At 54.2% G+C, this 230,686-nt stretch carries 180 protein-coding genes and 3 riboswitches (2 of these 183 cut by a window edge); of the genes, 126 read left to right on the top strand and 54 right to left on the bottom strand.

Translation table 11 applies throughout. From position 1 onward, the window contains the following. From NSU18_RS15080 to NSU18_RS15070, 3 genes are all read left to right on the top strand, one after another. Nucleotides 1-1,117, top strand: partial view of a sensor histidine kinase gene (locus NSU18_RS15080; RefSeq protein ID WP_341149408.1) — the 3' portion only. Its footprint begins 251 nt before the window's first position; the window shows 1,117 of its 1,368 coding nt (coding positions 252-1,368); its start codon lies beyond the left edge, outside the window; it ends in the stop codon at nt 1,115-1,117. Next, nucleotides 1,114-1,716, top strand: coding sequence for a PepSY domain-containing protein (locus NSU18_RS15075; protein ID WP_341149407.1), 603 nt, complete (start codon nt 1,114-1,116; stop codon nt 1,714-1,716). Before NSU18_RS15080 ends, NSU18_RS15075 begins: the two co-directional genes overlap by 4 nt. Before the next feature lie 111 nt (nt 1,717-1,827). After that, nucleotides 1,828-2,388, top strand: a complete 561-nt coding sequence (locus tag NSU18_RS15070) for a PepSY domain-containing protein (protein ID WP_341018744.1) — start codon at nt 1,828-1,830, stop codon at nt 2,386-2,388. A 74-nt stretch (nt 2,389-2,462) separates the two neighbouring features. Here NSU18_RS15070 and NSU18_RS15065 read toward each other — a convergent pair whose 3' ends face one another. Further along, complete coding sequence (locus NSU18_RS15065; protein WP_341018745.1) at nt 2,463-3,233, bottom strand: MerR family transcriptional regulator; 771 nt, start codon at nt 3,231-3,233, stop codon at nt 2,463-2,465. A gap of 243 nt (nt 3,234-3,476) precedes the next feature. Beyond that, a complete protein-coding gene (locus tag NSU18_RS15060) occupies nt 3,477-4,229 on the bottom strand; it encodes a 3'-5' exonuclease (protein WP_341149406.1) in 753 nt (250 codons plus the stop codon). A 232-nt stretch (nt 4,230-4,461) separates the two neighbouring features. Here NSU18_RS15060 and NSU18_RS15055 point away from each other — a divergent pair, with 232 nt between their 5' ends. The 6 genes from NSU18_RS15055 to NSU18_RS15030 all read left to right on the top strand — a co-directional run bounded on the left by NSU18_RS15055 (nt 4,462) and on the right by NSU18_RS15030 (nt 17,173). Continuing rightward, nucleotides 4,462-4,881 carry a hypothetical protein gene (locus NSU18_RS15055; protein WP_341018747.1) on the top strand — a complete coding sequence of 140 codons (420 nt, stop codon included), beginning with the start codon at nt 4,462-4,464 and terminating at the stop codon, nt 4,879-4,881. Between the two features lie 13 nt (nt 4,882-4,894). Next, nucleotides 4,895-9,880: a DUF4132 domain-containing protein gene (locus NSU18_RS15050; RefSeq protein WP_341149405.1), complete on the top strand. Its 4,986-nt coding sequence runs from the start codon at nt 4,895-4,897 to the stop codon at nt 9,878-9,880. 403 nt (nt 9,881-10,283) lie between these two features. Beyond that, nucleotides 10,284-12,395, top strand: coding sequence for a LuxR C-terminal-related transcriptional regulator (locus NSU18_RS15045; protein WP_341018751.1), 2,112 nt, complete (start codon nt 10,284-10,286; stop codon nt 12,393-12,395). Between the two features lie 188 nt (nt 12,396-12,583). Then, nucleotides 12,584-14,155 (top strand): methyl-accepting chemotaxis protein, encoded by a 1,572-nt coding sequence (locus NSU18_RS15040; RefSeq protein WP_341018752.1) that lies wholly within the window; start codon nt 12,584-12,586, stop codon nt 14,153-14,155. Between the two features lie 15 nt (nt 14,156-14,170). Next, the gene (locus NSU18_RS15035) at nt 14,171-14,599 is read left to right on the top strand and encodes a chemotaxis protein CheW (RefSeq protein ID WP_341018754.1); all 429 of its coding nucleotides are present in this window, start codon (nt 14,171-14,173) and stop codon (nt 14,597-14,599) included. Nucleotides 14,600-14,647: 48 nt separating this feature from the next. Further along, entirely contained in the window at nt 14,648-17,173 is a 2,526-nt protein-coding gene (locus NSU18_RS15030) for a chemotaxis protein CheW (RefSeq protein ID WP_341149404.1), read from the top strand. Here NSU18_RS15030 and NSU18_RS15025 read toward each other — a convergent pair. Both NSU18_RS15025 and NSU18_RS15020 read right to left on the bottom strand, forming a co-directional pair. Next, nucleotides 17,136-17,921 carry a spermidine synthase gene (locus NSU18_RS15025; RefSeq protein WP_341018758.1) on the bottom strand — a complete coding sequence of 262 codons (786 nt, stop codon included), beginning with the start codon at nt 17,919-17,921 and terminating at the stop codon, nt 17,136-17,138. The two genes, NSU18_RS15030 and NSU18_RS15025, sit on opposite strands and share 38 nt — an antisense overlap. Before the next feature lie 142 nt (nt 17,922-18,063). Beyond that, entirely contained in the window at nt 18,064-19,416 is a 1,353-nt protein-coding gene (locus NSU18_RS15020) for an MATE family efflux transporter (RefSeq protein ID WP_341018760.1), read from the bottom strand. A gap of 133 nt (nt 19,417-19,549) precedes the next feature. On the opposite strand from NSU18_RS15020, the gene NSU18_RS15015 reads away from it, so the two are divergent. Both NSU18_RS15015 and NSU18_RS15010 read left to right on the top strand, forming a co-directional pair. Continuing rightward, complete coding sequence (locus NSU18_RS15015) at nt 19,550-20,245, top strand: TetR/AcrR family transcriptional regulator (RefSeq protein ID WP_341149403.1); 696 nt, start codon at nt 19,550-19,552, stop codon at nt 20,243-20,245. Between the two features lie 207 nt (nt 20,246-20,452). Then, a complete protein-coding gene (locus NSU18_RS15010; RefSeq protein WP_341149402.1) occupies nt 20,453-23,077 on the top strand; it encodes a beta-mannosidase in 2,625 nt (874 codons plus the stop codon). Between the two features lie 422 nt (nt 23,078-23,499). Here the strand turns inward: NSU18_RS15010 and NSU18_RS15005 are convergent, their stop codons facing one another. Then, a complete protein-coding gene (locus tag NSU18_RS15005; RefSeq protein ID WP_341149401.1) occupies nt 23,500-24,420 on the bottom strand; it encodes a DsbA family protein in 921 nt (306 codons plus the stop codon). Nucleotides 24,421-24,532: 112 nt separating this feature from the next. Here NSU18_RS15005 and NSU18_RS15000 point away from each other — a divergent pair, with 112 nt between their 5' ends. The 13 genes from NSU18_RS15000 (at nt 24,533) to NSU18_RS14940 (ending at nt 38,730) form a co-directional block, all read left to right on the top strand. Next, nucleotides 24,533-24,877, top strand: a complete 345-nt coding sequence (locus NSU18_RS15000; protein WP_341018766.1) for a winged helix-turn-helix transcriptional regulator — start codon at nt 24,533-24,535, stop codon at nt 24,875-24,877. Nucleotides 24,878-24,998: 121 nt separating this feature from the next. Further along, complete coding sequence (locus tag NSU18_RS14995; protein WP_341018767.1) at nt 24,999-25,493, top strand: CYTH domain-containing protein; 495 nt, start codon at nt 24,999-25,001, stop codon at nt 25,491-25,493. A gap of 99 nt (nt 25,494-25,592) precedes the next feature. Further along, nucleotides 25,593-26,981 carry a threonine synthase gene (gene thrC, locus NSU18_RS14990; protein ID WP_341149400.1) on the top strand — a complete coding sequence of 463 codons (1,389 nt, stop codon included), beginning with the start codon at nt 25,593-25,595 and terminating at the stop codon, nt 26,979-26,981. Nucleotides 26,982-27,923: 942 nt separating this feature from the next. Continuing rightward, nucleotides 27,924-28,910, top strand: coding sequence for a Gfo/Idh/MocA family protein (locus NSU18_RS14985; protein ID WP_341018769.1), 987 nt, complete (start codon nt 27,924-27,926; stop codon nt 28,908-28,910). Nucleotides 28,911-28,959: 49 nt separating this feature from the next. Continuing rightward, nucleotides 28,960-29,835 (top strand): radical SAM/SPASM domain-containing protein, encoded by an 876-nt coding sequence (locus NSU18_RS14980; RefSeq protein ID WP_341018770.1) that lies wholly within the window; start codon nt 28,960-28,962, stop codon nt 29,833-29,835. Nucleotides 29,836-29,953: 118 nt separating this feature from the next. Continuing rightward, nucleotides 29,954-30,628, top strand: a complete 675-nt coding sequence (locus tag NSU18_RS14975) for a response regulator transcription factor (RefSeq protein WP_341018771.1) — start codon at nt 29,954-29,956, stop codon at nt 30,626-30,628. Then, on the top strand, nt 30,625-31,992 hold the full coding sequence (locus tag NSU18_RS14970) for a sensor histidine kinase (protein WP_341018772.1): 1,368 nt from the start codon (nt 30,625-30,627) through the stop codon (nt 31,990-31,992). Before NSU18_RS14975 ends, NSU18_RS14970 begins: the two co-directional genes overlap by 4 nt. Nucleotides 31,993-32,116: 124 nt before the next feature. Beyond that, nucleotides 32,117-33,055 (top strand): alpha/beta fold hydrolase, encoded by a 939-nt coding sequence (locus NSU18_RS14965; protein ID WP_341149399.1) that lies wholly within the window; start codon nt 32,117-32,119, stop codon nt 33,053-33,055. Nucleotides 33,056-33,225: 170 nt separating this feature from the next. Further along, nucleotides 33,226-35,328, top strand: a complete 2,103-nt coding sequence (locus tag NSU18_RS14960) for a class I SAM-dependent methyltransferase (RefSeq protein ID WP_341149398.1) — start codon at nt 33,226-33,228, stop codon at nt 35,326-35,328. Nucleotide 35,329: 1 nt separating this feature from the next. After that, entirely contained in the window at nt 35,330-36,022 is a 693-nt protein-coding gene (locus NSU18_RS14955) for a response regulator transcription factor (protein ID WP_341018778.1), read from the top strand. A 95-nt stretch (nt 36,023-36,117) separates the two neighbouring features. Further along, a complete protein-coding gene (locus NSU18_RS14950) occupies nt 36,118-37,041 on the top strand; it encodes an ABC transporter ATP-binding protein (RefSeq protein WP_341149397.1) in 924 nt (307 codons plus the stop codon). Continuing rightward, nucleotides 37,034-37,771 carry an ABC transporter permease gene (locus NSU18_RS14945; RefSeq protein ID WP_341018783.1) on the top strand — a complete coding sequence of 246 codons (738 nt, stop codon included), beginning with the start codon at nt 37,034-37,036 and terminating at the stop codon, nt 37,769-37,771. Before NSU18_RS14950 ends, NSU18_RS14945 begins: the two co-directional genes overlap by 8 nt. A 26-nt stretch (nt 37,772-37,797) precedes the next feature. Continuing rightward, complete coding sequence (locus NSU18_RS14940; RefSeq protein ID WP_341018784.1) at nt 37,798-38,730, top strand: sensor histidine kinase; 933 nt, start codon at nt 37,798-37,800, stop codon at nt 38,728-38,730. A 62-nt stretch (nt 38,731-38,792) separates the two neighbouring features. Here NSU18_RS14940 and NSU18_RS14935 read toward each other — a convergent pair whose 3' ends face one another. Both NSU18_RS14935 and NSU18_RS14930 read right to left on the bottom strand, forming a co-directional pair. Next, entirely contained in the window at nt 38,793-39,143 is a 351-nt protein-coding gene (locus NSU18_RS14935) for a nuclear transport factor 2 family protein (RefSeq protein WP_341018786.1), read from the bottom strand. 160 nt (nt 39,144-39,303) lie between these two features. Further along, entirely contained in the window at nt 39,304-40,221 is a 918-nt protein-coding gene (locus NSU18_RS14930) for a helix-turn-helix transcriptional regulator (protein WP_341149396.1), read from the bottom strand. Between the two features lie 126 nt (nt 40,222-40,347). Between NSU18_RS14930 and yicI the strand changes: the two genes are divergently transcribed. Together yicI and NSU18_RS14920 are read left to right on the top strand one after the other, a co-directional pair. After that, nucleotides 40,348-42,681 (top strand): alpha-xylosidase, encoded by a 2,334-nt coding sequence (gene yicI, locus NSU18_RS14925; protein WP_341018790.1) that lies wholly within the window; start codon nt 40,348-40,350, stop codon nt 42,679-42,681. 553 nt (nt 42,682-43,234) lie between these two features. Beyond that, nucleotides 43,235-44,425, top strand: a complete 1,191-nt coding sequence (locus NSU18_RS14920; protein ID WP_341149395.1) for an SGNH/GDSL hydrolase family protein — start codon at nt 43,235-43,237, stop codon at nt 44,423-44,425. Nucleotides 44,426-44,810: 385 nt separating this feature from the next. Here NSU18_RS14920 and NSU18_RS14915 read toward each other — a convergent pair whose 3' ends face one another. Together NSU18_RS14915 and NSU18_RS14910 are read right to left on the bottom strand one after the other, a co-directional pair. Beyond that, on the bottom strand, nt 44,811-46,724 hold the full coding sequence (locus NSU18_RS14915) for a response regulator transcription factor (protein ID WP_341149394.1): 1,914 nt from the start codon (nt 46,722-46,724) through the stop codon (nt 44,811-44,813). Further along, nucleotides 46,721-48,559 carry a cache domain-containing sensor histidine kinase gene (locus tag NSU18_RS14910; protein WP_341149393.1) on the bottom strand — a complete coding sequence of 613 codons (1,839 nt, stop codon included), beginning with the start codon at nt 48,557-48,559 and terminating at the stop codon, nt 46,721-46,723. Before NSU18_RS14910 ends, NSU18_RS14915 begins: the two co-directional genes overlap by 4 nt. Nucleotides 48,560-48,692: 133 nt before the next feature. On the opposite strand from NSU18_RS14910, the gene NSU18_RS14905 reads away from it, so the two are divergent. From NSU18_RS14905 to NSU18_RS14890, 4 genes are all read left to right on the top strand, one after another. Beyond that, entirely contained in the window at nt 48,693-49,574 is an 882-nt protein-coding gene (locus NSU18_RS14905; protein WP_341018798.1) for a carbohydrate ABC transporter permease, read from the top strand. Then, on the top strand, nt 49,574-50,407 hold the full coding sequence (locus NSU18_RS14900; RefSeq protein ID WP_341018802.1) for a carbohydrate ABC transporter permease: 834 nt from the start codon (nt 49,574-49,576) through the stop codon (nt 50,405-50,407). Before NSU18_RS14905 ends, NSU18_RS14900 begins: the two co-directional genes overlap by 1 nt. 59 nt (nt 50,408-50,466) lie before the next feature. Continuing rightward, nucleotides 50,467-51,771 carry an ABC transporter substrate-binding protein gene (locus NSU18_RS14895; protein ID WP_341018804.1) on the top strand — a complete coding sequence of 435 codons (1,305 nt, stop codon included), beginning with the start codon at nt 50,467-50,469 and terminating at the stop codon, nt 51,769-51,771. 238 nt (nt 51,772-52,009) lie between these two features. After that, complete coding sequence (locus NSU18_RS14890; RefSeq protein ID WP_341149392.1) at nt 52,010-54,001, top strand: beta-galactosidase; 1,992 nt, start codon at nt 52,010-52,012, stop codon at nt 53,999-54,001. Nucleotides 54,002-54,008: 7 nt separating this feature from the next. On the opposite strand, the gene NSU18_RS14885 is transcribed toward NSU18_RS14890, so the two are convergent. Beyond that, nucleotides 54,009-54,239, bottom strand: a complete 231-nt coding sequence (locus NSU18_RS14885) for a hypothetical protein (RefSeq protein WP_341018811.1) — start codon at nt 54,237-54,239, stop codon at nt 54,009-54,011. A gap of 147 nt (nt 54,240-54,386) precedes the next feature. On the opposite strand from NSU18_RS14885, the gene NSU18_RS14880 reads away from it, so the two are divergent. Next, nucleotides 54,387-55,313 (top strand): LysR family transcriptional regulator, encoded by a 927-nt coding sequence (locus NSU18_RS14880; RefSeq protein WP_341149391.1) that lies wholly within the window; start codon nt 54,387-54,389, stop codon nt 55,311-55,313. Nucleotides 55,314-55,642: 329 nt separating this feature from the next. Here the strand turns inward: NSU18_RS14880 and NSU18_RS14875 are convergent, their stop codons facing one another. Beyond that, entirely contained in the window at nt 55,643-56,479 is an 837-nt protein-coding gene (locus NSU18_RS14875) for an AraC family transcriptional regulator (protein WP_341018815.1), read from the bottom strand. Nucleotides 56,480-56,598: 119 nt separating this feature from the next. Here NSU18_RS14875 and NSU18_RS14870 point away from each other — a divergent pair, with 119 nt between their 5' ends. Beyond that, nucleotides 56,599-58,629, top strand: coding sequence for a beta-galactosidase (locus NSU18_RS14870; protein WP_341149390.1), 2,031 nt, complete (start codon nt 56,599-56,601; stop codon nt 58,627-58,629). A gap of 76 nt (nt 58,630-58,705) precedes the next feature. Here the strand turns inward: NSU18_RS14870 and NSU18_RS14865 are convergent, their stop codons facing one another. The 3 genes from NSU18_RS14865 to NSU18_RS14855 are packed head-to-tail and all read right to left on the bottom strand — an operon-like array spanning nt 58,706 to nt 62,667. Then, entirely contained in the window at nt 58,706-59,896 is a 1,191-nt protein-coding gene (locus NSU18_RS14865) for a Ger(x)C family spore germination protein (protein WP_341149389.1), read from the bottom strand. After that, the gene (locus NSU18_RS14860) at nt 59,889-60,992 is read right to left on the bottom strand and encodes a GerAB/ArcD/ProY family transporter (RefSeq protein ID WP_341149388.1); all 1,104 of its coding nucleotides are present in this window, start codon (nt 60,990-60,992) and stop codon (nt 59,889-59,891) included. The genes NSU18_RS14865 and NSU18_RS14860 overlap by 8 nt, the downstream gene beginning before the upstream one ends. Nucleotides 60,993-61,020: 28 nt before the next feature. Further along, complete coding sequence (locus NSU18_RS14855; protein WP_341151048.1) at nt 61,021-62,667, bottom strand: spore germination protein; 1,647 nt, start codon at nt 62,665-62,667, stop codon at nt 61,021-61,023. A 238-nt stretch (nt 62,668-62,905) separates the two neighbouring features. Between NSU18_RS14855 and NSU18_RS14850 the strand changes: the two genes are divergently transcribed. Together NSU18_RS14850 and NSU18_RS14845 are read left to right on the top strand one after the other, a co-directional pair. Then, nucleotides 62,906-63,463 (top strand): DUF1273 domain-containing protein, encoded by a 558-nt coding sequence (locus NSU18_RS14850; RefSeq protein WP_036731292.1) that lies wholly within the window; start codon nt 62,906-62,908, stop codon nt 63,461-63,463. Next, entirely contained in the window at nt 63,450-63,800 is a 351-nt protein-coding gene (locus NSU18_RS14845) for a YciI family protein (RefSeq protein ID WP_341018822.1), read from the top strand. The genes NSU18_RS14850 and NSU18_RS14845 overlap by 14 nt, the downstream gene beginning before the upstream one ends. Nucleotides 63,801-63,840: 40 nt before the next feature. Here NSU18_RS14845 and NSU18_RS14840 read toward each other — a convergent pair whose 3' ends face one another. Further along, nucleotides 63,841-65,298 carry an amidase family protein gene (locus NSU18_RS14840; RefSeq protein WP_341018824.1) on the bottom strand — a complete coding sequence of 486 codons (1,458 nt, stop codon included), beginning with the start codon at nt 65,296-65,298 and terminating at the stop codon, nt 63,841-63,843. A gap of 213 nt (nt 65,299-65,511) precedes the next feature. On the opposite strand from NSU18_RS14840, the gene NSU18_RS14835 reads away from it, so the two are divergent. Continuing rightward, the gene (locus NSU18_RS14835) at nt 65,512-66,438 is read left to right on the top strand and encodes a DUF6612 family protein (RefSeq protein ID WP_341018826.1); all 927 of its coding nucleotides are present in this window, start codon (nt 65,512-65,514) and stop codon (nt 66,436-66,438) included. A 96-nt stretch (nt 66,439-66,534) separates the two neighbouring features. On the opposite strand, the gene NSU18_RS14830 is transcribed toward NSU18_RS14835, so the two are convergent. The 4 genes from NSU18_RS14830 to NSU18_RS14815 all read right to left on the bottom strand — a co-directional run bounded on the left by NSU18_RS14830 (nt 66,535) and on the right by NSU18_RS14815 (nt 70,121). Then, nucleotides 66,535-67,272, bottom strand: coding sequence for a hypothetical protein (locus tag NSU18_RS14830; protein WP_341018828.1), 738 nt, complete (start codon nt 67,270-67,272; stop codon nt 66,535-66,537). Between the two features lie 155 nt (nt 67,273-67,427). Next, complete coding sequence (locus tag NSU18_RS14825; protein ID WP_341018830.1) at nt 67,428-67,943, bottom strand: hypothetical protein; 516 nt, start codon at nt 67,941-67,943, stop codon at nt 67,428-67,430. A gap of 79 nt (nt 67,944-68,022) precedes the next feature. Beyond that, the gene (locus tag NSU18_RS14820) at nt 68,023-69,453 is read right to left on the bottom strand and encodes a HAMP domain-containing sensor histidine kinase (RefSeq protein WP_341149387.1); all 1,431 of its coding nucleotides are present in this window, start codon (nt 69,451-69,453) and stop codon (nt 68,023-68,025) included. Next, nucleotides 69,441-70,121: a response regulator transcription factor gene (locus NSU18_RS14815; protein ID WP_341149386.1), complete on the bottom strand. Its 681-nt coding sequence runs from the start codon at nt 70,119-70,121 to the stop codon at nt 69,441-69,443. The genes NSU18_RS14820 and NSU18_RS14815 overlap by 13 nt, the downstream gene beginning before the upstream one ends. Before the next feature lie 144 nt (nt 70,122-70,265). Here NSU18_RS14815 and NSU18_RS14810 point away from each other — a divergent pair, with 144 nt between their 5' ends. The 4 genes from NSU18_RS14810 to NSU18_RS14795 all read left to right on the top strand — a co-directional run bounded on the left by NSU18_RS14810 (nt 70,266) and on the right by NSU18_RS14795 (nt 73,443). Beyond that, entirely contained in the window at nt 70,266-70,979 is a 714-nt protein-coding gene (locus NSU18_RS14810; protein ID WP_341149385.1) for a YceI family protein, read from the top strand. Nucleotides 70,980-71,012: 33 nt separating this feature from the next. Beyond that, nucleotides 71,013-71,372, top strand: a complete 360-nt coding sequence (locus NSU18_RS14805; RefSeq protein ID WP_341149384.1) for a hypothetical protein — start codon at nt 71,013-71,015, stop codon at nt 71,370-71,372. A gap of 112 nt (nt 71,373-71,484) precedes the next feature. Beyond that, nucleotides 71,485-72,483, top strand: a complete 999-nt coding sequence (locus NSU18_RS14800; RefSeq protein ID WP_341149383.1) for a Gfo/Idh/MocA family protein — start codon at nt 71,485-71,487, stop codon at nt 72,481-72,483. Between the two features lie 36 nt (nt 72,484-72,519). Then, nucleotides 72,520-73,443 (top strand): ADP-ribosylglycohydrolase family protein, encoded by a 924-nt coding sequence (locus NSU18_RS14795; RefSeq protein ID WP_341149382.1) that lies wholly within the window; start codon nt 72,520-72,522, stop codon nt 73,441-73,443. 303 nt (nt 73,444-73,746) lie between these two features. Here the strand turns inward: NSU18_RS14795 and NSU18_RS14790 are convergent, their stop codons facing one another. Together NSU18_RS14790 and NSU18_RS14785 are read right to left on the bottom strand one after the other, a co-directional pair. Beyond that, the gene (locus tag NSU18_RS14790) at nt 73,747-75,153 is read right to left on the bottom strand and encodes a transposase (protein ID WP_341014692.1); all 1,407 of its coding nucleotides are present in this window, start codon (nt 75,151-75,153) and stop codon (nt 73,747-73,749) included. A gap of 299 nt (nt 75,154-75,452) precedes the next feature. Further along, nucleotides 75,453-76,154 carry a class I SAM-dependent methyltransferase gene (locus tag NSU18_RS14785; protein ID WP_341018843.1) on the bottom strand — a complete coding sequence of 234 codons (702 nt, stop codon included), beginning with the start codon at nt 76,152-76,154 and terminating at the stop codon, nt 75,453-75,455. Nucleotides 76,155-76,307: 153 nt separating this feature from the next. On the opposite strand from NSU18_RS14785, the gene aroB reads away from it, so the two are divergent. Continuing rightward, on the top strand, nt 76,308-77,453 hold the full coding sequence (aroB, locus tag NSU18_RS14780) for a 3-dehydroquinate synthase (RefSeq protein ID WP_341149381.1): 1,146 nt from the start codon (nt 76,308-76,310) through the stop codon (nt 77,451-77,453). Nucleotides 77,454-77,554: 101 nt separating this feature from the next. Here the strand turns inward: aroB and NSU18_RS14775 are convergent, their stop codons facing one another. Next, the gene (locus tag NSU18_RS14775) at nt 77,555-78,358 is read right to left on the bottom strand and encodes a hypothetical protein (RefSeq protein WP_341149380.1); all 804 of its coding nucleotides are present in this window, start codon (nt 78,356-78,358) and stop codon (nt 77,555-77,557) included. 181 nt (nt 78,359-78,539) lie between these two features. Between NSU18_RS14775 and NSU18_RS14770 the strand changes: the two genes are divergently transcribed. Beyond that, nucleotides 78,540-78,872 (top strand): hypothetical protein, encoded by a 333-nt coding sequence (locus NSU18_RS14770; RefSeq protein ID WP_341149379.1) that lies wholly within the window; start codon nt 78,540-78,542, stop codon nt 78,870-78,872. A 507-nt stretch (nt 78,873-79,379) separates the two neighbouring features. On the opposite strand, the gene NSU18_RS14765 is transcribed toward NSU18_RS14770, so the two are convergent. From NSU18_RS14765 to NSU18_RS14755, 3 genes are read right to left on the bottom strand one after another with little or no spacing between them, the layout of a single operon-like run. Next, nucleotides 79,380-81,182: a hypothetical protein gene (locus tag NSU18_RS14765; protein ID WP_341149378.1), complete on the bottom strand. Its 1,803-nt coding sequence runs from the start codon at nt 81,180-81,182 to the stop codon at nt 79,380-79,382. 56 nt (nt 81,183-81,238) lie between these two features. After that, a complete protein-coding gene (locus tag NSU18_RS14760) occupies nt 81,239-82,162 on the bottom strand; it encodes a hypothetical protein (RefSeq protein WP_341149377.1) in 924 nt (307 codons plus the stop codon). After that, entirely contained in the window at nt 82,155-82,307 is a 153-nt protein-coding gene (locus NSU18_RS14755) for a hypothetical protein (RefSeq protein ID WP_341149376.1), read from the bottom strand. The genes NSU18_RS14760 and NSU18_RS14755 overlap by 8 nt, the downstream gene beginning before the upstream one ends. Before the next feature lie 244 nt (nt 82,308-82,551). On the opposite strand from NSU18_RS14755, the gene NSU18_RS14750 reads away from it, so the two are divergent. The 15 genes from NSU18_RS14750 (at nt 82,552) to NSU18_RS14680 (ending at nt 108,836) form a co-directional block, all read left to right on the top strand. Next, complete coding sequence (locus NSU18_RS14750) at nt 82,552-84,372, top strand: vWA domain-containing protein (RefSeq protein ID WP_341149375.1); 1,821 nt, start codon at nt 82,552-82,554, stop codon at nt 84,370-84,372. 85 nt (nt 84,373-84,457) lie between these two features. Further along, the gene (locus tag NSU18_RS14745) at nt 84,458-87,847 is read left to right on the top strand and encodes a tubulin-like doman-containing protein (RefSeq protein WP_341149374.1); all 3,390 of its coding nucleotides are present in this window, start codon (nt 84,458-84,460) and stop codon (nt 87,845-87,847) included. Between the two features lie 4 nt (nt 87,848-87,851). Beyond that, the gene (locus NSU18_RS14740; RefSeq protein WP_341149373.1) at nt 87,852-90,278 is read left to right on the top strand and encodes a transcription initiation factor TFIID; all 2,427 of its coding nucleotides are present in this window, start codon (nt 87,852-87,854) and stop codon (nt 90,276-90,278) included. A 240-nt stretch (nt 90,279-90,518) separates the two neighbouring features. Continuing rightward, nucleotides 90,519-90,725, top strand: a complete 207-nt coding sequence (locus NSU18_RS14735; RefSeq protein ID WP_341149372.1) for a hypothetical protein — start codon at nt 90,519-90,521, stop codon at nt 90,723-90,725. Between the two features lie 476 nt (nt 90,726-91,201). Next, the gene (locus tag NSU18_RS14730) at nt 91,202-92,473 is read left to right on the top strand and encodes a vWA domain-containing protein (protein ID WP_341149371.1); all 1,272 of its coding nucleotides are present in this window, start codon (nt 91,202-91,204) and stop codon (nt 92,471-92,473) included. 30 nt (nt 92,474-92,503) lie between these two features. After that, the gene (locus tag NSU18_RS14725) at nt 92,504-93,139 is read left to right on the top strand and encodes a beta-mannanase (RefSeq protein ID WP_341149370.1); all 636 of its coding nucleotides are present in this window, start codon (nt 92,504-92,506) and stop codon (nt 93,137-93,139) included. A 48-nt stretch (nt 93,140-93,187) separates the two neighbouring features. Then, nucleotides 93,188-94,450: a hypothetical protein gene (locus NSU18_RS14720; protein WP_341018856.1), complete on the top strand. Its 1,263-nt coding sequence runs from the start codon at nt 93,188-93,190 to the stop codon at nt 94,448-94,450. Beyond that, nucleotides 94,447-97,638: a GAP1-N2 domain-containing protein gene (locus NSU18_RS14715; RefSeq protein WP_341149369.1), complete on the top strand. Its 3,192-nt coding sequence runs from the start codon at nt 94,447-94,449 to the stop codon at nt 97,636-97,638. The genes NSU18_RS14720 and NSU18_RS14715 overlap by 4 nt, the downstream gene beginning before the upstream one ends. Nucleotides 97,639-98,637: 999 nt before the next feature. Beyond that, nucleotides 98,638-98,830: riboswitch (cobalamin riboswitch) on the top strand. Between the two features lie 222 nt (nt 98,831-99,052). After that, nucleotides 99,053-101,224 (top strand): S-layer homology domain-containing protein, encoded by a 2,172-nt coding sequence (locus NSU18_RS14710; protein WP_341149368.1) that lies wholly within the window; start codon nt 99,053-99,055, stop codon nt 101,222-101,224. 431 nt (nt 101,225-101,655) lie between these two features. Further along, on the top strand, nt 101,656-102,477 hold the full coding sequence (locus NSU18_RS14705) for a DUF4430 domain-containing protein (RefSeq protein ID WP_341149367.1): 822 nt from the start codon (nt 101,656-101,658) through the stop codon (nt 102,475-102,477). Then, complete coding sequence (locus NSU18_RS14700; protein ID WP_341149366.1) at nt 102,474-103,418, top strand: energy-coupling factor transporter transmembrane component T; 945 nt, start codon at nt 102,474-102,476, stop codon at nt 103,416-103,418. Before NSU18_RS14705 ends, NSU18_RS14700 begins: the two co-directional genes overlap by 4 nt. Beyond that, on the top strand, nt 103,334-105,067 hold the full coding sequence (locus NSU18_RS14695) for an ABC transporter ATP-binding protein (protein WP_341149365.1): 1,734 nt from the start codon (nt 103,334-103,336) through the stop codon (nt 105,065-105,067). The genes NSU18_RS14700 and NSU18_RS14695 overlap by 85 nt, the downstream gene beginning before the upstream one ends. After that, nucleotides 105,040-105,726 (top strand): ECF transporter S component, encoded by a 687-nt coding sequence (locus NSU18_RS14690; protein WP_341149364.1) that lies wholly within the window; start codon nt 105,040-105,042, stop codon nt 105,724-105,726. The genes NSU18_RS14695 and NSU18_RS14690 overlap by 28 nt, the downstream gene beginning before the upstream one ends. A 148-nt stretch (nt 105,727-105,874) precedes the next feature. Next, nucleotides 105,875-107,584, top strand: a complete 1,710-nt coding sequence (locus NSU18_RS14685) for a methyl-accepting chemotaxis protein (protein WP_341018864.1) — start codon at nt 105,875-105,877, stop codon at nt 107,582-107,584. 121 nt (nt 107,585-107,705) lie between these two features. Next, nucleotides 107,706-108,836, top strand: a complete 1,131-nt coding sequence (locus NSU18_RS14680) for a hypothetical protein (protein ID WP_341149363.1) — start codon at nt 107,706-107,708, stop codon at nt 108,834-108,836. 192 nt (nt 108,837-109,028) lie between these two features. Here the strand turns inward: NSU18_RS14680 and qoxD are convergent, their stop codons facing one another. The 4 genes from qoxD to qoxA are packed head-to-tail and all read right to left on the bottom strand — an operon-like array spanning nt 109,029 to nt 112,927. Next, complete coding sequence (gene qoxD, locus NSU18_RS14675; RefSeq protein ID WP_340756670.1) at nt 109,029-109,322, bottom strand: cytochrome aa3 quinol oxidase subunit IV; 294 nt, start codon at nt 109,320-109,322, stop codon at nt 109,029-109,031. 1 nt (nt 109,323) lies between these two features. After that, nucleotides 109,324-109,920, bottom strand: a complete 597-nt coding sequence (gene qoxC / locus NSU18_RS14670) for a cytochrome aa3 quinol oxidase subunit III (RefSeq protein WP_036693560.1) — start codon at nt 109,918-109,920, stop codon at nt 109,324-109,326. Beyond that, the gene (gene qoxB, locus NSU18_RS14665) at nt 109,917-111,866 is read right to left on the bottom strand and encodes a cytochrome aa3 quinol oxidase subunit I (RefSeq protein ID WP_076157033.1); all 1,950 of its coding nucleotides are present in this window, start codon (nt 111,864-111,866) and stop codon (nt 109,917-109,919) included. Before qoxB ends, qoxC begins: the two co-directional genes overlap by 4 nt. 44 nt (nt 111,867-111,910) lie before the next feature. Next, entirely contained in the window at nt 111,911-112,927 is a 1,017-nt protein-coding gene (gene qoxA / locus NSU18_RS14660; protein ID WP_341018866.1) for a cytochrome aa3 quinol oxidase subunit II, read from the bottom strand. A 529-nt stretch (nt 112,928-113,456) separates the two neighbouring features. Between qoxA and NSU18_RS14655 the strand changes: the two genes are divergently transcribed. After that, nucleotides 113,457-114,581 carry a polysaccharide deacetylase family protein gene (locus NSU18_RS14655; protein WP_341149362.1) on the top strand — a complete coding sequence of 375 codons (1,125 nt, stop codon included), beginning with the start codon at nt 113,457-113,459 and terminating at the stop codon, nt 114,579-114,581. An 89-nt stretch (nt 114,582-114,670) separates the two neighbouring features. On the opposite strand, the gene NSU18_RS14650 is transcribed toward NSU18_RS14655, so the two are convergent. Beyond that, nucleotides 114,671-115,288 (bottom strand): TetR/AcrR family transcriptional regulator, encoded by a 618-nt coding sequence (locus tag NSU18_RS14650; RefSeq protein WP_341018870.1) that lies wholly within the window; start codon nt 115,286-115,288, stop codon nt 114,671-114,673. A gap of 167 nt (nt 115,289-115,455) precedes the next feature. On the opposite strand from NSU18_RS14650, the gene NSU18_RS14645 reads away from it, so the two are divergent. From NSU18_RS14645 to NSU18_RS14625, 5 genes are all read left to right on the top strand, one after another. Further along, nucleotides 115,456-116,892, top strand: a complete 1,437-nt coding sequence (locus NSU18_RS14645) for an MFS transporter (protein WP_341149361.1) — start codon at nt 115,456-115,458, stop codon at nt 116,890-116,892. Nucleotides 116,893-117,081: 189 nt separating this feature from the next. Beyond that, nucleotides 117,082-117,471 carry a GntR family transcriptional regulator gene (locus NSU18_RS14640; RefSeq protein ID WP_341018873.1) on the top strand — a complete coding sequence of 130 codons (390 nt, stop codon included), beginning with the start codon at nt 117,082-117,084 and terminating at the stop codon, nt 117,469-117,471. Continuing rightward, on the top strand, nt 117,464-118,366 hold the full coding sequence (locus NSU18_RS14635; protein ID WP_341149360.1) for an ABC transporter ATP-binding protein: 903 nt from the start codon (nt 117,464-117,466) through the stop codon (nt 118,364-118,366). The genes NSU18_RS14640 and NSU18_RS14635 overlap by 8 nt, the downstream gene beginning before the upstream one ends. After that, entirely contained in the window at nt 118,341-120,350 is a 2,010-nt protein-coding gene (locus tag NSU18_RS14630) for a hypothetical protein (protein ID WP_341149359.1), read from the top strand. Before NSU18_RS14635 ends, NSU18_RS14630 begins: the two co-directional genes overlap by 26 nt. 329 nt (nt 120,351-120,679) lie before the next feature. Then, on the top strand, nt 120,680-121,201 hold the full coding sequence (locus tag NSU18_RS14625; protein WP_341149358.1) for a mismatch-specific DNA-glycosylase: 522 nt from the start codon (nt 120,680-120,682) through the stop codon (nt 121,199-121,201). A gap of 557 nt (nt 121,202-121,758) precedes the next feature. Here the strand turns inward: NSU18_RS14625 and NSU18_RS14620 are convergent. Continuing rightward, entirely contained in the window at nt 121,759-122,718 is a 960-nt protein-coding gene (locus NSU18_RS14620; RefSeq protein WP_445321860.1) for an MraY family glycosyltransferase, read from the bottom strand. A gap of 94 nt (nt 122,719-122,812) precedes the next feature. Between NSU18_RS14620 and NSU18_RS14615 the strand changes: the two genes are divergently transcribed. Continuing rightward, on the top strand, nt 122,813-123,502 hold the full coding sequence (locus NSU18_RS14615; protein WP_341151047.1) for a YjjG family noncanonical pyrimidine nucleotidase: 690 nt from the start codon (nt 122,813-122,815) through the stop codon (nt 123,500-123,502). 105 nt (nt 123,503-123,607) lie between these two features. Continuing rightward, entirely contained in the window at nt 123,608-124,300 is a 693-nt protein-coding gene (locus NSU18_RS14610) for a hypothetical protein (protein WP_341149357.1), read from the top strand. A gap of 139 nt (nt 124,301-124,439) precedes the next feature. On the opposite strand, the gene NSU18_RS14605 is transcribed toward NSU18_RS14610, so the two are convergent. Next, a complete protein-coding gene (locus NSU18_RS14605) occupies nt 124,440-125,423 on the bottom strand; it encodes a ring-cleaving dioxygenase (protein WP_341018880.1) in 984 nt (327 codons plus the stop codon). Nucleotides 125,424-125,834: 411 nt separating this feature from the next. On the opposite strand from NSU18_RS14605, the gene NSU18_RS14600 reads away from it, so the two are divergent. The 7 genes from NSU18_RS14600 to NSU18_RS14570 all read left to right on the top strand — a co-directional run bounded on the left by NSU18_RS14600 (nt 125,835) and on the right by NSU18_RS14570 (nt 131,285). Continuing rightward, nucleotides 125,835-126,671 carry an AAC(3) family N-acetyltransferase gene (locus NSU18_RS14600; protein WP_341149356.1) on the top strand — a complete coding sequence of 279 codons (837 nt, stop codon included), beginning with the start codon at nt 125,835-125,837 and terminating at the stop codon, nt 126,669-126,671. 87 nt (nt 126,672-126,758) lie between these two features. Next, nucleotides 126,759-127,691, top strand: a complete 933-nt coding sequence (locus NSU18_RS14595; RefSeq protein ID WP_036723453.1) for a manganese-dependent inorganic pyrophosphatase — start codon at nt 126,759-126,761, stop codon at nt 127,689-127,691. A 163-nt stretch (nt 127,692-127,854) separates the two neighbouring features. Then, a complete protein-coding gene (locus NSU18_RS14590; protein WP_341018883.1) occupies nt 127,855-128,430 on the top strand; it encodes a hypothetical protein in 576 nt (191 codons plus the stop codon). A gap of 21 nt (nt 128,431-128,451) precedes the next feature. Further along, nucleotides 128,452-129,153, top strand: a complete 702-nt coding sequence (locus NSU18_RS14585) for a pirin family protein (protein WP_341149355.1) — start codon at nt 128,452-128,454, stop codon at nt 129,151-129,153. 36 nt (nt 129,154-129,189) lie between these two features. After that, complete coding sequence (locus NSU18_RS14580) at nt 129,190-129,519, top strand: hypothetical protein (protein WP_339222501.1); 330 nt, start codon at nt 129,190-129,192, stop codon at nt 129,517-129,519. A 183-nt stretch (nt 129,520-129,702) separates the two neighbouring features. Next, nucleotides 129,703-130,797, top strand: coding sequence for a Glu/Leu/Phe/Val family dehydrogenase (locus NSU18_RS14575; protein WP_341149354.1), 1,095 nt, complete (start codon nt 129,703-129,705; stop codon nt 130,795-130,797). A gap of 146 nt (nt 130,798-130,943) precedes the next feature. Then, nucleotides 130,944-131,285, top strand: a complete 342-nt coding sequence (locus tag NSU18_RS14570; RefSeq protein ID WP_341018886.1) for a DUF6693 family protein — start codon at nt 130,944-130,946, stop codon at nt 131,283-131,285. Between the two features lie 121 nt (nt 131,286-131,406). Here NSU18_RS14570 and NSU18_RS14565 read toward each other — a convergent pair whose 3' ends face one another. The 3 genes from NSU18_RS14565 to NSU18_RS14555 form a co-directional block, all read right to left on the bottom strand. Beyond that, nucleotides 131,407-132,078, bottom strand: coding sequence for a peptidylprolyl isomerase (locus NSU18_RS14565; protein ID WP_341023077.1), 672 nt, complete (start codon nt 132,076-132,078; stop codon nt 131,407-131,409). Between the two features lie 146 nt (nt 132,079-132,224). Next, entirely contained in the window at nt 132,225-133,538 is a 1,314-nt protein-coding gene (locus NSU18_RS14560) for a voltage-gated chloride channel family protein (RefSeq protein ID WP_341018887.1), read from the bottom strand. Nucleotides 133,539-133,610: 72 nt separating this feature from the next. Further along, a riboswitch (Fluoride riboswitch) is annotated at nt 133,611-133,672 on the bottom strand. Between the two features lie 86 nt (nt 133,673-133,758). Further along, nucleotides 133,759-134,367 carry a hypothetical protein gene (locus NSU18_RS14555; protein WP_341018888.1) on the bottom strand — a complete coding sequence of 203 codons (609 nt, stop codon included), beginning with the start codon at nt 134,365-134,367 and terminating at the stop codon, nt 133,759-133,761. Nucleotides 134,368-134,637: 270 nt separating this feature from the next. Here NSU18_RS14555 and NSU18_RS14550 point away from each other — a divergent pair, with 270 nt between their 5' ends. Then, nucleotides 134,638-136,533, top strand: a complete 1,896-nt coding sequence (locus tag NSU18_RS14550; protein ID WP_341149353.1) for an ATP-binding protein — start codon at nt 134,638-134,640, stop codon at nt 136,531-136,533. Between the two features lie 145 nt (nt 136,534-136,678). Next, nucleotides 136,679-138,562 carry an ATP-binding protein gene (locus NSU18_RS14545; RefSeq protein ID WP_341149352.1) on the top strand — a complete coding sequence of 628 codons (1,884 nt, stop codon included), beginning with the start codon at nt 136,679-136,681 and terminating at the stop codon, nt 138,560-138,562. A 15-nt stretch (nt 138,563-138,577) separates the two neighbouring features. On the opposite strand, the gene NSU18_RS14540 is transcribed toward NSU18_RS14545, so the two are convergent. The 3 genes from NSU18_RS14540 to NSU18_RS14530 form a co-directional block, all read right to left on the bottom strand. Further along, entirely contained in the window at nt 138,578-138,826 is a 249-nt protein-coding gene (locus tag NSU18_RS14540; protein WP_445321806.1) for an NHLP leader peptide family RiPP precursor, read from the bottom strand. 74 nt (nt 138,827-138,900) lie between these two features. Then, nucleotides 138,901-139,842: a hypothetical protein gene (locus tag NSU18_RS14535; protein ID WP_341018890.1), complete on the bottom strand. Its 942-nt coding sequence runs from the start codon at nt 139,840-139,842 to the stop codon at nt 138,901-138,903. Between the two features lie 363 nt (nt 139,843-140,205). Next, the gene (locus NSU18_RS14530) at nt 140,206-142,137 is read right to left on the bottom strand and encodes a beta-N-acetylhexosaminidase (protein ID WP_341149351.1); all 1,932 of its coding nucleotides are present in this window, start codon (nt 142,135-142,137) and stop codon (nt 140,206-140,208) included. Between the two features lie 84 nt (nt 142,138-142,221). On the opposite strand from NSU18_RS14530, the gene NSU18_RS14525 reads away from it, so the two are divergent. The 24 genes from NSU18_RS14525 (at nt 142,222) to NSU18_RS14410 (ending at nt 173,398) form a co-directional block, all read left to right on the top strand. Beyond that, the gene (locus tag NSU18_RS14525) at nt 142,222-143,076 is read left to right on the top strand and encodes a helix-turn-helix transcriptional regulator (RefSeq protein WP_341018894.1); all 855 of its coding nucleotides are present in this window, start codon (nt 142,222-142,224) and stop codon (nt 143,074-143,076) included. A 151-nt stretch (nt 143,077-143,227) separates the two neighbouring features. Beyond that, nucleotides 143,228-143,407: a hypothetical protein gene (locus tag NSU18_RS14520; protein WP_341149350.1), complete on the top strand. Its 180-nt coding sequence runs from the start codon at nt 143,228-143,230 to the stop codon at nt 143,405-143,407. Nucleotides 143,408-143,849: 442 nt separating this feature from the next. Beyond that, nucleotides 143,850-145,364 (top strand): sensor histidine kinase, encoded by a 1,515-nt coding sequence (locus tag NSU18_RS14515; protein ID WP_341149349.1) that lies wholly within the window; start codon nt 143,850-143,852, stop codon nt 145,362-145,364. 23 nt (nt 145,365-145,387) lie between these two features. Next, nucleotides 145,388-146,023: a response regulator gene (locus NSU18_RS14510; RefSeq protein WP_036693598.1), complete on the top strand. Its 636-nt coding sequence runs from the start codon at nt 145,388-145,390 to the stop codon at nt 146,021-146,023. A 517-nt stretch (nt 146,024-146,540) separates the two neighbouring features. Further along, the gene (locus NSU18_RS14505; RefSeq protein ID WP_341149348.1) at nt 146,541-147,323 is read left to right on the top strand and encodes a YveK family protein; all 783 of its coding nucleotides are present in this window, start codon (nt 146,541-146,543) and stop codon (nt 147,321-147,323) included. Further along, nucleotides 147,307-147,948: a CpsD/CapB family tyrosine-protein kinase gene (locus NSU18_RS14500; RefSeq protein ID WP_341018899.1), complete on the top strand. Its 642-nt coding sequence runs from the start codon at nt 147,307-147,309 to the stop codon at nt 147,946-147,948. Before NSU18_RS14505 ends, NSU18_RS14500 begins: the two co-directional genes overlap by 17 nt. 46 nt (nt 147,949-147,994) lie before the next feature. Beyond that, complete coding sequence (gene galU / locus NSU18_RS14495; protein WP_341018900.1) at nt 147,995-148,885, top strand: UTP--glucose-1-phosphate uridylyltransferase GalU; 891 nt, start codon at nt 147,995-147,997, stop codon at nt 148,883-148,885. A gap of 80 nt (nt 148,886-148,965) precedes the next feature. Beyond that, nucleotides 148,966-149,658, top strand: coding sequence for a sugar transferase (locus NSU18_RS14490; RefSeq protein ID WP_341149347.1), 693 nt, complete (start codon nt 148,966-148,968; stop codon nt 149,656-149,658). Between the two features lie 18 nt (nt 149,659-149,676). Then, on the top strand, nt 149,677-150,618 hold the full coding sequence (locus NSU18_RS14485; protein WP_341149346.1) for a glycosyltransferase: 942 nt from the start codon (nt 149,677-149,679) through the stop codon (nt 150,616-150,618). 14 nt (nt 150,619-150,632) lie between these two features. Next, nucleotides 150,633-151,979 (top strand): O-antigen ligase family protein, encoded by a 1,347-nt coding sequence (locus NSU18_RS14480; protein ID WP_341149345.1) that lies wholly within the window; start codon nt 150,633-150,635, stop codon nt 151,977-151,979. Continuing rightward, complete coding sequence (locus NSU18_RS14475) at nt 151,976-152,749, top strand: WecB/TagA/CpsF family glycosyltransferase (RefSeq protein ID WP_341018906.1); 774 nt, start codon at nt 151,976-151,978, stop codon at nt 152,747-152,749. Before NSU18_RS14480 ends, NSU18_RS14475 begins: the two co-directional genes overlap by 4 nt. Before the next feature lie 101 nt (nt 152,750-152,850). Further along, entirely contained in the window at nt 152,851-154,278 is a 1,428-nt protein-coding gene (locus NSU18_RS14470; RefSeq protein WP_341151046.1) for an O-antigen ligase family protein, read from the top strand. Beyond that, nucleotides 154,244-155,623, top strand: a complete 1,380-nt coding sequence (locus NSU18_RS14465; RefSeq protein ID WP_341149344.1) for an oligosaccharide flippase family protein — start codon at nt 154,244-154,246, stop codon at nt 155,621-155,623. The genes NSU18_RS14470 and NSU18_RS14465 overlap by 35 nt, the downstream gene beginning before the upstream one ends. 330 nt (nt 155,624-155,953) lie before the next feature. Then, nucleotides 155,954-156,808 carry a glycosyltransferase family 2 protein gene (locus NSU18_RS14460; protein ID WP_341018907.1) on the top strand — a complete coding sequence of 285 codons (855 nt, stop codon included), beginning with the start codon at nt 155,954-155,956 and terminating at the stop codon, nt 156,806-156,808. After that, on the top strand, nt 156,795-157,985 hold the full coding sequence (locus NSU18_RS14455) for a glycosyltransferase family 4 protein (protein ID WP_341018908.1): 1,191 nt from the start codon (nt 156,795-156,797) through the stop codon (nt 157,983-157,985). Before NSU18_RS14460 ends, NSU18_RS14455 begins: the two co-directional genes overlap by 14 nt. Next, nucleotides 157,982-159,121, top strand: a complete 1,140-nt coding sequence (locus NSU18_RS14450; RefSeq protein WP_341018910.1) for a glycosyltransferase family 4 protein — start codon at nt 157,982-157,984, stop codon at nt 159,119-159,121. The genes NSU18_RS14455 and NSU18_RS14450 overlap by 4 nt, the downstream gene beginning before the upstream one ends. Nucleotides 159,122-159,222: 101 nt before the next feature. After that, entirely contained in the window at nt 159,223-160,323 is a 1,101-nt protein-coding gene (locus NSU18_RS14445; protein WP_036693619.1) for a glycosyltransferase, read from the top strand. Between the two features lie 4 nt (nt 160,324-160,327). After that, complete coding sequence (locus tag NSU18_RS14440) at nt 160,328-161,668, top strand: UDP-glucose dehydrogenase family protein (RefSeq protein WP_341018912.1); 1,341 nt, start codon at nt 160,328-160,330, stop codon at nt 161,666-161,668. A 928-nt stretch (nt 161,669-162,596) separates the two neighbouring features. Then, complete coding sequence (locus NSU18_RS14435) at nt 162,597-163,970, top strand: sugar phosphate nucleotidyltransferase (RefSeq protein ID WP_341018915.1); 1,374 nt, start codon at nt 162,597-162,599, stop codon at nt 163,968-163,970. 138 nt (nt 163,971-164,108) lie between these two features. Continuing rightward, nucleotides 164,109-164,189: riboswitch (cyclic di-GMP riboswitch) on the top strand. 14 nt (nt 164,190-164,203) lie between these two features. Next, nucleotides 164,204-166,606 carry a PA14 domain-containing protein gene (locus NSU18_RS14430; RefSeq protein WP_341149343.1) on the top strand — a complete coding sequence of 801 codons (2,403 nt, stop codon included), beginning with the start codon at nt 164,204-164,206 and terminating at the stop codon, nt 166,604-166,606. Between the two features lie 194 nt (nt 166,607-166,800). Further along, nucleotides 166,801-168,321 carry a glycosyl hydrolase gene (locus NSU18_RS14425; RefSeq protein WP_341018917.1) on the top strand — a complete coding sequence of 507 codons (1,521 nt, stop codon included), beginning with the start codon at nt 166,801-166,803 and terminating at the stop codon, nt 168,319-168,321. 76 nt (nt 168,322-168,397) lie between these two features. Next, nucleotides 168,398-171,082, top strand: a complete 2,685-nt coding sequence (locus tag NSU18_RS14420) for a discoidin domain-containing protein (RefSeq protein WP_445321805.1) — start codon at nt 168,398-168,400, stop codon at nt 171,080-171,082. 130 nt (nt 171,083-171,212) lie between these two features. Continuing rightward, entirely contained in the window at nt 171,213-172,691 is a 1,479-nt protein-coding gene (locus tag NSU18_RS14415) for a potassium/proton antiporter (RefSeq protein ID WP_341149342.1), read from the top strand. A 248-nt stretch (nt 172,692-172,939) separates the two neighbouring features. Then, complete coding sequence (locus NSU18_RS14410) at nt 172,940-173,398, top strand: Dps family protein (RefSeq protein WP_341018919.1); 459 nt, start codon at nt 172,940-172,942, stop codon at nt 173,396-173,398. A gap of 63 nt (nt 173,399-173,461) precedes the next feature. On the opposite strand, the gene NSU18_RS14405 is transcribed toward NSU18_RS14410, so the two are convergent. Together NSU18_RS14405 and NSU18_RS14400 are read right to left on the bottom strand one after the other, a co-directional pair. Further along, the gene (locus NSU18_RS14405) at nt 173,462-174,166 is read right to left on the bottom strand and encodes an AIM24 family protein (protein WP_341018920.1); all 705 of its coding nucleotides are present in this window, start codon (nt 174,164-174,166) and stop codon (nt 173,462-173,464) included. Between the two features lie 16 nt (nt 174,167-174,182). Then, entirely contained in the window at nt 174,183-174,695 is a 513-nt protein-coding gene (locus NSU18_RS14400; protein ID WP_341018922.1) for a hypothetical protein, read from the bottom strand. Between the two features lie 221 nt (nt 174,696-174,916). Here NSU18_RS14400 and NSU18_RS14395 point away from each other — a divergent pair, with 221 nt between their 5' ends. The 11 genes from NSU18_RS14395 (at nt 174,917) to modB (ending at nt 186,261) form a co-directional block, all read left to right on the top strand. Beyond that, the gene (locus NSU18_RS14395) at nt 174,917-175,603 is read left to right on the top strand and encodes a M50 family metallopeptidase (RefSeq protein WP_341018924.1); all 687 of its coding nucleotides are present in this window, start codon (nt 174,917-174,919) and stop codon (nt 175,601-175,603) included. A 187-nt stretch (nt 175,604-175,790) separates the two neighbouring features. Continuing rightward, entirely contained in the window at nt 175,791-176,474 is a 684-nt protein-coding gene (locus tag NSU18_RS14390; protein ID WP_341018926.1) for a hypothetical protein, read from the top strand. Between the two features lie 233 nt (nt 176,475-176,707). Then, nucleotides 176,708-177,673, top strand: coding sequence for a helix-turn-helix transcriptional regulator (locus NSU18_RS14385; RefSeq protein WP_341018928.1), 966 nt, complete (start codon nt 176,708-176,710; stop codon nt 177,671-177,673). Between the two features lie 279 nt (nt 177,674-177,952). Next, on the top strand, nt 177,953-178,942 hold the full coding sequence (locus NSU18_RS14380) for an ABC transporter ATP-binding protein (RefSeq protein WP_341018930.1): 990 nt from the start codon (nt 177,953-177,955) through the stop codon (nt 178,940-178,942). Then, nucleotides 178,939-179,931 (top strand): ABC transporter ATP-binding protein, encoded by a 993-nt coding sequence (locus tag NSU18_RS14375; protein ID WP_341018932.1) that lies wholly within the window; start codon nt 178,939-178,941, stop codon nt 179,929-179,931. The genes NSU18_RS14380 and NSU18_RS14375 overlap by 4 nt, the downstream gene beginning before the upstream one ends. Nucleotides 179,932-180,044: 113 nt before the next feature. Beyond that, nucleotides 180,045-181,721 carry an ABC transporter substrate-binding protein gene (locus NSU18_RS14370; RefSeq protein WP_341018935.1) on the top strand — a complete coding sequence of 559 codons (1,677 nt, stop codon included), beginning with the start codon at nt 180,045-180,047 and terminating at the stop codon, nt 181,719-181,721. A gap of 25 nt (nt 181,722-181,746) precedes the next feature. Next, entirely contained in the window at nt 181,747-182,751 is a 1,005-nt protein-coding gene (locus NSU18_RS14365; RefSeq protein ID WP_341018937.1) for an ABC transporter permease, read from the top strand. A 12-nt stretch (nt 182,752-182,763) separates the two neighbouring features. Then, the gene (gene nikC, locus NSU18_RS14360) at nt 182,764-183,657 is read left to right on the top strand and encodes a nickel transporter permease (protein WP_341018939.1); all 894 of its coding nucleotides are present in this window, start codon (nt 182,764-182,766) and stop codon (nt 183,655-183,657) included. Between the two features lie 546 nt (nt 183,658-184,203). Further along, nucleotides 184,204-184,569 (top strand): RNA polymerase sigma factor, encoded by a 366-nt coding sequence (locus NSU18_RS14355; protein WP_341018940.1) that lies wholly within the window; start codon nt 184,204-184,206, stop codon nt 184,567-184,569. Between the two features lie 255 nt (nt 184,570-184,824). Next, nucleotides 184,825-185,568: a molybdate ABC transporter substrate-binding protein gene (gene modA, locus NSU18_RS14350; RefSeq protein WP_341023085.1), complete on the top strand. Its 744-nt coding sequence runs from the start codon at nt 184,825-184,827 to the stop codon at nt 185,566-185,568. A gap of 30 nt (nt 185,569-185,598) precedes the next feature. Further along, nucleotides 185,599-186,261 carry a molybdate ABC transporter permease subunit gene (modB, locus tag NSU18_RS14345; protein WP_341018942.1) on the top strand — a complete coding sequence of 221 codons (663 nt, stop codon included), beginning with the start codon at nt 185,599-185,601 and terminating at the stop codon, nt 186,259-186,261. Nucleotides 186,262-186,596: 335 nt separating this feature from the next. Here the strand turns inward: modB and NSU18_RS14340 are convergent, their stop codons facing one another. Both NSU18_RS14340 and NSU18_RS14335 read right to left on the bottom strand, forming a co-directional pair. After that, complete coding sequence (locus tag NSU18_RS14340) at nt 186,597-188,213, bottom strand: helix-turn-helix domain-containing protein (RefSeq protein ID WP_341018944.1); 1,617 nt, start codon at nt 188,211-188,213, stop codon at nt 186,597-186,599. After that, nucleotides 188,200-190,005, bottom strand: coding sequence for a sensor histidine kinase (locus tag NSU18_RS14335; protein ID WP_341018945.1), 1,806 nt, complete (start codon nt 190,003-190,005; stop codon nt 188,200-188,202). Before NSU18_RS14335 ends, NSU18_RS14340 begins: the two co-directional genes overlap by 14 nt. Before the next feature lie 222 nt (nt 190,006-190,227). On the opposite strand from NSU18_RS14335, the gene NSU18_RS14330 reads away from it, so the two are divergent. From NSU18_RS14330 to NSU18_RS14315, 4 genes are all read left to right on the top strand, one after another. Next, on the top strand, nt 190,228-191,799 hold the full coding sequence (locus tag NSU18_RS14330; RefSeq protein WP_341018947.1) for an extracellular solute-binding protein: 1,572 nt from the start codon (nt 190,228-190,230) through the stop codon (nt 191,797-191,799). A gap of 78 nt (nt 191,800-191,877) precedes the next feature. Further along, nucleotides 191,878-192,786, top strand: a complete 909-nt coding sequence (locus NSU18_RS14325) for an ABC transporter permease (protein ID WP_076157105.1) — start codon at nt 191,878-191,880, stop codon at nt 192,784-192,786. A gap of 24 nt (nt 192,787-192,810) precedes the next feature. After that, nucleotides 192,811-193,680 (top strand): carbohydrate ABC transporter permease, encoded by an 870-nt coding sequence (locus tag NSU18_RS14320; protein ID WP_341018948.1) that lies wholly within the window; start codon nt 192,811-192,813, stop codon nt 193,678-193,680. A 33-nt stretch (nt 193,681-193,713) separates the two neighbouring features. Continuing rightward, nucleotides 193,714-195,933 (top strand): alginate lyase family protein, encoded by a 2,220-nt coding sequence (locus tag NSU18_RS14315; RefSeq protein ID WP_341018950.1) that lies wholly within the window; start codon nt 193,714-193,716, stop codon nt 195,931-195,933. A 48-nt stretch (nt 195,934-195,981) separates the two neighbouring features. Here NSU18_RS14315 and NSU18_RS14310 read toward each other — a convergent pair whose 3' ends face one another. The 5 genes from NSU18_RS14310 to NSU18_RS14290 all read right to left on the bottom strand — a co-directional run bounded on the left by NSU18_RS14310 (nt 195,982) and on the right by NSU18_RS14290 (nt 201,452). Next, nucleotides 195,982-196,728: a hypothetical protein gene (locus NSU18_RS14310; protein WP_341149341.1), complete on the bottom strand. Its 747-nt coding sequence runs from the start codon at nt 196,726-196,728 to the stop codon at nt 195,982-195,984. A gap of 41 nt (nt 196,729-196,769) precedes the next feature. Next, nucleotides 196,770-197,777, bottom strand: a complete 1,008-nt coding sequence (locus tag NSU18_RS14305) for an iron-siderophore ABC transporter substrate-binding protein (RefSeq protein WP_341018952.1) — start codon at nt 197,775-197,777, stop codon at nt 196,770-196,772. Between the two features lie 81 nt (nt 197,778-197,858). Further along, nucleotides 197,859-199,496 carry an AraC family transcriptional regulator gene (locus NSU18_RS14300; protein ID WP_341149340.1) on the bottom strand — a complete coding sequence of 546 codons (1,638 nt, stop codon included), beginning with the start codon at nt 199,494-199,496 and terminating at the stop codon, nt 197,859-197,861. Between the two features lie 39 nt (nt 199,497-199,535). Next, nucleotides 199,536-200,561 (bottom strand): helix-turn-helix transcriptional regulator, encoded by a 1,026-nt coding sequence (locus NSU18_RS14295; protein ID WP_341018955.1) that lies wholly within the window; start codon nt 200,559-200,561, stop codon nt 199,536-199,538. Nucleotides 200,562-200,675: 114 nt separating this feature from the next. Then, nucleotides 200,676-201,452 carry a polysaccharide deacetylase family protein gene (locus tag NSU18_RS14290; RefSeq protein ID WP_341149339.1) on the bottom strand — a complete coding sequence of 259 codons (777 nt, stop codon included), beginning with the start codon at nt 201,450-201,452 and terminating at the stop codon, nt 200,676-200,678. A 192-nt stretch (nt 201,453-201,644) separates the two neighbouring features. On the opposite strand from NSU18_RS14290, the gene NSU18_RS14285 reads away from it, so the two are divergent. Both NSU18_RS14285 and NSU18_RS14280 read left to right on the top strand, forming a co-directional pair. Then, on the top strand, nt 201,645-203,054 hold the full coding sequence (locus NSU18_RS14285) for a deoxyguanosinetriphosphate triphosphohydrolase family protein (RefSeq protein WP_341018959.1): 1,410 nt from the start codon (nt 201,645-201,647) through the stop codon (nt 203,052-203,054). 201 nt (nt 203,055-203,255) lie between these two features. Next, the gene (locus NSU18_RS14280; RefSeq protein WP_341018961.1) at nt 203,256-205,040 is read left to right on the top strand and encodes a methyl-accepting chemotaxis protein; all 1,785 of its coding nucleotides are present in this window, start codon (nt 203,256-203,258) and stop codon (nt 205,038-205,040) included. A gap of 707 nt (nt 205,041-205,747) precedes the next feature. On the opposite strand, the gene NSU18_RS14275 is transcribed toward NSU18_RS14280, so the two are convergent. Continuing rightward, entirely contained in the window at nt 205,748-206,704 is a 957-nt protein-coding gene (locus tag NSU18_RS14275; RefSeq protein WP_341149338.1) for a D-2-hydroxyacid dehydrogenase, read from the bottom strand. A 90-nt stretch (nt 206,705-206,794) separates the two neighbouring features. On the opposite strand from NSU18_RS14275, the gene thpR reads away from it, so the two are divergent. Continuing rightward, on the top strand, nt 206,795-207,400 hold the full coding sequence (gene thpR, locus NSU18_RS14270) for an RNA 2',3'-cyclic phosphodiesterase (protein WP_341149337.1): 606 nt from the start codon (nt 206,795-206,797) through the stop codon (nt 207,398-207,400). An 83-nt stretch (nt 207,401-207,483) separates the two neighbouring features. Next, entirely contained in the window at nt 207,484-208,386 is a 903-nt protein-coding gene (locus tag NSU18_RS14265) for a cell wall hydrolase (RefSeq protein WP_341149336.1), read from the top strand. Nucleotides 208,387-208,571: 185 nt separating this feature from the next. On the opposite strand, the gene NSU18_RS14260 is transcribed toward NSU18_RS14265, so the two are convergent. Then, entirely contained in the window at nt 208,572-209,768 is a 1,197-nt protein-coding gene (locus tag NSU18_RS14260) for an MGDG synthase family glycosyltransferase (RefSeq protein ID WP_341018971.1), read from the bottom strand. Nucleotides 209,769-210,066: 298 nt separating this feature from the next. Here NSU18_RS14260 and NSU18_RS14255 point away from each other — a divergent pair, with 298 nt between their 5' ends. The 5 genes from NSU18_RS14255 to NSU18_RS14235 all read left to right on the top strand — a co-directional run bounded on the left by NSU18_RS14255 (nt 210,067) and on the right by NSU18_RS14235 (nt 220,481). Next, entirely contained in the window at nt 210,067-210,642 is a 576-nt protein-coding gene (locus NSU18_RS14255) for a TetR/AcrR family transcriptional regulator (RefSeq protein ID WP_341018973.1), read from the top strand. 234 nt (nt 210,643-210,876) lie between these two features. Further along, nucleotides 210,877-213,231, top strand: coding sequence for a YhgE/Pip domain-containing protein (locus tag NSU18_RS14250; RefSeq protein WP_341149335.1), 2,355 nt, complete (start codon nt 210,877-210,879; stop codon nt 213,229-213,231). 375 nt (nt 213,232-213,606) lie between these two features. After that, nucleotides 213,607-218,202, top strand: coding sequence for a glutamate synthase large subunit (gene gltB / locus NSU18_RS14245; RefSeq protein WP_341149334.1), 4,596 nt, complete (start codon nt 213,607-213,609; stop codon nt 218,200-218,202). Nucleotides 218,203-218,773: 571 nt separating this feature from the next. Continuing rightward, nucleotides 218,774-219,700: an ABC transporter ATP-binding protein gene (locus NSU18_RS14240; protein WP_341018979.1), complete on the top strand. Its 927-nt coding sequence runs from the start codon at nt 218,774-218,776 to the stop codon at nt 219,698-219,700. Then, nucleotides 219,693-220,481, top strand: coding sequence for an ABC transporter permease (locus NSU18_RS14235; protein ID WP_341018980.1), 789 nt, complete (start codon nt 219,693-219,695; stop codon nt 220,479-220,481). Before NSU18_RS14240 ends, NSU18_RS14235 begins: the two co-directional genes overlap by 8 nt. A gap of 271 nt (nt 220,482-220,752) precedes the next feature. On the opposite strand, the gene NSU18_RS14230 is transcribed toward NSU18_RS14235, so the two are convergent. The 3 genes from NSU18_RS14230 to NSU18_RS14220 all read right to left on the bottom strand — a co-directional run bounded on the left by NSU18_RS14230 (nt 220,753) and on the right by NSU18_RS14220 (nt 223,943). Continuing rightward, the gene (locus tag NSU18_RS14230) at nt 220,753-222,204 is read right to left on the bottom strand and encodes an IS1182 family transposase (RefSeq protein ID WP_341148496.1); all 1,452 of its coding nucleotides are present in this window, start codon (nt 222,202-222,204) and stop codon (nt 220,753-220,755) included. A gap of 100 nt (nt 222,205-222,304) precedes the next feature. Next, on the bottom strand, nt 222,305-222,682 hold the full coding sequence (locus NSU18_RS14225; protein WP_341149333.1) for a bactofilin family protein: 378 nt from the start codon (nt 222,680-222,682) through the stop codon (nt 222,305-222,307). A gap of 28 nt (nt 222,683-222,710) precedes the next feature. Next, entirely contained in the window at nt 222,711-223,943 is a 1,233-nt protein-coding gene (locus NSU18_RS14220; protein WP_341149332.1) for a M23 family metallopeptidase, read from the bottom strand. A 277-nt stretch (nt 223,944-224,220) separates the two neighbouring features. Between NSU18_RS14220 and cls the strand changes: the two genes are divergently transcribed. Together cls and NSU18_RS14210 are read left to right on the top strand one after the other, a co-directional pair. Beyond that, nucleotides 224,221-225,651 carry a cardiolipin synthase gene (gene cls / locus NSU18_RS14215; protein ID WP_341149331.1) on the top strand — a complete coding sequence of 477 codons (1,431 nt, stop codon included), beginning with the start codon at nt 224,221-224,223 and terminating at the stop codon, nt 225,649-225,651. Between the two features lie 167 nt (nt 225,652-225,818). Beyond that, nucleotides 225,819-226,727 (top strand): YitT family protein, encoded by a 909-nt coding sequence (locus NSU18_RS14210; protein WP_341018986.1) that lies wholly within the window; start codon nt 225,819-225,821, stop codon nt 226,725-226,727. Nucleotides 226,728-226,901: 174 nt separating this feature from the next. Here the strand turns inward: NSU18_RS14210 and ligD are convergent, their stop codons facing one another. Beyond that, the gene (gene ligD, locus NSU18_RS14205; RefSeq protein WP_341149330.1) at nt 226,902-227,798 is read right to left on the bottom strand and encodes a non-homologous end-joining DNA ligase; all 897 of its coding nucleotides are present in this window, start codon (nt 227,796-227,798) and stop codon (nt 226,902-226,904) included. A 205-nt stretch (nt 227,799-228,003) separates the two neighbouring features. Here ligD and NSU18_RS14200 point away from each other — a divergent pair, with 205 nt between their 5' ends. From NSU18_RS14200 to NSU18_RS14190, 3 genes are read left to right on the top strand one after another with little or no spacing between them, the layout of a single operon-like run. Next, nucleotides 228,004-228,579: an RNA polymerase sigma factor gene (locus tag NSU18_RS14200; RefSeq protein ID WP_341151045.1), complete on the top strand. Its 576-nt coding sequence runs from the start codon at nt 228,004-228,006 to the stop codon at nt 228,577-228,579. Then, nucleotides 228,543-229,736, top strand: a complete 1,194-nt coding sequence (locus NSU18_RS14195; protein ID WP_341149329.1) for a hypothetical protein — start codon at nt 228,543-228,545, stop codon at nt 229,734-229,736. The genes NSU18_RS14200 and NSU18_RS14195 overlap by 37 nt, the downstream gene beginning before the upstream one ends. Before the next feature lie 37 nt (nt 229,737-229,773). Then, nucleotides 229,774-230,592 carry a hypothetical protein gene (locus tag NSU18_RS14190; RefSeq protein WP_341018990.1) on the top strand — a complete coding sequence of 273 codons (819 nt, stop codon included), beginning with the start codon at nt 229,774-229,776 and terminating at the stop codon, nt 230,590-230,592. A 4-nt stretch (nt 230,593-230,596) separates the two neighbouring features. On the opposite strand, the gene NSU18_RS14185 is transcribed toward NSU18_RS14190, so the two are convergent. Beyond that, nucleotides 230,597-230,686: the final stretch of an ATP-dependent DNA ligase gene (locus NSU18_RS14185; RefSeq protein WP_341149328.1), read on the bottom strand. Its footprint extends 909 nt past the window's final position; 90 of the gene's 999 nt are visible here — the last part of the coding sequence; the start codon falls outside the window, past its right edge; the stop codon is at nt 230,597-230,599.

The raw sequence follows: 230,686 nt of genomic DNA, 5'->3' as shown, positions 1-230,686 counted from the left end.
CGGACCGGCACCGGTTACCTCAGCCTCCGGGCAGGAGATCAGCCGGATGAAGCCGGTCTACTATTCCGTGAAGCAGGCCGAGCGGGTCCGGGTGGATGGACGCTTGTATGCGTTCGTGAGCGTTCCGGTCATCTGGACAGACGGGAACGTCCTAAATCTCCAGATGACCAAAAGTCTGGAGGGCACGATGGATACGCTATGGGTGCTGCGGATGGTCCTGGCCGGGGCTACGCTTGCGGCACTGCTTCCGCTGCTGCTCTCCAGCCGCCTGTTGTCGGGCCTGATCATGCGGCCTATCGTCCAAATGACGGCGACTATGCGGGAGATTCAGCGCAGCGGTAAATTCCGCAGGCTTCCGCTGGAGGCACACTCGAAGGATGAGCTGGTGGAGATGGGGCATACCTTCAACGAAATGATCGGCCTCCTGGAGAGTAATTATGTGAAGCAGGAGAAATTCGTATCAGATGCCTCCCATGAGCTGCGTACACCGCTGACGGTTATTGAGAGCTATGCCAGCCTGCTGAAGCGCAGAGGACGGGATCACCCGGAGCTGTTCGATGAATCGGTTGAGGCCATCCATTCCGAAGCTGTGCGGATGAAGGAAATGACGGAGCAGCTTCTGCTGCTGGCGAAGCACCCGGAGCAGTGGGAGCTGGAGCTGAAGGTGATCGGTCTGGAGGAGCTGGTGCGTTCTTCGGCGAAGGCTTTTCGTAATGCGTACGGGAGAGAGGTCATAGTTCAGGTCGAAGGGCCGGCTGAGGGCTACAGCGATGAAGCGAAGCTCCGGCAGCTGCTGTTCATCTTCTTGGACAATGCCCGCAAATACAGCGATGAGCAGATAACCGTGCGTATTGAGGCTTCCGGGCAGGAACGGATGATAGTGATTACCGACCGCGGCATTGGAATTCCGCCGGAGGAGCTGCCGAAAATCTTCGACCGTTTCTATAGAGTGGATGAGGCGAGAACCCGTGAGAACGGAGGAGCAGGCCTGGGGCTGTCACTTGCCGCAGAGATCGCGGGAGCGATTGGAGCGGAGTTGTCCATGGATAGTACGGTAGGCCTGGGAACCTCGGTGACGATCCGTATGGCTGCGGACCGCAGGGGAGGTGGACAATGAAGCAGAATCCAAGGAACAAGAGCAAAATATACAAGACAGTCATAGGTATGGTTGTCTTCCTGCTGCTGTCTGTGGTTGCCTTCCGGATATTCGGGAAGGATTCCGAGCCGCTGTTATCCAGAGATCAGGCTACGCTGGCTGTGCTGAGCGAATATCCCGGTAAGGTAGACAGTCTGAAGCTGCAAGCTGGAGCTTATGTAGCAGAGCTTCAGACGGAGCAGGGACGGTATGAGCTGAAGCTGGACGGAGTTACCGGCGAGATTCTCTCCATCGTGCTGCTGAAGCGCACGGACGAATCGGCGGTGCAGCCTACGCCTGCCGCTACTCCAGCTCCATCTGGCGGAGCTGCTGTTACTCCGTCACCTGCACCTACCCCAGGGGGGCAGAGCGTAGTCTCCGAAGCGGAGGCTGTCAGGCTGGCTCTGCTTGAGGTACCGGGGAAGCTGGACGATGTGGATACGGAAATCGATGCGGCGGGCGCTTATTATCTGGTGGAGATCCATACTTCAGACGGACGGGAGGCCGTAGTCCAGGTCAACGCAATCTCGGGCCATATTATGTCTGTGACCTGGGAAGAGCCGGATGGGGACGATTCCTAGGGCAGATTCTTTTTCTCAGCGAATTCTAATGTTGCTCCCGCTGTTCTCTCAGATTGTAGCGTTATAGTTACTACAAGAAGCAGCGAAGAATGAACTTAGGAGGCGTTAACATTGAAGACAAAGATATGGAGCAGTATTACGGCGGCAGCACTTATTCTCGGGGGCGCTTATGGTATAGGCGAGCTGAAGGGCAATACGGCAGATGCAGCTGCATCAGTGAAGAGTCAGAGCCAAACGTTGATCAGTGTAAGCCGAGCTGAGCAGATTGCCTTGAAGGCAGCTCCGGGACTGGTGGAGAGCATCGATCTGGAGAAGAAGGCCAGCGGCACGTATTATGAGATCGAAATTCAGCAGACCAAGCAGGAGATCGATGTCCGGGTAGATGCGTATTCGGGAAAAGTGGTCAGCGTGCGCAAGGATGCAGACAAGGATGACTCTCATAAGGCAGCTCCGGCCTCAGGCGGGAAGCTGATTACCGCAGGCAAGGCGGCTGAGGTAGCCCAAGCTGCTGTGAAGGGGACGGTCACCGAGATTGATCTGGACCGGGATCACGGGGGCGCTGTCTATGAGATTGAAATCAGGAACGGACAGATCAAGACAGAAGTAGGTGTCGATGCGTATACTGCCAAGGTTGTGTATACCGATGTTGATTCTGACGACGATGACGATTGAGCCGGAATAACGTTTCAGCACGATAAAAGAGAGGCAGCCGGATTGAACGGCTGCCTCTTTGCTATGCCAAACTATTACGTCTGCTGCTTCGCTCCAGTATACACATGCACCGCATCCCGCAGGAACGCTGCCATGCCCGGGCGGCGCTGGTCGTAATAAGCGGTGAAGCGCTCATCATCGACATACATCTGGGCAACACCGGCATGGGCTTCCTTGGTATACGTATCCCAGTAGAAGCTTAGCCACTGACGGTGCAGGTCAGCGGCCTTCTGCGCCAGCTCGCTGGCCGAATCGCCTTCCTCCATCGCCTGCTCCAGGGACGCGAACATGTCAGCCTCAAGCTGTTGAAGGGCAGCGTACTGCTCCTCTGTCATATGGCTCAGCTTGCGGTTCGACTGCTCCACGGCTTCTTCTCCGTATTTCTCCCGGATCTCCTGCCCGTATTTCTGCTCGTTATCGTCAATCAGCTTCTGCTTGAAGCCTGCGAATTTCTCCTGATCGCTCATTATACTTCTCCCTTCTGTGTGTGCAATGGTCTGCTCAACGTTAGCGATGAGCCGGTCCAGCTGCTGTCTTCGCTGAAGCAGCTGGTCATGATGCTCGCGCAGGGCGCGGGCCCCGTCGAAGGAGGGCGAATGGACAATGTCCCTGATCGCCTCCAGGCTTAAGCCCAGCTCCCGGTAGAACAGAATCTGCTGCAGCAGGTCCACCTCGGCCTGGCCGTAGATCCGGTATCCCGAGGAATTGATTCTGGCCGGCTTCAGAATGCCGAATTCATCATAATACCGCAGGGTCCGTGCACTGATCCCCGCAAGTGTCCCCAGCTTCTGCACCGTATATTCCATGGTCCTGTCTGCCTCCAATCTGTCTTAGCGTGTACAGCAGAGAACGGGTTCAAGGCGTTCCCGCCGGGTAAGCGGCCGCTTACAAATCTAACTGTACACTTTGACGTAACGGCAAGGTCAACTCTTAATTTGTAGAATAACCAGACAACAGGGCCGGTAACCGGGGGGGAGTGGAAAAGCAAACAGCGGCAACCGTCCTGGTCTATGCCTGGGACGGTTGCCGCTGCTGTGCTCGCGTATGGGTTATTTCTTGCCGAGCTGGGCGGCGAAATACGCCTTAAGCTCTGCCAGCTTCCGGGGGTCCGCCAGGGCATCCTCCGCAGGGAAGTAATGCTCGGCAACCAGCTCCCAGGTGGGGACGATTTTCTGGGCGGTCATCGCTTTGATAGCGATCTTAACCGTCTTGCGCTCCCGCGCATTCGAGAAGGTATCGACATAATGCTGGGACCGTCCGAAGTCCAGCTCGCTGAAGACTGCGCGGAAGATCTCAGCCGTCATCTTGGCATCATCCAGCGCGCGGTGCGCGGAGCCGGAAGGCTCAAGGCCAAAGAGGGCCATCGCCCCCTCGACGCTGATGTCGTTACTGAGGCCGCGGGCACGCAGTACGCCCTTGAGCAGGTCGAAGTAGGTCGCTTCCATCCAGTAGGCATCATCCATCTTGTGCATCCGCACATCCTGGATGATCCGCTTCATATCCTCGCCGCCCCAGGTTAAGAGCAGCACGCCGTCAGCGCTCTGGTCAAGCCACGCTCTGAAGGCGGTAACGACCTTCGGGAACCGGCTGGCGACGTCGATATCCTCCTGGGGGATGCCGGTTTTTTTCTTAATAAATGAATTCAGGGTGGAGAAGTATATGGGTTTGATTAAGGCTGAGAATTCATCCTTAACCTGCAATGAAGCGTCTAACCGGACCGCTCCGATCTCAATGACCTCCATGGGATGCTCGCTGGCAAATTTGCGGCCGTTGAATTCGATGTCCAGAATAATATAATCCACAGGTAATGCCTCCGTTTCAGTGACTGGCGCCAAGATTGCACGGAAATGCGCCGACCCTTCTATTTTAGCAAAAAAAGAGGCTGCATGGGAAATAAGGAAGGAGAAATGGCATAAATCGGAAGCAAAATATTATCAAGCTTAATCGCTGGCTCAGGTGTGACATTTCTCTCTAAATCGGGTAATGAACTAGATAGTCTGTCAATCAGGGCTGTTCTTGAAGGGAGGGAAGGCTATGAAACTGTATGTAACCGTCAAAAGCCTGGGCAAACGCAAGTCGGTGCTTGAGCGCAAGGAGCTGCTGCTTGCATCCCGTCCGCAGACGCTTCGCGCGCTGATCTCGGAGTTGGTGGCCGGGCAGGTGCAGGCGATGCTGGAGCGCCAGGAGCAGGGGGAGCTGATCTCCTACCTGACTGCAACTGAAATTGCGGAGCAGGGCGGGAATGGCAAAGTCGGTTTCGGAGCGGTCTATGGCGAAGCGAAGCCGGAGGTGGAGCAGGCTACGGCCGCGGCGCTGCTTGCTTACGAAGACGGGCTGTACAAGGTGTTCGTGCAGGAACAGGAATGCTCCGCGCTCGATGAACCGCTTGTGATTGAAGAGGGCAATGAGCTGACGCTGATCCGGTTCACGATGCTGGCCGGAAGATTATGGTGAGGGAGATGACAGGATGAAGTTCGGAAATGAACAATGGGAGACCGAGTGGTACGAAGAGATCGAGAGTAAAGCAAAGGGTCTCAAAGGCGAAGGTGCAGAGCTGGCAGTTCTGCTGGCCGGGTTCAGCAAGACCCGCTACCTCCATGAAGGAGAAGACTCGCTAGACCGCTTTATTGCTATATTGGAAGCGCGTGCAGACGCTGCCCGGAGTGATTTTGCCGGTTACTGGGAGCCGTTGTTCCAAGTCATGCAGCAGCTCTACAGTGCTCATACCGTTGAGCTGGCCCGTTACATAGTTAACCATGCCGTGGAATATCCCTATTCGATAGGGTATATGCGCCGGCCGTTCCGTACCCGGGAGGTTCAGCCGCACCGGCTGCAGATCCTCCGCAAAATCAATGCTCTCATCTATATGGAGATGGTCGAATTCTCGCTGCCGGATTATTTGAAGGGTGGTCTGGATAAGGATTACAGTACCTCCTACCGTGTGGATGTGGCCGTCCCGGATGTTGTCGCCTATGAGCTGGACCGTGGCGGCAGCGGGATGGAGGATCTGCTCAAGGAAGCCGTCTATGGAGATAATCAGGGGGCGCAGCTCAGTCACAGTATGCTGAAGGGTGTTTTCCTTAGCCACAATGAGGCGGCTGTCCAGATGGTGGGCGAGCTGCTGGTTGCTGCACGTCTGCAGGAGGGGCTGCGGCAGTCGATTGTGGAGCGGATGGATGAGGGGACGATAGCGAATAACCTCTATATGCTGAAGGTGATTCTCGACAATGATCTCGTGCGCTACAGCTCGGTGGTACGTGCTCTGGGCGTATGGACAGGCATGGGTCTGGAAGCGCAGAACCAGCGGGTGGCGAAGCAACTGGTGGAGGGAGCCTATCAGGTGCTGACGGATGAAGTACTGCGCGAGGAATGGCTGAGCAGTGAGAATGCCAACCATGTCTACCTGGGCTTGTGGGCTACGGCCGTGTATGAAGAGAACGATCTGATCGGCAAGGTTGACGTTCTCATGGAGCAGGGACAGCGGTACCAGAAGATTGTCGCCCAGTACGTGCTCTCGAACAGCCAGAACCAGGAGGTCCGCCTGCGCAGCGCCCGGCAGCATCTGAGCGAGCAGGAGCCAGAGCTGCTGTACTGGATTCTGATGAACTACAACTACGATTATGACCGGATGTGGAGAGGGCCGAAGGATAACGGTCCAAGGATCGAGGTCAGAACCACCCCCCAGCTTGCGGATAAAAGCGAGCGTCGGCGCGACTTCAGCCTCCTGATGGACATCTTCCTGAATCCGGCAAGCCGGGAGCAGACCGGCCCGTCCAAGGTGCTGGATTTCGTGCAGGTTAACTATACCCGTGATCTGCCGGTACAGAAGATGCTCTATCTGATCTCCTATGACATGGACCCGGCCTGGGTGAACGAGCTGCTTGCCCATAAGGACAAGCTGAGCCCGGATATGCGCGGGGAGCTGCTGAACTACTTCGTGCAGGATGCAGAGGATGCTGTGCAGCGGGAATTCATTTTCGCCAGCCTCTCGGACAAAAGCATGAAGAACCGCGAGCTGGCGCTGAAGCTGGCGCAGGAGCTGACGCTGGCAGAGGAGGAGCTGCTGATGGCCGAAGGGCTGCTGAAGCTCAAGACCGGCACGCTGCGCCAGAGCGTCACCCTGATGCTGCTTAATCAGCCGGAGGAAACGCTGAAGGCCTCCATCCGCAGGCTGGTGCAAGGCAAGAATGCCCTGCAGCGGCAGGCGGGACTTGAGATAATGACCGTGCTGTTCGAGGATGAAGAGCGGCAGGGGCTGTTCGAAGCGGTGCGGCCGCTGGCGGAGGAGCTGGTGAAGCCTTCAGACCAGGAGCGGGAGCTGATCGCCAGGCTGAGCCGGAAGAACGAGTATACCAAGGCGAACGGCTTCGGTTTGTTCGATCCGAAGCAGACGGAGGAGTGGCTGGCTCAGCCGCCGGCAACGGATGGATTCACGTGGGATCAGGTGTTCAAGCTGTCGCTGGAGCAGATCAAGAAGTTTCTTAAGGATCTGGACAACACTGTTCACAAGCACCGCGATGTGGAGTATGAGGTCGAATACTACAGCGGATACAAGGATACGCTGCTGATCGGGACCACGCTTAGACCGTTACAGGGGTATTTTGTGAACGATGAGGAAGGCAGCCGTTCTGTTCTGGAGCAGTACCCGTTGCCACAGGTGTGGGCAGAGTTCTGGGACAAAAGCGGCTGGAGCGCCCGGGACCTGATGGAGCTGAACTTCTATATGAGCCTGGAAGAGCTTGATGAGACCCTGGATAACTATGACGGCTACGATACGATGGGCATTGATGACGATGAACTCAGCAAGCAGAAGCTGCTGTCAGGCTGGCGGAAGGAATTCGCGGCCAAGGTCTACCCGCTGGAGCAGCTTGAGGCTGTGATGAAGCTGGTGGACAAGCTGAAGTACAGATGGCAGGTCGAGTCGCTGCTGGATGCGTTCCGCGCCGACCATAAGAGCCCGGAGAGCTTCCGGCTGGTAAATGGTGCAGTGAACACCCTGGTGGCTGCCTTCCCGGAGGAGAAGCTGGAGGCGGACTGGCCTTTCCTCTCGGTTCTGGCTGATCCGTGGATCGACATGGTCCAGAAGCTGTGGAAGGGACCGGAGGAATTCAAGGAGATGTTCCATACCTGCTACCGGTTCGAGGAGATCAGCGGCGGCGAAGAGCGGGACAGCATCATCGGGCTGAAGCACTATGTCGAGGCCTTCACCGGTGGGATCATCCGTGAAGAGACGCTGCTTAAGGAGCTGCTGCTGAGCAGTGATGCGCGCAACCATATGCGGTGGATCAGCTCACGCATGTATGATTGGATTGAAGGCAGTCCGCAGATGGTTGAGCTTCGCACCCGGATCATCGACCGTCTGCTGGCGGTTGAGCTGGGGCGCGGCGACCTGCCGACCGAGGTGACGGGCATGACGATGGGGCTGCAGCGGATCGAGGGGCTGGAGTACTGTATCCGCATCCTGTCCGGGCTGAACAAGGACACCTTCGTGCGCGGGTATGTGTATGGCTATGGCGACAATATTACGAAGAAGGAATCCTTCAGCCATCTGCTTAAGGTATGTTATCCGCGCGAGGGCGACAATGCGGAGCGTCTGAAGACCTTGCTGCAGGAGTACAAGCTGTCCGATCAAAAGCTGCTGGAAGCCGCCATGTACGCCCCGCAGTGGATCGAGATCATTGCCGAATACCTGGGCTGGGAAGGGCTGCGGAGCGGGGCCTGGTACTTCCATGCCCACATCAACGAGAGCTTCTCGGCCGAGAAGGAGACGGTGGTGGCGCATTACTCGCCGATCACCCCGCAGGAGTTCAACGACGGCGCCTTCGATGTGAACTGGTTCCAGTCGGCGTATGAGGCGCTTGGCGAGGAACGGTTCGAGCTGCTCTATGATTGTGCCAAGTATATCTCCGCCGGTGCGAATCACCGCCGCTCCCAGCTGTTCGCTGATGCTACGCTCGGCAAGCTGAGCCTGGAGGAGATGAAGGAGTCTGTTGAGCAAAAGCGCAATAAAGAGCATCTGCTCAGCTATAGCCTGATTCCGCTGAAGGCAGACCGCGAGAAGGATATCCGTGAGCGGTATGAATTCATCCAGCGCTTCCTGGCGGAGAGCAAGCAGTTCGGCGCACAGCGCCGCGCCAGCGAAAGCGCGGTGGCGCAGATTGCGCTCGGCAACCTGGCGCGCAATGCCGGCTATGCCGATGTGACCCGCCTGATCTGGGATATGGAGGCGCGTAAGCTGGACGAATATGCCGCGTACTTCGAGCCTTTTGCGCTGGACGACGAGACTTATGTCTCGCTCAGCATCGACGAAGAGGGGCAAAGCGATTATGTGGTCACGAGCAAGGGGAAGGCGCTGAAGTCGGTACCGGCGCGCTTCAAGAAGCATGAGCGGATCGAAGCGCTGAAGGAGGCCAAGAGCGATTTGACCGGCCAGTTCCGCCGCGCCCGCGCTGAGCTGGAGCGGTCGATGGCGTCCGGCGGGACCTTCACGCCGGGTGAGATTGCCGGGCTGAGCCGGAATCCGGTGCTGGCTCCGCTGATCAGCAAGCTGGTGCTGAGGAGCGGCGATGCGCTGGGATATTACGATGGAGACCAGGCAGCGCTGGTAAGCCCGTCGGGTGAACGGCACGCTGTAGACGAAGAGGCGGTGCTGCAGATTGCCCATCCGCTGGACTTCTACCGCAGCGGACAATGGAGCCTGTACCAGAAGGATCTGTTCGACCGTCAGCTCCGACAGCCGTTCAAGCAGGTCTTCCGCGAGCTGTATCTGCCGAATGAGGATGAGCTGGCCCATGGCGTGCTGTCCCGCCGTTATGCGGGCCATCAGGTACAGCCGAGTAAGACGGTCGCCCTTCTCAAGGGGCGGCAATGGACAGTCAGCTATGAGGAAGGATTGCAGAAGGTGTTCTATGCCGAGAACCTGATTGTCCGGCTCTATGCTATGGCGGACTGGTTCTCGCCGGCGGATACCGAAGCGCCGACACTGGAGACGGTGCAGTTCTTCGACCGGAAGACCTACAAGGGCGTGCCGCTGGATCAGGTGCCGCCCGTGCTGTTCTCGGAGGTTATGCGGGATGTGGATCTGGTGGTCAGCGTGGCCCATGTGGGAGGCGTCGATCCGGAAGCCAGCCTGACGACTGTAGAGATGCGCCGGGTGATCGTCAGCGAGTCGCTGCGGCTGCTGAAGATTGAGAACGTCCGGCTGGACGGCAATTATGCACGGATTGACGGTACTCTGGGCGAGTACGCTGTGCATCTGGGCAGCAGCCAGGCATACAAGCAGGCTGCGGGCGCCCTGTCCATTATTCCGGTGCATTCGCAGCACCGGGGCCGGCTGTTCCTGCCGTTCCTGGACGAGGACCCGCGCACAGCGGAGGTTCTCTCCAAGGTCGTGCTGCTGGCCGATGATACGAAGATCAAAGACCCGCAGATTCTGGCACAGCTGAGCAGATGAGCTGCTGTTCAGTAAGGGGTAAGGGCTAAGCGTCTGCTTAGCCAGGGATATATGGCACCGGTGCTGGATTTCAGCGCCGGTGTTTTTTGTCGCGCGGGAGGACGGGTGCCCCTTATGGCTGGGAGGGGGCGTGTGCGGAATGTAATCGAAAAACCGATCACATTTTGCTGGCGGGGAGGGCGTGTGCGGAATGTAATCGAAAAACCGATCACATTCTGCTGGCGAGGGGGGGCGTGGGCCAAATGACACTGTCAATCGGCTGGACGATTTTTTTTCGCACATGCGCATTTTTTCACTAAGATCCCTGGACTATTGTGCTGTGTTTGTAGAATAAAAGGGAGAAAAAGCAGGGGATCTGTGAGACTATGGCGAATTTGTGAGAGGAGAAAGCGAGGAATAAGGAATGAAGAACAGGCTCCGCCAAAATCTGCAGTCGTTGCAAGACGCTTACGCCTCCTTATGCGGATTGACAATTATTATTACCGATCAAGCGGATCAACGGATAACAGAGCCTTCCGGCTTGACCGAGATGGCATCCCTGTTGTTCGGTTCTCCTTGTGCAACCGCTGAACATGCAATTGTGAACCTGCTGGAGAAGTTCAGGAATGCATCGAAAACTATTGTCTATGAAACCCGCTCGGGGCTAAAAATGCTGGTTACCTCCATAACGCTCAGCCAGCAAAGGCCCTATTATATTCTGACAGGCGTCTGGGTGGATGGTTGTACGAAGGAGCTGATTACCGCCAGGATTCATGAGACTGTTCTCCCGGAGAAATGGGCGGATTGGATTCAGGCGCTGGATAAGGTACCGGTATTGGATCAGGAGGGCGTCGCCAGGATCATTACGCAATTGGATATGCTGGCTGATACGGTGCTGGCGCTGCTTGAACGGGAGCAGGGGGGAGAATATTCTGCGTATGATCTGCAGCTTTTGAACCTGATCTATCTGCTGGACCCGGCAAGTCCCGAGTGGCTGCAAGGAATACTGGGCATTGTGGTACGCATTCTTGGAGTAGAATTTGCGGGCTATGCCATGAATGCTACAGACGGGGACCAATTCACGGTGGTGGAGACAACCGGGATGCCTAAGGATAACTCCCTGCAGGGGTCTTCTTTTTTTTATGGAGAAGGATTTCTGGGGCAGGTGGGGCTCTCCAAGCAAATGGGGTATTGGAGGAATGCTGACCGGGATATCCGGATTTCTTTTTTTGCTGCGCATGGGTTAAGGCCTAAGGTGTTAATCTGCTATCCTATCAAATACAAGGACAAGCTGTATGGATTATTGTATGCCGGAGATCCGGCCCGCCCGGAGCTGACGGAGGAGCAGGCGGATATGGGCATGCTGGTGGCCAATCAGCTCGCTGCTTCCATGTATCATATGGAGAGTGAAGCGCTCTATGAACGTCAAAGGAAGAGGCATGATACCTATAAAGAAATTGTCCAAGGGATTCTGGTTACTCAGGATAAGGAGAATTACCTGCAGCTGTTCATTGAGTTTTTCCAGCAGCAGCTCGGCAGTCCGTTCATGTGCTTGTTATTACATACGCCTGACGAAGCCGGACTGAGGAGCTATTCTTCCTCTTCCGCCCCGAATGAGCTGTATACCCTCTACGCTGAAGATGCTGAACAGATCTATTTCGCTGACGGGATACCGGGGTTCAATCTGCTGAGCAAGCCTATTCGCCGGGAATGGAAGAGCTGGCAGCTGGTAGAGCATCCAATGGTGTTTGAACAAAGGCTGCTGGGGCTATTTACGGTCCAATTCAGTGATGAGAGGCAGCGGCGGGAATATGAAACGATTCTTCATATGACCAATGTGCTGCTAGTGACCAAGCTGCTTGCCCAGCAGCCTCAGAACATGCCCTCCGGCACTGACTTCATGCGGCTGCTCCAGGATAATCTGCTGATGCAGCAGCCGGTAGTACATAACAGAGCTGCAGATATCCGAAGGCTTGCACAGGACTTGCTGGAGCCGCTAAATCACTCTGCGGAAGAGATAGAATGGATTGGCCAGGCTGCGCTCCTCGCTCCATATCCTATAGGGCTATTGATCAAATACCTGGGTGACATTCCTGCTGTATGTGTTCTGCGCCATATGCATTATTACCAGTCGGATTACAATGGGCATGAGGATATAGGAGAAAGTTCCCACCTGTATTTGGCGAAGGTCTTACTTTTGCTTACGAAGTACACGGAGCAGGGCGGCAGGCAATGGAAGGAAACACTTCCTATACCTGTACCCGAGCCGCTTATGCGTTCTTTTGAGCAACTGATAGCTCCTCCGGCGGTTGCAGCGCAGCAAGAGGGAAGCGCAGGTTTTACTGCCCGCGAAAGGGATATCCTCGATGGTCTGCTGACGGGCCTCAATAACAAGCAAATTGCGGAGAGGCTGTTTATCAGTACGCATACTGTCAAGAATCACATCACCAAGATCTACGAGAAGCTTGGTGTGCATAGCAGATCACAGGCCATCTCGCTAATGTATCAAGCTACGGGCAAAAAAGATTCTCTATAAAAGCAATGATTACGCAGCATGTAAGCGTACATTGCTTTTTTTGTGCGTAAAGGAAAGAAGGCCTGTAGAAAACAGGAAGATTATGTCGAAACATAGGAACCAGTGGCGATAGGCGCAGAGGCAATACGCTATACATAATAAGGGAAGCTTTGTAGACTCGACAAAATACATATTGAGGAGTGCTTCATTTGAAACTAAACATCCGCACCAAATTATTGGGAGGCTTTCTGGTTATTGTAGCGTTGCTTATATCTATCAGCGGGCTGTCGATTATGAAAATGGCGGGCATGAACAGTAACTCTCTACAGATGCAGAGCTACAACTTCCCCGCGCTCGTCAATGTTGCCGAGATTCGGACGGAACTGTACAAGCTGCGCGGTGACTTGTTCAAGCTTGTCCTCGAAACTGATGATGCGGTGAAGGAGGAGATTCAGGCAGTTATTAAAGCAGATCAGGACAAGATTGCTGACCGCATGAAGGTCTATGGAGAACTCGCGCTGAATGCGGATCAACGGGCTGCGTTAGAGAGCATTAAGCAGAGCGTGGATAACTACAACCAATTCGTACCCAAAGTCCATGAACTGCTGGATAAAGATCAGAATACGCAGGCTTACGGCGTCTTGAATGACGCACTGCCTGATCTGCAGAAGGCTCAGGATACCGCTGATCTGGCCGTCAGTAATGTCATCCAAGGCGCAGATGACCGGATTGATTCCACGGTTGCCAGCTTTAACTCCGGAAGATTGATGGTCCTGGTCATCTCCAGCATTGCCGCAATTGCAGCTGTTGTGCTCGGTGTCGTGATCTCGCAGGGCATCGTCGGTCCGGTATCCAAGCTGCTTGCTGCGATGGTCCGCATGGCAGGCGGTGACCTCAGAGAAGAGGTTGCGATCAAGAACCGGGATGAGTTCGGCCGGCTGGCCGCAGCAGCCAATGAGATGATTGCCAGCCTGCGTAAGCTGATTGGCGGGACTGTTGAAGCGGCGCAGAGTGTCGCGGCCTCCTCGGAGGAAATATCGGCAACGACCGAAGAAATTGCCAGCGGCAGCCAATCCCAGGCCCAGGCAGCGCAAAATATCAATCAGCTGGTTCAGGATCTGACCCGGGGCATCGATGAGGTGGCGAAGAATGCTGAGCATGCATCGGAGCTGTCCCTGCTGACGCGTCAGGGCGCTGAGGAGGGAAGCACTGCGGTAAGAGAATCCGGCCTCGGCATGAGCAATCTGTCGGAGAAGATGGAGCTGCTTGAGCAGGATTCCCAGAAGATCGGCGAGATTATCGAGGTCATTGATGAGATTGCCGAGCAGACCAATCTGCTGGCGCTCAATGCAGCGATTGAGGCAGCGCGTGCCGGTGAGCAGGGACGGGGCTTCGCCGTTGTCGCCGATGAGGTCCGTAAGCTGGCTGAACGGAGCAGTGAAGCGACTAAGCAGATTGCTCTGATCATCCGGGTGATGCAGAATAATACGGTTCTGAGTGTACAGGCAGTTAGTGAGGTATCGGCCCTGTCCGAGCGCACAGAGCGGCTGATCGACGGTATCGTTACCCGCGTCAATGAAACTACCCAGCAGATTACAGGCATTGCTGCGGCTTGTGAGGAACAGGCGGCGCAGACGAACGAGGTACTGCTGTCGATAGAATCCATTGCGGCCGGAAGCCAGGAATCCGCAGCAGCGGCTGAGGAGACTGCCTCCTCCTCGCAAATGCTCGCCTCCTTGGCCGATGAACTGAATAGCTCTGTCTCGGTGTTCAGATTGTAGAGGGGGGAGTAAGCTATGCTGGCTGCGCGAACGGAGCAGTACATCATATTCCGGCTGGTACAGGAGAAGCTGGCCATAGATATCCGGGAGATAAACGAGATTATCAAGATGGAGCCTATCACAGCCGTGCCTAACAGCAAGTCTTTTATTAAGGGCGTGATTAATTTACGCGGTAAAATTATACCGGTGGTCAGTCTGTGCAGGCGGTTTGGCCTGGCAGAATCTCCACCGGATACCCGGTCAAGGATCGTAGTGGTGCATTACCGGCAGGAGGCCATAGGGATTATGGTGGATTCCGTAGAGAAGGTGGCTTCCTTCCAGCAGGTGGAGCCTCCTCCGGAAGCTCATGAAGTGCAGGGCGTGCAGTACATGGACGGGATCGGTATGTGTGCTGAGGAGCTGATCAGCATTCTGAACATCGGGCGTCTGTTAAGTCACGGGTGAAGGCTAATACATGAAGGCTAACGCATGAAGGCGGGGAGGAGAACAGAGATGAGTGAGTTTCATAATATGATGTATTTGGGCGTTTTTCTGGATGAAATGGACGAGCAGCTGCGGTATTTGGATGAGGCCCTGCTCATGCTGGAGAGCAAAGGGTATCAGAATGACATTATTCAGAGGCTCTTCCGGGTCGCGCATACGCTTAAGGGCTCATCCGCGGTCATGGGGTTCAAGCAGCTTAACCGGCTGACGCATCAGATGGAGAGTGTGCTGGAGCTGCTCAGAGGCAGAAGGCTTGCCATAACCTCCGAATTATTGAACATTCTCTTTGCTTGCGTAGATTTCATTAAGGAGCTTCGTCAATCCATTCTAAGCGGTGCGCTGGAGGAAGGGGATACGACAGAGCTGCTGCACCGGTTAAAAGAGTTGCGGAAGACAGCAGCCGAGTCGCCCGCTCCTGCTGCAGAGGGGCTTCCGCATGGAGAAGCGGGAGCTGCGCCGGATATTATCTTCGATGATATCCGCAAAGAGCAGATTCAGGCGGCCATAGATCAAGGCTCTACGGCTATAGCGGTTCATATTCAGCTGGCTGCTGAGGAGCCGATGAAATATGTCCGTGCGAAGCTAGTAGAAGCCAAGCTGCGGGAAACGGGCGAGCTTGTTGCTACCTACCCCGAACTGGAAGCCATCGAGCGGGACGCACAGTTCTCCGGTACTGTAGCGTATATTCTGCTTACGCAGCAATCCCGGCAGGATGTGATGGCCTGTCTGCAGGAGATTTCACAGATTGAACTTATACATACAGAGCTTATTACTAATACGAATCAGGGCAGCTTCAACGAAGGAAAAGAGGCGCAAAAAAACAGCGGCTATGCTGCCCAGACGGTTCGTGTGGATGTAGAACGGCTTGAGGGGCTGCTGAATCTGGTAGGAGAGCTGATCATAGATAATACCCGCTTGCACAGTGTCCGTTCCCGATTAAGCGAGCAGTTCAAGAGCAACAGTGATGTTCATCTGCTTAACGATATCGCAGGGCATTTGAATATGGTTATCAGCGATCTTCAGGAGGGGATGATGAAGACCCGGATGCTGCCGATGGAGCATCTGTTCGGCCGTTTCCCCCGGATGATCCGGGATTTGGCGCAGAAGTCGGGCAAGGAGATCGAATTCATCATTGAGGGCAGTGAGACCGAGCTGGACCGCAGCCTCATTGAGGAGATTAGCGATCCTCTGATTCATATTCTGCGCAACGCGGTGGACCATGGGCTGGAGCCGCCGGAAGAACGTGCAGCTTCGGGCAAGCCGCGGAAAGGGACCATTACTCTGCGTGCAAGCCATCAGGGGAATATGATTGTAATTACGATATCCGATGACGGCAGGGGCATTGATACCGGCAAGGTCAAAGAAGCTGCTGTGCGCAGAGGCTACGTCACTGCCGAAGAAGCGAAGTTGATGACGGAAAAAGAGCTGGTGATGCTGATTTTCCGTTCAGGCATTTCAACAGCCCGTACGGTCACGGATTTATCCGGCCGCGGAGTGGGCATGGATATTGTCAAAGCACATATAGAGAAACTAAATGGCATCATAGATATTGAGACGGCTCTTCATCAGGGGAGTGTCTTCACGATCAAGGTCCCGTTGACCCTTGCCATCATTCGTTCCCTGCTGGTTAAGCTGGGAAGCAGTACCTTTGCCATTCCGCTGATTAATGTCATTGAAATCTTCAGAATGACGGCGGAGGATATTGTTACCGTTCAGGGACAGGAGGTCTGCCGGTTCCGCGATCAGGTGCTTCCGCTTGTCCGTCTGCACCGTATGCTGCAAGCGGAGGAAGAGGAGCCAGCGGTGAAAAGCCGGCTGTTCGTAGTCATCGTCGGCTTCGCGGATAAGCGGGTCTGTCTGGTGGTAGATGAGACGATCGGCAATCAAGAGATTGTCATCAAGTCACTAGGCAGTTACATAGGCAGCGTTCCTTACATCGCAGGCTCAACCATACTTGGCGACGGCCGTGTGGCCCATATCCTGGATATAGGTTCGATTGCAAGGGAAACAGGCTCAGCCTGCGATACACTTCTCCAAGAGAACATAGTTACAGCTGGGAATCAGGATAGTCAGAGCGAGAAATACATTACCTTCAAGCTGGAGAAGCTGGATTTCGGGATTCCGATCCGTCAAATGAAGGAGATTGTACCTGTTCCCGAGATTCATCCGCTGGTGTCCGCCCCGGCTCATGTCCTGGGGATGATCAATCTGCGCGGGCTGCTGTTCCCGGTCTATGATATACGGCCTAAGCTCGAAATGGACAGCGGCGAACGGACAGCCGGCTCCCGGATTCTGATCTGCGAGGTGTCGGGACAGGAGGTAGGGGTGTGGGTGGATCAGGTGTCGGCGGTGCAGCTCCTGCCAAGAGAGCATATGGATGAGGCGCCGGATCACATTCTCCAGAACCCGGAGGCACTGGATGCCGTCTATAAAGATAACCACCAGTTTATTCACTTGCTGAATCTGGAGAACCTGCTGGACTTGGAAGCTTGCGCCATCACCGGTCCCGGATTACATGACCCGGCACTGGTGTAATCTCGCTGAAGCCGGCCATGTGGCGGGACTGGCAGGGGATCGGCCGAGCGCTGGCGGTCATGAGGATATTACATAGATCAGTCTTGCCCTCTCCCGGAAGGACGAAGGTTCTGGTATATGGATACACTTCACAGAGTGTCGTATGGATGGCACTGATGAAGCGGTCATTGCCGCTGCGGCCCATCAGATTCATGATGATCTGGCCGTGTCCGTTCAGCTTGGCACGGGTAAGGCGGAAGAATTCCAGCGTGGTGAAGTGGGGCGGCGTCCCGGCAGCGGTGAAGGCATCGAGCAGGATGTAGTCATGGCCCTGGTCCGGCGCGGCTTCCAGCAGGCTGCGGCCGTCACCGATCAGGACGTTATCCTGCGTGTAGCCAAAGCGGGTTCTGCTGTATTCCACCACCTTCGCGTTCACCTCAGCCACGGTAAACTTCTTCTCGGCGAAGTAACCGGCAATCGTCCCAATCCCGTGTCCGATCAGGAAGACATGCTCGAAGTAAGGATTACCTGCCTCCATCAGATGGATCATCGCCCGGGGATACTCGAAGATCACCCGCCGCGGATGGTCCAGATCCAGTGCGCCCTGAACAGCTTCCCCTGAGAATTGCAGCACCCGGAACCGTCCGGTCTCGCCATATAGCTCGGTTGTATCGTAGACCTCGATGTTCTGAGAGTCGTGGTAAGTATGGGACGGTGCGTGCAAGCGGATCAGACTCCTTCTGCAGATGGGATTCGTTACAACCTTCATAGTAACATAAAAACATTAAGCAGCCGCAGGAAGGCCTTCCTGCGGCTGCTTGTAATTCTCAAAAGGTAAGAATGTATATGATATGCTTCACGCTTTAAAAGAACGGCATTGCCTTTTCCGCTTGGAGGCGGCTTAAGCTCACTTAATGCACCAGACTCTCAAGTTCCGGCTGCAGCTTATGCCGCAGGGCGTACAGCATGGCGGCACCGACCAGGAAGGCAGCGGCATCGGCAATGACCAGCGACCACACCACGCCATGGAAGCCGTTCATCCGGTTGGCGAAGAAGAGCACAGGAATCAGTGTGACCCCTTGAATAATCGACATTACGAACGCGGCTGTTCCCTGCGCGGTAGCCTGGAAGATCCCCATGAACAAGGTGGTCAGCCCTGAAATGAATAAGGACAAGAAGGTGACATGCAGAATGTAGCTGCCCATTTCAATCATTTGCGGGTCCCGGGTGAACAGACCAATCAGATGGTCGGAGATCAGATAGACTAGAATGCCGAATACGGCAGCCATGGCGGCCATCGCTTTCACCGTGAATCCGATGGTATGCTTCATGCGCAGCTTATCCGCTGTGAATGAGAAGGCAATGAGCGGCACGACTCCCTCACACAACCCCATCAGAATAAACTCAGGGAACTGCAGCAATCTTGAGGATATCCCGTAAGCGGCTACAGCCGAATCCCCATATTCGATCAGGAACAGGTTGAAGATCAGCGACATGGCTCCGAGAAAGACACTCATGATAAAGACCGGAACGCCGATTTTGAACACATTGCTGAGAATATCCTTGGTGGCCTTGAACCATTTGAAGGAGACGGTGAGGAATTGGCTTTTGTAGCCCATATGGAAGGCATAGTAGGCACTCGCAACCATGTTGGCAACAACTGTTGCCGATGCTACGCCAATTACACCCCAGTGGAGCACGAAGATGACAAAAGCATCGAGCAGGATATTAACCACCACGCTGAGCATCATACCGATCATAGACACGATGGCTGCACCCTCGGAGCGGACCATATTCTCCAGCGTAAAGAACAACACGACAAACGGCGCGCCAATCAGCATGACTGTGACATAATCCTTCGTGAATCCATAAGAATCCGGCGTTGCCCCCAGACTGTGAAGGATGGGGCCGATCAACGGCAGGCCCACGGCCATCACGAGGAGGCCAAGCAAGAGACTGCTGTAAAAGGCGAAGGAAGACACTTGCTTCACTTCGTCATATTTGTGCTCACCCAGCAGCCGCGAGATGTAGGTGCCGCTGCCGATGCCCACCAGATTGCCCAGCGCCATAATAATGGCGAACAGCGGCAAGGTCAGGGCGAGTGCGGTCAGCATGGCCGTATTGTGTAGAGTGCCCAGGAAATAGGCATTCAGAATCGAATAGATGACGTTCATAGAGGTGCCTAACATCATGGGCACGGCGAAATGGGCGACGGCTTTGGTGATAGGTGCTTTTTCAAAATAATAAAGGTTTTCGGTATCCATTAGGGATCACTTCTTTCACTGATTTTTGTTAATCTAACGGTGTTAGATTGAACCTTACAGTGTTAGATGATATCATGAACCTAAGAGACTGTAAAGCATAAACTTACACTGTTAGATAAAAGGGCGGATAGCGATGAAAAAAGCACAACCTCAAATCTCGGAGGACCGGATTCTGGAAGCTTCATGGGAGCTTCTTAGTGAAGGGGGAATCGAGAAATTCAGTATGCGGCGTCTGGCGGACCGGCTGGGCATTCAGGCTCCCTCGCTGTATTGGTATTTCAAGAGCAAGCAGAACCTCTACCAGCGGCTGGCCAACCACATCTCCAGAGTCATCCTGGAGGAGCACCACCCGGAGGGCGACTGGAAGGAGCAGCTGACAGAATTCGCGGTAACGGTACGGAGTGTGCTCAGCCGTTATTCCTGCTCCACACAGCTTATGATGATGACCCTGCCCCACGAGCCGGACATTATCCGGTTCAACAACCGGATGCTGCAATGCGTGGAATCCACGCCGCTTGAGGAAGCGCAGAAGGTGCAGGTGGTCACAACACTGGTGAATTTCGTGTTCTTCTTCGTGTTGGATGATTATGAGCATGAGCGCAATGTCGCTATGATGGCTAAGGAACAACAGGAGCCTCCGGGTGAGGAACTGCTTCGCCTGATGGAATCGATGAATGATAAGGAGGTCGGGTTGTTCCGCAGGATGTTCAAGAACGGACTGTTCGAGCTGCTGGGGACTGACGGGGCCTTTGAATTCGGACTGAGGCTGATTCTGCTCGGGACGGAGCAGGTGATTAAGGAGCATGAGGAGCAGCAGAAGCACAAATAAGTGCAGGGGAAGATAACAAAAATAACAAAGGGTACATTGGTGAGTGGGGCTTAATATTTAGGTAACATGTGGTAGAGAGGTTCAATGAAATATTTGTTTTGTTTGTATTGTAGCTGCTTTAAATATTGTTATTGCTAACGTTATTATAACAAAATATAATGAGGTTAGCTAAGCGCCGAAATGCGCAAAAACAGTATAGGAGGAACTATGAAACAACTACAAATCAACCTGTCGAACTGGGAATTCAGAGCCTGCGGAGATGAAGAATGGCTTACGGCTGTGGTACCGGGAACAGTGCATACGGATCTGCTGCGCAATGGCGTTATCGATCAGCCCTTCTATGGAACGAATGAACATGAGCTGCAATGGATTGATAAAAAGGACTGGGAATACAGAACCGGATTTGTACTAGAAGAGGCATGGCAGACCCTGGCGGTAACTGAGCTGGTGTTCTCGGGGCTGGATACGTATGCCGATGTGTATGTGAACGGGGTGCACACCTTGTCCGCAGACAATATGTTCCTGTCCTGGACTGTGAATGTGAAGGGGCTGCTGCGGGCAGGTGAGAATGAGCTCCGCATCGTCTTCCGCTCGGTGGTGACGGAGGATCTGCCGAAGCTGGCGGCGCTGGGCTACGCTCTGCCTGCACCGAATGACCAGTCTGAGTTAGGGGGGCTTCAGGAGCAGCGGATCAGTGTATTTGCCCGCAAAGCGCCGTATCATTACGGCTGGGACTGGGGCCCGCGGTTCCTGACCAGCGGGATCTGGCGGGAAGCTGTGCTGACGGGCCGTAACGTTGCGGCGATAGAGGATCTGTACATACGCCAGCAGGTGGTGAATGAGCAGGAGGCCCGGCTGACGGCCGTGATTGAAGCGGATGCCCCGGAAACTTGGAGCGGGATGCTGCGGGTAAGTGCCGAGGGGCAGGAATGGATGAAGGCGGTTACGCTCGCTGCGGGCAAGCAGACGATAGAGCTTGAGCTGGTGATTGACCGCCCACGCCTGTGGTGGTGCAACGGCCTGGGCACGCCGGAGCTGTATCATTTCCGTGCAGAGCTGCTGCAAGGGGCGGAGACTGTAGCGGTATCGGAGGTAACTACGGGACTTCGGGAAATTAAGCTGGTGCGTAAGCCGGATGCGCAGGGGGCGTCGTTTCATTTTGAGCTGAACGGGGTGCCGGTCTTCGCCAAGGGTGCCAATCATATCCCGAACGACAGCTTCATTACAGAGGTTACGGAAGAACGTTACCGCCATGAGATTGCCACAGCCGTGGCATCCAATATGAATATGCTGCGGGTGTGGGGCGGCGGATTCTATGAAGAAGAGGTGTTCTACCGGCTGTGTGATGAATACGGACTGCTGGTCTGGCAGGACTTCATGTTCGCCTGCAGCATGTACCCGGGGGATGAGGCATTCCTGAATAATGTCCGCGCAGAAGCGGTATATAATATCCGCAGGTTGCGTAACCACCCGTCTATCGCGCTCTGGTGCGGGAACAATGAGATTGACTCAGCCTGGTCGCAGTATGAGGAGTACATGGGCTGGGGCTGGAAGGAGAAGCTGAATGCTGAGATCCGGGAGACTCTCTGGCGGGCTTACGAAGAGATTTTCCACCGGATTCTGCCGGAAGCCGTTGCTGCGAACCATCCGGGTATGGACTACTGGCCGTCCTCACCGCTGCGCGAGCTTACCGGCGGTCAGGATCAGCATGCCACGCGGATTAAGGGGGACGGGGATGTTCACTATTGGGGCGTCTGGCACGCCAAGGAGCCGTTCGAGAACTATAATCTCAAGGTAGGCCGCTTCATGAGCGAATACGGCTTCCAGTCCTTCCCGGAGCTGAAGTCGGTGCTGAGCTATGCAGAGGAAGAGGAGCTGGCGCTGGAATCGAAGGTCATGCTGGCTCATCAGAAGAACGGATCGGGCAATCAGCTGATTAAGGAGTATATGGATATGTATCTGCCGCAGCCGAAGGATTTCCGGGGCTTCCTGTACATGAGCCAGATGCTTCAGGCCGAGGCGATCCGCATGGCTATGGAGAGTCACCGCCGCAACAAGCCTTATTGCATGGGCACGCTGTATTGGCAGATGAATGACTGCTGGCCGGTAGCCTCCTGGGCGGGCATGGATTATTACGGGCGCTGGAAGGCGCTGCAATATACGGTGCGCCGCAGCTTCCAGGAGGTGCTGCTGTCTGTAGACAGCGCGGACGGGGAGAACGTCAAGGTCTATGGGGTGTCTGACCGGCGGGAAGCCTTGGACGGCGAACTGGTGCTGCGGCTGCATGACATCAGCGGCGTGCTGCTGCGTGAGTGGTCGCAGCCAGTAACCCTTGCTGCTGATTCGTCGGCTGTGGTCTTTACGCTGCCGCTGGCCGATGTGTTGGAGGGCCGCGAACTGGCCAGTGTGGTGCTGGTGGCTTCGCTGCTGGAGAGCGGGCAGGCGGTGGAGCAAGGGGCTGAGGCACGACAGGTGCTGGAGCCGGAGACACGGCAGGTATTGGAGCCGGAGACAAGGCAAGTGCTGGTGCGCAAGGAGCATTACTTCGCGGCGGCCAAGGATATTCCGCTGAGCAAGCCGGTCATTACGGTGACCGAGGTGCCGGGCAGCGGTGGCACCAGCTTCACGCTGAGCAGCGACGTGCTGGCACGGGGCGTGCATCTCACTGTAGAAGAAGAGGGCATTTTCTCTGATAATTACTTCGATCTGCTGCCGGGCGAACCGAAGATGGTGGAGTTCTCGCTTCGGGGTGGAGGCAGCGGCGGAGGGGCAGAATTCATCCCCGCAGCTCCGACCGGACTCGTAGTCCGCTCGATGGCGGATTATATCTAATCACGAACTCTCACGCAGATGCAGACACCTCCGCAACGGTGGACTCGTCCGCAATGGTGATTCCGCCGCAGCGGAGATTCACCCCTGGAGCCGTGGCTTCCCTCACCCGCAGCCGGCCTTGCGGACTGACATGACCTTATTTGCTCATTAACTAACCTGATTTCTGTTCTTGCGGACTCAGAAGACCTTGTTGTCTTCAGGGTTGGCCGTTTCAAGTCGAAATCGTACGAATAAGGACCTCTGAGTCCGAATGATGGGCAAAAGTGGCTATTTAAGCCGAATAGCGGATTCTCAGTCCGCCATGGGCTGGGCATCATGCTTCGGTATTATGGGCATTATGATTCAGTAACATCAACCAAACAGCGGTCCTCCGATGACGGGGGACCGCTGTTTGGTGATTGTACAAGAAAGGATGGCCGTCTTCAGGCCGGTTCGATGAACATCTCACCCAGGATCTGGCGTGTGCGGTAAGATTGCCCGGGAAGCGCAGCAGCGGTGAAGGCCTCCACCTCATCCTGCCCGATATCGTACATGGCCTCGATCTCTCTGGAGAAGAGAAGATGTCCTTCAGCAAGCAACTCCGGCATAGCCGGCAGAGCAGCAGGAGTAAGAGGCTCAGGGATAAGCTGCTGCAAGGCGTCCACGTAGTTTTGCAGGGTACGGGACCCGACGAGCTTGATGCCTTGGTTCTCTTCATTGATCATGACAAGGGTCGGGAAGCCGCGTACGCCGAGCTGGGCCACCTTCTGAAAATCCTCTTCCAGCAGCTCCTGTGCCGCTTCCAGTCCTGCTGCTTGAATGATCTCATCGCCGGGTAACCCCAGACTATCCACAATATCCGTGAGCACCTCGTCTTCCCCGATATTCCTGTTGAAGACGAAGACGGCTTCTCTGGCGCTCCGCAAGTAGGCCAACTCCTTCCCCGGATGTCTCTGCTGGATAACCTTGAATACTCTGGAGGGCGGATAAGAGGACATGACCGGATTGTTCAGCCACAGGCTACCGTCAATGGGCATGCGGTAATGCGCTCCGACTTCCTTCCAGTGCCCCGCTACATCGGCTGGCTGCTGTATTCCATTCGCCTTGTCAGCGAAGCCATTCCACCCGGCTAATAATCCGCCCATCAGAGGCTGCAGATGAAAGTACTTGCCATATTGCTGAATAAACCGGTTCAGGGTAGGCTCAATCGCCCAGCAATGTGAACAGATCGGATCAGTCGCATAATAGAGAGTAACTTTGGGCTGCGGCTGCGGATTGAAATCTATAATTTGGGTATGTTCATCCTCCTCGCCGACACCACATACACCAGTCTTCAGATCACAGATCATAGGATTTGTATTCATAGCTGTTTACCTCACTTTCTTTTGTAGTATGATTATAATATCTGGAAGCAGACTAACAAGTACTATTGTTTTTAATACCTGGTATATAAAATATACTAATGGAGGAATCCTCATGCAATATGAAGTGGATTTAACGCAGATGTGCCCCGCTACCTTTGCCTTTCATGTTATCAGCGGGAAGTGGAATCTGCCTATTCTGGCTTTGCTGAGCGAAGGCGGGCCGATCCGGTATAACGAACTAAAAAGAAGGCTCAACGGCATCACAGGAACAACGTTAACGAACTGTCTCAAGGATCTCATCGACCACGGGATCATCCACCGGGAGCAATATCATGAGGTGCCTCCGCGCGTCGAGTATTCCCTGACCCCCTCCGGGCAGGAATTGGTTCCGTTAATTGAAGAGATCGTGGCTTGGGGAGCCAAAAACATCCATGTGCCGGGCGCAGGGAAGGGATAGGAATATTTTCCCCGTGAATCTGTTCCCTCCGGTTGACTTGCGTATGACCCGCCCCTATGATGATAAATAATATGTAACATTAACGCTCGCACAAAGCTCGCACACAGAGGAGAGAAACAGCATGGCTATGGAGATTGAACGCAAATTCCTGCTGCCGGAATACCCGGAGCGGCTGATTGAAGAGGGACAGCTGAAGGTGCTGACCCGTCACAGTATTGACCAGACCTATCTTGCGATTGAAGACGGGCAGGAGCTGCGGGTGCGGAAGATCACGGATCTGGACACGGGTGAGGTAACTTACACGCATACGTTCAAGGATGGCAAGGGCATCAGCCGCCAGGAGATTGAATATTTCATTTCCGCAGGCTTGTATAACCAGATGATTGAGGCTGTGAAGGCGATCCCGCTGGTCAAAACCCGCATTACAGGCGTATGGAACGGTACAACGGTGGAGATTGATCTCTACACCCAGCTGGAGCTTACGGTGCTTGAGGTTGAGTTCGATTCTTTGGAGGAGGCTGAAGGCTTCGCTGCCCCGGAATGGTTCGGCCTGGATGTGAGCACAGAGAAGAAGTACAGCAACAAAACCGTCTGGAAAGAGCTTCAGGGCAAATAGCCCCAGTGAGCCTTAATCTTATAGAATCAGCGGACTTTAACGCGTAAACGTGGTACTATGTACAGTAAATAAAGAGGGGTTCAGGAGGATGAGACGGGTATGGAGTATATAAGCACAAGAGGCAAGGTAGCGGCCAGAGGCTTTATTGATACAGTTCTGATGGGGCTGGCGGATGACGGCGGACTCATGGTGCCGGCTGAGATTCCGGTGATTTCCCCGGAGAAGCTGGAGGAATGGAGAAGCCTGAGCTTTCAGGAGCTGTTCCTTGAGATTTTCTCCTACTATACCAATGACGAAATTCCTTATGACGATCTGCGCTCAATGGTCTACACCAGCTATGGCAGCTTCCGGGCTCCGGAAGTCACGCCGCTGCACAAGGTGAACGATTCTCTATATGTGCTGGAGCTGTTCCATGGGCCGACGTTTGCCTTCAAGGATGTGGCGCTGCAGTTCATGGGCGAGCTGTATTCTTATATTGCCAAGGTGCGCGGAGAGATCATCCATATTCTGGGGGCTACCTCCGGCGATACCGGAGCGGCTGCGATTCAAGGAGTGCGCGGCAAGGAAGGCATCAAGATCTGCATCCTTCATCCCCATGGCAAGGTCAGCAAGGTGCAGGAGCTGCAAATGACCACCGTAGATGACAGCAACGTGCTGAACCTGTCTGTAGAGGGCAATTTCGACGACTGCCAGAAGATTATCAAGGAGCTGTTCGCCGACCTCGACTTCAAGGGACGGTATCACCTGCGGGCGATTAATTCCATCAACTTCGTGCGCATTCTGGCGCAGACGGTCTATTATTTCCATGCTTATCTGCAGCTTCCGGGAAGCGATCAGCAGAAGGTCAATATCAGCGTGCCTTCGGGTAACTTCGGCAATATTTTCTCAGGCTTCCTGGCGCAGCGGATGGGTCTGCCGATCCACAAGCTGATCATTGCCACCAACGAGAACAACATTCTTGAACGGTTCGTGGTTACCGGTGAATACAAGCCGGGCAGCTTCACAGGCACCTACAGCCCGTCGATGGATATCCAGGTGGCGAGCAACTTCGAACGCTATCTGTATTATCTGCTGGATGAGGATGCAGAGAAGCTGTCCGGGTACATGGCAGCCCTGCAGAGCGAGGGCGTAATTAAGGTGGATGGCGAGCTGCTGGCCCGGGTGCAGGCGGACTTCTCGGCGCTGGGCGTGAAGAACGCGCAGTGTCTGGAGATTATCAGCAAGTATCAGCAGGAATCCGGCTATCTGCTCGACCCGCATACGGCTTGTGGCGTAGCCGCGTACGAGAAGTTCAGTGCCCCGGATGAGGTAAGCATTGCTTACGCTACAGCGCATCCGGCCAAGTTCGATGAGGCGATTGCCTTGACCGGCATCAAGCAGGAGTTCCCGGCTCAGATCGCAGCGCTGTTCGAGCAGCCGCAGCATCAGGTCGTGGTCGATCATGATAAGGCGGAGATTGTGCGCCAGCTTGTGGCTTTTTACGGTTAAAATAGTGCGCGTGTCCAGTGGGCCACGCGCAGGTTGAAGACAGCCCCCGCCGGGATGGTGGGGGCTGTTTGGTGTGGCTGGTATTGTGGGACACTGGATAGTGTGGGAGTGTTGTTCGCTAGTAGCTCGTATTGTAGGGACACTGGTTAGTGCGCGCATTGTTCGCTAGTAGCGGATCAGAGGTGGATTTGTGAGAAGGGCGTTAACTAATTGCTTACCAGTGTGCTAATTGCCTAATTGCCTAACTGCCTGGTGCGCGAACCTGCTTCCACCAGTCGGTGATTGCATTATGTGCAATAGAAAGTCCCCGAAACACCTCTAAAAAAGATTCTATTGTATTTGATACAGCAGATTTATGGGGGAAGGCCTGTTACAGGCTCAAATTACAAATTCTGTTGTACGAAATACAGCAGAATAGAAAAATGGGAGCTTTACACCGGATTCTATTGTACGAAGTACAATTGCTGGCTAATTTGTGGGAAATATAAGGCTAGGTTGGAGTAGAATGGCTCAGTGGGAGTTAATGCAAGGCTAGGTTGGAGTAGAATGGCTCAATGGGAGTTAATGCAAGGCTAGATTTGAGTTGAACGGCTCCACTGCGGGGTATGATTCTGCCTGGGGTTAATGCATAGCCCATAGAAGGCAATGGCTGAATGAATGGCCTCATGCTCCGAGAGGCGTTGGACAAATGAAGGGAATTCTGTGCGGATGCTCAGGTGCTTTTTTTCACAAGCGAAATCTAGCGGAATTTGTCGGAAATTACGGTATATAAGTGGACATACCTATCATGGAATGAGAAAATAGCAGTTATAGCTGACATTTCAAGTGGAAAAAGCTTTGCTATCCTTTTAAAGGATGGTACCGTTTCGGCGGGAAATAGAAGGATAATGTATAACGTGATGCATATAAATTTTTATATTTTAAAAAAGGACGGGATCATTCATGACTATTCGTTTCGGGGTTGTAGGGACTAACTGGATTACAGACCGCTTTGTGCAGGCGGGACTTGAGAATGAGGAGTTTCTGCTTACGGCCGTGTATTCCCGCACAGAGGAGAAGGGACAGGCTTTTGCCGCCAAGTATGCCGGGGCTTCGATCTATACGGATCTGGAGGCGATGGTATCAAGTGCAGAGGTGGACGCGGTCTATATCGCCAGCCCCAACTCGATGCATGCGGAGCATTCATTGATCTGTCTGAATCACGGCAAGCATGTCCTCTGTGAGAAGCCGGCGGCCTCCAACAGCCGTGAGCTGAAGACGATGATCGAAGCGGCGCGCCGCAATGATGTGCTGTTCATGGAAGCCATGAAATCCACGTTCATGCCGAATTTTGGCGTGATCCGGGATAATTTATATAAGCTGGGTCAAGTCCGGCGCTACTTCGCAGGTTATTGTCAATACTCATCGAGGTATGATGCTTACCGCCAGGGGACGGTGCTGAACGCATTCAATCCTCGATATTCCAACGGCTCTCTGATGGATCTGGGCATCTACTGCCTGTATCCGATGGTGGTCTTGTTCGGCAAGCCGGATACAGTGAAGGCGGCAGGCCTGATGCTCGCTTCGGGTGTGGACGGCGAAGGCAGCATGGTGATGCGCTACCCCGACATGGGGGCGGTCATTATGCATTCCAAGATTGCGGACTCCTACCTGCCTGCCGAGATTCAGGGAGAGAACGCAACAATGGTTATCGACAAGATTAACCAGCCCTATCAGGTCAAAATCCACTACCGCGACGGAACCGTCGAGGAGCTTACGCTCCCGCAGGTGTATGAGGCAATGTACTATGAGGTTGAGGAGTTCATTCATCTGCTGAAGAGCGGGCAGCGGGAGAGCGCGACCAACAGCCATGCCAATTCCCTCGCGGTAGCAGAGCTGATGGAAGAGGCGAGAGCCCAGATCGGCCTTCGTTACACTTCGGATCTCTAGCATAACGGGCAGTCTGGCCTGCAATATATATTGAAATGGGGAGCGGAACTTGAAGACGTTCAAAAAGGTATACATCGAGATCACAAGCGTCTGCAACCTGGCCTGCAGCTTCTGTCCGCCCACGGAGCGGCAGAAGAATTTCATGAAGCTGGAGACGTTTGTTACCATTCTTGATGAGATCAAACCGTACAGCAATCATATCTATCTGCATGTCAAAGGCGAACCGCTGCTGCATCCGAAGCTGGGCGAGCTGCTGGATGCCGCGCATGCCAAGGGCTTCAAGGTCAATATTACGACCAACGGTACTTTGATCCGTAAGGCAGGGCCGAAGCTGCTTGGCAAGCCGGCGCTGCGGCAGATGAACTTCTCGCTGCACAGCTTCGACGGCCATGCAGGCTCGGAGAACCGCGAAGGTTATCTCACAGAGATCATCCAGTTCGTCCGGGAGATCTCAGCTCAGGGCGTTATTGTCTCGTTCCGGCTCTGGAATCTGACGGAGGACAACCGGACGAATCTGGAGAAGGAACGCAACCGGGAGACGCTGGCCCTGCTGGAGGAGGCTTTTGGCCTCGACTATAGGATTGAGGAGAAAGTGGTTCCCGGAAGCGGCGTGAAGATTGCCCCGCGCGTGTACCTGAACCAGGACCACGAGTTCAGATGGCCGGCGCTGCATGAGCCGGAGGATGACGGAAAGGGCTTCTGCCATGCGCTGCGCAGCCAGGCTGCGGTCCTGGTAGACGGCACTGTTGTGCCGTGCTGTCTGGATGGCGAAGGGGTGATCAACCTTGGCAATATTCATGAGCAGCCGTTCTCCGAGATTGTCGAGGGGGAACGGGCGAATAATCTGTTCTACGGCTTCTCGCGGCGGGAAGCTGTTGAGGAGTTGTGCCGCAAATGCGGCTACCGGCAGCGCTTCGGGACCTAGCCGGAGCGCCAGGCCGGAGTGGATGCTGGTAATGGTGCATACCGGCTAAGCAGCAGGGTGATGCTAGAGGAAAGATAGAAATATTTATAAGGCCGGATCATACGAAAAGAGGGAATAGATGCCTACTATACTTGTTGCAGACGACGATGCGAATATCCGCGAGCTTGTCTGCCTATTTCTGCGCAATGACGGATTCGATACCGCTGAAGCGGCAGACGGCCAAGAGGCGCTCTCGGTCTATGCCAGAACGCATGTGGATCTGGTCATCCTGGATATTATGATGCCGGTGATGGACGGCTGGGCGCTATGCAAGGAGCTCCGCAGAGCGGACCCGGAGCTGCCGCTGTTAATGCTGACGGCAAAGGGGGAGACCTGGGAGAAGGTGAAGGGCTTCGAGCTGGGAACCGATGATTATCTGACCAAGCCCTTCGATCCGCTGGAGCTGACAGTCCGCGTCAGAGCCTTGCTGAAACGCTCGGGAATCGGCAAGTCGCATACGATCCGTATCGGAGAGGTAACGCTGGACCGGCAGACCTACAAGGTAATGAACGGTACAGAAGCGCTGTCCCTGCCGCTGAAGGAGTTCGAGCTGCTGTACAAGCTGGCCGGAACACCGGGACAGGTCTATACCCGCGAGCAGCTGATCGACCAGATCTGGGGGATCGATTACGCCGGGGATGACCGGACGATAGATGTACATATCAAGCGTCTGCGTGAACGGTTTGCGGCTTCGCCGGATTTTCGGATCGAGACTGTCCGCGGTCTGGGCTACCGGCTTGAGGTTACTGAATGATCAAATCTCTCTATACCCGGGTGGTCCTGATCTTCCTGGTCTCCGTGATCGGGGGGACAGTGATCTCCTTCAATCTGGCGATTTGGATATATAAAGACGAATTGAATGAGAATCTGCAGGTTCAATTGCAGCGCTTCGCACAAGATGTCGTACAGATCTATGACACCTTCCCGCTGACGGAAGCCGACAAGTTCGTAAGCAGCATGAAGCAGCTTGAGACCTACCATGTGCGGATTTATGATGCGAACGGCGGGGTTCAGTCTTACGGCGGGCCAGAAGGACTGAAGCTGGAGACTGTGACTGAAGCGCAGGTGCAGCAGGTGCTGGCAGGCGGGATCGTGCAGGTCAATCCGACAGGCATCTCCGTCAGCCTGCTGGGAGTGCAATTAACTACGGATACGGGAAAAAAAGCATTGTTCGTAGAGCCTGTCGGTCCCCCGTCTGCCGACTTTGTGCTGAAATGGCTGGTGAATTTCGTGGTGTATTCGCTGGTCTCCGGGAGTCTAATAATCCTGGTAGCGGCCATGTTCCTGGTCCGGCCGATCAAGAAGCTGACCAACGCGACACGCAAGATCGCAGCCGGGGACTTCAACGTGAAGCTGAATATCAAGCAGAAGGGAGAGCTGGGTGCCCTCGCGCGCAGCTTCGAGGAGATGACACATGATCTGCAGCAGCTGGAGCAGATGCGCCGTGACTTCGTGTCGAATGTATCCCATGAGGTGCAGTCGCCGCTGACCTCCATCTCCGGCTATGCCCTGGCGCTGAAGCAGATGAACATCCCTGAGAGCGAGCGTAACCGCTATCTCGATATCATCATCGGGGAGGCCGAGCGGATGTCCAAGATGAGCGATAGCCTGCTCAAGCTGAGTCTGCTTGAATCGCAGTCCCAGCAGCTCCGGTTCACCACCTTCAGCCTGGATGAACAGCTCCGGCGCGTAATTGTTGCCCTTCAGCCGCAATGGTCCGCCCGCCGCATCAACTTCGATCTGGAGCTGACGGCTGCCACGCTGACGGCGGATTACGATCTGTTGAACCAGGTATGGACGAACCTGCTGGGCAACAGCATCAAGTTCTCCGGGGATGGGGGAGTAATAACTGTCCATACGAAGCAAGATAATAAAAGTGTGACCGTTCGTGTATCCGATACCGGCATCGGGATCGCCCCCGAGGACCAGAAGCGGATCTTCGAACGCTTCTTCAAGGCGGACCGCTCCCACAGCAACAAGTATAACGGCAGCGGGATGGGACTGGCGATCGTGAAGCAGATCGTGCTGCTTCACCAAGGAGATATCCGGGTTGAGAGTGAGCTTGGCGCAGGCACAAGCTTCATCGTGACCCTGCCGCTGAATACACCGGCAGAATAGATTATTGAACCAATTCATCCTCCGTTCATATTACCGTCACGAGGAGTACATTTTCATTATATATACTATCCTTAGCTCTTCAACAAGGCAGCACATTCCATTTATAAGGACAGGTGATTGTATAATGAAAAAAGGACTCAGAATCCTGCTTAAGTCTATTGCGGCATTGCTGATTGTGATTGTATTGTTTTTTGCCGTAGTATTTGTGGTCAATATCATCAGCAGCAAATCGGAGCTGAAGAAGATCGATCAGTATGGACAGCTTGTGCCAGTCGATGGCAAGAAGATGAATGTACTCATCCAGGGATCGGGTGAGGAGACCGTGGTGCTGCTGACGGGGTATGGTACTGGGGCACCGGCACTTGATTTCAAACCACTGGTAGACGAGCTGTCCCCTAACTACAAAGTAGTCGTGGTGGAGCCGTTCGGCTATGGCTTAAGTGACCGGACAGATAAGGAACGGACCTCGGACAATATCGTCAGTGAGATTCATGAAGCGCTGCAGCAGCTTGGAATCAAGCGATACACGCTCATGGGGCATTCCATCGCCGGAATCTACGGGCTGGACTATGTGAACAAGTATAAGGATGAAGTGCAGGCTTTTGTAGGAATCGACACCAGTGTGCCCAATCAAGGGGGCTTGGACGATGAAATGCCGATCGGTACGCTTAAGTTCCTCGAGAAATCCGGTATCGTAAGATTGTTCCAAAAGATAGGCGGAGACCCTTATGCCGGGCTTTCGTTCGACGAACACACCAAGCAGCAGATGATTATGATCGCCAGAAAGAACTCAAACAATGACACTGTCGTGAATGAGAGCAAGCATTTCAAGGAGAATTTCATAGCAGCCCAGGCACTGACCTTCCCCAAAGAGCTTCCGCTGCTGCTCTTCGTACAGTCGAATAATACCGATGTTGAGGGCTGGATGCAGCTGCATGAAGAACAGGTGAAGGATTCCGTGTACGGTAAGCTGGTGCCGCTCGAAGGCGGTCATTATCTGCACCATACGCTGTCCAAAGAGATTGCCAAGGATTACAGAGAATTCATGGCAGGCGTGAAATGAGGGGGATCTGATTCCCGGCCAACTATCTGATACAATTGAATAAGAGCTTACGCCGCCGCAGGCTTCTACCCAGAAGCTTGCGGTTTGTTCGATTCGGCAGAGCTTCTGATTCAAACCTGAAGCACATGGGCTATTGTATATAGATTGCTATTACATAGGGAGGCATGCAAATGCTGAAATCATTACGGGCTATAGAGGCATATCGTGAAGGAAGGTGGCCTGCCGGAGAAGGCCATATATGGCTGGAGTATATCGTGCAGGCAGAGCAAACAATTGTGAATCTGGAGCGGGTGGAGTCGCTGCAATCGCTTGCGCAGCAGAATCCGGTACTGGATTATGTCGAGCGGAGTCTGCGGGTGCTGGACAGCCTGCCGCTGTCTTATTGGATCAAGGAGCTGGCCGAGGAGACGCTGATCTGGTCCGAGACGGCCAAGGGCGGGACTCTCCGTCAGCGGCGGAGCTGGCAGGAAGAGGGCATAAATATCTTCGTTCATAACATCGGCTCCGCGGAGTTGTACCGCCGGTATGCGGAAGGGTTGAAGCAGAACGAGGCAGGCTCTGCGGAGAAGAGACGGGTGATACATACGCTGATTGAGACTCATGGGCTGATTGGGCAGCAAATCCGCGGCGAGGTTCCGCCTTCCGTCAATCTTCCATTATCCGCGCTGGTGGAGCATGGACTGTTGACCGCAGAGGAGCTGGAGCGGCTGCTATTCGCGCTGAATCACTGCATCATTGCTGCCGTGTCCCCGGAGCTGTGGCAGGAGGTCCGCCTGCAGGTCATGGAGCTGATTGCTGTAATTGCTTCAGGGAATCTGCAGCCTGAGGTCCCGATGAAGGAGCGTCTGCGGAGAATGCGCGCCGGGTCCATTGCCCAAGGCGAGGATTATGAGTCAGAGTGGGACGGGCTGGTGCAGAAGGGCTTCCTCCCTGCTAAGCTGGAGCCGCTGCAGCCTGCCACCTTCTGGTATGTGGAATCGGCACTCCAGACCTTCTCGCTGGAGCAGTTCCTGAAGGTCATGAGTCTGGTAGCCCGCAGCGGCCCGCTGCAGCTAAGCCATCTGAGCCATCTGAGCTTCGAGGCGGTCATGAACAGTATTCATTATGACTATAAGGGCAGCAAGAAGATCAATGTCTATAAGAAACGGATTATCGAGAAGTATCTCTCGGAGCTGGGCTGGGAGGAGATCTACAGCGGCGTGAAGCCTCCCGGCAGCAACCCGCATCTAACGCATCGGCTGCGGGGCAAGGAGCATCTGCCGGATACGCTATTCTTCCAGTTCGAGTTCTCGGCGGCGGCGGAGAAGCTGATTGAGTTCTGTATGGAGGCCGAGAAGTCGGCGCTGTATGAGCGGGCGGTCCTGCTGCTGTTCGACCTGTTCGATCTGCGGCGGGACGCCTTCGACCGCTTCCACAACGAGGACACGTATTTAAGCCAGATGAATGATACGGCTGATTATAAGGCAGTGATTCTGGACTACGTTACCGGACGGAAGGTGCTGGACATCGGCCCCGGCGGCGGGGTGCTGCTTGATCTGATTGAGGAGCGGATGCCGGAGGCCGTGCCTGTGGGGATTGATATCTCAAGCAATGTGATTGAAGCGCTGCGGCAGCGCAAGCAGCGGGAGGACCGCCGCTGGGAGGTGCTCCAGGGCGATGCCCTGAACCTGAAGGATTACGTGGAACCGGGCACGGTGGACACGGTGATTTTCTCATCGATTCTGCATGAGCTGTATTCTTATGTGCCGCTGGACGGCCGGAAGTTCAATCACGGCACGGTGGCGGCAGCGCTGACCAGTGCCTTCGATGTACTGGCAGATGGCGGGACGATTATTATCCGCGACGGTATTATGAGCGAGCCGGAAGAGCAGCAGCGCCGGGTACGGTTTCTGGAGGCGGACGGCATGGCGTGGCTGGAGCGGTACGCGAAGGATTTTGCCGGACGGACAATCCGTTATGAACAGCTTGGCGAACAGGAGGTTCTGATGCCGGTGAATGATGCGATGGAATTCCTCTATACTTACACCTGGGGCGAGGAAGCCTACATCCATGAGGTGCAGGAGCAGTTCGGCTACTTCACCCCGTCGCAGTACAGAGCGTTCATTGAGCAGACGCTGGGGGACCGGGCCAAGATAGAGGTCTTCCGCCATTACTTGCAGGAGGGGTACACGGAGGCGCTGGAGAGCAGAGTTGAGATCATGGATGAGAGCGGAGCGCAGGTAGGCTTGCCGGAAAGCACCTGCTTCATCGTGATCCGTAAGGAGGCAGGCTGAAGTGAACAATGCGAAGCTCAGCGTGCTTGTAGTAGAAGACGATGCTGATATTAACCGCCTGCTATGCCGTATGCTGACGGGGGAAGGCCTGACGGCTGTGCCTGCCTTCTCAGGGAGCGAAGCCTCCCTTAGAATGTCGCTGGAAGACTACCAATTGATCCTGATGGATCTGATGCTGCCGGGAATGACAGGCGAATCGCTGATTGCACAGATCCGTGAGCAGTCTACAGTACCCATTATTGTGATCTCCGCCAAAAGCACGCTTGAGGACAAGGTGAGTCTGCTGCGTCTGGGAGCGGACGACTACATCACCAAGCCCTTTGACCAGGAAGAGGTGATGGCCAGAGTGTACGCGCAGCTCCGCCGGCTGCAATATGCACCTGCCGCAGGTCCTGAAGGCGAGATATTCAAGGTGCGCGGGCTGGTCATGGACAAGCAGCGGCGGGAGGTTACGCTGGATGGCCAGGTGCTGACTCTAACCAAATACGAATTTGAGCTGCTGGCGGTGCTTCTGTCGAGGCCTGAGCACATTTTCTCCAAAAGCGAGCTGTACCGCCAAATCTGGCAGGGAACTTACCTTGGGGACGATAATACCATTAACGTACATATCAGCAATCTGCGGGCCAAATTTGCCGCCATCACCGAAGAGGAGTATATCCGCACGATTTGGGGCATCGGGTTCAAGCTGGTGTAAGAGGAGGTCTTTATACTTTCTTAAGACTTTGCTTAAAGCTTATTAAGAGTGTTCTTTATACAATGAAATTATCAAACGGCAAGGGAGTCTTAACGATGATGCATTGTATATTGGAGATTAAGGCGCTTAATAAAACCTATCAGGAAGCTTACGCGCTCCGGGATATTAACCTGCAGATTGAGTCGGGGGATATCGTTGCACTGATCGGTAAAAATGGCGCAGGCAAAACCACGCTGTTCAAATGTATCACAGAGCAGGTGTTTCCGTCGGCTGGCACGATTGCACTCTACGGACACCAGGATGACGCCGGTCTGCGGAAGGGGCGCCGGAGAATTGGTGCGATGATTGAAGAGCCGGCTTTTTTCCCGGATTTCACTGCCAGGCAGAACCTGGAATATTTCCGCCAGCAGAGGGGGCTGGCCGGTAAGGAGTGCATTGAGCAGGCGCTCAAGGATGTCAATCTGCTTCATGCCGCGAACAAGAAATTCAAAGCCTTCTCCCTTGGCATGAAGCAGCGGCTGGGACTCGCGCTTGCGCTGATAACCCGCCCCGAGCTGCTGATTCTGGATGAACCAACCAATGGCCTTGATCCGGAGGGGAAGGCGGAGATCCGCCAGCTCCTGCAGACCCTGAATGACGAGAAGAAGGTCACAATTCTCATCTCCAGCCACGTATTGTCTGAGTTGCAGAGTGTGGCTACCCGTTATATTTTCATGGACCAGGGGCGGATTGTGGAGCAGTTGACGGCAGAAGAGCTGCTGCACAAAACCCGGAAAGGTGTCGAGATCGTGGTGGATGACAGCGGCAAGGCCTCTACGGCCCTGGAAAAGCATTTCCCGGGCATCCCGTACCGGATTCTGCCGGGACACCGGATTCTGCTCTCCGGCGGTATGGATAAGACCGATCAGCTCAACCGGGTGCTTCATGCCCAGGGCGTCAGCGTGTTCTCCATTGCAGCCACTGGCGGGGATCTGGAAGAATATTACCTGGGTCTGCTGGGAGGTGAGCGCCATGCTTAATCTGATGAAAAGTGAGCAGTACCGCTGGGTCCGCACCAAGAACTATTATTATTACGGGCTGCTCTGTGCGGTGTTAATGGCCGGTGCCGCGGTGACGCTCGCTGTCTTCCATCATTCTGATCCGGGTTTCCCCTATGGAAATGAGCGCTTCTTCTACCGTAATGTGCTGGCAATGATGCCGGTGGTATTCGCCTTGCTGACTATTTTCACCGGAATCCTGATGGGCGATCACAAGCATGTACTCAAGAATACCGTTGCCTACGGCTTCAGCAGACGCTCAATCTACACCGCCAAGCTGCTGGTTACGCTGGCCGGCTTCCTGCTGTTCGCGCTTGTTCTGGTCGGGATCTCGGTCCTGCTTGGTACGAACCTGCTTTTCCGCAGCTATGAATATGCGCTTACTGAATACTGTCAGATGCTGCTAGGTATGCTGCCTGTGATGATTGCCGGCGTAACCACCTACTTCTGTCTCACCGCTGTGTTGAATAAGAATGCCCAGGTAACTACCGTGTTTCTGCTGATTTATTTTCTGCCCTACATGATTCTGGGGGCTTTCAAAGGCAAGTATGTCTGGGCGGCCTGGCTCCACAGCCATAGTCCGGCTTATTATCTGTTCAATGCCTACGATGTAGGAACCTATACGGTCTGGGAGCCGTGGATTACAGGAATGGTGTTTACGGTGTTCTTTTATGTATTGGGATTGTATCTGTTCAGGAAAGAAGAGTTCTGACAGGTGCAGATAAGGAGGGAAGACATATGTATCTTGCTATAGCCATCATTGCCGCTCTGTCTGCTGTATGTATACTCCTTGTGTATCTGCTGCAACGGCAGAGCATTATCCAAGTGCGGCGGCAACTGGCGGATGCGGAGTCGTCCTCCCAGCAGCATCTTCACGTCAAGCTGCCCCTGCCGGGCAAGGAAATCGAGCAGTTGGTAGTGGGCATTAACCGGCTGCTGGACCAGCGCCAGAAGGAGCGGGTGATCCACCGGTCGAGAGAGCACGCCGTGAAGGAAGAGATCACCAATCTGTCCCATGATCTCCGGACTCCGCTTACGTCTATGCAGGGATATGCCTCTCTGCTGAAAGATCCCCTTGTCCCCGAGGCCGAGCGGCAGCAATATATGGAGATTATCATGCATAAGATGTCAGTCATGAATAATATTGTAGAAGCGTTCTATGAATTATCCAGTATGGATTCGGGGGACTCTCCTTTGGACAGTCAGCCGATCTATCTCTACAGTCTGCTGAGCGAAGTGATCCTGGCGTTTCATCCCGACTTTGAGCAGAAGGGCATCGAGGTGCAGCTTCATCTGGATGAGAACGTCAAGGCAATTCCCCTGGATGAAAAAGCCATGATCCGCATCTTCTCCAATGTGCTGCAGAATGTGCTGCGTTACGGCAAGAATGGCTTGACCATTTCGCTGTATACGGAAGAGCACCGGGTTAGGATTGTGTTCGCCAATGAAACGGAGTACATCCGCAGGGCAGATCTGCCCAGGCTGTTCGAACGGACCTACACCAGTGACCCTTCGCGGTCAAGCGGCCAGCTCGGCCTGGGCCTCGCCATTGTGAAGCAGCTGGTAGAGAGGCAGGGAGGCAGCCTTGAGGCTGCGCTGGACGGCGGACAATTCCGGCTGTCCTTTGCCTTCCCGGAGGATTGTCCCATACCAAAGAAATCGCTCCTTTGAAAGGGCTGGGCGGCAGCCCAATCTTCCGAAGGAACGATTTCTTTTTTTGCTTCATTCAAAGCTTATTTTAGCGTGATGATCAGCTCGCTGATTTTGCCGCCGTGTACCTTGAATTCATGGGTGAACTGCTGCGGGGCGGGAACGCGGTTCTTGTTGAACTCCCCCTCCATTTCGGCTGTCACTGCAATGCGGCCCTGAACTTCTTCAATTTCCATAATAGTAAAGCGGACCTTGGCAGAGAATAGTTCGGATTCTCCCCAAGCTGCAATGGCTTCTGTGCCTTCGGCCGACTTCCCGTTATCCTTCACGGTAGCGCCGGGAGCGAACAATTCGATCAGAGCGTCGGGCTGGTATTGGTTCACTGCATTGTAGAAGTCCTGTACCTCAATTGGCAAGGTAACATGTTGATTCATGAATATCTGCCTCCTGTAAGTAGATTAGTGGGGAACGGCATGTCCACCCGAATGGGCCACTAAGCCACCGCTGAAGCGGCAGTGCCGTGGTCATCCATACCCTAACTTAAACGTATCCGGGCAACCGTAAGCAGGAAAAAGAAAGGTAGCGGGGTTCAGCCTACGGATAAAGCTGATTCTGCCCGGCGAAGGGACTGGCGTCCTTGCGGAATTCTGAGGGCGAGCAGTTCATGACTTTGCGGAACACTTTGATGAAGTAGCTGACGTTGTCGAAGCCGACATCCATGGCAATATCTGAGATTTTGCGGTCCCCCTGCTTCAGCAGGGCTGCGGCCTGGCGGACCCGGTAGGAGTTGATGTAATCGACGGGCGTCTTGCGGGTCATGCTTTTGAAAAACCGGCAGAATTGCCCCTCGCTCATCGGAATCAGCCCCGACAGGTCCCGGGTGCGGATCGGCTCCTGGTAGTTGTCCTGGATATAGACAATGATCTTCTTCAGCCGGTCTGCCTTCGTGTTATCCGCTCCCTCCGAGGGGCTGTGGTTCACCGAACGTCCCGGCGGCGCAATCTGTGAGAGCATAATTAGCAGGGTTCCCTTCATAAAAGCTTCGAATCCGGGCATTTGTTGAGCATACGCGTTCATCATGCGGTTCAGATGCAGCAGCAGCTCCGCCTGCCAGGGAACAGAAGGGGTGAGGTGACGCGGAAAGCTCTGGCGTTTCTCCTGAAGCGGCAGAATGACGCTCTGCTGGATGGTATCATATTGCGCGCTGGCCAGCAGGTCGGGGTGGAAGACAAGGGCGCAGAAGCGGCAGGGGGTCTCCGTAAGCGCGTGAGCGGCGTGGATATCGCCGGATTCAATGAACACAGCCTCACCGGGACGAAGCGTGAAATAGTCGCTGTCCACCTGAAACAGAATCTCGCCTTCCAGCAGCAGGAAGAACTCGGCTTCCTCATGCCAGTGGGTGTCCAGGACATGCGCTCCGGCGGGAAGGTCGATCCAGTAGGCAGCCAGGGGGAACATGACATCCCCGTGTTCGCGGTCTTCTTTGAGCAAGCGCTGCGAGGTGCGGTCCATTAGGGGCCTCCTTGTAAGATGACGTCAGAATAGTGTTATAAATAAGCTATATATTATTAGTTTTGAGATTTTATTATCGGTATAATGCAACTATATACACCAAATCGAAGGGTGGCAAGTGCACATATGAAATTTACAGACGGCTTATGGCTGGTTCGTGACGGCATTACAATCAATGGTGCAGTGCAGAACTATGTAGTAGAGAAAACGGAGGAAGGCCTAACCGCCATCACGCAGACGACCCCCATCACGGGACGTTCGGCGACACTCAACTCGACGCTGCTGACGGTGAAATTCCATTCCCCGCTTCCGGGTGTGGTAGGCGTCAAAATTATTCATAACGACGGCGTGATTCCGCGCGGACCTTCGTTCGAGCTGACGGAGGGAACGGGCGATCATGTTCAGGTGGAAGAGAGTGAAGAGCAGACGGTGCTGATCAGCGGCGGACTCCGCGTGGTCATCAACAAGGGGACTCACTGGTCTGTGGACTTCTACCGCGGCGACGAGCGCATTACCGGCAGCGGTTACAAATCGATGGCCTATATCACGGATCAGGACGGCAACACCTTCATGCGTGAGGAGCTGGACTTAGGCGTCGGTGAATTCGTGTATGGTCTGGGCGAGCGCTTTACGGCTTTTGTCAAAAACGGCCAGGTGGTCGATCTGTGGAACAAAGACGGCGGTACAAGCTCCGAGCAGGCGTACAAGAACGTTCCGTTCTATGTGACGAGCAAGGGCTACGGCGTCTTCGTGAACCAGCCGGAGCTGGTGTCGTATGAGATTGCGTCTGAGAAGGTGAAGAAGGCCCAGTTCAGCGTAGCGGGCGAGAGCCTGGAATACTTCGTGATTGAAGGGCCGACGATTAAAGAGGTCATTACTAAATACACCTCCCTGACCGGCAAGCCTGCGCTGCCACCAGCCTGGACCTTCGGCCTGTGGCTGACGACTTCGTTCACTACAGATTACGATGAAGCTACGGTGAACTCCTTCGTGGAAGGGATGGCAGAGCGCGATCTGCCGCTGCATGTGTTCCACTTCGACTGCTTCTGGATGCGCGAGTATCAATGGACGGATTTCCAGTGGGATTCCCGTGTGTTTCCGGACCCGGTGGGGATGCTGAAGCGCCTGCACGACAAGGGACTGAAGATTTGCGTCTGGATCAACTCTTATATCGGACAGCGCTCCCCGCTGTTTGAAGAAGGCCGCAAGAACGGTTACCTGCTCAAAAAAGCCAACGGCGACGTCTACCAGACCGACCTCTGGCAAGCGGGCATGGGCCTGGTCGACTTCACGAACCCTGCGGCTTGTGAATGGTATGCCGGTTACCTGCGTGACCTGGTGGACATGGGCGTAGACAGCTTCAAGACGGACTTCGGCGAACGGATTCCGACCGATGTAGTATACTTTGACGGCTCCGACCCTTACAAGATGCATAACTATTACACCCAGTTATATAACAAGGTAGTGTTCGAGGTATTGGAAGAGAAGCTCGGCAAAAATGAAGCTGCCGTCTTCGCACGCTCCGCCACCGCCGGCGGGCAGCAGTTCCCGGTTCACTGGGGCGGCGATTGCTACGCTGACTATGAATCGATGGCAGAGAGCCTGCGTGGCGGCCTGTCGCTCGGATTGTCCGGCTTCGGCTTCTGGAGCCATGACATCGGCGGATTCGAGAACACCGCTCCGGCGCATGTGTTCAAGCGCTGGCTGGCCTTCGGCCTGCTCTCCAGCCACAGCCGCCTGCACGGCAGCACCTCGTACCGTGTGCCTTGGGCGTACGACGACGAAGCTGTTGACGTTACCCGCTTCTTCACCAAGCTCAAGTGCAGCCTGATGCCGTACCTGTATGATGTCGCCGGACAGGCGCATGAGCAGGGCTGGGCTTCAATGCGTGCGATGGTGATGGAGTTCCCGGAAGATCCGACCTGTGAGGTGCTGGACCGCCAGTACATGCTGGGCGATTCCCTGCTGGTCGCTCCGATCTTCCAGGAGAACGGCGAAGTGAAGTACTACCTGCCGGCCGGACGCTGGACACATCTGTTGAACGGTGAGACCGTCCAGGGCGGAGCATGGCGCAAGGAGAAGCATGACTTCTTCAGCCTGCCGCTGTTCGTGCGGCCGAACACTCTGCTGGCTGTGGGCAGTGAGGACAGCCGTCCGGATTATGATTTTGCCGATGGCGTGAAGTTCGGCTTGTACTCCCTGGAGGACGGCAAGTCTGCGGCGGCGACTGTGCGCGATATCCACGGCGCTCCTGAGCTGAAGGTTGAAGCTGTACGCAGCGGCAGCACTGTAAAAGTAACTGCTGAAGGCAGCGGCAAAGCCTTCACCTTCGCGGTGAAGGACCTCGGCGCTATCGCCTCCGTGGAAGGTGCGGAGCAGGTGGATGAGACAACAGTGAGCGTGGGCGCGGGCGCGGGCGCGGGCGAGAAGTCCGTAACGTTCACGATTAAGCTGAAGTAGGACATCCGCAAGACTGAATGAACACACTCTAACACTGGCTTAGCCTTTGGCTGTGCCTTTAAGTAACCAGGCTCTCTGATGACAGGGGACATTCGTCTCCTGGGTCGGGGAGCTTTTTGGGGATTGGCGGCGTTGGGGGGATTGTTGGTCGCTATGGCGTACAATGGGCTAAATGCTGCAAGAAGTGCAACATTCCCCTCAGTAGGAGCAGGGCTATAGCGAATTGTTGTCAAAAATGCAGCATTTCAGCTTCTCAGAGCGAACAAGTGGCGAAATTGCTGCATTTTGTGCAACATTGTACTAAAATAGTGGGTTTCACAGGCATCAGTGTTGCAGATAATGCAACATAAGTCGGGCAGGAGCCGGGGCAAAGCTTGGTCAAAGGCGAGCTACAGCCGGGAGGAAGCCAGACAGAAGTTGGGCCAGTCGGGTCGAAGTCGTGTCAAAGTTGGGTCAAGTTAGTGTCGAGTTAAGTTTCTGTACAGCACCAGCCGCCCTACCCCCACCCATCAGCCAGAGAAGCAACATCAGAATAAAGAAGGAGTCGATGACTATGAACAATAGTGAGAACAATTCAAGCGGAGTGCTGAGCCAGCCGGAGTTCACCTCGGCCACCGCGTTGTCTACAGCCGCCAACTACATTATGAACGCGCCGGAGGCGTTCATCCATACGTACCGCACCTATATCCGGCTGCGGGAGAATGGCAGGCTGACTCTGAAGTTCTGGTACAGCAACGCGGTGGATTCGACCTGGGATCTGGGCGCGGATGCCGTAGCCAGTGAACCGGGGGGCGAGTGGAGCGTCGAAGCGGCATATGTCGCCGATGGCGGCGCCGCACCGGATGGCAGCATTGTGCCGGGCTCACAGGTGCCGGTTACCTTCAGCGGCGAACGGTCGCGGTGTGTGGAGCCGGGCGAGCAGTTCTGGAGCGACGAGGCGCTTCTGGAGCTGCCGGAGGGCCATATGCTGGCCTTCACCTGGACCTTGAAGACGGCTGACGCAGGCAAGTCCTTCCCCTACAATGTAGAGGGAATGCTGGTCTCCGGCTATGATGCACCGGGCCATCTGGCTGCTCAAGAGTCGGCGGCCGGATTCAGCGTATCGGATAAGCTCCAGGTGCTTCCAAGCTTCCTGGGCTACAAGAAGGACGTAACGAGGAAGCTGGTATTCCTGGGTGATTCCATCACGCAGGGCGTACGGACGGCCAAGAATCAATACACATACTGGGCGGCAAGAATTGCAGAGGGGCTGGGCACACAGTTCGGACTGTGGAACATCGGCTCCGGCTGGGGCCGGGCTTACGATGTCGCCACAGACGGTCCCTGGCTGCATAAGGCGCAGCAGGGGGATGAAGTGCTGATCGTGCTGGGCGTGAATGATCTGGATATCGGCCAGCGCTCGGCAGATGAACTGCTGGGGGACCTCGCACACATTATCTCCAGCATCAAGGAAGCACAGCCGGAGGCAGCGATAATTCTCAGTACGGTGCCACCTTTCAATTTCGAGGGGGAGCGGGAAGCCCATTGGCGCAAAGTCAATGATTGCATTCGTACGAGCCCTCCGGCCGGAGTGGACCGTGTATTCGACATGGCCACCGTGCTCTCTGTTGCGGCTCCCGCTGACCATAGAATTAAGCCGGAATACATGAGCGACGAGTTCGACCCGCATCCGAACGGTGCGGCGGGCGAGGCAGTGGCGGAGGCTTTTCTGGCGTGGTACGGTGGACGGCCATCGGTATCCTGACCGATCTGTCTTTTTCGCTATTGCGTGGGGTTAAATGTTTGTTTGTGAAGTGAGAGAGTAGTTGGATTTTGTCCACTTGCTGATGCGTGATTGCAACCTTTCGGGACAGCAATTGGAAAACCAGCACTTAAATTTGCCTGATTCCACCTTGGGCGGCGTATCTGGCGGTATTAGATGCTGTTAATCCAATTGCTTCAGTCTATTCGGCGGGAATTGAGGAAATAAGCTGCATTTATCCAATTGTTGGCCGAGGTTCAGGCGGTGAACGTTCAAGAGTTAGTTGGCCGTTGGGCGGGATTAGCGGGTAGGGGAATTGTTCATCCATGCCCGTACGATAGCGACCGTAGCACCAGGGCACCAATGTACCCAACCACCCAGGCGGAGCTCAATGCTCTGCCTGTTCCCGGTAGTCCTTCGGCGAATGGCCGGTGTGCTTTTTGAAGACCTTGCTGAAGTATTTGACGTCGTGGAAGCCGACCATTTCTGAGATCTGGGCCAGCTTAAGGCCCGGATTCTGCATCAGCAGCTTGGCCTTCTCAATGCGGACGCTGACGATGTAGTCGGAGAAGTTGATGCCGTATTCCTGCTTGAACCGGCGGGAGACATACTCGCGGCTGACCTGGAATTTGCCCGCCATCTCCTGAAGGGAGAGGTCTGACGGGTAATTCTGCTCGATGTATTTTACGATCTCCGTCATCGGGTTCCGCTCTTTCTGCTGTCTGTCCGCGAGCGCCCGGGATACCTGCTGCATGAATGCCAGGGACCAGTCGCGCCAGGCGAACAGGGAAAAGGAATAACCGCTTGGCTGCGGAGAGGGATTCTGCTGGTCTCCTTGCTCAAGCTCAGTCAGCACGTCAGCGGCCTGGCTGCCAAGCGCTTCCCGGACCAGGCGGGAACGCAGCAGCAGCGCATCGGCCTTCCAGTCGTTCAGCATTTGCGGGGTAACCACTCCCCGGCGGCTCAGCTCCTGGGTCCAGTGCTGCGCCGCTGCGGTCAGAGCTTCAGGCGTCCCGCTGATGACTGCCATCCGCCAGTCCTCCTGGACATCGGCGAAGCTCAGCGGGACTGCGGTCTCCCGCGTATCGCGCTGCCTCCCGCCGGGCATCGTGCCCGGCTCCTTGCCCGTCACTGCACCTGCGCGATTGCCCGTTACCCAACCTGCATCTATTCCCGTGCCAGACAATCCGCCTGCCGCCGAGCGCGGCCCCATGGTTGATTTCCCGCCTGCTGCTGTCCACGCATCCATACCAGATTCCACACCTGCCACCGAGCCCGGACCGATGCTTGGCTTCCCGCCGGTCCCCGCACCCATAGCAGTCTCCCCGCCTGCCGCCGAACCTGCTCCCATGCCTGTCAACCCGCCTGTCACCGTATCCGCCCCCGCAAAGTGGCAGTAATCCTCATGCCGCAATAGATTCCGCCGCAGCAGGGCTTCGGCGGCTTCGGCGCGTCCTGCCGGCAGATGTGCAGGGAAGGCGCCCGGCGTGCTGATTCCGAAATGCATGCGGAATTGCAGCGTCAGGAAGATGCCCTGATTCATCCGGCTGATCAGCGAAGTGACGGATTCATGCGGCTCCCAGAGCAGGATGGCAATCTCCTGCGGCCCTCCCCAATAGCGGAACGCGATGCCCGTGCCCTGCTGCTGCAGAAATTCGTTGCAGATGTTCACGATGGCATAGTAGAGCAGCTCGCTGTCGCCGCCGAAGCGCCGCAGCAGCGGATTATTGCCGCTGTCCGTCTGCACAAGGAGCAGACGCGAAATCTTAATGTCCGGCGGAAGGATGCCGTCATGGATCAGGCGGCGCAGCGAGGCCTCGGCATTCACTCTGTCGTCAATCAATGCGGACAGCAGCTTCTCCCCGAAGATCGGCTTGATCTCGTTCAGCCGGAGGCTCTGGTGCTGGCGGTGGCTGCGTTCCGCCTCCTCGGCCCGCCAGGCGGTTACCGCCCTCGACACCGCGCTGTTAATCATATCCGGCTCAATCGGCTTCAGGATATAATCGATGCCCCCATGGCGGACGGTCTGGCGGACGAAGTCGAAGTCATTATGCCCGCTGACCACAATGAACTTGGTGCTGCCTGCGAATTCATCCACCCAGGTCATCAGCTCCAGGCCGCTCCCGGACTCCATCATCATATCCATAATGACCAGCGCCGGCTTCTCCTGGCGGATTAGACCGATGGCCTCATTGCCGTTACCGGCCTCCAGAATTTCCTCAATCTGATGGGCCTCCCAGTCCACCAGCAGCCGGACAGCCTTCCGGACTCTTGCTTCATCATCTACAATCAGTGCCTTCATATCCGCTCACTCTCCACTATGATATCGATTTCCAGGCGGATGATTACCCCGCCTGCCTTCAGATTATCCACGGTCAGCAGGGCATTCTCCCCGCAGACCAGCCTTAGCCTGGCCAGCACATTCCCGAGGCCGATACCCGTGCCCGGAGCATCGCGTCTGCTAGGACTGTCCTGTCCGGCGTTCTGCAGCAGCTCCCGTTCTTCAGCGGTGCTGGACTGCTCCAGCTCCTTGCGCAGCGCCTCCAGCCGGCCTGCCGGAATGGGGAGGCCATTGTTGGAGATGCTGATCTCCATCCGCTCCGGAGTTACCCCGGCCACGTTAATCTCCATGTATCCGTCCTGCCGGTCAAGCTGGAAGCCGTGCTTGAAGTAATTCTCCACAATCGGCTGAAGAATCATTTTGGGCATCAGCGCCTGAAGCAGCGGCTCCTCCACCTCACAGCGGAAGCTGAACTTGTTCTCGAAACGCTCCTTCTGCAGCTGGATGTACGCCTTGACATGGTCCAGCTCATTCTGGACCGTCACCACCTTCTCATCATTGTACATGCTGTAGCGCATCATTTTGGCCAGAGCCGAGAGCAGGCCGTAGATCTGCGGCACCTTCAGCTCCAGAGCCAGCGTACCGATAATCTGGAGAGTGTTGTTCAGAAAATGCGGATTGATCTGGGACTGGAGCGCCCTTAGCTCATTGGTCCGGCTCGCCAGCTCCAGCCTGTACTCCCGCAGGATCAGGTTGTTGATCGTGTCCATCATACTGCGGAAATGCTCGGTGACCACGCCGATCTCATCGTTGCCCGCCGGGCGGATCTCAATATTGAGATTCCCGGTCTGGACCTGATTCATATACCGGGTCAGCTGCTTGATCGGCGCGGTAATGCGGAAGGAGACGAGGATCGTCAGAACAATGATCGTCACCAGCAGCAGCGCCAGCAGCAGCAGGTTGATCGCGGCGGCCTCCTTGGCTTCGCGGAACAGGTAGGAGACGGGAATCTGCTTGACGAGCGTCCAGCCGAGGCCGATGCTGTCGATTTTTTGATAGATGAATACAGAGCTGTCCTGTTCAAAATAACCCTGCAGCTGCGTGCTGTCTGCAATCTGGCTGTTATACCAGGCAGCATTCAGCGGTTTGCCGAGCTGCCCGGTAGTCTGGCTGTACACCAGCCTGCCGCTGCTGTCCACCAGATAAAGCTTCTCCTGATCCTGTTCGTACAGCTGGTCTACAATCTCACTGAGGGCAGCCAGCTTCACATCAATTGACAGATAGCCTAGCGCCTGCGAGGTAGGGATCCGCTCAATTCTGCGGTGCAGCGTAAAGACCGGCTCCGGCACGAACTGTGTTAACGGCAGCCTTAGCCCGTAAGCGTTGCTCAGATGCGTACTCTGCACGCTTACCGGAGAGGTTCCGCTAAGACTGGACTGGTGGTAGGGCGCAGCAGCCAGCCAGCGCTTGGGTGTTGTATTGTCGGTAATCAGCGTAGCCTTCGTGTCTTTCACACTGTATAAGTACACCTGTGAGAGGTTTGGCAGCGAGGTGGAGATATAGCTGAGCGAGTTATAGATGGCAATATCGGAGGACAGATCATCGTACCCTGCTTCTAGCAGCCGGTAGAAATCGCCGTCAGAATACACGTTCAGCGACAGACGGTTGATCTCCTGCAGCAGACTGTCAATGTTCTTGTAGCCCTGATAGAGCAGGTTCTTGTTCTCATCAACCGCCCGGTCCCGCAGCGACTTGGTGGTGTGGGAATAGCTGACATACATCGTAGCCATAATGCAGATTAAGGTGGGCACAAGCAGGAAGACGATCAGCTTCGTGCGGATACTGGTCCATTTCATGGGGCGGGTCACATCCAGGTCAATATTTTACACCCTAAAGATCACTTGCGTAGGTGTAAGAGGCTCTGCAAAAAACAGATAATATCTTTAGATCATAAACAAGTGAGTGAGTAAAAGAAAGGGGGGCCATAACATGCGCGGCAATAAATTGTCCCAATTCGGTCAGCAGGTATTTTTCGTTGGCCCGGCATTATTGTTTTTTACCTTGATCATGATTATTCCGTTTCTGATGGGGATGTACTACTCCTTCACGGACTGGAACGGCGTATCCGGTAATGTAAGCTGGGTCGGCTTTGAGAATTTTAAAAGTATTTTTACGAATGATCACGACTTCTGGTCATCCTTCTGGTTTACCGTGAGATTCACCGTGCTGGGTGTGATCTTGACTAACATAGTAGGCTTCTTCCTGGCCTATCTGTTGACCAAACCTTTGAAGACACGCAATATGCTCCGGACCATTTTTTTCATGCCGAATGTGATCGGGGGTCTGCTGCTCGGGTTCATCTGGCAGTTCATCTTCATCAAAGGCTTCTCCACGATGGGCGATCTTACGGGTCTCTCCTTCTTCAACCTTCCCTGGCTCGGGGATGCGACCACCGGCTTCTGGGCGATTGTCATGGTCTTCATCTGGCAGTCCTCCGGCTATCTGATGGTCATCTACATCGCTTCGCTCAGCAACGTCTCCAAAGAGGTGCTCGAAGCGGCCGAGATTGACGGCGCCTCCCGGATGCAGGTGCTGCGCAACATCATCTTGCCGCTGATTATGCCTGCGGTTACGATCGGACTGTTCCTGGCGATCTCCTGGTCCTTCAAGATGTTCGACCTGAACCTCTCGCTGACCAAAGGCGGACCGTTCAAATCGACGGAATCTGTAGCGATGAACATCTATAACGAAGCCTTCCTGAACAACCGTTATGGTCTGGGTACGGCTAAGGCGCTGTTATTCTTCCTCATTGTAGCGCTGATCACTGTCATTCAGGTTCGTATAACGAAGAGTAAGGAGGTAGAAGCTTAATGAATGCGAAGACCAAAAGCAGATGGAATATCGGCATTGAAGTGATGATGATCCTTCTGGCGCTTCTGTTCCTCTCACCGTTCTACTTCCTGCTGGCGAACTCGGTGAAATCCTTCGGTGAGATTCTGAGCGACGCGGCCAGCTGGCCGCAGACCTTCATGTGGTCGAACTATACGAATGCCTGGAAGCTGGCCCGGTTCTCCGAGGCCTTCCGCAACTCGCTGATCATTACGATTATCAGTGTAGCGCTGATCTCGCTGTTCAGTGCGATGGCGGCGTACCGTATGGTGCGTGCCAATAACCGGTTCAACCAGATTCTGTTGCTGCTGATGGTAGCGGCGATGGTGGTGCCGTTCCAGACGATCATGATTCCGATCCTGAAGGTCGTGAATGTCCTGGGCATTAACAACTCCTTCACAGGTCTCATTATCTCCCATCTGGGCCTCAGCATTCCGATGGCGATCTTCCTGTTCCACGGCTTCATTAAGTCCGTGCCGCTGGAGATTGAAGAGGCGGCCACGGTAGATGGCTGTAACCCGATCTCGGCGTTCTTCCGGATTGTATTGCCGCTGCTCAAGCCGATGCTGATGACCATTATCGTACTGAATGCGCTGGGGATCTGGAATGACTATTTGCTGCCGTCCCTGATTCTTCAGGCACCCGGACTGCGGACGATTCCACTGGCGACCTTCTCCTTCTTCGGCCAGTATACGAAGCAGTGGGATATGGCGCTTCCGGCACTGACCATCGGGATTGCCCCGATCGTCATCTTCTATCTGTTCATGCAGCGTTACATTGTTGAGGGAATAGCGGCTGGCTCGGTGAAGGGTTAATTCACCGGGCTCCCGTTCCACATAAGAAGCAGTTAAATTATTCAAGGGGGAAATATCCAATGAAGAAGAAACATTCTGCACTGATGATGTCATCCGTAATGCTAATGTCAGTAGTGCTCGCGGCTTGTGGCGGCAATGCCGATAAGTCTGCCTCAAATAATGCTTCGAATGGAAGCGCTGGCAACAGCGGCGCTGTGAAGACGGTTAAGATTTTCCAGTTCAAGACCGAGATCGTGGAAGGCCTGAATGAGCTGAAGGTGGAGTTCGAGAAAGAGCATCCTAACATCAAGCTGGATATCCAGACGGTTGGCGGCGGCGCAGACTATGGCGCAGCGCTGAAGACCAAGTTCGCGTCCGGCGATGCTCCTGATATTTTTTCCAATGGCGGGTATGCGGAAATGGCACTGTGGCAGGACAAACTGGAAGACCTGTCCGACCAGCCTTGGGTGAAGGATCTGATTCCGCTGGCAGCAGAGCCTATGACCAAGGACGGCAAAACCTACGGGATGCCAATGAACCTTGAAGGAATCGGTTATGTCTATAACAAGGACCTGTTCGCCAAGGCCGGGATTACAGAGACGCCAAAAACCATTTCACAGCTTGAAGAAGCAGCTAAAAAGCTGCAGGCGATCGGCGTAACTCCGTTCGGCAACGCTTATCAGGAGTGGTGGCTGCTGGGGATTCAGGGGATTAGCGTAGCTTTTGCCCAGCAGGATAATGTGGATGAATTCATCAAGGGCCTGAACGACGGAACTGCATCCATTGTAGGGAATGAGAAATTCAAGGATTGGAGCAACCTGCTGAACCTGACGGTAAAATACGGCCAGAAGAATCCGCTGACCACCGATGCCAACACTCACCTGGCACTGTTCGCCAAGGGCGAAACGGCTATGATGCAGGAAGGCAACTGGGCACAGACGCTGGTGGATAACATTACGCCGGACATGAACATCGGGATGTTCCCGATGCCGATCAACGACGATGCAGCAATGAACGATAAGCTGTCGGTGGGCGTTCCGGCGAACCTGGTAGTGAACAAGGAATCCGGCTCCAAGGAAGAAGCGAAGACGTTCCTGAACTGGCTGGTGACTTCGGATATGGGGAAAGAGTATATCGTGAAGAAATGGAAGTTCATTCCTGCATTGTCCACCATTCCGGCAACCCCTGAGGATATCGGTCTGCTGGGTGCGGATGTCTGGAATTATGTAAAAGAAGGCAAGGTCTACGGGCTGCAGGCCTCCAAATTCCCTGATGGCGTTACACAAGAATTCGCCAGCTCCATTCAGGAATTGATTGCCGGTAAAGTAGATGAAGCCGGCTGGGAGAAGAGCATGCAGGCTGCCTGGGATAAGCTGAAGAAATAAGCAGGCTTCCCTGGACTAGCGGAGTAACTGCAAGCGTACAAATAAAGTTCCCGAAGGGAATAGCTTGGATAAAGTGGAATGCCCGGGACGCTCATGCCCATCTCAGTGAATGAGGTGAGGCGGGGCGTCCTTTCGGGTTTCGGGTTAACAGGTGCTTGAGGTATACTCGAAACAGAGTCTTGTACATTACGATAAGAGGGAGCTGGGCACAATTCGGGAGCGGAATCATTACAGCAACGTGCAAATCGGTGTCGACTATTATCCTGAGCATTGGGACGAGTCTATGTGGGAGAAGGATATCAAATTAATGAAGGAAACCGGGGTCAAGGTTGTCCGGGTTGCGGAATTTGCCTGGAGCCGGCTGGAACCGGCGGAGGGGATCTTTGATTTCGCCTGGTTGGACCGTGCGCTGGAGCTGTTCCATACTTACGGTATCCGGATTGTGATCGGGACGCCGACAGCGACAGTGCCGCGCTGGCTGACGGGTGCTTACCCCGATGTGCTGCCTGTATTCGGTGATGGAAGCGTATTCTACCCCGGTGTGCGCGGTCACCGCTGCTACAACAGCAATTCGCTACGAAAATATGGCCGCCGGATTATTGAGGCGCTTGCCCGCCGTTACAGCAGCCACCCTGCGGTTATCGGCTGGCAGACGGATAATGAATTCAGTATGCTGGATTGTCATTGCGAAAGCTGCAACCTGGCGTTCCGGGACTGGGTTCAGCAGAAGTACGGGACGCTGGAGCGGCTTAATTCGGAGTTGGGAACCGTGGTCTGGAGCGGAAGCTACAGCAGCTGGAGTGAACTGACGGTTCCTTATGGCGCTTCACCTTTTCAGAACCCTTCGCTGCTGCTGGACTTCCAACGGTTCCAATGGGATTCAGTGATTGCCTTTCAGAAGTCGCAGATTGATGTGCTACGGGCGATCTGCCCACATCACTTCATCACCCATAACTTCCACAGTTATCCGCAGCGGCTGGACATGCACGGGCTGGCTGAGGAGCTGGATGTGGCGGCCTTCGATTATTATCCGAATCCTTCGCCTAAGAAACAGGCCACTGCACCTTACAGCGGTGCCTTATCCCTGGATCTGACCCGCGGTATTAAACGCAGGGGCTTCTGGATCATGGAGCAGCTTAGCGGCCCTCCGGGCTGCTGGTTCCCGATGTGGCGCACTCCGTATCCCGGACTGATCCGTGCATATGCCTGGCAGGCGATTGCCAGAGGTGCGGATACCGTAGTGCATTTCCGCTGGAGAAGTGCAGCCGCCGGAGCAGAGCAGTTCTGGCATGGCCTTATCGATCACAGTAATGTGCCCGGGCGGAGATTTGCCGAATTCGCGGAGCTGTGCGGTGAGGTGAATGCTCTGGCTCCGCTGCTGGAAGGGACCGGGGTTATGAGCCAGACAGCTATCCTGTATTCGCACGAGCAGCTGGCTGCGCTGCGGATTCAGCCGCAGGCGGAGGGGCTGGACTATTATGATAACATCAAGCAATATCACCGGGCGTTAACCAAGCGTGGCATCAGTTGTGATGTGGTGGACTGGCGTCAGCCGCTGGAGGGCTACAAGCTGGTTATAGTCCCGAGCCTGTACCTGCACGACGAAGAGGCGGCCCAGGCGCTGGAAGCCTTTGCGGAAGGCGGCGGCACGGTCATTCTGATGAGCCGAAGCGGTGTGAAGAACATGAATAATGTCTGTGTAATGCAGCCTCTCCCCGGGCTGTTCGCGCGTGCGGCCGGCATAACGGTGGAGGAATATGATCCGGTTGGAGTTGAGGTTCATACGCTCCGTGATGCTGAGGGGAATCTGTATGCATGCAGCCAATGGTGCGACATTCTTCGTCTGGAGAGTGCGCAGCCGATAGCCTGGTATGAAGATGATTACTATGCCGGAGTTCCTGCGGCTACAGTGAACCGCTTCGGGGCGGGCAAGGTATATTATATCGGAACCTACCCCGGTGAGAATTATTGGCTGAAGCTTCTGGGGGATATCGCGCTGGACGCAGGGCTTGAGCAGTTCGAGGAATTACCGGAGGGCGTTCAGGTCTTCAAGCGCACAGGAGAGAACCGGGAGCTGCTGTTCCTGCTGAACCTCAGCCGGACGGCTCAGAGCATCCGGCTGGACAAGAACTACCGCAGCGCGCTAACCGGCACTCTGGAGACTGGAACCGTCATGCTTCCGCCGTTTGCTGTTCAGATCCTCCAAGCTGTAAGCGGTGGCCGGCAGTAAGCCTGAATCAGGCAGTAGGGTGACGTCTATTCTCCGGCAGACGGGAGGCCAGGGAGATCACAGGAGCTTTGGGCTGTGGCTTCCGCCTTTCGGTCTGATGCTTCTGAGCCGCCATAAGCTCCTCTTGGCGGAACCGGGTTAGGAGGTCATGAACAGTTCTGATTTCACTCGTACCGGTCGCTATTTCTATGCCATCCGGGTTACCGGGCAGCCGGAACTTCCACTGTTTGTTATCCATTGTGCTCACTCCTAGAAATTTGTCAGTTGGGGTCTCGCGTCCCTGTTATATTTCCATCATAATCCGTGGAGCGGATCATGTATAATGAAGGGAAATGATGGAGGCCATCACTGCGGCTGATGGATGATCCGGGGGGAGCGATGCGGCGTGGATACGGGTCTTCTGAAAGTATTTCTAGCGGTTGCCGAAGAAGGAAGTATCTCCAAGGCGGCCCAAAGCCTGAATTATGTACAGTCCAATGTAACCGCAAGAATTCAGCAGCTGGAGCAGGAGCTGAAGACTCCGCTGTTCTATCGGCATAGCCGGGGGATTACCTTGACCTCGGCCGGACGGACGTTCAAGGAGTATACGGTCAAGATTCTTAATCTGCTGGATGAGGCGAAGCTGGCGGTGTTGGATTCGCCGGTGCCTACAGGCTTGATTAACATAGGATCGGATACGACGGCGGCAGTGCGGCTGCCTGCTATCCTGTCCACTTACCGGGGATGCTACCCGGAGGTGGAGGTGCATCTGCAGGTCGGACGGGCGGGGGAGCTGATCGAGTCGGTTCTGCAGCATCAAGTGCAGGGGGCCTTAATGGACGGGCCGGTGGAGCACCCGGAGATTGTCCAGGAGCTGCTCATTCATGAGCGGATTGGGCTGGTGATTCCCGATAGTATGGATTATGAGGGTATCCTCTCTGTTCATGACAAGACCCTGCTGATGCTGAATTCAGAATGCCTGTACCGGAACAAGCTGGAGAACTGGCTGGCGGAAGAGGGCGGACGGCTGGGTAAGGTGATGGAATTCGGGACGATGGAGGGATTACTCGGCTGTGTCAGGGCGGGGATAGGCTACGCAGTGCTGCCGTTATCCTATTTCACACGGATGAATGTCACGGAGGGCATCCGGATCTATCCTTTCCCCGAGCAGTATGCAGAGGTGCCGACGGTATTCATCCGGCGGCGCGACCTCTATATGACGAGCGCGTTCCGGGAGTTCATAGAAGAGCTGAAGGCAGGTCTGCCGGAAGCGGAGACTTATACAGACACACTGCAGGGCAGCGGAGATGCTGTGGAGGAACAGGCGCAGTGAAGTCATAAGCGCAGGATAATAATAAGATGCGAAGCACGCGGTGTAGCTGGCTCTCGCAGAAATGGATACCGTCCATTTATAAGGAAGGTATCTGTTTTTGTGTTGTATACAATGGGCGGCAGCTAAGGGGATAGGCCGAATGTATGCGAAAAACCGATCACATTCAGGTGCCCCGGCGGCGTAAGGCCGAATGTATGCGAAAAACCGATCACATTCGGGTGCCCCGGCGGCGTAAGGCCAAATGTAATCGAAAAACCGATCACATTCGGGTGCCCCGGCGGCGTAAGGCCAAATGTAATCGAAAAACCGAATACAATCTTACTTGCTACTCAGTGCAGCTTCCTGAACTGCTCCGGCGTAACCGCCGATTGCTTGCGGAAGGTGGCTACGAAATGGCTGACATCGCGGAAGCCGACCAGCTGCGAGATGGCCTTGACGGTAAGCTCGGGCTTCGCAACCAGCAGCTCCTTGCTCTTGCGGATGCGCAGCCGGACGAAATAAGCATAGGGTGATAGCCCGAAGGTCTGCAGGAACAGGCTGTTCAGATATCTGCCGGATACCTCAAGGCGGGAGGCGAGATCACTGAGGCCTATCTCTGGATCGCCATAATGGCTGTCCATCCATTTCAGCAGCGGCTGAAGCTTGTCTACATTGCGGGAGATTGCCGTGTTGTTATGCAGCTGCCCGTATTTGTTCAGGGTCAGCAGGAAGCGGTAGGCATCGCTGGACTCTCCCAGACTGAACATGTCATTCGAAGCATCGTGGCGGTCCAGCATCTCCCTTAGCATCCAGCATAGCGGTGCCCCGTTCTCCCAGCGGTAGAACAGGCTGGTGTTCATCCCGAGCGAATCCAGAATATGCCGGGCTGAGGTCCCGCCGAAGGTGAGATAATAGGTGCGCCAAGTCTCTGAGGAGAGCGCTTCATAGCGGTGCGGAGTACCGGGCATCAGCAGAATGCCGTTGCCCTCGGTGAGGGTGAGCTTCTTGTTGTCGAAGTGGATCATTCCGCTGCCATGTGCCGTCTGCAGCCAGTGATAGGTGTGATAGCCTTGCGGCCGGGAGACCTGCTCCTGATCAGGGTTATAACCCATACTGTCGAGGGTGATGGGGAGCAGCTGGCCGCTCTCCTGGGCGAATACGATTCTGCGGACGGCATCCAGTGACATTCGGGTTCATCTCCTGTTGTTCCATATTATTATATTAAGATTCATTAATATTATATTTATAGCGATAGAAGTAACGATTAGAATAAGAATATACTTATACTATAAAGGATGTGCGTAGCGTGATCAACGAGAAGTTACCTAAGATCTGGTACGGTGGAGATTATAACCCGGAGCAATGGGAGGCCCCGGTCTGGGCAGAGGACGAGCGGATGTTCAAGCTCGCTGGCATCGACGTGGCAACCATCAATGTGTTCTCCTGGGCGCTGATTCAGCCGTCTGAGGATACGTACGATTTCACGGGTCTGGATGAGCTAATCGACCGCTTATATAAGAACGGCACCTATGTATGTCTGGCTACGGGTACAGGGGCGCATCCGGCCTGGATGGCTCACCGCTATCCTGAAGTGACACGGGTGGATGTCCAGGGCCGCAAGCGCAAATTCGGCGGGCGTCACAACTCCAATCCGAACAGCGCAGTGTACCGTAAATATGCGGCGCTGCTGGCCGGCAAGCTGGCTGAGCGCTATAAGGATCATCCGGGCCTGGTGGCCTGGCATATCTCTAATGAATACGGCGGCTATGATTACTCCGAGCAGTCCGAGGCTGCTTTTCGCGTCTGGTTGAAGGAGCGTTACGGAACACTGGATACGCTCAACAGAGCCTGGAATACCCGGTTCTGGGGCCATACCTTCTATGACTGGGAGGAAATCGTTGTTCCGAATGAGCTCAGTGAAGAGTGGGGCGGCAACCGGACCAACTTCCAGGGGATTTCTCTGGACTACCGCAGGTTCATGTCGGATAGTCTGCTGGAATGCTACATCCTCGAATATGAGGCCATCAAGGCGCACAGCAAGGATATTCCGGTTACGACCAATCTGATGGGCTTCTACCCGGAGCTGGATTATTTCAAGTGGGCAAAATATATGGATGTAATCTCTTGGGATAACTATCCGTCATTGGACACCCCGGTCAGCTATACGGCGATGACGCATGATCTGATGCGCGGCCTGAAGAACGGCCAGCCGTTCATGCTGATGGAGCAGACGCCAAGCCAGCAGAACTGGCAGCCGTACAATTCCCTGAAGCGCCCCGGCGTCATGCGCCTCTGGAGCTATCAGGCGGTAGCGCGGGGTGCCGACACCGTGCTGTTCTTCCAGCTGCGCCGGTCCATCGGCGCATGCGAGAAGTATCACGGAGCGGTCATTGAGCATGTTGGGCATGAGCATACCCGCGTATTCCGCGAATGCGCCGAGCTGGGCCGGGAGCTGGAGAGCCTGGGCGGTGAGCTGCTGGATGCACGAAGTGCGGCGCAGATCGGGATTATCTACGACTGGGAGAACCGCTGGGCGCTTGATCTCTCCAGCGGCCCGTCCGTTGCACTGAAATATGTGGACGAGGTCCATAAGTACTATGACGCGCTCTATCAGCAGAACATCGAAGCGGATATGATCGGGGTAGAAGAAGATCTGTCGCGATACAAGATTATCATTGCACCGGTGCTGTATATGGTGAAGCCGGGCTTCGCCGAGAAGGTAGAAGCCTTCGTCCGGGCAGGCGGAACCTTCATTACAACGTATTTCAGCGGGATCGTGAATGAGAATGATCTGGTTACGGTTGGCGGGTATCCGGGAGAGCTGCGCAAGGTGCTGGGAATCTGGTCCGAGGAGATCGACGCCCTGCTGCCGGGCATGAGCAATGAAATCGTAATGAATAAGGACTGGGGAGCCCTGAACCGTTCTTATGCCTGCGGCCTGCTCTGCGACCTGATTCATCCCGAAGGCGCAGAGGTGCTTGCTCAGTATGGCACGGATTTCTATAAAGGCATGCCTGCCCTAACGGTGAACAGCTTCGGCGCTGGTAAGGCTTATTATGTGGCCACAAGTCCCGATGCGGCTTTCCTTAGCGGCTTGCTCGCTAACCTGTGCGCGGATAACGGTATTGTGCCGCTGGTCAGCGCACCGGAGGGTATCGAGTCGGTGCAGCGTGTGAAGGACGGCGTATCCTATCTGTTCCTGCTGAACCATTCAGCAGAGGAGCTTCGGGCGGATATCGGCACCGGCGAGCGGACCGATCTGCTTACCGGGAAGAGGTTCAGCGGCTCGACTCCGGTTCCCGGCCGCGGTGTGCTGATTCTCTCAGACAAACAGTAAGGCACGACAAAGCAGTCCCGAAGGCCGTTCATTAAACACGGCTGGCCGGGACAGCTTTTTTATTACAGATTCAGTTCTATTGAGTGAAGGAGCCGAAATCCGTAATCTTCAAATCAACGGTGACATGAATAGGGGTCCGGCTGAACTCCTCATCCCAGTGATCCTCCAGCTTCCGCCATAACGCGGGCTCCTGAATACTGAGCCTGGTGGAGAATCCGGCCGCATCTGCTTTGTAATTGGACTGGAGCTTGTGAAGCAGGTTCTGCATCATCTGCTCCAGCCGCTTCTTGAACAGCTTCTCTGCTTTTTGGGGAAGATGGGTGGCAGCAGGGTATTCCTCTGCGTTCCAGGTTTCAATCAGCCTTCCTTCCGTTTTAATGTTGACGTCGAAGGACAGATGGTCGCCGTCTACTTTGGACGTAATTTTACTTTTCATGGACTTGAGTTCGTAGGTAATGGGCTCATTGCTCCAGTCGTAGGTCTTAATGACCCCGCTTTGCCCCCCGTTGCTCAGCCAGGTCAGACATTCGGTATCCTCCTGATTCAGCGCGCCCACCCAGTGCCCGGTATCTCCCTTGATGACTCCGGCTCCCGAGAATTCTACCTCACCATTCGCCGTTACCAGGTTCTGCAGCGCAAAACTTCGTTTGGAGGCCATCAGGGCATCCATTTTGGATAAAATAACGGGGTCCAGCACCTTACTGGTTCTCTTCTGGTTGCGCAGCATATCTCTGATGTGAAAGGAAGGGATTTCATTTTTTTGCTTCGAGACCATGGTGTCTGCTGCCCGGTCTTGGCTTAGGAACACCATCGTACTAGGGCGGATGTCATTATCCCGAAGGACGAAATCCAATAACTGGTTGATCTTCTGCTGCTTGAGCAGCTCACTGGAGATCACTATAACCTTGAGGTGGTGGCCGATGATCGGCCGTTCACGCAGGATCGAATACTGACGGAAGATCTCCAGCACAGAATCTCCGGTTCCGGTTACATTCATATAGGGTGCACTACTACTGCTGCTGCCTTGTTTATCTGCCCCTCCCACAGAGTTAGCCGGAACCATCTGCACAGTGGCGGTAATCTTATTCTTTTTATAATAAGTAGCGCCCTTATCCTCCAATTCCTGTTCTGTAGGTGTGAACTCTCCGATATCCAGAGCCAGGCCAGCGTATAGGGCCAGATCCTCAATCTCTTTACTGCTCCAGCAGGAGGTCAGTGTGGCAAGAATCAGCAGACTGCACAGTACCACCAGGATACGTCTATACATGCTGCTTCAACCCCTTCACCCGGATGAGCCAGACGACAGAGAGCAGGACAGGCACCAGCCAAAACAGCCCCACTCCCATCTTACCTATGGTATCCCCGAGTGCGAACAGATCGCTTAAGGACTTGGGCAGCATCGCCGAAATGAACAGCAGCGGAACCAGCGCATAAATAACCGGCTGGACCTTAAGCTTGAAGATCTGTGAGAGACCCAGCGAGGACTGAAAAAAGAAGCTGCTGAAGTTGCAGAACATCTGCATCAGCCAGATGACCATGAACGGGAATTCCAGACGCTCGAAGAAAAATCCCGGCACCTCAAAGCTGCGCAATAGATCGATAGTGGGCCAGGTGCTGGTGATGGCGGAATCAATAGAGATGCCTCCGATTACTATAATAATAGTCAGGAAATAGATGGACAGCAGGATGGTCAGGCCTCCAAGCATGGCTTTGACAGCCTTTTTGGGGTCCTCCATGAACGCAACAATCGTCATGGCTACTTCACAGCCGGTGAATACAAGCACAGTGGATTTGAGCCCTGCAAATACGGGGGACCATCCGTTACCGAGTACAGGACGCAGATGATCGATATCGAACATCCGCAGGCTGAGCACGAAGGAGATGAGCAGAATCATAATGCTGATCGGAAAAACAATGGTGAAGACACGGGCTATAGAATTGATGCCTCCGTACACGAGATAGGTGCTCAGCCAGAGAAAAGGAAGAATCACTGCCCAGATCGGAGTCCCCTCCAGCAGAAAAAACAAGGTAACCTCTGCCAGTGTACGGATCTCAAAACCGGCGATCGTGATGAAATACAGGATTAACAGCATGGACAGAAGGCCGCCGATGAACCGGCCGGTCAGCAGCCTTGAGTACTGAAAGACGGTTTTTCCCGGAAATTGCTGGCTGATCTTCACCATAAGGAGCACAGCCAGCATCACAATGGCCCCGCCGAGCAGGGTGGAGATCCAGCCATCCGGAGTTCCGACACTCTTGCTTACACTGCGCGGCAGTGTGAGCACACCCGCGCCCAGCAAGGTATTGTTCAGGAATATAGCCGTTTGTGTAGCGGTAATTTTATCATCGGTACGTATGAACATACTGCATTCCTCCTTATACCAGGTGCGGTTATGATCTTCGTTTACTCTGTTTGGTCTTCATCATTTTCGGTCTGCGCTTCATCAGTGCCATCGGAGCGCGCAGGAACAGATCCTTCCAGTCACTGAGCCGGAACGGAGAGAGTGGTGTGAGATAAGGCACTCCGAAGCTCTTGAGCTTAGTCAGATGGCAGCAGATCAGCAGGAAGAACAGAATGGTCCCGTACATTCCCAGCACCGAGGCGAACAGCATGCCTGCGAAGCGCAGCATCCGCAGGGTGATTCCGGCACTGTACATAGGAATGGAGAAGGAGGAGATGGCGGTTACGGCGACCGTAATGACCAGGAACGGACTGACGATCCCGGCCTGGACCGCTGCATCCCCGATGATCAGACCGCCGACGATGCCCATCGCCGGACCGATCGGCTTCGGTAGCCGGATGCCCGCTTCCCTAAGGATCTCGATGGCGACCTCCAGAATCAGCACCTCTATCAGAGAAGGGAAGGGCACACCCTGCCGGGTCTTAATAATCGTGATCGCCAGCTCTGTAGGAATCAGCCCCGGATGGAAGGAGATGAATGAGATGTACATCGCCGGAGCCATCAGTGCAAGGAAGGAGGCGAGAAATCTCAGCAGCCGCAGCAGAGTGCCTGGCAGCCAGCGCTCATAGTAGTCTTCCGGCGACTGCAGCAGCATGCTGAAGGTCACCGGTGCGATTAGCACAAAGGGTGTGCCATCCAGCATAATGGCTACCCGTCCTTCCAGCAGGGCACTGATGACCCTGTCCGGCCGTTCGGTGTTCTGCAGCTGCTGGAACGGACTGAGATAATTATCCTCAATGAGCTGCTCAATATAACCGGATTCGGCCAGGAAATCCATATCGAGCTTGCCGATCCGGTTCTTGATCTCGTCCAGCAGGTCAGCGTTCACGATATCCTTCATGTAGGCCACAACGATCTCCCTTTCAATAGCGGTCCCTGCCCGGAAGGATACCATCTCAAGCTGATCGCTGAGGCCCTGGCGGCGCAAAATAGAGGTATTCTCGCTAAGCACTTCCGTGAAGCCCAGTCTCGGGCCGCGGAGCAGCGCTTCGGAGACCGGCTCGTCCGCCTGGCGGCTGGGAGCACCGGGCATCTCGATCAGGAGCCCGCAGGGCAGCCCTTCGATCAGTAGGGCCGCATGGCCGAAGAGGACAGACTTATTGAAGTCCCTGACATGCTCTTCTTCCCGAAGCTCGCTGAAGGGGAGGCGAAGCCCGGCCAGTTCAAGTGAAGACTGTGGACCGGCAGGCATCTCATACATCAGGTAATGCATGACTTCCATACTGAGCAGCCGGTCGCTCTGCATCCCGTCGACATGGATGACGACTCCTTGTGCACCAGTGTTCGCATTTGTGAATGCTCTGAAATGGACATCGCTGTTGTTGCCGATGCCGGATTTAACCGCCTGCAGGTCAGCCTTAAGATCACCGGTAAACCGGGCGGAGGATTCCTCCGGAGCCAGCGGTGGCTGCTGCGGAAGGGTTCTTGCGCCGTGCCCGATCTGGCCGCGTCCGCTGCCTACCAGCTTGTAGAGCGATTTATAGAGATAGGCCAGGAGCAGCGGAACAAGCATAGCCACACCCGCCTGGGCGAAGATTGCCCAGCCGGGTATATAGGATAGAATCATACCGAACAGTGTAATCAACCCCAGCTCTCGAATTTGGGTATAACGGAGTATGAGCTTTCATCTTCATGCAGTTTTCCAAACTTTATCTAAATTTACTCGTAATTACCGAAAAAAAATTTGGCACAGCGGGTCCGGCTTATAGGCTCCCCGGGTCCGGCAGCCCTGCCGTGCGAAATAAGATATAATGCATAGAGTACAGGTTGTTCCATACATTTCGGAATGAAGCAGTCAGGAGAGAGGCGTGCACATGAAGACTTTACTGGTCACAGGCTACCGGGCCCATGAGCTCGGCATTTATGACAGCAAGCATCAGGGCATTCCTTATATCAAAAAAGCACTCGCGAACCGGATCATTCCGCTGGTGGAGGAGGGACTCGAATGGGTCATCACTCCCGGGCAATATGGCGTCGATCTGTGGGCTTGCGAGGTGGTGCTGGAGCTGAAGCAGCAATACCCCGGGCTGAAGCTGGGCATTATTACAGCCCATGCCTCACCGGAGGAGAAGTGGAAGGAAGAGAAGCAGAATGAATACCGCCGCATTGTGGCCGGAGCCGATTACTACGGAGCCGTTAGCAATGCCCCCTATGACGGGAGCTGGCAGTTCAAGGCCAGAGATGATCTGCTGCTGCGCAAAAGCGACGGGATTCTGTTGTTCTACGACGAGGATGCAGCGGAGAGCAGTGCGAAGTTCACGAAAGAGCGGGTCGTGAAGCTGCATGCCGAGGGCGATTATGAGCTGCATCTGATGCATGCCGAGGAGATTCAGAGCATTGCCGATGAAGAGAACCGGCATGACTATGATTGAAGGAGAGATGTTCATGAATGAGAAGACGGCTTATCCCGAGGATATCTGTTACGTCATTCTGCTGAGTCCCACGGAGCAGGACCGCAGGGATATGGAGATCATCCGGGCGCATGTCAAGCATCTGCAGGAGCTGGAGAGAAGCGGACAGCTGGTGCTGTGCGGACCGTTCAGTGACAGCCCCGGCGGGATGGTGATTATCCGCGCAGCTTCCCGTGAGGCAGCGGCTGCTATTGCAGAGCGGGACCCTTATGTCACCTCAGGAATCCGCAGCTACGAGCTGCGCACCTGGGGCCTGTCCCATGAAGGCAACAGGCATATGGGCATAGCCGCAGATTAGGCATTGTATCAAGAATTATAGAGCATAGAGTGAAGTTGAATCAGATGAAGCTGCGGAGTGAAGGCGGCTTGCGTACCTTATAGTTCTGCTCATAAGCATAGGCCAGTCTGACAAGCACCGGTTCTTCATAGGCTCGGGCGGAGAAGGTTACGCCGAAGGGGACTCCGGCTGAGGTATAGCCTGACGGCACAACGATGGACGGATATCCCGCTCTTGAGGTAATCCGTGCGCCGAAGTCAGCGGGGAACAGCAGAGCGTCAAGCTGATGCTCGCGCATGGTAGCATCGATTCCCAGCTCCTTGCAGAGCCTGAGATCTGTCATACGGTCACGCAGATATTGCGGCTCAGTGAAGGTGCCGGAGGTCGTATGCTCAGCATCTAGCAGGGTCGCTTGCCCGAACTTCAGCGTCTGGACCGGATGGGCATGATTGAAATCAATAATATCCCTTAGGGTGCGCACCGGTGCACCCGGACCCAGGCGGGCCAGGTAGGCGTTCAGCGAGGTTTTGAATTCATTCAGCACTACGGATGAATAGCTGATCTCCCGTGCTGTTGTAATCTCGGCCGGATCAATGATGGTCGCTCCAAGCTCCCGCATTCTCTCTACAGAGGCATTGAATAGCGCAAGCTGCTCCTCCGTCAGCTCCTCGAAGTAATAATCGCGCGGAATTCCGATTCTTGCTCCCCGCAGACCGTCTGCATCCAGGAAAACCGTATAATCCTCATGAACCTTACCTCTGTTCGTACCCATGGCCGCATCGCCGGCATCCTGGCCGAGCAGGGCATTCAGCAGAAGGACGGCATCCCGGACCGTTCGTGCCATAGGCCCGGCAGTATCCTGCGTGCTGGAGAGCGGCAGAATACCCGAGCGGCTGATTAGCCCCACCGTGGGCTTAATACCGATAATAGATCCGAGATTGCCGGGATTGAGGATGGAACCCGAGGTTTCCGTTCCAACGGAGACAGTGCAGAAGTTACAGGCCACCGCTACCGCAGATCCGGCGCTGGAGCCGCCTGTCGGTGTGGAGATGTTGTAGGGATTCAGCACCTGCCCGCCCCGGGAGCTGTAACCGGAGGGCATGCCATTCGTCATGAAGTTAGCGAATTCTGTCATATTGGCCTTGCCCATAATGATAGCTCCCGCTTCGCGCAGCCTGCTGACGATGAAGGCATCCTCTCCTGCAAAAGAGTCCGCCAACGCGAGTGAGCCTGCGCTGGTATGCATGTTATCCCCGGTATTAATGTTATCCTTCAATAGCACGGGGATGCCGTGCAGCGGTCCGCGCGGCCCCTGCTCCAGACGCTCAGCATCCAGGGATTCAGCGATGAACAGCGCATCCGGATTAATTTCCAGCACGGAATTGACGGTCAGGCCGCTTTTGTCATGATCGGCAATGCGCTCCAGATACATCAGGACTAATTGTCTGGAAGTGGTCTCTCCGGAATCCAGAGCAGCCCCAATCTCCGCTATGGTAGCCTCTACAATTTCAAAACTCATGCGGGTCCACGCTTCTTTCCCTTTTGGATTTTAGTAGTATTCTCCATCATATAAGCATAGTTTTGGCTGTCTTCATAGTGTTGTTTTACGGGCGGGACGACCATGACTTTGGATGTAACTTTTAAACGGCTGATTAAAAGGGGGGCTCCTGTGGTTAAATACATCACAAGATTTAACAATACTACTTGCTGAAATCATTAGGAGGAATTGAACTTGAAGAAATGGACTACGATTTTTATGGGTGTTATGCTGACTGTTGCCTTGGCCGGCTGCGGCAATAATGAGGAACTCAAGCCCTCGGAGGGGGCTGCAACGGCTGCGCCTGCAGGAAACGCGGCTCCGGAGGCTTCCGCTTCAGCAGCGCCTGCTGAACAGACATCAAAAGGTGTTCCAACGGTTGATGAATTGGTTCAGAAATCGGTTGCTGCATCTGGTGATCTGAAGAGCTATGCAGTTGACATGCAGGTGAAGCAGAAGATTAATGTAAAGACGGCACAAGGGGACAATGCGCAAGATACTGATATGACCACGAAATCTACGTTCATTAAGGAGCCGCTGATGATGCATCAGGAGGTGCAGATGAAAACGGCTCAGGGTGACCAGAAGATTGAGCAATATGTGACTAAGGACGGCTTCTATTCCCAGATGAACGGGCAATGGATGAAGCTGCCTGCTACGATGGGTGAACAAGTCCTTACTGCTATGCAGCAGTCCGCTAACCCTGAAAAGCAATTGGCACAATTCAAGGCACTCACCGATAAGACCAAAATTACCGAGGAAGGCGATAGTTATCTGCTCTCTGCTGAGGTATCCGGGGATGACGTCAAGGAACTGGCGAAGACCTATATGAACCAGACTGGAAGCTCTGACCAGCAGATGGCTGCCATGATGGAGCAGATGAATATCAAGAGCATGAATATCGCCTATGCGGTGGATAAGAAGACCTACTTCCCAACCCGTACAGATGTAACCATGGTCATGGATATGACCAGCAATGACCAGACGATATCGATTGATATGGATATGAAGGGAACCATCAGCGATCACAACAAGGTTGATGAGATCAAGGTTCCGCAGGAAGCGCTGGATGCGAAGGAAGTTGAAATGCCAGCGGCTCCGGCAGCTCCTACAACTCCGTAACAAGCGTACCGGGCTGAATAGAAGTGCAACATATGGAAACGGCGCTGCTGTCCTGATTAGGACGGCAGCGCCGTTTTTGACGTTTGAGGGGTAATTTTAGAATTTGAACGAGTTACTGAGCATTCCTAAGGCTGCACCGGCAATGACGGAGGTGATCAGCTTGTAGAAAATATATCCGGTCACAATGTTGGCGATGGCAATCGGGTATAGGGTGTCAATGCCCCGGCTGCCGCCGCTGTTCAGCGGATGTTGGAACAAAGCCGTATTCATGCTGATGAAGACGAACAGGAAGGACAATGCCACCAGTGTGGTTGAGAAGGAGTACAGGCTGACAAATAGTGTGAGAATCGCCAGCACCAGCAGCGCCACGGCCGGAACAAGCAGCGTCCCCATCCGGGTAATCAGCAATTTAAAATCGAAGCTGACCTTCTCCAGCCGGAGAACGGCATAAGTGGCTCCGCAAGCAATGGCAAGACCTGCCGCCGTCATTAGCAGCGGCTTCAGGAAGCCGGGGCCGAAGATGGCCGAGACATCCCATTTGATGAACAGGGTGAGGAAATATAAGGCCGTCAGCAAGGCCATAAGCCCCATAGTGATCAGGCTGTTCATGAAGTGAGCTACAGGAATTTCCCTCATTGTACTGTAAGGGCGGGTAAGGGCCCTCAGGTAAAAGCTCCAATACTGCTTGCCTACCGCCTGTGCCTGCTGTACACGTTCATCCTTGAGCAGGTTGTTGAACTGCTCAGTTACCTTGCGCTGGGGCTGCGGTTGCCCAGGTTGGTTGTTTGGCCCCTCAGGATTCGTGAAGGGTGTTCCGCCTTCCGGATTGTTCATGGTGATTCCTCCTTGTGAAATTTATGGAAAATGCCAATGGCTATAGTATAAGGGGCCTCAGCGGGAAATTCTACAAATTTGCCGGAATATGCAGCAATTCATGCAAAAAAGCCCGTAAATCGTCGATATACGTCGATTTACGGGCCGGGGCCATTCTATTCCAGTGGTTCGTCCGCCACCCGGACAAAGCCCTCTTCTGCGAGATATTCCTCCGCTTCACCCGTCGTCTCGAAGGCCATCTCAAGCTGGAGACCGGCGTAGAGATACCACAGATCCTCTTCGAATCTCAGGTTCAGCGTATGGCCATCCTCATTCTTCCACAGCGACTGCGCTTCTGCTCCGCCTGTCTGCGCTTTTTTCTTTCTTTTGGAAGGGGCCGGAGCCTCGGGAATGTACATCAAGAGAGAGGTGATGGACGCATCCAGCAGCTCGCGCAGCGCAGCCTCCGAATAATCGCGGATGTTGACCAGTCCCTTATCATCCGTCTCATAGCCCCGCAGCAGCCCGGCATAGACGAAGCCGTTCCCGTTCGGGTGAATATGCGAAGCCACAGTCTTCTTGTCATGGCGGCTCTGCTCCAGGTGGTAATTCACCCGTCCCAGCGAGACCTTCCGCGCCTCCAGCTGGGGATAGGAATCAAGAATAGCTATTTTCTGTTCAAAAGTAAGCATATACGCCTCCGGTTTCCACTTGTAGTCAGTTGATTATAACACGCAGTGTGGCGCGGGACTACAGGCGTGCTTCCCGGGCTCATGACTCTGCCAGCGGGAGCCGCAGCACGAAGGTACAGCCCTGCGGCGGGTGGCTGCCCAGCTCCAGGCTGCCGCCCATGGCCTCGGCCAGCAGTCTGCTGAAGGTCAGGCCCAGCCCGAGTCCGCGGAGCAGGCTCTGCTTGCCGGAGCTGCGGTAGAAGGCTTCGAAGATCCGTTCCCGGCTGTCCGGATGGATGCCCGGCCCGTTATCCGTAACGGTGATTTCGGCCTGCCCCTGCGGCGTAGACGTAAGTTCAAGCTTCAATTGAAGCTTGCGGTCCGTCGTCTTCGCCTGCAGGCTGTTGCCCAGCAGATTCACAATAATCTGCTGGATGCGAAGCGGGTCTCCCCGCAGCACAAGCGGGGTCTCCGGCAGCAGCAGGATGGGCTTATTGACCTCCTCGCTCTGGGTCAGCATCCATTGATAGAGGATTTCCTCCAGCAGCGGAGCCGCTTCAAGGTTATCATGACGGACGGCAACCATGCCTGCGGTCAGCGCATTATAGTCCAGCAGATCAGCGACCATATGCTGCAGCCGTTCGGTCTCAAGCAGAGCGATATCGAGGAATTCATTGGCCTCCTCGCCTTCGACAACGCCCTCGCGTACTGCATGAAGCAGTCCTTTGATTGAGGTGACCGGGGTCTTCAGCTCATGGGACACGCCGGCCAGCATGATGGCCCGTGACTGCTCGAACTGCTGCAGCTTACCCGCCATCTCCTGGAAGGAGACGAGGAGCTCGTGAATCTCTCGCTCTCTGGCCCCGGTCTCAAGCACGATATTATACTGGCCGCTGCTGATCTGCGCAGCGGCGGCAGCCACCCGCTGAACCGGTTTGGCCAGCTTGATTGATAACAGATAGATCGTCAGCCAGCTTAAGATAATCAGGAAGACGATAATGACCGAGAAGAAGGTGATCTCCTCCGTCGGAATGTGACGCAGGGAGCGCTTGGACTGCATAACCAGCACTTGCCCCAGCGTGCCCTCGTCCCCCTTGATCTGTGCGGCAGCCGCCTTGTATTCAGGCGTCCGCGAATCGGTCAGGCTATCATTGAGCTTGTACCGCATCTCCTCGTCCGTCATCGGAGGCTGGGAGTATAACAATTCGCCTTCAGGTCCGGTGATGATTACGCACATCTCCTCAGTTACCTTGAAGAAGCGTTTGCGGTCCTCTACCAGCCTATTCAGATTCGGAGTAATTGCTAATTGACCGTCTGTATCCACGCTCCGGTCAGCGATCTCCTGCGCCAGCAGGCCGGTCGTCTGCATCCGGTTGCTCATCGCCTCCTGCTGCATCCACCATAAGGTGAACAGCGCTGTCAGCAGCAGCCCGATGCTGATGATCAGCAGATACCTCAGAGTCCAGTAAGTGAGAATGGAGGTGGTCTTCTTCTTGTTGCGTTTCTTCTTACTCTTATTTATGTTGTCCATAATTGATATCCTGTTCCTCTCAGTGTACGGATCTCGCCCTCATGTTCCGGCCAGTGCGAGAGTGCCTGACGGAGCCGCTTGATGGAGAGATCCACGGCCCGGTCGCTTCCCTCGTAATCCATCTCCCATACATGCTCCAGGAGTTGGTCACGGGTGCAGATCTGATTCGGACGCTCGGCCAGGAACAGCAGCACAGACATGTCGCGCGGGCTGAGGCTGACCTCTGCCCCGTTCAGGAAGATGCTGCGGGCCGAGAAGTCGATGAACAGACTGCCGAAATGGCGCTTGCGGCTGCCGTCCGACCACTGCGAGGGACGGCGCAGCACCGCCTTGACCCGTGCGACTACTTCTTCGGGAATGAAGGGCTTGGACATATAGTCATCGGCTCCGCCGTCCAGTCCCGCGAGCCTGTCATTGATGCCGTCGCGGGCGGTGAGCATGATGACCGGACAGCTGCTCCGCTCACGGATGAGCTGCAGCAGCTCGAAGCCGTCCATCTCCGGCAGCATGATATCGAGCAGGACCAGTGAGGGCGGTGTTTCCTCGAAGGTGTCCAGGGCACTCCGGCCGTCTGCTGCCCGGGTGACGTGGAAGCCTGCTTTTCGCAGATAGGCACTAAGCACCCGCGCGATGGCTTCTTCATCCTCAACGATCAGAATAGATTGCATAAGCTTCAGTCCCTTAATTAAAATTACGACAATTCTATCATATTCCCGGCTTGCCCGCTTTGACTTATTCCCGACATATTGCTCTGGTAGAATGAGATTCAGCTGGAACAAGCGAGAGACAGAAAATGGAATGGAGGAGATCGTATGAAGAAGAGAGCAGTCGCTATAACCGCAGCCATCGTAATTATTGCAGGAGCCATCACCGCTTTCATCTTAGTGAACAACAGCCTTGGCAATAAGGTGGAGATTGAATCGGTGATACCTGAGCAGGCCCAGGACAGCGGAGCCCAGAAGGAAGGAACAGCCAACGCGGCTGCGGCCGCTGCTGCGGTAACGCCGGAGCAGTTGAACGGAACCTGGAACATTACAGAGCCGTCCAAGGTCTACTGGTCTGTGACCACATCCAAAGAAACCGTGAACTTCGTAGACCCCTCCGTTAAGGGAACCTGGAAGGTGAATCTGGAGGATGCCTCCGCGATGACCGGCGAAGGGTCGGTAGACATGAACGCGCTTGATTCGGGAACCGCCCAGCGGGACGAGCATGTTAAGGGATCGGACTTCTTGTCCGTGGCAGAATTCCCGGAAGCCACCTTCACGGTGAAGTCCTTCTCGGAGCTGCCGAAGGAATGGACAGAGGGTACAGCGGTGCCGGTACAACTTAAGGGGATGCTGACCGTGAAGGGCATTGAGAAGGAAGTCACGTTCGACTCACAGGCCGCATACAGCGGCGGAGAGCTTAAGCTGTCGGGTACGACTACCGTAACCTTCGAGGATTTCGGCCTCAGCAATCCGCACTCCATCGTGCTCAGCACCGAGAACAACCTTGAGGTGCGCCTGGAGCTTGTGCTTAAGAAATAATATAGGGTTTGGAGATTCCCCTTCCCGTTTGCCGTGGATTCGCGGCTGGCGGGGAGGGTTTTTGAGGTAGGTTGGGCTGTTGCGGCGGCGGGGGCTGTGGAGGATGTATGTGGAAAAGCGAACACATTAGGCCGGTGCGGGGCGTATGGCCAAAATGTAATCGAAAAACCGATTAGATTAGGCCGGTGCGGGGCGTATGGCCAAAATGTAATCGAAAAACCGATTAGATTAGGCTGGCGCGGGGTATATAGCCAAAATGTAATCGAAAAACCGATTAGATTAGGCCGGTGCGGGGTGTATGGCCGAAATGTAATCGAAAAACCGATTACATCGAGCTGGCGCGGGGAGGATGGCTATTCGGAGGAGCGTCTGCGTTATTGGTTCGGGCTGTAATTACCGGCCTGTATGAAGCTTGAGGGTCCCGGCGGGAGGCCAACATGTACACAACAGGGAGATTTTGATAGAATCAGAGGGACCTGAGCTTCATTAAGAGGAGGATTTGACTATGGCAGAAGATAACGCTTACAAGGTAAAATGGGGCATTCTCAGCACTGGCTGGATCGCCCATCAGTTCGCTACGGATCTGGCCCATGCCGGCAACGGTGTAGCTTATGCGGTCGGCTCGCGCTCGCAGGAGAGCGCGGATAAATTCGCAGCCGATCACGGCATTCCTGTGGCATACGCCACCTACGAAGAGCTTGTGAACGATCCTGATGTGGACGCCATTTATATCGGCACACCGCATCCGTTCCACCGGGAGAACGCGCTACTGGCCCTGCGTGCAGGTAAAGCCGTGCTGTGCGAGAAGCCTTTTACCGTGAACAGTGGTGAGCTGGAGGAAGTAGTCGCCTATGCCCGCGAGCATAAGCTGTTCCTGATGGAAGCGATGTGGAGTCGTTATATCCCGGCGCAGGTGAAGGTGCGGGAGTGGCTCGCAGCCGGAAGAATTGGTGAAGTGCGGCTGGTGAAGGCGGACCTGGGCTTCCGCGCCGACTGGAACCCGGAAGGACGTCTGCTGAATCCGGCCCTTGGCGGCGGAGCGCTGCTGGATGTCGGCATCTATCCGGTGTCCTTCACCTCGATGGTCCTCGGCCCCCATCCTGAGAAGGTCAGCAGTACTGTCCATATTGGAGAGACTGGCGTGGACGAGCATTTCTCGCTGCTGCTGTCCTACGGGGATGGCGTGTCTGCTTCACTCAACGCCGGCATCCGCCTGAATCTGGATGATGAAGCTTATATCTATGGAACGGAAGGCCGTATCGTGGTCAATGGCACCCTGGTTAATCCAAAATCAGCCGAGCTCTACGTAAACGGCGAATTGGTGGAGAAGTTTGAAGATGAACGCACCTCGGTCGGATACTGCTTCGAGGCGGAAGAGGTAGGCCGTTGTCTTCAGGCCGGACTGACCGAGAGCCCGGTGATGCCGCTGGATGAATCCATAGCCCTGATGAAGCTGCTGGATGAAGTCCGGGCGCAGTGGGAACTGAAGTACCCCGGCGAATAAAGGCAAGCGGGAAGCTGCCGGGAAGGGAGAGAGCAAATGACATTAACGATGGACCGTTATCAGGGCTGCCTGCAAGGGCTGGCCGCCGGGGATGCGCTGGGCACAACTGTAGAGTTCCAGGCACCCGGAACCTTCAAGCCAATGACGGATATGGTCGGCGGCGGGGTATTTGGTCTGCAGCCTGGACAGTGGACAGACGATACCTCGATGGCGCTCTGTCTGGCGGAGAGCCTGCTGATGGTGCAGACCTTCGATCCGGCGGACCAGATGCAGCGTTATGTGAAGTGGTACCGCGAGGGAGCGCTGAGCAGTACAGGCCGGTGCTTCGACATCGGCAACGCGACGCGTGAGGCGCTGCACCGGTATGAAGCGAGCGGGGAGGCTTACAGCGGATCAGCGGACCCGTTCTCTGCCGGCAACGGGTCGATTATGCGGCTGGCTCCGGTGGTGATGTACTACGCAGAGCAGCCTACCGAGGCAATCCACTATGCAGCAATGAGTTCAAGAACCACACACGGGGCCGCCGAGTGTCTTGCTGCCTGCCGCCTGCTTGCGGCATATATTCTCGCCGGGCTGCACGGCTGGAGCAAGCAGGAGATGCTGGTTTCGGAGGCCTTCCGCGAATGGCTGGATGAAGATACGCTGACGCCGCATATGCTGAACATCAGGCAAGGCTTCTACAAGCTGAAGGAGCCGCCGCAGATTCAAGGCTCGGGCTATGTCGTGGAGTCGCTGGAAGCGGCGTTATGGGCATTTCATAAGTCGGACAGCTTCGCAGAGGGCGCCCTGCTCGCCGTCAATCTCGGCAATGACGCCGACACCACCGGTGCCATCTACGGCCAGATCGCCGGAGCGTACTATGGCCTCAGCGGCATTCCGGCCGAATGGAGCCGTAAGCTGGCAATGCGTGAGCTGATCAGCGGCTATGCGGGGCGGCTGTTTACGGAGCGGATGCAGTAGCAGTAAGCGGGATTGATAAGGTGCATGTAGGAGGCGGGATGCATTTCGGTGCGCCCCGCCTTTTTGTGATGCGCAAATATGAGGTTAAGTTCGAAGCAAGTCGCTGATTGTATTTCCTGCAATAGAAAACTCATATTTGACTGTAAAATGAGGTTCTAATGTATTTCGTACAGTGGAATGTGGCATTTTGGGCGAAAAGAGGCCTATATTCTAAATTCAATTGTACCGAAGAGACAATTTCATAATTCAGTTTACTGAAAAGCAAGATTGGTCCAAAATCTAAGGTCATATTTTTTAAAAAAATCAGGCCACTTGCTGGGAGTCTCTCAACTGCTGATTCAATTTGTCTAATGCAAACTTACTCAAATTGTACGCGAGCGTACTGAGCTGGAAATCGACACTTGCCCGGACACCCCGGTGACGTGTGCGTTTCATCCCGAAATACTCTTTGAGATAGGCAAACACACGCTCCACGGCCGTCCGCTTGTTGTACAGGGTGGTAAAACTTTCGCTACCTCTGGCGGGATAAGTGTGCAACCGCAAATCCGTTTGCATGCGAATTTTAAACACTTTTTGGCAATCGGAACCGGAAAGCTCACAGCCTTTGCATTCGCTAGGCCGGGTGTACTTCAGGGTCTCATACTTGGCATCAAAACTGTCGTAACGGTACGTATGTCCTTGAGCGCACACCGGCGTGTAATCCAGATTCATTCCTGCAGGCGGGTCTTTATGGTGAATCAGGGAAATCGCAGGATAGGCGCCGAGCGTATGAATCAACTGGTAGATTGCCGCGCAGTCGTAGCCTTTGTCGCCCAAGATATGCTTGACCTTTAGCATCGGAAACTTTAGGAGCAGGCCTTTGAGAAGGACGACCGCCATACGCTGGTCATTCGGATTGGCCGAACTAAAGAGCCCACTGAGGATATACTGGCTGTCCGTGTCGACCAGCAGATTCGCCTTGAACCCGTAATAGCTGGTCATTCGGCCCTTCGTATTTTTCTTGTCACAACGCGCAGCATGCCGGGGCAACTCGGTCAGCAGTTCATCGTACGTGTACGGCAACATCGCTTCAATGGTTTTCTGGAACGGTCCGAGACTTTGTTCATAGGCTTCCATTTCCTCGCGCCGACGTTCCTTTTCGGCCTGGGATGGACGACCTGGCTTGCTGTACCTGGGTTTCTTCAGCGGCGCGTTCACCGCCTTCGGCTCAGGCTCTTGATGTTCGAGCTGAAGTTGTTCGGCCCCCGGAGCTTCGCCTTTCTTTTGCTCCCGGCGAGCCGCACGACGCTTGGAGGCTGATTCGCTAAATTGGCAATCCCATGCCTCAACCATCGAGGAATCCACAGCCAGATGGGTGCCGCTCACAAAACCTTCTTCTAGGGCAGAGGTGACTAGGCGATCCTGAAGTTGTTCCAGCATTCCCGTTTGCGCTAGGGCATGAATCAAACGAGAATAGGAGGCCTGACTGGGAATATTGTCCGAGCCCGTAAACCGGCACTGGACTCGAAATTCGTGGCTATGATTCAATCGCCGGACCAAGGCAGAGACAAACTCGATGTTCTCCATTTTGGCAATCAGCAGCGAGTAGATCATGGCAGGTACGTTTAGTTTTTCAGGCCGTCCACGGTGGCTCTTTTTCCGCAGTGCGAACAGAACTGGAGCTAAATGTAAGTGTTCAAAGATTTGGCTATATTTATCTTCCGGAGCCATCTGGAGCAATTCCTCAAAGGAAAACAGTTCTTCTTGTCGAATAGAATAGATAGGGATTACCTCTTTTCTTCTCGGGTGTTGGTTTCGTCACCTATAACTTCGAGAATTTGGGGAGGTACTCCTTTTTCTATGCTCAAAAAAACCAGGTATAGCAAGGGTTTTGAATTATGAAATTGTCTCCCGAATACAATAGATTCTATTTCGAAGACCCTTTTACAGCATTCTAATGTACAAAATACAGTTGCTTCCATTCAAGCGTCTACATCATACGTATGATTGCTGCGGGAGTAAGGAGCTAGTTATCTTTTGCGGAACAAGGCTGTCCACAGAAAAGCTTCACCGAACAGGTTCTCACTCTGCTCCGTCTGGCGCATCCTCCGGAACCGGATATTCTCGTAACGGCCGAAGAATGTCTGGAGCTGTTCCTCCGTGAACCCCAATCCTCCTCTCATCCGCCGCTGACGGTACACCTCCCAATCGGTAATCTCTGCACCCATGGAGCCTGCTGCGAAGCAGGTTAAGCCGAAATGACCGCCGGGCATAAGCGCCCTGTCCAGCAGTTCCAGATAGGTGGCTCTGCGGTGGGGATAGATGTGATGGAAGCATCCGCTGTCATAGATGAGGTCATAGCTCCCGGGCGCCAGTTCCAGGTCAAAGATATTCCCGCAAGTGAAATTCACCTCTACCTGGTGTGCCCCCGCACGCTCCATTCCCCAATCGACCGCTGCCTGTGAAATATCCACAGCGTCCACCTTACAGCCCTGACGGGCCATGTACACTGCATTTCTGCCGCCTCCGCAGCCTAGCTCAAGCACCCGGGCCGAGGTGAGCACTCCGCTGCTGAAGGATTCCACCAGATTCTCATCGGGACAATCCCGGAAAAAAGGAATGTCCTTCTCCTTGTCCGCATAGAACCCATCCCACCATTCCCCCTCCTCCCGGAAAAAAGAGTCCAGCATCCTCAGTGTGTCCTCATGGCTATAAATCGTTTCGTTCGACATGCTCTCACAGTCTCCCTTCCTATCATTATGCGGTACACCCGATGTAACCCTGAGACAATCCAGACAGTAACCCTCCTAAATTATGTTATAATATTCCGGAAATATGTTCTGTGCGGTTGGTTGCAGAGTTAATAGAAGAAAGGGGCTGAGCCCATGTCTAAGAGCTTTGAAGTAACACTCCAAAAAGTAGTCGATCACTCTTACTCTATTGAAATCGGTGAGCATCTGTTTAGTTCCCTAATCAGCGATTTGCATCAGGGTCTTGTAAGTGGAGCCAGTAAATATGCTATCATTACAGACTCCACGGTGGAGCCGTTATATGGCCGTCCTTTACTGGAGCTGCTGCGGCGTGAGGGATTTCAGGCGGACTTATTCTCTTTTCCGGCAGGGGAGAGCTCGAAGACCCGGGAGACGAAGGCGCTGCTGGAGGACCAATTGCTAAGCCATGCTTATGGAAGGGATTGCTGCATCATTGCGGTAGGCGGCGGGGCGGTGACGGATCTGGCGGGCTTTGTGGCAGGGACTTTCGGCCGGGGCGTGCCCAGTCTGAATTATGCTACCACCCTGCTGGCAGCAGCGGATGCTTCCGTTGGCGGCAAAACAGGCGTAAATACTCCTGTTGCCACCAATCTGATCGGTGTATTCCACCAGCCCCGTAAAGTATACATAGATTTGGCAGCTTGGCGCACACTACCTGCCCGTGAATTCAGAAGCGGTCTGGCCGAGACCATCAAGCACGCCTGTATGAGCGATGAGCAGTTCTTCAGCTATCTCGAAGCGAATATGGACAGAATCATTACGGAAGAAGGGGAGCTAATTCTGGATGCCGGAGTGTGTGAGCATATCGCGCTGACGAATTGCCGGATCAAATATGAAGTGGTGGAGCAGGATGAGCACGAACGTAATCTGCGGCAGATTCTGAATCTGGGGCATACCGCAGGACGGGCGCTTGAGGCGCTAAGCGGTTATCGATTGCTTCACGGCGAAGCCATTGCTGTGGGGCTTGTCATCCAGGCGAGACTGGGGGCGAAGTACGGATATATGACGGAGGAAGAGGCTGATCGTATAGCGGCTCTGCTGAAGAAGGCAGGTCTGCCAACAGAGATTCCTGAGGGCATTACCAACCGGGCGCTTCTGGATAAGATGTACACGGACAAAAAAGTGCGCAGCGGCCGCATCCGCTTTGTCTTCCAGGACGGCATCGGGGCGATGAAGCGTTTTGAGGACGGTTCGTTTTCCGTTCCGGTAGAGGAGTCAGAGGTGATGGAACTGCTGGAAGAGTTACGCGCAATCCATTAATCACTCTTGATTTTGTTCACACATAGAATCGTCCACAATGAACACGGGCCGACCCGATTTTCACTCTGCGAAAGTTGAGTTGGCCCATTCCATTCTCGTTGCTATAAATAAGCTCCAAAATAATACTCTACCTTCTCTTTCGCATAACGGTCTATGCCAAGCCATGAATCTACGGATACGAAGTCCGTTCCTCTGCCGCGTTCAGGTCCAAGCCGTTCTTCAGAAGCTAATATACCTGCAAAACCCCATATCTCCATCATAACATCCCGTTCATACTGGTTGGAGGATAATACATCCTTCCAGCGCTTCTCTAATTTACGTGCGGAATCCGTCTCAGCGCAGGCATCCACCTCTGCCAGTAAATTTTTGAGGATCTGAACATCCTCAGAGGTCACCTCTACCGGTTCCTCCTTCGCTAGCAGTTCGAGATCCATCCAGCAATAGAGGAGCCAATTTAAGCGGACACCCCCCCATTTTACCCGTTCAAAATTCAAAATATTAATATCCTCATTATTCCATTCCTCATAAGTCATTAATTTATGCTCGTTACAATAGAAGCAATGGCTGTAGCTGGCACGCTCCAGAAGCTTGTCACTATATTGATGCCGGGGAAGATGGCTGGTTAATGCATAGCTGGATAACCCGCTTCTCAGATGTACTTCTCTTGTGGATAGGCTATGCAAAAAGGCAGCAGCTACCTTGTCCTTCGTAACCTCATGCTCCAGCAAATAACGGATTCTCGACACACACTCATCATGTGTCATCGTTACAGGATCGAACATGACCCCTTTGCTTTTAGCATATTCAGACTCTTCTCCGGCAAAAGGCAGTCTTGTCCCGGCAGGCTTCCAGCCCTGCGCAGACCAAAACGTTTTGTTTAATATTTTTTTCGCTTTAGCGTCCATGATTTCCCTCCCATTCATCTAATTATGTTATATAGTATCATCGTGACCATTAATCTTTCAATATTTGGAACATGCTTCCTTTGGCTGCCCCTCTTAACAATGTAGAGTTTCAGGTGAACTGAATCCCGCCTTCTCCATTCTGGGTAATATAGAGAATGAGAGCTTAGGAGGAGGGACGATCATGGGGAACCCGCTGAAGGAATTCAAGAACAGCATCGATGGCCTGAAGCAGTCACTGGATGGAGTGAAGCAGTCGGTGGACGGGCTGAAGGCCCCGGTCGAGGAGTTCAAAGCGAATATGCAGGAGACGCTGGATGAAGCGAAGCAGAGATCGGACGGGGTAAAGTCAGAGCTTGGGCGGATGAAGCAGTCGGTCAAGGAGACCCAGACGGTACTCGGCGAGGTGAAGGAGACGCTGAGCGCATCGGCGGAGGTGCTGTACAAGAGGAAGCGATATCTAAGACTGTTCAGCCGCAAAAGAAAGCCGCAAACCGCCAAGGCCCGCCGTTTATAATCTATCCCTCACTTGTACGGGGACATATTCCACGCGCCAAAAGAAAACGCAAGAGTCAGGGCGGTATCCGTACCGTGTGACTCTTGCGTTTTTGGTTTTCCATTTTGATGTGCCGTTTTGATGTACAGGTCCATGCGGACTGGAGGGCCTTTATTTGGGCTATTTGCTCTATTCCGGCTACCTACCCGGACTCAGAGGCCCTTAACTAACGTGTATCGCCTCATTTTCAGCATCATTGCGCCCTTTAACGGCCTCACAGTCCGCAGCGGGCAGAAAAGTTGCCTTTTTGACCAAATAGCGTCCCCATCGTCCGCGGAGCATCCAGCCGGGCCGCCAACATACTACAATCACACTACCGCACCGCAACATCATTCCACATATCGCACATCGCACATCATCCCACACCGCTCTCCCACACCAATCCTGATGCCACTCAGGAACGGTGCAGCACCCGGCGATGACAACGCGGCCGTTCCTCAGCAACCTGTAATCTCCGTATTCCGCATATCAAGGCGGCGTCAGGCTTAAGCTCCCCATCGAATCGACCACAAACACAGGCACAGACTCCTCGCCAAGCTCCGTCTCCACCGTGCCGTATCCATTCTCGAACTGGCCGCTCACTGCGGTGAGTCCGGTAAGTTGGCTTACCTCGCCCTGAAGCAGCAGATAGCGGCCGTTCGAACGGGCGACTGCTCTTCCGGCAGAGTCGATAGAGATATCGCAGGACAGCATCACTTTCTCATAAGGGAACAGCTCAAGCTGTGTAGCATCAATAGGGGTGTAAGTGAACTCCTGATAGAGTTCCGAGAATTCATATACCCCGTTTACCTGCCGGAAAATAGCGGTCCTATCGGCGACACCATCAGCCAGATTCGTGTTCATTACGCGGATGGAGCCATCCTCCGCTATTAGCTCATAGCTGCTGCCTGTGAAGCTGAACAGCAGGGAGATTCCTTCCGGCCGGATGGCATAGCCTGTGAAGGTGCTGCGTCCGTCAGTCTCACCGCTGTTAGCTACAACTACGGGAGCTTCGGAGTAAGCGGATAATGCTTCGTCAAAAGAAAGAGCGCTCAGCAGCCCCGAACCCGGGATCACCTCCCCGGTCCGGGTGGAGACCGTGCCGTCCCCGCTCATCTCGGCGTAGACCAGCCTGCCGCCGGCGTCTACTCCGGCTACGGCCACCTTGGTCCCATAGCGCCCGGTGACAGAGGCCGTCAGCGTGTAGCTGCCCTGTACTTCGCCGCCCGGCAGCAGCCTTACCGGCTCGGCCAGGTTCCAGGCTAGCGTTGCGGCAGCGGTCTCCTTGGAGGTATCCTGTACCGGGGCCAGCTCCGCATAGAGCCTGATGGCATCGGCATACCGGCCGCCGCGCACATGGCGCGTGCCCTCGCGGAGCAGCCGGGCGATGCTGCTGTCGATCAGCTTCAGCACCTTGGAGCTGGTGATGCCGGCAGATGCTGCATAGCTGCGGTAGCGGGCGGCATGTCCGGCGAACGCCGCGGTGTGGTCACCATCCAGATCCTTATTCAGGATGAGCGAAGCGCTCTCCTGAACCTGCTTGTTAAGCCAGGGCGCAGTATAACTATGATTCATATAAGCTTCTTCCATAGAGAGGGCGCTCTCCAGCATAGGTCCGAAGCTTCCGGCTGCGGCCAGAGCCTTGAGCCTCGCGGTATCATGGGCCTTAAAGCTCGCCGCGAGCAGCTTATCCTTGGCGGCGGCTCCCCCGTAATAGTCTGCCGGAATTTGCAGCAGGCTCCATTTAAGATTGTCCGTACTGTTGCTATCCGTCCCCGAATCTGACCCCTTAGACGAACCAGCGGCGAGTCCGGCCAGATACTCATCCTTGAACTGCCGGAACCCGGCGGTCATCTTGTCTGAGACGCCTGAATCCGCCGAGAGCTGGCGATAATAGGCTTCATAGGGACCGCCCGGCGTCATATACTTGCTCTTCAGGCTGAGCAGGGAGGCATAGCTCTCCATCATCCCTGCGAAATCCTTCACCGTCAGCTGGTCCGCAAGCGTTAAGGATAGTCTGCTTAGACTGCTGCGGATGCCCGTGATGGGAGCCAGCTCTGCAAGTCTTGCCGTAATTTCTTCTTCTTTATATAGGATCGCATGGTTGGCCGCTGCTTGGCGGTACCGGCTCTCGGCAGCGATCAGCTTCCCGGCAGCGTACAGTTCTCCGGCTTCCTTTACATCCTGAAGCTTATGCTTAATCCCCAGCGCCTTCTGCCCCAGAGGGAGCAGCATCAAAATACACAGAATAATCATAATATTCCGCAGGGTTATAGCCCGTATAATCGTCATATAATATAGCCCCTTTATTGATAGATAAGGTTTAGAGCGGCAGTCAGCTTCTAACCTTACACTTCAGGGTCCCAGCGGTACTTAAGCTCACGGATCTCCTCCACCTTGGCATCCAGGCCGTTCCACGGCTCATAAGGGTTCGCGGCAATCAGTCTGGATAAGCGCAGAAACCGGTCCTTGGGCAGCTCCTGCACATAGCGGCCGATCATGCCGGAGTAGAGCAGTGCGTACCGCTTCATGCGGACTGCAGCACTGGCAACGGCGGTCATAATAATCAGGCCCTCATCCATTTCGAGAATCTGCACCTCGTAATTCTTGACATAGCGCAGGGTGCGGTCTTTGATCAGCTCGGGCCGGACCCTGGCGATCTCGCCGATATATTCAGCCAGCAGCGGCTCGAAGTCCTTCAATAGCAGCTGCTCCAGCTCCAGCGTCATGTCCTTGCGCAGCTGGAAGCCGTGCAGCAGGGCGACGCGCTGGCGGGAGATCCGGTCTCCGCGCAGCAGCACGGAGATCTCGCGCAGCTTCTCATAAGCGAGCACATCATTCTCGCGCAGTACCGTCACGGCTTCCTGGCGGTTCAGCTCCAGATCTTCCTTGATGCTATAGATATTACGGCCAAGCAGTTTGTTCAGCGCATACAGATTTTCGTTCTGCCGTACTTTTCGCTGCGTATAGTAGACCAGTCCGGCTAATACGAGACCGCCTGCGCCGCATAGTACCATCTGCTGCAGATTCTGTCCGAAATAGATTCCGGCCAGGGTCAGCAGGAGAATAACGAGCAGCCGGGTCTGTACCCTGCGCCCGGCTAAGGAAGCTGCATACTTCTCTACCGGAGCCAGAGAGGCACGGCCGCAGCGGGTGCAGCGTTCCTCGCCCAGCGCGGTATAACGATGGCAGCGGCGGCAGATGCGCAGCTTCTCGAAGGCGTAACGGGGAGCCTTGAAGGGACGGAAGATCACCGGTTTCTTTTTACTCACGGGCCGAATCTCCTCCGTTCAATGCAGCCAGCAGACGCTCGTCGATATCCTCACGGGTGAGCGGCTTCCGCTGGCGGGAAGCATATAGAATGATCTGAATCACAGCATAGAGAAACGTTATCCCGAGTATGGCGTATGTAATCATGGAACTCTTCCTTTCTGCTCTGGTTACGGTCTTTTAATCAAATATTCAGGAATACGGCGTATACTTAGAATAGTCTATCCGGCTCAGGATGGCGATTGTCACTAGCGGAAGTGCCGGTCCAGCGGTCACTATGTTGAAGTTTACAAGGTTTAATTATATCATAATGGCATGCTATTGACAGAATTTAGCTATGCGTTACGGATCTGCCATATCCGCCTAATTTCACACAAGAGGAGCCCTATTTATGCTTCGTAACGAACGTGATTTCAGCAAGGCCAAGAATAGACTGCAGCGCATATTGCCTGTATTGCTCATGATCTTATGCATCACTGTATCCCCATATGCTGCTTCGCGAGCCAGCGCGGCTTCAGCCGCACCCTCACATATTGACGCTGTGCTGCTGATCGATGTCAGCAACTCGATGAACAAGAGCGACAAGAACAAGATAGCCAATGAAGCGATGAAGATGTTCATAGATATGCTGTCCACCCAAGGCGATAAGGTAGGCATTGTGGCCTACACCGATACGGTGCAGCGCGAGAAGGCGCTGCTTGGCATCAAATCCGCCGGCGACAAGGAGGATCTGAAGAATTTCATCGACGGGCTTAGCCGCGGACCCTACACGGACCTGGCGGTCGGTATGGAAGAAGCGGTGAAGGTGCTGGAGAACGGCAGCGATCCCGGCCATGAGCCGATGATCGTCATGCTGGCGGACGGCAACAATGACCTCAATGAAGCCAGCGGCCGGAAGCAGTCTGATTCCGACAAGGAGCTGAAGGCGGCAGTAGAGGCTGCCAAGCAGAAGGGGTATCCCGTATATACCATAGGACTGAATGCGGACGGCAAGCTGAACAAGAATATTCTGGCCGGGCTGTCCATCGAGACAGGCGGCAAGGCGTTTACCACGAATTCTGCCGATGATCTGCCGCAGATTCTCAGCGAGATTTTTGCCAGCCACTTGAAGCTGAAGGTGGTGCCGGTGCCGTCCATTACGGCGAACGGTGACTATCAGGACGTAACGGTGAACGTGCCGAACAGCAGCGTGCTGGAAGCGAACATTTCCATTATGTCCTCGAAGCCGGTGACGGCGAAGCTGAGCGATCCTTCCGGCAAGGAAGTTGCTATTCCCTCGGATAAGGTGCTGCTGTCGAAGTCGTCCACCTACACCCTGATCAAGCTGCTCGCGCCGGAGCAGGGGGACTGGAAGCTACAGGTCAAGGGCGTGCCGAAGGACAAAATCGACATTAATCTGGTGTTCAACTACGATCTGGAGCTGAAGCTGGATGCTCTGCCAGCCAAGTCTTACGGCAAAGGTGACACGGTGGATATCTCCTCGCATCTGTTCAGCAATGGAGCAGAGGTAACAGAGAGCAGCCTGTATCAAGAGATGAAGGCCGTATTGCTGGCTACAGATAAGGACACCGGCCAGGTGCAGGAGATTCCGCTGGATAACTCGGGTGCCGAGTTCAAGGGTGCTTTTGAAATCAAGGATAATCATGAATACGAGCTGAAGGTCCGGGCCGAAGAGAGCAGCTTCTACCGGGAGAGCGATGTGCTGACCATCAATGCCAAGACGGGAACAGTGGCGACCACCCCGCCGTCAGCAGGCACTCCTGCGGGTGAAGAGCCAGCCGCTGAAGAGACCTCGAACACGCTGTACTATATCATCGGCGGCATTGTGCTGCTGCTGGCTGCTGCTGCTGCATTCTGGCTGCTGCGCAGTAAGGCTAACCGGGGGTTCGTCGGACAACTGGTGGTGGAGGTGCTGGATAACAATACCGGGGAGAAAACCTATCCGCAGTACAAGAAGCTCTCCGGCTTCCGCGGCAAGTTCACGCTTCATCAGCTGTTACAGCTGGCCCCGGAGCTGAAGGAGAGCGAGAAGCTGGTGTTCACGCCCGGGACGAATGACCGGCTGCTGCTGCGCAGCGGCGAGGGCATTACGGTTGAGCGTTCAGGCCGTGCCGCAGATACCTCACGGGGTCTTGAGATGAAGAGCGGGGACCGGGTAACGGTCTCTCTGCAGACGGTAGATAAGACGATTTCTTTGGAATATTTGATCTGATAAGCAGGCTAAGTGTATGCTTCCGAAGCGGTCATGAGAAGTGATTCGGGATGCATAGGCTATCACAACTTTTGGGGGAGAACCTATGAAACCGGTAGTAAGAGAACATATTCAACAACTGGATGTATCGCTGGGCGGAGGGATCGTCAGCGACAAGATCAGAGTGGATACCATCGACAATCCGATCCTCATTATCGGGCTTGGCGGCACGGGCATCGATGCCCTGCTGCGGCTCAAATACCAGATTAACCGCCGCTTCAAGCTGCCTGAAGATCCGTTGTCCAAGAAGAAGCGGGATAAGCCGGACAACGTGGAATTCCTGGCGTTCGAGACCAATGAACAGGACCGCGGCAAAAAATACAAGGGCATCGGCCTCGACCCGCAGAATGAATTCGTGCTGCTGGCCAATGCCGAGATCGGCGGACTGCTGCAGAACCGCAGCATTCTGGATTCTTACATTACAGACTGGCTGTCGCCGGAGCTGAGCATCACAGACGGCATGAACGGAGCCGCCGGGGTGCGCCAGGCCGGACGCCTGCTGCTGTTCACGAAGATCAACCAGGTGGTTGCCGCCATCGACAAGAAGATCAAGACGCTGTCTGTCGGCACCAGCAAGAAGCTTATGGTCTTCCTGCTTACCGGTCTGTCCGGCGGAACCGGCAGCGGAGCGTTCTTGGATATTGCCTACATCGTGCGCGGCATTATTGAACGTGACTACGGCGCTGCCGGGATAGACCGTGTCAATACGCTGGGCTATCTGTTCACGCCGGATGTTAATCTGTCGAACAAGAGCCTCAGCGAGCATACCCGTGAGTATATCCGCAAGAACGGGTATGCCGCGCTCAAAGAACTGGATTACTGGATGAACGTGGACAGCCGGGGCGAGCGCTTCCGCCAGAAATACGGCAATATTCTGAGCGTCAACTCGCCGCTGCCGCCGTTCAATCTCTGTCATCTCATCTCCGCAACGAATACGGAAGGCAAGCTGCTGGAGAATGCCTACGATTACTGCATGAACGTGACGGCTGAGAATATCACCAACTTCATGGCCAGTGAAGAGAAGGCCTCCGGCGAGGAATTCGCCATCCATGACTACATCAGTAACATCCGCACGAACATTGCCCAGATGAACAAGACCTATCCTGCCAATTACGAATACAACATTATCGGGGCATCCTCGGCCGTGCTGCCGATTGAGGAAATGACAACCTATCTGGCCTACCGCCTCTTCGACAAAATGGACAAGATGTTCCATCACGCCCCGAACCAGGAGGATGTGGAGAAGATGGCGCGCAAGCTCGGCATCGATCTCGATACGATGATCAAGACATTCGAGTCCCGTGTGCCGGAGCCGCTGCCGGGCTATCAGAACAGCGAGCGCCTCAGCCATGCGAATGTGGTCAAGAATCAGGTCGTCAGCATGGATACGGAGCTGGAGCAGAACTTCCTGGTCCGTGCCCGTGAGGAATATATCAAATCCAAGAAGCAGCTTCCGGGCGAGATTGCCGGACGGTTCGGCGAGGAACTGGAGCGCATCTTCCTGCATCCCGAGCAAGGGCCGTTCTATGTGTCACGGCTGCTGTACACCGAGAAGGGCTTCTGTATCCTGAAGCTGATCCAGTCTTATATTGAAGCGCTGCGCGAGAGTCTCTTGCGCCTGCCGCGTGATATTGAGACCGCACAGGAGAGTGCAGAGGATAAGCTGGGCGATGCGCGGAGCGCTTTTGTGTCCAAGGAGAAGAAGAAGAATGCCTATATTGAAGCCAAAATCAATGAATACTGGCTGCATGCCGATGTGGAGCGCACCGAGCAGATGATTCAGTTCTATGAAGATCTGTATGAGCTGCTGAATGAAGAGAACAGCCGGATCTACGGTGTGTTCACCGAGATTCTGACTGCGCTCAGCTCGATCTTCGAGAAGAACGGCGACATCCTGATTAACGGCGAGGAGCAGGCAGACCATAAGGGCAACAAAACCTACTACTGGAATATCGTAAACGTGCCGGATATCTCGGCGACCATCTCCAAGATCATGGACCAGAAGGACGGCGATGATCTGATCCGTGACTTCACACGCGAGATGCTGAAGCATTCCGGGCGTTGGGTAAGAGAGCAGGAGATTGATATCGTCCGCTCCATATCGGAATTCCTCAGCGACAAGTTCGGGGACCTGATTACCCGTTCGATGGAAGACTTCCTGGTGATGAAATACGGGCGCGAGGAGCCGCTGGATAAGTTCGTGGAGCGGATTATTGCCGGACGTCTGGATGAGGATGCGGTGCCGATTTTCCACCTCAGCAACAGCTCGGGCAGTCTGCACTTCCCGTCCTGGGGCTTCGTCTCTGTGCCGGTGAAGGCGCCGGGAATTCTGAAGGGTGTGCGGAATTATCAGAATAATGCACTCGGCAAATCACAGTTCACGATCAAGGAGAGCGAGGTCAAGAACCGGATTTTCTGGCTGAATACACGCAACGGGGTGCCGCTGTTCGTCTATACGCCGCTGCGGGTGTACGAGGAGAACTACGAGCGGACGATTCTCGACAAGGAAGGCATCGGCCGCCATCTGGTGATGACCGACAAGGACAACTGGACCTATCTGCCTTCGCCGATCCCGGAGAAGTCCTGGGGCGATACGTATGCGAATCCGCGGGTCCGTGAGTACAATGCCAGAGTGCGTGCAGATTTCGGCCGGGCGCTTGCGTCCGGTGTGATTATTGAGAAGGGTGTGGACGAGAACACGAGCAGCCGCTTCTCCGTGATCTTCACGAAGCCGCTGGATCTGGGCAAGCTGCTGGGCGCTTATGATCTGCAGCTGGATGCACCGCGTCCGAATCTGGGTGAAGTGCGCAAGGCGGCGGAAGAGCTCAAAGCGCTCATGACCAGCGGTCTTGAACGCGAAGCGGTGAAGGACATCTTCGGCAGCATCAATCTGGAGCTGGCCCAGGAGAACCTGATCCGTTCCCCGCAGCTGATTGCCCGTGTCCGCGAGGAACTGGCTAAGTACGATGCGCTGTCGGCCAAATCCAAGGAGCTGGAAGCGCTGGTGCATCAGCATCTGGATGAAGACAAATGGCTGGACCAGTTCATCGAAGCACTGTACACCGATACCATCACCAAAAAAGGCGCGCTCTATGTCTATGACCGTGACGAGGACGAGGATGCCTGGGAGCCGTTCGCCAATCTGATGAAGGAACGCAGCTATGTAGAGTATGCCGTCTACCGCCATTTCCGCGAGCTGGATGAGAAAAGCCGCAGTGTTCTGCTCCGCAAGGCAGCGCGCCGGGCCGGAGAAATGACCGCAGCCGAAGATGTAACTCCGCTGCTGTATAAGCTGGAAGGGATGTATGTCTCGTTCCTGGAAGCGCGTGACGCTCTGGAATATGAGCGGGTAGAGCATGCCAACGGAGATGAAATGTACGGCTTCTACAAGAGCCTGACCGGCAAGCTTGGCAGCATCCGCAGAAAGCTGAAGTAGGCCTATGATCAGAGATCAGGCCTTACAATATGCTGAGCAATACGCTGCCCAGGAGGAAGCACAGCATAATAAGGGGGATGGGCGCAGCAGTATCCATTACCCTGCGCTGTTCCTGTTCCTGGGCGATAAAATGACCCAGGCGATCGGCCCTGTGCTGGAACGCTGCCAGCGCAAATGGGACAATGCGGGCGGCGTGATGGCGCTGCATGCCGGTTCGCACAACGGCAGCGGCAGTACGCAGGAGAAGGAGGGAGTCAGGGGGCGGATCGGCAGCGGAAACAGCAGCGTCCATGAACGCGTGATGCACATGACCCTGCCGGATACGGCAGGGCGTGATCCGCGTACGGTCCGGCATGAGCTGTACCGCGAGTTTCATGAGGATAGCAAGTATTTGGCCGGAATGAACCGGACGCTGCGTCAATTAAGCAACAGTATAGCGGATTACGGACGGCTGTATTCTTCTTTTGACGTCATCCATCTGTCTGTTATTACACGGGTCGATGATCCGCAGAATGTGCTGTTGCCGCAGATCGTGCTGCTGGCCCGCGCCATTCTTAGCCAATCGTTCAAATCGGTGCAGATTGATCTGTACGCGCTGATTAACGAACGGGAGCAGGGGGATAACTTCGGCTATTCCAGCTCGGTCGGACTGGCTTGTCTGCGTGAGCTGGACGGGATGCAGGCGGCGGATTATACCTTAAGCGCTCCGCTGCTGGTGACAGAGGAGGGGCTGTCCATTCCCGTGACGCATGGCCCTGCTCCGCTGTTCGATCTGGTCTATCTGCTCTCCGACAAGAACGAGCGCGGACTGATGTCGGTTCATGGCATGGACGACAATTACGAGATTATCGCCCACATCAGCCTGCTCAAGAACCGGGTCCGGCCTGCGGCCGATCAGGCCTCCGGTCACGGCGGCTACAATAATATGACGTTCAAAAGCGGCATTCGCGGCAGCACAGGCAGACAAGGCTACGCGTCTGCCGGCTTCTCGGCGGTGCGGCGGCCGAACCGCCAGATTGCGCTGGCGGTGCTGTACCATGCGCTGCATTATCTGTCCGGGCGGCTGCGTGCAGGCCAACCCCGGAGTCTTAAGGAGCGGCAGACGATGCTTGGCCTTGGAGCGGATACCCTGCGGGACCGCGCGGCGGAATTGCTGCCGGAGCAGTCCGCTCTCGCCGAGATGACCGGGCTGATGAGCCACGGGCGCCCCTCCTATTCACAGCTCCGGATGCTCTCGCTGCGCGAGGCTGAGGAGCTGCTGTTCGGGGAAGGGGCGCAGGCGTACTTCCGCAGTAATTTTGCGGAGGTGTCTGCTCGCAGGGCTGCCGGGATTGATCCGGCCCGGGAATGGGCCGGAGTGCTGGCTGCCGAGGAGGCAGGAGCTTCCCCGGTCAGCTTCTACCAGCTGGCGGAATGGACCAGTGAGAAGACAGGTGAGGGGGGCAGCGTGCTGCAGGCCTTGCGCCAGCATATGGGCGGGCTGCGCTCCGCGCTGCTCTCCGCCCAGGAGGAGCTGGAGCGGCTCTACGCGGAGAGCGTGGAGCGCCAGCCGTTCCAGCGGGTGCCGCTGCTGGATAAGCGGACGGTGCGCAATTTCATTCACTACCTGTTCGAGTCCGTCTACGGCAAGAAGTATGAGATTCTGCTGCTGGAGAGCGAGCTGGCACTCTGTCTCCGCTATGACGCTGCACTGGAGCAGCTGCACGCAGACAGCAGAACGAAGGTGGCGGCGATGGACGCATTGGAGGAGGAGCTGCATGGCGTAGCCCTCGCCAGCATCGGCCGCAGCAAAGAGACAGTGGATCAGAACATCATGGAGTATTACCGCAGTGTGACGGACGAGGTGATGAAGGATATCGAGACCCGGCGCGGTGCAGGGATCTTCTTCAGTGAGCGGTTCATGGGCAGCCTCTCCGGGCTGCTGGTGCACGGAGGCGGCCAGGCTGTTGCCGAGCGGCTGATCGAGCTGTGCCGCCGGGAGCTGCTTACGGCGGGGCCGTTCACGCTTCCGTTCGAGGAGGAGCTGCTGCGGCGTGCCAATGTTGCAGCCGCTTACGAGAACCGGGATATCGTCTCCAAGGAGGAGCTGTTCAAGCAGCTCTACCGCAGTCTGGAGGAGGAGGCGGCGATGAATGTCCGCCTGTTCGAGTATACGCAGGAGCACCGGCACGAAGAGAAGTACTTCTTCGGCGACAGCTCCTCCGAATTCCTGCGCTATGCCTTCAGCGCCGACGAGACCACCCGCATCTACCGGCTCGGCTTCGTGCATGAGCAGCGCCGCAGCGGCGTGGAGAAGCTGAACCTGATGGGCGGCTTCCACCTGGAAGACCTGCTCTACTACCGCAACGGCAAGGTCTATTACGAGACATATGCCGGCAACGGATACCAGCTCCACGGTATGGAAGAGGAGCAGCTGCCGGAGATGAGATGAGTGGCATTTAGATGCGATGAGTGCTGATGAGCGGAGACGGGATGAGTGCTGATGAGCGGAGATGCGATGAGTGCTGATGAGCGGAGATGGGATGAGATGATGAGCGGAGTGCTATGACAAACTATTATTTGTGTTATGGCTACCATAGCAGTAGGGTCAATAGTCCGCGTGAGTTCGGCAGCTGACCGGATGCTGGTGAAAGTGAGCCAGATGGTGGAATGAGAGGGATAAATCCCTCTGATGCTGGTGAAAGTGGGCTGGATGGCGGGAATGAGAGGGATAAATCCCTCTGATGCTGGCAAAATGGGCTGGATGGCGGGAATGAGAGGGATAAATCCCTCTGATGCTGGTGAAAGTGAGCCAGATGGTGAAATGAGAGGGATAAATCCCTCTGATGCTGGCGAAAGTGGGCTGAATGGCGGGAATGAGAGGGATAAATCCCTCTGATGCTGGCAAAATGGGCTGGATGGCGGGAATGAGAGGGATAAATCCCTCTGATGCAGGCGAAAGTGAGCCAGATGGTGAATTGAGAGGGATAAATCCCTCTGATGCTGGCGTAAATGGGCTGGATGGCGGGAATGAGAGGGATAAATCCCTCTGATGCTGGCGAGTGTCAGTAATAATGCCCCTGATTTCACCGAAAGTATGCCGAACTGCCAAATGAGGAGCATTAGTGCCCCTGATTACGCCGAAAGTGTGCAAAACCACCAATTGAGGAGCACTAATGCACCTGAGTCATGAGGCGGCCGGAGATCCGAAAGCTTACCATAATAATGCCCATGCTCCGGGTCCCGGATGTGGGTGCGTGCCTACACTAACAGGCTTCATAGGACAATTCTCATTCATTCCACTGCCGGATGTGCAATAGAATGGAATGGGGAAGCGTGTGATGATCAAGCTTTTCCCGGAAAGGATGAAATGCAATGCAGCGAAAAATCAATCTGCTCCTGCTGCTGTTCAGTCTGCTCGGCGCGGGTGTAGCGTTTGTGCTTGGTGAGCTGCTGCTGGACCGCAGGCCGTATGATTTACCTCAGATGGTGCTGGTCGGCATTTATTTTGCTATCGTGGCTTTATGTGTCGGAATAGGCGCTCTGGTCGCAGAGACGATCTCGCCGAGGCTGAACGGACAATCCTGGAAGCTGCGTTACCTGGGCACCTCGTGGAAAATGTTCCCGCTCATGGTCGTGCTGCTGCTCGGCGTGGGTACGCTGACCGAGTTCGTGTACGAGCTGAACTTCGGCGGCAGCAAGCCGGTGAAGAATGTCGTCATGGTGATCGATGATTCCGGCAGCATGTCGCAGAGCGACCCGACAGACCGGCGCTACGCGGCGGCCAAGAATCTGGTGCAGCAGCTCAAAAAAGACAACAAAGTCGCTGTGGTCACCTTCAGCAATGAAGCTTCCGTCGTCCAGCCGCTGCTCCCGCTCTCCAAAGAGGCGAACCGCGAGAAGGTAATGGAGGTCATCAGCAGCCTGAAGACGACCGAAGGCGGAACGAACATCAGCGGTGCGCTGGCTGAAGCGATGAAGGTGATTCATGAGGACGGCGCAGACCGCGGGGCGATGGTTATTCTTTTATCCGACGGCGTCAGCCAGTTCAATACCTCTACGGAGCTGACAGACTATGTGGCACGGGGAATAAAAATAAATACGATCGGGCTGGCCCTGGATGATCCGTCCGGTGCAAATCTGCTCCAGAATATCGCGAGCGGTACCGGTGGACAGTACTATGATGTGGCTGATGCGAACCGGCTTGGCGATGTATTCCAGCAGATTTATGACCGTCTGGGAGACCGGACACTGCTGACCGAACGCAGTGACCAGACCGCAGACAGCCCTTATTATGCTGTGGTGCGTGTGCTGGCCTTGGTGCTGCTTGGTACGTCGCTGGGTCTGGGCCTTGGCATTGTGTTCGATAACCGCCATCTGGCCCGGAGCTTCAGTATCGGGGGCGCGGTATCGGGACTTGTGGCAGGGCTGATTCTGGAATCCGGCTTGAACGGCGACACGCTCTGGGACCCTATAACCCGGTTGCTGGCGCTGCTCGTTCTGGCGGCTATTCTCACCTTGTTCACATATATCGTACCTGTAGGGGAAGGGCGCTTGTCGCGCCGGGGAAGAGCTGCGGGGGCTGCTAATGCGCCTGTGGACAGTATTCATTCACCCCGCCGTAACCGCGGCAGTAAAGGGTTCTAAAGCCAGATGCAGGGAAAGGGGCAGGTTGCCATGAAGTACGCCGAGGCAGACGCTGGAGCACCGGTGATTACCGAAGTTGTATCCAGAGTAGAGGACCGGTTCTGTACGCTGCGCTGGCGCTGGCCGGACGGTGTACAGGCGGTATATATTCATAAGGCCTCTGCGGAGGCGCCGGACAGTCATGAGCATCCGCCTCCGGGCATGAAGCTCTACACGCGTGAAGAATACAAAGCGAATAACGGGTACCGGGACCGGCTGGACGAGATCGGAATGGTGGCTTACACCATTTATGTGCGGCTCAGTGAGAATGGGGAGACGCTGCTGGTCCGTCAGCAGGATGGCGGGAACCGGGCGCTCGTCAGCGCGGGCAAAGCGAGGATCTACTATGCGGTCCAGCACAAAAAAGGGTTGTTCAGCAAGCTGAAAACCGTGCAGATGACGATTACTGCCGAGGTGCCGGTACCAAAGGAAGTGCTCTGCTATGTCAAAAAGCGGGATGCGCATCCATCCTCCAAGGAGGACGGTGCAAGGTTCCCGTTCGTCCAGGACTTCGCTCCCGGGCGCAACCAGCTCCCGCCGATTGAGGTCGGCAAGGACGACTTCATCCGTATTTTTTTCACCGACGGGCCAAAATACGGGACGTATTATGAGCTTGTTCCCGAGTGAGCGGGAGCAGCATACCGGGTGCTGAAACAACCCTGAGGAGGATGAGAGATGTCTTTTTTTAGCCGTTTCATGAAGAAGAATCAGCCTGCAGCGAGGCCGCTGTATTACGATATTGTCTGCCCGTTCTGCTTCACCCGCTTTGAGCCGGAGGAAGTGGTGTTCCGGGCCATGCACAGCCGTGAGGATGATGAGAATTATGCGCTTGGTGAGGATGATCTGCTGAATAAATACCGGGAGCGCTTCGGCCTCGATACGGTGGATGATATGGAAGCGGTTCTGCAGCCGGCGGATATCCCGGAGGAGTATCATCATTATACCGACAACGTACTGACCGGGCTCACCGACCGCTATGGGGTGATGACCCGCAGACGGCTCTGTCCGTCCTGCCATAACGAGCTGCCTGTAACGGCTGGCAAGGTGCCAAGCAATATTATTTCGATTATCGGCGCTTCCCAGGTCGGGAAGTCGGTCTATATGACCTCGCTGATCCATACGCTTCAGCATACAACGGCAGGGCATTTCGACGCAGCCTGTATGCCGCTGAACGCTGAGATCAGCCGCAAATTCCGCACCCTGTATGAGGAGCCGCTGTTCGAGCGCGGGGATCTGCTGGCGTCTACCCAGAAGGAGAAGATGCAGGAGCCGTTTATTTTCCAATTCATCTTCAAGGATGAGTCCAAGCCCCCGCTGACGCTGGTGTTCTTCGATGTAGCCGGTGAAGGCATGGTCGATCAGGATTACTTAGGCCTGCACGGCCAGCATATTAAGAACTCCGCAGGGATACTGTTCATGGTCGATCCGCTGCAGATCCGTTCGGTCCGGGAGAAGATCCGCATTAACTTCGGCGACCGCCCGGGAGAGTGGGTATCGCAGTATGATGAGCCGCGTGATGTGGTGCTGACCATGTTCGGTGATTTCATCGCCTATCAGGAGAAGAGCAAGACCGAGATTCCGACCGCAGTCGTCCTGGCCAAAAGCGATATGCTTCACTCCCTCAAGGATGAGGATGGAGACTACATCAAGTCGAACAGCAATGTGTTCAACAACTACGTGCACCGCAAAACGCTGAATATGGACGAGTTCCACAACATCGACGGTGAGATCCGGCGCTTCATTGAGAAGGTGGACCGTCCGTTCAAGGATACGATGGATGTGTATTTTGCCAATACGGGGTATTTCGCCGTGTCTGCGCTGGGCAGCAATCCGGTCAATCAAAGGATAGAGGGTGTGGTCAGTCCGATCCGGGTCGATGAGCCGTTCATCTGGCTGCTGCACAAGCTGAATTATATTGAGGGGAGCGACGGGCCGTGAACAGATTGTCAGGGTCCATGATCACCCAGCAGATGTATACCCGCGAGCGCCGCGGCGTGTACCGGTCTACAGAGGGCTTCGATACAGTAGCGAAATCGGAGAGTCTCGATAATAATTTTGTCAAAAAAATCCTGCATCCCTTCTGTCTCTACGATGCCCCGGCTGAGCTTACGGCGCGCGGCGAGAAGGATGAGGAGCTGTATCCGGCTGCGCTGCACCTGTTCCATACGGAGAGCAATGAGACTGTGATCGGAGAGAGCCGTTATCTGGCGGCGGATTTTACGGGGCAGCGGAGCGCTTTTTTTGCCCATAATTTCGTGGTGCCGCCTATCCGTTCCGAAGAGATTGTCGAGGGGTATGGAAGCTGGCTGCACGCGGGGTTTGCCCGGAGCTATGAGGGGGAGCCTGGCGGGACCCTGCCTGAGCTGGAGTCGATTCCCGTGGCAACCCGAGAGCTGGACGTGCCGTCAGATCCGCGCAGCGTGCTGTCCGGTCTAGGATTCACAGAAGAGCTGTTCAAAGCCCTGCTGCAGGCGGTAATGCTGTCCGTAGCCGGGAAGAAGAAAATCTATGTAGCGCTGGATGTGCCCATCAGTGAGCTGTCGCAGCGTGCAGTCCGGCTGACGGAGGTACTCTTCGCTGCGCTGCCGTATGACTTCCGCCGCAGGCTGGGAGTGATCACGTATGCCAAGGAGCCGCAGAGCCGCAAATATATTCATCTGACCTTCGTGGAGAAGGGCTCTCTGCGTCCGGGCGACCGCAATATCGAGAAGGATTATATCTTCGATCTGGCAGGCGCAAGGTTCCTGAATACCGACTTCGGCGAGTCGCGGCAGATCTATGCCGATCTGGCCTGGAAGACGCTGGTGGAGAAGGGCGGAAGCCTCCGTGATTTCGCTAAGTTTGCCGACAGCCTGCTGCTCGGGGAAAGTGCGGAGCGTAAGCTGTCGCTGGCGCTCTACAATGAGCTGGCGGTTTTTTATGAAATTGAGCAAGGCAACGAAGCCTTATATACAGACAACAAGAACGCTATACTTAGCGGCTTGCTGTCCTATCTGAAGCCGGAGGGGAAGCTGGACTCGCGGGTGCGGCTGAATGATATGTTCCTGGAGCGGTTCGACCGCGAATATGATCTGATCCGCAAGAAGGGGATTCCGTCAGTGGAAATCCTGGAACAGTTCAAGGCGTATTACGCGCTGCCGGGCCATAATTACCGGGTGAAGATCGTCGATTACTTCATCAACGGGATGCTGAACTGCCAGTCCGGGGGCCGGGAGGATGTGCTGGCGGCGGCTTACGGAATTATTGAGAGCAATGCGGAGCTTAGTGAGGCGTTCTTCAAAAAAGTGCTGTCGCAAGCACTCTTCCGCAGAGCGCTGTTCGAGCCGTATCTGGAATCCAGGCTGGCTGCTGCTGCCGGAACGGCGGATATCCTCCGCCTGGTAAGTCACTTCGGCCGGAGTCTTCCAGAGGTGCTTCAGCAGGCAGCGGTACGGGATACCTTCAAGGAATATCTGCTGGAGAAGCTGCAGCGGGAGCCTGAACCGGTAGCGGCGGTAACGGCTGTTCATGAAGCGGTCCAGCAGGCAGAGAAGCAGCGCCGCAGAGGCGGTGTATACCCGGAGGCCTTGTCCGTTATGGAGGAGCTGGGCACCGTTGCCGACCGCTTCCTGCTGAACCGGCTCTCGCTGGACGAGCTGACGATGGAGCAGCTGCTGGAGATCTCGTTCCTGCGTTACCGGGATACGGCAGACTGGCAGCCGCCGCTCGACGCGATTGCGAAGCGCAAAGCGAATGCGCTGCGCGCGGCCTACCGCTGGTTCGGGGAGGAGTCGCCGGACGAGGAGATTTTTGCCGGATTGACGCCGCGTGAGCTGGACGATGTACAGCTGCTCGGCGCACGGTGGTTGAAGGAAGCGCGGAGTCTTGAGCCGTTCGACAGGCTGCCGCTGGCCTTCTATCACAGCAGTGAACGTGAAGGCGGACCGCTGGATTATGATGCGCTGCTGGATCTGGTGGTCCGCAAGGCGGGCAATGACAAGGAGACAGTGTACCGGTTCCTGGACTGGTCGCAGCATAGCTGGCTGTTCGCAAGCTCAGGCAAGAAGCTATGGCCGAATTACAAGCGGGCCGTGCTGCGGTATTTCCTGAAAAGCGACCGCGAGGCGTTCAAGAACCGGGAATTCCGCAAAACCCATCTCGACACAGCAACGCCTGCCATGCAGACTGTCTACAATGAAGCCCGCGCCCAGCTGGCTTCGCCGCTGGCGCGGTGGGTCAGCCGCAGCCGATTTCAAATCCTGATCTCAGGGAGCATCCTCGGGATCATTCTGATTGCGGCGGTTATCCTGCTGAGCCAGCTTGGGGGACGCGGCAAGGATACAGCTGCGCCGGTGGCCAGCCCCAGCCCGCTTCCGGCAGTGACCGGACAAGCCGCTGCAGCGGCCCCGGTCTCTGTCCGGCTTGTCGGCGGTGATGGAGAGACAGGCGGGAATAACGGCGGTGATGCGGGAACTGGCGGAAACGCGGACGGCGGAGCAGGAAGTGGAGAAGCGGGTAAGAATAACGGCGTGGATGCGGGGGACGGAGAAGCTGGTAAGAATAACGGCGTGAAGCTGTTGTTCAGCTTCACTGATGCTGCGGAATGCTCCGCCTTCAAGCCGGAGCGGGTAGGCGTGGAGTCCGCCAGCGGCGTTACGGACTACGAGGTCAAGGCAACGGTTAGCAGTTGCCAGGTTGCAGCAGGCGCCGGAGTAGACGGCGATGCGAAGGGTGAGACAGGCGCCGGAGTAGACGGCGATGCGAAGGGTGAAGCAGGCGCTGGAGTAGACAGCGATGTGAGGGGTGAGACAGGCGCCGGAGTAGACGGCGATGCGAAGGGTGAGACAGGCGCCGGAGTAGACGGCGATGTGAAGGGTGAAGCAGGCGCAGGAGTAGACGGCGATGCAGATAGTGGAGCCGCCGCCTCTCCAGCGGCGGCGGGGACTCCTCCGTCACGCGTATACGAGGTGACGGTGGAGCTATCAGCAGGCGCGAAGCTGGCGGCAGGTGATATGATCACCGCCGGAAGATACTCGCTGAAGCTGGAGGCAGATCCGGGCAGCGCCCCGGAAGCTGCAGCCACAGCCGCGCCTAGTGCAGAGCCATCCGCTTCTGCAAGCCCGGAAGCGGACACGGACGCGGAATAAAGCTGTGGCATTAACAGGCTGTTTAAGCTTTTAACTAATGAGCAGGTAAATCTTCGAGTAAAGCAAATCGACGGGCGCTACTGACTAACGTAATTGACTGCCGTAATCGACTGCACCTAACGACCAACGTTATCGACTAATGCTACTGAGTCACTTAGCCGTCTCACCAACTAACAGACGTTTTTGACTTGTTATCGAGTAATGGTCCTGAGTAACATTGCTTACAGAGATAGGTGTACTCTGTACAACTAAAAACAGTGAAAAAGAAGGCGTACCTCTCTTAATTGTATTCCATACAACTAAATTTGCCCGAAAGGGCGAAAAGCCGGGTACATAAGCATTTTAGGTGTACGAAATACAGCTAAAGGTACATTTGGCGGTAAATCAGACGGTTTAGTTGTACAGATTACATTTAAGCATAACGTGGGGAGCTAGTTTGGCACATTACGGTAGAATGGGTATGGCAGGCTGAAATATGTGAAATGTAGAAGATAGTTATGCTTATGTCCGAAAGAAGCTGCTCAATTGCACTTTGTACACTAGAATGAGGCATATTGAGCCTTATATGGCGTTCTGTTGTATTTGGTGCAGTAGATTTTTGGGATTTGGCCCGGCTGAGGGGAATTTGCTGTAATCGGTGGTATGGAGTGCAACAGAATGCGTTAACGGCTGCTTTTATACTAATTCTGATGTACGGAATACAATCGGCCTTCTGCCGAGGTTTCCATAGGTTCGCCATCGAGTTGATTACAGCAGACCAACGTCTTGATCAGCAGCAGAAGAGTAACTTTTATAGTCCTGAATAGTATGATGTGCCGGGGAGCGGGCATGTGCTGTTCAGGATTTTTGCTGGGGAATAGACGGGGTCTCGCGACGGATGGAATAGATATAGCTTGTCTATAGACATACAGGGGAATAGTCGATATGATGGTTTGAGAATATTAAAATTTAATAAGCTTGAGGAAAAGGTGCAGATTGCCTTAGAGACCGCGCGCTGTCGCCAGCAGAAGCTGGCAGGGCTATGTCTAATAGAAGAATCTGCTTAAAAGGGAAGCCCGGTGCAAGTCCGGCGCGGTCCCGCCACTGTAAATACGGAGCGACTCCTGAGGTGCCACTGTCTGCTAAGCGGATGGGAAGGCGGGGGAAGCGGTGAAGTATGAGCCAGGAGACCTGCCTTTTTCATTGTTGTTTCTATTCTTCGGGGGTAAGAATGTGGAAGCAGATGCTGATATCTGATATTGGCGAGGGCTGTATGCGCTGTATTGTATGTAATGTGGGAGAGCAACCGGCTCCCTTCAGCCGCCCTGTGCGAAAGTTCTTCCCCGGCCGCCCTGCACAGGGCGGTCTTTAGGTTGCCGCTCTTTTGGCGGAGGAAGCAGGATTCATCCATTCTATTTCAGGAAAGAGGTTAGTTATGAAGAACCATTCTCTATCATCCAGGTTCACACGGCTGGGACTTGCTGTCATTATGCTGTTCGCACTGCTGGGAGCAGCTGTAGCTCCGGCAGGACAAGCTGCTGCTGCACAGACAGGCGGAACTTCCGCACCAGCGGTATCCGCTCTGCCCGCAAGTGAGGCAGCCAGCGTAACCGCTGCGGTCTATGCTACTGCGGAATTCATGCTGAAGAACGGAGTCCAGTCCGACTGGCAGGCGATTGGCCTTGCACAAGCAGGCTACAAGGTACCTGCCAGCTATCTGAAGGCGCTTGAGGGTAAGGTGAGTGAGGCTAAGGGTGTTTTTGCCAGAGCTACGGATTATGCCCGGATCACGCTTGCCGTTAAGGCACTGGGCGGCGACCCTGAGAAGGTGGCAGGCTACAACCTGATCGAGAAGCTCTACAATCACGATGCAATCACCGGCCAGACGCTGAATAATCCGGTTTATGCCCTGCTGGCTCTTGATTCCGGCAGTTATACCATCCCGGCAAATGCGAAATGGACACAATCTAAGCTGCTGGCAGAGATTCTGGCCAAGCAGAACCCGGACGGCGGCTTCACCCTGACCACGGGTGCGAGTGATCCGGATATGACAGCGATGACGCTGAACGCACTGGCTGGACACAAGCAGGAAGCAGCCGTGAATACTGCTGGTCAGCGGGCAGCCGCCTGGTTGTCTAAGGCACAGGACAAGAACGGCGGATATGGCGACAGCAGCGAGAGTGTAGCTCAGGCCATTATCGGTCTGTCTGCCTTCGGCATTGATCCGGCAGGAGCAGAGTATACCAAAGGCCAGATTAATCTGGTCAGCAAGCTGCTGAGCTTCAGTGCAAAGGATGGCGGATTCGTCCACACTGCGGGCGGCAGCTCCAATCCGCTCTCCACGGAGCAGGCACTGGAGGCTTTGGTAGCGTACAAGCTGTTTGGTACAGGCGGTAAGCTCTTTGATTTTAGCGGCACACCTGTGAAGAATCCTCAGGTAAGTGTCGCGGTTACAGTTGAAGGTCCGAATGGAACGTTGGCTGAGGGCAGCGTGTATGCTGGAAATGTGCTTAAAGCACTGGAAAAGACAGCAGCAGCCAAGCGCCTGGCCCTGGTCAATGAAGCAGGCAATTATGTGACGGGGATCGGCGGCGTGATTGCGGGTACTTTTGGCGGATATGACGGCTGGATGTATGTGGTTGCGCGCGGCGGAGCATGGATCTATCCAAGTGTAGGGATGGGCGACTTCGCACTGGAGGAGAATGACCGCATCGTGGTCTATTATGGCGGGGACAACACGCAGGTGGTTGATGCCGTAACCGTGACTCCCGCACAGCCGCAGCCTGGACAAGATCTGAAGGTGCAGGTAACCCAGAAGCAATGGGTCTGGAATGAGGCGACTTTCACCTCCGATCCGGTAACTTCACCGGCAGCAGGCGTACAGGTAACCATCGGCGGCAAAACAGCAGTTACAGATGCTGCGGGCGTGGCTGCTCTTGCTGGTGGTCTTCCGGCGAATAAATATACCCTGACGGTTACGGGATATCTGAAGGATAAAACCCCGGCCATCGTCCGTCATACGGTTCCGGTAACGGTGGCTTCTGCTGCGGCGGACCGTCCGGCTTTTGCCGATGTGAAGTCGATTTCGCCTTGGGCGCTGGAGTCGGTATACACGGCGTATGACCGCAAGCTGATGAATGGTGTGAGTGAAGGCAGTCTGATGTTTGCACCGAAAAAGAATATTACCCGTGCTGAATTTGCAGCACTGCTGCTGCGCTTAACCGGGAACGAGCCGTCTGCGGCGTCTTCCGCTGGGGCCTTCAGTGATGTTAAGGCCGGTACATGGTATTATGGAACAGTGAACCGGGCAAAAGAGCTTGGAATCATTAGCGGCGTGACAGCCACGGCGTTCAAACCGGACGGGCTGGTTACGCGCCAGGATATGGCTGTGATGATGGTTAGAGCTTTTAAACTGGATGCAGCTGGAGCGGAAGCCGGAGCAGGCGCGGGTAAGTTCAGCGACGAAGATAAAATTAGTGACTATGCATTGTCCGCTGTCCGTACGGTAACGGGACTTGGATATATGAGCGGCACCGGCGGCGCATTCGAGCCTGCTGCTGTCGTAACTCGTGAGATGGCTGCTGCCGTAGCGGTTAGGTTGCCATAGTTCTTAGTTGGTAGGGAGCTGACTGTACTGCACGCTGGTACTGCATGCTGGGGCCAACGATAAGTGGATAAATGACATCTAACTTGGTCTAATTTGCTGTAGAGCGGGAGCTAGTTGGATAAATGACACTTATTCAGGGCTGAAGCTGCAGAAGGTTGAGGTATGGGCTAAATTAGATGCTGTAAATCCAACTAATGGCTGTCCAGATGCGTAATCAGGATAATTAAGTGTAGAAAATCCAACTAAAGCATCCGTGCTGATGAGCCGTTGAGGCGTATAGGGTTGCCGAAGCGCTGAAGACTCGTTAGAGTGACGGATTTGCTTGGAATTTGTTTGGATATGTGTTGAAAAGTAAGCATAAGGTGTATGAAGGAACGGGGAACAGGCTGACTGCCCCCGTTCTTTTCCCTTTTTGTGGAGGTGTGCAGGTAATGTTCAATCTAGTCAAAAGAGGCCGGGGAAGGCTGGCTCCGCTGCTTCTCCTGCTCATGGTATTGCTGCTCCCCGGCTGCTCCTCAGCGCAGCCGGATCAGGCAGGCGGCGGTACGCAGCCGCCCGCCGGAACCCCGGCCGCGCAGACGCCGCGGCCTGGAGACGAAGCGGCTCCGCTGCCGGGAGCCGCGGAGGGCACTGCCGTACCCTCCGCCCCTGCGGATGGTACGGCAGCTCCAGCGCCGCCAAGCGCAGCGGCGGCGCAGCCAACGGCGGGCGCAAGCGAGCCCGCCAAGACCCCGGCGCCGCCAAGCGCAGCGGCGGCGCAGCCAACGGCGGGCGCAAGCGAGCCCGCCAAGACCCCGGCGCCGCCAGGCGCAGCGGCGACGCAGCCACCGGCCGCCACACATTCTCCGGCGGCCACACCCATGCCGCCGACCCCCAAGCCCGCTCCGGCAGCCACGCCCAAGCCGGACCACGCGGTCACCCTCTCCATTACCGGAGATGAGGAGCATGGCGTGATTCTGGCCGCCGCCCAGTATGAGATCAAGCAGGGCGAGAGTGTGCTGGACCTGCTGAAGCGGATTACGCGGGAGCAGAAGATCCAGATGGAATATCAGGGCAGCAAAGCGTTTGCTTACGTGGAAGGTATAGATAATTTGTACGAGAGTGACCACGGGGCAGAGAGCGGCTGGATGTACAAGGTCAATGGAGAATTTCCGTCCAAGGCTGCGGGCAGCTGGATCGTGGAGCCCGGGGATACCATCGAGTGGCTGTATACGCTTGATCTGGGCAAAGACCTGGGGGCCAAAACGCCATGAGCAGCGGCTTCCGTTCCATGCATCCGGTAGTAGCCCTGCTGTATTATGCAGGGCTGCTGCTGTTCGCCCTGCTGGTCTTCCATCCGTTATTTCTGGCCACAGAGATAGCCGGGCTGCTGGCGTTGCTGCTGTTACAGGGCCAAGGGCGGCTGCTTGTGCGCGGCTTGCCTTTTATGCTGCTGATGGCAGCTTCCGTAGCCTTGCTGAACCCGCTGTTCTCGCATAGAGGAGCGCATATTCTGTTCTACTGGCTGGATCAGCCTATTACACTGGAAGCTGTGCTGTATGGACTGATGATGATGACAATGCTGCTTACTATTTTTATCTGGTTTCTATCCTACAATTACACGGTAACCACTGATAAATTCATGTACCTGTTCGCGGCGGCTGCGCCAAGAATGGCGCTGTTGACGCTGATGGCCATCCGGTTCGTGCCGCTGTTCCAGCGGCGGCTGCGCCAGATTACGCAGCTCCAGCGTCTGCGCGGCGTAGATACCGGTACGGGAAGCCTTAAGAAAAGAATGACAGACGGAATGACGCTGCTTAAAGTGCTGCTGACCTGGTCACTGGAGGAAGACCTCCAGACTGGAGACTCCATGACAGCCCGCGGCTACGGCAGCACCAAACGCAGCACCTACACGATATACAAGGCCGATTTGCAGGATAAGCTGGTGATGCTGCTGTTAACCGTTAGCGGTGTGGTTACGCTGCTGTTCTGGGTGCAGGGCTACGGCAAGCTGGAGATTTATCCCCGGATGAGACCGGCGGACTTCGGCTGGCAGGAGGCTGTCATGTACGGCAGCTTCTGCCTGTTCGTGCTCATTCCTGCGGGGCTGGAAGGAAAGGAGAAATGGTTATGGAGATCCTCAAAGCACAGCAATTATCCTTCCGATACCCTGAAGAAGACAGGGACACACTCCATGAGCTATCGTTCGTCATAGAAGAGGGTGAATTTGTCGTGCTCTGCGGCCCGTCCGGCAGCGGAAAAACCACCCTGCTGCGTCATCTGAAGCGGGAGCTTACCCCGGTAGGTACATCGAGCGGAACCTTGACCTACAAAGGACAGCCGCTGTCCGGGCTTCCGGCGGCGGTGGCCGCCGGGGAGATCGGGATGGTCTTCCAGAGTCCGGATGCACAGATCGTGATGGATACGGTCTGGCATGAGCTGGCCTTCTCCATGGAGAACCTGGGGCTGCCGCCTGCTGTTATGCGGACCCGGCTGGCGGAGATCTGCGGCTTGTTCGGGCTGGAGCCGCTGCTCTACCGTCCGGTACATGAGCTGTCAGGCGGACAGAAGCAGCTCATGAACCTGGCTTCAGTGCTGCTGCTTCAGCCCAAGGTGCTGCTGCTGGATGAGCCAACCTCCCAGCTTGATCCTGTTGCTGCGCGGGAATTCATTATGGCGCTGCAGCGGCTGAACGAGGAAATGGCGGTCACAGTGATCATCAGCGAGCACAGGCTGGAGGAGGTGCTGCCGCTGGCAGACCGTGTGCTGATGCTGGAAGACGGCAAGCTGCTGGCAGATGCCGCCCCCCGCCTGTTCGCCCGGCAGACCGGCAGCGGGACCTTGACCTCGGCTGGGCGTTACCTGCCAGCCGCCTCACGCCTGTACTTGTCGCTCGCTCCGGAAGCGGATTCGGCTATGCCGGAGAATATTCCCCTGACCGTGCGTGAGGGCAGACGCTGGCTGCATACCTTGAAGGCTGGAAAGGATGCTGGTACAGGTGCAAAGCTGGTTAATAACTTGGATGGGCCCGCAGTACCAGCTCCCCTAACTTCCCGCATACTATCTGCTCCAGAGGTGTATTCACCTCCAAGCCCAGCCGCAGAGCCTCTGCTCACCTGCCGAGAAGTGACCTTCCGGTATGAGAAGGAGGGCCGGGAGGTCCTCAGGAAGCTCACGCTGACGCTTAAGCAAGGGGAGCTCCTGGCAGTCATGGGCGGGAACGGTGCAGGCAAGTCCACCCTGCTGCATGTGCTGAACGGGCTGATGAAGCCGCAGCGCGGCAAGATAGAGCTGGTTAAGTGCAAGACTACCGGCCTGCTGGCGCAGAATCCGCTGCTCTACTTCAGCTATGATACGGTAGCCGAAGAGCTGCAGCATATGGGCAGCTACGCCGGGTTATCCCCTGAGGCAGCAGCAAGCCGGATTGAGGCTTTGCTCGAAGTGTTTCAGCTCCGGGAGGTGCTGCAGAGTCATCCCCATGATCTCAGCGGCGGGCAGCAGCAGCAGACCGCGCTTGCCATGCTGCTGCTGATGAAGCCGGATATACTGCTGCTGGATGAGCCGACCAAGGGGCTTGATCCGGCCGCCAAAGACAGGCTGGCCGCCCTGCTTCAGCAATTGCGCGGGCAGGGGATCAGTATTCTTATCGTAACGCATGATGTAGAGTTCGCGGCTAAGCATGCTACGCGCTGCGCGCTCCTGTTCGACGGGGGAATTACAGCGGAGGGCACACCGGCTGAATTCTTCAGCAGCAATTACTTCTATACCACGGCAGTCAACCGGATGGTGCGGGACTGGCTGCCGCAGGCATTGACACTAGAGGATGTGATTCGCACATGGCCCGCTTCCGCATACCGCTGCTAATCGCCCTGGGACTCTTCATCGCCGGGCTTGCGCTTACCGCAGCATTCACTGACCGGCATTATGTGCTGCTTAGCGTAGTGCTGCTGCTGGCGGCGCTCCTGCCGCTGTTCATCCGGCTGGAGCGCCGCCAGCTCCAGTCCCGTGAACTCGTGCTGCTGGCTGTATTGTCGGCCATCGCTGCGGTCAGCCGGATTCCTTTTGCCGCATTGCCGGGGGTAAAGCCTGTGTCAGCCGTTGTCATCCTCTCCGCTTATGTCTTCGGGGCAGAGGCGGGATTCGTCATCGGTGCAGTCGCTGCGCTGGTCTCGAATATTTACTTCGGGCAGGGCCCCTGGACACCCTGGCAGATGTTTGCCTGGGGCATGACCGGGCTTACAGCCGGATGGCTGCGGAGGAGCTGGTTATTGCGCCGGCGGGCCGGGCTGCTGATTTTTGGCTTCATCTGGGGGTTCCTGTTCGGCTGGATTATGAATATCTGGGTCCTGCTCAGTCTGCCGGACGCTTTAAGCTGGCGGCTGGTTGCCGTTACGTTTGCCGCAAGCTTTTATTTCGATCTGGCCCATGCCTTGTCGAATGTATTCTTCTTAGCGGTGCTGGCCGGAGGCTGGACCAAGGTACTGCAGAGATTCCGCAAGAAATATGGCTTGCTTCAAGAGTAAATGGAATGATAATTAATGGATAGCGCTCTATTAAAACGATAAATTTCTTCTTTTTTCGACAAATTTCTTAACAGGGCCATCAACAATTCGATGTTATTCTCCGATAAATAAGGTTACAGCTAGATTCGAGAAGGCGGGATAACGGGAAATGAGACATCTGAAGATTAAGCATAAAATGATTGTACTGATAGCGGTGGTTACCCTACTTCTGATCGGGATTGGAACAACAGGTATTCTGACGACAACCAGAATGGCGGACAGGTCTGAAGAGACGTACAGGCAGAACCTGCAGCCGATTTATTTCGTAACGGAGATCCGCGGGAATAACCGGGCGATTGAGTCTTTTCTGCTGGAGGATCTGATTACTACGGATGACGCCAAGAAGCAGGAGCTGAAGGCGAGAATTCAGGAGAATATCCAGACGAACAATGAGCTGATGGCTGAACTGAGGAAGATTGAATTCAACAATGAGAAGATTGCTGCTTATGTGAACGAATATACTCTGCTGCTGCCGGACTACCGCTCACAGCGTGATAATATTATCCACCTGGCCGATAACGATCTTAACGACGAAGGGTATCAGGTGTTCACGGGCCAGACCTTTAATGAGCTGCGTGACAAAATGGTCCGGCTGCTTGAAGAGACAGCGACGTTATTCATTCAGGAGGCGTCTGCCCACAATACACGTACGGCTGACAGTGCCAAGAGCTCGGTTACGCTAAGCAGTGTTCTGATTGCACTGGCCTTGCTGCTCAGTATTGTCATAAGTGTGGTCATTACCAGATTGATTACAGGGCCGCTGAAGGAATTGCAGGGGCTGATGAAGCGGGCGGAAGAAGGGGATCTGACGGCCTCTGCCGCTTACCGGTCCAGGGATGAGATCGGCCAGATTAATACCTCGTTCAATACCATGCTGGACGGGTTGAAAAATATGATGCGCGGCGTCTCGGAGAGCGCCGAGATTCTCTCGGCCTCCTCCCAGCAGATGAGTGCCAGTGCCGACCAGACGGCACATGCCTCACAGGTGATCGCTGAGACCTCAGGCGAGATCGCAGCCGGATTCGATGTGCAGGCGGAGAGCATTACCCGTACTACGCAGTCTGTGCGGACGATGTCCTATGAGATTGCCGAAGCCCGGCATAGCGGTAACGAAATGACCCGCCTGATGGAGCAGGCTGCCTCCTCCACGGAACGCGGTGTGTACGCAGTAGAACAGATACTGGCCCAGATGCGGGAGATTGACTCCAGTGTCTCGGAGAGCCGGCGGATTGTCGGCAACCTGGGCAGCCTGTCGGAAGAGATTAATACGATTATTACAACCATAAATGAGATTGCGAGCCAGACCAATCTATTGTCCCTGAATGCTTCCATCGAAGCCGCCCGGGCGGGAGAGCATGGCCGTGGCTTCGCTGTAGTCGCCGGTGAGATCCGCAAACTGGCGGAGGCTACCGGAACCAGCTCGCTGCAGATTACGGAGATTATTAACCATATCCGTCAGCAGACCGCCAGTGCCGTAGAATCGATGGAGCAAGGCTCCGGGATTGTCTCTCATGGTGTAGCACAGAGTGAAGTGGTAGCTGAAGCCTTTACAGCGATCCAGACCTCCATTCAGGCCGCCAGTGAGCAGACAGAGCAGATTACAGAGGTTATCGGTCATGTCGCGCAGGAATCGGAGGAAGTAGCCAAATCCATGTCAACGGTGAATGAAATCTCGCACAAAGGCGCCGCAGACCTTCAGGGCACCAGCGAAGCAAGCCTGGAGCAGCTGACCGCAATGGGAGAGATGTCCTCCTCCGCACAGTACCTGGCTACCCTGGCCGAGGACCTGCAGAAGCATCTGGCAAGGTTCCGGCTGTAACTGCTATAATAGACATTAGCCTGGCCCGACTCGGCCGAGGAACCCTGGAGATTCCGGGCATCCTCAGCAGAGCCGGGCTTTTGTACGTATTATTACTACCCTCAAGGAGGCGGTCTCTATAATGAATACCCGAACATGGAAGCTGGCGGTAGTTCCAGCCTTGTTAATGACACTTGCAGCTTGTAGCTCGAATCAGGCTGGTGCTCCGGCGGTTAGCCCTACTCCACAGCCAACAGCGGCTCCTGTACAGGCGTCTGCCCAGCCGACGGAAGGACCGAAGGCTACACCGGCACCTGCTGAAGCTGCTGGGGTAAAGGTTGAGGAAGTTAAGCAGTATGAGAACATCGCAATTTCCGACTGGAAGGATGATCACACCATTGTCTTGTCCAAGGCGAACGATAAGCTTGGACCGATCGCTTCGGGAGAGCTGAAGGGCTCCTATCCGCAGAGTCTGTATTTCTTCCATCTGGATACCGGCGAATACGAATTGATTACAGAGAAGGCGAACATGATGCTGGGGGATGCTAAGCTGTCCACCGACCAGTTATTTCTGCTCTATAGTGAATTCTCCCTGGGTGATCCTGCCTACAATGTGATGGACCTGGGTTCCAAAAAGACCTTCACCATCAAGGGCGATACCATTGCCGGAGCGATGGGGGCTGAGTGGGCGGACAAGGATACGGTAGTGGGTCCGGCATACAGCGGCGGTGCCTATACAGCCAGTACTTCCGGTAAGATCGCTCCTGTTGAGGGGCTGGGGGAAGAAGGCCTGATTGTTGTAAGACAACTCAAGGATAAGCTCTATTACACCAGTAATTCAAAGGACTCGCTGCAAATGCTTGACCTTAAAACTAAGGCGAAGACTGACTTGAATATTCCGGGTACCACCAGCGTAATCCCTTCGCCTGACGAAGAACAAATGCTGATCCTGCAGTATAAGGAGAATACCCAGGCTCTGCTGCTCAGCGGCACTGACGGTAAGAATCCGCGGACCCTGTTGGAAGGTGCCGAGCTTGGGGCCGTCTCCTGGTCTCCAGATCAGCGGCTGATTGCCTATAGTGTAGCCATTGAAGATAATGGTACAACGAAGAATACCTTATATGTCTACGATTTGTCCTCTGACAAGTCCGTTCAGATTGCGGAGAGCAACGGGACGATGACCACCTCATGGAGCCCCTCGGGCAAGCAGCTTGCGTATACGGAGCGGGACGACAGCGGCAGCAGCAGCAGTATAGTACAGTTGAAGTATTAACTAAAAAAAGCGGTCCGCACCGGTAAATCTACCGGATACGGACCGCTTTTTAAAAATATTTAAATTTATATGTTGCACACGATAACGTATCCTTCTATTTCTCGTCAAAACGGTGCCGTCCTTTAAAAGGACGGCACCGTTTCCACTTATAGATTACTAGTAGGAGCATAACGCTCCTCTGCTTCTTACGTTCTAAGCATACCAGCCCCATACGAAGATGAACAGGGTGCCGAAGATCGTGACCAGAGCCACGAACATGGCGTATGCGATATTGATATACAGTTCTTTTTTGGAATCGGCCGATTCTCCGATGTGCATGAACACAAACAGCTGCAAGGAAGCCTGGATCAGCGCTGTGATTAGCAGCACCGCCATATTGGCACTGGAGGACAGGTCTCCATAAATAACAATCAGTGCAGCGGCAGAGAGGACCAGAGAGGCTACATAACCCATCACATGCTTAATTGGGAATAGTTGCTTCATCATGTCACATCAGTCCTTTCAGGTAGACGAAGCTGAAGATAAAGATCCAGACCACGTCTAAGAAGTGCCAGAACAAGGAGAAGATGAACGTTTTGTTGGCGGTAGCGGGCGTAATGCCGCGCTTCCACAGCTGAATCATAATTCCAATTCCCCACAGCAGACCGAAGCTGACGTGAAGACCATGCGTTCCCAGTAAGATGAACAGACTGGAGAGGAAGCCGCTGGTCTGGAGCGTAGCTCCTTCATGCACATAAGTGAAGAACTCGTCGATTTCGATTCCGACAAAAGCCAGACCCATGACCAGCGTGATGGCCATGAAGACCATCATTGCTTTCTTGTAGCCATGCCGCATGGCATGGACAGCAAGGCCGATGGTGAAGGAACTCGACAGCAGGAGGAAGGTCTCCATCAGCACCGGGCCGATCTCGAACAGCTCGCTGCCGCTCGGTCCGCTGGCATAGCGGTTAACCATTACGAAATATACAGTGAACAGCGTAGCGAAGAGAGGGATCTCGGCTCCGAGGAAGACCCAGAAGCCGAAGATTTTGTTACTGTTCTCTTCCGTTGAATATTCGAGCGGCTTGGACGCATCTATTTTCATACAGTCTCACCCCGCATCAGTTTCTTTTCTGTAGCTGCAATCTCTTCTACAGGAATGTAGTAGCCCTGGTCCTTATCGAAGGACATGAAGGCCAGCACAACCAGGATTCCAATCCCGGAGACAATTGCCGGAATCCACATACTGAATACCAGGAAGAAGCCAAGGAAGAAGAAGACTACACCGAGTATGAACGGCTTGCCGGTATTGCTTGGCATATGAATCTTGGTGTATTTGGTATCTGTGTACAGCGGAATATTCTCGTGCTTCGCAGACCATAGAGCATCGCGCGTCTCAACCTTAGGCACAATCGCAAAGTTGTAGAGCGGGATCGGACTGTGCGTAGCCCATTCCAGTGTCCGGCCATCCCAAGGATCGTTGGTTGTATCTCTCGGCATGTAGCGGGTACTCCAGTAAATATTGTAGACCAGGATCACGAAGCCGATGGCGAGCCCGACAGCCCCGACGAAGCTCAGCATATTGAGCGGACCAAAGCCCGATTCCTCAGAATACGTATACATACGCCGCGTCATTCCCATCAGACCCAGGAAGAACAGCGGGAAGAAGGTTACATTAAAGGAAATAATAATCCACCAGAAGGCGTGCTTGCCCAGCCGTTCGTTCAGGCGGAAGCCGAACACCTTCGGGAACCAATAGTGGAACCCGGCGATGACGGCGAACACGGCACCCGGAATCAGCACGTAGTGGAAATGCGCAACCAGGAACATCGTGTTGTGATACTGGTAATCGGCGCTGGCCATCGCCAGCATGACACCCGTTACTCCGCCGATCGTAAAGATAGGGATAAAGGCCAGCGTGTACAGCATCGGGGTCGTGAAGGTAATCCTGCCCTTTCGCAGGGTGAATAGCCAGTTGAATATTTTGACCCCGGTAGGTACCGCTATGGCCATCGTTGTAATCGAGAAGAAGCTGTTGACCATGGCACCTTGACCCATCGTATAGAAATGGTGCGCCCATACGAGGAAGGACAGGAGCGAGATGATCAGCATACTGAATACCATGGAGGTATAGCCGTACAGGTTCTTCTTCGAGAAGGTGGCGATAATCTCACTATATATACCGAAGGCCGGAAGGATTACGATATAGACCTCCGGATGTCCCCAGACCCAGAACAGATTGGCCCAGAGCATATCCATCCCGCCGTTGGCCATCGTGAAGAACTGGGAGCCGAAGAGGCGGTCGAACATCATCATCGCCAGCGCTACGGTAAGCACCGGGAAGGCGAAGACAATAATAACGTTGGTGATCAGTACGGACCAGGTGAACATCGGCATCTTCATCAGTGTCATGCCTGGTGCGCGCATCTTAAGGATCGTTACGATAAAGTTAACCCCGGTGATCAGCGTACCGATACCGGAAATCTGCAAGGCCAGAGAGTAGTAGTTGTTCCCTACGGTCGGGCTGAATTCAAGACTCGCCAGCGGGAAGTACGCTGACCAGCCCGCATCCGGCGATCCGCCGATGACGAAGGAAATGTTCAGCAGCATGGCGCCCATGAAGAAGAGCCAGAAGCTGACAGCGTTCAGCCGCGGGAAGGCAACGTCCCGTGCGCCGATCTGCAGCGGAATGATTACGTTCATTAGACCGATGATGAACGGCATGGCCATGAAGAGAATCATGATCAGACCATGGGTGGTGAAGACCTCATTGTAATGCTGCGCATCGAGGAATTTCATTTCCGGCGCAGCCGTCTGCAGACGCATCATCATCGCATCTACACCGCCGCGGAACAGCATCAGCAGCGCCGCGAGGATGTACATGATCCCGATTTTTTTGTGGTCAACGGTGGTCAGCCATTCGCGCCACAGATAGCCCCATTTCTTGAAATAGGTAAGCCCTACGAGAATCCCGATGGTTGCCAGTGCAATACTGATCATGGCCCCGTATATCAAGGGTTCGCCGTGAACCTTAAATTTGTCCAAATCCATTAGGGTAGCTCCTTTCAGTGTGTTGCATTAAGCTCGCAAGAGAGCTAGTGTCCTTCGTGTGTGCTTTCATCCACAGGGGAGCTTGGCAGCGGCTGGTCGACATCCGGATGAGGCTCGCTGTCGAATTCTGTTCCGCTGGACGGCTCGGGAGACGGATGAATTTCCTTGTTATCCTGATGCTCCTGATTGCCGTTGTCCATATCCATCTCCTTGCCGCCGCCGCTCATATGCTCGCCGTGGTCTCCAGGAGGAGGGCTGAACTCCAGATGGGTGGAGGAATACGTTTTGCGTCCGAGGTAGTCTGTGGCCAGCAGGCCTTTGAATTCTTCCTCAGTCAGCTTAGGCGCAGTTTCCTTTACTTCCTTCACCCAGTCCTCATAACCCTTGTTGCTAAGGACAAGCGCTTCGAATTCCATGTGGGCGAAGCCTTTACCGCTGAAGTTCGCGTTCTTTCCGATATAAGAGCCTTCTGTATCAGCGGAGAGATGAAGCGTTGTCAGCATGTCGCTCATCGCGTACTTTTGACCGGCAAGCTGTGGAATCCAAAGACTGGTAATGGTGCCGAATGAGTACATTCTGAATTCTACCGCACGATGCACCGGCATATTCACGTAGTTAACCGTCTCGATCCCTTCCTCAGGGTAGCTGAAATGCCATTTCCAGTTGGAAGAGGAAGCATAGATGACCAGCGGCGTCTGATCCTGATAGTCCGCAGCCACATTCTCCACTTCGTTAGTCGTCTTGACGGTAACAACGGACAAGAAGGCTACGATGATTATCGGGATGATAATCCAGATGGCCTCCAGTACCTTGTTGCCTTCCTCATGTTCAGGGATGTAGCCCTCATTACTCTTCTTCGCACGATATTTCACCAGTACAAAGATATACAGAATGTAGACAACAGCCAGAACCCCGAGCATCACAAGAATAGAGAGCAAGATGGTGTCAGATAACGTCCTTGCAGACGGTCCCTTCGGGTTCAGAACAGCGATTGAGCTGCATCCCGGCAGGAGAAGGATCAGGCTTAGAAACAAAGCGTATAACGGTCCCTTTTTTTTCATATAGAACTCCTTCCTTCAATACTACTTTTCATTCGCCGTTCATTAACGGGAGTACATTGATCTGTATCTATAGTAAGAACTACTTACCCATAATGCAAAATACATATTTTGTATAAATATATAAAATAGACCTTAAAAATGGCGAACAAGTTAAATATGTGTGATCAAATTGTTACAACTCCCTAAGGGTATGATAAAGATCACTGTAGTGGCGCACTTTAGCTAATTTTAAGGTTGTTCAATTTTTGTTCAAAATTCCGATATTGTTATTAATTTTGTCACAATTATTCTGGGCCAAAAACCGCTGATTTAACCGTGTAACACCTGCTGTGACAGCATTCGACGAGAATTGCGTGCTTTCTGAAAATAATGGCGAACCCTCAATTATCATTGCATAAGAGTAACAATTTTTTAGCTTCCGGTTACAATCTCTCAAATTACGTTGAAAGTATATATGATAAAGTGATAGACAAATATACATAGATTGGAGACGGCTGCTGTGCGCATCAAGAAAATTCTGCTCTTATTCATGTCTTTATTCCTAATTATGGGGCTTGTGCAGGTCCCGGCTAACGCTAAAGGGGATAGCACTATTCTTAAGCTCGGAGTCAACGATACATTAAGTAAGGTTGAAGCTGTCTCTGTAAAAGGCACCTATTATGTACCGCTGCGTGCACTTGCGGATGAGCTGAAATGGACCCTTACCGGGTTAACGGACGGGATTCACGTAGCCGGCGGGACTGGTTCGCTTACCCTGCTGAGCAAGGACGGAGGAGCGGTGCTGAAGGACGGCACGGCCGTGCCTATGAATACTTTTGTGCAGAACGGCAAGCTCATGGCTCCGCTGAAGGTCAGCGGGTACCTCGGGTATAGCATTTCCTATGCGGGAGATAAATATTTACTTCGTGTGAAGGACGGCTCGGCACAGCTTACCGATGCAGCGTTTACTGATAAATATGCTGCCGACCTGAAGCCGAAGGCTCCGGTAGCGCCAGCGACTCCCTCCACTCCGGTTACACCCGCTGATCCGGGCAAGCCGGGCCGGACCGTATACCTGACCTTCGACGACGGCCCGTCAGCGACGACTGGTGAGCTGCTGGACATCCTGAGTAAATATGACGTACAGGCGACCTTCTTCATGCTGGGGAACAACATGAATCAGCATCCCGCCCAGGTGAAGAGAATTGCGAAGGAGGGCTATGGCTTAGCGCTGCATGGTGTGACTCACCGCCAGGAGAAATTCTATGCTTCTCCGTCAGCGGCGCTTGCCGAGATGTCAGGGGCCAATGCAACGTTGAAGAAGCTGACGGGAGTAAGCACCACACTGATCCGTACGCCATACGGAAGCAAGCCCTATTTCACCAAGTCCTTCCGCGATAAAGTCCTGACACAGGGCTATCATCTCTGGGACTGGAACGTGGATTCCTACGACTGGAAATACAAACAGAACAGCGACAGAATCTATAACACCGTGATGGATCAGGTGAATAAGCTGAAGGCGTCCAAGACCAATCCGGTAATTCTGATGCATGACCAGAAGGCTACACTCAAGGTGCTGCCGCGTATTCTGGAGACGCTGAAGAAGGAAGGCTATACCTTCAAGCTCATTACGAAGGACATGGAGCCGCTCAATTTCTGGAAGGATAAACGCTGATCCGTAAGGGTCAATAGAGAAGAGCAAGCCTGCGGGGGAATCCGCAGCTTGCTCTTTTTTTGCGAAAATGTATAGAGGAAACGCTGTTGTTACTTGTACAAATATTGCACCAGCATATGAACCAGCTCTGACTTCAGCCGGTCCACAGCGATCCGCTGCGGCGAGAAGGAGATGAAGTCCACAATCGCGCTCACAGACTCGAACACAATGATCGACGCTGCCTCCGTATCCTCCGTCTTCAGTTCATCCTGTCCCATCTGAAGATAGGTCAGCGTCTTAAGACGGCCGGCCTCGTACTGGGCATCCATCAACTGCTTGATGGCCTCATCGCTGTGATACATAATGTTCAGATCCTTGTGATACCCGATAAAAGCCTTATGCGAAAGCAGAAGCGTGTCTATCAGATGCAGGATCAGGTCCGTACGCTCAATCGTATTGAAATTAATCTCAGCCATCGACCGCTCGACCTCGGCCATCAGCTCATCCCCGTACATGTGGAGCACCTCAATGAACACGGCTCTTTTATCCACGAAATAGGAGTAGAAGCTCCCGGTCGACACCCCGGCCGCTGCTGCAATCTCCTTCGTATTCGTCTGATAGAAGCCCTTGTCCGAGAACAACTGCATCGCGGCCCGGATAATGGCTTCCTTAGTTCGTATACTGCGCTCCTGCTGCGGAGTTCTAATCTTGTCCTCTGTTTCACCCATATCGTAAGGTCCCCCTCATAGTACAGATTGTAGTGGAGCAGTTTTGCGCTGTCAATAAAAACTGAACCCAAGTTCATTTTCTGATTGACAAATATGAACTTGGGTTCATATAATTTGAATATGAACTCTATTTCATATTTAGGGAGATGAACAAAATGGGGATTGGAATGCGCAGAGCTTTATCCTTTACGGCGATTGTGCTGGGGTTTTTCATGGCGCTGCTGGATACGACCATTATTAATATTGCCCTGCCGGAGATGACCCGCCAGTTCGGGGGGAGTGTGTCGCAGGTATCGTGGGTGATGAACGGCTACAACCTGGCCTTTGCCGTATTCATCCTGACTGCCTCGCGACTGGCCGATCAATTCGGACGAAAGAAGGTATTTCTGATTGGCGTGGGAATGTTCACTCTGAGCTCTCTGCTGGCCGGACTCTCCACTTCCCTTGGCATGCTGATTCTGTTCCGGGTCATTCAAGGCTTGGCGGGAGCCATTATTGTGCCGGTTACCATTCCGCTAAGCACCACTACCTTCCCTAAAGAAATGCACGGACTGATTATAGGCATATGGGGGGCTGTCTCAGGAGTGGCTGCGGCAAGCGGTCCGGCACTTGGCGGAATTCTGACACAGAAGCTGAGCTGGGAGTGGATTTTTTTTGTGAACGTACCGCTTGGGCTGCTGAGTATAGGGCTGACCGCTATGTTCATTCAGGAGTCGCGGGATGATTCAGCAGGAAGGTCCATAGACTATGGCGGAATGCTGGGGGTTACAGGAGGGATGTTCTGCATTACATATGCTCTGATTAAAGTGCAGGATTACGGCTGGAGCTCACGCACGTTCCTGGGGCTGATGGCTGCGGGAGTGTTGTTTCTGGTGTTCTTTTTTCTTACGCAGTCTAAGGGAAAGAAGCCGATGCTGCCCTTGTCCCTGCTGAAGATCAGAGCTTTCAATAGTACTTCGGTATCGATGATCGTGCTTGGGGCGGCGGTGATGAATATTTCGCTGCTGACCTCCTTTTATCTGACCCGGGTGATGGGGGTATCGGAGCTGAAGGCAGGGCTGGTCCTCTCAACCATGGCCTTAGGCTCCATCGCCAGCTCGGCTGTATCCGGGCCGCTGGCTGCGAAATACGGCAGCAGTGTGTTCGCCGCAGCGGGAATGGTGCTGATTGGCGCTGCCACCTATTCCATGAGCGGACTTGAGGCCGATTCTACGCTGGGTGCGGTGATGCTCCGGCTTGCAGTGACTGGCTTCGGCGTGGGACTCTCGATGCCGCCTGTGATGTCATCGGCGATCCGGGTCGTTCCTGAAGATAAGGTAGGCATAGCCTCAGGGGTGACGAATATGGCGAAGGCGCTGGGGAGTGTGCTCGGTGTGGCCATCATCGTCACTGTGCTCCAGCATAATACAACCCGGGAGCTGAGTGCGGCGAACTCCGCAGGCACAGAGGCCGGGGCCGTGGTAATAAGACAGCAGCAGGCGGCTGTGGATGCGTTCAGCCAGACCTATAAGTTCGCAGGCTATCTGCTGCTCCCGGGTATAGGCGCTGCCCTGTTCAGCGATGAACGCAGGCAGCAGCGCAGAAGCAGCCTTCATGTTCAATAGAACAGTCCCCCTAAGCAATCATAACCCCCACCTGCCTTTTGGACAGATGGGGGTTATTTGGGTGACATGTTGAAACTAGAAAAAGTAAAAGTTAATGATTGACATTAACCCTAAACTGTATTAATAATAGTAGTACAGTTAATACACTTTGATACAGCAGCCGGAGTATCAGATGAAAGGAGGACTGTCATGTTCGAGTTGGATGTACGCAGCCGCAAGCCGATCTATGAGCAGCTGACCGACAAGGTGAAAGAGATGATTATGCACGGGATTCTGCGGGCGGATGAACAGCTGCCTTCGGTGCGGGCGTTATCCTCGCAGCTTACAGTCAATCCCAATACGATCCAGAAAGCCTACCGGGAGCTTGAGCGTGAGGGGTATATCTATTCGCTGCAGGGCAAGGGCAATTTCGTTGCCGCCATGCAGCAGGAGCACAACGAGAGCAAGCGGGCGGAGCTGAAGACAGAGCTGCTGCGGCTGATGGCGGAGGCGGTCTATCTCGGATTTACGGAGAGCGAGATTAGTGCATTGTACCGCCAGTCGCTGGATCAGAGAAGAGAGGGGAACAGCCATGATTGAGATACGCGGGGTCAGCAAGATTTTTCAGGGGGATAAGGCGGTTGACAATCTGTCGCTGACTGTACATAAAGGCGCTATTTACGGGTTGCTGGGATCGAACGGAGCCGGCAAAACCACGCTGCTGAAAACGCTTGCCGGGATTTACCGTCCTGATGCAGGCACGGTCAAGCTTGGCGGACAGCCAGTCTACGAGTCGCCGGAAATGAAGTGCAGAATGATCTTCATGCAGGACAGCCCGTACTTCTTCCCCCAGGCGACCATACGGAGTATGGCGGCCTTCTACAAGTCCATCTACCCGGAATGGAGCCAGAAGCGCTATGACGAGCTGCTTGCTATGTTCCGGCTTGATCCCCGGCGCAAGCTCAGCCGCTTCTCCAAGGGGATGCAGCGCCAGGCAGCCCTTCTGCTTGCGCTTAGCTGCAGGCCGGAGGTGCTGATCATGGACGAGCCGATTGACGGGCTTGACCCGGTGATGCGCCGCCAGATCAAGAATCTCCTGTTCCAGGAAGTCGCGGAGCGCGAGCTTACGGTGCTGATCTCCTCGCATAATCTGCGGGAGATTGAGGATCTGTGCGACCATGTCGGCATTATGCATGAGGGCCGGATGCTCGTGGAGAAGGATCTGGATGATCTGAAGTCGGACACGCATAAGGTACAGGTCGCGTTCCGTGATGAACGTCATGCGGCTGCGCTGGAATCCATCCTGAGAATCCTCCACCGGGAGGAGCGGGGAAGTGTCAGGCTGTATATTGTCAAAGGTGAGCGGGAACGCATCAGCCAGGCCTTCTATGTCTATGATCCGTATGTATTCGATCTGCTGCCGCTGACGCTGGAGGAAATCTTTATTTATGAAATGGGAGGTGCCGGTTATGACGTACAACCGATTATTTTGTAACGCCAGCCTGATCCGTCAGAACCTGCGCCAGCACGGGTGGATTGGAATTCTGTATACGCTGGTGCTGTTATTTATGCTTCCGCTGCAGCTGTTCGCAGACGGAGCCCGGCTTGAAAATAAGATCGAAATAGATAGTCTGTTCGGCTTTGGTACTAATATTTATGCGGTTCTGATTGCCTTTCCGATAATTGCTGGACTGTTCCTGTCCCGTTATCTGCAGTCCAAAGGCTCCTCCGATCTGATGCACAGCCTCCCGCTGCGCCGCTCGCATCTGCTGTCTTCTTATACGCTGAGCGGTCTGCTTCTGCTGCTGCCGCCCATTTGGATTACAAGTGTGGTTACGATGCTGGTCCGCCCGCTGGAGGGGAATATGTATATCTATCACGGGGCGGAGGTCTGGGAGTGGTGCCTGACCCTTACAGTGTTGTCGCTGTTCTTGTTTGCCTTTACGCTTTTTGTGGGGATATGTGTAGGACAGACCGTGCTGCAGAGTGTGGTGACCCTCATTCTGTTAGTCCTCCCTGCGGCAATATTAATGTTTATAGATATGCATCTGAACAGATATTTGTATGGGTACCCGGATAGTATAGGATCGAGGGAATCCCTGAAGGATTGGGCGCCGATGCTGCGGATTGCAGATATGTCTTATAGCCCCTTCAGTCCTACAGAGCTTTGGGTCTATGCTCTACTATTTGCAGCCTTTTTAACGCTGTCCTTTGTGCTGTACCGTAAGCGCCACAGTGAGAAGGCTGGACAGGCAATGGCCTTCACCTATTTTAATCCGCTGTTCAAAGCCGGGGTAATGCTCTGCAGTATGCTGCTTGCGCTCAGCTACTTCGGCAGTATCAAGCAGGAAACAGGCTGGATCGTCGGCAGTGTTGTCGCAGGAGGGGGAATCGGTTATATTCTCGTAGAGATGGTTCTCCGCAAAAGCTGGCATATCCTGAACCGCAAGCTGCCGCTTGAAATGGCAGTATACAGTATCCTGCTTGGCTTGCTGCTCTATGTTCCTGTATCCGGCTTGACCGGATATGAGACCTGGGTTCCGGCCTCCGGGAAGGTGAGTGCGGTATTCGCCGGTGGTAATTATGCAGACCTGATGCAACGCCCTTACAACGCTCCGAATACTGCACCTGCGGAGGAGACTGATATCTTTTCCAAGGACCCGAAATATATTGAGGCTGTAACTGCACTGCATAGTGCTATCGTAACGGCGAAGCCGGGTCAGGGCGATCCCATGTGGAATCATGGTTATCTCTCTTACTACCGCTTCACGTTGTCATATAAGCTTAAGAGCGGAGGGACACTGATGCGGACCTATCAGGTTCCGTCAGTGGGCTTCGAGCCGGAGTTGAAGACGGTCATGGGACATGTGGACTACAAACGTGTGCGATACCGGATATCCCAGATGAACAAGAACGCAGAGAGTATCCGTATGAGTAATCTCGACAAGGCCTTCAGTATTTCTGATCCGCAGGAGGTGAAGGAGTTCAAGGACATCTTAACCCGTGAAGTGCTGAACATGTCCTATGAGGATCAGGTTTCGGATCAGCGGTCACGGGCGTCCATCCGTGTTCTTCAAAAGACGGATAAAGATGGAATTCAGTCGTATTTCACTTATGACTGGTACCCGTCCTATCATGAATTAGGGGCTTGGCTGGAAAAGAAGGGATATGCGGATAAAGTGCGGATTACCGAGGCGGACGTCCGGTCCGCCGAGATGTTCATAGATATGAATCACAGTAAGCTGCCACCCGGGCGGATGTATGATCCCGAGAGCCGTCTGGAGTTAGCACGCAGCGAGAAACGGGCTATTATGGTCAAAGACAAAACGCTAATTAGCGGTATTCTGGAGCATCGCCGCAATTATAACCGCAGAGAGGGAGAATATGCGGTGAAGATCGTGTATAAGAATGGTTCATCTAATTATATTTCGCTGGATCAGCAGGAGATGTCTCCGGCGCTGAAGGCACTTCTTCCTTAAGTAGGTTTGTTCTGTCGTAGTAACCCGGGCAATCCTGTTCCCCTCGTAAACGGATGCATATCCTTTGCGGGGGGATTTCTATGTTGCAGCGGGAATTCAGTGCCAGTGCCGATGCCAGTGGTAGTGCCATTGCCGGTGCTAGTGTTAGTGTTAGTGTTAGTGTTAGTGCTAGTGTTAGTGTTAGTGTTAGTGTTAGTGTTAGTGTTAGTGCTAGTGCCTTAGTGCAGTGTTATGTCCTCTGCTTCTACTTCAGGTGTACCTGAGTCCGAAGCATGGGTATATTAGATTAGGGCTGCAAAATAATGCGGCCAGTGTAAGGAGGAACGAACATGGAAGAGATACGGGATCATCTGGATCACGGACTCCAGATTGTCTTCATCGGATTCAATCCCAGCATCCGCTCCGGCGAGCTGGGTCATCATTATGCCAATCCGCGCAATAACTTCTGGCGCATACTGCATAAGTCCGGGCTGACGCCGCGGTTATATGAGGCCTCCGAGGACGGGGAGCTGCTGAAGCTGGGGTACGGCTTCACCAACATCGTCGCCCGCCCCACCGTAGGCGCTGAAGATATTACCCGGGAGGAGTACGCCAAGGGCCGTGAGCTTCTGCGGGCCAAGCTGGAGGAATACCGCCCCGAGATTGCCTGCTTTGTCGGCAAGGGCGTGTATACAGAGTTCAGCCGTAGAAGTACAGCTGCCTGGGGCTTCCAGGAAGGCGTTGCTCCGGTGGTGGACGGAGTCCGGGAGTTCGTCGCCCCATCCTCCAGCGGCCTGGTCCGCATGCCAATGCCGGAGATCATCGGCATCTACTCGCAGCTGAGTGACTTCACGGGGGATCAGGAGGTTTGAGGCCGGGCGCGTGTTATCGATGTATGCTGAAAACCGAACACAATAGGGGAGTATAAGGGTGCGCGGACTAAATGTATGCTAAAAACAGCATACATTATGCCAGTACAGGGGGCCGTGGACGAAATGTATGCGAAAAACAGCATACAATGCACCAGCGCAGGGGGCTGTGGCCCGAATGTATGCGAAAAACAGCATACATTCTGCCAGTACAGGGGGCCGTGGACCAAATGTATGTGAAAAACCGAATACAAGATACTGCGAGGGTAAAGGGTGTAGCCGGGTTTGTGGTTTTAAATCGCATCCCGCTTAAACAGCGGAGAGGACGGAACGAATGCGGAAAAGCGATAGCGGTCGCCTTTGTCTCCGGATTTTTACCGATTAGGGAAATAAATAAAATCTGGAGGCAACAGCGATTGTAACATCGTTCCGTTCGCGGAGCGTCCACCCAAGCGCTCGCCTTGATCCTGCTCAAAGATTCCAAACCAAAAAGGCTGTCCCCATCAGTCATTTCATGACTTTTGGGAACAGCCCTTTTCATAATAGCAATAGCAGCCTGCCTACGTCTGGATCAGCAGCAGGATAATGGATGACAGGGAGAGGCAAACGCTGGCCAGATAGAGCACGCCGACCACCTGTTTCTGGTTCAGACCCGCCTTGAGTAGGCGGTAATGAACCTGAGTGGCATCCGCCTGATAGATGGCTTGTCCCTTCAGGAAGCGTCTGATGACGACAAAAATATTGTCGAAGATCGGCACGCCAAGCGCGAGAATCGGAATGAACAGCGACAATACCGTGGCCTGCTTGAAGGCGCCATCCAGCGCAATCACCGCCAGAATGAAGCCGAGGAAGGTGGCGCCGGCATCGCCCATGAAGATTTTGGCCGGAGCCTTGTTGAAGCGCAAATACGCCAGCGTAACCCCGATCAGCGAAATTGCCATAAAGGCAGAAGTAGATTGGCCCATCGTGAGTGCGACTACGAACAGGGTAACTGCCGAGATCGCTGTCAATCCGCCGGCCAGACCGTCCATGCCGTCCGAGAAATTAATGACCGTAGTCACGCCGAAGATCCAGATGATCGTCAGCAGGAACTGCAAAATGAACGGTAGTGAGATATAATCACCTGAGAACGGATTAATGAAGCCGGTAAACGCATTGCCGGAAAAGAACACCAGAACGGCGGCGGCAATCTGTACGATGAATTTGGGCAGAGCCGGGAAATCCTTGCCTTTGGTTTTGTACCAGTCATCTATGGTTCCTATGGTCAGCAGAAGCACACCGCCAATGAACAGGGCGAGCGTCTCCAGGGTGAATTCACGTGCGAAGAGCAGATATGTAATGAAAAAACCTACGAAAATGGCATAGCTTGCGGTTAGCGGGATGGGCTCCCTATGGATTTTGCGTTCAACATCTACCCTCGGCCTGTCTACGAAATCCAGCCGGAAAGCCAGCCTGCCCAGAGGAGGAATCAGCAGATAAACGATAAAAAATGACACGAGAAAAGCTAAACCGTATAAAATGACAATCACCCCGTTGATTTTTTTAAGGCCTAACCCAGATTATATCGCAGAAGGACATATGTTGTCGAACTACATAAGCGAGATGGAGGACAAGATGAAATACGAATGTATCTTATTTGATGCCGATGATACACTGTTCGATTATGGAATGGCCGAGAGTCACGCCTTGAGCCATGCCTTCGCCCACTTCGGGCTGCCGGCAGGCGCGCAGGAGTATGCGGCCAGCTATCAGGAGATTAACCATGCCTTATGGAAGGATTTCGAGCAAGGCTTAATCACCTCTGCCGCCCTGCGGGTGGAAAGGTTCAACCGCCTGTTTACTGCCCGACAGCTCGCGTTCAAGCCGGAGGAATTCAGTGAAGCGTACCTGCGCTTCCTCGGGGAAGGCACCTTCCTGATTCAGGGGGCCGCCGAGCTCTGCAGCGAGCTTGCCGGGTGCAGGCTGGCCGTGATCACGAACGGTATCAGTGATGTGCAGCATGCCCGGATTAAGGGTTCCCCGCTTAGTGAGGTATTCGAGGCGGTGATTGTATCGGAGGAGACAGGCTATCAGAAGCCGGAGGCGGGGATTTTTGATTATACTTTTGAGAGGCTTAAGCTGTCCGACAGACGCAAGGTGCTGATCGTCGGGGACTCCCTGACCTCGGATATCCGCGGCGGGAACAATTACGGCATCGATACGTGCTGGTTCAATCCGCTGGGTAAGCCCGGTGATCCTGAGATCGTGCCTACCTATGAAATCCGCAGTCTGGACGAGCTGGTGGAGATCGTGAACCGCGCGTAAGCGGAATAAAAGGCGGCAGGCAGGTTGAAAGTTTCGCTTCCGTGTTAAATATATAAGGACGCTAAGTCCATACTTTTTTAACAACAACATACGGGAGAGGATATTATGAGAAAAAAATGGCTGATTGCCGCAGTGGTTACCGGCATGACGGTAACAGGCTCGGCAGGGGTGTATGCGGGCACCAAGCTGCAGCAGATCAAGGCTTATCTGAACCATAGTCTGGGTATTGTGGTGGATGGTAATCCTTTTTGGATGAAGGATGGCAATGGCAAAACCCTGACACCGATCACCTACGAAGGTCTCACCTACCTGCCGGTCCAATCGATCGCCACGGTGCTGAAGGTCCCTATCAATTATGACTCGGTCAACTATAAAGTGAGAATTGGAGAAGGCAGCGCAAATATTCCTGCTCCGACTCCTGCTCCGGGAACCTCTGCCGGCGGAGGGAATGCAACTCCTGCTCCAGTAGTGGAGGGAACAGCAAGACCGGTTAATCTGCCTAAGGATTTTCCGATTCCCCAGGATGCCTTAATTGCGATCACCTTAGATACGGATGCTAACGGCCTGAAGAAGGTGGCGTTCACATATTCAACGCAGGAGACACTGGAGATCATGGGCTTCGTGTACAGTGAATATGCGCGGATTAAAGGTCTGGGTAATGCCTCCGAGTCGGTATCGGCCAGCAATGTCAAAATTTCGGGCAGACTCGGCGGGACAAGCCCTGTATCCATTACAGGGAAAGCCTCCACAGCCCGGCCCGGCTTCAATCTGTTCACGATCACCTGGTCGGAAAGCTAATCTGAGCGTGTAGAGTTAAGCTGTTATGCAGGCTTGGCTAACCTAAAAAGAAACTCCGGCTTGTAAAACATCCGGAGTTTCTTCATGTGCAGTTCATCTGAACTAATTCATCGGAATTAATTCACAAGCGCTAATAACATTAGGCCTGCGGACGGGTATCCAGCGGCTTCAGGTGGGCCTCAATCTGTTCGCGCTTTGCTTCCAGGAACGGCGGCAGGGCCAGCGCCTCGCCCAGATGTTCGACCTCCTCATCCGTGGCGAATCCCGGCCCGTCCGTTGCCAGCTCGAACAGAATCCCGTTCGGCTCGCGGAAGTACAGGGAGCGGAAGTAGAAGCGGTCTACAAAGCCCGAGTTCGGGAGCTGTACGCTGCGGATGCGTTCAATCCACTGCTTCAGCTCCTCTTCGTTATCGACGCGGAAGGCTACATGATGCACGCCGCCCCGTCCCAGGCGCTCCTGCGGAAGATCGCTGCGTTCCTCCAGATGGATCTCCGTGCCGGAGCCGCCTTCACCGGTCTCGAACACGATAATATCCGGCTGGCCCGCCACCGGTGAAGGATAACTGCCTGCGCGGCGGAAGCCGAGCAGGTCCTCCAGAATCAGGGCTGTATGCTCAGCGGTCTCGACGGTCAGATGTGCCGGTCCCAGTCCAACAATGGCATACTCGGCAGGAACCGGGCTCTTGGCCCACGGCTTGCCGCCGGGCATACCCTCGTTATGCTCATCCGAGACGAGGATTAGGCGCTGGCCCTCATGGTCGGTGAAGGCCAGCGTCTTGCGGCCGCCGCGTTCGGTGATTTCCTCATGCTCTACACCGAATACGGTGAAGCGCTGTGTCCAGAAGAGCAGGGCATCATCCCCGGGAACACGCAGGGAGAGTGCGGAGATGCTGTTGTTGCCGTCGCGGTTGCGCCCTGCGTTAGGCAGCTCGAAGAAGGTAAGCTCCGTGCCGGGATTCCCGGTCTCATCCCCGTAGAACAGGTGATAGACGGATACGTCATCCTGGTTGACGGTCTTTTTAATCAAGCGGAGTCCGAGCACTTCGGTATAGAATTTGTAGTTTTCCGGCGCTTTGGCGGTAATGGCGGATACATGGTGTAGTCCTTTTAGTGTTAAACTCATGGGAATACCTCCTGAGATATGGGTTGGTTGTTATATAAGACACACTTAAGAGTTGAACTAGAAGCTAGGTCGTCACTGCGGTGAACATTTGGACTTCCGGTCGCTGTTGTATTAGGATTTCCTGATTAGAACCGCTCTTCGCGGTAGAAATCCAAATACAGCATATGCTTTCGAAGCGAGCTTTCCTGCGGAAAGCTTTCAGGCGAACGCTTCCGCTCCTACAGTTCCAAATCTCCCCTCCGCTTCTTTTTGCTTTTTGTTAATTTCTTTAGTGTTTCTTATATAACTTGGTTTGTTATATAAAGAAATTACTTATTAATATTAAGTTACTATAATTTTAATAGTTAATGAGTAATTTTGCAAGGAGTATTTCAAGGACGGTATTTATTATTCAGGAAAGCAGGGGGAATCATGCACACCAGATCAAGTCTGATGAAGCAGCTGGAGAGAATGGGGATTGATCCGCGGGGGACACTGCTGGTCCATTCCTCGCTCAAAAGCATCGGTGAAGTGGAAGGGGGAGCAGATACCGTACTGGATGTCCTCTCAGAATATATGAAGGAGGGGCTGCTGGTCCTGCCTACCCATACCTGGTCTTATATCAACGGGCTGAATCCGCGCTTCTCTGTGCTGGAGTCGCCCGTCTGCGTGGGCATTCTGCCGGAGCTGTTCCGGAAGCGGCCGGGCGTGATCCGTTCCTGGCATCCCACACATTCGGTGGCGGCTTTGGGCAGGGATGGGGCGGTATTCACAGCCGGAGATGAGCGCTGGGACACGCCTTGTGCGCGCGGCTCGGTCTACGGCAAGCTGCTGGACCGGGAAGCGGAGATTATGCTGCTCGGTGTGGATCTGCGGAGGAATACGTTCATTCACGGCATTGAGGAGTGGGTGGATATTCCCGGCCGGATGACGGACGGGCATGAGGCGCTCTATACGGTGACGCCGGAAGGGGAGGAGATTGCGGTGCCTTCACGCAGACACTGCGGACTGTCCTGGTCGCAGCATTTTTGGAAGGTGGAATCCGTGCTGGAGGACGGCGGAGCGCTGCGCAGGGGCAGCTTCGGTGATGCGGCGGTTATGCTCTGCGGCACGGTAGAGACTACGCGTATCCTGAGTGATATGCTCAGAGAGAACCCGGATCTGTTCTCGGATAACGAGCCATTATACGGGGAGGATGCGCCTGAGACGCTGCCGAAGACGAAACGTGGACAAGCTGTACAGATAGTGCAGGAGCATACCAGGAGTTAACCGGGGCCGGATATTTACAGGTCTCTGGCAGGTTTCTATCAATGTATGGTATATTATTCTCACAAAAACATAGTAAGGAGATTGGAAATGACAAAAACTTTGATCTTTGGTCACAAAAACCCGGATACAGATACGATCTGCTCAGCTATTGCTTATGCGGCACTGAAGAAGGAACTGGGCTGGGATGCCGAGCCGGTCCGTCTTGGAGACATCAGCGGAGAGACTCAGTTCGCCCTCGATCACTTCGGGGTAGAAGCGCCGCGCCTGGTGGAGAATGTAGCCGCCGAAGCTGAACAAGTGATTCTGGTTGACCACAATGAACGCCAGCAAAGTGCGAATGATATCGATCAGGTCCGTGTGGTTGAGGTTATTGATCATCACCGGATTGCGAACTTCGAGACCGCCTATCCGCTGTATTACCGGGCTGAGCCGGTAGGCTGTACAGCTACCATTCTGAACAAGCTGTACAAAGAGAATGGCGTGGCCATTCCTAAGAACATCGCCGGTCTGATGCTGTCCGCTATCATTTCCGATTCCTTGCTGTTCAAATCGCCGACCTGCACAGAGCAGGATGTGGCTGCTGCGCGTGAGCTGGCGGTCATTGCCGGTGTTGATGCTGAAAGCTATGGCCTGGACATGCTCAAAGCCGGTGCAGACCTGAGCGACAAGAGCATTGCCCAGCTGATCTCTCTGGATGCCAAGGAATTCAAGATGGGTGAATATAAGGTGGAGATTGCCCAGGTTAACGCTGTGGATGTGAATGATGTCCTGTCCAAGCAGCCGGAGCTGGAAGCAGCGCTTACCGCGATTATTGATGACAAGGGACTGGATCTGTTCCTGTTCGTGGTTACCGATATCCTGAACAACGATTCCGTGGGTCTTGCCCTGGGCCGTGTAGCAGGCGCTGTTGAGCAGGCTTACAATGTGAAGCTGGATGATAACAAGGCTGTGCTGAAGGGTGTAGTGTCCCGTAAATCACAGATTGTACCGGTGCTTACTGAGACGATCGCCAAGCTGTAATTGCTGCTTCCGGGTGTACCCGGAGCAAGAAGGTTGTCCCGTGACCGGCTGTGCCTTTTCCTCAGGAAAAACGTACAGCCGGTTTTATTTTACAATTCACAGCAACTCCTTGCTGCCTGAAGGGTATAAACAGCATAGGACATTATAGAGGGGGACGGGAATAATGGGGAAGATGCGCAAGCTGGCGATTTCAACAATGTGCCTGATGATGGTCTCGGGAGGAGGCCTGCTGTATGCTGCTGCCGGCAAAACAGATCTCTCATTCTATGTGAATAATATGCTGCTTAAGCAGTCAGCACTATCCTCGGATGGTGGGGTATATGTGCCTGTGGAACAGCTTTCCGAGAATATGCAGGCGATTGTATCCGTGGACGAGTCAGCCGGAACGGTCAAGATCTACAAGCCTAATGTGAACACGGTGCTGCTGGATGAGCAGGGCAAGATTTTCGGCAAAGTCAGAATGGATACCAGCAATACCTTCTCTGCCCTGGTGCAGGTGGATGATCTCAAAACAGATATCTCCGATCTGAAAATTACCATTACAGACCCGGCGGGCAAGACGGATGTTGTGGATAACCAGCCAATTACAGAGAAGAAGGACAGCTTCTGGTTCAAATCGGCAGCGTATAATTATAAGGTTACCGACAAGGGGAACTATATGATTCAGGTGTACTTCAAGGATGCTGCGTCCAAGAAATGGTTCATCGTTTCTGAACTGCAGATATCGACCACTTCATAATAACCACAGGAGGCGGTTCCATTGATTACAATCTACCCTGCTGCGTCTGCGCACCAGTTCGACTACGGCTGGCTGAAGGGCAGCCATGTCTTCTCCTTCGGGGATTTCTATGATCCGGATAACACGGCCTTCGGGCCGATGCGCGTCTGTAACGATGATACGATCGCTCCGGGAAAAGGCTTCGGCGCCCACCCGCACAGTGACATGGAGATTGTCTCCATTGTGCTGTCCGGCGTGCTTCGTCATGAGGATAACCTCGGTAATGTTGCGCAGACATCCTTCGGCGGCATTCAGCGGATGTCGGCAGGGACCGGCGCGATTCATACGGAGCATAACCCTTCGGACACTGAGCCGGTCCGCCTGCTTCAGCTATGGTTCATGCCCAAGGTCCGGGGGACGGCTCCCTCCTATGCTACCGGACGCTTCGATCCGGCCAAGCTTGAAGGACGCTTGCTTCCGGTAGTAGCGGCCGAAGCTTCGGAGGAGATTGTCGGGATAGCCCAGGATATGACGATATATCTGGGGAAGGCCGAAGCGGGCGGGCAGCTGGATTTCCGGCAGGAGCCGGGGCGGCGCAGCTTTGTATATCTGGTTGAAGGGCAGCTTACCCTGAACGGGGAGGGTGTGCTGAAGCCGGGCGATTCGGCAAGAATCGAGGACATAGCGCAGCTGGAGCTGAAGGCTGATGAGAATATACTGGTCATGGTGATTGATCTGCCGTAATGAGCGGCGGGACACAGACGTGAAGGAGGAGCGCGAATGGCAGAGCAGGAAAGAGTGCTGGTGAAGCATTCCGTAACCGGGCGCATGCTTGTGAACAGCATGGAGGGAGTGGGGTACACCTTCGATGAGCAGGGCGGGCTGACCTTGATCACCCTGACGAATGTGGCGGCAGATAAGGGCGCTGCGGTGGTGGAGCTGAAGGCGGAGCTTAATGTATTCCGCTTCGAGGAGCCTGCAGACGGGCCGGTCATCAAGCATTGGTACTACGTCGGAGATCAGCCTGTCACCTATGATGCGGACTCCGGGCGCTTAACGATAGCTGTGCAGTCCGAGATCGAATACCGTCCAGATCAATACTGGGCCTGATCCCTTTTGCAGACTCCACCCCATGTGCTTACAACAGGCGTGAGGTTCGGGGTCTGCTGCTTGCTGCGCTTTTATGAAAATAGATGAAAATGGGACAAATGAACTTGACAATACGTTCCAGAACGACTAGCTTTGTTATGAAACGTAACATGTACATAAGAAAAGACGGGAGAAATGAAGCGGATGGAATTGTTTGCGGCGATGGAGCGGGAGGATTACGAGGAAGTGCTGTTTTGTCAGGATAAGGCATCGGGGCTGAAGGCGATTATTGCGATTCACGACACCACGCTGGGACCGGCGCTGGGCGGAACAAGAATGTGGACCTATGCAACGGAGGAGGAGGCGCTAGTTGACGCTCTTCGGCTGGCTAAAGGCATGACGTATAAGAACGCGGTGGCCGGGCTGAATCTGGGCGGCGGTAAGACCGTTATAATCGGTGATCCGCACACAGACAAGAACGAGGCGATGTTCCGTGCCTTCGGCAGATACATACAGGGCTTGAACGGCCGTTACATTACAGCAGAGGATGTTGGCACTACAGAAGAGGATATGGATATCATCCATCAGGAGACCGACTTCGTTACCGGAATATCGGCTTCCTACGGCTCGTCCGGCAACCCTTCACCGGCTACAGCCTTCGGGGTATATCAGGGCATGAAGGCCGCAGCGAAGGCTGCCTTCGGCAGTGATTCCCTCGCAGGCAGAACCGTCGCCGTGCAGGGTGTCGGCAATGTCTCCTTTACACTATGCAAGTATCTGCATGAAGAAGGTGCACGACTGCTGGTTGCAGATATTCATAGTGAGGCAGTGAACCGGGCTGTCCAGGCATACGGGGCAACGGTTGTAGAACCGGGCGACATTATTGGGGCAGATTGTGATATCTATGCGCCATGTGCGCTCGGTGCCACCATTAATGATGAGTCGCTCCCGCGGCTTAGAGCCAAGGTGATTGCAGGAGCTGCCAATAATCAGCTCAAGGAGCCGCGTCACGGGGACGCGCTGCATAAGATGGGGATTGTCTACGCCCCGGACTATGTCATTAACGCCGGTGGCGTTATTAATATTGCTGATGAATTGAACGGTTACCACAAGGAGCGGGCGTACAAGCAGATCGCCCGAATCTATGACAGCATCACCCGTGTGCTGGAGATCTCCCGTTTGAAGGGGATTCCGGCCTACGCGGCTGCGGATCAGCTTGCAGAAGAACGGATATCCCTGCTTCGCAACAGCCGCAGCACTTTCCTGCGGAACGGTCAGCATGCCCTAAGCCGGAGATAGGCTGCCCGAGTGGGCGGCTAATTTCGACTTCATTCTACTTTTTATCCATTACCAGTTAGAATTGTGAGAAATGTAGTAGTGCCCAGCATGGATAATAAGGAAAATAGAACCAGGAATAATTTTGCATGAATGAAAGGCGGAGACCCATGGGAGCACTGCACATTACGGCAGAGATGAATTATGGAAGCAGGGAATCTTATTTTGACGGGAAGCTTATTGAGTACATTGGGTGGTGTCTCGCTGGCTGGCTGGTTACGGTCTGTACCTTCGGTATCTGCTATCCCTGGTCAGTAGTAATGCTCTACCGCTGGAAGGTCGAGCATACCGTGGTGGAGGGGCAGCGTCTGCGGTTCGACGGTTCAGCCGTCAGCCTGTTCGGACAATGGATCAAGTGGTTCCTGCTGACGGTGATCACGTTTGGAATCTACGGCTTCTGGGTGTTCATTAAGCTGGAGCAGTGGAGAACGAAGCATACCCACTTCCAATAAGTAGCCGCATGCTTCAAATATACTTAAGATATGAAGAAGAGCCATCCTCCGGTTATGGGGGATGGCTCTTCTGTGTAGATTTTGAAGCAAGACCGGACTGTGCAGCCTGCTTGCGGTTTGATTATTGGACTTTCTGCGGCTCGGGATAAGTAACGCCAAGCGTATCAACGGTGACCTTCTTCATCACCGGCGGCTGATCCGGACGGTCATTCTTGCCACGCGGCAGACTGACGATGGCCTGGACCGCTTCGAGTCCTTCAGTAACCTTGCCGAAGGCAGCGTAATCGCCGTCAAGGCTTGGATAAGCTGCGGCCATAATGAAGAACTGGGAGCCTGCAGAGTCCATAGGCTTGCTTCTCGCCATGGACAGTACGCCTTCTGTATGCAGCAGATTATTGGTGAAGCCGTTGTTGTTGAATTCTCCGGCAATGCTGTAGTCCGGTCCGCCCATACCTGTGCCATCCGGGTCCCCGCCCTGGATCATGAAGCCTGGAATGACCCGGTGGAAGATGGTTCCGTCATAGAAGCCCTTCTTGATCAAAGAAATGAAGTTGTTGACCGTATTGGGGGCAACCTCGGGATACAGCTCGGCCTTAATAACAGCGCCGTTATCCATCTCGATCGTAACCACCGGATGGCTGGCTGTGGCTGAAGGCACGCCTTCTGTAGCGGTGACGCTCTCCTGCGGTGCTGCGGTGGCCTCGCTGCCTGCTCCGGTGCTGCTGTTACCATTGGCATTATTATTCACTGGCTTATTGCCGCAGCCCGCCAGAATGACGAGCATCAGGCACATCACCGCAAGCAGGATGACAGGTTTTCTTGTGATAGACTTCACTTCAGAATCTCTCCTTCTTGAATAATGTGGTGCATTCACCTCTGTATCATACCTTCTTTGTCCTGCTTCTGGCAAAGTCTGCTTCTGCGGCCGGCCGGATTCCGCTACTTTGGTGCGGGGTGCTCCTTGGCGGAAGCGAGCGTCGTTCCTTCGGGAACCGGCAGTAAAGCGCTTTTGGAGATGCCGATGAGCTGGGAGCTGTAAATTCCGCTGTGTCCGGAGAACAGATAGCTGATGATGCAGGCGATGAACATATAGACCGCTCCGCCGGAGCCGAACAGCTCGATGCCCATTATGAAACAGGCAAGCGGTGTATTGGTTGCTCCGCAGAAGACAGCGATGAAGCCGAGTGAAGCTAGGAAAGGCCCATATAGATGAAGCACTCCGGCCAGGCTGCTCCCCAGAGAAGCTCCAATCGCGAATAGAGGCGTTACTTCGCCGCCCTGGAAGCCGGTCCCCAGAGTGAATGCGGTGAAGATCAGCTTCCATAGAAAAGCAAAGGGCGATACGCCGTCTTCGAAGGAGCTGCTGATCAGCGGAAGGCCCAGCCCCAGATAGTCCCGGGAACCGGCTATGTAGACCAGGGCAATAATGATTAGTCCGCCGGCGGCGCTTTTGAGCATAGGATTACGGATTATGGCGGTGAAGGTCCGCTTCAGATAATGGGTAAGCTCACTGAACAGCAGGCTGCACATGCCGAAGAGGATAGAGGCGATTATAACCTTGACCAGCACCAGCGCATCCATAGCTGGGAAGACATCCACCTGATAATGGATATGGTGAACGCCCCACAAGCGGGAGGCCACCAGATCACCGGTGAAGCTGGCGGCAAAACAAGGCAGCAGCGCCTTATGGCTGATCAGCCCGATGGCGATCACCTCCAGGCCGAACACCGTTCCGGCCAGCGGGGTGCCGAAGATGGAGCCGAAGCCGCCGCTGATGCCGCACATCAGCAGGATTCGGCGGTCCACCGGACCGATTCTGAGCCAGCGGCCGAGACTGTCTGCCAGACTGCCGCCCATCTGCACAGCCGTGCCTTCGCGTCCGGCTGACCCGCCGAAGAGATGGGTAATCAGCGTGCCGCCAAGAACGAGCGGGGCCATGCGCAGCGGAATGGCTTCGTTGCCCTGGCGGATCTGCTCCAGGATCAGATTGTTACCCTTCAGGCTGCTCTTGCCGTAACGCATATACATTAAGCTGACGAGCGCGCCTCCCGCCGGAAGCAGGAAGAGCAGCCAGGCATGCTCCAGCCTTACCTGGGTGACCGCGTTCAGACTTGCCAGGAACAAGGCTGAGGCACTTCCTGCCAGCAGCCCGACCATTCCCCCCAGGATCACCCACTTCACAAATGTACTCCAGAGTGCAAGCTGGTTCTGGCGCGCTGCAAGCTCGGCCCACCGTTCATACTTCCTCTTCATTATGGCTTATGCCCCCCGACCCGAAATCAATACTGCCCTGAAATCAAAACAGACTCCTACCAGCGAAGTTAACCACTGGTAGGAGTCATTAGCCCCGAAGGGCGGTTATGGCGAACTCCATCGCCGCAACTGAATGAAACTATCGTAAGCCGATTGTCTCCAAAAGTCAATATGAACCTGGACCGTGGGTGTACGCTCCGGCAGGGACGCTTAGCCGTATCTACTCCTCACCGTTCGAGCCGTTCAGCACATCGGTGCCGGGCATGGCATCCGGGTCCGGGGAGACCGGGTCAACGCTGCTTCCGGGAACCAGCTCATCCGCATCCGGGACATCCTCCAGCGGAGCGGCCTCCTCCGCTTCTTCGGTCACCTCTTCCTCCGTATCCGCATAATCAATGACGCTGCCGGTCAATCCGGCTGCGCCGGCCGTGTATATAGCATCCGACTCCAGCAGCTCATCCCGCTGCGGACCGGGGGTGGCAGAAGCATGAACAGGACGGTTTGCGCGCGGCCCAAGCCCGGAGTCCGGCACATTCAGGCCGATATCGGCTGCAAGAATAGGATCGCTCTCAAGCGCCGGATCCGAGCCGTCATCCACTACACCGTCGAAATCGATCGGTGTGAAGTGAGCAGGGTCATGACTGGCCAGTGCAGATTCCAACGGGCGGTTCCCGGCGCCAGCGGTTTCCTCACTGGGACTTGGCTCAGTAATCGTGCCAAGCGGGCGTAATTCTTCCAGCGGGATATCCTGCTCCGGGGAGACACCGCCCATTTTGGTATAGCGCTCATATGCAAAGTCGGCTTCCGTCTTATTGAATTCGTTGCCCATCGTCAATCAGCTCCCTTTTCCCTTGTTGTAGGTCTTCTTCATCTTATAGTACAACTATACCCGTTTAAGCAGCGGCGAATCTGTCTTGGCATCCAGGCAGAGCATTTGATTAATATATTCATTTCTCCGGCAAAATAACCGGAATAGATGGATTAACCGAGCCGTTTCGAGGTTATTTGCAGTCTGATGGCAGGTATTGTGCAAACGTTGTCGAAAATAAGAATCATATGGACTATATAAATACAACTAATGATTCACTGAGGTGCCACAATGAAGTTAGCATCAACCAAAACAGCCGCAGTTCTCATCATGCTGCTGCTTGTAATAACCATTATTCCGGCGGGGATCGCCATAGAATGGGACGGACATACCGAAGCGGAAATTCCGGCCTGGGAGCTGAAGTGGGAAACGGCTGAAAATAGCGGCATAGAAGCTGCAATGACAGTGCGGGCCGCTGAATGGACATGGGTACGGGCCAGGGAGGCCAGGCCTCTTCCGCCATCTGGTACCGCTTCCGCCTGGATGCGGCTTACCTTGCCCCCTGCAGGGGCAACCCCTGCTATTCTGATCGATAGAGTATTTGGCGATAACCTGAAAGCATACATAGACAACCGGCTAATCTACGATTCCAGCGGGGATGTGGAATATAGCGGCAACAAGGTGCTGATTCCGCTCCCGGCACAAGACAGTGCAAAGCGGCTCTATCTGTGGAATGCGGGCAGCGGGGAGTTTGGAATCGAGGGGAATGTAAGGGTCGGCAGCTACAATCAGCTGCTGTCCTTTTATGTGAAGCAGGATCTGGTGGACGTTGTGCTTGGAGCCGCCATGACTTTCATGGCCGGAGCGTTACTGATCTGCCTGCTGTTCCTTAAGCCTGAATTTTTCTACAGCGGTTTCTTTCTGGCCCTGGTCATTCTGTCCTTTGGAGTGCTGTTGCTGACGTACTCCCCGTTTCTGACACTGATTCTAAGCCGGGGAGATCGTCTCAGACAGATCAGCTTCGATTTGGCCCTGTTTACCATTATGCCGGCGTTCACGCTTTATTTTGAGCAGTTATTCGGACCGGGCAAGCGGGGATTCACTACCCGGGCGCGTAAATTTCAGCTGGCCTATTCCCTGTTCTGTACCGCAGCGCTTATTCTGAACGCCGCAGTGTCCTTCCGGCTGGACGCGTTGTATTCTATTCTGACTATTAACGCAACCGGTGTACTAATGATTGCCCAGCTTATCTACCTGCTGTTCTTGGCGTTTTCTTATGCCCGAAGAGGCAATTCAGATGCTATTCTGTTCACTGGCGGCTTCTCTGTATTTGCCGTGGTCTCTGTGGCGGAGCTGCTGCGGTACTTCCTTTCAATGGAGAGGTATCATCTATACTGGTGGAAATGGGGCATGGTGGTGTTCATTCTTTCCCTGATTGCTATTCTGGGGAAAAGGTTTGCAGGAAGCCACGAGAAGGCGCTGGAATACGCCAGGGAGCTGGAGAAATTCAATAATGAGCTGCAGCGTTCGGAGAAAATGGAGATTATCAGTGAGCTTGCCGCCTCTGTAGCCCATGAGGTACGTAATCCGCTCCAGGTCACACGCGGTTTCCTGCAGATTCTGGGGGAGCGCTCAGGCAATAAGGAGAAGGAGTATCTGAAGATGGCTGTAGGGGAGCTGGACCGGGCCTCGGTGATCATTACCGATTTCCTGACCTTTGCGAAGCCGGGCTCGGATATTGTGGATGTATTCGAAGTCTCGGGGGAGCTGAAGCATGTGTCGGGAATCCTGCTGCCGCTGGCTAATCTGCAGGGCGGCTCGATAGAGCTGCGTCTGCAGCAGGAGCTTCAAGTGACGGGCAGTCCGGCCAAATTCAAGCAGGCATTCATTAATCTGATCAAGAACAGCATTGAATCACTGCAGGAGGAGGGGCAGATTGTCGTAACGGCCTGGAGAACGGGCGACTGGGTAATCATCAGCGTGAAGGATAACGGCGAGGGAATGAAGGTCAGCGAGCTGGCCCGGCTGGGCGAGCCGTATTACTCCAATAAGACCAAGGGCACGGGACTTGGCCTCATGGTCACCTTCCGTATTATTGAGGCGATGAACGGCACGATTGAGTTCCACAGCCGCAAGGGCGAAGGGACCGAAGTGCTTATTAAATTGCCGGCCTCCAACAGTAATTAGAAAATATTTTTGTTTATTCCGTTTTTTTGAAGGGATGGGCAGAGCATGGGGCGAAATATTAACACTACAGAACTTTACTTCTAAAACTTTCCTCTGAGGTGCTTGCATGTCTTTGATGGTCAAAAGTTTACATACAGCGTTCGTATTGTTTCTGCTTTGCCTAACCTGCGGAGGTCTTCAGGTATCCGCGCAAAGCGCCTCCCCCGCCAGTGAGATCAGACATTGGCAGATGAAGTGGCAGGAGGGGCCGGATGATGGCGGGCTTCAGGCTCCGGTAAAGGAAGAACAGGGGTGGATCGATGTGGAGGCGAAGGCCGAGATGCCGCGCAAGCCTTCCGGGGTATCCTCCGCCTGGACCAAGATTACTTTGCCCTCCTATCATTACGTGTCCCCCTCCGTCTATATCCAGACGATTTATGCGCTGCATGTGAAGGTGTATGTGGAGGACCGGCTGGTTTTTGAAGGGGATCGCGGCTTTATTATGGATAATTATTCCTTGCTTGTGCCCCTGGACATGCGGGATAACGGAAAGACGCTCTATATCTGGACGCAGACGCTCCAGGACCGGATCGGAATCAAGGAGCAGGTGATGCTCGGTGAGCATACTATTCTAATCAAGGACTATATCAAAAACGGACTTATAGATGTGATTCTGGGCGGCGCGTTTATCTTTGTGGCGGCGGTGCTGTTTGTGTGCGCATTTTTCCTGAACAAGGAGTATTTCCCCGTGGCGGCTTCGCTGTCCATTGTCATTGCCTCTACCGGAGTGCTGTCCGTAACCTATTCTTCCTTCACTTATACCTTCTACAGCTATTTGGGCGGGCTCAGTGTATTTTTGTTCGATGTGGCACTGTTGTCCCTCTTACCTGCACTGACCTTCCTGTTCGAGAAAATATTTGGTGCGGGCAAATACGGCATCATCCGCAGGTTCCGCAAATTTCAGATGGCCTATTCCTTATTCTGCTGTGTCCTCCTTATTATTAATGCACTATCCGGGGGCCGGTATCTGAAATTCTATTACTTCATCTCTACCAACATTGTCGGCATTATTATGATTCTTCAATTCATCCTGCTGATCGGCTGCGTTATTGTGTTCTCTCTGAAGCGCAACAAGGATGCGATCATCTTCGCATGCGGCTTCGGTACGGCTGCTCTTACCGGGATCTTGGAGCTGCTGTGGTATTATCTCAAACGCGGGAATTATGATCTCTTCTACTGGAAGTGGGCGCTGGTTGTGTTCATTCTCTCACTGATTGTGATTCTGGGTCGTCGGCTGGCGCAGAACCACAGCCAAGTGGTGAAGTATTCGCAGGAGCTGGAGCTGTTCAACAACGAACTGCAGCGTTCGGAGAAAATGGAGATTATCAGCGAGCTGGCAGCATCGGTAGCTCATGAGGTGCGTAACCCGCTCCAGGTAACCCGGGGGTTCCTTCAGCTGCTCAGCGAGAAATCGAGCGGGGACGAGCAGAAATACCTGACCATGGCGCTCAGTGAGCTGGACCGGGCGGCGAGCATTATTACCGATTTTCTGACCTTTGCCAAGCCGGAATTTGAACAGGTCTCCCTGCTCTATGTGAATGAAGAGTTCATGCATATCCAGAGCATCCTGCTGCCCTTATGCCATTTGAACGGTGGCAAAATGATTCTCGAGGTGGAGGACGGCCTGTGGGTCAAAGGGAATTCCTCGAAGTTCAAGCAGGCGATGATTAATATCATCAAGAACAGCATTGAATCCCTGGGGGAGGAAGGCACGATTCATCTGCTGGCCTACAGCCGGGGAGATAAGGTGCATATTCATATTAAGGATAACGGGGCAGGCATGGAACCGTCTGTGCTTAGCCGTCTGGGCGAGCCGTATTTCTCTTCTAATAAGACAAAGGGCACGGGGCTCGGGCTGATGGTTACCTTCCGTATTATTGAAGCTATGGAGGGCGAAATCCGTTTTATGAGCAAAAAAGGAGCCGGAACCGAGTCCATCACCATTCTGCCGCGTGCAGAAGGGTCGGACGATTCCAACTCCCGATCATAATATGACTTGAATATGCTACCAGGTTCCCATTGGGGTGATACGTGTCTTCATTACATCAGAAGAAGGGCTTGGGGGAATGACCAGATAGAATTCATTGGAGCCTTCCTCAACGGTCTTCAGTGTAATGTTGTCAGGAAGGTTGATGCCCAGCGCCTCCTGGAGCGCTGCCTTCGGATCTGCAAGCAGTCTTTGTTTGAAAGCCGGATCTTCCCACGCCTTCTGAATCACCTGATTCTTAAGAACTCCTACTGACAATAGAATCACCCTTTCGAAATGGTTATAATTGCCTTTTTAGTATAGCATAGGCCATTCTATAATTCTATTGCTATTTACATAAATTATGAGAGATTCAAGTGCGTAGACAGCCAGTAATCAAGCCCCCCGCCCAGCAGTATTTGCTTCTGCTCTTCAATGGCCGTGGCGATCTGGTGCAGGTTCTGCACGAGCACGAGATGGAAGGATACCAGCAAGGGCAGCTGTAAGCTGGCCTCCTCCAGCATCAGATGGTTAGCTTGGGCCGTTGCTGCATATCCTGTGAGTCCGCCTGCTACATAGATGAAGTCCTTCACTGTTGATTCAGCGAGTGGCTCTCCGGCTGCAATCCCGGTACTGGAGCGTACCAGTGACAACAGGCAGTTATAGCTGCTGTCCTTCAGATCCTGCTCCCAATCTTCGTAGTCGTCAAGCATTTGCAGGGTCAGCAGCAACGTGTGAATCATCTCTTCGGCCTCAGGAATGGAGGAGGACTGGCCGGAGAGCAGCAGCGCGGCCGTGCTGCTGAGCTTGAGCGGGCTGGCCTTATGGGAGATACGGATGCGGTCATTCAGGAAGTAATCGCTGCCGGCTTCACCGCTCACGCTGTCCGCCCACTCACTGATGTAACGGCTGAAGCAGGGCCAAAAAGGGGAGTCTGCCGGGAACAGCGGAAGGTAGGTTGCCAGAAACTCTACATAGAGCAGATTGGCAAGTGGTAGCGCTTGCATTGCCGAGGCCTCCGGACTGTCCATCAGGTCATCCTGGAGGAAGAAATAGAGCATGAGGAAGACGTTGCCTGCGGACATCCTGCGGACCAGTTCAGGACTCAGGCCACAAGGGTCCTGGAGCCAGAAGGGGAGCAGGTAACAGATGTAATTCTTATGGCTGTCCGGGTTGAACACGTTGAACTGATCGAGATATGACAGGCCGCGGGCGTTAAGCGGCTCTGGAAACGCAGAGATTACCCTGCGGTTCTCCTCAAAAACCACACGGAGCTCGTCCTCATAAGCATGAAGCCAATCCATAGACTTATCTCCTGTCAATTATGTATTTTATTTTAAATATTAGGTAAAAAGTGGTTATTTGATCTTATTATAATCCTGCCCTGCTCCTAATTCAATCTAAAGTTTGTTTCTGTAAAAAACAGCATACATTTGCTGGCGCGGAGGCGTGAGGCCCGAATGTATGCGAAAAACAGCATACATTTGCTGGTGCTGCCGCTTTTACGCGGGTCATTCCGTTCACTCCACTGTATAAGCGGAAAAAGATTCTTCAAAATCTTTCTAAATCAAAAAAAGAAACCACCCCTTGGTGAAATGGAGTACCTGCACAACCATTTCAAAGGAGAGGTTTCTTCTGTATGTTCTATTGTTCTTCCGTAATGTAATCTACCGAACTGCCTCTGCGTCCAGCTTGGCGGCAAGCTCGGCGTATTCCCCACGCAGGCGGACCAGCTTCGAGACACTGCGCTCCAGGCCGCCCGGCCGGTTGCGCCGGCTCCATAGCTGGCGGTACTCGTGCAGCAGCAGATCCAGGTCATGGATCAGCGCCTGAACCTGCGCTGCCTGGGGCTTCGGCTCGGCTGACGCAAGCTGGTGCTTGAGCCGGGTAAGCTGCACGGCATGCTTCACGAAGCGGATGCCGCTCTGAAGCTCTTCTATGACCAATCCGGCGTCGCTGCAATCCATAACCGGCTGCTCAAGCCTGGCTTCGAGGCCGAGGATGTATTGCTCCAGCTGGTCAAGCTGCTCTGCAGGGAGCTTAACAGCCAGCTGTACATGCTCCAGATGGCTTCGCAGCAGCATGGACATCTCTGTATCATTCGGGCGGACCGTGCCCGACTCCAGCTTATAGTAGTTGCCCAAATCAAGCAGCAGTTGCCCGATGGTTCCAGAGCGGTCTTGGAAGACTGCCGTGTTCAGATAATGCGCCACATCCGCCTCCAGATTCCCCTCTACATTCCAGGCCAGTGCTGCCCCGTAGGCGAATCCGGCATAGCTGACCGGCAGATGCTGCCAGTGGCCGAAATCGCCCCAGTCGGTAATCAGGTAGCCGATAGCGCCGTTTCTCTTGCCATGTACCGCAGCACTGCGCAGATTGGCGAGCATGTTGTCCGTTCGCCCGGTGAGCGAATTCCAGGAGCTGGTCCCCGGACAGACATAGAAAGGGATGCCTGCTTCCTTGAATTTGCGGGTATCCGCTTCAAACGGATGGGCCGTGCTGTACCCCCACTCCATGGCGATGATATCCTTCGGCAGCCGGGGGATCAGCTCAGGATGCTGGATGATGATATCGCCCCAGAATTGCATGGTTTTGCCGCGCTGCTTGACCAGCCCGTGAATCTTTTGCAGGAAGGAGAGGTATAGCTCGCCCTTGCCGGAAGACTCCGCCAGCGCCTGACTTGCGCCAAGTCCCAGTTCATAGGTCTCATCGCAGCCGACATTGAACATCTCTGAGCTGAAGTAGGGAAGGAGGTCATCGTACATCGTGCCCAGAAGCTGCAGTACCTCGGGGTCCTCCGTATGGAAGGTGCCGGGATGCATGAATAATCCTTCCGGGTATAAATCGCTATCGTACATCTGATCCGGGAGCATGAAGCCTGCGGGGATCTCTGCCAGGTGGTTGAACTCCGGCCGGGTCAGCCAGCCCTCCATATGGCCGAAGCTATTTTGATTAGGCACCAGCTCAATATACCGCTCGCGGCAGTAGGCATCTAAGCGCAGAATTTCATCGCCCGTGAGCGGAGTTTCCAGCTCCCATACCTGCGGGAAAGACTCGTAAGCGAATGGAGCTCCTTCTATATATAGCTGCAGCTGATTCAGCTTGAGATCCGCCATGAGATCAATGATCCGGTACAGGGTATCCAGCGTGGGGATTTTGTTGCGGCTGATATCAAGCATCAGTCCTCTGGCCGCGAAATCCGGCTGATCGCAGATATGCAGATAAGGAAGTGTCCGGCCGCACTGCTGCAGGAGCTGCTTCAGCGTTGCGGCTGCATAATAAGCACCTTGCGGGGAACCGTAAGCGGCAGTTAGGCCTTCTTCGTTAATGTGCAGCTCATAGGCACCTTCTGCAAGCAGTGCGTTATAGCGGAAAGTACATGCAGGAACTGTGGAAGACCGCTGCCCTATGGACAGAGGCAGATTGAGACGGACCGCCCCGGATGCGATCTGTTGAAGCCTGCGTGCTGCGGGAAGGGCGGACAACTGGTCCTCACTGGCCAGCACAATGCTGCCCCGGGAAGGAAGGTGGAACTGTCCTGCGGATACCGTGACCTTTTGCGGGCGGGGGAAAAGCTGTAAGTGAACAACATCAGACATAGCGTGGACACCTCTTATTCATGTAGAATATGATCATCTTCATTATCAACATATCACTCCTGAACACATGGAGGAATGCAGTGTATGCCCAAGCTCATGGATTATATGATCAGCCCGTATCCAGTAAGAATTATTGATCCGAAGGTGGAGGCCGCCAGGCTGCGCCTGAAGTCGATTCGTGTCGGGCAAGCCGGCCATCTGCCGGGAAGAACGCTGTTTCGTTCGGGGGTCACCTTTGAACACTGGGCCCTTGTATATATAGTCGCAGGAGGCGGAACTTATACAGAGAACGGAGGAGCAGAGCAGCAGGTCCATGAGGGAAGCCTGTTTTTTTTCAGACCTGGTTATCACTACAGCTTCGGACCGCCGCCAGGCGGGTATTGGGATGAATACTATATTAATTTCAGCGGAAGCCGTGTCACCGAATGGCTCGAAGCCGGTATGATTGCGGGTGGAGAGGTAACCCGGGGAGATAAGGCGGAAGGGCTGGAAGCGTCTTTTGAAAAGGTTCTGTCGTACATGGCGGGGGATGTTCCCGGTGATGCGGACCGGGCTGCACTGCTGCTGGAGGAGATGCTGTTGGAATGCTCACTGCAGCTCCAGGGCAGCCGCCGCCCGTGGCAGCAGGAAGCCATGCCGCTGATCCGGGAGGCGCTGAATGCCTGTATCTATGAGAAGCCCGATCTGCCGAAGATGGCTGAGCGCCTGCACCTCTCCATGTCTACACTCCGGCGCACCGTGCGGCGGAGCAGCGGGTATCCACTGCATGAATATATCCACCGGCTGAAGATGGCCGAGGCCAAGCATTTGCTGCTTAATACCTCGCTGCAGGTGCAGGAGATAGCGGGAATGCTTCATTATAGGGATAGTTTTTATTTTTCAAGGCTATTCAAAAAATATATGGGCCTCTCTCCGCAGACCTGCCGGAATCATATATGATTGAATAAACGACAAATTTCTACTTTTTACCTCTAAATGAGCTTGGTATAATGTCGTATTTTGCAGATTATTGTTGACACACGAAAAAAAACAGTGCTATGCTCTAGATAATATTAGCAGTTCTAGAATAGTACTTCTAGACTAGCCGGAGATGAGACTATTGAGAGAGTATTACTGCATCAGTTGCCGCAGTCTCCATAAAGTGGTAGGACCAAGTCATACCTTGCGTATTCTGTTCACCGGGTATCATATCGTTGGCGAACAGCGCTATCAAATTTGTATATGCAATAAGGCCAAGCTGGAGCAGGCTGTTCCGGCGGCGACTGAATAGACTGTGCCGGGTGAACTCACCGGATAACTGGAGACATCCTGTCTTTGGAAGAGCCTGTCCCTGAAGGGGCAGGCTCTTTGTCATGCCTGGAGCCGAACTGGATAATATTGCATGCGCTATCATTTGATAAGCTGGATAGAGTTGGTTAATTTTTCATGAAAAAAGAAGAATTATACCCATTTTATTTTCAAAGTAAACGCTATCATTAGAAAACGAAACTTGTTATTGTGATTTTTCTCATGTATGATGCTTTTAAACATAGCTTAGAATAAACTCGAATTTTCCACAAACTGGAGAATAGGGTGGTGGGATGAACATTAAATTAACAGCAGAAGATCGCACTATCGCCTTTTTTAGAATCTTTTCTTTGTCCCTCACATCGTTTATGTACCTCATGGTTCCTGCGGGACCTTCCGTAATATACAAATCCCTACTAATCATCGTGCTATTCTTATTTGCCCAACTATTCCCGTACTATTACCGGAGGTTCCATGCAAAAGCCCGTCCGCTCATGCTCTTGATCAGCCTGGAGACGGCACTCATTGCGGTGTTGATGTTATTTACTGGAGGATACGATAGTCCTTTTAAGCTATATGTACTGAATCCTGTGCTGTTTGCGGCGGGTGCGTTATCTTTTTATTTTGCCTGGAGCCTGATTGTGGGCTATATTGCCATTGTGGCAGCATCGGGCTATATGGATTCCGGTTCTCCCGGTCCTACGATTCCAGAAATTATGCTTGCCAATGGTAACCTGTTTCTAGCCCTGGCTCTCGCGGTTATAGTTATGCAGATGGTTAAGGGGATAAAGCGGCAGCGGGAGGAAGCGAACGCGCGGACCAACGATACCATGGAGCATATCAAATCGCTTTATCACATCGTGGAAACATCGAGCCAGCATGACTTCATGAATATTGGCCAAGTCATTACCGATTATGTGGTCAAGCTTACCAAGCTGGAGAAGGCCCTGTTCTGGTTCGCCAAAAAAAGCGGGGAGCCTGCTCCGCAGAGCCGTCAGACAGGATGGCAGCATGAGGAGGAGCGCTTTCTGTTCATGGAACTGGAGAAGCATGAGCATGAATGGAGGCTGCAGCGTGAACCGGTATTCAAAAGTATGCCGGGAATCGGTGACTTCCTGTTGATGCCGGTAAGAATGAGCACCCGGTTCGTCGGGATGATTGGCGTGAAGCTGGAAGCCTCGGAAGGGCTGGAGGGCCGCCGGTGGTACATCCAGCAGCTGATGTTCCTGTCGGAGCTGAGTGCGATTATTCTTGAGCGCCATGAGCTGGGCGTGATCGAGAACCGGCTGATCATCACGAACGAGCAGAACCGGATCGCCGATGAGATGCATGACAGTGTGTCCCAGAGTCTTTTCGGCATCGTCTATGCGACCCATTCCCTGAAGCAGACCTGGCGGAAAATGTCTGAGCGGGAGCTGGAGGAGCAGATTGAGCTTATCCATGATTCAGCCACCAAGGTGGCCAAGGAGCTGCGGATTACCATCTACAGCCTCAGCTCCAAGAAGAGCGGCGGCCCAAGCTGGCTTGGGATGGTGCGCTCGCATCTGAAGAGCCTCTCCCGGCTTAACGATGTTGAGATTGAACTGAAAATAACGGGGGATGATTTCAGTCTCCCTTATCCTTACCACAAGGCACTCTTCCGGATTATCTCCGAAGCTACCGGCAACGCCATACGACATGGTGCTGCCAGCCGGGTGGATGTAGAACTGTCACTTAAGCCGAAATGGATTAGACTATCGATTGTCGACGATGGCGTCGGTTTCGATGCCGATCTGATCTGGGCTGAATCCGAGGATCACTCAGGCGGACTGGGAATGAAGAATATGCAATATCTGGCACAGTCCCTTGGAGGCGATTTCCAGTTAACCAGCAGCGAGAACGCTGGAACCAGAATTTTAATCTCTATACCTGTCGGTGTGGCTGAACTGAAAAATGCATAAACTTTAGGCAGGAGGTCGTTCAAGTGAAAATCGTCATTGTTGATGATCACCCTTTGGTGAGAAGAGGATTGGCATCTGTGATATCGATGCAGTCCAATCTGCAGTTTGCCGGCGAAGCAACGAATGGCCAAGAAGCTCTTCTCGTCATTGAGGAGATACAGCCTGATCTTGTGCTGATTGATCTGAAGCTTGCCGATGAATCGGGCCTGGATATTATCAAGGAAGCACGCGTGCGGGGATTCTCATGCAAGTTCATCCTGCTTACGTCCTCAGCCAGCCGGGAAGATTTCCTGAAGGCGGAGGAAGTGCTGGTAGACGGTTACGTACTGAAGGAAGCTCTGCCTGAGGAATTGCTGTTTGCAATTCAACTGGTCCACAAGGGCAGGAAGTATTACGATCCTGGCCTGATGGAAGATAAGATGCGCATGAGCGGCAGCAGTCCGACGGATGAGCTTACACCCAAAGAGAAGGAAGTTCTGATCGAGCTGGGACAGGGGGCCTGCAACCGCGAGATTGCTTCACGCCTGTTCATCAGCGAATTCACCGTCAAGAAGCATGTCAGCCAGATTCTGGCGAAGCTGCAGGTGGCGGACCGGACGCAGGCGGCCTTATACGCCAATGCGGTCGGGCTTACCAAATATGAGATGTCATACGATTAATAATCATCCCTGTGAATGATCGGGGACGGAGCACGGACCACGTTGTCCGTGTTTTTTTGCGTTCCGGGAAATCAATGAAGGGGGAGATTACCAGTGCGGCCCAAATGTATGCGGAAAACAGCATACATTGGACTCGCAAGCGGGCCCGCGACCCAAATGTATGCAGAAAACAGCATACATTGGACTCGCAAGCGGGCCCGCGACCCAAATGTATGCGGAAAACAGCATACATTGTGCTCGCAAGCGGGCCCGCGACCCAAATGTATGCGGAAAACAGCATACATTAGGCAGCCACGAGCGGCTGATGCGAAGATTCCCCAACATCCATCTCCCAATTAGGTGATATTGCATCACCGGGGGTGTGAGCTTTTTACAGACATATGGTACTAAAGTATACCATCCACCCCCTCTGGCGGACCAAACGCAGTCACTCGAAAGTGAAGTGTAAAGTGATGCTAGGGGGCATGTGATAAATCCTGCGCATTGTTAGAATAAAAGCAAGACATCTGAAACTTTCATGATTGCTTTCAAAACGAACACAAGCGGAAGGAGGGTTACTGTGGAAAAGACGATTTTGGATTACATTAACCTGATAAAGAAAAAATTATGGTTAATCATGGTATTTGTACTTATCTCCTGCGCCACCACCTTCTACGTCAGTAAAAACTTCGTTGCGCCCGTCTACTCCGCCTCTGGACAGCTACTGGTCAACAACGTTGTGAATGTCCCCGAGAGCAATAATCTCAACGCACTGAACTTCAGTCTTAACCTCATCGAGAGCTATAAGGAAATCATGAAGTCGCCAACCATTATGAAGAGTGTGATCGCGGAGCATCCCGAGTTCGGTCTGACGGCGGGCCAGCTGGCTGCCAAGCTGCAGATCAAATCCTCGGAGAAAAGCCAGGTGATTAATCTGACTGTGGAGGATAAGGATTACGGCACCGCAGCTACGATTGTAAACGCGGTTTCGCAGACCTTCATCCGCAGCCTGCCGGCACTGATGAACCTGGATAATGTAACTTTCCTGACTCCGGCTGATCCTGCAGCCCAGCCTCTGCCGGTCAACGGCGGGGTGACCATGAATATTCTGATTAGCTTCGTGGTGTCACTGATGGCAGCGGTCGGGATTATCCTGCTGATGGAGACGCTGAACGGTACGCTGAGAAACGAGAAGGAAGCGGAATTCGAGCTTGGCCTTCCGGTCATTGCCAGTATTCCGGCCATCCGCAAACGCGATTTCGGCACCACGGATAAAGATAAGGCAAGAGTAGGGGAGGGCAAATATGTTACGGCTGAATAGAAGTCTAATCGCGGATATGAACCCGTCATCGCATGTGTCCGAATCCTTCCGCTCGCTGCGCACGTATATCCGCCAGCTCGGCTTGCTGAAGGGACCAGGCGGTCAGGTGCTGCTCTTCACTTCAGCAGAGGGCGGCGAAGGCAAGACCACCATTCTCTCCAATCTGGCCGTATCCTTCGTACAGGACGGCAAGAAAGTGGCAGTGGTGGATTGTAACCTGCGGAAGCCCGGCCTGCATAGTGTCTTCGATGTGGAAGGCAGCCAGGGGCTGGCAGCTTACTTAAGCGGCTACGAGGAAGCAAAGGACGTTCTGGTATACGGCAGCTTGGCGAATCTGGCAGTCATCCCTGCCGGAGTGAGTACGGTCAGTCCGCCGGATCTGCTCGGCAGCGAGAGAATGACCGGGCTACTTAGGGAGCTGAAGGCCAGCTTCGATCTCATTCTGCTGGATTCCCCGCAGGCGGTCGATTACAGCGATGCACGGATTCTGGCCCCGCTCTCGGATGGAGTGGTTATTGTCGCCAGACACGGCCGGACGAAGCGTGAAGCTCTCCGCAAGCTGAAGGGTCTCATGGAACAGACAGGTGTAAGGATTCTCGGAATAGCAATGAACCAGACCAAGTAGAACACGACAGCGGCAATGTGAACGAAACTATTGGGAGGTATGTGTGATGAAAAAGGTAAAAAAGGTAATTATCCCGGCGGCCGGGTTAGGCACACGTTTCCTTCCGGCAACCAAGGCAATGCCCAAGGAAATGCTGCCTATTATCAACAAACCGACGATCCAGTATATCGTGGAGGAGGCCATTGCCTCCGGGATCGAAGACATCATCATTGTAACCGGTAAGGGCAAGCGGGCGATCGAGGATCATTTCGACAACGCCTTTGAGCTTGAATCCCGGCTGCTGGAGGACGGTAAGCTGGAACTGCTCAAAGAGGTGCAGCGGTCCTCCAAGGTGGAAATTCACTACATCCGGCAAAAGGAACCCAAGGGTCTCGGCCACGCCGTATGGTGTGCCAGACGGTTCATCGGCGATGAGCCGTTCGGCGTGATGCTCGGCGATGATATTGTAACCGGACAGGTCCCTTGCCTGAAGCAGCTGATCGACCAGTATGAGGAGACTCAGAACTCGGTGATCGGGGTACAGGTCATCCCGGATGAATTCACGAACCGCTACGGGATTATTGAGCCGGATCTGCAGGACGGGAAGCTCTACCGGGTGAACAACTTCGTGGAGAAGCCGGCACTTGGCACGGCACCTTCCAATCTGGCGATCATGGGCCGTTATGTATTTACCCCTAAGATCTTCAAGTATCTTGATCTTCAGGAGAAGGGTGCAGGCGGCGAGATTCAGCTGACGGATGCCATTCAGAAGCTGAACCAGAGCGAACGTGTCTACGCTTATAACTTTGACGGTACGAGATATGATGTCGGCGAGCGGCTCGGTTATATTTTGACCACACTGGAATTTGCCTTAGAGAGCGAAGATCTGCGTTATCAGGTCATGGATGCTATGGCGGAATGGCTGAATAAAGCGGGACAGACCACGATCAGCAGCTAAAGACAGTTCCCCGAGAGTGAGCGATACAAGCCGGAGTCAAGAAGTAAGACTGCATAAACCTTTACGAGAAATGAGGAGAGATGAGCATGCAAAAACTGCCGGAAGACTATGAGGCCGTCCTGCCGAAACTTTACATGCTGCATTCGGGTGAAGAAAGCAAGGGAATGGAATCCTATCTGGTCATGAAGCGGATCATCGACATCTTGTTCTCTGCCTTGGGGCTGCTGTTCCTGCTTCCGCTCTTCGCAGTGGTGGCTGTCCTGATTAAGCTGGAAGATCCGAAGGGCAAGGTGTTCTTCCGCCAAAATCGGGTCGGCAAGGACGAGAAGCTGTTCCCCATGTACAAGTTCAGATCCATGGTCTCTAATGCCGAGGAGCTGAAGGAGAGTCTCGTGGCCTATAACGAAGTAAGCGGCGCGATGTTCAAGATCAAGAATGATCCCCGCATTACCCGGATTGGAAGATTCCTGCGCAAGACCAGTATTGATGAACTGCCGCAGCTCTGGAACGTGCTGATGGGGCATATGAGTCTGGTGGGTCCCCGTCCTCCGCTCGTTGAAGAGGTGGAGCAGTATACGGAATACGACAAGCAGCGGCTGATGGTAACCCCCGGCTGCACCGGCTACTGGCAGGTGAATGCCAGAAACAGCGTCGGCTTCGACGAGATGGTTCAGCTGGATCTCACGTATATCCACATGCGCAGCACGATGCTCGATCTGAAGATTATCGTCAAGACGGGCCTGATGCTGCTCGGTTCCAAGAATGCTTATTAAAAATATGGAAATTAGGTGATGCCGATGTTCGTACACGGAGCTGTACCTGAGATTTCCATTATCATATGCACCTATAACCGGTCGGCGCTGCTGGTCAAGACTCTTCATTCGCTGCTGCCGCTGGAGAATTTGCACCAGGCCGAAATCATCGTCGTGGATAACCAGTCCACGGATGATACGGCGGCCGCCATTAAGGGGTTCATCGAGACCTATGGTGCCGATATGGATATCCGTTATCTGCTGGAGCCGGTTCAAGGGCTGTCTGCAGCCCGGAACACAGGAATTCTGGCTTCCAAATCGCAGCTCATCGCCTTCCTGGACGATGATGCGATCCCTTGCCGGACCTGGATTACAACCATTGTGAACACCTTCGCGGATAAGCCGGAGGTGATGGCGATGGGCGGCAAGATTGCTCCGATCTTCGAGAGCAAGCGTCCGGATTGGCTGATCAAGCCGTTCGAGCTTCCGTATACGATTGTCGATCTGGGGAACCGGATCAAGGAGTATCCGAAGCGGCTTCACCCTTGCGGTGCCAATATGGCGATGCGCAAGCCGGTGTTCGATATCAGCCTGTTCCCGCTGGAGCTGGGCCGCAAGGGCGATTCGCTGCTCTCGGGTGAAGAGACCTGGCTGTTCAGCCAGCTGCAGCAGGAAGGACATTCGATCCTCTATCATCCCGAGATGGCCGTGGATCATTTCGTTCCGGCGAACCGGCTGACGGAGGACTGGATCATGAAGCGGTATTACAGCCAAGGCATATCGAACGCTATGAAGAGTGAAGGGATGAAAGGGCATCTGCTGCTCTTGGGCAAGACAGGCGCTAAAGTGATTTACATCCTGGCAGATTCAATTCTATCCCGCAGTAAGGGAAGGAAGCTGCTGAATAAATGCCGGCTGGAGAGTATTCGCGGAACTCTCCATATGATTTGGAGCCGGAAGAGGGAATCCGCAGCGGGGTGAGGGGAGGACGCGCGATGACCAATTTTGAGTGGGGCACCAAAATCAATAGTCTGCCATACGGAATGCTCTATCTCGTAACTGCACTGTTCCTCGGAACAGCCGTCATCTTCCAGCCGGTCATCGCAGTAGCGGCCGTATTCTTCATTCTGCTGCTGGTTGCCTCCCTGTCACGCCCTGAGCTGATCAGCTATTTCGTTCTGCTGACCACGGCGGTCTCGATTAACTTCTTGTACAGCGGGAGTATGTTCGGTATTGAGATCCTGTCGCTCTACAAGCTGGTGATTCTGATGCTGCTGGTGCCGTGTATCCTGGTGAATGGCCTCAGGTTCAAGCTCAGCCCTCCCTTATGGGCGATGCTGGCCCTGATTCTGCTCACCTTCAGCTTCTCCATCTGGCTGCCGGAGATGAGCACATCGATTGCGGTCAAAGCCTTCATCGGACTGTCACTGCCCTTCGTGCTTCTGCTGATCAACTGGAAGAAGGAGGTTGCCGGGAAGCAGATCCGGATCATTACCCTGCTGCCGCTGGTCAGCATGCTGATAGGCGTGGTGCTGCAGGCTGCGAATATACATTCACTGGTAGCCGTGGAGTTCACAGGTGCGGTTCGGGTGCAGGGGGCCAATATTCCGCCTCACCTGGCGATGCTGGCCTTCATGGGAGTAGCAATCGCGTTCATCGAGATCAAGCGCAGTCCGCAGTATATCCGGTTCAATTACATCATGCTGGGGCTGAATTTCTTCATTCTGGTGATCACAGGCACGCGCGGGCCGATTCTCGCCCTGGTGCTGATGGTGCTCTATTACTTCTATGATATCTCCCGCGCTTTTCTGAAGGGGAAGAAGAAGTATCTGATCCCGCTGCTGTGCTCGCTGCTGGTCATCACCGCGGCGGTATATATGCAGCTCGACAACCTCAAGAAGCGCTCCTTCGAACGGACGACCGAGACGGGAATTGACCTGTCGGGGCGGGCGGAGGCCTGGGAGTACTTCCTGAACAAGGCGTCAGATTCGCCGCTTGCGGGACGGGGGCTTGGAGCCGTAACGGTGGCGAATGACGGAACGCTCTACGGAGGGTTCGTGGTTCCGCATAACGAATATATCCGCTTTTATTACGATGGGGGATATGTTGGTGCCATCCTGCTGCTGCTGTCCTTGCTCGCTGTGTTTATTATGGTATACAGAGTTCTTTTGCCGGCGGTCAAACCTTATTTCCTGCTCTTTATTGCAGCATTTCTGATCTATTCTTTCACGGATAACACGCTGTCGACGGTCCAATTCATCATTCCGTTCTGTTGGTACCTGAACTGCCTGTACCGATCTTCACAGCTGGCCGATTCCCCACAAAAAGAAGTGATACGATGAACCAAGTGAACATGTTCGATGTCAATTTCGATAACTATGACTTCATGGACCTGCTGGATTATATCGACAGAACCATTCAGGAGCGGAACCAGTCCTACATCCTGACCTGCAATGTCGATCATGTGATCAAGCTGCGCAAGGACAAAGAGTTCCGGGAAGTGTACTCTGAAGCAGGTGCCGTAGTCGCGGACGGGATGCCGATCATCTGGGCTTCCAAAATGCTCGGCAAACCGCTGAAGCAAAAGGTGTCCGGCGCGGACCTGTTCAGCCGCCTGGGCAATGCGTTCGAGCAAAGGCAATACCGGTTATTCTTCCTCGGTGCCGCCGAGGGAGTGGCGGAGCAGGCTACGAAGAATCTGAAGGCCGCCTTCCCGGGCATTAACGTAGTGGGCTGTTACTCGCCTTCCTACGGCTTCGAGCACAACGAAGAAGAGAACCGGCATATTATCCAGATGCTGACCGAGAGCCAGCCCGATATCGTGTTCGTAGGGGTAGGCGCACCGAAGCAGGAGAAGTGGATCTACCGTCACTATACCTCCTACCAGGCGCCGGTCTCCATCGGGGTGGGTGCAACCTTCGACTTCCTGTCCGGCTCAGTGAAGCGGGCACCGGATTTCATGCAGAGAACCGGCATGGAGTGGCTCTGGAGACTTAGTCAGGAGCCGGGCCGGTTATGGAAAAGATACCTTGTCGACGATGCCCAGTTCCTGGTGCTCCTGCTCAAAGAGCTGCGCAAACGGGGCAAGGTGAAGAACAGCAGTACAGATTGAAGAACGCGGCGAAAGACGGGAGGCAGGGAATGAAGATGCTAAGCAGAGATGAGAATAATCTGAATCTTCCATCGGCACAAGCCGTGAAGTCGGCTGTACTGATGACCTTGATCTGTGCTGCGGCGCTGGCCCTGCCGCTGGCGATCGGCTTTGCCAGTGCGAACCTGAGCGCGTCGAATAGCCTGCAAGGCATCATTCTGGCAGGCATCCTTTTTCCGGCCTTGCTGCTCTCCCTGCTGAATCCGCGGATGCTCATTCCGTACACGCTGCTGATCTGGGCGGTTGCCCCGGAGCTGCGGCGGATTGCAGACTGGTACGAAGGCGTGTATCACTCCGTTTCCCTGCTTAGTCTGGCCCCGCTGCTGACCGGAGCGACCTTAGCCATTCCGGTGCTGCGGGAAATTCACCGGATTCGCAAGTCCTCCACCCGGATCATGCTGTTGTTCTCCGTCGCCCTGGCCTACGGCACATTGATCGGTCTGGCGAAGAACGGCATCGGCTCGGTATACGATCTGGCGAATTACATCGTACCGCTGCTGCTGATTCCCTTCTTCGCGGTCACGCCGTTTAAGCCGAAGGATATCGACCGGCTGCTGTACGCTTTTGCCAACATTGCCGTGCTGGTTGCGGTCTACGGGATCGTGCAGTATCTGACTGTTCCTCCCTGGGACGCCTTCTGGATGCGGAATGCCGATATGATGTCCATCGGGACTCCCTATCCGCTGGAGATCCGGGTCTTCTCGACCCTGAACTCTCCGGGTCCGGCAGCAACCTTCCTGGTCTTCGCTCTGGTGCCGATGATTCTGGAGAAAAGATGGCAGGGGACCCTGCGCTGGCTCGGTGTTCTGCTCGTAGTGGTCTGCCTGCTGACTACGCTCGTCCGGTCTGCATGGCTGGTCCTGCTGGTGATGCTGCTGGTCTACATCGCTTCCTCTCCCTCCAAGGGTAAATGGAAGACGCTGCTCCAGCTCGCCTTCGTGGCAGCCGCGCTGTTCTGGATCGTTCCGAAGCTTCCGGGAGCAGAGGGGCTGGTGGCCCGGATGGAGACCCTGACCTCCGTACAGGAGGATCATTCCTACAATGAACGCCTCAGCCTCTGGACCAACATGCTGCCGATGGTGGCAGGCAATCCGGTAGGGCAGGGGATCGGCAGTGTAGGCCAGGGCACCAAGCTTGGCAACGGCGGAGAGCTGGGGGAATACGGCAATATGGATAACGGCTTCATCGCGCTGCTGCTGACCTTCGGCGTACTGGGCGCATTGTTCTTCTTCGGGGCACTCGGCGCGGTCATCAAGGAGATCGGCGCCAGAGTCACCCGCAGGAATGAACTTCAGCCCTACGCCAGACTGGCGCTGGCGGCGTGGATGGGAGCTGTAGCCAGCCTGATATCGGATAATGGCTTTCCCGGTCTTAAGGGGTATCTGATCTGGATGCTGATCGGACTTGGCCTCAGCGCGAGGGAGCTCACTCAAAGCAGAAAGAAGGGACTACCGCATGCAGCAGTCAAGCGCCAAATCACTACCCGCTAACCGGGTATGGTCCACCTTCCGCAGGTTCACGAAGAGTAAGGACAATAGCTCGGCTGCTGTCAAAACGATGTTCGTCAGCGTGCTGATCCTGCTGGTCAATATGCTGACCGGCGTACTGACTGCCCGTTATCTCGGCCCGTCAGGCCGGGGGGAGCAGACAGCGATGGTGAACTGGTCGCAGTTCCTGGCCTTCAGCATGAGCTTCGGCATTCCCTCGGCGCTGATCTACAACGCCAAGAAGAATCCGCAGGAAGCCGGGGTGCTGTACCGGATGGCCCTGCTGATCGGCCTGACGTTCGGAACCATCGCCATGACGGTCGGAATACTGGTGCTGCCTTATTGGCTGGGGTCCTTCAGTCATGAGGTAGTGGTCTTCGCCCAGTGGTCGATGATTCTCTGCCCGCTGATTGTGGTGTCGCAGATCAATAACGCGGCCTTCCAGTTCAGAGGAGATTACAAGACCTTCAACTGGATGCGGTACCTGGTGCCGCTGCTGACACTGGGAGCCATCGGGATTCTGATCCTGACCGGCTATATGAATCCTTATACAACCGCACTGGCTTATCTGGTGCCATCGGTTCCGCTGTTCATCTGGATGACCTTCCTGCTGCTGCGGACCTACAAGGTTAAGCTCCGGGATTCCTATCTTAATTTCAAAAGATTGTTTACCTACGGTCTGGGCTCCTACGGGAATGACCTGCTTGGACAATTCTCAGTATACATAGACCAGATCATCATTGCCGGATTACTGAGACCGGCAGATCTGGGGCTCTATGCGGTAGCGGTCAGCCTGTCGCGTATGGTGAACTTCTTCGCGAATTCAATCACGGTGGTGCTCTTCCCGAAAGCCTCCGAGATGTCGAAGGACGAAGCGGTTGCCCTTACCTTCAAGGCTTTCCGGATCAGTACTACCTGTACTTTGCTAGGCGCAGTGTTCCTGATGCTGGTAGCGCCCTTTGTCATCCCGCTGCTCTACGGCAAGGATTTCAATACCGCGCTTACCGTGTTCCGCCTGCTGCTGCTGGAAGTGACCATCAGCGGCGGGACGCTGATTCTGGCTCAGGTGTTCATGGCGCTGGGCAAGCCGAAGTTCGTATCCATCCTGCAGGGGGTCGGCCTGATCCTGGTGATTCCGCTGCTCTTCCTGCTGGTGCCGAAGTTCGGATTGTTCGGAGCCGGGGTGGCGATGCTCTCATCAGCCGTGCTGCGGTTCCTGTTCATTATTCTCAATATCAGGTACAACCTGAAGGTCAAGCTTCCGCGGCTGCTCATTAACGCCCAGGACCTTCAGTGGATGAAGACGACGATGAATTCGTATATTCGCAAGAAACCTATGGATGTGTAGGCAGTTAAGGGTTTTGATTCAAGCGTTTAGAGTAAGACTCAAATGGCTTGTAGCTGGTTTAGCGAGCCGAGAACACGAGGCGAGCCCTTATCTGCTTAAAAAACTATGGGATGGTGTTGGAGAAGCGGAGGGGAAGTTTGGAGCTGTAGGAACGAAGTGTCCGCCTGAAAGCTTTTCGAAGAAAAGCTCGCATCGGAAGCATAAGCAGTTCTCTGATTTCACCCGCTAACAGCGGTCCAATCAAGGAAATCAGAGAACAACAGCGGCCAGAAGCCCAAACATTCCCCGCAGCGACGACACACACCAGACCATATAAGGAGGATACCTATCATGGATTCAGTAACAAGCGTGCTTGGCGGTCGGGGCAGCTACCCTGTCTCGGCGGTCATCATTGCCCAGGACGATGAAGTTCGGATATCCAAAGCGATTCAGTCCTGCCGGTTATTCGCCGATGAGGTGGTCGTAATCGACGGAGGAAGCAAAGACGGGACCGTAGGGCTATCCGAGAGCCTGGGATGCCGGGTGTATGTCAACCCCTGGCCCGGATATGCGAAGCAAAGGGAATTCGGAGTGGAACGTGCCATCCATGATTGGGTCTTCCTGATTGATACCGATGAAGTGGTCAGCGAGGAGCTGGCCCGGGATATCCTGGAGCGCAAGCCGGGACTGACCGATGCTACGGTGGCATTCTCGCTGTACCGGATTGGCGACTTCCTCGGCAAATGGCTGGATAAAGGCGAATACCTGGTGCGGCTGTATAACCGCAAGGAATACGGTATCCGCAACTCTCTGGTGCATGAGATGCCCGAGGTGTCCGAGGAACGGACGGTGAAGCTGAACGGAACGCTGTGGCATCAAGGCTTCCGCAGCATCAACGACCATGTCGCCCGGTTCAACAAATACACCGATCTGGAAGCAGAGAGTGCGTTCGCCAGCGGCAAGCCGTTCAAGCTGAGCCACCTGCTCCTGCGTCCGCCCGCACGGTTCCTGCAGAAGTACTTCCTGCATGGCCTGTTCAAGAAAGGCATCTCGGGCTTCGCGGTATCCGTCTTCTGGGTGATGTATGAATTCATGGTCGGCTTCAAGCATTACGAATTGCACAGCGCAGGCAGGCTGGCCCGGCATAACGAAGCGGGTCAGGCCGAGAAGGAGAACAAGGGGGAGAGAAGCTATGTCGTACAATGACGGACTCAACATTATGACGACCGGCCTCAGCTGGCCCTCATTACAGCCCGGAGGACTGAACACCTATTTCAAATCCGTGTGTGAACAGCTCTCCTCACGGAACCGGGTGCATGCCCTGATTTGCAGCCAAGAAACGCCGGAGACGCCGAAGGAACTGATCATCCACAATGCCGGTGATCCGAAGGAGACCATCTGGAAGCGCAAGGATGCCTTCCAGCGCAAGGCGGCCTCCCTGATGGGGGACGGCAGCGGGCGGATCGATATCCTCTACACCCACTTCGCCCCTTACGGCATCGGGCCTGCAATTGAAGCGAAGAAGCGGGGGATTCCGGTCATCATGACCTTCCACGGCCCGTGGAACGAAGAGATGAAGATTGAAGGTCAAGGCATCAAGCATAAGGTCAAAACAACGATTGCCAAGTCGATAGAACATAAGGCTTACAAGCTGGCGGACAAATTCATCGTCCTCAGCGATTACTTCCGTAACATGCTGCACGAACTGCACGGTGTACCGCTGCACAAGATTACCGTCATTCCGGGAGCGGCGAATGTCGAGCGGTTCACCCCCGCTCCGAACCGGCTGGCGATCCGCCGGACCCTGAATCTGCCGGAAGGCGCGACCACCGTCCTGACGGTCCGCCGGCTGATGAACCGGATGGGGCTGCTGCAGCTGCTGGAAGCCTGGAAGCAGGTGGCGGAGAGGTTCCCGAACGCGATTCTGCTGATCGGGGGCAAGGGCCCGCTGCGCGGGGAGCTGGAAGAGCGGATCGCCGATTACGGATTGGGCAACAAAGTCCGCCTGCTCGGCTACATTCCCGATCATGAGCTGGCCTCCTATTATCAGGCAGCGGATATGTTCGTTGTTCCTTCCCAGGCGCTGGAAGGCTTCGGCCTGATTACCGTTGAGGCTTTGGCCTCGGGGCTGCCGGTGATGGCTACGCCGGTCGGCGGCAACAAGGAGATCCTCCAGGGCTTCCGGCCGGAGCTGCTGTTCAAGAGTGCAGCCAGCGAGGATATGGCGGAGGGCATGATTCATATGCTGAGCAACCGCAAGCTGCTGCCGGGCCGGGACGAGTGCCGGAATCATGTGCTGGAGAAGTACACCTGGCAGCATGTGGGCGACAAGATTGAATCTTTATTCCTCGAAACCTTGGGAAAGGGTGTGAGCGTAGGATGATCAAAGTCGCTTATATCGACCACACCGCCAAATGGAGCGGGGGCGAAGTCGCCCTGTTCAACATCCTCACCAACATCGGTGAGCAGATTGAGCCGCTGGTGATCCTGGCGGAGGAAGGCACGCTTGCGGAACGTCTGCGGGAGAAGGGCATCGATGTCCGCATTATCCCGCTGGATGAGAGCATCCGCAGCCGCGGCCGTAATGCCGTGAACCTCGGGGCTCCGGCGGCTGCGATGAAGCTGCTGGCCTATGGCCGCAAGCTGGCTCCGCTGCTGAAGGAGGAGAAGGTGGATTGTGTGCATACCAATTCCCTGAAATCGGCCTTCTACGGAGCTGTTGCTGCCAAAAAAGCAGGCGTGCCGCTGATCTGGCACATCCGGGACCACATCGGGGCGCCTTATCTGAAACCGGTTGTCGCCAAGGCGATCCGGCTGCTGTCACGCCTGCTGCCGAACGGGGTCATTGCCAATTCCCACTCCACGCTGAATGCGCTGGAGCTGCCGCGCTCGAAGAAGACGCTGGTCGTCTACTCAGCCTTCGCCAAGGCGATCGGCGAAGGAATCGGCCGGCGGGAGCGGAAGGACTTTAACGTCCTGCTGGTCGGGCGGCTCGCCCACTGGAAAGGCCAGCATATTGTGCTGGAAGCGGCTAAGGCCTTCAAGCAGGACAGCCGCGTGAAATTCTGGCTGGCCGGTGACGCCCTGTTCGGGGAGGAAGAATACAAACAGGAATTAATTCAGCAGATGCAGCGGGATGGCATCACCAATGTCAGCCTGCTGGGTCATGTGGATGATATACAAGGACTCATGAACCAAGCGGATTTACTGATCCATACGTCGATCACTCCTGAGCCGTTCGGCCAGGTCATCGTCGAAGGCATGGCGGCCGGACTGCCGGTGATTGCCTCTAATGAAGGCGGACCGGTAGAGATCGTAGTTCCTGGTGAGACAGGACTGCTGATCCAGCCCGGAGATGCCTCTGTACTTGCAGACTCCATCACCTGGATGCTGAACCATCCCGAAGAGCGTAGACGGATGGCAGACAATGGAATGAGACGGGTGAAAGAGCATTTTGTCATCGAGAACACGGTCAAGGACATCGTCGCTTACTACAAAGGTCTGCTGGCAGTCACCTGACCTTCCCGCTCCATAATGCTTAAGGCTTGCATCACATCTGTCTCTAACCATGCGTTCACTGCTTGATGATGCTGCTCCATAAAACTTTGAGGATGATTCACATGAAAATTGCGATAGCGCACGATTATTTAATCCAGATGGGCGGGGCGGAACGGGTGGTGGAGGTGTTTCATCACATGTACCCGGAGGCTCCGATCTTCACAACGGTTTTTAACGGAAGCCGCCTGACCGATAACCTCAAAGATGCCGATATCCGGGCCTCCTGGCTGCAGAAGATTCCGGGAGTGAAGCGTAATTTCAAAGGGGTGCTCCCGCTCTACCCCATGGCAGTCCGCGATTTGGACTTCAGCGGGTATGATATCGTTCTTAGCTCCAGCAGTGCATTTATGAAAAGCATCCAGGTGCCCGAATCCACCTTCCATCTGTGCTACTGTCATACGCCGATGCGCTTCGCCTGGGACTATGACACGTACATGGAGCGGCAATCGAATTCTGGGTTGTTCAAAAGACTGCTTAAGGTGTATATGCAGCGGCTCAAGAACTGGGATCAGCGCACCTCCAAAAATGTGAACCAGTTCGTCGCCAACTCCTCCGTCGTGAAGACGCGGATTCAGAACTATTACCACCGGGATTCCGATGTGATTTTCCCGCCGATCAATACGGCCCGCTTCACCAGCTCCCCGAGCATTGGAGATTATTATCTGATTGTCTCGCGGCTGGTCTCCTACAAGCGGATCGATCTGGCGGTGGAGGCGTTCAACCGTAACGGTCTGAAGCTGTATATTGTCGGGGACGGACCGGACCGCAAGCGTCTGGAAGGCATGGCCAAGGGAAATGTATCGTTTCTGGGCCGGCTGGAGGATGAGGAAGTCACAGGGCTGATGTCCCAGTGCCGGGCGTTTGTTTTCCCGGGGGAAGAGGATTTCGGCATCACGCCGCTGGAGGCGAATGCTGCTGGAAGACCGGTTATCGCCTATCAGGCCGGGGGAGCGCTGGACACGATTATTCCATACGTTAACGGCGTATTTTTCCAGCACCAGGAAGTTGATGATTTGCTTAAGGCCATTGATGAGGTGGAGTCCTATGCGTGGGATATCGACCAGATTATGGGCCATGCACGCAAATTCGATGAGCAGGCGTTTATGGTTCAGTTCAAGCAGTATGTGGAACAGGCCTACGTCAATTTCCTAAAAGGAGGATGAAAGTATGAAACTCGCAGTGATTGGTACCGGCTATGTAGGACTTGTATCAGGCGTATGCTTTACCCTAAATGGAAATCATGTCATCTGTGTGGATAAGGATGAGGAGAAAATCACTAAGCTGAACCGGATGGAATCTCCCATCTATGAGCCGGGCATTGAGGCCCTGATCGAGATGAATCTGCGCGAGGGCCGGCTGAGCTTCTCGTCCGATCTTCAGGAGTCGGTCCGCCGCTCGGATATCGTCATTCTTGCCGTGGGTACACCGTCCCTGCCGGGCGGCGAAGCCGACCTCAGATATATCGAAGGAGCGGCTGCCGAGATTGCGCAGGCGATGGAGGGCTATAAGATTATTATGACCAAGTCGACTGTCCCCGTTGGCACCAATGAGCGTATCCGCCAGCTGATCTCCTCCCTCACGAATCATCCCTTCGATATCGTCTCTGCGCCTGAATTCCTCCGTGAAGGCTCTGCCATCCGCGACACGCTTCATCCCGACCGGATCGTGATCGGACTCGACAATCCTGAACTGGAGCCGACCATGCGCGAGCTGCATAAGGGCTTCACAGAGAATGTATTCGTCACGGATATCCGCAGCGCCGAGATGATCAAATATGCCTCGAATGCTTTTCTGGCGACGAAGATTTCCTTCATTAATGAGATTGCCAACATTTGCGAAAAGGTAGGAGCGGATGTCACCGAAGTCGCAGGCGGCATGGGGATGGACCAGAGAATCGGTTCGACCTTCCTGCAAGCCGGTATCGGCTATGGCGGCTCCTGCTTCCCGAAAGACACCAATGCGCTGATCCAGATTGCCGGTAACGTGGATTATGAGTTCAAGCTGCTCAAATCCGTCGTTGAAGTCAATAAAGGCCAGCGCTTCATGATTATCTCCAAGCTCCATGAATCGCTGGGCAGCCTGCGCGGTGCGGTTATCGGCATCTGGGGGCTTGCCTTCAAGCCCAATACCGATGATGTCCGCGAGGCCCCGGCCCGTGAGATCGTCGAGGCGCTGGTCGCCGAGGGCGCCATTGTGAAGCTGTACGATCCCATCGCTGCGGATAACTTCCGCAAGGAATACGATCATCCGCAGCTCCGCTGGTGCGGACTGGCGGAGGAGGCGGCCGAGGGCAGCGATGCCGTCTGCCTGCTGACCGACTGGAGCCAGTTCAAGGAGATCAACCTGCACGCGCTTGCGGGAACCATGCGCCGCCAGGTGCTGATCGACGGCCGCAACGTCTATACCAAAGAGCAGATCGAGGGCACCGGCCTTGAGTACATCTCCGTCGGCCGCCCGCAGATGGGCGGGCTTAGCGGATTCTCCGCCAGCGTGGCTGGCGCGGTGTAGCTGGCGATCCACTTGAAGGCGTTACGCCGGAAGTAGGCTGCGCGGCGAAATGAAGGGGATAAATCCCCTTGAATGGGCCGAAAGTGGGCCGCGCGGCGAAATGAAGGGGATAAATCCCCTTGAATGGGCCGAAAGTGGGCCGCGCGGCAAAATGAAGGGGATAAATCCCCTTGAATGGGCCGAAAGTGGGCTGCGCGGAGAAATGAAGGGGATAAATCCCCTTGAATGGGCCGAAAGTGGGCCGCGCGGCGAAATGAAAGGGATAAATCCCTTTGAATGTGCCTAAAGTGGGCTACGCGGTGAAATGAGAGGGATAAATCCCTCTGAAGGTGCTTAAAGTTGGCTGGATGTGGAAATGAGGAGCACAAGTGCCCCTGATTTCTCGGATTCGAGCCAATTGGAGCAACTGAGCAGCATTTGTGTCCCGTACTTAAACTAACCAGCTTCTGCCGCCGCAAATTTGTGCGGCAAGCCCTTGGAACAAGAGTCTTGATTCCCGGTTTTGAATTCCGGTCTTGGAATTCTTGCTTTCTCTAGCCGCTAGGTCAGCGGCGACGCCTTGGAACAAGCGGCAGCCCGCTCCTATTGCCGCTACAACAAGCCGGCAATACCCGGATCTTTAGCCGGGAGCTTCGCCTGCGGGCGAAGCGGTTATGAAATCACAAGCCTGTTATGAAATGGAGCGGAGAGGAATTTTGGAGCTGTAGGAGCGTAGCGTCCGCCTAAAAGCTTTCCGCAGGAAAGCTCGCTTCGGAAGCATATGCTGTATTTGGATTTCTACCGCGAGGAGCGGTTTTAATCAGGAAATCCAAATTGGGCAGGGGCCGTAAGCCCAAAATTCCTTGCAGCGACCCTCATAACAGGCGGGGTTTTAACTTACAACCGCAATAAGAAATACCCAATAACAATACGATATGGAGGGTTCACTATGAAACTAGTACTTCTATCAGGCGGCTCAGGCAAGCGGCTCTGGCCGTTGTCCAATGATTCACGCTCCAAGCAATTTCTGAAGGTACTGGCAAGTCCGGCAGGTGAACCGGAATCAATGGTACAACGGGTATGGAGACAGCTGGAGGAGAATGGCATGGCCGGGTCCTCTTATCTGGCGACCGGACGCAGCCAGGTGGAGATGATCCAGAGCCAGCTCGGCAGCGGGGTGCCGATCATCGTGGAGCCGGAGCGGCGGGATACCTTCCCGGCCATTGCGCTGACGGCGGCCTATCTGTATTCCATCGCGGGAGTTTCCCCAAGCGAGACCGTGGCGATTCTGCCGGTGGACCCATACGTGGAATCCTCCTTTTTCGAAACGGTGCTGCAACTGGAGAACACTATGCTGGTGAGCGGAGCGAACCTGGCGCTGATGGGCGTAGTGCCCGAGCATGCTTCGGAGAAATACGGCTACATTATTCCAACGGGCGCAGATGCGGGAGCGAATGGTTATCTGCAGGTCAGCCACTTCCAGGAGAAGCCGGACCGTGTGCAGGCCGAGGAGCTGATCAGCCAGGGCGCGCTCTGGAACTGCGGGGTGTTCGCCTTCCGCCTGGGTTACCTGCTGGATATTCTGCAGCGCAAAGGGCTGCCGCTGAATTACGAGGAGCTGCAGAAGCAGTATAAGCTGCTGTCTTCCATCAGCTTCGATTATGAAGTGGTGGAGAAAGAGGAGAACATCGTCGTGCAGCCGTACGCAGGATTCTGGAAGGACCTGGGTACCTGGAACACCCTGACCGAGGAAATGACCAGCAACCATGTCGGCAAGGGCTTCGTAACGGCAGACTCCGAGGGCACCTCGCTCATTAACGAGCTGGATATTCCGATTACCGTGATCGGGGCGAAGGATCTGATTATCGCCGCCAGCCCGGACGGCATTCTGGTGACACACAAGACCGAGAGTCCGCGGATCAAGGAAGTGCTGAAGACCTTTGAACAAAGACCGATGTACGAGGAACGCCGCTGGGGCCACTACAAGGTGATCGACTATGTGAAATATGACGAGGGCAACGAGGTGCTGACCAAGCGGATTTTCATCAATGAGGGTAAGAATATCAGCTATCAGCTGCATCACAAACGCAGTGAAATCTGGACCTTCGTCAGCGGGGAAGCCAGCATAGTCATCAATGAGAAGATGCATACGGTGAAGGCGGGAGATGTGGTGCGGATACCGGAAGGGACCAAGCATGCCATTCTGGCTCTTACCGATGTGGAGTTCATTGAGGTGCAGACCGGGTCTGAGCTGGTAGAGGAAGACAACATCCGTATTACTCTGGACTGGGAGGATATAGCGCTACATCAGTTCATTTCGTAGGTCTAACTTATCTATTTAACCAATTGTTACAAAATCAAAACAGGTACTCGGAACTATTTATTCGGAGAAATTCGCGTTTGCTCTACAAAAAAATTGCATAAAGACGATAATTTACGGTAAGAGGGATTGATCCTTCCAAAACGACAAAGGCAAACCTGATCGAAAGACAGGGACGCAAAGCTATAGGGCCTTCGCAAGAGTGGCAGCCTGGCTACCGAAAGGAAGAGAATATTGTGAAAACTTACCGTAAGTCTCGTTTGCTCTGCGCTGTGCTGTCGCTGGCCGTGGTATGGTCTGCTGTACCTGTGGGACTGGGAATCGCCCCTTCCACCGTCAAGGCTGCCCCTTCTGAAGGAGCGCCGGTGAACCCTAACGCCTCAGCCGAGGCGGTCAAGCTGCTGAACAATCTGTATGAAATCTCGGGAAATGGAATCATTACAGGCCAGCATGACTATTTCGAGAGTCCGGATGAGCTGAGCAACAAGCTGAAGGGAACAAGCGGACAATACGCAGCACTGCATGGTTATGAGCTTGGAGCAATCGGTGGGCAGAGTGAGAGCGGAGTAGCTGCACAACGCAAAAATATCGTCTGGAGTGCGACGAACTGGTCCAGAGCAGGCGGCATTGTCGCTATGACCTTCCACCAGAATCTGCCGGGCACCAAGTACGAATGGTCCAATGTGCAGAAGTCAATCACCCAGGCGCAATTTAACAAATACGTAACCCCCGGAACACCAGAGTATAATGCGCTGATCACCGATCTGGATAAAGTAGCTGTCTCTCTGAAAAGCCTGCGGGATGCTAAGGTTCCGATCCTCTGGAGACCTTACCATGAAATGAACGGCGGCTGGTTCTGGTGGGGGAAGAAAGATAATTTTGCAGCATTGTGGAATATTATGTATGACCGGTTCGTGAACGTTCATCAGTTAAATAATCTGCTCTGGGTATGGAACCCGAATGCGCCGAATGCAAACTCCGATCCCTATCCACGGACTTATCCGGGTGCGGACAGAGTGGATGTGCTGGCGGCGGATATATACAATAATGACTACTTGAATAAATACCATGATGATCTGACCAGCCTGGCTGGCGGCAAGCCGATAGGCATCGGCGAGAACGGTGAAATGCCAAATATCTCGAAGCTGAAGCTGACCCAGCAGAATTATGTGTTTATGATGAACTGGGGCAAGATGCTCTACGAGAATAACAGCACAGCTACGATCAAGAATTTCATGAATGACAGCTACACACTGACCCGTGACCAATATAAGGCCTGGTCTGCTCCGGCGGCGGCTCCTAAGCCAACCGCAACGCCGACACCAACACCAACCGTAACACCGACACCAACTGCAACACCAACGCCGACGCCAACTGCAACGCCGACACCAACACCAACCGTAACACCGACGCCAACTGCAACGCCGACACCAACACCAACCGTAACACCGACGCCAACTGCAACGCCTACCGCAACACCTACCGTTGCGCCGAAGCCGGTCCCAACTCCCGGTGATACGGAGGGTAAGCCTGCCCAGAATGGCTTGCTTGGAGAATACTTCAAGAACATGACGCTCTCGGGGACACCGGTTATGGTCCGTAACGATGATGTCATCAGCTTCAATTGGCGTCAGGGTACCCCTAATGCCGCACTTGGAGTAGATTACTTCTCGATCCGCTGGACCGGCCAGATTAAGCCCGCTTACAGTGAGACTTATCAGTTCTATACTACATCGGATGACGGTATCCGCTTGTGGGTGAACGGCACAGCCGTCATTGACAGCTGGGTCAAGCAGAGCGGAACGGCCCGCACAGGAAGCATAGCCTTGACTGCCGGGCAACTGTACGACATCAAGGTAGAGTATTACGAGAATGCAGGCGATGCGAATGTTCATCTGATGTGGCAGAGTCCCAGCCAGGTGAAGGGAACCGTACCTGCAAGTGCGCTTTTCTCCAGGGCAGGCAACACATCCATACCTGCTCCGGCTGCAACCGCAGTACCGACCACGGTACCAGCAGCGACAGCAGCACCAGCGCAGACAGCAACGCCGGCACCAGTAACGACACCAATGCCAGCACCAACACTGACGCCATTACCGGCACCGACACCAACGCCAACACCGGTGCCAACGCCGACAGCGGCTCCTGTTCCCGTTCCTACTCCTACAGCAACACCGGTGGATCTGCCGGTAGAAGTCCCTGCTGCTAATGGATTGTACGCGGAATACTTCAATAACATGACGCTTTCGGGCGAACCCGCTGTAGTGCGTACCGATGCTGTGCTTGATTTCAACTGGCGCCAGGGCTCGCCGGATGCCGCTATCGGCATAGACTTCTTCTCTGTCCGCTGGAGCGGGAAGATTAAGCCGCTGTACACGGAGACTTATCAGTTCTATACCCATTCCGATGACGGTATCCGCGTACGGGTGAACGGTGAGCTTGTGATTGACAGCTGGGTGAAGCAGAGCGGCACTGAACGCATGGGCAGCATCAGCCTGACCGCAGGCGAGCTGTATGATATCCAGGTAGAGTATTATGAGAATCAAGGGGATGCAAAAGCGCGGCTGATGTGGCAGAGTCCGAGCCAGGCCAAGGGTACCGTTCCGGCAAGCGCGCTGTTCCTCCCGTCCGCTTCCTAAGCTCATAAGGTCCGCAGCTGTGTTCATCATTGGCGCTGTTACTGGTTAAGACGTTACAATTATAAATCCTGTAAGCCACACTCTTAATGGCCCTGCTTACCAGCAGGGCTACTAAGCTATAGAAAGGCAGACAATCCGGGTGGTATAACCTCAGGGTTCTGCCGGAGAAGTGTGGCTGGAGAAAGGAGATTACATTGAACACTTACCGTAAGTACAGGCTATATACAACTATTTTCCCTCTAATCCTTATCCTTTCATTACTTCCATGGGGGGAAGGGCGCAGTCTGCCCGCAGCCGCCAAGGTTACGGCACCTGCCGCCCCCGCTCCCATAAAGCCCATTAATCCTTCGGCCTCCAAGGAGGCTTCCGCACTGTTAAGCTATCTCAGTGATCTTAGCGGCAAGGGGATGATCTCCGGCCAGCATGATTACCTGGAGAGCCCCGATGAATTCAATAATAAGCTCCGCACAACAAGCGGCCGCTATGCGGTTCTGCATGGCTATGAGCTGGGAGCTATAGGCAATCAATCCAAGGAGACCATTGCCAGACAGCGTCAGGCTGTCGTGGACAGTGCTATACGGTGGCATGAGGGTGGTGGCATTGTCGCCATGACCTTCCATCAGAATCTGCCGGGAACCGCGCCGGTATGGACCAATGTGCAGAAGCCGATTACCCAGAGTCAATTCAAGCTGTATATCACTCCCGGAACGCCGCAGTACAAAGCATTAGTTGCCGAGCTGGATGAAGTGGCCAAGTATCTGGGCGAGCTGCGCGATGCCGGAGTTCCGGTGCTATGGCGGCCCTATCATGAAATGAACGGCGGCTGGTTCTGGTGGGGGCAGAAGGATGACTTCGCGAAGCTCTGGGACCTGGTCTATGACCGCATGGTGAATAAGCATAAGCTGAACAATCTGCTGTGGGTGTGGAATCCAAATGCCGAGAACAAGTCGTCTGAGCCGTATGCCGCCTATTTTCCCGGCACCGCCAAGGTGGATATTCTGGCCGCCGATATTTATGACAATGATTTCAAGCAGTCCTATTATGATAGCCTCCTGAAGCTTGCGGACGGCAAACCGATCGGCATCGGGGAGAGCGGAGAGCTTCCAGACCCTGTCATCATGTCTCAAAAGCAAAGCAAATGGGTATATACGATGACATGGGGCAAGATGCTGGTTGAGAATAACCCGACTGTGAAAATTCAAAGCTTCATGAACCATAAATACACAGTATCGCGGGAGGATTACAAGCTGGCGGCGGGTGTCAAAACCCATGCGGCGGCTGTAAGCTCAAGGAACGGCCTGCGAGGCCAATATTATGGCAATATGGACCTGTCCGGCACACCGCTGCTTACCCGTAATGACAGCACCCTTCAATTCAACTGGCATGGCAATTCACCGGCCTCCGGCCTGCCCAAAGATGCATTCTCGGTACGCTGGACCGGGACCCTTAAGCCTCTCTACAGTGAAAAGTATACGTTCACCGCTTCTTCGGATGACGGCATCCGCGTATGGATCGGCGGCAAGCTCCTGATCGACAACTGGAAGAATCAGAGCAGCGCGGGTAAGGAGGGCAGCATCACCCTTTCCGTAAATACCCCTTACGCCATCAAGGTAGAGTATTATGAGAACCGCGGGGATGCCAGCGTCAGTCTGATGTGGAGAAGCCAGAGCCAGAAGCAGATGATTATCCCACAGAGTGCGCTGACGCTTCCTTAAGGAAGCCCCGCAGCAGAAGAAGCGTGACGTTATCCCGGTACAGCATAGAATTCCGGAAGAAAGCGAGGACAAGGGAATGAGGACTAGAGTTCAAAAGAAACCCGGTAAATATCTCCACAGGCTACTAAAATTCGCAGCATTGATCATCTTGATTCTGTTGTCCGTCTCTGTCTTCGGAGATTACGGGACGAAGGACGGTGAAGAGGATGTGGATCTGTCTTCATTGTCGGCGGCTAAGGATGCCGGTCCTGAGATGCCGGAAGGAACGGTTCTATGGCAGCTTGGCAAGCATGACGGCTCTGCCGATGAGTTCAAGGCGGCGGGGTCAAGCGGGGTGAAAAAGACGCTCAGCATAGCCTCAACCACTGCCAGGTCGGGAGAGCTGAAGTCACTGCCCTCCGGCCTGCACGGGGAGACCAACCCGGAGCTGCGGATTCAGTATGAGCTGGATAAGATCCCGGAGCACGGGGTCTTATTTCGCGTGAGCATTATCGATGCTTACAAGTCTGTACCCCAGATGAGCGTATTCTCCAACGGTCAACTCTCAGGCATCATTCAGATCGCCGGGATTGCCGGAACCGGCAGCAAATACGATTTCCGCAAAACCTATGAGCTGTACATTCCCAAAGAGCAGCTCATCAGCGGCACCAACGAGCTGACGCTGCGGACGGCCAGGGGAATCTATTCCTCAGAAGCTGAGGATAAGTACAACTGGTGGACATGGGATAATCTCAGTCTGGAGGCGCTCAAGTCTCCGGTTAAGGAGCCGATCCATGGCAGCTATACGCTGACCGGGACGGTGGTGAATAACAAGCAGTTTTATTTTGACGAGGGGGCGGTTACCCATCTGCCCTATATTATGAAGTGGCTGGGCGTAGCCTACAGCGGTAATATCATGCGTACCAGCTGTGCCAGTGATGTGGGCCGTTCCTGTGAGAAGATGGATGAGTACTACAAGGTCCTGAAGGATTACAATATGCAGGCCGTAGCGCTCTATCTGCATACAGGCGATATCAAGCTGAAGGCAGACGGCACGCTGCCCGAGGATGCCGAGAAGAAGCTGACGGATTATTTCCAGAAGTACAGTCCGTACTTCCAGTACTACGAGGTGGATAACGAACCGGGCCTGTTCAACCGTTCCAAAGCGGTCAATCTGGCCATAGCAGAGTGGCTGAACAGCAAGGGAAAGACAATTGCGCCGCATCTGCAGACGGTTGCACCCGGATGGGCCTACTGGCCGGGCTACAGCGAAGATTCGTGCGGCAACCAGAAGGGGCCGGTGAAGCAGTGCGGGGACCCGGACGGCTGGGAACGTGACCCGAAGCAGCGGGATGAGCTTGAGACGGTAACGGATCTGACGAATGGCCATTCTTATGGCGATTCCTATATTTTCGGTCAGGGCGGGAGCTTCACGGAGAACCTGAAGACCTTCGGGGGATCGGTAGACGGCCTTAGCAAAAAAATGCTCGCCACCGAGTTCGGCACCTCGGACTCTCATGTGGACGCGTATCAATACGGGGCCAAGGAGCGGACCTCGGCGGTGTTCGACCGGATTATGCGGGCACATATCGGCTATGCCGAGATGTTCGTGCAGCATGCCGCCTTCTTCAAGAATTTCAGCCTGTTCAAATACGGCTTCAATCTGGAGGATCATGATCCGGCGGCTACAGAGATCTACTACACCAAGGAAGGCGAAGAATCCCGTGTCAGTATCATGCGCAGGCTGGATCTGGCTTATGCCACACACGGCGCTCCGCTGACCTATCAGATCAGCAATAAGGAGGAGCTGAAGGATAAGCTGGTCTACGTAAGAGCCGTGGACACCTCCACGCTTGAGCCGCTCGCGGGCAGCAAGGCGACATCCAACAAGGTGCTGGTGAACTTCGTCAATTTCGAGCAGACCGAGCGGACCGTTAAGGTCAAGATCACTATGCCGAAAAAAACGGAGTACGAAGGAGAACGGTTCGGCAAGGGCGATACTTATGAGGAGGCCCGCAGCTATGTAACCGGCAGAGCCGCTTCGCCGGAGCTGGAATTCACGGAGACGCTGGCTCCGGGAGAAGGCGTGCAGTACATTCTGGAGCCTTCCTCCGAGGTGGCAGATACGGCGCCGCAGGGTCTGAAGGCAACTGCTGTCAAAGGATTATCTATGCATCTGAACTGGCTGGAAGCCCCCGGAGCAAGCTATGAAGTGCTCCGGGCGGACGGCCCGGACGAGAAGCTGAAGGTCATCGCTACAGCGGTGAAGGGAACGGAGTATAACGACAGCAAGCTGAAGGAAGGCACACTTTATACTTATGCTGTACGGGTGTCCGGCTCTGGCGTGATGTCAGAGAAGACACAGATTACAGCAACCGGACTTGTCCCGCTGGACCGGGCAGGCTGGAAGGTGACGTCCAGTGTGAGTAAGGAGGCATCCAATCCGGGAGGTGCCATTGACGGAGACCGGCGGACCCGCTGGGATACGGTCAAGCATCAGGCTTCGGGGGAGTACTTCCAGATTGATCTGGGCGCAGAACATACGGTAGAAGCTATAGATATGGATTATCCTTTATCACCCTATGACTATCCGCGCGGCTACATTGTGCAGGTATCGGATGATGCCAAGAGCTGGAGACAGGTTGCAGCGGGCAAAGGCGGGCTGGCGAAGACCAAGATTACGTTTGCCCCGGTCAAGACCCGGCATATTAAGATTACCCAGACAGGCTCCGGCGGCAACTATTGGTCCATTCAGGAGCTGCAGGTGTATTCAAGAGAATGAACGACGGCATAATAACCTCCGTGGAACTCAGCCCACCGGGGTTTTTTTCTGTCCTGGAATCATAAACATTACTATAAAATACATGGGGCTAAGGCGGATACCCGGCTCCGGGGAAGGTGTGAACCGGTTCATGACTCATCTTGCAGATCAAATCATTCTGCTGCTGGCGGCTTTACTGCTGATCGCCGTGCTCTCCACCAAATTCTCCACCCGTTTTGGCATGCCTGCTCTGGTCCTGTTTATTGCAGCCGGCATGGTGCTCAGCCATTTTATTTATTTCAACAATGCTTCGCTCACACAGATTGCCGGCATTTTTGCCCTGGTGGTGATTCTGTTTGAGGGCGGCATGCAGACGAGCATGAAGGATATTCGCCCGATTCTGAAGCCGGCATTGTCGCTGGCTACACTCGGAGTACTGCTGACTACCGTGATCGTTGGTATTTTTGCCAAATTTGTACTCGGTGTACCCTGGGCGGAGAGCTTCCTGTTCGGGGCCATTGTCGGCTCCACAGATGCGGCGGCGGTATTCTCCGTACTGGGCGGCAAAAATATCGATAAACGGCTAACCTCCACCCTTGAAGCCGAATCCGGCAGCAATGATCCAATGGCCGTATTCCTTACCGTGTCGCTGATTGAATGGGTACAGCACCCGGATACCGCAGTCTTGCGTCTGGTGCTGTCATTCTTCTGGGAGATGGGGGTAGGGCTGCTGGCCGGGATCATCATCGGCAAGCTGGCAGTTTATCTGATTAACCGGATTAATCTGGACTCCACCGGGCTGTATCCGGTCATGGCGGTCGGCTTCGCAGTTCTGACTTACGGGGTCTCGGCCATGGTACACAGCAGCGGGCTGCTTGCCGTCTATGTCATGGGGCTGGTGCTGGGGAATTCCGAGCTGATGTACCACCGCACCATTATGAACTTCAACCATGGCTTTGCCTGGATGATGCAGATTGCCATGTTCATTCTGCTCGGGATGCTGGTCTTCCCGCAGGAGCTGGCGGCTGTGGCCTGGCAGGGGCTGCTGCTGTCCGTCATCCTGATGGCCCTGGCAAGACCGCTTGGCGTATTCCTCAGCCTGCTTGTGTCGAGGTTCTCCTTCCGTGAAAAGCTACTGATCTCCTGGGCCGGGCTCCGGGGAGCCGTCCCGATTGTCCTGGCGACCTACCCGCTGCTCGCGGGGCTGCCGCATGGCAGGCTGTTCTTCAATGTCGTATTCTTCGTGGTCCTGACCTCGGCTGTGATTCAGGGAACAACCATTTCGCCCCTGGCCTCGCGGCTGAGGCTGGTGGGCCGGGAGCATGCATCCCAGCCTTCATTAATGGAGCTGGTCGCATTCGGGAAGACCGATTCTGAATTCAATCATATCGGAATCGACCGGCAGATGGCGATATGCGGCAGGCAGATTGCAGAGATCGGCCTGCCGGACGATATTCTGTTCACGGCCATTATACGGAACAAGACCATCGTGACGCCGCATGGCAGCACGGTGATTGAGCCTGGGGATACGGTATATGTGCTTAGCCCCAAGAGCAAGCGGGAGGAGATGCGCGCCATCTTCCGCAGCGGCCTGGGACGGGCGGCAGAGACGGATATCCCCACGGTGTAAGGGAGATCCTACGGAAGGATGTAAGCTTCTCTTCCGGTTCAAGTGATTTATGTCAATCCATGTGCATTTGCGTCAATTGTGATTCAAATTATAGGATAGGCTCCCGGAGGAATGCTAGAATGTGCAATACATCAAGGATGCAGGATATTCGATTGCAATACGGCAAAAAGTATGTTAAATTGTATATAGATTTAGAACGAGTCTAAATACAATACGTTGTAAAACACACACTCCGGGAGGTTTTTTGAATGAGTACACAAGTTAACAGCCACACTGCACTGCATGCTGTCCTGAACCGTCAGACCGCGAACTGGACGTTGCTGGGAGTGAAGCTGCATCATTACCACTGGTATGTCAGCGGACCCCAATTCTTCACACTGCATGAGAAATTCGAAGAGCTGTACAACGAAGCTGCGGGTTATGTGGATGAGCTGGCTGAGCGGCTGCTCGCCATCGGCGGACGTCCTGCATCTACTATGGCAGAGTACCTGAAGCTCTCCAGCCTGGAGGAAGCTGCCGGCGGTGAGAGCGCGAAGGAAATGGTGGCACAGCTGGTTCAAGATTTCGCTGCCGTAGCGGAAGAGCTGAAGCAGGGCATTACTAGCGCAGAGGAGGTCAGCGACCAGCCTACCGCCGATCTGCTGATCGGAATCCGGACAAGCGTAGAGAAGACAGCCTGGATGCTGAACGCTTACCTGGAAATATAAGAACGTATAGGTTTCACGCTGATATAGAAGAGCGCCCGCAGGTGTAACGCGGGCGCTCTTTGCTTACTTAATAAATACACCGCCGAAGGGCAGGGCCTCCCGCAGGAAGCGCTTGATAATGCCGTCTTCATTATTGTCGCGCTCGAAGCGTCTGCTCTGGCGTCCGGCCTGGAACAGCACAGGCCCGTGGCCTGTCATTTTCCAGTGATAGCTCATATGCTGGCTGGCGAGATGATTGCCGTAGACCGTCAGCTCAAGCTTGGCATTCTCGGGATAAGCGATAATGCTCCCGGCATCGACATACAGCGGATCGAAGGGATGCAGCTCTGCTTCGCAGACCGTACCCTCCGTGAGAATGCCTATGCTGCCGCGGCCGGAGAATTTGACCTTGACGATATCCCGGGTAATCAGCATATTCTTCATGCTCAGGACTCTTGTCTGCATCGTGACTCCCTTGCTGTAGAAGAAGAGATGCCTGAAGTCGTAGAGCAGATCGCTTTTGCTGTCGAGCCGGATGGTCTTGACCCGGTAGCCCGGCGGCAGCGCGGCTGTGAACCGGCAAGGGCCGGTCAGATCCGCCCGGATCAGCTTGCGTTTGCGGTACATGCCCTTCACATCCATGAACCGGTCGGCCCGTCCTGCCGAAGGGCCCTGGTAAGCAATAATCTGCTGCGGGTGCAGCACATGGACTTCTTCGTTCTCCTGAATGGTAAAAGCAACCGCCTGTCCGCTGCCGCTGTCGCCTTCATCCTGAATGTCAATATTCATGCTTCATTCATCCTCCTTAACGCAGCCGGTCACTTCTTCTGGAGCGGTGGCGCATTGTGAAGCGCAGCACCCGGATCAGCAGGAAGTAGCCGAGAAGAAGAGCAATCCCGGAGATGACCGTCACCTTGATCCGGTTGAAGTAGTTCTCTCTCGCTGTCCGGTCATTCTTCAGCTCGTCCACGACCTGGCTAAGCTGGCGGTTCTGCTCCTGCAGGGCAGCGTTCTGGGATTGATACGTCTGCATTTGCTGCAGGCTGTCCGTCAGCTGCTCCTTGGTCTGCCCCAGCTCGTCTACCGCTTCTCCGAGATCCTCCTTCGTCTGCTGAAGCTCCTCGGCAGTCTTCCGGTAGCTCTCCTGCAGCTTGCTGACCTCTCCGGGCAGCTCCGAGAAGCTCTGGATTCCATTGTATATATCATTCAGATAATTGGCCTTTGCCTCGGGGGCAGGCCAAGTGAGAATAAGGCCAAGCAGAAGCAGGGACGAACCCAGCAGCTTCAGCATCACTTCAGTTACCTGTCTTTTCATCAACTGATCACCACCTGTTAGAGCTAATTGTCTTCCTATTTTATCATAGCTGCTTGCCGTTTGGACAACCTGAAAGGCTGTAGGCATAATTACCCTTCAGGTCCATAAAGAGAACCATACAGAGAACCATACAGGTAATACAGCGTTAAGCCAGGGATGGTTCCCGCGATATTGAGTGTCGCTGCAAATTAACGTATACTGTGAACGGAAAGGGGCTGTATTCAATGAATAGATGGCTCAAAACACTGTTGTTCCTGGCAGGCTCCGCCCTGTTAACCCGGTTTATTCCGTTCTCCTCCTTATTCCGTAATCTGGATACCATGTTCCATGAATTCGGCCACGCGCTGATGACCCTGCTGCTCTCCGGCAATGTGCTGCGCATTGAGCTGTATTCGGATCACAGCGGTGTGACCTATTCGGCAATAGCTGCCGGAGGCAAGGCGATCCTGGTGTCGCTGGCGGGGTATCCTCTGGCTTCACTGTTCGCGTTGCTGCTCTTCTATTTCTATAGTAGAGATAAACGGGAATGGGGGCTGGTTCTGGCCAGCCTGGTCGCACTAATTATGCTGGTGCTGTATGTGCGGGGCGGCTTCGGGATGATCTGGCTGAGCGGCTTCATTCTGCTGAATGCTGCAATGCTGTTCCTCTGGCCGAAGGTCAGCAAGGTGTACTACCTGTTTCTTGCGTTTCTGACCCTGGAGGAGTCTGTGATGGGGACCGTATTCCTGGTCTATGCTTCCGTCGTGACGCCTGCCCGTGCAGGGGATGCAGCGAATCTGTCCAGATTAACCATTTTACCGGCTCCGGTGTGGTCACTTCTGTTCTTCCTGTTCGCATTGCTGTGTGCAACCTGGGCCCTTGGCCTGTTCTTCCGGCATGAGAAGGCGGGCAGACGGGTCAGATTGATGTAATGCGTAAAACTTTGTTCGTCATATTTTGACAAAAGGATAGACTTTCGTAAAGAGGCAATCCCCTTTAGGGGGAGGTTGGCTCTTTTTTTGTCGATATTATAGGACCGAACATACATTCCATGACAAGGAGTTGTCCGCCAATATTGGTACATTAATAGAAGACCCAAAATAAGAAAGAGGTGGAAATATGCAAGCAAGTATTCAGACGTTGTTTACATGGAGCCAGGAGCGTATTTTGGCGGGCGGTGCCAAGAAAGTAGTGCTGCTCGTGGAGTGGAAAGGAGCGCTACAAGGCGAGGAGTTCCGCAAGAAGAGCCGCAAGGTGGTAGCCCGGGATATTGAGCTGCGTGTCTGGCTCGAAAGTCATGTCAAGGTAACAGGATGTTACGGGTGTAGTGCAGAAGAAGGAGAGGGAAGATCACTGCTCCTGAAGCTTGGCAAAATCCATTCCGGACAGCGCAGGTACATTGCCCTGGAATTCATGATGGCAGGTATGCCTGCAGGCATACATGAAGCCCTCTGGCTGCAATGGCAATACAAGCAGCCTACGGTGGAGCGTATCCGCGAGCTGCCGCTCAAGAAGCTGGGAATCGAATATTCCCATCATACCGACCTGCTGGGGGCCCGCTCCTGCTTTCATGTGGAGAAGCATCTGGCGCTGCTGCAGACAGAGGCGCTAATCGCGGAGGCCCAGGAGGCCCGGATGAAGAACAAGCCGGAGGTACCCGCAGATATTCTTCGCAGGCAGGCGGATCAGTTACTGCTGATGTCTGCCCGCTCCGGGGATATGCAGCTGCTCAGAGAAGCGGAAGCGCTGTATAAAAGACTGGAGGTGGAGAATCTGCCGCTTAGCAGGACCGGAATGAGATAATTGCAGGGAAGCTGCGTAGATAGAATAGGAATTACCCATACATAGGGCTCAAATATAGAATCACACCCGGCGGAGCAGATAAAGAAATGCGTAATATCTAAATGTGGTGACATAGTAAAATAGTTCTATTATATTTTCTTATCTCGGTTATTACATCCTTGGTTATAGATATATATAACTAGTTTATTTAAAAATAATGGGTCTATTTTACCATAAGTCAAGGAGAACTGAATATGACAGACCGATTGATCCGGCTGATGCGCATCATTACGCTAGTTCAAGCCAAACCGGGAATTCTGGCCCGTGAGCTGGCGGAACGATGCGGCAACAGCGAGAGAACGATTTATCGGGATATGGATGCGCTCAGTGCCATGCATATCCCCATTACTCATATGGGACATGGCAAGGGGTATGCTTTTATCGGGAATTTCGCGCTGTACCCCTTGGATTGGTCAGAAGAGGAAGAAGAGGCTTTTTCACAGTTGCGCAGTATTATGGCGGAGATCAAACCTTTGCTGCCCCCGGGCTTTGAAGATGCATACGAGAAAGTGATGGCGGCAGATTATAAGCAAAAGGCAGAAAGGGAAGAAACAATGGAGCATACGAAAAAAGAAGCCGGACCAAACTGGACGGAAAATAGCAGATCTCAGGGAGACCAGCCCCTCTTTCTGACCGACATTCTGGATGCCGTGATGAAGCAGAGAAGCATACAGGCCGACTATAGTGAGAATGCCTATGAAGAAAAAGGTATCCGAATTGATCCTTATTGTCTGGTCCCGCTAGAGAATCGTTTTCACCTGATTGGTTTCTGTCACCGTTTCGGGATCATCCGTACCTTTCATATTAACGGCTTCTCCAGTGTGAATCCGCTGGACAGGTGGTTCTCCAAAGATAAGTTCGATCTGCAGTCCTTCATGGAACAGAAGTGGTCCCTGGAGCAGGACAGCCTGCAGGTTGAATTCAGAGTCAAATTCTCGCAGCGGATGATGGAACGGCTGAAGCAGGAGGACATGTTTGTCAAGCCGAGCAAAGTGGACCGCCAGAACCGCAGCCTGCATTTCAAGGTCGCTGTGGAGCAGGACATCGGCTTCGTCCATTGGATTATGAAATACAAGGAAGAGGCTGAGATTATGGAGCCGCTGTACTACCGGGATGTGCTGAAGCATCAGCTGGAGAAGTGGCTGTCGCTGTACAAATAACGATAGATATATTTTCCCCGGATTTTTATGCTCTGATATATTCATATAAAATTCATAGGGTTAGTTATATGCACAAATTTCCCTTGCTTAGATAGGATATCCATAGTAATGTTATACATTAAATAACAGTAATATGCATTTAAAGTTAATTACATTACTTGTTGTGTTAGGTAATAGTTAATATATCTAACTTTTTAAATAGTTTTCCTGCTTTTTGAATAGTTTTCCTGACTAGTCATTTGACCTTCGTTCAATTTTTAACAGAAAAGAGGGAGAGACTTGATCCAGCCGATTCTGAGCATTGAAAACCTGCATACCCACTTTTTTACGGGCCGCGGTGAGGTTCCCGCAGTGGATGGTGTTGATCTCTATATTAATCCGGGCGAGGTTCTGGGCGTAGTGGGCGAATCGGGCTGCGGCAAGAGCGTCACCTCCCTGTCTATCCTGAAGCTGGTCCCAAGCCCCCCGGGAAGAATTGTAGACGGACGTATCCTGCTGAAAGGCCGCGATATTGTCCCGCTGAAGGAGAAGGAGATGCGTAAGATCCGGGGAGATTCGGTCTCCATGATCTTTCAGGAGCCGATGACCTCGCTGAATCCCTTATTCACAGTTGGACAGCAGATTATGGAGACAGTACGCCTGCACCGCGGCCTCTCCAGGAAGGAAGCCCGGGAGCATGCGGTCGATATGCTGCGCAAGGTTGGAATCCCCCGGCCGGAAGCGATCATCGACGAGTACCCGCATCAGCTCTCGGGAGGCATGCGCCAGCGTGTTATGATTGCCATGTCGATCTCCTGCAGCCCGGAGCTGCTGATTGCCGATGAACCGACAACCGCGCTGGATGTAACCATTCAGGCCCAGATTCTGGAGCTGATTCGTCAGTTGAATGAGGAGCAAGGCACTGCTGTCATGCTGATTACCCATGATCTTGGCGTAGTGGCCGAGATGTGCCACCGTGTGGCTGTGATGTATGCCGGTAAGGTGGTAGAGGAAGGCAGTGTTCATGATATCTTCAAAAATCCGCTGCATCCGTATACAAGAGGACTGATTGCCTCCGTCCCCCGGATGGATGAAGCTAAGGAACGTCTCTACTCCATTCCGGGTAATGTGCCGGTTCTCAGCACAGATATGCAGGGCTGCCGGTTCGCACCGCGTTGCCCGGAAGTCATGGAGCTCTGCATGCAGAGCCTTCCGGGGCTGACACGGCAAGAGGAACAGCACAGCTGCAGATGCTGGCTGCATGACAGTCCACAGGAGGATGCGGTATGAGTGAGAGCCTGCTTGAGGTCAAGGGACTCCGGAAGTATTATCCGCTGAACAAGGGCTTCTTCAGCCGGGAGGGCGGCAGTGTGAAGGCTGTGGATGATATCTCCTTCGCTGTGAGCAAGGGCGAGACCTTCGGTCTGGTTGGGGAGAGCGGCTGCGGCAAATCAACTACCGGCCGCGCGCTGCTCCGGCTGATTGAGCCGACAGCGGGTGAGATCTGGTTCGAAGGGCAGGAGCTTACGAAGCTGTCTGCCGAGGAGATGCGGAAGCAGCGCCGGGAAATGCAGATTGTCTTCCAGGACCCGTTCTCCTCTCTGGACCCGCGCCATACTGTGCAGCGTATTCTCGAAGAGCCGATGATTGTACACGCCACCGGCGATGCCAGGCAGCGTAAGGCAGAGGTGGAGCGGCTGGCGGATGTAGTCGGATTGTCCAGGGCGCATTTGCAGCGTTACCCTCACCAGTTCTCGGGCGGACAACGCCAGCGGATCGGCATTGCCAGAGCGCTGGCACTCCATCCGAAGCTGATTATCGCAGATGAACCTGTCTCTGCGCTGGATGTATCAATCCAGTCCCAGGTCATTAACCTGATGCAGGATTTGCAGCGGGAATTCGGCTTAACTTACATATTTATCGCCCATGATCTTAGTGTAGTGAAGCATATCTGCGACCGGGTAGCCGTAATGTACCTGGGGCGGATTGTCGAAATTACGGACAAGCATACGCTATATACCCGGCCGCAGCATCCTTATACGCAGGCTCTGCTCTCTGCGGTTCCTGAACCTGATCCCGATATCCGCAAGGAGCGGGTCATTCTGCAGGGAGAGGTCCCGAGTCCGGCCAATGCGCCAGTCGGATGTGCATTTAACACGCGCTGTCCGCGCGTGATGGAGCGGTGCCGGGTGGCCAGACCTCCGCTGCTGGAGACAGAAGCCGGACATTTCACAGCCTGCCATCTCTATGATGAAGAAGCCAATACACCGCTTGCCTGATCTGCTTGCATCTTAGAGCCATATACAGAAGAACCTTGGTTTATAGCTGTGCTACCTGCACCGCTCTATATAAACACTTTGATATTTCAATGAAAGAAGGGAGCTTTCTGGAGATGAAGAAATGGGGTAATCTCGCATTGGTACTGATGCTTGGCGCGGGGCTCGCGCTCAGCGGCTGCGGCGGAGGGAATAACACAGGCAACGCAGGTAACACTGGAAATACCGGAGGGAATACGGCGGCAACGAATGCTCCGGCAAGCTCGCCGGAGACATCCGGGACAGCGCAGGATACCCTGATTCTGGGGCGCGGGGGCGACTCGGCTTCCCTGGACCCGGCGATTGTGACGGACGGGGAGTCGCTGAAGATTGCCCATCAGGTCTTCGATTCGCTGCTCGAATATAAGCCCGGCACCTCCGAAGTCCAGGCCTCACTTGCCGATAGCTGGGAAGTAACGCCGGACGGGCTGAGCTACACCTTCAAGCTGCATCCCGGCGTGAAGTTTCATGACGGAACCGATTTCAACGCCGAGGCCGTTGTGTTCAATTTCCAGCGCTGGAGTGATCCGGCCAGTGAATACAAATTCGAAGGCGATTCTTTCGACTATTATGACTCCATGTTTGGCCCGGACGGGTCGCGGGTGATTAAGGAAGTGAAGGCGGTGGACGAGTCGACGGTTCAATTTGTACTGAACCAGCCGCAGGCGCCGTTCCTGCAGAATATCGCCATGACGACCTTCGGGATTGCCAGTCCTGCTGCGATTAAGGAGAAGAAGGAGAATTTCAAGAATGAGCCGGTAGGAACAGGCCCGTTCGTGTTCAGGGAGTGGAAGCGCAATGATTCCATCACGCTGGACAAGAATACCGCCTACTGGAAGGAAGGGCTTCCCAAGCTGAACAAAGTCATCGTGCGCTCGATCCCGGACAACTCGGCCCGCTTCACGGCGCTGCAAAACGGGGAAATCGACCTGATGGAAGACCTCAGCCCTGATGACTTGTCCACGCTCGAGAGTAACAGTGCTCTGACCAAGATTGAGCGCCCGCCGTTCAATGTGGCTTACCTCGGCTTCAACTTCAAGAAGAAGCCGTTCGACAATGTGAAGGTCAGACAGGCACTCAGCCATGCGGTCAACAAGCAGGAGATTATCGATGCATTCTTCGCCGGCCAGGCCCAGGCTGCGGTCAATCCTATGCCGCCTTCCCTATGGGGCTATAACGACAGCGTGAAGGATTATGAGTATGATCTGGACAAAGCCAAAGCCTTGCTGGCCGAAGCGGGCTATCCTGACGGACTGCCTGACCCGGTGACCCTGTACGCAATGCCTGTATCCCGTCCTTATATGCCTGACGGCAAGAAGGTAGCCGAAGCGATTCAAGCGGAGTGGGAGAAGATCGGGGTCAAGACCGTGATCGAGTCCCCGGAATGGGCCACTTATCTCGATGACACCAAGGCCGGGGAGAAGGATGATATCTTCATGCTCGGCTGGACCGGCGATAACGGCGACCCGGACAACTTCCTGTACACCCTGCTGGACAAGGATGCTATTCCCGGCAATAACCGTGCCTTTTATGTGAATGAAGAATTGCATACACTCCTGACCGGCGCCCAGAAGGAGACAGACCAGGGCAAGCGCACCGAGCTGTACAAGCAGGCTCAGGAGATTATCAAAGCCGATGCGCCATGGATTCCGCTGGTTCATACCACACCGCTGCTGGCCGGCAAGGCCAATCTGAAGGGCTTCGTGCCCGGACCGACAGGTACAGAGTATTACAGTGAGATTTATTTTGAATAAATACACCTTTGGAAGGTGAACGGAATTGAACTCTTACCTCATAAAACGTGTGATGGTGCTGTTCCCGGTGCTGATCGGCATGACCTTGATCGTCTTCTCCATCATCCATGCGATTCCGGGTGATCCGGCCGAGACGATTCTCGGCCAGAAGGCGACAGAGCAATCCAAGCAGGCGCTGCGTAACCAGCTTGGCCTCGACAAGCCCTGGCTGCAGCAATATTTTAACTACATGGGTGATTTGGCCCGGGGGGACCTCGGGACTTCGATCCGCACCAAAACGCCGATTGCCAAGGAAATCGTACCATATCTGGCCGCTACGCTGGAGCTGACGGCTGCCAGTATGCTGTTCGCAACCTTTGTCGGAGTGAACGCCGGTATCCTCAGTGCCTGGAGGCAGAACTCCTGGTTCGACTATACGGCGATGATCATCGCGCTCATTGGGGTATCGATGCCGATCTTCTGGCTGGGGCTGATGGAGCAGCTGCTCTTCGCACTGAAGCTGCACTGGCTGCCGTCCATCGGCAGGATGGACCAGCGCAATCCGGTGGAGACGATAACCAACCTGTACGTACTGGATACAATTCTGGCCGGGCAGTGGGACCAGCTGTGGACGGTCATTAAGCATCTCATTCTGCCGAGTATTGCGCTTGGCACGATTCCGATGGCGATCATTGCCCGGATGACCCGCTCCAGTATGCTGGAAGTAATGAATTCCGATTATATCCGTACAGCCAAGGCCAAGGGTATGTCGCAGTTCCTCGTGGTCTACAAGCATGCGCTGAAGAATGCACTCATTCCGGTGCTGACGGTAATCGGCCTGCAGACGGGGGCACTGCTCGGAGGGGCGGTGCTGACCGAGACGATTTTCGCCTGGCCCGGGGTGGGGCGTTATATCTTCGAAGCGATCAGCTCGCGGGATTATCCGGTAATTCAGACGGGGATTCTGATTATTGCCTTTATCTTTGTGGTCATCAATCTGCTGGTGGATCTGCTGTATGCCGCTATCGATCCGCGCATCAATTACAAGTGAGGGGGAGCAGCTATGGGACAGGCAGCACTACAGGCTCCACCTCCTAAGGCTCCGGCGGATCAAGCCTCCGGCCCCTGGCGTGATGCGTGGAAGGCCTTCCGCAAGAACAAGACGGCTATGGCCGGGCTTGGCATTATTCTGTTCTTCGTACTGATTGCGCTGCTCGCGCCGTGGATCGCCCCGTATGATTTCAAGGCTCAGCAGCTGGTGAACCGCCTGAAGCCTCCGTCGGCGGAGCATTGGTTCGGTACGGATGATCTGGGGCGGGATCTGTTCACCCGGGTGATCTACGGGGCGCGGATTTCACTCTGGGTGGGATTCTTCTCCGTCATCGGCTCGATCATTGTCGGCACCGCGCTGGGCATCCTCGCCGGATACTACGGCAAATGGCTGGATATGATCATCTCCCGTCTGTTTGACATTTTGCTGGCTTTTCCGAGTATTCTGCTGGCTATCGCGATTGTAGCTATTCTGGGGCCTTCCTTGCAGAATGCGCTCTACGCGATTGCCATCGTCAACATTCCGACCTATGGCCGGCTGGTCCGGGCCAAGGTGCTGAGCCTGAAGAACGAGGAGTATATCACGGCGGCCAGGGCGATCGGGATGAAGAACGGGCGGATTCTGTTCAGCCATATTCTGCCGAACAGCCTGACGCCGATCATTGTCCAAGGCACCCTTGGCATCGCTACAGCCATCATTGAAGCCGCAGCCCTGGGCTTCCTTGGACTCGGCGCCCAGCCGCCGGACCCGGAGTGGGGCAAGATGCTCTCCGACTCCCGCCAGTTTATCCAGAAGGCCCCCTGGACCGTAGTCTTCCCGGGCCTGTCCATCATGCTGACCGTCCTCGGCTTCAACCTGATGGGCGACGGCCTGCGGGATGTGCTGGACCCGCGGATGAAGAACTGAAATTAAGATCTTATCAAGAGCTGTCCCAAGCCATATCAATGGCTGTTGGGATGGCTCTTTATTTTGAGGGGGATTATTTAATGAAATGTTATCATGAAGGAAGGCACGGGCATGTCCCACCTGTTAGGGGGAGTTTGTTCTATTTGAATAGGAGGGAGTAGGGATAGTTGCAGAATATACACTTAAAAACAGGAAAAAGGTATGAAATTTTCTTTTAACTGTATTCGGTACAACTAAATCTGCCCAATGAGGTGAAAACCGGCAGAAGGTTGCTATTTAATGTACAAAATACAACTAAACGTCGAAATGGTTGGAAATCGGAAGTTTTAGTTGTACTAAATACAATTCAGCCATCATCCCATGTCCCATCCTCGGGCCACTGCTAATCCTCAGTTGGGCAATAGCCCAACGTGGTTTTCGAATAGGAGCTTCGTTTCTCAGCGTTCCGGGAACCGAAGCCTTACTTTTCCCGAAAATAACTTTGTGAATTTTCGAACAATATCCAATATTCTTCGTAATGTAGGTTGAAAGGGCGGCGGGGAACAGATGATGACCGACAAACAGCTCGTTGAAGGATGCAAGTCCGGCCAACAAGAGCATCTTGAGCTTCTCATTGTCAGGTATAGGGATGAATTATACCGGTTCTGCCGCCATCTCACTTTGAACAGGCAGGATGCGGAGAAGCTGAGTATGAAAAGCGGCGAAACGATCAGCATTGATTATAAATCCAAGGTGGAAGAAGGCCAGCTGTCTATGAAGTTATACGGACCGGATAATCAGGTGCTTACTGAACTGGCAACCAATGAATCCGGTACTGAGAAGGTGAAAGCCGGGAAGGACGGGAAATACCGGATTGAAATCAAGGGTGAAGATACCAAGGGAAGCTTCAAGGTAGCTTTCAACGTCGAATAACTGGAACTGGTGAGAAGATGATTACGATAGACATAGAACAGGCCTCTTCCCTATACGTAGGGCGGGTTTTTTTGTTGTGCGGACGAGGGAAAACCCTGATTTTGATACTAATCATAACTAAATATATACAAACATAATCAAATATATTGTATAATTCGATTTAACTTGCTAGAATATGTTCAAAATATACGAAATAGCGATTGGGAGGTATGGAGTGTGCTGAAGAAGTGGATAGCGGGATTATTGGTGCTGCTTATGGTGGCGGGCGTGTCGGCGGGATCAGCAGGTGATGTGGAGGCGGCAGTGAAGAAGACGGAGATTGTTGTCTCCGCAGCGGCAAGTCTCCAGGATAGTCTGGACAAGATTGCCGTGCAGTATGAGAAGCAGCATCCGGATGTTAAGCTGGTATTCAATTATGGCGCGTCCGGTACACTGCAGAAGCAGATCGAGCAGGGAGCTCCGGCGGATTTGTTCTTCTCGGCAGGCGATAAGCAGATGAATGCGCTGGTGGACAAAGGGCTGATCACAGACCATAAGGCGCTGCTGAAGAATCAACTGGTCGTCGTGGTTCCTTCCGATTCGAATACGAAGCTTACAACCATTACTGACCTTACCGCTCCAGCCTTCAAAAAAGTAGCCGTGGGCCAGCCGGAATCGGTTCCGGCCGGACAATATGCCCAGCAGTCCTTGACCGCGAAGAAGGTATGGGATACGCTGCAAAGCAAGCTAGTCTTCGCCAAGGATGTCCGTCAGGTGCTGTCTTATGTGGAGACAGGCAATGCAGATGCAGGGTTCGTCTACAAGACAGACGCGTTAACCTCGAAGAAGGTGAAGATTGCCCTGACGGTGGGTGGTCATGTACACAAGGCGATTAACTATCCGGTGGGCATTGTCGCAGATTCGTCGCATCAGGCAGAGGCCAAAGCCTTCTACAGCTATGTGCAGACTGCTTCTGCAAGCTCGGTCTTTACAGGCTACGGCTTTCAATTGGCTAAATAACTAACTACCATTAAGATAGGGTGAAAAGAGATGGAGATCAATTGGACCGACTTTTTCGCCCCGGTCTGGCTGTCCATCAAGATTGCGGTATTAACCAGTGTGATCGTATTCCTGTTGGCCACGCTGGCTGCCCGGAGGATGGCGGGACGCCGGTTCTTCGGACACAGCCTGGTCGAAACGGTCCTGCTGCTGCCGCTGGTGCTGCCGCCGACCGTAGTCGGCTTCGTCCTGCTGGTGGTCCTCGGGCGGCGCAGCTGGATCGGCAGGCTGTATGAACAGTTTACGGAGCAGACGATTCTATTTACCTGGGGGGCAGCGGTAATTGCCGCAGTGGTAGTGGCTTTTCCGCTGGTATACCGCACGGTTAAGGCAGGCTTCGAGGGGGTAGAGAAGGACCTTGAGGATGCAGCGCGGGCGCAGGGAGCCAGCGAGCTTCAGGTGCTGCGCTATGTAACTCTACCGCTGGCCAGCCGTTCGCTGGCTGCCGGATATGTCCTCGGCTTCGCCCGCGGACTGGGTGAATTCGGAGCGACGATTATGGTGGCGGGTAATATTCCGGGCCGCACCCAGACTGTGCCTACCGCGATTTATGTAGCGGTGGACGGCGGCAACATGACGCTGGCCTGGATGTGGGTCGGCTCGATCATTGTGATTTCCATGCTTATGCTGATGTTCGTGAACCGCCGTTCCTGATGGATTACAGGTTAATAAGAGCAACCCCCGTCCTCACCGGATTTCCGGTGAAGGCGGGGGTTGTTTACGGTAAACCGGACACAATTGGCTGGAGCGGACGACACACGTCCCCAATGTAATCGAAAAACCGACTACAATGGGACGGAAGGCGGCGCGTAGGCCAAATGTAATCGAAAAACCGACTACAATGGGACCGGGGGCGGCGCGAAGTCTAAATGTAATCGAAAAACCGACTACAATGGGACCGGGGGCGGCGCGCAGGCCAAATGTAATCGAAAAATCGCTACAATGGGCTGAAGAGTATCCATGCTGCCCTCACAGTTTAGTTCCTGAATTTATATGCTTTGAGCCCCCTGCCGGCGGTAATCGGAGGGGGAGACGCCAGTCTCCTTCTTGAAGATGCGGTTGAAGGAACGGTAATTCTCGAACCCGATGGATTCGGAGATTTCGAAGGTTTTGTGGTCGGTGGTGAGCAGCAGCAGCTTGGCCTGTTCGATCCTCAGGCGGGTCAGATATTGGACAAAGCTCTCGCCGACGGCCTTTTTGAACATGGAGCTGAAGTAAGGCACGCTGTAATTGATTGAAGCCGCCAGCTCCTCCAGCTTGTAGGGATAGCTGAGATCCTCGCGCATCTGCTGAATGATACGTGTGATGGAGGCATCGATCTTCCGGCCGCCCTCTTGAAGCTGCTGAAGCTTGCGGAAATAATCGCAGGTGATCTCATGTACGGAGTTGAACGTCTGGCACAGCTCGATTTGTACACGCAGCTCTGCTTCGAGGTCCGCCCCGCCTTCCGCCCCAATGACGTTATGGCTCATATCCAGGAAGACCCGCAGGTACAGGGACTTAATCTGCTCCGGGTCCCAGGCTTGCTCCATGGCTTGACGGTGCAGGGACTGGCGCTCCTGCTCCAGAGCCGCCGTGCTGAGATGGGGCTCCAGCAGCGCTTTCTTCAGCACCTTGCTCCAGAAGCGGCTCTGCGGCTCAGGAATCCGCTGGAAGCTGGAGAGCTGACCCCACTCCCCGATACTGATAAGCTCATTGCAGCGGTAAAAGAACGGATACGGCGCTGAAGCCAGCCGCTTCAGCGCCTCCGGCCGCTCCTCCAGTCCCTGGTCGAAGCTGCACAGCAAGGCGATGCAGTTCATCCGGAGATTCGCGGCCAGGGATTCCAGCACCTGCTCCAGGAAGCGGGGTCTCTCCGTCTTCATGCTGTCGGTATACAGGGCCAGGAATCGCCCTTTGTCGAGGGCAATAACCTTATGCGGGCCTATGCTGCCGAGCAGCTCCTTCAGCACGTTGACCCCGGCGAATTGCCACAGCTTCAGCTCCTCCAGCTGGTCGATCGGGAAGCGCAAGGAGTTGCGGTCCAGCTCCAGCAGCAGGGTCATGAAGCCCTGGCCGTGAAGCGGAAGCTGCGCGTCTGCAAGACTGCGCAGCCATTTGGCTTCGGCCGCCGGGCTGCGCAGCATGTCCAGGAACAGGCTCTGCTCGATCTCGACCTCGCTCAGACGGACCTGCTGCTCCAGCTGCAGATAATTGTCCCTCGTCTCGCCGCGTGAATCCGCCAGGACCGCCAGCTCCTCCATCGTCCGGGTCAACAGGCCCGGATCGGAGAGGCAGTCATCCTTAATCAGATAGGAGGCTGCCTTCAGATGAATGGCCTGCTGGGCATAGTGGAAGTCCTGATGGCAGGTCAGGATAATGATCTGCGGCGCACGGACCCCGCTCCGTTCAATCTCGCGCAGCATCTCCAGCCCGTCCATGCCCGGCATCGTAATGTCGGTGACAATCAGCTCCGGCTTATGCTTCAGGAACAGCTCCAGTCCGTCCCGGCCATCCTCGGCTTCGCCGACAAGGGTGAACAGGTCTGCGCGCTCCTCAATGAAATGCCGGAAGACGGTTCTTGCCGGAATCTCATCCTCGACAAGGACAACTCTATAGTGATTCATGATGTTCCTCCTTAATCAGAACGTTCCCGGACGGCAGCAGCATGCGGATGGTCAAGCCTTCGCCCGGAGCGCTTGTGAGCAGGATTTGTGTCTCCGCCCCGAACAGCAGCTTCATACGCATCCATACATTCTGCAGTCCGATGTTCTCGGCAGACTCTTCCTGCTGGAGATGGAGCTGCAGCTTCTTCAGCTCAGCCTCTTCCAGACCGATCCCGTCGTCCTCCACTTGTACAATAATATGGCTTCCGCCGGGACTTCTGTATACGCGCACCCGGATATGCCCTTCCGGTGCCTTGCGCGGGAGAATACCGTGGAATACCGAGTTCTCAATCAGCGGCTGCAGACCCAGCTTCGGAATCATCATACCCCGCAGCGGCTCCTCGATCTCAGCCTCCAGATGGATCTGGCATTTGTAGCGCATATTCAGCAGCCCGACATAATCCGCCAGATAATCAAGCTCCTGCTGGAGCCGCACCGTCTGCTCGAAATTCTCCATCGAATACCGCAGCAAGGCCACCAGCCGTCCCATCAGGGAGTTGATCTTCTCATAATCCTTCATCATGGCGAACATACGGATCGTATTGAGGGTATTGTACATAAAATGGGGGTTGATCTGCGACTGCAGTGCCCGAATTTCCAGTTTGCGCTTCAGGTCCTCCGAATCATGCAGGTCTGCCAGCAGATCCTGAATGCGGACAGCCATGGTATTGAGCATCCGGCCCAGATCCCCGATCTCATTACTCGCGAAATGGGTAACCCTGGCCTCGAAATCCCCTTTTTTCAGAGCATCTACCTGCCGCTTCACAGCCTGCAGAGGCCGGTAGAGCTGATACCCGAAGCCGACCACACAGAGCGCCCCCAGACAGACCAGTATCAGCAGGAAATAAGTGACGGTCCGGCGGATGATCTCGGCGCTGGCCGTCAGCTCCTTGGACGGAATCTCCGAGAGTACGATCCACTTGTCATAGGTGGAGGTCTGTTTGACAGAGACTATGGAGGAGCCTGCCGCGAACTGATCGGGGTGTTTCAGCTCCTTCCAGCGCTTCAGAATCTCCTGCACCCGCTGTGTATCCTCCTGCTTCTCCAGCTTGCTGGTCGTGGCAATGGTCAGGCCGTCTTCAGTCAGCAGGGAGATCGAGCCCTCGCTCCCAAGCTGAATATTCTCGATCTGCTGCTGGTATTGGCTGTTGCTCATGGAGATCAGCAGCACGCCCTTCAGGTCCTTATATAAATCGAAGGGAACGCGTGAGATATAATAGGTAGACGAATTAAGAATAGCCAGCTCAGGCATCGAGTGCTTGTCCAGAAAAAGATTCGGCCGTCCCGAAGCCAGATACGCTTCAATCAGCGGCCTGTACGGGGACTCCTCCAGCATGGCAGGAGCTTCCGTGGAGGAGAGGACTTCTCCGGTGACGGCGGAATAGACCTGCAGACCCTCCACATTCCCGATGATGGCGGAGGCGCCGCTGAGGACGGAGATCAGATCCTTTTTGCGGACCACCTCCTCAAAATATTGAGCCGACGGCGAGACCAGCGCGCTCTGAATGGACGAGATCCGGGAGTATTGCTCGCTGAGCTCCCGCAGCCGGGTCATGGTTAATTCAATCCGGTCCACGACCTGATTGACGAGCTGGGCGTTCAGGCGGTTCACCTGCTGCTCTACTGTTGTACTGGATACGCTTACAGAGATGAAGGACAACACAATCAGTGGAACCACCGAGATGGCGAACATGACCACAATCATCTTAATATAGAAGCTCCGCCGCAAAAAGCTGAAAAAGGGTGAATTCATAGAGTCACATCCGTTAAGGGTTTTGGACTACGGATACCGGGCAGGCTATCCTAAACAGATTATAGTACATTGGCGGACATGGAGATACCTGCGGCCCGGCAAATCTTAAAAATGGTGACACTTTGGCTGGAATCCGGCATGTTCTTAAGCTCCGGCGTCTTCTATAATCCAAAGTGTAAGCACGATGTAAACGCAATCAATACAAGCAAATGGGGGATGACAATGAATATTACAAAAAAGCTTGTACCGCTTGTAGCTTCAGCGGCGTTGATGGTAACTACACTGGCGGGCTGCGCCGGAGATAAGAATTCAGCCGCAGGCAGCACGGCAGCGCCGGAAGGCAGTACACCAAGCGGTGCGGCCAGCAAGCCGGCCAGCATTAAAGCGATGACGATTCTCTTCGGCAACCCGCCGGAGATGACGAACAACAAAGCGCTGGAGGATCTGGAGAAGCGCGGCAATGTCGATCTGAACGTTACTTTTGTACCCTCTGAGGCTTATACGGATAAATTGTCTGTGGCGGTATCCGCCGGAGATTCCTATGACCTGCTGCTGATGGACGGCGGCAAGGATGACAAGTTCAACAACCTGGTCAAGATGGGCGCCTTCCATGATCTGACCCCTTATATTGAGAAGACCAAAAATATCAGCCAGATTGATGAGGTGGTCTGGAACGGTGCCAAGATTGACGGCAAATCCTACGGGATTCCCCGGCCGCGCGGCCTCTACGGCGGTGGTGAAGCGAACATCCTGATCCGCAAGGACTGGCTGGACAAATATAGTCTGCCTGTTCCGAAGACCATCGATGAGCTGACGAATGCGCTGAAGGTCTTCAAGGAGAAGGACCCGGCCGGCGGCGGCAAAACCATTCCGTTCACGATCTACGGCTCAGATGGTGTGAACAGCCCTGGACCATTCTCCGGTGTTCAACCCATTCAGTATGCCTTCGGCATTCCAAATGTGTGGAAGCTGGACGGAGACAAGGTGGTCCGTGATTTCCAGACCCCGGAATACAAGGCATTCCTGGAGTGGCTGAGAGATTCGTGGAGCAAGGGACTGATCGACAAGGATGCGCCGGTGCTGAAGAACCAGGGACAGGCGCGGAGTAAGTTCCTGGCCGGTACTGCGGGTGCTTTTGTCGGGAATGTCAGTGATATTGTGGAGACCAACGTGGAGAAGCTGAAGCAGACAGACCCGAAGGCCGAAATCGCGATTGTCGATGTGCTTGAAGGCGCGAACGGACAGAAGGGCGCTTCTGTACTCTCCGGGTACTACGGACTGTGGGCGGTTCCAAGCTCCGTGCCGGAGGATAAGGTGCAGCAGATTGTAGACTTCCTGGATTTCACCGCCTCCGAAGAGAATGTCGCATTCTCCAAAGCGGGAGTTACAGGCATTCATTCCAGTGAATTCAAGGATGGGATGGCCGTGCAGACCGAGGAGCAGAAGAAGCAGTATGAGCTGGATAAGCCGAACAACTTCATCCTGGAGAACCGCGCAGATCCTTATGTATACGCCAACTCCAAGGAGCCGGACATCCTGGCGCTGCAAAAGGCGACTCTGGATACGATCAGCAAAATCGGAGTGGAGAATCCGTTCCTCAGCTACAACTCACAGTATGCCAGCAAGAATCCGGACAGCTATAAGAAAATGAGTGCGGTAATGACGAAGTATGTGCTGGGCGAGGGAGCCTGGGAGGATGTGCAGAAGGAAATTGATGCCTGGACGGAGGGTCCGGGGGTGCAGATCACCAAGGAATTGCAGGACCAGTATAACGCAGAGCATTCCGCGAAGTAATACAACAACACTATACACAGAGGCAAAGGAGGGGGCTTTCCCCTTTCTTTTGCCCATTTGGATAAGGAGGTTTAGCCTGTGCAGAGAGCTTTACGACCCAAACGGTTTCATCAGCTATGGCCCTTTTACTTACTGGCAGCACCGGGTATTCTCTACTTTCTCACCTTTCATTACATCCCGATGACAGGACTCATTCTGGCCTTCAAGGAATACAGCCCGTTCAAGGGCATGATGGACAGTCCCTGGGTGGGGCTGGATAATTTCAGACAGTTTTTCGGGACCTCCGATTTCTATATGTTGCTGAAAAATACGCTGCTGATCAGTCTGCTGAATCTGATCATTTATTTTCCCTTCACGATCTTCCTGTCGCTGCTTCTGAATGAAGTGCGGCTCAAGGTGTTCAAGCGTGTCTCGCAGACCATCGTATATCTGCCCCATTTTCTCTCCTGGGTCGTGATTTACGGGATTACGATTTCCTTCTTCGGTCCTTCGGGCGTCATTAACCATTACCTCGGCCAGTGGTTCGACGGCAGCGCCAATTTCCTGGTCAGCAATGAATGGTTCCGGCCGCTGGTCATCTTCCAGTCCATCTGGAAGGATGCGGGCTGGGGCACGATTATCTTCCTGGCGGCACTGGCGGGGATTAACCCTGAGCAGTATGAAGCAGCCAAGGTGGATGGAGCAAGCCGGTTGCAGAGCATCTGGCATATCACCCTCCCCGGCATCAAAGGGACTATCGTGATTCTGCTGCTGCTCCGTCTGGGCTCCTCCATGGACTCCAACTTCATGCAGATCTTCCTGATGACCAATAGCCTTAACCTCGATGTCTCCAATGTCTTCGATCTGTTCGTCTACCACGTCGGTCTGGAGCAATTCAATTACAGCTTCGCGATTACCGTAGGCATGTTCAAATCCGTTGCCAGTCTGATCCTGGTCCTCGGGGCCAATTATGCGGCGAAGCTGCTGGGTGAGGAAGGCATATTCTAGAACTAGAACAGGAGTGGAGAGGTTATGAAGCTTAAGGCAACCTGGTTTGATACCATTATTGTAGTCATAATTTGCTTAATCAGCTTGCTGGTTATTCTGCCTTTTCTATATATTATTGCGGTCTCGTTCAGTCCGCCGGGAGATTCGATGGCCGGGAATTTCTTCATCTGGCCCAAGCACTGGACACTGGACGCCTACAGCTATCTGCTGAATGCGAACACGTTCCTGACCTCCGTCAAGAACTCTGTAATTATCACGGCGATGGGCACGGTGCTCAGCCTGTTTGTCTCGATTACACTGGCTTATGCCCTGTCGAAGAAATTTCTGCCCGGACGCCGGATCATGCTGCTGGTTATTTTCTTCACGATGATTTTTCACGGGGGCATGATTCCGAACTATCTGGTCGTCAAAAATCTGGGTCTGATCGACTCCTACTGGGCGGTAGTGCTTCCGGCAGCCTCCAGTGCCTTCAATATCATGGTCATCCGCTCGTTCTTCCAGAGCCTGCCTGAGAGTCTGGATGAAGCGGCAAGAATTGACGGGGCCGGAGAATTCCGGATTCTCTACTCGATCGTGCTGCCGCTGTCCAAGCCGATTATCGCCACGTTCACTCTGTTCTTCATGGTGCAGTTCTGGAACGAGTTCTTCTCGGCGGTTATCTATCTGAATGATACGACGCGCTGGCCGATTCAACCGCTCCTGCGGCAGATGGTAGCGATCAGCGCCTCCAATATCTCGGCAGAGGCAGCGGTGGATGCCTCGCTTGCGGCTAACCTTGGACCCAATGTCCAGAATGCGGCCATTCTGCTGGCGATGCTGCCTATCGTCATAGTGTACCCGTTCCTGCAGAAGTATTTTGCCAAGGGTGCCATGCTTGGTTCGATTAAGGAATAGACTCAGGCGGAGAGATCCGCGAATATAAAGGTGATGATAGAATTGAATATGGGGTATAAGGATCTGCGGCACAATCCCGCATATACGAAGCCGCAGCTGGCTGCCGGGGAGTTCTTAAGAACAATGCTGGACTTGACCAGACCGGAGCTTGCCGGTGTAGCTGCGAAGCTGGACGCTGGCGATGTCCCCGGTGCACGGGATGCTTATTTAGAAGTCATTGCAGCGGGTAACAACTGGAGATATTACTTTGAGGTGAAGGATGTTCCTGGGCTTACGGCGTACGCTGCCAGCCATTATAGCGGAGAGGAGGAGGCGCAGCAGGATATTGCCGAGGCGGACCGGATTGTAGAGGGGGATATCCCCCTGTTCAAAGGGAAAAGAGTGGTCTTCCGGCAAGGAAGGTATGACTGGAACAGCTGGCTGTTCGACAGCTCGCAGTATCAGCTGCATCTGACCCGGTTCGTCTATGTGAAGCGCCTGTCCAGGGCCTACGCCCTGACCGGGGATGACAAATACGCCAAATGCTTCAATGATATGATCAGCCATTTCATTGACGATAACCCTATGCCGGTGGATGGTACCTTCCGGGCAGAGCATTCGACCTGGGACCCCCTCTCGGCCGGTGTGCGGATGTTCATGCTGCCGGAAGCGTTCATTACCTTCTTCGGCTCCCCGGCCTTTAGGGCTGAGGTGAAGCTGAAGCTGATTCAGTCCTTCCAGCAGCATGGGGAATATGTGCGCAAATACCATGCCGGCGGCGGCAACCATGTCTGCATGCAGCTCCGGGGGCTGACTCAGACGGCGCTGCTTCTGCCGGAGCTGAAGGATTCCGCCGCATGGCTGGAATACGCCGGACGCAAGCTGCCGGGATACATCCTTGAGAACGTCTACCCCGACGGGGTACAGTTCGAGGGCAGCCCGAATTACCACCTGATCGTCATGCGCGAGCTGTATGAACTGGTGGTTCTCTACCAGAAGCTCGGCATCGATGCCGGAGAATACCGGGAGACGCTGGAGAAAATGTATGTCGTCACGATGCATCTGCTGGCACCGGACGGGCAACTGGTCAAGTTCGGCGATACCGATGTTCAGGTCGTCAGTGAGCTGAGGGGTGTCATGAGCCTGGGCGCTTATCTGTACCAGCGGGGGGACTTCAAGGCATTGGGCCATGAGCGGCTGCCGTTCTCCCTGCTGTGGAGAGTGGGGCCGGAGGCTGCGGCGGAGTATGATCAGCTGAAGGCCGTGGAGCCCGCGGAGACAGCAGCCTGCTTCCCGGCAGGCGGTTATGTGACCTCGCGCCAGGGCTGGAGCCCTAACGATATGTACATGGCGATGCGGGCAGGCGTCGGGATCGGCGGGCATGCGCATTCCGATGCGCTTAGCCTGGTGCTCTACGCCGGAGGACGCGAGCTGCTGGCGGATTCGGGCATGGGCTTGTTCGAGTGGAACAAGGAACGTAAATATATAGTCTCGACCCGCGCCCATAACACTGTAGTTGTTGACGGGCAGGACCAGCATGTCCGCAGCTTCCACTGGAATACGCCGCCTACAGCCAGCTGCAGAATCTGGGATATGCAATTTAATGAGGTCTATGATTATGCTTTTGCAAGCCAGTACGGATATACCCGGTACGAAGATCCGGTGGTTCACTCCCGTAAGGTGCTGTTCGTCAAGAACAGCTATTGGCTGATCGTGGACCTGTTCGAAGCAGAAGGGCAGCACCGTTATGAGCAGTACTTCCACCTGCCGCCGGGTACAGCAGCCTGCGACTCTCTCAGCGGGGAAGTGGTCTCTCAGCTGGAGGGGGCCAATCTGCTGCTGAAGCCGCTCCCCTCCGGGCTGGCTGAGGACCGGCTGACGCTGGAGCAGGGCTTGATCTTCAAGCAGGGCCACTACAGCGGGAATCCGGTAATGAAGCGTTCCCTTACCTTGACGGGGAGCGAGGCTATCGTTACCCTGGCTGTTCCGTTCGGGGCAGCAAAGCCGCAGGTGAGCGCAGAACGGCTGCCGGTACGGCAGCATGGGGAATTACTCTCCGTGCAGGAGGCCACCGCGCTGCGTATTGTGATGGAGGACCGGGTGGATGATATCTGCCTTTACCATAAGAGCATTGATGTCACCAGCTACCTTGACCATACCGGCAATATTATCTCCGAGGCGCTGCTGCCCCGTAAGAGGGAGCCGGAGGGCATCATGTTTGCCGGAGGCAGCTATAACCGGGATGTTATTGTCAATATGGGTCCTAGAGAATAGCAGAACAGAACAAAGCAACGCCCCTCCCGAACCGGTGAGGGGCGTTGCTTATTCATCTAATATACGCCCTCGCTCTTCCGGGGATAGCTTGGGGCAAGTGCTGCAATACTCTCCGGCATCAGGCCCAATCCTGATCCGGTAGGCCAGGCAGCAATGCTTGCGAAGATATAATGAATGGCCACGCAGCTTCGGATGCTCATACCGCCGGAACCGCATGGATAATTCATCCGGCTTCTCCGGCTGAAGCAGGGTAGTATAATCCTTGCCTATGATCCGGCCCCGGTCCTCAGAGTCCCAGAGTCCCTTGTCCGTATGCAGCCGTCCATACAGGTTATGCAAATTATGCGCAATCAGCGACCACATGACTTTCTCCTGAGCTCCCGTATACCCTGATACAGACTGGAGCACCTGCCGTAAATGTGCCAGCAGGCGATCCATATAATCGGCAAGGCAGGCTTGACGGACTTCCGAAGAGTTAGCAGGCCATTTGTCCGTGGCGGCCCTTTCTGCTTCATAATGCATCATTCCTGCATCCGTCAGTCTGAACCGTAAAGCGCCGGGCAGCAGAGAGAGCGGGGTATCGAAGAGTGTGATGGAGGCGGCCAGTCCCATGATCAACACCGAGTACCTTTTGGCAAACAAAGTTCCTACTACAATTCCTGGAGGCTGCCCAAGCTGAAGTGATTGCTGCCCGATAATGAGCGGAAGCTTCGCTTCGTCCAATAGATCCTCTGTACTGAACGGAAAAGAAGTACTCCGTTTCTCCGCGACAGTCACGGCAAAATGCTGCTGCATGAAAGCTTGTCTCCACTGGCTGCCAAAAGGTACAACGCCACTCATTGCTCTAGCCATGCCATGATTTCATCAATAATTTCACCCCGGCCGATCACTCCCCAGCCCTTGAAGAGCCAGAAGGAATCGGTCTCATGAACCTTTCCTCCCTGTACGGCAGGGATGTTCTTCCAGAGCGGGCTGGCCTGCATGCTGTTCAGGAAATCGCGGGCATTGGAATCGACCTCAAGGACGATAAAGTCTGCTCCCAGCTCCGGTATTTTCTCCAAGGATAAATCTGCTCTTTGGTCTTCCGGCGTAAGTGCGGCAGGTTCGAACCCGAGATCCTGGTAGAGTAATGCATTGGTTGGATGACCTTGCTGTGCGTACACTTGGAGTGTCTTCTCCCGTACACGGAGGTAGGCGAGTTTTTTGTTGTCCAGCGCTTTGATTTTCCCGCTGGCCTGGACCGTTTTCTGTTCCAGTTCAGCAATTTTTTCCTTCGCCAGGTCCGTCTTGTCGTACATCTCCGCAATGGTTAGCAGATCCTTGGTCCAAAAGGAAGTATCGTCTCCATAATCAAGCCATTCATTTCCAAGAACGATGGTAGGGGCGATTTTGTTCAGTTGCTCATACGAATTCTCGGCCGTCCTGCTCTCAATAAGAATCACATCCGGATCAAGCAAGGTAATGGCCTCAAGGTTGGGATTATCTGCCGAACCTACGGTTTGTACACCCTGCAGCTTGTCAGCCAGATAGGGAAGATACTCTCCTCCGTACCGGACCTCGGTGTTTACACCGGAGGGCTTCTCTCCGATAGTCAACAGATGATCTATGTACTCTGCTGTGAGAACAACGATTTTTTCGATTTTGGCCGGAATCACAGCTTCTCCCTTAAGGTGGGTAATTGTGCGTGTGCCCGGTTCCGCAGCTCCCTGACCGCTGGTTTGGGAGGCGGAGGGACGCGGTTCTTCAGAAGCCGGTTGTGGTTGTCCTGCTCCATTGCTGCACGCAGCCAGTATCAGCAGCAGCACGGCAAGGAGCAGGAACTGGAGGGATTTCATTCGCTTCATTTATTTCTAGTCTCCTTTGTGCAATAGATAATAATAATCATTATCATTATGATAGGAGAACGATCCATACTTTTCAATGGATTATAACCCTGTGTTGGCGTGGATAATTCTATCGGCCGGTCTGCTAATCCGGGATGCAACATACGACATGGCCCACTTTCTGCCTGAGGGTCCGAGTGTTTTGAACAACAGATCTCCGGCATCGAATACCCGGGACTGCTTCACTGCATCCAGTGAAGACCATTCTCTGGACGAGAGCAGGGCTTCCAGCCGTTGTCTCGATTCAAGGGTAGGGTCCGCAGCCAAAAAGATGGTTCCCGGATTATACCGGGGAAGCTCATGAATCTCGAAATCCACTGCTCCCGTCTGCTCAAGGGTTGAGGAGGGAGGACGCAGTCCAAGATCCTGGTATAGCAGAGTTCCTGTCTGATTGGAGGCGCCGTACAAGCGGTAGAATTCAGAGCTGACTCTGATAAAAGAAACGGTGGGCAGCACATCCTGTGCCTCCAGCTGTGATCTAAGGAGGTGCTTCTGCTCTGCGTAGCGGTTCATCCAATCGTCAGCCTGCTGCTCTCTGCCCAGAATACGGGACAACCTTGACAACTGCTGCTCCACATTATCGGTATGCATAAGAACAACCGTCGGTGCGATGGACTCCAGGACCTCGCCTGGTAACAGGCGGTCGCTCCCAATAATCAGATCAGGCTTCACCCGTGCCAGCTCTTCATAATTCAACCGGGAACCGTTCAGGCGGACTATGTCCTGCTCCAGTATACCGGAGTGGGGGAGGCTGTAATTTCTTGACACCCGCTCCCGGTAAGACAGCGCAGTCACTGGCGCCAGTCCAAGTGTCATCAGGTAATCATCCAGACCATAGTAGAGAACAGCAATACGGATATGATTATTTTTGAGGTAGCTGGCCGGTGCCACGCCTTCCGATTTTTTGAACACCCGGCTAAAATAATGCTCGTCCTTATAGCCCACTTCCTTGGCGATCTGCTTGACCCGTTCAGAAGAGAACAACAGTTGCTTGGCCCTTTTTATCCGCTCCTCCATTAAATAAGTCATAGGAGTCTTTTGTGTAAGCTGCTTGAACGCTCTGATAAAATGATTGGTGCTTAAGCCCGCCATTAGAGCCAGTTGCCCGACTTTAAGCTCTTGGTTGTAGTTGTTCTTCATGTGGGCAAGCACAATGTCCATCCCTACAGCCTTGTCCTGCACAATACGCTTACTTGGTTGAAGGAGCATCGCGAGCAGCAGCTGCAGCCGGTATTTGGCGTGCATCATATCCTCCGGGTCACGGGTACGGTGAAAGGAGGTCATGTGGCGGGTGATCTCTGCAGCCTGTGGATGGCCGGAAGCTTCAAGCTTCCCGCTAATTGGAAATTCCGGAGGGTGGAGCTGCTGTTGCCTGCGATTTGTACGAAGCTGGATACAGGAGAAGAAAATGATCATATAATGCAGCGGTTCTGTCGTCAGCGCTTTGCCTTCCACCGAAGTTTCGGGCAATAACAAAAAGAAATCTCCTTTATTCGCCGTAAGCGTCCTCCCATTTAGGATAATCTGCCCTTTACCTGCTGTAACATAACACAAGGCATGGCGGTGAAGGACCCTGCGGGGCAAAGACTCCCCTTGTGCAAATCTTCCGTAATAGCTGTGTATGCTTGAAAAAAACAAGCGCTCCGGCCTGAATGCTGCCTGCGGTATTGTGGATAACATGCGTACCTCCTCGTTCGGCCGGAAAAATAGCAGATCTTTTCAAGTCTCGTAAATAATATCTCCCGTCTCACTCAGGTCATAGCTGTGAATCGAGCTTAGCTCACTGCGGAACGCCTCCGAGCGCAGAATATCCAGAATGGCATTAATCCAGGCTTCATTCTCCGGCTTCTTCACCATGACCAGATCGTAGCGCTCGCGGATCAGCGGAATGAAGTCGATGCCTTCAATGATTTTGGCTGCTTTCTCGGTGCCGATGCCCACATCCGCCCCGCCTCTCGCCACCAGACTGGCTACTGCCAGATGACTGTTCTCTTCATTAGTATATCCATTCAAACCTGATGACGGAATTCCATGCAGGCGCAGTTGTTCATCCAGCAGCACCCGGGCGCCGGAGCCGCGTTCACGGTTAATCAGCGTCACTCCGTCCTGCCGGAGGTCACCCCAATTGCGGATGCCCAGCGGATTACCCTTCTGCACATAGAAGCCTGCGCTGCGTGTCAGCAGATGCACCACTATATAGGAGAAGCCTACGAGCAGCTTGCGGATATAAGGCAGGTTATATTCACCGCTGTCGCCGTCCAGCAGATGGGTGCTTACAATATCGGATTCACCCTGATACATGGCTATGAGGCTGTCCAGACTGCCCGCATAGGAACGGAGCGGACGGGTGGACGGCAGGGTCCGCTCCAGATGGGTCGCCAGAATATCAAGTGACATATCCTGGCCGGTAATGACTACATTTATACTGCTGCTCTTCATGCTGTGCGGCGGCGGGGAGGCGAAGGCCTGATAAGGCGCGGCGAACGGCGGCCCCGTCTGCTGCGATGGCTGGGCCTGCGGCAGTGCAGCTTCGGTTAGTCCGCCCCCGGGCAGCGGATTTGCATAGGCCCCGCTGTTGCGGGAATTCTGCTTGTACTTCTCCAGATCGGAGAGGTCCACGCGCATTTGCTTGCCGACGCGGTAAGAGGGCAGCTCGCCCTTTTTGATCAGATCATAGACCTTGAGCTTGGAGATTTTGAGCAGCCGGGCGATTTCCTCGGTTGTATAGGAAGTATTCTCGGTCATATATTAACCCTCCTGGGGGATGGACTGGCAGATTCACAAATAGCCATATTAGCATAGCCTTATTATGCTCAAGACTACCTTATTTTGAGAACCTGTGCAATCCGGGGAAGGCCTCTAATAGGTCATATGCCGGTCCGTCTTCGCCTGCTGCACATCGGATAACTCAATCAGCTCCGACACGGTCACGAACCGGAAGCCCTGCTTCTTCAGCTCAGGCAGAATGATCTTCAGCGCTTCCTTCGTCTGTGACGGCCCGTGGACATGGTCGTGGAACAGGACAATATCCCCGCTCCTCGCATTGCGGATCACCCGGCTTGAGATGTTCCAGACGCCGGGGCGGTTCCAGTCGCGGGTGTCCTGATGCCAGGACCACAGTACGGGCTTCAGGCCCATGCTGTTGGACACATCGATCAGGGTCTCGTCGTACATTCCGCCCGGCGGTCTGAACAGGCTGCTGTGCCTGCCGGATATCTTCATAATTTCCTGCTCCGTCAGCGCGAGCTCCTCCTGAATCTGCTTCCCGGAGATTGGCCTTTTGAAATAGACATGGTTATAGGTATGGTTCGCCAGCTCGTGTCCTTCATTAATTACGCGTCTGGCGACATCGGGATAGGCAGCGATCCGCTTGCCAATCGCAAAAAACGTACATTTCGCATCATACTCATGCAGCACCTCCAGAATGCTGTCCGTCTCCAGGGGGTCCGGTCCGTCATCGAAGGTCAGGGCAATCACCTTCTGGCTGGTGCGCACTTCCCAGATCATATCGCCGCGCTCCTCATAGTAATAGCGGTTTTTTGCCTTGCCCGGACTGCCCAGGGCCAGATCGGAAGGGCTGTGCATCAGCGTCAGTATTGCAAGAACTGCGGCGGTTATTCGGGTGGCTGTTCTCATAGCTCTCAGATTCACTCCACACTTGTTTTTATAAGCGGTTCCTGCTGCTTAAGTCTTAGAATGCTCTATCCCCCTTGGTTGCTATGCATTTATAGCAGCCCGCAGGGTGATTTGCATTTTAGAGTGAAAGTTCCGGCGGAAATGACTTATAATAAGTTACTAAATACAGATCAAGGAATAGGGGCAGCGGAGATGACACTGATTGAACAAAGAGAGCATAGACAATATCCCGAAATCACGAAGCTGGAGACCTCCAGAGCCGCATATGAACGCGACTATTCGCGTCTGATCCATTCGCCGACCTTCCGGCGGCTGCAGGGCAAATCCCAGGTATTCGGAGCCGGAACCGGGGATTACTACCGGACGCGCCTGACCCACTCGCTGGAGGTGGCGCAGATTGCCCGTGAAGCGGCCAAGAGTCTGCTGCGTTCTTACCCGGAAGTAGAGACAGGAGCTGCGGACAATCCGGGCCTGGTCATTGATCCCGAGGTGGTGGAATGTGCGGCCATCGCCCATGACTTCGGACATCCCCCGTTCGGGCATAAGGGAGAAGAGGTGCTGGACAACCTGCTGGAGAAGCTGGTGACCCGCAAGACGGTGGAGGCGGTAGCCAAGTCCGGGGCAGGGCCCGTTCAGCAGCAGACGATTCATGAGAGTATGAAGCGCAAATATGAGCATTTTGAAGGCAACGCCCACAACTTCCGCCTGATTATGTTCCTGGAGAAGCGCGAGAATATCGACGGCCTGAACCTCTCGGACGCGGTGCTGCTGGGCATTAACAAATATCCTTTTCCCGGGACAGTGCTGAAGAAGGGCATGTATCTGCACGAATGGGAGTATATCCACGAGATCCGCACCCAGTGGGGAATTCCGGCAGGCAAAAAAACGCTGGAAGCGCAGCTGATGGACCTGTGTGACGATATTGCTTATTCGGCGCATGATCTGGAGGACGGTATCAAAGCCGGGAAGATTGAGGTGCATGAGCATTTCATGCATGACGACTATATCCAGCGGCTGATTGTCGAGAAAATCACCACGCTTGAGGATGCCTTCTGGTCCGGCTGGAACAAGTCCGCGATCCGCTTCAAGGTGGAGGAGGTGCTGAGTTCGTTCCTGCGGGTCTGGAAGGAGAAGATGCCGACCTGTGAGAATGACTACTCCCGCACCCGCCGTGAAGTTAAGGCCTATTGGGTCAGTACCTTTGTCGCCAGCCTCGGCGTGATCGGGGACGGGGACTGGAAGAAGGTTACCTTCATTAAGGAAGGCAAGGAGGATGAGGACATGCTGCGGACCGTCAGTGTGCTCAAAAGCTTCGCCTGGGTAACGATGATCCGCGATTTGCGCGTACAGCGTCTGCAGAAACGGAGCGAGTGGATACTGCGGCGGCTGTGGGAGGCGTTCCTTGATCCCGAGACATCCCGGAGCATTATCCCTTCCGACTGGCTGCAGCGGTTCGAGAAGGACCAGAAGTCAGCCAGACCGATCTGGACCTGGGAGCATATGGTGACCGATTATATTGCCGGAATGACCGACGCTTTTGCCGAGAAAATCTACAACGAGCTGTACGGGCTGAAGGTCGGCTCGATATACGATCTGGATTAGACCTATATAGTGGAACCTTTACCTGTCCGCTGCCTGGGCTGGCAGGTAAAACCTTACATCGAAAGAAACATATAAATTTTTAGCCGCCTGCTGCCGACATAGTACATATAACCTATTTTTTTTTGCTTTTTTTATGAAAACGAATGTAAACAGATGGAAATCGGTGGGATCATCCAGATTATTTCAAGGGGGCACACAAGTGTGGGCATAGGTCAGCGACTGAAGGATTTGTTAGGAAAAGGGAGGAAGGGAGCAGGCAAGAAGCAGCAGGCGAAGCTGTCCAGCGGCGGAAAAAGCATTGGCTTCAAAATCGCATCCGGTTATGCGGCTCTGGCTGTATTCGTTCTGATCAGCGGCGGGGTGTCGCTCTATCAAATGAACGGCATGCAGAATAATACCGGGAAGATCATTAATCACATCATCCCCGAGTTGAATAAAATTCATAATGTCAATTACCTCACAGAGCATGTTATGGCACTCAGCCTGCAGCATATTCTGAGCACTGACAACGCAGACAAAAACGCCCTTGCGGAAGAACGGTCGGAATTCATCCGTAAAGTATCGGATACCTTTAAGGAATATAAAGCCAATCTGAAAGGAGATCAGGAGCTGAAGCAATTACAGTCGCTTGTCGGGAAATGGGGCGAGTTCCTGACGGTCAACAATCAGGCGATCCTGCTCAGCAGCTCCAATGACGAGAAATTAGCTCTGGAGGTATCGCAGAAGGGAATTGACGCTTTTAATTCCATGCAGGTGGATCTGGATGCGCTGGTAGCACACAGTCACAAGGATGCTGAGAATGAGGGTGAAATCTCTGCGAAAATTTTCAACACCTCCGTGACGTTAAGTATTGTGACTGTGCTGGCTGCGCTTCTGGTGATCGGCTTGACGAACACGGTTATCCGCAAAACCATTATCAATCCGCTTAAAAGGGTAACTGCACAACTGCAGCAGATTTCAAGCGGGGATCTGACGGCGGAAGAGACGCTGATCCGCAACAAGGACGAGATTGGCCTGCTCGCCAAGACCGTAAATGAAACGAACCGCACGCTGCTCGAAATGGTCAGCCAGATCCGAAATGTATCCACTATTATTTCGGAGCAGGGCGATGAGCTGATGCATCGTATTGCCGATACAAAGGAAGGCAGCAGCCAGATCGCGCTGACGATGGAGGAGCTGGCCACAGCCTCCGGGAGCCAGGCCGAAGCAGCGGTGGATGCCTCCAAGGCGGTGGAGGAGCTTAACACATTAATTGAGAATTTTGCCGGCAGAGGCACGGATCTCTCCAATCATTCCGAGCAGGTACGGCAAAAGGGTGAGAAGGGCCGGGCGCTCATGGAAAGCTCCGTGGCGCAGATGAACGAGATTGCCGCTGCGGTCTCGCAGTCTATGGACACCGTAGAAGAGCTGAACCGCAAGAATGAAGGCATCTTCCATCTGGTGGGGGCCATCCGCAGCATCTCGGAGCAGACACATCTGCTGGCGATCAATGCCGCCATTGAAGCCGCACGGGCCGGTGACAGCGGACGCGGCTTCGCTGTTGTCGCACAGGAAGTACGGAAGCTGTCAGAGGATGTGCAGCGGACGGTCTCGGAGATTACAGAGATTACGCAGGGCATCCAGCTCGACTCCAGAACCATGGTGGAGCAGTTGCGCGGCGGAGTAGCCAAGACGGAGCAAGGCAGCCGGCAGATTGTCGAGACTGGTGACGCGCTTGCCGAGATCAACGGCTCGGTCCGCATGATGGCGGTGACCATCGACGAGATGGGCCAGGACCTGCAGCAAATGACTGGTGCCAGCGAGACTATGAACGAGTTCAGCCAGCATATCTCGGCACTCTCCCAGGAATCCGCGGCAGGTGTCGAAGAGACCTCTGCTTCTGCACATGAGCAGCTCAGCTCAACCACCGCTGTAGCTAACGGCATCGCGGAGCTGAAGCTGCTGCTTACGGAGCTTCGGGAGTCGGTGACCCGCTTTAAGGTGTGAGGGGGATAGATTGAAGCGGTAAAATTTCGGGGATTAGGGATACGCCGTGACTGCAGAGAAAGTTTGGACTTCCGGCCGCTGTTGTTCCCGGATTTCTTGATTTGAACCGCAGCAGCGGTTGAAATCCGGGAACAAAGGCGGACGCTGCCGCTCCTACAGTTCCAAACTTCTCTTCCGCCACTGCTCCCTAATGAGGAAATTTCAAGTTCAATCTATTTAGGGATGGAAGTATATAAAGAGCCTCTGCTTAGTTCAGCAGAGGCTCTTTATTATGCGTGAATTCGTGAATCGCCGAATCATTGAATGAACTGAATCGCTGAATTGCTGAAATTAGTTGAAAGAGTTGAACGAGCTGAGCATTTATCGACATGTGGTGCTGATGCTGGTGTTGGTGCTAGTGCTGGTACTAGTGCTAATGAGTCCGCTTAGAATCCTGCACAATTTGCAACATTTACCTGATCAATATGAGGTGAATGAGAGATTGTTGCACAAATGTCAGCAATTCTTCTCCAGTTGGCAGATGAGGGAGACAATTCCTGCATTTCATGCAACATTCCGCTCGAATAGCCTAAATTGGCGATACCCGAGTTGCAATATGTGCAACATTTGGCGGCAGGGGAACGTTAAAACTCTAAAATGTGAGCCAACGCGCCAAGACACAGCCCGCCAGCGCACCAGTCCGGCAGCGCCCCCTCCGCGGAACCAGCCTAATACTGACGGCTATAGTCCACCAGATTGCGCGAAGGCTTGCCGGTATCCAGGTAGGCTTTCATGTTCTGCACGAAGATATCGACTACCCGGTCGGCATAGCGGTCGGTTACCCCGGCACAGTGAGGGGTGATGATGACCTGCTCCATGTCCCATAGCGGGTGGTCCTCCGGCAGCGGTTCGGTCTCGAAGACATCCAGGCCCGCTCCGGCCAGCTGGCCGCTGTTCAGTGCAGCGATCAGGTCATCCGTATGAGTGGTCACGCCGCGGCCAATATTAATATAGTATGCCCCCTGCTTGCAGGCGGAGAAGATTTCAGCATCGAACAGGCCGTGGGTTTCGTCGGTGAGCGGCAGCGTGTTGACCACGAAGTCCGCTTCGCGGACGGAGTCCTTCAGCTCCCCGGTAGTGAAGATCTCGTCAAAGCACTCCACCGGCCGGCCGGAGCGGCTGACCCCGATTGTCTTCATCCGGAAGGCTTGGGCGATTCTGGCGGTCTCGCTGCCGATCGCGCCCGTTCCGGCGATGACGATCGTCTTACCGGTCAGCTCGCTCTCCTGCCCGTCCGAGTGCCAGCGGCGGTTCTGCTGATTACGGATGGCCGTATGCATATTACGTGTGAACATCAGCATGAAGCTGAGGATGACGGCAGTAATCGGTTCCGCATGCACGCCGCTGGCGTTCGTCAGCTGAATTTCGCGTTCCTCCAGGGCTTCCAGCGGAAGCTTCTCTACTCCGGCGGACCAGGCTTGTACCCAGCGGAGCGGTGAGCCCTGGCGCAGCACGGTGTCACGGATGCCTTTGCCCCAGCCGATAATAATCTCTGCGCCGGAGAGCAGCTCCAGATCAGGGTTTCTGGAATCCCCCAGGGTAAGTGTGTACTCTGGTGCAGCGGCGCGGATCAGCTCCTGCTGAGCAGAGGAGAGCGGCTGCATACAAACGATGGATTTAGTCATGATGGTTCCCTCCTGTTCTACATTTCAGTAGAGAAATGGACGATAAGTATAGATAAGCATAACAAATCTGCCTGGAAAGGTGAAATTCGCATGAACCATTGGGACCCGGAGCAAGAAGCAGAGCGCCTGTTCGTTGCGGTGCCGTTGCCTGATAGGCTGCTAGAATATTTGAAAAATGAGTCTGCCCATGTGTCGTCCGGACTTAAATTTGCGAGATGGACACATTTCAAAGATTTCCATATTACGCTTCAATTTCTTGGAGATACCCCCAGGGAATCTATTCCAGCTCTCTATGAGGCACTATGGAAGGTAGCGCGCTCAAGTAAAGGCTTTCAATTGAAGCTCGGTGAATGGGGCACCTTCGGTCTTCCGGACTCGCCAAGAGTGCTCTGGGCGGGGGTTTCGGGCGAATTGGAGCCGCTCTTGGAGCTGCAGCAAAAGGTGGTTTCAGCGACCCTTCCCCTAGGATATACTCCTGAGATGCGAACGTACAATCCCCATTTGACTGTGGCCCGCAAATATCGCGGAGAAGATCCGTTTACGCTAGCGCGGCTGGAAAATTTACGGACGGAGAAGCAGCCTTCGGACCAATTACTTCCAGACATAGGCTGGACGGTAGATGCTTTTGTGGTGTATGCTACCAGGATGCATGCCATTCCTATGTATGAAATGACTGAAAAATTTACATTTTTCTAACTATAAAATCGACAAGAAAGTTTTCAAAGCTTCCATTTTCGGTTACATACAATAGGAATGTGCCGTAAAATAGGAGGTAAAACATGTTGATTTTCAAACAGAGCCGCTATATTGCGCTGCTGGTTGGTGTAATCCTAGTGTCTTTCTCAGCGATAAGTTTGATGAACCCCGAAGGAACTGCTGCTACCGGGGAGAATGTAATAGAAATGGGTAAGCTGAAGTCTGCAAGCCATCAACCGGTAGAGCAGCTTATTCCGCAAGCCGCATCCGTCCTGCACAGGACAAGCCATTCAGCCGACAATAGTACACCCATGCTCTACACCACAGCTGCCAAGCCGGTCCATACCTGGACACGCACGGTAAGTGCAGGATGGATAAGTCCCGAGAAGCTGCAGCACAAGAATGCGGCTAAGCCGGCTTCCATTGTGACTAAGCCCAAGGTAACTGTGGTGAAAGCATCGCCGCCAGTGGCGCAAGCGCCCAAAATCGCGGCAACGGGGACGAAGAGTGTGAAATCAAGCAAGACTGTAACTCAGCAACATCCCCCCGCAACATTGTTCTTCTCCCGGACCAAGCTACTACCCAAGGAGCAGCAAGCTGAAGCTACCTGGAGCTACGCCGTATCCGGAGAAGACCTGCATCTGCTGCAAAAAATCGTCATGGCAGAGGCAGAAGGCGAACCGTACAAGGGCAAGGTGGCAGTTGCCAACGTTGTTCTAAACCGGCTGCGGTCAGCCAATTTTCCCGACACTATCAGAGAAGTCATCTATCAGAAAAGGCAGTTCAGTCCTGTGGCCAACGGGCGTCTTAAACGCGTGAAGCCAAATGCGGACAGTATTAAGGCTGTGAACGCAGCGCTTATGGGGGTCAAAGAAGTTACGGATGATACGTATTTTTTCCTGTCGCTGACGCTGGCACAGGACCTTACCGTGCATCATTCACGGACACTTGCCAAGACCATCGGCAATCATACCTTTTATAAATAAAAGACCCGCTGAATTTCAGACGCTATACGTCTATTCTGTTACGGCCATATGGTGTTAACGGCTGAAGCAGGCATACCCGGGGATATCGCTGGCTGCTATATCTTGTCAGCTCCGCACAAAGAGCCTCCAAATCCAAGCGTACTGTTGGATTGGAGGCTCTTTACAGTTCGGGGAGGGTCACCCGCTTAAGGGGTGACATAGACGGCTTCTTCTCCCCGTACCTTGGGCGGAGGGGCGCTCCACGCCTCGGAGAAGACGGCTTCCGCAGCTGGCTTGCCCAGCATCTTAAGAATGGTGGCGGCGCAGTGCTGCGGCTGCTGGAGGTCCGGAGAGGTCTTGCGCTTCTTCGGTCCTCCGAATCCGGCATATTCGCTCAGGAGCATGGAGAACCATTTGTCCACGACGCCCGGCTCCAGCATCTCGGCCAGCCCCAGCTCGACGAAATACTGGCTGTTCTTCTCTTCCTGACCGGGGATGGCGTTGTAAAACAGCATCGGAATACCCTTGGCCTGACCCTCGGTGCAGGTCATTCCGCCGGGCTTCGTGATCAGCAGATCTGAGGCATCCATGAGCTTGTTGATCTCGCTGCTGTAACCGAGAATCCTTACGTTGGGATGGTTCAGCAGGGGATTGGATTGCATTTTGGCTATAGCCTTGTCGTTGCTGCCCATACAGAAAATAAGCTGAATCTCATCGATCCGGGCGGTGAGCGAGTTCATTATATCCTTGCCGAACATCAGGCCCCAGCCGCCGCCCATAATAAGCGCAGTCGGGATATCAGCAAGCCCCAGCTCTTTGCGCAGCTTGGTCTTGCCCTGGGACTCCCAGAATTTCGGATGCACGGGAATCCCGGTCACCGTCACCAGCTCGGAGGGTACGCCGCGTCCTGTAAGAATGGATTTGACCCTTGAGGTCGATACCAGATACCGGTTGGCTTCCGCATTCACCCAGCTACCGTGGGCATCATAATCGGTAATCAGCGTATAGAACGGCACATCAAGACCCTGGCGCTTCAATCTGGAGATGACCGCAGCAGGAATCGGATGAGTGCAGATAATCAGATCCGGCCGCAGCTGCTCAATGACCTGAGAGGCATGGGTATAAAAAATCCGGTGAAGGGCCAGCTTGGTCAACCGGTTCAGTGATTTATGATATTGGGTCTTATACATCATGCCGACCAGCTTCGGCTGGCTGCTGACAGTTTTGCGGTAAGCGGAAAGAATCCAAGGAGCGACCGTAGGATTCAGGAATTTTCCGAGCTCGAAGACCCGGCACTGAACATCAGGGTTCAGCAGTCGTATTCCTTCAGCCAGAGCATAGGCTGCCCCTGTATGGCCCGTGCCGAAGCCTTCCGAAAACAGCAGTACTCTTTTCTTTCGCATAAGTTCACCTGCAACTTTCCATTATAGGTAGGTTTGTTAGATAGCTTCATAAGTCCGTCTGCGGTTACTCGTGTACATGCTTCTCCTAATATTATACTAGGGATTTTGCTTCTTTTCTCACATTATACAAATAAGACGTAAATAGAAAGTTAAAACACTGCAATAAAATAAAAAAAATTAGCAAAAGTATTGCAAAGACATAGGCAAAGTGATAAAGTTGGTCTTGACCGAGTGACCGGATTAGTAAATTGGTCAGAACGGGAGTTATAGACGATCCTTCAGGAAAGGGAGTGTATGAATGGCTGTGGTAGATCGAAGGCAGCAGGTGCTTCAGGCGGCGACGAAGTCTTTTTCATTATTCGGGTATAAAGCAACAACGATGGATCAGGTCGCCAAGATTGCCAATGTCGGCAAAGGGACGATTTACACCTTTTTTACGAACAAGGAACAGTTATTTGATGAAATCCTGCGCGATGTCATCATCGAGATGAAAATGATCGCCGAGCGGGAGATTAGGCGTGATAAGCCGTTTTTTGATAACCTGCACCGTGTGCTGGATGCCCTGCTGGAATTTCGAAGCGAACACGAGCTATTCATCAAGCTGTCCCAGGAGAGTCTGGACTTCGGAACACCGCAGGCTGGTGAAGGGCTCGACAAGATCGAGAGTGTGGTGCTTGAATATCTGGAACGGGAGGTGGAGCAGGCCATTCATCAAGGGGAAATCAAACCCTGCGATCCCCAGATTGTGTCGGTGGTAATGTTCAGGCTATATATCGCGCTTACTGCTGAACTGAGCAAGGTACATGTGCCGCTGACCAAAGAACAGATTAAGCATTACTTTCATCTGTTTTTGGCAGAGGGGCTGTCACAGTAGAAGTTAAGTCCGGTATAGGGATGGCGTTTCGCACTGCTGCGCTTTCCCTGATTGGAATGGATGGGCTGAGACGGATGGTACTGAATTAGGATAGACCCATTTTTTTTTGCTCTTGATTGACCGAATGGGGAAAACAGTCATCCAGTGTTACTGTAACATTCACGAAACTATCATTTCAAAGCAAGTCATCGTATTTTTCAAGAGAGAGCATATGATCATAAGGAGAGAACCAGAATGAAATCTTTATCCGTGTTTATGAAGGATCTTGGTGCGGTATTCAAGAATCCCAAGATGCGTATTTCCATGTTCGCCATTCTATTTATTCCTGTTCTGTACAGCGGATTGTTCCTGAAGGCATTCTGGGACCCTTACGGTAAAATGAACGAGCTTCCGGTAGCGGTTGTCAACCAGGATAAGGGTGCTGATTATGAAGGCACTAAGCTGACCGCCGGAGAGGATCTGGTCACGGAGCTGAAGAAGACGGACGGGTTCAAATGGAATTTCGTCAGCCGGGAGACGGCGGAAGCCGGTCTTAAGGACAATACCTATTATATGGCGATTGTGGTGCCGGAAGACTTCTCGGCCAAGGCAACTACACTGCTGGATGCAGATCCGCAGCCGGCCAAGATTATCTACGAGCCGAATGAAGGCTACAACTTCCTGGCAGGCCAGATCGGCGGCACGGCAGTGAAGGATATCAAGAGCAAGGTATCCGCCAAGATTACGGAAGCTTATACCAGTTCTGTGTTTGATAAAATCACCAAAATTGCAGACGGTCTGGGCGAGGCCGGAGACGGTGCAACCAAGATCGCAGACGGCGCCACCAAGCTGGATGACGGCGCTCTGAAGCTGAAGGACAATCTGGTTGTCCTGACCGAAGGCACCGGCAAGCTGCTGGATGGTGTAGCGCCGCTTACCCAGGGCGTGAGTGATCTTAATAACGGAGCAGCCGCACTCAAAACCGGTACCAGCACGCTGGCCGGAGGTCTGCAGCAGTTATCCGCAGCGCATAAGCAGCTGCAGGAGGGTGTGACGCAGTCGGCAGCGGGCAGCAAGCAGCTGAATGCCGGGCTGCAGAAGACGGCAGCCGGAACAGCTTCGCTGCAGGCTGGAACACAGTCGGCTGTAGCCGGCACCGAGAAGCTGCAGACTGGTACGAAGGCGGTTGTCGACGGCAGCGCGAAGCTTGCGGCCGGATTAACTTCCTCCGCCGAGGGCAGTGCTAAGCTTGAAGCCGGACTTACGGCTTCGAAGGACGGCAGTGCCAAGACAGCAGCCGGAGCCAAGGCTGTAGCAGATGGCCTGCAGGCGCTGGCGAAGTCAAATCCTCAGCTGGCAGCAAGCCCTGAGGTACAGAAGCTGCTTGCAGCAAGCGCAGCAGTAGCTGCGGGCACGGCGCAGCTGGATCAGGGTCAACAGCAGCTCCTGAACGGGGCGGCGGCCTTGAACAGCGGCCAGGAGCAGCTGCTGCAGGGAGCGAATCAGCTGCACAGCGGTACACAGCAGCTGGATGCAGGTGTAGGCCAGCTGCATGACGGAGCGCAGAAGCTCTACGCAGGCAGCACTCAGCTGCTGGATGGCCAGAATCAGCTGGCCGCCGGAGCAGCCGCACTGGAGAACGGCGGCGTGAAGCTGACCGCAGGCATGAAGCAGTTCGGCGCGAAGCTGGACGAAGCTGCAGCGGGCGGCGTGAAGCTGGCAGACGGCGGCAAAGCGCTGGAAGCGGGCACCACGAAGCTGTTGGCTGGAGCAGGCAAGCTGGGCAGCGGTCTTAGCTCGGTAGCCGATGGCTCGAAGAAGCTGAGTGACGGAGCAGGGCAGCTGAAGGATGGCCTGGATGAGCTGAAGACAGGCTCCGGGGAGCTGGCAAGCAAGCTGGGCGATGCGGCAGCGCAGACCAAATCGGTGAACAAGACCGACGGGCTGGTATCGATGTTCGCCCAGCCGGTACAGATCGAAGAAGTGAAGGTGAACAAGGTACCTAACTACGGTACAGGGTTTGCTCCTTACTTCCTGTCCCTCGGATTGTTCGTAGGTGCTCTGATCTGTACGATTGTTATCCCTATGCGTGATTCCGAAGTTATTGGAGCCAGCCGGTTCAACCGGTTCATGAGCCGTACCCTTACGTTCTCCATGATGAGTGTGCTTCAGGCACTGCTGGCTGTCCTGATTGTCTTGTATGGTCTCGGACTTGAAGTACAGAATGTACCCTTGTTCTACGCGTTCTCGTTCATTACCAGCTTGGCCTTCATGTGGATGATTCAAGCTATTGTTACTTGGCTGGATCAGCCGGGCCGCTTTGTAGTCATTCTGATTCTGATCTTCCAGCTGACTACAAGCGCAGGAACCTTCCCGCTGGAGCTGATTCCTAACTGGATGAAGATATTCAATCCGCTGCTGCCGATGACTTACAGTGTCAAAGGCTTCAAGGCAGTAATCTCTACTGGGGACTTTGGCTCCATGTGGGCTGATGCAGGAACACTTGGTGCTTATGGAATAATATTCCTGGCTCTTACCTTCACCTACTTCATGACCCGTGACCGCGGCAATGAAGCTGTGCTGAAAAGTGAACAAGTTTTGACTGTATAAAGCAGCAATATTCTTTGTAAATCATATAAACCAAAAGCGCCTCCTAAGGGGGCGCTTTTGGTTTATTCATAAATATAAATAGCTAAAGGAAGTGCCGTTTTCAGGGCGGGAAAATGATTGAAACGCTTTCAATGCATAAGTGCTTATTCGTCATTTATGCATAATTATACATTCGACAGTTTTTTTACGCTTTTATTCGCTAAAGCTGCACTGCAAAAGCAAATGTTAATCAAGCTCATAAAAAAGTTTAAATTGCGCTCATGTCAGCTCGATGATAAAATAATAACACCAATTCTGCCTGAATAATTATTAAGATTTTCCGCTGAAAAATTTTCCTGGAATTCCGTCTACTTTATAATAGAGAGGTTGCATGTGATGAGACACACTGAACTGCCCGGCAAACAGGGCCTTTATGATCCCCAGTTCGAAAAAGATGCTTGCGGCATGGGATTTGTCGCGCATATTAAAGGCAAGCCGTCCCATGATATTGTCAGCAATGCGCTGACTATGCTCTTCAATATGGAGCACCGGGGAGGCCAGGGAAGCGAGCCGAACTCTGGAGACGGAGCCGGCATTATGCTGCAGATTCCTCACCGGTTCTTTGCGGGAGAAGCCGCGAAGCTGGGCTTTGAGCTTCCGGAGCCGGGCCATTATGGCGTGGGCATGATCTTTCTGTCTCATAATGAGCAGATCCGGGCCAGCCATGAGGCACTTCTCAGCGAGATTATCGCGGAAGAGGGCCAGCAGGTACTTGGTTACCGCGATGTTCCTACCTTTGACGAAATGCTCGGCAAGACGGCCAAGGCTGCGAAGCCATATGTACGCCAGGTCTTTATCGGCCGCTCGGAGGGAATCAAGGACGATCTGTCCTTCGAACGCAAGCTGTATGTGATCCGCAAACGGGCAGAGCTGGCCATCCGTTACGGCGGGGCAGAAGAGGGCGAATCCTTCTATGTGCCGAGTCTTTCCTGCAAGAAAATCGTATACAAAGGCATGCTTACTACTGTACAGGTAGGACAATTCTATCTGGACCTCCAGGAAGAAACGCTGGAATCAGCGATTGCGCTGGTCCACTCCCGCTTCAGCACCAACACCTTCCCGAGCTGGGAACGTGCCCACCCTTACCGCTTCATGATTCACAACGGTGAAATTAACACCCTTCGCGGCAATGTGAACTGGATGCATGCGCGCCAGTCGCTGTTCAAGAGCGAGAACTTCGGAGAAGACATCAGCAAGGTTAAGCCGGTGGTGAATCCGGACGGCTCCGATACAGCCATGTTCGATAATACCTTTGAATTCCTCTACCTGAGCGGACGCTCCCTGCCCCATGTGGCGATGATGATGGTTCCTGAGCCTTGGAGCAATCATGACAGCATGGACGAGAAGAAGAAAGCCTTTTATGAATACCATAGCACCCTGATGGAACCGTGGGACGGGCCTGCCGCAATGGGCTTCACCGACGGTGTGCAAATCGGGGCCATCCTCGACCGCAACGGCCTGCGTCCTGCGCGTTACTATGTCACCAAAGATGATCTGATTATTCTCTCCTCTGAAGCGGGTGTCCTCGACATTCCGGCAGAAGATGTTCTATACAAAGACCGGCTGAGACCGGGCCGCATGCTGCTCGTGGATACGAAGCAGGGCCGGATTATCTCGGACGAAGAGGTAAAAGCCGAAATCGCCTCCGAGCAGCCTTATCAAGAGTGGCTGGATGAGCATCTGATCGGCCTCGATCAGCTCCCGGATGCACCGGAGCTGCCGAATCCGAAGCATGATAATGTGCAGCAGCTGCAGCAGTCCTTCGGCTATACCTTCGAGGATCTGCGCAAGGTGCTGGAGCCCATGGCCTCCACAGGCGCCGAAGCTGTCGGCTCCATGGGATACGATTCACCGCTGGCGGTGCTGTCTGACCGCCCGCAGCGTCTCTACAATTACTTCAAGCAGATGTTCGCTCAGGTTACTAACCCGCCAATTGACGCCATCCGTGAAGAGCTGGTAACGTCCACAGCGACTACGATCGGACCTGAACGCAACCTGCTGAAGGCAGAACCCGAGAGCTGCCGGCAGATCTCGCTGGATTCTCCGATTCTCTCGAACGAGGATTTCGCCAAAATCCGTCATGTCCGCCGTGCGGGCTTCAAGTCGATGTCCATTCCGATTCTCTTCCCGGCCGAGCTGGGGGCAGAGGGACTGCGAATTGCGCTTGACCGGATGAATGAGGCGGCAGACCGCGTCATGGGCAAGGGCCATAATATTCTTATTCTGTCCGACCGGGGTGTAGACCGCGAGAATGCGGCAATTCCGGCGCTACTGGCAGTTTCCAGCCTGCATCACCATCTGATCCGCTCGGGAACCCGCACCAAGGTCAGCATTCTGCTGGAATCCGGCGAACCGCGTGAGGTTCATCATTATGCGCTTCTCCTGGGTTATGGTGTAAGTGCGGTCAATCCTTACCTGGCCTTCGAGAGTCTCGATGACATGATCAGCCAAGGCCTGCTCCGCGGAATCTCGCATGAGAAGGCTGTGAAGAACTATATCAAGGCAGCTACGAAGAGCGTGGTCAAAATTCTGTCCAAAATGGGAATCTCCACGATTCAGTCCTATCGCGGGGCACAGATTTTTGAAGCAGTCGGGCTGAATTCGGAGTTCGTAGACCGTTACTTCACCTGGACGCCTTCGCGTATCGGCGGGATTGGCCTTGCGGAAGTGGCCCAAGAAGCGCTTGCCAGTCATTACCGCGCCTTCACCGACAAAGACGGCAACGATATGGTGCTGGATTCGGGTGGTGAATACCAGTGGCGCAGTGACGGGGAAGAGCATCTGTTCAACCCGCAGACCATTCATCTGCTTCAGCACTCCGTGCGCAGCGGTGATTATGAGATGTATAAGAAGTATGCGGCGCTCGTTCAGGGTGAAAGCGAGAAGCACCAGACGCTGCGCTCGATGCTGCAGTTCAAGAGCGTAGGTGCTCCGGTAGCGCTGGATGAGGTAGAACCGGCTGAATCGATCATGAAACGCTTCAAGACCGGTGCCATGTCCTTCGGCTCAATCAGCAAGGAAGCGCATGAGACGCTGGCCATTGCCATGAACCGTATCGGCGGCAAGAGCAATACCGGTGAAGGCGGAGAAGATCCGGCGCGCTTCCTTACCGACGCGAACGGCGATTCCCGCCGCAGTGCGATCAAGCAGGTCGCTTCGGGGCGCTTCGGCGTTACCTCGAATTATCTGGTGAATGCCGACGAGATTCAGATCAAGATGGCACAGGGCGCGAAGCCGGGTGAAGGCGGACAGCTTCCGGGCCGCAAGGTCTATCCATGGGTAGCAGAAGTCCGTGGTTCAACGGCAGGTGTGGGACTGATCTCCCCTCCGCCGCATCATGATATCTATTCCATTGAGGATTTGGCTGAGCTGATCTATGATCTGAAGAATGCCAATCCGCGTGCAAGTATTAACGTGAAGCTCGTCTCTGAGGTTGGCGTAGGCACCATCGCCGCAGGTGTGGCGAAGGGCCGCGCTGATATTATCCTGATCAGCGGTTACGATGGCGGTACCGGCGCTTCGCCAATGAACTCCATCCGTCATGCCGGACTGCCTTGGGAGCTGGGCCTCGCGGAGACCCATCAGACGCTGATGCTGAACAATCTGCGCGACCGTGTCGTGCTTGAGACGGACGGCAAGATGCTCAGCGGGCGCGACCTCGCGGTAGCCGTTCTGCTGGGTGCTGAAGAATACGGCTTCGCTACTGCACCGCTGGTAGCCGTGGGCTGTATCATGATGCGTGTATGCCAGATGGATACTTGTCCGGTAGGCGTAGCTACCCAGAACCCTGAGCTTCGCAAGAACTTCATGGGTGATCCGCAGCATGTGGTGAACTTCATGACCTTCGTGGCACAGGACCTGCGCGAGATTATGGCAGAGCTGGGCTTCCGGACGATTGAAGAGATGGTCGGCCGTACCGATTGCCTGGATGCGGTTAAGGCATCCACACATTGGAAGAAGAAGGGCGTCGATCTGAGCAGCCTTCTGCACATTCCGGCTATGCCGGAAGGAAGCACACGCTTCCGCAGCAAATTCCAGAACCACGGTCTGGAAGAGACCCTGGATATGACCCATCTGCTGGATATTGCTGCACCTGCGCTGGAATCCGGTGCGGCAGTGGAAGCTTCCCTGCCGATCACGAACGTGAACCGTGCCGTGGGTACGATTCTCGGCAGTGAGCTGACGCGTAAATACGGCGCAGCCGGATTGCCGGACGATACGATCCGGCTGCATTTCACCGGATCAGCGGGACAGAGTCTGGGCGCTTTCGTGCCGAAGGGCATTACCATTACCGTTGAAGGCGACTCGAATGACTATGTCGGCAAAGGGCTGTCCGGAGGCAAGCTGATTATCCGGCCTTCGCGCAAGGCAACCTTCGCGGCAGAAGAGAATATCATCATCGGAAATACGGCGCTGTACGGAGCGACCGGCGGCGAAGCTTACGTAAGCGGCATTGCCGGTGAACGGTTCGCTGTCCGTAACTCCGGGGCGAGTGTAGTTGTTGAGGGCGTGGGCGACCACGGCTGCGAATACATGACTGGCGGCCGTGTCGTTGTACTGGGTACAACGGGCCGTAACTTTGCAGCAGGAATGTCGGGCGGTATCGCTTATGTATACGATCCTGACAACACCTTCATCAAACGCTGTAACCTGGAGATGGTGCTGCTGGAGCGTGTAGAGGAAGCGGACGAAATCGCTGAGCTGCATGCTATGATTAGCCGCCATACCGAGCTTACAGAGAGTAATGCAGGCCGGGCGATTCTGGATTCATGGGATGAGGCTCTGCCGAGATTTGCCCGTGTCATTCCTAAGGATTACAAACGGATGCTGGAGCAGATCCGTAAGGTGGAGAGCAGCGGCCTGACTGGCGAAGCTGCACTGATGGCTGCTTTTGAAGCGAATATGCGTGAGCTTGCGCGTGTTGGCGGTTAAATGTTCTACATTTCATAATTGATGTGCTTCAGCATTGACGGAGCGCATTGTCAATTTAAGAGGCCACCCCTTTCCCGCATGGAAGAGGTGGCCTCTTAGGTTTTTGTTACAGGAAATTAGGGTCTCGTCTGATGGTGATAAAGTATGCATCGAATGGTGGAGGATACATGCTCCTTCAAACCCGAGAATTATGATCGGTTTTTCGATTACATTTGGTCCACACGCCACCATCAAGCGTAATGTAATCGGTTTTTCGATTACATTTGCTCACACGAGGGCGATGGCCCGAATGTATGCGAAAAACAGTACACATTGAGCTATCCCGTTCACCCTTAAGGGGGATTTTGTGCCAAGCCGTTTCAACTGGCTTTCACTGCATTTCTTTCCTAATTTCAGGGAAAAGGGAAGGTGTGGTAAAATATATAAATGGTTGAAAATGGGTTGTTGATGCACTGATAAGGTTAATAATAGCTTGAACATCTACATTAGCTTCTCTTCAGTTCTGCTATGACTATACCTTATCTTAAAGCACAAGCCGTTTCACACCAAACCGACGAAAGGAAGTGAAGTTATGCCGAATACGGCAGAAGTGGTGAAGCCCGTAGCCAGCCTGATGGGGGTCACCAAAAAGATCGGCTCCAAAACGCTGATCAGCGACTTGACACTCGACATTCCACCCGGGCAAATCTTCGGATTCCTCGGGCCGAACGGAGCCGGTAAGACCACTACCATCCGTATGATGGTAGGACTGATCTCCATTAGCCGCGGGGATATCCTGATCTGCGGACGAAGCATCAAAGACCATTTTGAAGAGGCCATAGCCAATGTGGGGGCCATCGTAGAGAATCCCGAAATGTACAAGTTCCTTACCGGATACCAGAATCTTCGCCAGTATGCCCGCATGGTGCCCGGCGTGACCAAAGAGCGCATCAATGAAGTAGTGCAGCTGGTCGGCCTCAGCCAGCGGATTAATGACCGGGTCAAGACCTATTCCTTAGGGATGCGCCAGCGGCTGGGGGTGGCCCAGGCTCTGCTGCACCGGCCGAAGCTGCTGATTCTGGATGAGCCGACCAACGGACTGGACCCGCAGGGTATCCGCGAGCTGCGTGATTATCTGCGCGAGCTGTGCAGGGCCGAGGGGACAACCGTGTTTGTCTCCAGTCACCTGCTGTCGGAGATGGAGCTGATGTGCGATAGTGTGGCGATTATCCAGAACGGCCGCCTGATCGATGTGAAGCAGCTTAAGACCGTCGGGGATGCGGCGGTACCGGTGAGCCAGACGTTCTTCGAGTTAGATAATCCTGAGGCTGCACTGGCGCAGATCGGCCAAGGCGTGATCATGGAAGGCGGAATAGCGGTAGAGGCGGGCCGGGAAGAGATTGCCGAGCTCAATGCCAAGCTGGTAGCTGCCGGGATTAAGGTCTACAGCATCAAGGCGCTGTCCCGTTCGCTCGAAGATCAATTCTTGGAAATTACAGGAGGTGAAGGCATTGGGTGAGTTCGCTTCTCTCATACATAATGAGAATATCAAAATATTCAGACGTCTGCGGACATGGATTATGCTGATTCTGCTGGCACTGATGAGCGCACTGTTTCCGGCGCTAATTCATTTCACCACGAACGGAAGTAATGTAGTCGGGTTGTGGGACAGCTTCCGGACCACCGTAGCCATAGCATTTTTCCTGAATACCATCTTCACAGCCTTAGTGGCTGCCGACTCCGTAGCGGGCGAATTCACCTGGGGAACGATTAAGCTGCTGCTGATCCGCCCTTGGAGCCGCTCCAAGATTCTGCTCTCGAAATATATTTCGCTGGTCATCTTCAGCCTTGTCAGCACGGGTGTGCTGATCCTATTCGGCTATGGCTCCGCCTTCATTTTCTCTTCCCGGGATGCAGGGATTACGGGGGATATGGTGATGGGCTGGGGGCAGGGAGAATATGTCTTCATGCTGGTTCTGTGCAGCTACATTGAGCTGTTCCTGACAGCAGCCATTGCCTTCATGATCTCCAGCGTGTTCCGTTCCAGTGGGCTGGCGATTGTCCTGTCGCTGTCGATCATGTTCACCAAGGATATCTTTATCGCCATCTTCAACCCTGACCGCTATGAGTGGGCGAACTATCTGATTTTTGCCCATATGAATCTTAGCAATTATGTGGTGTCGGATACCGGTCCCGGGGGAGCGACGCTGGGGTTCGCGATTGCCGTCCTGGCTGCGTATTATGTTATTTTCATGGCGGTATCATGGATTGTGTTCCGTAAAAGAGACGTAGCAGCGTAAGTGCAGGATAGGGCTGGCTAGTGTATCCATACAGGCTGAGAGCTTACGGCTCATGCGCCCTCCAGTTTACTCTGCTTGCTCTCTCTGCGCTTGCCTGAAGTCTTCTTGGCAGTGACCGTATGCAGCCCGCCCGCTGTCTCAGAGGCCACTGAATAACTTACGATTTTTTTAAAAAGTACGAAAAAGCGGTAATGAAAAGACGGCTATCCTCCCAATGCTATGGGAGAATAGCCGTCTTTTCATGTATTTCCTCTTATTTTAATCTTGTCATTTACTCTGTCAGTTTCAATATTCGCTTCAGATTAACGGCGAATATCGCCATAGCACCTTGCAGTTGCATCCCTAAAAGACCTGAGGACGACGCTACATCGTACCCGTGTCGATGTTTCAGTTCACTGTTCTTCGCTTCAATTTTGTATCGTTCTTTCGCCTTGGTTTTAAAGTACTCCTTTTCCTGAAATTCAGCTTGTTCGGAGTGCTCGTCCGACAGCATGGTTACAGCGTACGTCTTGCTGGCTCCACCGTTGTAACACCCTTCCTTAAAAGGGCAACTCTTGCACTTTTCTACATCAAAGTAGTATACTTCCCTTTGATTTTTTCCGCCTTCTTTCTTCCTTCCTTGTTTGGCTTTCCGAATCGCCATATGGCCCGCCTTACATACGTACATTCCTGCATCTTTGTTAAACTCGAATTCATCTTCTTTCTTACGTCCGCCTTGTGTGATTTGCGGATTCAATTTTGCAATTAATTCAATATTGTTATGTTTGCTGTAAGCGATATTGTCTTTTTCTGAGTATGCCCTATCGCCAATCACCGTCTTCACGTCCATGCCCGCCATTTTGCTTTTCTCTATGAGCGTCTGTAGTTGCTTGCCGTCATTCTTCTCTCCAGTCGTGATTATGGCAGCTGTAATGATTCGTTCCTCGGTCATAGCGAGGTGCGTTTTGTAGCCAAAGAACGACGTGTCCGCGCTCTTGTGACCGACACGCGCATCTTGATCTTCTGAAATGCGTAGCTGTTCCACATTATCGCTTGTAGTTTCTTTGAGCAGATTTAGCGGTTCCGTAATTTTTGGCAATTGGGCAATTTCAAGTTGCGTCTCGACGGCCTTGGCAAGCTTCTCACAATATTCGATCTCTTCTTCGAGCGTATCGACTACGTTCTTGACGGGAAGTTTCTCTTTCAGGGATTCGTCTATAGAATAAATCGCTTTTCGTAACTTCCGGGAACGATCTTGCAAAATCTCTCTCGGAGATTTCTGATTGTAACGGGCTTTCGTATGCGTAGCGTCAACAATAATGGAATGGCTCTGAATAATATTCAACTGGATGGCCAGTTCTACCGTCTTACCAATAAGCATGTCTAACAGATCCATGTCCTTCAGCCGCAGTTTGCGGAATTTCGTCAGGGAGCTTGGGTCGATTACCGAATCTTCTGGTGCCATGCCAAGGAAAAATTTGAACGAGAGGTCATACTTCGAACGCTCGACAATATCGACGTCAGACAATTCAAAGATCGCTTTCAGAAGCAAGTATTTAAACATGCGAATAGGATCAATAGCGTTGCGTCCATTGTCCAAACAGTATTTTTCTTCCAGTTCTTCGTATATGAAAGTGAAGTCCACCCGTTCGTTAATTTGACGGAGCACATTGTCCTTCGGCACGACGATGTCATACAGTGCCGCATAAGGACTCAGAACCAAAGTTTGCTGTTGCCGAATCATCCGCACTCACCCGCTTTCATGATAATTCCATTATACTAAAAAAAGGTACAGCCTCTTCAATTTTATTGAAGGACTATACCTTTTTATATGTTGGACTTTTTCAGTGGCCTCCTGTCTCAGGGGCGGGCTGTTCGGTCATGACCACAGCCCCGCTGAGCAGGCTGCCTTCCGTAATGCTCAGGGAACCGGCGGCAATGTTACCATGCAGCTGTCCCGTTCCGGTGAGAATCAGCTTCCGCTGGGCGATTACGTCTCCATAGACCTTGCCGGCGATGATGATCTCCTGCGCTTCAATGCTGGAGTGGACGGTGCCGTGCTCACCGACCGTTACAGTACCCTCACATAGAATCTCCCCGCTGAAATTCCCTTCAATCCGCAGGTTCGTATCGCAATGCACTTTCCCCTCAAGCGTGCCGCCATGTCCGATCAGCGAGTCGGTTGACCTCAGCGAAGCACGTGGTTGACGTCTGTTCCACATTCCTGCATTCCTCCTTATATTCTTGAACCTATAAAGGCTTAACATAATTGAGCGGATTCACCGGCTTGTTCTGCTTCACGACCTGAAAATGCAAATGGGGGCCCGTGCTGCGTCCGGTGCTGCCCAGCATGCCGATCTGCTCCCCTTTGCCGACCCGCTCACCGGGGGTGACTATCATCTGGTTCAAATGCATGTACCAGGTCTCCAGTCCATTGTCATGCTTGATGATGATGTATTTGCCCCGGGCTCCCATTTGTTCTGCAGAGGTAACCACGCCGCCCAGTGCCGCGTATACTGCATCTCCGATATTTCCCGCAATATCAATCCCGGAATGATAAGCAGAGACCCCTTTGAAAGGATCAGAGCGGTAGCCGAAGCTGGAGGTGATGACCTTGGAGCCGGTAGGCCACATCACGGCCCTTGCCAGCCGGGCTTGCTTCTCCTGGGCTTGTTTGGCCTGAAACTCTGCTCTTGTTTTGTGTGCCTCCTCGGCCTGTGTAATCGTGCTTGAGATACTGTTAATCATCTCATCCATAATGCTGTGGATTTCCTCGAAGTCGTCCTTGGTTTCCTCAACCAGCCGCTGAGGATCATTCTCGTAAACGGCGACATATTCACCGCCGACCTGTGGATTCGCAGGCAGGCTCAGTGCGGTGGCAGCAGCCCGGATACGGAAATTGACGGCAGGCGATACGGCGGCAGAGAGAGCTTCCGGCTGTTCCCGGATGAACGGGCCGGCGCTTAACCTGCTGACCTTGCCATAGCTTCCGGCAGCGGCCGCGGCTCCGGTATCAGACAAATCCGCCACCACCGGCTGGCTGCCTTTGAAGGAAGCTGCTGAGGTTGACGTATCCGCACTAGAACCGCTGCCGGCAGCAGAAGAGGTGGTTTCTTTGTTGATCAGTGATTGCAGCTGCTCTTCCAGCTCAGTCACACTCTTCAGCTTGTCTTTAATGCTCTCCGCTTCCTCTGAGAGCTCGCTTACCTGGCCGCGCAGCTGCTGTAATGCCTGATCCTTATCAGCAACCTTCAGCTCCATGCGGATATTGGTCAGCGATAAGGCGGCCGCTTCGGCCTCCAGCTCTGCGATGGACCGGGAAGCATGGATATGCATAGAGGTGACCAGACTGGAGAGGGACAGAGCGGCTGCGGCAGGCAGCGCCAGAGCGAAGGGCTTTGACATCTGGAGCTGCTTCACAGGCCGTCCGGCCTCACGCATAACGAGCAGCGTAATCTTTTTCTGACTTGGCTGACTCTTCATAACGTCTCCTTACTGCGGCCATGGCAGCCGCTTGGTATGAACTGACTGAAATCATCTGTCGGGGTATAGGGGGCTTATCCGATTCGTCCTACTACTCTATGTATTCCATAACTAAGGTGAACATGACAACGGTTTACTTGAATAAAGAAGGAGAGTTAAGGCAAAACCTGTAGTAAGTGCAGGCTTCTGCCACGGCAGATTCCTCATGAAAGTTAGCAAGTGCTGTCTATGCCCGCAGAGATAATAAGAGTTCATTCAGTTGATCAGGAGGCCCGGAATGAGGATATTTGCCGTTATCTTATGTCTTTTTATTGTGCAGCTTGCCATTATTACCGCTTCCGAATTCCGCCGTCCGCAGCGGGCGCTTGCCTGGATATGTATTACCTTCTGCTGTCCGCCGCTGGGCCTGCTGTTCTACTATTTCCTGGGACGCGATTACTGGCAGAGCCGTAAGCTTGGCAACCGGTGCGTCTCCCTGCTGCGGGAAATCCGTATTCATGTTACCGGCAAGATTCATAAGGTCAAGCAGGCGGAGGATACCGGCAACCCCGGATTTGAACACCGCTCAGGGCTGCTGCACCTGTTCTCTGGACTGGCGGACAGTCCGGTTACAAGCCACAACCGGTGTGAAGTGTTGTCCAGTGCAGAGGCAGCGTATAAGTCCATGCTGGAGGTGATGGAAGGTGCGCAGGAGCATATCCACATGGAATTTTATATTTTCCGGGAGGACGGGATCGGCCGGCAGTTCCAGGAGCTGATGATCCGCAAGGTACGCCAGGGGGTGAGGGTACGCCTGCTGTGCGATGGACTGGGAAGCCATAAACTAAGCCGGGGCTTTGTGAATACACTGAAGAATGCGGGAGTGCAGGTGTATTTTTTTCTGCCTCCGCTGACTGCACTGCCGGACCGCCGCTTCAACTACCGCAATCACCGGAAGATCCTGGTGGTGGACGGACTGACCGGATTCACAGGAGGCATGAACATAGGCGATGATTACCTGGGCAAAAATCCGAAAATGGGCTACTGGCGGGATACGCATCTGCGCCTTGAAGGGGATGCCGTCTATCAGCTGCAGTATGTGTTTCTCAAGGACTGGCGGCTGGCGGCCGGTGATATTATCAGCCATCCGCGCTTCTTCCCGGATCATAGCTGTAGCAGAAGGGATGCCATACAGATTGTCGCCAGCGGACCGGATGCGGCTGTCGATGCCACCCAGGAGATGTATTTCGCTTCTATCTGCGCCGCAAGGCAGCGGATCTGGATGACCTCGCCGTATTTCATCCCCGACCCTGCGATAAGCAGGGCGCTGAAGAATGCGGTGCTTAGCGGAGTGGACGTAAGGATCATTATCCCGGCTAAACCGGATAACAAGCTGGTCTATTATGCCACGCTGTCGTATCTGGAGAATCTGCAGGACGCCGGCGTGAAATTTTACCGCTATACCAGAGGGTTCATGCATGCCAAGGTAATGATTATCGACAGCCTGCTGGCCACCGTCGGCAGTGCCAATCTGGACATGCGCAGCTTCTATTCCAACTTCGAGCTGACGGCGGTGCTGCTCCGTCCAGAGATTATTTCAGAGCTGGCAGAGGATTTCAGCAGAGATCTGGAGCAGAGTGAATTCATCGATCCGAAAAAGTTCCGGGAGCGCAGCCATAATGTCAAACGCATAGAAAGTCTGTGTCAGCTCTTATCGCCGCTATTATGACAGAAAAGATGGCGGAAGCATCGATTATCGAAGGTTATATCAATTTATATGCGTTATTTGACTTTCCTTTATGATATAATGGAAATATAAGAAGAACAGGGGAGAAGGCACGACTGTACGTTCGCTTTCGTAAGCTTCTTAGATATACTATTTATAGGGGGAGTTCTATGACTGTAAGCCAACATATCTTTACGAGTGAAGAACAGAAGAAGCCGCAGAAGTCTGGAGTGTTCAAGACGGCAAGACTGGCCCAGCGGGTTGTGATGATTGTCATCGGAGCAGCCATGATGGCTGTTGCGCTTGAAATTTTTCTTGTTCCCAATAAGTTGATTGATGGCGGAATCACTGGTATTTCCATTATGTTAGCCCATGTTTTCCATATACCGCTTGGTATTCTATTGACCCTGCTTAACCTGCCGTTCCTGATTATCGGGTATAAGCAGATTGGTAAGACATTTGCCTTATCTACTCTATTTGCTGTAATTGTAATGTCCATCGGTACCCAATTGCTCCATCCTGTTCATCCCATTACCGTTGAGCCGCTGCTCGCAGCAGTATTCGGAGGGGTAATTCTCGGCGTTGGGGTCGGGCTCGTTGTCCGTTATGGCGGATCACTTGACGGTACTGAGATTGTAGCCATTCTTGTATCCAAGAGGCTTCCGTTCTCTGTAGGGGAAGTCGTCATGTTCTTCAATCTGTTCATTCTGTCCGGCGCAGGCTTTGTGTTCGGCTGGAATAATGCGATGTTCTCGCTTATTGCCTACTATATCGCTTTTAAAGTGATTGATATTACACTCGAAGGTCTGGATCAGTCGAAGTCGGTTTGGATTATCAGCGATAAATTCCGTGATATCGGCGAAGCTCTGACAGAGCGTCTGGGACGCGGAGTCACCTATCTCGATGGTGAAGGCGGATTCTCCGGCGACAACAAGAAAGTGATCTTTGTAGTCATTACCCGTCTGGAAGAAGCGAAGCTGAAGTCTATCGTAGAGGATTGGGATTCTGACGCCTTCATCGCGATCGGCAATATCCATGATGTTAAGGGCGGCCGCTTCAAGAAAAAAGCAATTCATTAGCATTAGCGTCACCGGTTCAGCCGGAGCGCTTCGAAGGAAGGTATATTTACGAACGACAGAGTAACCCATACGGCGGTCCTGACCTGCTGCGCCGTATGCCCATATATAATAATACCTTCCGTCCTGATTCTGGACGCCAAATAAGCCCGCAGCCTGAGAATGGCATTTGCGGGCTTATTGCTGTCCTGGGGGCAGCTTGGCAATAATCGCTTCAACCGGCTGGGGAGGAACCTTGGCAATCAGATCTCCTAACCGGCTGAGCCGCTCCTCTATATTCAGCAGGTTGAAATCTGTAGGCTTGACGCCCCGTTCAACCTCCTCCCACAGGAGGGGAGTAGAGACGGTAGCCAGTGGCCGGGCGCGCGGGGTATACGGGGCAGCGAGTGTTTTGCCGCCGTAATGCTGGAGATAATCGAAGTATATTTTATCTCCGCGATGTTTCTTCAACCGCTCCAGGGTGAAGAGATCCGGCCGCTTCTCGGTGACGTAACGGCCTACGAAATGCCCGATCCGGCGCAGTTCATCGAAGGTCACCCCCGGCCCCACCGGAACAATGATCTGCACTCCGGTGGCTCCCGAGGTTTTGGGAACGGAGTCCAGTCCGAGCGATGTCAGCACCTCCCCTACCATAGCAGCGGCTTCCATAATCCGCGGTTCAATCTCAAGCGAAGGGTCCAGATCAATCATCCATTCGCAGGGCAGCGTGCTGCCGGCATAATGGAGGGAAGGGTGGAATTCGAGCGCAGCCAGATTACCCAGCCAGAGCAGCTCCGGCAGGCCCTGCAGCACAATGTAGGTGATATTGTCCTGCACCGCCGTGCGGACGAATTCCGGCAGCGGCTCCGGGGCGTTCTTCTGATAGAAGGACATCCCGGGAACGCCATGGGGATAGCGGATCACCGTGAGCAGCCGGTCTTTGCAATAGCGCAGCAGGAAGGGCGAGAGGGCCGCCAGCTTTTGCAGATAGATCTGTTTAGTGATGCCCATCTCTGGCCAGAGCGGTTTGTCGGGATTGGTGATGCTGATTTGCTGCCCGTCTACGGTAATGGTTCCTTTAGTGGCTGCTGGCATGGGACATCCCTCCTTAGCTTTCCCCTTAACTTAAATTCCAAGTTCAATCTATATAGTATTTGCCTTACTTTAGTTTTTCAGTCGGGATTCCGGTCCGGGACAAGGGCAGTTCACTTTTTTTTGAGTACAATGTCCCTTTTGGCCCGGACAGGTGCTTATAAGAGTGTTAGCTATAGGAGAGGAGCGTTTTACGATTTTGGATGAAATGGAACACCTCGTTGTTCAGGTGCAGAACGGCGACGTGGAGCAGTATGGGCAGATCGTTGAGGCTGTTCAGCAGCCTATGTACCGTTATTGCAGCCGTCTGCTCGGCAGCGGGGCAGAGGCGGAGGATGCCGTGCAGGAGATTCTGGTCAAAGCGTATCAAAATATCGGTAAGTATCGACCGCTGGTAAGCTTCTCTTCATGGCTCTATAAAATCGCTTATCACCATTGTCTGGCAGTTATCCGCCAGCGCCAGCGGCAGAGCCGGGTGATGCTGCTGCTGCGGCCGCAGAAATACGCGGAGAGTCCGGAGCAGGAGATGGACCGCTTCCTGTTCGATGAACCGCTTGCTGTAGCGCTCTCCCGGCTGAAGGCGGAGGAGCGGAACCTGCTGGTGCTGCGGATTTTTGAAGAGCAGAGCTTTGCCGAAATCGCCGTCATTCTGGGCAAGAATCAGGAGGCGGTCAAAAAAAGATACCGGCGTACGATCATTAAGCTCACGAACCTGCTGCAAGCGCAAAGAGAGGGGGAGGAACCACAGTGGACAAGCACATCGCTGCTGAAGAAAAAAGGATAAGACGAATGGGTACTGGTGAAGCTCTGGGCAGCATTGATGTTAAGCCATCCGTTATGGAGCGGGTACGGGCCATTCATGCCCAGCAGATAGCGGCACAGGACGGAGGAACCTCAGCTTCACCGGGACAGGCGGTGCCGGGAACAGATGGGCAGGCACCTGTGATGACCAGGCAGCCCATACCTTCGCAGCGTCCTGCGCAGCAGCGGGGCAGAAGGCTGACCGCCGGACTCTGCGCAGTTGCGCTGCTGAGCCTGGCCGGTTTCGGTGTGCTCCGTAATATGACGGATGAAGGAGCTACCGGGAAGGTGCTGCAACCGGACTTTGCGGTTATCCGGCAGACGGAAGGACAGCCTCTAGCCTTAAGGGACAGCAGCGGCAAAATCGTAGTGCAGGTGAAGAAGGGGGTGTCGAAGGTCTACACGCCTTACGTTGGCTCTAGCTCCGCCCGGGAACGTTACTTTAAGCTAACGGAGCAATATGAACAACAGGCGCAAGAGGATTTACAGCCGGGAGAGACAGCGGCTTATTATGTCAATGACAGTGAATTGATTGCATTAATGAATGGGCTTGGGTATGGAAAACCGTTATTTTTCACCAGCAAAACGGTTACGTATACCAGCTACGCGAAGCTGTCAGCCGCCCGGGAGCAAACGGGCAAATGGAGCTTTGCACTGCCGCCTGAAAGAATAGGCGAATTACGGTTTGCTAGTGGCCGGCTGTACGCCAAAACCCCCTCTTCGTTTGAGCCGGAGTACGAACTGACCCTGGAGGTACTGAAAGCCAAAACCGAAGGTGCTACGGATGAGAATCCGCTGGCTGCAACTCTATGGCCCGTAAAGGGAATTGCAAGCGCCGAGGTGAATTATCAGGATGGCAGCCAGCAGTTAAAGCTTCACTTATTCTGGAATAACGAAGCAACAACTGGTCCTTCGCAAATTCACGTAACCCCGGACGAAGCTGCCGAAAAGTGGTCCTATGAAGATAAGGAGCTGCTATATATTCCCGGGGTAGGCGCCAACAACAACGGGGGTTCAGTAAGCAGACTGTATTGGTATGACAGCGCCTACGGAGGGCTTGCTTGGATGACGGACCCGCCGGACCAGCGGCTGACCCGGGAACAATGGGAGACCATTGCCGCCGGTATGGTTCAGCAGTAAAGGAACAACAAATGAACCGGAAGGAAGGGATTGAACTATGAGTTTGTTTAAAAAAGCGGCTGCTGCCGCAATCTGCATGTCCATGCTGCTAAGCGCGGCTGGCGCTACGGCCGGAGCAAAGGGTACGCTGCCCGATAAACTAAAAAATAAAAGCAACGGCATTATGGCTACAGAAACCGCTGAACCGGCTGGGCCCTCTCCGCTAGACGCATTGCTGGTCAAGGAATATATGATTCCCTTGAACAGAGGGGAGATCCGGGCCGTGTATGTGAATGATACCAAAATCAATACGCTGGATAGTCTGAATATCAGGTATGTGCCGTTTAGTTATACGTCCGTAAGCGAAGCTGCGCAGAAATTAAGATCAATGGGCGGAGGTGTATTAATGGCTCCCGCTTCGCTGCCGAAAGATTATGTGCTGAAGGAGGCGATCATCAGTCCTGATATTCCTTTTTCGTATGAGGATGAATATATGCAGCTCAGGGAGAAACTCAAGGCACAATCCACAGCAGCAGGTAAAAAGGTTATCACCAAAATGCTCCCTTGGAGCGGTCATGTCACCACGTTGACCTATACCCGCCAGGGAGAGCTGCTGAGCCTGCGTGCAGAGCCTGCAAGCCAGCTTCCAGCTGGAGTTACACTGGCCTTATTGCCGGGGGACAAGGATGAGCTGGTGCAGGTTAACGGACAGGAGATGATGTTCACCTCGTTCGGGCCGCATCATGACAAGCTGAAATCCCAATTGCAGTGGAGAAGTAGGGACGGCAGCAGGGAGTACACATTAACGGATACCCGGAGCACTGTGCAGAGTAAGGCCGAACTGCTGAAGATTGCCGGAAGTCTAATTCCGCAATAGACAGCTAGAATCCCCGCTGGCTTAAAGAACAGGAATGGGCGGGCAGATCGACCTTCGCCTGAATCACAGGCTGGCGGAAGGTTCCTGAGGGATT

It is taken from the genome of Paenibacillus sp. FSL H8-0048, assembly GCF_038002825.1.
GTDB lineage: Bacteria > Bacillota > Bacilli > Paenibacillales > Paenibacillaceae > Paenibacillus_AQ.
Note: the sequence above shows the minus strand (reverse complement) of the source record. Positions and strands in the feature narration are given on the sequence as shown.

Bases quoted from the DNA above. Each gene is read 5' to 3' on its own strand.
- NSU18_RS15075 (WP_341149407.1), top strand. From the start codon at position 1,114: ATGAAGCAGAATCCAAGGAACAAGAGCAAAATATACAAGACAGTCATA.
- NSU18_RS15065 (WP_341018745.1), bottom strand. From the start codon at position 3,233: ATGGAATATACGGTGCAGAAGCTGGGGACACTTGCGGGGATCAGTGCA.
- NSU18_RS15055 (WP_341018747.1), top strand. From the start codon at position 4,462: ATGAAACTGTATGTAACCGTCAAAAGCCTGGGCAAACGCAAGTCGGTG.
- NSU18_RS15050 (WP_341149405.1), top strand. From the start codon at position 4,895: ATGAAGTTCGGAAATGAACAATGGGAGACCGAGTGGTACGAAGAGATC.
- NSU18_RS15045 (WP_341018751.1), top strand. From the start codon at position 10,284: ATGAAGAACAGGCTCCGCCAAAATCTGCAGTCGTTGCAAGACGCTTAC.
- NSU18_RS15035 (WP_341018754.1), top strand. From the start codon at position 14,171: ATGCTGGCTGCGCGAACGGAGCAGTACATCATATTCCGGCTGGTACAG.
- NSU18_RS15030 (WP_341149404.1), top strand. From the start codon at position 14,648: ATGAGTGAGTTTCATAATATGATGTATTTGGGCGTTTTTCTGGATGAA.
- NSU18_RS15025 (WP_341018758.1), bottom strand. From the start codon at position 17,921: ATGAAGGTTGTAACGAATCCCATCTGCAGAAGGAGTCTGATCCGCTTG.
- NSU18_RS15020 (WP_341018760.1), bottom strand. From the start codon at position 19,416: ATGGATACCGAAAACCTTTATTATTTTGAAAAAGCACCTATCACCAAA.
- NSU18_RS15015 (WP_341149403.1), top strand. From the start codon at position 19,550: ATGAAAAAAGCACAACCTCAAATCTCGGAGGACCGGATTCTGGAAGCT.
- NSU18_RS15010 (WP_341149402.1), top strand. From the start codon at position 20,453: ATGAAACAACTACAAATCAACCTGTCGAACTGGGAATTCAGAGCCTGC.
- NSU18_RS15005 (WP_341149401.1), bottom strand. From the start codon at position 24,420: ATGAATACAAATCCTATGATCTGTGATCTGAAGACTGGTGTATGTGGT.
- NSU18_RS15000 (WP_341018766.1), top strand. From the start codon at position 24,533: ATGCAATATGAAGTGGATTTAACGCAGATGTGCCCCGCTACCTTTGCC.
- NSU18_RS14995 (WP_341018767.1), top strand. From the start codon at position 24,999: ATGGCTATGGAGATTGAACGCAAATTCCTGCTGCCGGAATACCCGGAG.
- thrC (WP_341149400.1), top strand. From the start codon at position 25,593: ATGGAGTATATAAGCACAAGAGGCAAGGTAGCGGCCAGAGGCTTTATT.
- NSU18_RS14985 (WP_341018769.1), top strand. From the start codon at position 27,924: ATGACTATTCGTTTCGGGGTTGTAGGGACTAACTGGATTACAGACCGC.
- NSU18_RS14975 (WP_341018771.1), top strand. From the start codon at position 29,954: ATGCCTACTATACTTGTTGCAGACGACGATGCGAATATCCGCGAGCTT.
- NSU18_RS14970 (WP_341018772.1), top strand. From the start codon at position 30,625: ATGATCAAATCTCTCTATACCCGGGTGGTCCTGATCTTCCTGGTCTCC.
- NSU18_RS14965 (WP_341149399.1), top strand. From the start codon at position 32,117: ATGAAAAAAGGACTCAGAATCCTGCTTAAGTCTATTGCGGCATTGCTG.
- NSU18_RS14960 (WP_341149398.1), top strand. From the start codon at position 33,226: ATGCTGAAATCATTACGGGCTATAGAGGCATATCGTGAAGGAAGGTGG.
- NSU18_RS14950 (WP_341149397.1), top strand. From the start codon at position 36,118: ATGATGCATTGTATATTGGAGATTAAGGCGCTTAATAAAACCTATCAG.
- NSU18_RS14945 (WP_341018783.1), top strand. From the start codon at position 37,034: ATGCTTAATCTGATGAAAAGTGAGCAGTACCGCTGGGTCCGCACCAAG.
- NSU18_RS14940 (WP_341018784.1), top strand. From the start codon at position 37,798: ATGTATCTTGCTATAGCCATCATTGCCGCTCTGTCTGCTGTATGTATA.
- NSU18_RS14935 (WP_341018786.1), bottom strand. From the start codon at position 39,143: ATGAATCAACATGTTACCTTGCCAATTGAGGTACAGGACTTCTACAAT.
- NSU18_RS14930 (WP_341149396.1), bottom strand. From the start codon at position 40,221: ATGGACCGCACCTCGCAGCGCTTGCTCAAAGAAGACCGCGAACACGGG.
- yicI (WP_341018790.1), top strand. From the start codon at position 40,348: ATGAAATTTACAGACGGCTTATGGCTGGTTCGTGACGGCATTACAATC.
- NSU18_RS14920 (WP_341149395.1), top strand. From the start codon at position 43,235: ATGAACAATAGTGAGAACAATTCAAGCGGAGTGCTGAGCCAGCCGGAG.
- NSU18_RS14915 (WP_341149394.1), bottom strand. From the start codon at position 46,724: ATGAAGGCACTGATTGTAGATGATGAAGCAAGAGTCCGGAAGGCTGTC.
- NSU18_RS14910 (WP_341149393.1), bottom strand. From the start codon at position 48,559: ATGAAATGGACCAGTATCCGCACGAAGCTGATCGTCTTCCTGCTTGTG.
- NSU18_RS14905 (WP_341018798.1), top strand. From the start codon at position 48,693: ATGCGCGGCAATAAATTGTCCCAATTCGGTCAGCAGGTATTTTTCGTT.
- NSU18_RS14900 (WP_341018802.1), top strand. From the start codon at position 49,574: ATGAATGCGAAGACCAAAAGCAGATGGAATATCGGCATTGAAGTGATG.
- NSU18_RS14895 (WP_341018804.1), top strand. From the start codon at position 50,467: ATGAAGAAGAAACATTCTGCACTGATGATGTCATCCGTAATGCTAATG.
- NSU18_RS14885 (WP_341018811.1), bottom strand. From the start codon at position 54,239: ATGGATAACAAACAGTGGAAGTTCCGGCTGCCCGGTAACCCGGATGGC.
- NSU18_RS14875 (WP_341018815.1), bottom strand. From the start codon at position 56,479: ATGTCACTGGATGCCGTCCGCAGAATCGTATTCGCCCAGGAGAGCGGC.
- NSU18_RS14865 (WP_341149389.1), bottom strand. From the start codon at position 59,896: ATGTATAGACGTATCCTGGTGGTACTGTGCAGTCTGCTGATTCTTGCC.
- NSU18_RS14860 (WP_341149388.1), bottom strand. From the start codon at position 60,992: ATGTTCATACGTACCGATGATAAAATTACCGCTACACAAACGGCTATA.
- NSU18_RS14850 (WP_036731292.1), top strand. From the start codon at position 62,906: ATGAAGACTTTACTGGTCACAGGCTACCGGGCCCATGAGCTCGGCATT.
- NSU18_RS14845 (WP_341018822.1), top strand. From the start codon at position 63,450: ATGACTATGATTGAAGGAGAGATGTTCATGAATGAGAAGACGGCTTAT.
- NSU18_RS14840 (WP_341018824.1), bottom strand. From the start codon at position 65,298: ATGAGTTTTGAAATTGTAGAGGCTACCATAGCGGAGATTGGGGCTGCT.
- NSU18_RS14830 (WP_341018828.1), bottom strand. From the start codon at position 67,272: ATGAACAATCCGGAAGGCGGAACACCCTTCACGAATCCTGAGGGGCCA.
- NSU18_RS14825 (WP_341018830.1), bottom strand. From the start codon at position 67,943: ATGCTTACTTTTGAACAGAAAATAGCTATTCTTGATTCCTATCCCCAG.
- NSU18_RS14820 (WP_341149387.1), bottom strand. From the start codon at position 69,453: ATGGACAACATAAATAAGAGTAAGAAGAAACGCAACAAGAAGAAGACC.
- NSU18_RS14815 (WP_341149386.1), bottom strand. From the start codon at position 70,121: ATGCAATCTATTCTGATCGTTGAGGATGAAGAAGCCATCGCGCGGGTG.
- NSU18_RS14810 (WP_341149385.1), top strand. From the start codon at position 70,266: ATGAAGAAGAGAGCAGTCGCTATAACCGCAGCCATCGTAATTATTGCA.
- NSU18_RS14800 (WP_341149383.1), top strand. From the start codon at position 71,485: ATGGCAGAAGATAACGCTTACAAGGTAAAATGGGGCATTCTCAGCACT.
- NSU18_RS14795 (WP_341149382.1), top strand. From the start codon at position 72,520: ATGACATTAACGATGGACCGTTATCAGGGCTGCCTGCAAGGGCTGGCC.
- NSU18_RS14790 (WP_341014692.1), bottom strand. From the start codon at position 75,153: ATGGCTCCGGAAGATAAATATAGCCAAATCTTTGAACACTTACATTTA.
- NSU18_RS14785 (WP_341018843.1), bottom strand. From the start codon at position 76,154: ATGTCGAACGAAACGATTTATAGCCATGAGGACACACTGAGGATGCTG.
- aroB (WP_341149381.1), top strand. From the start codon at position 76,308: ATGTCTAAGAGCTTTGAAGTAACACTCCAAAAAGTAGTCGATCACTCT.
- NSU18_RS14775 (WP_341149380.1), bottom strand. From the start codon at position 78,358: ATGGACGCTAAAGCGAAAAAAATATTAAACAAAACGTTTTGGTCTGCG.
- NSU18_RS14770 (WP_341149379.1), top strand. From the start codon at position 78,540: ATGGGGAACCCGCTGAAGGAATTCAAGAACAGCATCGATGGCCTGAAG.
- NSU18_RS14765 (WP_341149378.1), bottom strand. From the start codon at position 81,182: ATGACGATTATACGGGCTATAACCCTGCGGAATATTATGATTATTCTG.
- NSU18_RS14755 (WP_341149376.1), bottom strand. From the start codon at position 82,307: ATGATTACATACGCCATACTCGGGATAACGTTTCTCTATGCTGTGATT.
- NSU18_RS14750 (WP_341149375.1), top strand. From the start codon at position 82,552: ATGCTTCGTAACGAACGTGATTTCAGCAAGGCCAAGAATAGACTGCAG.
- NSU18_RS14745 (WP_341149374.1), top strand. From the start codon at position 84,458: ATGAAACCGGTAGTAAGAGAACATATTCAACAACTGGATGTATCGCTG.
- NSU18_RS14740 (WP_341149373.1), top strand. From the start codon at position 87,852: ATGATCAGAGATCAGGCCTTACAATATGCTGAGCAATACGCTGCCCAG.
- NSU18_RS14735 (WP_341149372.1), top strand. From the start codon at position 90,519: ATGCTGGTGAAAGTGGGCTGGATGGCGGGAATGAGAGGGATAAATCCC.
- NSU18_RS14730 (WP_341149371.1), top strand. From the start codon at position 91,202: ATGCAGCGAAAAATCAATCTGCTCCTGCTGCTGTTCAGTCTGCTCGGC.
- NSU18_RS14725 (WP_341149370.1), top strand. From the start codon at position 92,504: ATGAAGTACGCCGAGGCAGACGCTGGAGCACCGGTGATTACCGAAGTT.
- NSU18_RS14720 (WP_341018856.1), top strand. From the start codon at position 93,188: ATGTCTTTTTTTAGCCGTTTCATGAAGAAGAATCAGCCTGCAGCGAGG.
- NSU18_RS14710 (WP_341149368.1), top strand. From the start codon at position 99,053: ATGAAGAACCATTCTCTATCATCCAGGTTCACACGGCTGGGACTTGCT.
- NSU18_RS14705 (WP_341149367.1), top strand. From the start codon at position 101,656: ATGTTCAATCTAGTCAAAAGAGGCCGGGGAAGGCTGGCTCCGCTGCTT.
- NSU18_RS14700 (WP_341149366.1), top strand. From the start codon at position 102,474: ATGAGCAGCGGCTTCCGTTCCATGCATCCGGTAGTAGCCCTGCTGTAT.
- NSU18_RS14695 (WP_341149365.1), top strand. From the start codon at position 103,334: ATGGAGATCCTCAAAGCACAGCAATTATCCTTCCGATACCCTGAAGAA.
- NSU18_RS14690 (WP_341149364.1), top strand. From the start codon at position 105,040: ATGGCCCGCTTCCGCATACCGCTGCTAATCGCCCTGGGACTCTTCATC.
- NSU18_RS14685 (WP_341018864.1), top strand. From the start codon at position 105,875: ATGAGACATCTGAAGATTAAGCATAAAATGATTGTACTGATAGCGGTG.
- NSU18_RS14680 (WP_341149363.1), top strand. From the start codon at position 107,706: ATGAATACCCGAACATGGAAGCTGGCGGTAGTTCCAGCCTTGTTAATG.
- qoxD (WP_340756670.1), bottom strand. From the start codon at position 109,322: ATGATGAAGCAACTATTCCCAATTAAGCATGTGATGGGTTATGTAGCC.
- qoxC (WP_036693560.1), bottom strand. From the start codon at position 109,920: ATGAAAATAGATGCGTCCAAGCCGCTCGAATATTCAACGGAAGAGAAC.
- qoxB (WP_076157033.1), bottom strand. From the start codon at position 111,866: ATGGATTTGGACAAATTTAAGGTTCACGGCGAACCCTTGATATACGGG.
- qoxA (WP_341018866.1), bottom strand. From the start codon at position 112,927: ATGAAAAAAAAGGGACCGTTATACGCTTTGTTTCTAAGCCTGATCCTT.
- NSU18_RS14655 (WP_341149362.1), top strand. From the start codon at position 113,457: ATGTCTTTATTCCTAATTATGGGGCTTGTGCAGGTCCCGGCTAACGCT.
- NSU18_RS14650 (WP_341018870.1), bottom strand. From the start codon at position 115,288: ATGGGTGAAACAGAGGACAAGATTAGAACTCCGCAGCAGGAGCGCAGT.
- NSU18_RS14645 (WP_341149361.1), top strand. From the start codon at position 115,456: ATGCGCAGAGCTTTATCCTTTACGGCGATTGTGCTGGGGTTTTTCATG.
- NSU18_RS14640 (WP_341018873.1), top strand. From the start codon at position 117,082: ATGTTCGAGTTGGATGTACGCAGCCGCAAGCCGATCTATGAGCAGCTG.
- NSU18_RS14635 (WP_341149360.1), top strand. From the start codon at position 117,464: ATGATTGAGATACGCGGGGTCAGCAAGATTTTTCAGGGGGATAAGGCG.
- NSU18_RS14630 (WP_341149359.1), top strand. From the start codon at position 118,341: ATGACGTACAACCGATTATTTTGTAACGCCAGCCTGATCCGTCAGAAC.
- NSU18_RS14625 (WP_341149358.1), top strand. From the start codon at position 120,680: ATGGAAGAGATACGGGATCATCTGGATCACGGACTCCAGATTGTCTTC.
- NSU18_RS14615 (WP_341151047.1), top strand. From the start codon at position 122,813: ATGAAATACGAATGTATCTTATTTGATGCCGATGATACACTGTTCGAT.
- NSU18_RS14610 (WP_341149357.1), top strand. From the start codon at position 123,608: ATGAGAAAAAAATGGCTGATTGCCGCAGTGGTTACCGGCATGACGGTA.
- NSU18_RS14605 (WP_341018880.1), bottom strand. From the start codon at position 125,423: ATGAGTTTAACACTAAAAGGACTACACCATGTATCCGCCATTACCGCC.
- NSU18_RS14600 (WP_341149356.1), top strand. From the start codon at position 125,835: ATGCACACCAGATCAAGTCTGATGAAGCAGCTGGAGAGAATGGGGATT.
- NSU18_RS14595 (WP_036723453.1), top strand. From the start codon at position 126,759: ATGACAAAAACTTTGATCTTTGGTCACAAAAACCCGGATACAGATACG.
- NSU18_RS14590 (WP_341018883.1), top strand. From the start codon at position 127,855: ATGGGGAAGATGCGCAAGCTGGCGATTTCAACAATGTGCCTGATGATG.
- NSU18_RS14580 (WP_339222501.1), top strand. From the start codon at position 129,190: ATGGCAGAGCAGGAAAGAGTGCTGGTGAAGCATTCCGTAACCGGGCGC.
- NSU18_RS14575 (WP_341149354.1), top strand. From the start codon at position 129,703: ATGGAATTGTTTGCGGCGATGGAGCGGGAGGATTACGAGGAAGTGCTG.
- NSU18_RS14570 (WP_341018886.1), top strand. From the start codon at position 130,944: ATGGGAGCACTGCACATTACGGCAGAGATGAATTATGGAAGCAGGGAA.
- NSU18_RS14565 (WP_341023077.1), bottom strand. From the start codon at position 132,078: ATGTGCCTGATGCTCGTCATTCTGGCGGGCTGCGGCAATAAGCCAGTG.
- NSU18_RS14560 (WP_341018887.1), bottom strand. From the start codon at position 133,538: ATGAAGAGGAAGTATGAACGGTGGGCCGAGCTTGCAGCGCGCCAGAAC.
- NSU18_RS14555 (WP_341018888.1), bottom strand. From the start codon at position 134,367: ATGGGCAACGAATTCAATAAGACGGAAGCCGACTTTGCATATGAGCGC.
- NSU18_RS14550 (WP_341149353.1), top strand. From the start codon at position 134,638: ATGAAGTTAGCATCAACCAAAACAGCCGCAGTTCTCATCATGCTGCTG.
- NSU18_RS14535 (WP_341018890.1), bottom strand. From the start codon at position 139,842: ATGGATTGGCTTCATGCTTATGAGGACGAGCTCCGTGTGGTTTTTGAG.
- NSU18_RS14530 (WP_341149351.1), bottom strand. From the start codon at position 142,137: ATGTCTGATGTTGTTCACTTACAGCTTTTCCCCCGCCCGCAAAAGGTC.
- NSU18_RS14525 (WP_341018894.1), top strand. From the start codon at position 142,222: ATGCCCAAGCTCATGGATTATATGATCAGCCCGTATCCAGTAAGAATT.
- NSU18_RS14520 (WP_341149350.1), top strand. From the start codon at position 143,228: ATGAGACTATTGAGAGAGTATTACTGCATCAGTTGCCGCAGTCTCCAT.
- NSU18_RS14505 (WP_341149348.1), top strand. From the start codon at position 146,541: ATGATTGCTTTCAAAACGAACACAAGCGGAAGGAGGGTTACTGTGGAA.
- NSU18_RS14500 (WP_341018899.1), top strand. From the start codon at position 147,307: ATGTTACGGCTGAATAGAAGTCTAATCGCGGATATGAACCCGTCATCG.
- galU (WP_341018900.1), top strand. From the start codon at position 147,995: ATGAAAAAGGTAAAAAAGGTAATTATCCCGGCGGCCGGGTTAGGCACA.
- NSU18_RS14490 (WP_341149347.1), top strand. From the start codon at position 148,966: ATGAGCATGCAAAAACTGCCGGAAGACTATGAGGCCGTCCTGCCGAAA.
- NSU18_RS14485 (WP_341149346.1), top strand. From the start codon at position 149,677: ATGCCGATGTTCGTACACGGAGCTGTACCTGAGATTTCCATTATCATA.
- NSU18_RS14480 (WP_341149345.1), top strand. From the start codon at position 150,633: ATGACCAATTTTGAGTGGGGCACCAAAATCAATAGTCTGCCATACGGA.
- NSU18_RS14475 (WP_341018906.1), top strand. From the start codon at position 151,976: ATGAACCAAGTGAACATGTTCGATGTCAATTTCGATAACTATGACTTC.
- NSU18_RS14470 (WP_341151046.1), top strand. From the start codon at position 152,851: ATGACCTTGATCTGTGCTGCGGCGCTGGCCCTGCCGCTGGCGATCGGC.
- NSU18_RS14465 (WP_341149344.1), top strand. From the start codon at position 154,244: ATGCAGCAGTCAAGCGCCAAATCACTACCCGCTAACCGGGTATGGTCC.
- NSU18_RS14460 (WP_341018907.1), top strand. From the start codon at position 155,954: ATGGATTCAGTAACAAGCGTGCTTGGCGGTCGGGGCAGCTACCCTGTC.
- NSU18_RS14455 (WP_341018908.1), top strand. From the start codon at position 156,795: ATGTCGTACAATGACGGACTCAACATTATGACGACCGGCCTCAGCTGG.
- NSU18_RS14450 (WP_341018910.1), top strand. From the start codon at position 157,982: ATGATCAAAGTCGCTTATATCGACCACACCGCCAAATGGAGCGGGGGC.
- NSU18_RS14445 (WP_036693619.1), top strand. From the start codon at position 159,223: ATGAAAATTGCGATAGCGCACGATTATTTAATCCAGATGGGCGGGGCG.
- NSU18_RS14440 (WP_341018912.1), top strand. From the start codon at position 160,328: ATGAAACTCGCAGTGATTGGTACCGGCTATGTAGGACTTGTATCAGGC.
- NSU18_RS14435 (WP_341018915.1), top strand. From the start codon at position 162,597: ATGAAACTAGTACTTCTATCAGGCGGCTCAGGCAAGCGGCTCTGGCCG.
- NSU18_RS14420 (WP_445321805.1), top strand. From the start codon at position 168,398: ATGAGGACTAGAGTTCAAAAGAAACCCGGTAAATATCTCCACAGGCTA.
- NSU18_RS14415 (WP_341149342.1), top strand. From the start codon at position 171,213: ATGACTCATCTTGCAGATCAAATCATTCTGCTGCTGGCGGCTTTACTG.
- NSU18_RS14410 (WP_341018919.1), top strand. From the start codon at position 172,940: ATGAGTACACAAGTTAACAGCCACACTGCACTGCATGCTGTCCTGAAC.
- NSU18_RS14405 (WP_341018920.1), bottom strand. From the start codon at position 174,166: ATGAATATTGACATTCAGGATGAAGGCGACAGCGGCAGCGGACAGGCG.
- NSU18_RS14395 (WP_341018924.1), top strand. From the start codon at position 174,917: ATGAATAGATGGCTCAAAACACTGTTGTTCCTGGCAGGCTCCGCCCTG.
- NSU18_RS14390 (WP_341018926.1), top strand. From the start codon at position 175,791: ATGCAAGCAAGTATTCAGACGTTGTTTACATGGAGCCAGGAGCGTATT.
- NSU18_RS14385 (WP_341018928.1), top strand. From the start codon at position 176,708: ATGACAGACCGATTGATCCGGCTGATGCGCATCATTACGCTAGTTCAA.
- NSU18_RS14375 (WP_341018932.1), top strand. From the start codon at position 178,939: ATGAGTGAGAGCCTGCTTGAGGTCAAGGGACTCCGGAAGTATTATCCG.
- NSU18_RS14370 (WP_341018935.1), top strand. From the start codon at position 180,045: ATGAAGAAATGGGGTAATCTCGCATTGGTACTGATGCTTGGCGCGGGG.
- nikC (WP_341018939.1), top strand. From the start codon at position 182,764: ATGGGACAGGCAGCACTACAGGCTCCACCTCCTAAGGCTCCGGCGGAT.
- NSU18_RS14355 (WP_341018940.1), top strand. From the start codon at position 184,204: ATGATGACCGACAAACAGCTCGTTGAAGGATGCAAGTCCGGCCAACAA.
- modA (WP_341023085.1), top strand. From the start codon at position 184,825: ATGGTGGCGGGCGTGTCGGCGGGATCAGCAGGTGATGTGGAGGCGGCA.
- modB (WP_341018942.1), top strand. From the start codon at position 185,599: ATGGAGATCAATTGGACCGACTTTTTCGCCCCGGTCTGGCTGTCCATC.
- NSU18_RS14340 (WP_341018944.1), bottom strand. From the start codon at position 188,213: ATGAATCACTATAGAGTTGTCCTTGTCGAGGATGAGATTCCGGCAAGA.
- NSU18_RS14335 (WP_341018945.1), bottom strand. From the start codon at position 190,005: ATGAATTCACCCTTTTTCAGCTTTTTGCGGCGGAGCTTCTATATTAAG.
- NSU18_RS14330 (WP_341018947.1), top strand. From the start codon at position 190,228: ATGAATATTACAAAAAAGCTTGTACCGCTTGTAGCTTCAGCGGCGTTG.
- NSU18_RS14320 (WP_341018948.1), top strand. From the start codon at position 192,811: ATGAAGCTTAAGGCAACCTGGTTTGATACCATTATTGTAGTCATAATT.
- NSU18_RS14315 (WP_341018950.1), top strand. From the start codon at position 193,714: ATGATAGAATTGAATATGGGGTATAAGGATCTGCGGCACAATCCCGCA.
- NSU18_RS14310 (WP_341149341.1), bottom strand. From the start codon at position 196,728: ATGCAGCAGCATTTTGCCGTGACTGTCGCGGAGAAACGGAGTACTTCT.
- NSU18_RS14305 (WP_341018952.1), bottom strand. From the start codon at position 197,777: ATGAAGCGAATGAAATCCCTCCAGTTCCTGCTCCTTGCCGTGCTGCTG.
- NSU18_RS14300 (WP_341149340.1), bottom strand. From the start codon at position 199,496: ATGTTATCCACAATACCGCAGGCAGCATTCAGGCCGGAGCGCTTGTTT.
- NSU18_RS14295 (WP_341018955.1), bottom strand. From the start codon at position 200,561: ATGACCGAGAATACTTCCTATACAACCGAGGAAATCGCCCGGCTGCTC.
- NSU18_RS14290 (WP_341149339.1), bottom strand. From the start codon at position 201,452: ATGAGAACAGCCACCCGAATAACCGCCGCAGTTCTTGCAATACTGACG.
- NSU18_RS14285 (WP_341018959.1), top strand. From the start codon at position 201,645: ATGACACTGATTGAACAAAGAGAGCATAGACAATATCCCGAAATCACG.
- NSU18_RS14275 (WP_341149338.1), bottom strand. From the start codon at position 206,704: ATGACTAAATCCATCGTTTGTATGCAGCCGCTCTCCTCTGCTCAGCAG.
- thpR (WP_341149337.1), top strand. From the start codon at position 206,795: ATGAACCATTGGGACCCGGAGCAAGAAGCAGAGCGCCTGTTCGTTGCG.
- NSU18_RS14265 (WP_341149336.1), top strand. From the start codon at position 207,484: ATGTTGATTTTCAAACAGAGCCGCTATATTGCGCTGCTGGTTGGTGTA.
- NSU18_RS14260 (WP_341018971.1), bottom strand. From the start codon at position 209,768: ATGCGAAAGAAAAGAGTACTGCTGTTTTCGGAAGGCTTCGGCACGGGC.
- NSU18_RS14255 (WP_341018973.1), top strand. From the start codon at position 210,067: ATGGCTGTGGTAGATCGAAGGCAGCAGGTGCTTCAGGCGGCGACGAAG.
- NSU18_RS14250 (WP_341149335.1), top strand. From the start codon at position 210,877: ATGAAATCTTTATCCGTGTTTATGAAGGATCTTGGTGCGGTATTCAAG.
- gltB (WP_341149334.1), top strand. From the start codon at position 213,607: ATGAGACACACTGAACTGCCCGGCAAACAGGGCCTTTATGATCCCCAG.
- NSU18_RS14240 (WP_341018979.1), top strand. From the start codon at position 218,774: ATGCCGAATACGGCAGAAGTGGTGAAGCCCGTAGCCAGCCTGATGGGG.
- NSU18_RS14230 (WP_341148496.1), bottom strand. From the start codon at position 222,204: ATGATTCGGCAACAGCAAACTTTGGTTCTGAGTCCTTATGCGGCACTG.
- NSU18_RS14225 (WP_341149333.1), bottom strand. From the start codon at position 222,682: ATGTGGAACAGACGTCAACCACGTGCTTCGCTGAGGTCAACCGACTCG.
- NSU18_RS14220 (WP_341149332.1), bottom strand. From the start codon at position 223,943: ATGAAGAGTCAGCCAAGTCAGAAAAAGATTACGCTGCTCGTTATGCGT.
- cls (WP_341149331.1), top strand. From the start codon at position 224,221: ATGAGGATATTTGCCGTTATCTTATGTCTTTTTATTGTGCAGCTTGCC.
- NSU18_RS14210 (WP_341018986.1), top strand. From the start codon at position 225,819: ATGACTGTAAGCCAACATATCTTTACGAGTGAAGAACAGAAGAAGCCG.
- ligD (WP_341149330.1), bottom strand. From the start codon at position 227,798: ATGCCAGCAGCCACTAAAGGAACCATTACCGTAGACGGGCAGCAAATC.
- NSU18_RS14200 (WP_341151045.1), top strand. From the start codon at position 228,004: ATGGAACACCTCGTTGTTCAGGTGCAGAACGGCGACGTGGAGCAGTAT.
- NSU18_RS14190 (WP_341018990.1), top strand. From the start codon at position 229,774: ATGAGTTTGTTTAAAAAAGCGGCTGCTGCCGCAATCTGCATGTCCATG.